This is a genomic window from Corynebacterium faecale (assembly GCF_030408735.1).
GTDB classification, from domain to species: domain Bacteria; phylum Actinomycetota; class Actinomycetes; order Mycobacteriales; family Mycobacteriaceae; genus Corynebacterium; species Corynebacterium faecale.
Genome location: NZ_CP047204.1, coordinates 2,304,890 through 2,535,575, shown reverse-complemented (window position 1 = coordinate 2,535,575; position 230,686 = coordinate 2,304,890). Strand labels below are relative to the sequence as shown.

The window sequence follows — 230,686 nt, the reverse complement described above, 5'->3', positions numbered from 1 at the left end:
TCCTTCTCTACCGTGACCGCAAGCAGGTGGAGATGGCGCGCCAGGAACTTGATGAGCAGGAAACCATTCACCGCGCGGAGCTGGAGAAGAAGCAGGCTGAGGCTCAGGCCGAGAAGTTCCGTCTGGAGAAACAACACCAGGCAGAGCTGAATGTGAAGGAAAATGAGACGCTGAAGGAGATCCGTCAGCAGCTCGAGGAGATGCGTGCGCAGCTCTCTGAACTCTCCGGCCGCGAGTGGGTCTATGAACCGGCGGTGGTCCAGGCTGAGGCCAGGCGCATCATTGAGCTGGAAACTGAGCAGAACCGTCTGAACCGTCTGAACCTGGAAGCTGAGAGCAGTGCCCCTGAACCGGTGGCCCCGGAGCACGTGGAGACCGTGCCCACCCCGGAGTGGACCGCTCCTGATGAGCCGCAGGATGTGGTGGATGTGCAGGTGGAACAGTCAGCTGCCGATATTGCTGAACCAGAGGAGAAGCCTTCCCGTCACTCCGCCCCGGATGCCGGTGGTGGCCGTCGCCGGCGTGATGAGCGACGAGGTGGCGTCAGCGTGGCTGACCTGCTGGCGGCTGCGAAGAACAAGGGTAAGAAATAGTGCGTGCACCGCGCCTGCGGATCGGGGTGTTAACTGATGGTTCAAACCCCGTGGATCTGTCTCTGGAATTGTCGGCGGTTGGCCACATGGTGGAAACCGTCAGCGGGGCTGAAGAAATCGGGAACTGCGAACTTGTGGTGATCGCGGTGGCGGATGACCAACTGGAGGCCACCGTTGAGCAGTTGACGGCCTTCTCACGTCGTGGGCAGATGTTCCTGCACACCTCTCTTTCTCACGGTATCCAGGTGATGGATCCACTGGAAACCTCCGGCGCGATCGTGATGGCAGCTCACCCTCTGGGTGCGGATCGCTGGGTGGTGGCCTCAACGGATGAGCTGGGTGAGACCATCGTCGGATTGCTGGTGGGGGAGTTGGGTGGTTCCACCATCCGGGTTGAGGATGCCCAGCGCATCCAGCTCGCCGCCGCCGTGACCTATATGGGTTATATCCGGACACTGGTGCAGGATGCCGAGATTTTCCTGGATGGTTTCATCGGTGACGGCGAGGCCACCGGCGAGATCGTGCAGGGCGCTGCTGACCGGTTTGTGCCGATGCCTAAGCTTGATGATCTGATGGGGCAGTACGCATCCATCGAGGATCCCGGGCGGCAGCGACTGTTCCGGGACCTCTCGCGCAGGCAGGCTGAGATCTCCCGCGCGCAGGATATCGAGTTGTGGGCAATCCAGAAGGAGGACCGGGGATGAGCTTCGAGCACGGGCAGGGTCGAATTTTTGACAGCAGTGAAAAGATCGGGATGTTCGGTCGCGCGTTGCGACGTACAGGTAAGCCGGTGGTGCTGGTGCCACTCGGGAAAGGCCTTCATGCAGGCCACATCGCTTTGATCCGTGCCGCGAAACGCCTTCCGGGTGCCGTGGTTGTGGTGGCCTATGCCGGCCCGGAGGCTGATCATGAGCGCATCCGCGGGGAGCACATTGACGCACTCTTCCCCTACACCGAGGAAATGCTGTGGCCCAGTGGGGTGCGCACGCAGGTGGGTACAGAAGCCGTGACGCGTGTGCTCGGCATGATTGGAGTGACAGCTGCGTCTGATGTGGTGCTCGGCGATAAGGATTATGAGCACCTGGTGACCGTGCAGCGCGCCATCAATGACCTCCACATTCCGGTGAAACTCCACAGCGTGCCCACCGTGCGCATGCCGGATGGCCTGGCGATCTCCCTGCGTAACACCCGCATCCCGGAGGCTGACCGGGACCGCGCCACCGCGATCGCCGCCGCGCTGACCGCCGGTGCGCACTCCGCTGAACACGGCGCGGAGGTTGTCCTTGAGACCACCCGTGGCGTGCTGGAGGCTGCCGGCGTGACGCCGGATTCCCTTGAGCTCCGCGGCCTGGACATGGGGCCGGCGCCTGAGGTCGGTGACGCGCGGCTGTTTGTTGCGGTCACGCTTGGCGACGTCCAACTCACCGACAACGTCGGCCTCCCCCTGGGAATCGGTTTCAAAAATATCGAGTGATTCCTCCTCCACCCCTGGTATCGGCTAATCTTGGTATCCGTGACTGACTCCAATTCCACTTCCAAGAACAATTCCGCCGATTTGCCTGAGCAGCTGCGCATTCGTCGCGAAAAGCGCGAGCGCATCCTGGACAGTGGAAAGGACGCCTACCCCGTTGAGGTGGACCGCACCATCTCCATCTCCGATCTCCGCAGCAAATATGTTGTCGGCGAAGGCGATGCCGAGGGCGTGACCTACCTCGCCGCTGGTGATGAGACCTCCGATGAGGTAGCCATCGCCGGCCGCGTGATGTTCATCCGCAACACCGGAAAGCTCTGCTTCGCCGCCATCCAGGAAGGCAATGGCAGCACCGTCCAGGCCATGCTGTCCCTGGCCGCCGTGGGCGAGGAGTCCCTGGCCGCATGGAAGGCCGAGGTGGACATGGGCGACATCGTCTCCGTCCGCGGCCGCGTGATCGCCTCCAAGCGTGGCGAGCTCTCCGTCATGGCCGACTCCTGGCACATGGCCTCCAAGTCCCTGCGCCCACTTCCGGTCGCTTTCGCCGACATGAGCGAGGACACCCGCGTCCGCCACCGCTACACCGACCTGATCATGCGTGAACAGGCCCGCAACAACGCCCTGACCCGCATCAAGGTCATGCGTGCGCTGCGCCACTACCTGGAGGATCAGGACTTCCTTGAGGTGGAAACCCCGATGCTGCAGACCCTCCACGGTGGCGCTGCTGCCCGTCCTTTCGTGACCAACTCCAACGCCTTCGACCTGGACCTCTACCTGCGCATCGCACCGGAGCTCTTCCTGAAGCGTTGTGTTGTCGGTGGCATGGAGCGCGTCTTCGAGGTCAACCGCAACTTCCGCAACGAGGGTGCCGATTCCACCCATTCACCTGAGTTCGCCATGCTGGAGACCTACCAGGCCTGGGGCACTTATGAGACGGGCGCCGCCCTAATCCAGGGGCTGGTGCAGCACGTGGCCCAGGAAGTATTCGGCACCACTGCGGTGACCCTGGTTGATGGAACTGAGTACGACCTCGGTGGCGAGTGGAAGACCATCGAGATGTACCCATCCCTGAACGAAGCTCTGCAGCGGAAGTTCCCAGGTCAGCCTGAGGTCACCATTGACTCCACTGTGGCTGAGCTACGCGAGATCGCTGCTGTCATCGGTTTGGCTGTTCCGGAGAAGGGCGGCTGGGGCCACGGCAAGCTGGTCGAGGAGATCTGGGAGCTGCTGTGTGAAGATCAGCTGCACGGCCCGATCTTTGTGAAAGACTTCCCGGTGGAGACCTCCCCGCTGACCCGTCAGCACCGCACCAAGCCTGGTGTCACCGAGAAGTGGGACCTCTATGTCCGTGGCTTCGAGCTGGCCACCGGTTACTCCGAGCTGATTGACCCGGTCATCCAGCGCGACCGCTTCGAAGACCAGGCCCGCCTGGCAGCAGACGGCGATGATGAGGCCATGGTCCTTGACGAGGACTTCCTCTCCGCCATGGAGCAGGGCATGCCGCCCACCTCCGGCAACGGCATGGGCATCGACCGCCTCCTCATGGCCCTGACCGGCCTTGGTATCCGTGAGACCGTGCTGTTCCCGCTGGTGAAGCCTGAGCCCCGCCAGTAGGCTACTTCCTTCCTCCCAACTAACTACGACATCGCCCCACAGACATCAGTCTGATGAACTACGACATCAGTACTCATGTCTGCAATGCGGTGTCGTAGTAGCATTTCGGAAGCCTAAAAGGCAAGCCCACAGAGCTCTGGACTGTGGATAACAGTGAGTTCTCCACAGAAACAGCGACTACCTTCGGCCGGGTCATTGCGTCTGAATGCCGCAGCCCTGATAGTCAGGTTATGAAAAACTGGGGCAAAGAATACGGACTGATCAATCTCACCCACCTGTCATACTCTGATCGTCATATCCACGACCAGTTGGTAGATGGATCCCTCATCAGACTCACCGCTGAAGTGGTAATGAGCGGTGCCACTTATCGCAGACTTCCTCCCTGGGAACGCGCAGCTGCGAAGGCATTTGCGGTGGGGATGACAGTGGATAAAGCAGTCGTCGGGGGACAGGCGGCGGCGAGGCTGTGGGGACTGCAAACTTTAACAATCGAAAATGCCGTCGCCTGCTACCTACCGGGTAAGAAGGTTCCTAAATCGCCCAGGCAGTGGCCCGAAGGTGTGGTGTACAGGTATGGCTATCTGTCGGCGAGGGATATCCGGGAGTTTCATGGAATCCGAGTTACCGGCCTGATCAGTACCGTGTTGGACATTGCTCGCAACGATGGTTTACATGCAGCTGTGGTTGTTATTGATTCCGCGAGACGCCAGTGGGAGTCAGTTACACCCGAATATCTGCACAGGGAACTCGAGGCTCTCCAACGACGCCGTGGCGTCCCAGTTTTTCGAGAGGCCATTGAGCTCTCTGTCCCTAACTCCGATAGTGCGCAGGAAACCCGGGCCCGGCTCATTCTCCATGAGGCCAACCTGCCGGAAATCACATCCATCAGGCCGCAGGTGCGTTTCAATCGTGGGAAATCTGGTCGCTATTATGTGGTGGATTTTCTGATCAATGACCGGGTCATCGTGGAGATCGACGGGCGATCAAAGTACAAGACCGACACCCCAGACCAGCTGGAGACTGCGCTCTTAGCGGAGCGTGACCGGGAGAAGCTCTTCACCAATCATGGCTATACAGTGTTGCGCATTGAACCGAAGCAACTGGATGCAGTGGCTGGTGCAGAGTGTGAGTTTCTCCAACTTGTCCGTGCCGTGCTCCACAAAGAGGCTACCGCGGCCTAGATCTTCTCATGCGAGCTTTCTAGCTCCATCGATGACCATTGGTTATCGTCGAATAGTGCGAGTGCGGTGGGCGCTGGACGCAGCCATGGCCGAGGAGCTTCGGGGCGGATCGCCACGATAATTTTGCTGGGTGAGATGATCTCTACGTTGGTGTTATGGTTCGCGGGTTTGGTCCACCGGGTGATCTCAATGCCTGAATCTTGGTTGAGAAAAATGAGTTCTGGCCCTGCGCTGGATACAACTACACCTTTGCTCGTGAACCAGGACCAGGGTGGTACTCCTATTTCGTGGTGCTCGACAGATTCGACCCGGAAGTCGGGGCCGATGACCACGGTTGTCTGCAGGCTGTGGAGGAAATATCGCTCGCCAATGCGGATGGGATCACCTACTGAGGTGCCATCGGTATGGACGACACAGATGTCGAACGTACCGTCAGGATTCGCCCTGCCCAGGGCGCTACGAGCGCTGGTCGCATCAAAATCGACCAGGGAGAAGAGTCCATCCGGAAATATTTGCATGATTTCCCAGGGCGCCGGCACTTCGGCGTCCATGGCATCAGAGGGTGGATGCCATGATGAAGCCTGGGGCAACGAAGATGAACCAGGGACCAGTACCCAGGCTTGTTCCGCGTTGTGAATGACGTCTTCTGAGAAGTACAGCGCGCTGCGAATAGACAGAGAAACAGGAATGAAGGATTGCCCCAAGTACTGCCCAGTGCTGATCTGCCAGCACCGGAGCACGGGGAGACGGTAGTCGAGCACCCAGAGGTGATCGCCAAGCACATGGATACTTCCGGTCTGGAATTGTTCCGGGACCAGGGGTGGGGGAGTGGCACCGTCGAGGGTGACATCTAAGATGACATCGCGAAGCCCGATCTCGTCTTCGTTGTATGCCTCAGTGGTGTCCTCTAACTCTTGCCAGAGACGCCGTGAATCGGTGAAACCACCCACGCCGCCGAAGATACGCTCAACCTTGACGTCGTTCCACACGGTTTCCGGGTCCCAGGCTGCGTAGGCGAACCAGCCATTCAGTTCAGCCTCGTGGTCCACCGGTACCGAAATGTCGGAATAGGTGGACCAGCCATCGCCGGTGAAAATCACCGGCCACGGAGGACCGGGTTCGTCCAGGTGGCGGATCCAACCGCGGCGTGTAGTTTCCAGGCCGGGGAGGGGTGGCTCACCTCGTCGAAAAGCAAGCGGTAAGCGTACGGATTCGCCAACCTTGTACCGCGGGTAGGAACCTTCCAGGGAGCCGTCACCGATCCAGATCCGCAGCCGACGGAGATCCGCGGACTGCGGTGGGAGCTGCTCAAAGAAACCGGGGAGATCCTCAGCCGCGGGCAGCTCAACGGGCTCCTTCAATGCGGCCAGCTGCGCATCCCATTCTTCTTTCCAATCGACGGCGGTACCTTCCCAAGCGGGATCAGGCACAGCAGAAGGGAAGAGGACACTCACGGCCTCGATGCGTTCACACTCGGATTCCACGGCGAGGAGGGTGCCATGTTCCTGATCCACCTCGATCAGCCGGGGATGGTCTTCGAGATGGAGACGGCTGTGAGCTGCGCTGGGCACCACCCAGGTGGTTCTCCCGGCAACCTCCCCTGAGAGGATCAGGCCAAGATCAGCATCATCGAGGTGCATATTTTTGATTACGGCGGCTGGCTTGAGGAAGAAACCGGCTATTCCGAGGACCTGGAGATCGGCGACGTCGACAATCGCAGGAACCTCGCGCCCCTCAAAGACCCAACGCGTGGCACCGGAACCGCGCACCACGTCCGCCCCGCCCCGGAGGGCGTGTACCCCGCTGGCGGAATGGTGGACGGTGAGGCCGGTGGCGTCGAGAGACAGGAAGAAGGTGGGGCGGATGACCCAGCCGAAGTGGCTCTCCGGGTCCCGGGTGCGAGTAACCTCGAGGGCAACGGTTGTGGGCTTCTCGGCACCCCGGCGGATCAACTCAAGTAGTTCAGTCACGGTCTGCATTGGTTCAGGCTAATGCAGGAGATGCGATTTAGCTGGGTGTTCTCTGCGCACATAGAAAAGTAGGCCGGGCTCAATGGGACCCGACCTACTTCACTATCAATGATGTGCTGCTCCTATGGACTAGCGCGTTGGCTGCAGCAGCTCATCCCGGGAGTTGAGGTAGCTGGCGATCGCCAGGCGGTTGATGGCGGAGCGGCTCATGATGCCGACCACTGGGCCATTCCCGCCACGGACCACTGGCACCTTCTTGATGTTCGCATCAGACAATGCGGCAACGGCGTCAGGGATCGACGAGTTGGCGTCGATGGTGAGCACGTCGCGGGTGGCCAGCTTCATCACATTCAGACCGGCCAGATCGGACATGGCCTGGGCCAGGTCGTCATCGGCGCCGATCGCGTAGGAGTAGATGGATGTGGAGGACGGGTGGGTTGCGGAGAGGTAGCGCATGACATCACCATCAGAGATGAAACCAGCGAGTGAACCATCCGAGTGAACAATCGGTGCGCCGGAAATTCCGCGCTCAGAGAATGTCTGCAGAGCACCCAGAACAGTCTGGTCAGAAGACAGGGTGTACACATCGTTCTTCATGATGGACTGGACGGTGTTGTCCTGGCTCTGGGCAGGCGCAGCAGCACGCTTAGCCTGCTGTGCCTGTGCAGCACGGTATGCGAGGAACGCCAGGATGATACCGATGATCGAGGTGACCACAACCAGTGCAACAGCACCACGGAAACCGGTGAGCAGGGAATCAACCTCACTGTTGCCAGCGCGGATATTCGAAGCGGTCAGGGAACCATAGATACCGGCAGCCAGGGAAGTACCAACACAGCCGGCGATCTGGAAGCTGGTGGAGACCACGGTGACACCGTGCGGGCTGGTTTCACGGTCGAGCTGGGAGAGCGCGAAGGTCTGTGACGGTCCGATGACCAGTGCGGTAGCCAGAACAGCAGGAACGTAGAGCAGGCCGAAGATCAGGACTGAGGAATAACCGGCTGCAACGCCGACCAAAGTGACAAAGATCGCCATGATGAGGAAGCCGAGCGGGATCGACCAGCGACCACCGTGGCGGTCGAAGAGGCGACCAGCCAGAGGGCCAGCCATGACGGTGAGGAGGATACCCGGTGCCAGGGTGAGTGAAGCACCCAGTGGGGACATCTCGCGTGCAGACTGCAGGAACAGCGGGATGATCACGTTCATGGCGAAGACGAAGACCAGGCCGAGCATGGTCATCAGCACACCTATGACGAAGGGAGCGTTGGAGAACGGACGCAGGTCAATCAGCGGATGCTCGATGCGACGCTGGCGAATGACGAAGAGCACCATAGCCAGCAGGCCGACCACAGCGGAGAGGCCAGCGTAGAGCGCAGCGCCACCGAAGGCAGCGGAGACACCATAGAGAATGCCGACCAGACCGATTGCCACGAGAAGGAAGGACAGAATATCCAGGACAGGGCGTCCCAGAACAGCGACATTACGAAGGACAACGGCACCGGCGAGGAGCACAATGAGGGTCAGTCCACCGAAGACCCACATCAGGGTGGTCCAGGGAGCAACAGTAAGAAGGATTCCAGAGAGCACGATGGCCAGTGACGGTCCAAGCGTGGTCATCGCGGCCATGATGCCCATGTTCAACCCCAGCTTCTCACGAGGAGAAACAGCCAGGGTGATGTTCATGCCGATGGGAGTAAGGAGGCCCGTACCGATAGCCTGCAGCAGGCGTGCAATGAGCAGCACGCTGAAAGTTGGCGCGAGTGCGCCCACAATGGAACCGACCACCATGATCGCAACGACGGCAACAAACAACGGCCGCGTGGGGAACCGGTGATAAAGCACGTTGGAGACTGGCACGAATACTGCCGCAACCAGCAGATAACCTGTGGTCAGCCATTGGACGGTGTTCACATCGACATTGAAGTCCTGCATGATCGGTGTGAAGGCCACGTTGAGGAAAGTCTCATTGAAAGTGGCGAGGAATGCGGCTGCAGCCGCGACTGCAATCATCCAGGCAGCACGCTTTTGCGAGTGCACAGGTGGATTTTGGGTTTGGGTCATTATTGTCCTGACGTTCGGCGGTGAAACGGCTGATCGACCGTGCCGTGTCAGGAGGTCCTGCAGAAACCCTACGTGTCGTGTCATCGATCGCCATTGTGGCCAATCGGCCACAGAGCATTACACCGTACTGGAATCTTAAGCAAAAGTCAATTTTGCCACCCTCGGATTAGGGAAAAACGACCAAAAGCGCCTCCATGCAGAGAATCGTTTGGTACATGCCCGGCACCTATGGCAAGATTGACAATTTTTCCCCTCTGATGTCCCCCTTATTCACCCACCAGGTATTTCACCCGGCGGATTTCCTGCAAGGAAAGGCCCCCGTCCCTCTTCATGGAAACGACCACCACAACCACCACTAAACAGACTTCTCCCGCACTCCCCAGGGAAGTTGTCATTGTTCTTGCGATCCTGGTTGTCTCCGCGATGATCATGATCCTCAATGAGACGATCCTCTCGGTGGCACTTCCTGCCATCATGGAGGATTTTCAGGTTCCGGAGACCACCGCCCAGTGGCTGACCACCGGTTTCATGCTCACCATGGCTGTGGTCATTCCCACCACGGGGTATCTGCTGGACAGGTTCAGCACCAAGACCATTTTCGTTGCCGCACTGCTCTTCTTCTCGGTGGGCACCCTGGTGGCGGCGCTGGCTCCGACTTTCGCCATCCTTCTAATTGCCCGCATCATCCAGGCAACCGGTACCGCGCTGGTCATGCCGCTGCTGATGACGGTGACGCTGACGGTGGTTCCCAGTGAACGTCGTGGTTCGGTGATGGGCATCATCTCCATCGTGATCTCGGTGGCACCTGCCCTCGGCCCGACGGTGTCCGGCTTCATCCTGAACTCCCTGACGTGGCATTGGTTGTTCTGGATCATGCTTCCGGTTGTTCTGCTGGCGCTGGTTGTGGGAACCCTGTTGATCAAGAACATCGGGGAAAACAAGATCACACCGCTGGATCTTCTCTCTGTGTTGCTGTCTGTTATCGCATTCGGTGGTTTGGTTTATGGGTTCAGCTCGATTGGCGCGATCCTCAACGGCGACGGATCCCTCGGCATCGCCGCCATCCTCATTGGTGCCATCGGCCTGGCAATTTTCATCCGTCGTCAGGTCCAGCTGGGGAAGCAGGACCGTGCGCTGATGGATCTGCGTCCCTTCCGCATCCGCAACTTCACTTTTGCTCTGGTGGCCATTCTGTTGGCCTTCGGTGCGATGCTGGGAACCGTGATGGTCCTGCCTCTCTATCTGCAGAACTCCCTCGGGGTCACCGCACTGGTCACCGGTCTGGTGGTCATGCCCGGCGGACTCTTGCAGGGGCTCGTGGCACCCTTTATCGGACGGATCTATGACAAGGTGGGCCCGCGTCCACTGCTGATTCCGGGTGCCATCCTGCTCACCGCAGGCGCCTGGTCCTTCAGCATCCTCAACGATTCCTCGCCGGTTGGGCTTGTGATTGCCCTGCACATCGTGTTCTCCATCGGCATGTGTCTCATGATGACCCCGCTGATGACCACCGCGTTGGGTTCACTGCCCAGAACCCTCTATGGGCATGGTTCGGCGATTCTCAATACCCTGCAGCAGTTGGCGGGCGCCGCGGGTACCGCCATCATGATCGCGGCGCTGTCCCTGGGCACCCTGCTGGCCACGAATGCTGGTAGTGCCCAGGCTGAGGCGGTTGCCTCCGGTGCCCGCACCGCATTCATCGCCGGTGCCATCATCGCGACCATTGCGTTGGTAGCGTCCCTCTTTGTCACCCGCGTTGAGGAGGAATCTTAAAAAATCACCGTGACGCCCGCGGCTTACCCTCCGCATAACCCTCTGTGGACTGCACACCCACCACGGCGCGCTCGGCGAAGGCCGAGATGGAATCCGCGCCCGCATAGGTGAAAGAGGACCGTACTCCGGCGATGATGTTATCCACCAGGTCCTCCACCCCGCCGTGCTTTCTATCAACGTAGATTCGCGCGGTGGAGATGCCCTCCTCGAACATGGCACGCCGGGCCTTTTCAAAGGCTTCGATCTGCTGGTTACGGTTCTCCACGGCGCGACGCGAGGCCATGCCGAAGGACTCCTTGTACATCCGTCCATCGGATTCAAAGTGCAGGTCACCGGGGGATTCGAAGGTGCCGGAGAACCAGGAACCCACCATCACATTTGAGGCGCCGGCAGCAAGTGCGAGTGCCACATCGCGGGGATCCCGCACGCCACCATCGGCCCATACGTGTGCGCCCAACCTGCGTGCCTCTGCAGCGCATTCCAGCACAGCACTGAATTGTGGGCGGCCCACGCCGGTCTGCATGCGGGTGGTGCACATCGCGCCGGGTCCCACACCCACCTTCACAATGTCGGCGCCCGCTTCCACCAGATCACGCACACCATCGGCGGTGACCACGTTGCCGGCCACGATCGGCACGGAGACATCCAGTGCCCTGATCCGCCGAAGTGCCTCGATCATCGTGCTCTGGTGGCCATGGGCGGTATCAATGACGAGGACGTCGGCGCCGGCGTCGATAAGCGTTTTAGCACGTCCCTCGATGTCACCGTTGATGCCGATCGCGGCGCCCACCCGCAGCCTGCCCGAGGAGTCAACCGCAGGTTGATACATGGTGGCGCGTAGTGCGCCGGCGCGTGTGAGGATGCCGCGCAGCCTGCCGTTCGACGCCACCACCGGCGCCAACTTGCGGCTTGCGCCATGCAGGATCCCGAAGGCGTCCTGGGGTGAGATATCATCCGGCAGCGTCAGCAGGGAGGTGCTCATCAGCGTGCCCACCTGGGTGAAATTATCCACCGCCTGCAGGTCCTTATCGGTGATCAGGCCAACAGGGGTCTCGCCCTCCACCACGATGGCTGCGCCGTGGGCGCGCTTGTGCAGCAGGTTGCGCGCATAGCCGACGGTGTGGTGCGGCTTGATGGTGATGGGGGTGTCAAAAACCAGGTCGGCTTCCTTCACCTTCTTGATGGTTTCCGCCGCGAATTCCGCTGGCACATCCTGCGGCAGGATCGCGATGCCGCCGCGGCGCGCGATGGTCTCAGCCATGCGTCGGCCGGCAACCGCGGTCATATTGGACACCACCAGGGGGATCGTGGTGCCGGTGCCGTCATCGGTGCGCAGGTCAACCGCCATCCGGGACCCGACATCGGACCGCGATGGAACCATGAACACATCCGCATAGGTCAGTTCATACGGCGGAGTGGAATCGTTGAGAAAACGCATGGAGGCAACTTCCTGGGGTCGTTGTGCAGAACGCCCGCAAGGATACCCAGTTCCGTGATTTTCGCTTTGCGACGCCCACCCGGGCAGCGTCCCCGACCGCCCCTTAATGGCGCGCCGCCACCGATAAAAAGACCTGTTCGCTACAGGCGTACAGGGTGGAAAACATCCAGAAAACATGCCTTGACCTGGTGGTACGAACGTTCTGGTAGTCAATTTCACTGTCGTCTGCGGAAAATCGGGGAAGTTTTGTCCTTTGACCGCGTTAGAGTGGGTGAAAGTTAAAATTAGAGGCAATAGTTAAGGGGAGAACATGTTCGAGAGGTTTACCGATCGTGCACGCCGCGTGATTGTGCTCGCGCAAGAAGAGGCGCGCATGCTCAACCACAATTACATCGGCACCGAGCACATCCTTCTTGGTCTTATCCACGAGGGTGAAGGCGTTGCAGCGAAGGCCCTGGAATCCATGGGCATTTCCCTCGACGCGGTGCGCCAGGAGGTTGAGGAGATCATCGGTCAGGGCTCCAAGCCGACCACCGGTCACATCCCCTTTACCCCACGTGCCAAGAAGGTCCTGGAGCTCTCCCTGCGCGAGGGACTCCAGATGGGCCACAAATACATCGGCACAGAGTTTCTGCTCCTCGGCCTCATCCGTGAGGGCGAGGGCGTAGCAGCCCAGGTGCTGGTTAAGCTCGGCGCTGATCTGCCGCGCGTGCGCCAGCAGGTTATTCAGCTTCTCTCCGGTTATGAAGGCGGCCAGGGTGGATCCCCGGATAGCCCACAGGGCGGACCTGCCGGCGGCGACGCCGTAGGTGCCGGTTCCGCACCCGGTGGCCGTGCCGCCGGTGGTGCCGGTGAGCGTTCCAACTCCCTGGTTCTTGACCAGTTCGGCCGCAACCTGACCCAGGCTGCCAAGGACGGCAAGCTGGACCCTGTTGTGGGCCGTGAGAAGGAAATCGAGCGCATCATGCAGGTGCTCTCCCGCCGCACCAAGAACAACCCTGTTCTGATCGGTGAGCCCGGTGTGGGTAAGACTGCCGTTGTTGAGGGCCTGGCCCTGGATATCGTCAACGGCAAGGTCCCGGAGACCCTGAAGGACAAGCAGGTCTATTCCCTCGACCTGGGTTCCCTGGTCGCAGGTTCCCGTTACCGCGGTGACTTCGAGGAGCGCCTGAAGAAGGTGCTCAAGGAGATTAACCAGCGCGGCGATATCATCCTGTTCATCGATGAGATCCACACCCTGGTCGGCGCCGGTGCTGCAGAAGGCGCTATTGACGCAGCCTCCCTGCTGAAGCCGAAGCTTGCCCGTGGTGAGCTGCAGACCATCGGTGCCACCACCCTGGATGAGTACCGCAAGCACATTGAAAAGGACGCAGCTCTCGAGCGTCGTTTCCAGCCGGTCCAGGTTCCGGAGCCTTCCGTGGAGCTCTCCATTGAGATCCTCAAGGGCCTGCGTGACCGCTACGAAGCCCACCACCGTGTCTCCATCACGGACGGCGCACTGGTGGCGGCAGCCAACCTGTCCAGCCGTTATATCAACGATCGTTTCTTGCCTGACAAGGCTGTTGACCTCATCGATGAGGCCGGTGCCCGCATGCGCATCAAGCGCATGACTGCTCCTGAATCTCTGCGTGAAGTCGACGAGCGTATCGCCGATGTCCGTCGTGAGAAGGAAGCGGCGATTGACGCCCAGGACTTCGAGAAGGCAGCTGGCCTGCGCGACAAGGAGCGCAAGCTGGGTGAGGAGCGCTCTGAGAAGGAAAAGCAGTGGCGCTCGGGTGATCTCGAGGAGATCGCCGAGGTCGGCGAGGAGCAGATCGCTGAGGTGCTGGCCAACTGGACCGGCATCCCGGTGTTCAAGCTCACCGAGGCTGAGTCCTCCCGCCTGCTCAACATGGAGGAGGAGCTGCACAAGCGCATCATCGGACAGGATGAGGCCGTCAAGGCTGTCTCCCGTGCGATCCGTCGTACCCGTGCAGGTCTGAAGGATCCGAAGCGTCCTTCCGGTTCCTTCATCTTCGCCGGTCCATCCGGTGTGGGTAAGACCGAGCTGTCCAAGGCGCTGGCGGGATTCCTCTTCGGAGACGATGATTCCCTGATCCAGATCGACATGGGCGAGTTCCATGACCGCTTCACCGCCTCCCGTCTCTTCGGTGCCCCTCCGGGATACGTCGGCTACGAGGAAGGTGGCCAGCTCACCGAGAAGGTCCGCCGCAAGCCGTTCTCCGTCGTGCTTTTCGACGAGATCGAGAAGGCCCACAAGGAGATCTACAACACCCTCCTGCAGGTCCTGGAAGATGGTCGTCTCACCGATGGCCAGGGCCGCGTGGTGGACTTCAAGAACACCGTGCTGATCTTCACCTCCAACCTGGGCACCTCTGATATTTCCAAGGCAGTCGGCCTGGGCTTCTCGGGTTCCTCCGAGACCGATTCTGATGCGCAGTACGACCGCATGAAGAACAAGGTCAACGACGAGCTGAAGAAGCACTTCCGCCCCGAGTTCCTGAACCGTATCGATGAGATCGTGGTGTTCCACCAGCTCACCCGCGATCAGATCGTCCAGATGGTCGACCTGCTCATCGGCCGTGTCTCCCGCGCCCTGGCGGACAAGGACATGGGCATCGAACTCACCGACAAGGCCAAGGCGCTGCTGGCCTCCCGCGGTTTCGATCCGGTGCTGGGTGCACGACCACTGCGTCGTACCATCCAGCGTGAGATCGAGGATGCCATGAGTGAGAAGATCCTCTTCGGCGAGATCGGCGCCGGCGAGATCGTCACCGTTGATGTTGATGGCTGGGATGGCGAGTCGAAGAACACCGACGGCGCGACCTTCACCTTCACCCCGCGCCCGAAGCCACTGCCCGATGGTAAGTTCTCCGAGATTTCCGTCGAGGCGGCCGAGGCCATCCAGGACGTCGACTCCGCAGCGGACGGCGATGTCCCCGAGACCGGTTCTCTCGATGACATCGACCCGGAGACGCTCCGCGAGCTGGATGAGGACGCCTCCTCCAACCCCACGGAATCCGAGCGCGTCACCGGTGATTACTACGGCACCGATGACCAGCCGGGTGGTGCTGCACCACAGCGCGAGCAGTAAAGCGCTTCACGACGAAACCCCGCATCCATAGATGCGGGGTTTTTGTTCTGCCTGTGTTTGCTCACAGGACAACATTTGGGCTGTTTCAGGGCGGAATGTGTCGCTTTTCAGGCTCAGATGTTGTGCTGTGAGCGGAATCTAGCGCTTAGCTGGAGCCGAAAGAGCTTCCACTAACCGCCTGGGAGGGGGCTGGCTTTTCGTCCACGGGCTGTTCATTAACCGGCTCCGCGACGGCGGAGATACTTGCTTCCACGGTTTCTGAGGTGCCGTCTGGGTAGGTTATCAACACATTGATGACTGCATATCCAACCGACGATTCAAGCGAGGAAGCAGTGATCTTGCCATCAGCAGCAATGGTAAAGGTCCATCCCGCAGCCTGGGCGGTATTGAACTTGCGATCCTTCACGAGGGCGATGGTGGTGCCCGCGGGGAGGCCCGAGGTTACCGGGGTGATGGTGGTGGTGTCACCGGCAGCGATGGTGGTTGCTGGGTAGGTGACATCGTGGTTGCCAGCATGGTTCGTTGCAATCACCTCAATCGGTGCAAAAACCTGTTTCTGAGTGCCGTCAGGGTAGATAACCAGAACAGACACAGTAGTTCCAGAAGTGGAAGTGACCGGTGCGGAAACGGTTATCGTACCGTTGGTATCGGAATCAATTTCCCAACCAGCATTACGGGCATCTCCAAGGAAAAGGTCTTCTACGAGCGTGATGTTGGTGCCTGTGGGCAGGTCTGTGGTGTCTGGGGTGATGGTGGTGGTGTCACCGGCAGTGATGGTGGTTGCTGGGTAGGTGACATCGTGGTTGCCCGCATGGTTGGCGGGGTCGACGGAGATGTCGGCAGTGGTGTGTTCGAAGGTGCCGTCGGGGTAGGAGACGAGGAATGTAGCCTCGATCCCGCTCGTGGCGGTGATGGGTGAAGAAATGGTGAGGTTGCCACTTGCGTCGGCTTCGATATTCCACCCTGCGGTGCGGGCTGCTGCCAGCGTTTCGTCGTCCTCCAGGGTGATGTTGGTGCCTGTGGGCAGGTCTGTGGTGTCTGGGGTGATGGTGGTGGTGTCACCGGCAGTGATGGTGGTTGCTGGGTAGGTGACATCGTGGTTGCCCGCATGGTTGGCGGGGTCGACGGAGATGTCGGCAGTGGTGTGTTCGAAGGTGCCGTCGGGGTAGGAGACGAGGAATGTAGCCTCGATCCCGCTCGTGGCGGTGATGGGTGAAGAAATGGTGAGGTTGCCACTTGCGTCGGCTTCGATATTCCACCCTGCGGTGCGGGCTGCTGCCAGCGTTTCGTCGTCCTCCAGGGTGATGTTGGTGCCTGTGGGCAGGTCTGTGGTGTCTGGGGTGATGGTGGTGGTGTCACCGGCAGTGATGGTGGTTGCTGGGTAGGTGACATCGTGGTTGCCCGCATGGTTGGCGGGGTCGACGGAGATGTCGGCAGTGGTGTGTTCGAAGGTGCCGTCAGGGTAGACGACTTGGAAGGTTAGTTGGATTCCCTCAGTGGCGGTGATAGGTGCGGTAATGAAGAATTCGCCGCTGAGGTAATTGTCAATGGTCCAACCTGCATTGCGTGCATCGTCGAGATTTTGATCTTGAGACAGAAGCAATAGTGTGCCGTCAGGTAGGTCGGTGTTCTCAGGGAAGACGGTCAGGGAGCCACCGGCGAGAAGGATGGCAGGTGGGTAGGTAACCTCGTGAAGAACCGCTTGTTTTTCAGGAATGACCGTGATTCGAACTTGGGATTCCTCCGTGCTGCCGTCGTAGTAGTGAATAGTGAGGGGAAGCGTGATGCTTGTCGTTGCTGTCTGAGGAGCAGTTATATAGAGGCCGGTGTAGCCATTTCCTTCAATCGACCATCCTTCGTCTTGTAGCGCCGCAAACGCAGGGCTTTCGTCGATAGAAGTCGAGGCGTAGTAGGACCAACCACCCCACGCATCATCCGGAGTGACATAAATAGAATCACCTGCGTTGAGGACCACTTCGCTATATTCCACATCATAAAGAGCAGCGAGAAGTGGATTCACGAGTACATCGACGGCAACTATTTCTGAAGTACCGTCTGGATACGTAACGTTGACGTTGACGTTCACTCCGTCGGTTGCATCTGCAGGCACGGCCACAGAGATATTTAGATCATCGATGACATTGAATTCCCAACCAGCTGCTCGTAGGGCATCAATATTTTCGTCTTCTACCATCTCAATTGAGGTGCCTGGGGGCAGCGCTGCATCCGTTGCCCCATAGATAGTCCCGGTAGTTCCAGCCTGAAGATGGTAGTGCTCGAACTGCACGTCAAAGATTGTGTTTTGGTCCGCAGGGATAACGTCGATTTCTAGATTGGACGTGGTGGAGCTGCCATCTGGGAACAAAACGAACAATGGGATGGCGAGATCCTCGGTCCATATAGCTGGGACATCAATGGTGAAGGAACCGTCCCATGAAATGCTGATGCTTCCCCCGGCGTCGAAGAAGCTGGAAAGTGGCCCGAGGTCAGAAAGATAAAAACCAGTGTCTGAGGGCAACCCGGCTGCCAGGGAGTCAGTCGTACCGGTTGTCCCCGCCTGAACCGTCATCATCTCGAAGGAGGGCGTATACAATTCAGCATCGTCCGGTCCCTCGGCAAAGACAGTGGTGGAAATATTGTCTTTAGAGCCATCCGGGTAGGTTACGACGACCGGAACCTCGACTGAGCTTTCAGGGGCTCCTTCAGGAATTTCGACAGTGAGTACGCCAGAAGCGCTATCCAATTCAATAGTCCAGCCCTCGGCGCGTCGATCATCCACTTCGTAGTAGCCAGTCATGGAAAAAGATGTCCCGTCAGGGAACTGCGCACCATAATGGTTGCGAATGAAAGGTACAACCTCGGCCCGCGAACCGACACGCACATACGCATCGGGATAGGCCGCGTCGTGGGCGTGGGTGTCCTCCGGAATCAAATTGAGAGTTACTCTGAAGATTTCCGAGGATCCATCCGGGTAGTGAGCGGCCATCCGGAATGAGGTGGTCGTGATGCCCGGATTGGGCGTCATCAGGCTATTGAACCAGACTCGCAACTGCCCGTTATCTGGGGATAGCGATACCATGACCGCGCCTTCTGAGAAGACGGTGGAATCGTAGGACTCATGGTCAAATAGGGAAAAAGTGGTTCCGTAGGGGAGACCTGTTTCCGACTCGGGAGATAGATACACCCATGGGACTGCCCGAACTGCCGAATCGTCATAATAGGGCTGGTACTGATCCGCCATGGTTTCAGCGGCTGCAACAATAGGTGGCGTGACATTTGCAAAGGTGATCACACCACCGGATAATGCTGCCGCGGTCAGCAGCGACCACATTCTTCTGGATTTCACTATAGAAACTCCTATATAGAGCGGATATGAATATAGCCTAGTAATTCCCTTAGCTACAGCTGGCAACTATATTGCGCCCTAGGGATTTCTAAATAAAAAGTGTTAGTGAAATCGAACAGAATCTAAGTATATCCTTACGGAAAGGCGATTAAACCACGAAAAGGCCAGGGAGAATGGGGGAGGAATTCACCCCCCCACTTGTTCGAAAGCCTGCGACGGGCCACCTGGGAAGAAAAACTAACGCGGCAGGTGGAAGTTTCCGTTGGCATCCTGTTCAGCCAGGCCATCGGACAGGAGAGAAAACAGCGCCCGGGAGCGTTGCGCCTCATCGGGCCACACCACATCGATAGCCGCCTTGCTCACAGGCGCATCCGCTCCGCGTAGCACATCCATGATCAGGCCACGCACCTGCCGGTCGGTGCCGGCGAATTTCTGCACCCGCTTCTTTGCGGAGGCAAGTTCCTCATCGGATGGAGCCGGGCAGCCCAGGCGCTGCCATTCGCATATGTCCAACAACGGGCATTCTTGGCATTTCGGGGCTGCAGCAGTGCACACCAGTGCGCCCAGTTCCATGATCCCGGCGGAGAATTCGGGGCCGTTTTCTGCGGGGAGGATGGAGGTGACGTCGATAAGCTCTTTTTTAGAGGCCGTACCCTGCAGAAACCGCCCCTCGACCGCGCGCTTGTATACGCGGCGCACGTTGGTGTCCACCACCGGCACATTCTGCTGGAAGGCAAATGCCGCCACTGCGCGCGCGGTGTAATCGCCGATGCCTGGCAGGGCGAGTAGTTCCTCGACGGTGTCTGGTACCCGGCCACCATGCTTATCGACGATCTCCCGCGCACACTCCAGCAAGCGCAAAGCCCGTCGTGGATACCCCAATTTGCCCCAGGCGCGCAGTACTTCATCGGTAGATGCTGCCGCAAAGGCCTCTGGCGTGGGCCATTTCTCCATCCATTCCAACCAGATGGGTTCCACACGGGCCACCGGGGTCTGCTGGCTCATCACCTCGGATAGCAGAATCCCCCACGCGGAGGTATCCGGGTCGCGCCACGCCAGATCGCGGGCATTGATACGAAACCACTGGAGAATGGACTTGTGGAGGGCGTTATGTGACATGTCCCGGAAATTCTAACGCAGGGCAGTTCGCATCCCAAACATATGGAGTGAAACAATAGAGCCATGCCATTGAGAAATGTAGAACGTACCCCGGCTGCTGTCTGGGAGGCGCTGAAGACTGGTAACCAGCGATTCACCGAGCATCGGGGAGATCATCCCAATCAGGATGGTCCCCGACGTCAGGCGCTGCGTGAAGGACAGCGGCCCTCCGCTGTCGTCATCTCCTGTTCCGATTCCCGTGTTCCGGTGGAGATCATTTTCGACGTCGGACTGGGGGATCTCTTCGTGGTTCGTACGGCGGGTGAGATCCTTGACCAGGCCGTGTTCGGCTCGATTGAATACGCCATTGAGGCGCTGGAGGTCCCACTCGTCGTGGTCATGGGACATGAATCCTGCGGTGCTGTCGCAGCCACGGTTGCGGCCCTGGATGGTGGTGACATTCCGGGTGGTTATCAGCGTGTGCTGATTGAGAAGGTCGCCCCTTCGATCCTGGAGGCCCGTGGGTTGGGTAAGACCACCACCGAGGAATTCGAATGCCACCACGTCCTGGCCACTGTTAATCAAATCCTCTCCCGTTCTCCGGAGATCGCTGAGCGGGTTGAATCCGGTGAGGTGGGCATCGTGGGACTGCGGTACCGTCTGTCTGACGGGCTCACCGAGACTGTGATTACCCGCAACGCTGACTAGGAGTAGGTGGGGAAAACCAACACACCCACGTGTTGGTGCGTCCACCGGTGATGACCAAGGATAAGCTGATCTCTGTGGGAACGCCGAGACACAACGAAGTCATCTACAGGCGCCGCCGATTGGCTGCGCTTGTCATTCTGCTTGTCGTGATCGCCCTTGCGATCTGGGCGGTGGTCTCTATGGGTGGGGGGTCCTCTGAGGAAACCGAAACCGATAATGCGGCTGCTTCCCTGACGCTGGAGACCAGCGCCGTGGAAACAACCACCGAAGAGACCACTGAGGAATCCACCTCCACCCCGGAGGATGCCGCTGGATCATCGGTTGATGCAGCCGGGGGAACCACGGAAGCAGCCGAGACCACCGAGCCCACCGAGGCCCCTAAGAACTCATGTGAGCTCTCGGATCTGATCATCACCGCGGGCAGCAACAAGCCGACCTTTGACCCGGGTGAGGAACCAGAGCTCTACATGACGGTGGAGAACCCCACCGCAGCTGATTGCGACATCGACCTCAACGACAACATCCTGCGTTTCGAGGTCTACAATCTGGCCAACAACGCCCGCGTCTGGTCGGATGTTGATTGCAACCCTGCCGTGGAAACCGGAACCCGCATCTTCCCCGCAGGTGAGCAGCGCTATTTCCAGGCCATCTGGTCACGCACCACCTCCGCGCCTGAACAGTGTTCCAACCGCCAGCCCGTCCCAGCAGGTTCCTATTTCCTGCACACCGTCATCGGCGAGAACCCTTCCCAGGCACTCACTTTCAACCTGGGTTAACTCAACCGTCCCAGACCATCGGTGATGTGGCGGGCCCACAGGGAACCCACGCCGTCAATGGCTGCGATGTCATCAGCGGATGCGTGGGTCAGTGCATCCAGGTTGCCGAACGCGGTGATCAGCTTGTCCATGAGGAATTTCTGCACGCGCGGCACCCGGTTGAGGGTGCGGTAGCCACGGGGGACCACGGGTTCATCCAGGGCTTCCTCCGTCGGTGGCAGGCCGAGGATACGGGCGATGTTGGAGGGCTTCATCAAGGATTTATCATCTAATTCCGAGATGGCCTGTAGCGCTTCCTCCACTGATTCATCGGCGGGGATGCCGTCAGTGACCAGGTAGTCGGCGATGATGAACTCCCGCTCGCGGTCATTATCACCGCGCAACTCGGACAGCTGGATCTGGATCTGTTTGGCCTCCTTACCCAGTTCGAGCACGTTGGCGTCGATGGTCTCGCCGACCCGGCGCAGCATCTCTTCACGCTGGATCACCGAGACCACATCGATGGCCGTGGCATAGTTGTGCAGCTCAGCCATATGGAGTCGGGTGTTCACCTGATCCAGGCGGTCACGGTAACGCTCCATGGTGCCCAGTGCCTGGTTGGCGCGGTTGAGCAGGGTGGAGGGTTCCTCCAGGATGTGGGATCTGCCCTCCACGTACAGGGTGATGGTGTTCTGGGATTCCGATACCGCGATCACCGGGACACCGGTCTGCAGGGCGGTTCGCTCCGCAGACCGGTGTCGGGTACCCGACTCCTGGGTGGGCCAGGTGGGGGAGGGGATCAGCTGCACATTGGCGCGTTTGATGCGTTCGCCATCGGATGACAGAACAACGGCACCATCCATCTTGCAGAGTTCGCGCAGGCGGGTGGCTGCGAAGGTGACATCGAATTCAAAGCCGCCATCGCAGATGGAGGTGACGTTCTCTTCATCACCGATGACGATCAGGGCACCGGTATGGCCGCGGACGATGCGGTCCAGGCCGTCGCGGAGTGGGGTGCCCGGTGCGAGGCGCTGCAGGGTGTCTCGCATGGTGTGGACATCCTGGACATTATCCACAGGGGTGGTGGTGGGACTCATGGATCACAACTTTACAGCGGCCAGGGCATCGACCAGCGTTGATGCCTCGATAATTTTCAGTCCACTCCGTTTCACCCCGGAACCCGCAGGCACGATGGCCTTTTCATAACCCAGCCGTTCGGCTTCGGCGAGACGGCGATCCACATTGGGCACCCTTCTGATCTCCCCGGCCAGACCCACCTCGCCCAGCACCACGGTCTTGTCCGGCAGGGGTTTCTTGGCCAGGGCGGATGCGGTGGCCAGCGCCACTGCCAGGTCAGTTGCAGGTTCGCCGACCTTCATGCCTCCCACGGTGGCCACGTAGGCATCCTTGCTCTGGGTGGCACGCCCCGCACGCGCGGAGAGAACCGCCAGCACCATCGGAACACGGTTCGCGTCCAAACCGGTCACCACACGACGTGGATTCTTGGAGGGGGCATCCACCAGCAGGCTCTGAACTTCAGCCAGCAGGGGACGGACACCGTCCATGGCCACGGTTACGGCCGTGCCGTCCGGTGTGGAACCGTGGTGGGAGAGGAACAGCCCCGAAGGATCCGGCACCTCCTTGATGCCATCGGATTGCTGTTCGAAACATCCCACCTCATCGGTGGCGCCGAAACGGTTTTTGATGCCGCGTAGCATGCGCAACGAGGAATGACGGTCACCCTCGAAGTTGAGCACCACATCCACCAGATGCTCCAGAACGCGGGGGCCGGCCACATTGCCGTCCTTGGTTACGTGTCCGACCAGCAGGATGGGTACTCCGGAAGTCTTGGCCAGGGTGGTCAATGCAGCGGTCACCGCACGGGACTGGGCCACGCCACCTGCAACACCCTCCACGCCGGTGGCGTGCATTGTCTGGACGGAGTCCACGATGAGCAGGCTGGGTTTGAGCTGATTGACGTGACCGAAAACCACATCCAGGTTCGACTCCGCAGCAAGGTACAACGTGTCCTTCAACGCCCCGGTGCGTTCTCCCCGGAGACGCACCTGGCCCGCCGACTCCTCAGCGGTGACATACAGCGCGGTGCGCGTCCCGTCACCCTCCTTCATGGAAGCCCACCTGCTGGCCACCTCCAGGAGCAGCGTGGATTTACCCACACCGGGTTCGCCGGCCATGAGCACCACGGAACCGGGGACGATGCCGCTGCCCAGCACGCGATCCAGTTCACCGATGCCGGTGGAGATGCTCGTGGCGGTGGAGGCGACGATCTTCCCGATCGGGACGGCCGGGGAAGTGGGGGTCAGGCCAGCCGGGGCGGTTCCTGATACTGCGGCCTTGGCAGCGCCACCACTGGCACCGACGGTGCGTTCCTCCATGGAACCCCAGGAACCACACTCGGGGCACCGACCCAGCCATTTCGGACTGGAATAACTGCATTCGGAACATTCATGCACACTGCGTGCCTTTTTAACCATGGCACTCATCCTAAACTGTGCCCGGGACAAAAACGTGTTCGAATACTGTGGGGGCGTCGAAAAGCAAAAAAACCCAGGCCGGAGCCTGGGTTGAGGTGGAGGGTGAACCTAGTTGGAACCCTCGCCCTGCACACGGTCAAAGGTGCCGGACTCAAGCAGTGGTGCGGAGATGGCAGCGTCAACGGTGATGGAACCGGTGTCGAAGATGAACTCGACCGGCAGGTTACCGCCGTAGGCGAAGCCTGGGTTCTCCACCGAGGTGGCCACGTGCTGGGTGCAACCGGCGTCAGGTTCGACGAGCTTGTCCAGCTCCTCCTGCAGGTCTGCCACGATCATGCAGTTGCGGTTGAGGGGATCAGCACCGTCAATATCAACCTCGGCGCCGTCAATCGTGACGCTCTCCAAGGTGTGGGCGGTGTGGGAGGTGTCCTGGTTGATGGCGACAAACTTCAGGCCGGCCTCGCCCTCGTCGTTGACGTGGACAGTGACATCGCGGAGGGCGATAACGCCACTATCAACGTCGGCGCTAGCGCCATCAACAGCGTCAGCCTGGGTTGAGGTCTGGGTGACCTGTCCTGCACTGCAAGAAGCAAGCGCAAGCGCCGACAGTGCGGCAACAGTCATGATCGCGCCGCGGCGGGCAGCTGAATTCAGGGACTTCACGGATTCGTCCTCCACTTGGGTCAATATTCCAGGAACCATCCAGAAAAACTGGATATGCTGCAGACAACCCTAGTCCGTTCGGGCCGGTTCACACAGTTGGTTGACTTAACCGAGGGTGTAAACGGGGGCAAACGAAAGGGGCATAAAGTCCTGCCCGGAGATGATCCGGCGCGTGGGTATGTCCGAGGGGAAATGGTGCTGCTATCAGCTCATCATCACCCCGCCATCTCCGTGGAACGATCCGGCGGGCCCGATATGATAAGCATCTCATTGCGGTTGCCATCCGGGGCTGGGTAGGGAATCTCCACTTGGTCATTCATGGTAGAATCATGGCGGTTAAGGTCTGCGCTCATGGTGCCTGCACTGGCTGCCTGCGACCTGTCAGGACGAATAACATGGCGCACTGCCATGAAGAGGAGTGGGAATGGATTTCAAGGTCGGCGATACCGTCGTTTACCCCCATCACGGAGCTGCAATGATCACGGCTCTCGAACAGCGTGAGCTCAACGGGGAGACGATGGACTATCTGGTGCTCCAGATCAACCAGTCCGATCTCGTGGTCCGCGTCCCAGCCAAGAATGCTGAGCTCGTCGGAGTTCGTGATGTGGTGGGCGAGGAAGGCCTGCAGAAGGTCTTCTCCGTGCTGCGTGAAACCGATGTGGAGGAGGCAGGTAACTGGTCCCGCCGCTACAAGGCAAACCAGGAGCGTCTGGCATCCGGTGACGTGAACAAGGTGGCCGAGGTCGTGCGTGATCTGTGGCGCCGTGATCAGGACCGTGGACTGTCCGCCGGTGAGAAGCGCATGCTGGCCAAGGCCCGTCAGGTGCTGGTGGGCGAACTCGCGCTCGCCGAGACCGTGGATGATGCCAAGGCGGATTCCTTCCTTGGTGAGGTCGATGAGACCATCGCCCGTCACCGTGCGGATCTCTTCGGTGAGGAAGGCGGGAAGAAGGACGCCTTCGATGACTTCGATGATTCCGATGTGGATCTCGATGACCTGAGCTTCGACGACGAAGACTAGATCCCCGTGGTCAGGCTTCCCGTTGTTGCCCTGCTCGCGGCAGCCGGCCGGGGCACGCGTCTCGGCGGGCCGGTCCCCAAGGCGTTTGTGACGTTGCGGGGCCGTTCCCTTCTGGAGCGATCCCTGCGCGCGATGCTCACCTCCGAAGTGGTCGATGAGATCATCATTCTCGTCAGCCCTGACATGGAGGACTATGCCCGCGAGCTGCTGGAGAAGCGTGGCCTGCTCAGCGAACCGGAGGGCGTGCGGGTGCGCCTTGTCCACGGTGGTGGGGAACGTGCTGATTCCGTCTGGGCTGGCCTGCAGGCCATTGACCATGACGAGGCGATCGTGCTCATCCACGACAGCGCCCGCGCGCTCACTCCTCCCGGCATGATTGCGCGCGTTGCGCGCTCGGTCGCTGACGGATCCCCGGCGGTCATCCCGGTCCTGCCGGTTGCAGACACCATCAAGCGTGTCGACGGCTCGACGGTGGTAGGTACCCCCAACCGGGCCGAACTCCGCGCTGTTCAGACCCCTCAGGGATTCCGTCTCTCTGAACTCCGCGCCGCCAATGAGAAATTCTTAACCACTACCGAAGCCGGTTTCATCCCCACTGATGACGCCAGCCTGATGGAGTGGTCCGGGGTGGAGGTCACCTGTGTGCAGGGCGATCCGATGGCTTTCAAGGTGACCACCCCGATTGACATGATGCTCGCCCAACGGATCACCGATGAGGCGGAACCCACGATATTTGAGGTGCCAGGTGACTAACCCCATCATCCCCCGTGTAGGAATCGCGTCCGACGCCCACCAGATCGAGGCGGGCAAACCCTGCTGGATCGCCTGCCTCCTCTTCGAGGGGGCAGATGGGTGTGAAGGGCATTCCGACGGGGACGTGGTGGCGCATGCCATCGTTGACGCGCTGCTCTCTGCCTCCGGGTTGGGTGATCTGGGTTCCTTCGTGGGTGTCGGCCGTCCGGAGTATGACGGTGTCTCCGGCACCCAGTTGCTGGTCGAGGTGCGTGAACTGCTGGAATCCCGCGGTTTCACCATCGGCAATGTCGCCGCACAGCTGGTCGGGCAGACACCCAAATTCGGACCCCGCAGGGAAGAGGCGCAGCAGGTGATCTCAGAGATCATCGGTGCTCCATGTTCGCTGTCGGCCACGACCACGGACCATATGGGTTTCACCGGACGCGGTGAGGGCAGGGCGGCCCTGGCCACCGCAGTGGTCTGGGCGTCGTAAAGCTCAATCCTGAAACCCAAAGGCCACACCGGGGTGCAGCAGACCGGCTAACGTGGAACATGTTTTGTGACCGACAGGAATGAGGCGAGAAACATCACTGCACCTCGAAGACCCGCCCGCGCACGGTCGACCACCCAGGAAGCGGTCAGGGGAATCAAGCGCTATATCCGTGACCAGAATCTGCGGCCGGGAGATGCCCTTCCACCGGAGACCTTTCTCTGCGAGGAGCTCGGATGTTCCCGGTCAGCCATCCGTGAAGCGATCCGGACGCTGGTGACGCTGGATATCGTGGAGGTCCGCCACGGATATGGCACGTTCATTTCGGAGATGTCGCTTGAACCACTCATCAACGTGATGACATTCCGAGCGGTTCTGGATGCAGACACCTCCCTGGAGAATCTTCGTCACGTGGTGGAGACGCGGGAGATGCTTGACCTCTCGGTGGGGCAGGAACTCGTTGAGACCTTCTCGGAGGATTGGCGTGGTGAGCTCCTCGCGCTGGTGGACAAGATGGATGCGAACCACAAGCAGGGCGTTCCTTTTGCTCAGGAGAGCCAGAATTTCCACCTCACGCTGCTTGCCCGGATCCGCAATCCTCTGATCAGTGAACTCGGCGAGGCCTTCCGGCGGATCCAGTCGGAGTCCCAGGCACTGCTCGATCTGCCCATGCCGGATGACATGAACCGGGCGATCGAGGCCCACCGTGACATCGTGGAGGCACTGTCAGCACGTGATCCAGAGGCCTACCGCGTGGCTGTGCGCAACCATCACGCCCCGTTTCTCCGCATGATCGAGAACAGGCTGGGTTGATTCCCGGAGAGGCCTCCAGATGAAGATCGAAGGAAGAATTGTCACGCCTGATGGCGTCATCGACGGACACCTCATCGCCCACGATGGACGCATCACAGAGGTTCGCGGCCACCCGGCGCCCGATACCCTGAGTCCTGATGGCCCGACGATTGTCCCCGGGTTCGTGGATCTGCACAATCATGGCGGTGCAGGCGGTTCCTTTCCCACAGGCACGCTCGACCAGGCCCGCCGGGCAGCCCTCTACCACCGTGCACACGGCACCACCACCATGCTGGCGAGCCTCGTGTCGGCGTCCCCGGATGATCTCATCGCTCAGATCACCACGCTCATCCCACTCGCAGAAGAAGGCCTGATCCACGGATTTCACCTTGAGGGCCCGTATATCAACGCCAGCCGTTGCGGCGCCCAGAATCCGGAGTTTATCTACCCGGGCAATCCGACAGACCTCGCGCGCATCATCGTCTCCGCTGGTGGGTGGATCCGCTCCATCACACTGGCCCCGGAGACGGACAATCTCGAGGCATTGCTGGATCTGTGCTCCGCCCACAGCATCATCTGCTCCTTCGGGCACACGGATGCGGATTTCGATCTGACCTGTGCGGGTGTGGACAAGGCGCTGGCGCGTGGTCTGACGGTCACCGCGACACATCTGTTCAACGCCATGCCTCCGGTGCATCACCGCGCGCCCGGTGCGGCGGGTGCCCTGCTGCTGGCAGCCCACGAGGGGAGGGCGTATGTGGAACTGGTGGCTGATGGTGTGCATCTCCACGATGCAATGGTGCGGTTGCCGCAGACCAACGCATTTTTTGTCACTGACGCGATGGAAGCCGCGGGAATGCCGGACGGGTCCTATACGCTGGGGCGCCTTGACGTGACCGTCGTCGGCGGTGTCGCCCGCCTCACCGGCGGGCCCATAGCAGGCGGTACCACCACGTTGGCGCAGCAGTTCCGGCGCCATGTGGGCCGGGGTATGGCGCTTATCGACGCCACGACCTTCACCTCCACCACCCCGGCTCGGATCCTCGACCTCCCTGACCATGGCATTTTCGAGGGTGCTCCCCTGAATCTTGTGGTTTTGGACTCAAATGGCACAATACTTAAGGTTTGGACCCCCGGCCCGATACTCTAATTAAATACCCACTTAGTAAAGGATATTAAAATGGACATCTTCATTCGGGCGAATGCTCAGGAAGTCGGAGAGACCGCGGCGGGCGTCATCGCCCCATTTGTCAAGCAGGGCCGGACCATCGGCCTGGCCACCGGCTCGTCCCCACTGACCACCTACAAAGAGCTGATCCGTCTCTACGAGGATGGCGATCTCTCATTCCGCACGATCCAGGCATTCCTGCTCGATGAGTACGTGGGTCTGTCCCGCGAGGATGTCAACAGCTACTTCAAGACCATCCGCAACGAGTTCACCGCGCATGTGGATTTCGTCGACTCCAATGTCCACAGCCCGGACAGCACCGACCCTGATCCCTATCACGCTGCCGCCCTGTACGAGGAGAAGATCTCCGCCTCCGGTGTGGCCATCCAGCTGCTCGGTGTGGGCGTGAACGGACACATCGGCTTCAATGAACCGACCTCCGCCCTGCAGGGACCGACCAAGGTGCAGGCACTGCATCCACAGACGATCAAGGACAACGCGCGCTTCTTCAACTCCCTGGAGGAGGTGCCCACCCACGCCATGACCCAGGGGCTGGGCACCATCACCCGCGCGGAGAACATCGTGCTGGTGGCCACCGGCATGGCGAAGGCGGATGCCATCTGGGGCATCGTCGAGGGCCCCCTGACGGCGATGTGCCCGGGTTCAGTTCTTCAGCTGCACCCGAATGTGACCATCGTGGTGGATGAGGCGGCCGCATCCCGCCTCGAGCACGCCGATTACTACCGCACCATGGAGCAATTAAAGCTGCGCTAGAAACAAAAAGGAAAGTAGTGTGTGGGGCTATGCACACAGAACTTTCCAGTTTGCGCCCTGCGTACCATGTGACTCCTCCGCAGGGCAGGCTCAATGATCCCAACGGAATGTACGTCGATGGAGATACCCTCCACGTCTACTACCAGCACGATCCAGGTTTCCCCTTCGCACCAAAGCGCACCGGCTGGGCTCACACCACCACGCCGTTGACCGGACCGCAGCGATTGCAGTGGACGCACCTGCCCGACGCTCTTTACCCGGATGCATCCTATGACCTGGATGGATGCTATTCCGGTGGAGCCGTATTTACTGACGGCACACTTAAACTTTTCTACACCGGCAACCTAAAAATTGACGGCAAGCGCCGCGCCACCCAAAACCTCGTCGAAGTCGAGGACCCAACTGGGCTGATGGGAGGCATTCATCGCCGTTCGCCTAAAAATCCGCTTATCGACGGACCCGCCAGCGGTTTCACACCCCATTACCGCGATCCCATGATCAGCCCTGATGGTGATGGTTGGAAAATGGTTCTTGGGGCCCAACGCGAAAACCTCACCGGTGCAGCGGTTCTATACCGCTCGACAGATCTTGAAAACTGGGAATTCTCCGGTGAAATCACCTTTGACCTCAGTGATGCACAACCTGGTTCTGCTCCTGATCTCGTTCCCGGTGGCTACATGTGGGAATGCCCCAACCTTTTTACGCTTCGCGATGAAGAAACTGGCGAAGATCTCGACGTGCTGATTTTCTGTCCACAAGGATTGGACCGAATCCACGATGAGGTTACTCACTACGCAAGCTCTGACCAGTGCGGATATGTCGTCGGCAAGCTTGAAGGAACGACCTTCCGCGTCTTGCGAGGATTCAGCGAGCTGGATTTCGGCTATGAATTCTACGCACCGCAGGTTGCAGTAAACGGTTCTGATGCCTGGCTCGTGGGCTGGATGGGGCTGCCCGCGCAGGATGATCACCCAACAGTTGCACAGGAAGGATGGGTGCACTGCCTGACTGTGCCCCGCAAGCTTCATTTGCGCAACCACGCGATCTATCAAGAGCTTCTTCTCCCAGAGGGGGAGTCGGGGGTAATCAGATCTGTATTAGGTTCTGAACCTGTCCGAGTAGACATCCGAGGCAATATTTCCCTCGAGTGGGATGGTGTCCGTTTGTCTGTGGATCGTGATGGTGATCGTCGCGTAGCTGAGGTAAAACCTGGCGAATTAGTGATCGCGGACGATAATACAGCCATTGAGATAACTGCAGGTGATGGACAGGTTTCATTCGCTTTCCGGGCCTTCAAAGGTGACACTATTGAGAGATAAGTCATAAAAAGGGTCTTTTGTGGCGAATTGTACAAATACTTCGCAAAATCCCTTGATCGGACACAAATAAACAGGTTTAATGTTGTTTAGCTTTTGAACAAACATTCATGTCTGAATATTTTTGTTTCTTCCCGGTTAAGGAGAAATTCATGGACCATAAGGACCTCGCGCAACGCATCCTGCGCGACATTGGCGGCGAAGACAACATTGTCGCCGCCGCACACTGTGCAACGCGTTTACGCCTCGTGCTCAAAGACACCAAGGATGTGGATCGCCAAAGTCTGGATGATGATCCAGATCTGAAAGGCACGTTTGAAACGGGTGGTATGTTCCAGATCATCGTCGGGCCAGGCGATGTGGATCATGTTTTCAAAGAACTCGATGACGCAACCTCCAAAGACATCGCTGTGTCCACAGAGCAGCTCAAAGATGTTGTGGCTAACAACGCCAACTGGTTCAGCCGTGCTGTGAAGGTATTGGCGGACATTTTCGTCCCGCTGATTCCAATCTTGGTTGGTGGCGGTCTGCTCATGGCTATCAACAATGTGTTGGTTGCGCAGGATCTGTTCGGTCCGCAATCACTGGTGGAGATGTTCCCTCAGATCAGCGGTGTTGCTGAGATGATCAACCTCATGGCATCTGCGCCGTTCGCGTTCTTGCCAGTGTTGGTTGGTTTCACCGCAACCAAGCGTTTCGGTGGCAATGAGTTCCTGGGCGCCGGCATTGGTATGGCGATGGTGTTCCCAACCCTGGTTAACGGCTACGACGTGGCCGCCACCATGGCTGCGGGCGAAATGCCTATGTGGTCCCTGTTTGGTTTAGATGTTGCCCAAGCCGGTTACCAGGGCACCGTGCTTCCTGTGCTGGTGGTTTCTTGGATTCTGGCAACGATCGAAAAGTTCTTGCACAAGCGACTCAAGGGCACTGCAGACTTCCTGATCACTCCAGTGCTGACGTTGCTGCTCACCGGATTCCTTACATTCATCGCCATTGGCCCAGCAATGCGCTGGGTGGGCGATGTGCTGGCACACGGTCTACAGGGACTTTATGATTTCGGTGGTCCAGTCGGCGGTCTGCTCTTCGGTCTGGTCTACTCACCAATCGTCATCACTGGTCTGCACCAGTCCTTCCCGCCAATTGAGCTGGAGCTGTTTAACCAGGGTGGATCCTTCATCTTCGCAACGGCATCTATGGCTAACATCGCCCAGGGTGCGGCATGTTTGGCAGTGTTCTTCCTGGCGAAGAGTGAAAAGCTCAAGGGCCTTGCAGGTGCTTCAGGTGTCTCCGCTGTTCTTGGTATTACGGAGCCTGCGATCTTCGGTGTGAACCTTCGCCTGCGCTGGCCGTTCTTCATCGGTATCGGTACCGCAGCTATCGGTGGCGCTTTGATTGCACTCTTTAATATCAAGGCAGTTGCGTTGGGCGCTGCAGGTTTCTTGGGTGTTGTCTCTATTGATGCCCCAGATATGGTCATGTTCTTGGTGTGTGCAGTTGTTACCTTCTTCATCGCATTCGGCGCAGCGATTGCTTATGGCCTTTACTTGGTTCGCCGCAACGGCAGCATTGATCCAGATGCAACCGCTGCTCCAGTGCCTTCAGGAACGACCAAAGCCGAAGCAGAAGCACCCGCAGAATTTTCAAACGATTCCACCATCATCCAGGCACCTTTGACCGGTGAAGCTATTGCACTGAGCAGCGTCAGCGATGCCATGTTTGCCAGCGGAAAGCTTGGCTCGGGCGTTGCCATCGTCCCAACCAAGGGGCAGTTAGTTTCTCCGGTGAGTGGAAAGATTGTGGTGGCATTCCCATCTGGCCATGCTTTCGCAGTTCGCACCAAGGCTGAGGATGGTTCCAATGTGGATATCTTGATGCACATTGGTTTCGACACAGTAAACCTCAACGGCACGCACTTTAACTCGCTGAAAAAGCAAGGCGATGAAGTCCAAGCAGGTGAGCTGCTGTGTGAATTCGATATCGATGCCATCAAGGCTGCAGGTTATGAGGTAACCACGCCGATTGTTGTCTCCAATTACAAGAAAACCGGACCTGTCAATACTTATGGTTTGGGTGAAATTGAAGCGGGAGCCAACCTTCTTAACGTTGCAATTAAAGAAACAGTGCCTGCTACACCTTAAGTTGAATCCTTGCGTGTTCGTACACAGGTTAGACTAGGGGACGTGACTCTACGCATCTTTGACACCGGTACCCGTACGCTTCGAGAATTTCAGCCTGTTCAACCAGGTCATGCCTCGGTGTACCTGTGTGGTGCGACCCCACAGGCACAGCCACACATCGGCCATGTCCGCTCCGGCGTGGCCTTTGACATTCTCCGCCGCTGGCTTATGGCCAAGGGGCTGGATGTCGCGTTCGTGCGCAATGTCACCGACATCGATGACAAGATCCTGACCAAGGCCGCCGAGAATGGTCGCCCGTGGTGGGAGTGGGTATCCACCTATGAACGTGAATTCACCTGGGCTTATAGCACCCTGGGTGTGTTGCCCCCCAGTGTTGAGCCGCGTGCCACCGGACACATCACGCAGATGATCCAGTACATGCACCGCCTGATCGACAACGGTTTCGCATATGCCGTTGATGGTTCCGTGTACTTCGATGTGGCGGCGTGGGTTGCCTCCGAAGGCTCCGATTATGGTTTCCTCTCCGGCAATCGCGTGGAGGAGATGGAGCAGGGCGAGACCGACAACTTCGGCAAGCGGGGCGCTCAGGACTTCGCCCTGTGGAAGGCCGCGAAGCCAGGCGAACCCAGCTGGCCCACCCCGTGGGGCGAAGGCCGACCGGGCTGGCACCTGGAGTGCTCGGCCATGGCCACGTGGTACCTGGGTGCTGAGTTCGACATCCACTGTGGTGGCCTGGATCTGCAGTTCCCCCACCATGAGAACGAGATTGCCCAGGCTCATGCCGCGGGGGATGATTTCGCCCAGTATTGGATGCATAACCACTGGGTGACCATGGCGGGCGAGAAGATGTCCAAGTCACTGGGCAATGTCCTCTCCGTGCCGAAGATGTTGGAGATGGTCCGACCGGTGGAGCTGCGTTATTACCTCGGCTCCGCCCATTATCGCAGTGTGCTGGAGTATTCAGAGGCCGCGCTGTCCGAGGCCGCCGCCGGTTACCGCCGCATTGAGGCATTCCTGGCGCGCGTGGGTGATGTGGAGACCGGTGCCTGGACAGAAGGATTCGAAGCCGCGATGGATGAGGATCTGGCTGTGCCGAAGGCGCTGGCTGAGATCCATAATGCCGTCCGCGAAGGAAACAGTGCCATCGCCGCCGGTGATCTGGAGAAGGCCCGGGGCATCGCCGGAACTGTTCGTGCGATGACAGGTGTGCTTGGTTTCGATCCGGTCGCCTGGGGCACAGACACCGATACCTCTTCAGCGTATGACGCCCTGGATGTGCTGGTCAATGCTGAATTGGATCGGCGCGCCACCGCTCGTGAAGAGAAGAACTGGGCTGTGGCCGACGAGGTGCGCGACCGACTCGCGTCCGCGGGAATCGATGTGGTTGACACGGCTGATGGCGTGTCCTGGAAACTGCAGTAGAGTGTGAGACTTCTAAGAAGGGAAAATTTTCACCATGGCAGGAAATGACGGCCGTCACGGCGGTGTGCGCAAGACAAACAAGAAGGGCGCCCAGAAGGGCAGCGGTGGAGAAGTCCGTCGTGGCCTTCGAGGCAAGGGCCCAACCCCCAAGGCAGAAGACCGCACCTATCATGCGGCACATAAGCGCAAGTTGGAACGCCAGCGTCGCGACAAGGGCCGTCATCAGCGTGAGCAGACCGAGCTGGTTGTGGGCCGCAACCCAGTCCTGGAGTGCCTGCACGCCAGGGTCCCGTCCACAGCACTTTACGTTGCAGAAGGCGCCACGAATGATGAGCGTCTGAGCGAATCAGTGCGCCTGGCAGCAGACCGCGGCCTCCCGGTGCTCGAGGTGAACAAGCTTGAACTTGATCGCCTGACCGGTAACAGCATGCACCAGGGTATCGGCCTGGCCATCCCACCGTTTGAGTATGCGGATCTGCATGATCTGATGGCCAATGCGGCAGCATCCCCGAAGCCGGGCATGTTTGTCATTCTGGACAACATCACCGATCCCCGTAACCTCGGCGCGGTGATCCGCTCCGTGGGTGCCTTCGGTGGCAACGGTGTGATCATCCCGGAGCGTCGTTCCGCATCGGTGACCGCAGTGGCCTGGCGTACCTCCGCTGGTACCGCCGCGCGTGTGCCGGTGGCCAAGGAAACCAACATGACCCGCACCATCCAGGAGTTTCAGAAGAACGGTTACCAGGTCGTTGGTCTGGATGCCGGCGGCGACCACACCCTGGACACCTATGACGGAACCGACAACGTGGTCATCGTCGTCGGTTCAGAAGGCAAGGGTATCTCTCGTCTGGTCCGGGAGAACTGTGACACCATCATGTCCATTCCCACCGAGCCGTGGGTGGAGTCCCTCAACGCCTCGGTCGCGGCTGGTGTGGTGCTGTCTGAGTTCGCGCGTCAGCGTCGCCTGGCCGAGTAGGAAGGGATCAGGAGTGCAACAGGCGTCGCCTGTACGCATCCTCGTCCCGTTTTGCACCCCGTCCCCGGAGCCACCCGGTGAGCCTGCACACCAGATAGATGATGAACGAGATGGTGGTCACGAACACGCTCACCGGTAGTCCCGGGGCCAGGGACAGCAGCAGGCCTCCCACGGCGGAGACCTCTGCGAAGATGACCGCGAGAACCACTGTCATCACCGGGTTGGATGACACCTGCACCGCTGCCGCGCCGGGCACGATGAGCAGTGACATCACCAGCAGAGCGCCCACGATCTGAACAGATTGTGAGGTGGCCAGGCCCACCAGCACGGCGAAGCCGATGGCGATCATGCGCACATTCAGCCCTGATGCCTGCGCCAGCAGTGGATCAGCGGAGGCGAACAATAGCGGTCGCCAGAAGATCGCCACCGCGGCCACGATGAGGACCGTCACTGCCACCAGCAACCACAGGGACGCTGAGGATACACCCACGATCTGACCGGTGAGCAGCGCGAAGGCGGTGGAACTGCGGCCCGGGTACAGGTGGATGAACAACACAGCCAGGCCGAGTCCGAAACTCATCACCACACCCACCGCTGCATCCTGTTGTTTCATGCCCAGGACTGCGAGGAGGATCGCGGTGATCACCGAGCCGACTATGGCACCGCCTCCCACACTGAAACCGAAGAGCAGTGCGGCCGCTGCGCCCATGAGGGCGAGTTCCGCGGTGGCGTGGACGGAGAAGGACATCTGCCGGATCACAATCAGGGGAGCCATCACGCCCGAGATCACACCGAGGAGAGCTGCTGCGATCAGCGCATGCTGCACAAAATCCACAGTCAGCAGGTACTGGGTATCGGTCAACCAGGATGCCATTTAGACCACCACGATTCGATCATTGACGCGGACAACGGTGACTGGGGCATCATAGAGCTCCGATAGGCGCTCGGATTGCATGACCTCATCCACCCGGCCGAGGGTATGCCCGTGGGGGGCGAGGTACAGGATCCGGTCAACCAGGCCGATGAGTGGATTGATGTCATGGGTGACCACGATCTGGCCCACCCCCTCTGCCTTCAACTGCCCGAGTAGCCTGACTGTTCGTTGTTGTGCACCGGGATCGAGGCTGAGGAGGGGTTCGTCGGCAAGCAGGACCTCGGGCCGTACCGCCAGCGCCTGCGCCTGGCGGACCAGCTGCTGCTGTCCACCGGACAATTCGCCCACCTTGCGCCCTGCCAGGCCCGTCGCACCGACGCGTTCGAGGAGTTCATCCACGTCTTCTGCCGGCATCCGCCGATTCTTGAACACGCCGTGTGCGCCCGAGAGGGAGACAAGATCGCGTGCGCGGAGTGGGATATCCGGGAACATCCGTTGCTGGGGAATGAAACCCAGGCGGGCGCCACGGGAGATGGAACCGGACGTGAGCCTGCGTGTTCCCAGCACTGTTCCCAGGAGGGTGGATTTGCCCACACCATTGGGTCCGAGCACGGCAATGAACTCTCCGCGGCGGAGCTCAAGATTGAGATCCTTCCAGAGGGGGTCCACCGCCGCATCGGCGAAGTTCAACAACATTGCATTGATTCTAGCGGCTGGCCTGCTCAAGATCGGAGACTGCGGTTTCAAAAGTGTTGATAAAATTCTGGCCCTCCTCCGGTGTCTCGGTGATGTCCACGACGGGGATATCGTTCTCCTCCGCCAGGTCGCGGATGCCGGAGGATACGGACGCTGCTGACTGCGGGTTGTGGATGAGGATATCGATGTCACCGTTGCGGATCGCCTCATGGAAGGCGGCCACGTCGGACGCGGTGGGCTCGCCCTCACTCAAGGTGGTGGCCCGGTAGCCTGCCGGGGTTGATTCGATCATGCGGGAATGGGCGAGCATGTGATCGGCGATCGGCTCGGTCTGTGCCACGCGTGCTTCGGGTAGTTCGGCGATGCGGGCAGCCAGTGCCGCCATGTGGTTCGCCACGGCATCCTGGGCGATCTGGGTATCAGGTGCCACCTCGCGGACCTTTGTTGTCAGATCCCCTGCGAAGTTGGAGACAGCCTCCGGCGAGTACCAGATGTGCTCGTTGTCGGAATGGTCGGAGTGGTCGGAGTGGTCATGGGGTTCCAGATCCATCGCGCTGATAATGCGGTCATCCTCACCGAGTGGTTCATAGAGCCATGCGTCATAGCCACCCCCGCCGACGAGGATGATGTCAGCGTTTTCCACACGGGCCATGTCGGATGCTGAGGGTTCGAAGGAGTGCGGATCGGTATCGCCTGAGACGATGGCGTGGACATCGGTTCCGGGAAGCATTTCTTCCGCCACATCCGCCCAGACCTGGGTGGATGCGACGATGGAGATCGAGTCATCCCCCTCAGATGGGGAGGCGCATGCGCTCAGGGGGAGGAGCAGGAGCAGTGGCAGAAACTTTTTCATGACACCAGTAAATGCTTATTGGAAACGATTGTCAACATGAAAATCTAATGAAAATGAAGGTAGGTTTAGAGGACTATGGCACGGCGTCCTCAACAAACAGGCACCCTCGCATCAATCGCGGCGAAGTTGGGTGTATCCCGAACCACCGTCTCCAATGCCTATAACAGGCCGGAACAGCTGTCCGCGGACTTGCGGAAACGGATCCTCGACACGGCGGAGAAGATGGGCTACATGGGCCCGGATCCCATGGCCCGGTCCCTGCGCACCCGACGGGTGGGCACCATCGGTGTACTTCTCACCGAGCACCTCTCCTATGCCTTCGAGGACATGGCTTCGGTGGATTTCCTCGCGGGTATGGCGGAAGCGGCCTATGGAAATACGATGCTCACACTCGTCCCGGCGAACCCCGAGACGTCCGTTGACCTGGTTTCAGCACAGCAACTGGTGAGTCAGGCGGTGGTGGATGGGTTTGTCATCTACTCGGTGGCCAAGGGCGATCCACACCTGCAGGCCGTGCGCCAACGTGGTCTACCCACGGTGATCTGTGACCAGCCCGCGGATGAGGAGGAGGTTCCCTTCGTGGGTATCGATGACCGCGCCGCCATCGCTCCCGCGGCTTCCGCGTTAATCGACGCAGGCCACCGCAGGATCGGTATCCTCTCCATCCGTCTGGACCGTGAGCGCAATGACGGCCGTGTCACCCGTGAACGCCTGGAAAATGCCCATCACCACGTGCAGCAGTCGAGAGTGCGGGGCGCTCTTGATGTGTTCCGGGAGGCAGGGATCAACCCGGCGGATGTCCCCATCATGGAATGCTGGCTCAATGACCGGGAACATAACATGGACGTGGCCCGGACGCTCCTGCAGGCCCACCCGGACCTCACCGCAGTGCTGTGCACCACGGATTCCCTGGCCTTCGGTGTGCTTGAGTACATGCACTCCATCGGGAAATCAGTGCCGGAGGACCTCTCCGTCACCGGTTTCGACGGCACCCAGCTTGCTCTGGCCCGTGGCCTGACCACCATTATCCAGCCCAATAAGAAGAAGGGCTTTGAAGCCGGAAAGCTGCTCTTCAGCATGATTGAGCAGGATAGTCAGGGCTCCGGAAGGGTGATGCTGGAAACCTCCTTCAGCGCTGGAACCACGGTGCGTCAGATCTAGAGACCGAGCGCGCGGGACTCCGTGTGCTGCATGCGTTCATAGGCCAGATCCTCCAGCAGGTCGCCCACATCATCGATGGAATCCACGCGTGTCTTCGCGGCGGTCTCCCCCTCGCCGACCTTGACGGTCAGGGCGGTGGGGACGTCGAAAAGCACCTCGAAGCCGTGCTCATCCGTGGTGTCATCGCCGATGAAGATCACGCCGGTGGGCTCCACCCGGCTGAGGTGTTCGCGCATCCACGTGCCCTTGGTGGTCTTGGAGACTGAGTACTCGATGATGTTCTTGCCGTGGGTGACCTTGAGGTTGCGGGTGTCCACATCGGCTGCGCGGGCCTGGATGCCGGCCACCAGATCGGGATCGGATACCCGGATGAAGTGCAGCACGCGGTGGAACGGCTTGACCTCAACATAGGCACCGTCCACCCGGTCAATGACACGCTCGAGCTCGGTCTCGATGCGTTCGAGCTCCTCCGCCTCGGCCTGGCTCAGCTCCCGCGGACGGGAGGAGTCCTCTGAACCGTGGGAACCCACCGTGGTGATCCGGTAGCTGCCCAGGTCCAGAACCTTCGCCAGCCCTTCGAGGTGACGCCCGGACAGAATAACCACATCTGTGTCTGTCATGCGGGAGAGGTTCTTGATCGCGGCCAGTGATTTCTGGTTGATCGGAACCATATAAGGATCTTTGCTGAACCCGGCGATGGTGCCGTCAAAATCAGAGATGACCAGCAGCTTCTTGGTCTGTGCCAGTTCGGTCAGCGTGGGGACGGGGAGGTGGGTGTCTGTCTGGTGCTCACTCATGCGTCCCCAGTGTACGGATTTATTCTGATATGACCCAGGACACCATGCGGATGGAGGGCCGGTCAAGAGCATCAACATCACTGGTCAGGAGGAGCTCAGTATCCCCGTAGCGGGTGACATCAAAAGCACCTGGAAGCAGCTCCACCAGCTCGTCATGAACCAGACGTTCCTGGCCCATGCAGTCATCGGGTAGCGCATCAAATTCCACCTCGGTGAATCTCAGGTGATCCGCTTCATCCGATGTGCTGGCCTCGCCGTTCAGGGTGAATTCAGCCAGGCCTTGGAAAGGGGCGCAGCCGGTGTGCCCGGATACCGAAGCGTGACCGAAGTTCACCGTGGGTTGGGTGACCACGAGATCACTGACCACATTCGGCTCATCAGGGCTGGTGTAGATGTTGCTGACCATCCATGTGGAATCCGTCATGCGAATGGTGTCGGCGCAGGCGGTGAGGGAGGCGGCTGCGATCATCGCGAAAGCCGCCGGAAGAAGCCGTCTCACTTAAAAACCCTCCAGGGATGTCAGAAAACTGCTGGCCCACACGTTCACGTCATGGGAGAGCACCTGTTGACTGTTGGTTCTCATCCGGGATGCAGCATAGTCAGGGTTATGCTCCAGATCATTGACCGCCGCGATGATCTGACGTTTGATGGATTCCAGGTCAAAGGGATTACAGAGATAAGCCTCGGTGAGCTCATCGGCGGCACCGGCAAACTCACTGAGCACCAGCGCCCCCGTCCCGTCACGGTGAGCGGCCACATACTCCTTGGCCACCAGGTTCATGCCGTCCTTGAACGGGGTGACCAGCATGATATCCGCCGCGGTGTACAGCACCTGCAGTTCATCCTTGGGCAGGGAACGGTGCAGATAGTGCACCACCGGATGTCCCATTTTTCCGAACCGGCCGTTGATCCGACCGACGGCCTCCTCCACCTGGGACCGCGACACGCGGTAGTGCTCGATGCGCTCCCGGGATGGCGTGGCCACCTGCAAAAACACGGTGGTTTCCGGATCCAGCGCACCGGATTCCAGCAGCTCCTCGAACGCGAGGAGCCGCTGCAGGATGCCCTTGGTGTAATCAAGCCGGTCCACACCGAGTAGCACGGTTTCCGGTGCCCCCAGGTCGGCGCGTAGCGCCTTGACAGAGCTTATCGACGCCTCCCCGACCGCCGCCGTATCAATGGAGATGGGGAACGCCCCCACACCCACCTTCCGGCCGTCCGCAGTGATGACCGCGGCACCCACCTCACGGATCAGGGCCTGACCGGTGACCTCCAGCTGATCTGGCTGACCCGTGTGAGAACCTGCTGTTCCCGCGACCTGACTGGTGAGGCTGAGGAAATTCTCCGCATTCTGGGGCAGGTGGAACCCCACGAGATCTGCACCGAGCATCCCACGCACAATCTCCTCGCGCCAGGGAAGCTGTCGGAAGAGCTCCGGGGAAGGGAAAGGAATGTGGAGGAAGAACCCGATCTTCAGATCGGGACGCATCTGACGGAGGATGCCGGGAACCAGCAGAAGCTGATAATCCTGCACCCACACCGTGGCATCGGGTGCGGCCACCTGGCTGACAGCTTCGGCGAATTTCAGGTTCACTTCCCTGAAGGCGTGCCACCACTCCACGTTGTAGACGGGCGGGACAATCAGGTCGTGGAAAAGTGGCCACAGGGTGGCATTGGAGAAGCCCTCATAGAAACCCTCGAAGTCACTCGCGGTGAGGCGCACAGGGTGGAGGAGCACTCCGGTGTCCGTGCGGAAAGGCTCAGGGGCCACATCGACGGAACCGGGCCAACCAACCCAACAACCCCGGTGCTGTTCAAGCACCGGGGACAGGCCGGTGACCAGACCCCCGGGACTCGGCGTGATGCTGTGCGTGCCATCTGGGTGGACGGTCATGTCCACCGGAAGGCGATTGGCTACGACAACGAAGCTATTGAGTTCTTCCATGGGGCCAAGTCTAAATCAGGATTTCTTGGTGGTCTTCTTCGCCGTGGTTTTCTTGGCGGCAGTCTTCTTCGCTGGGGTCTTCTTCGCCGTGGTTTTCTTGGCGGCGGCCTTCTTGGCAGGTGCCTTACGGGTCCGCTTGGTGGCCTTCTTCGGCTGAGCATCCTCGTGCTCTGAGGCGACCTTGGTGTAGCGCAGGCCAGCAGGTTCAACACCAAGCATGCACATGAGGGTCACACCATCGAAGAAGTCCTTGGCATAAGTAGCGACAATCCTGCGCGCACCTGCAGCGGTCTCCTCTTCAACAGCATGAAGAGTTTCGGGGGTGGGGCGGGTGTCAGAGATTTTAGCCGGCAAGGATCCTCCTGGGTTTTACAACGCGATCAACCACGTAGTCTACTCCATTTCCCGGGGATCTGGTTACCGTCCTGGGGATTTGTTCCTTGAGGTCCGGCGGGAATTCTCCGTATCCCGCAGTTCCTGGAAGGAGAACTGGGTGGCCTTGATCAGTGCCCGGTACGGCCTGATCCGTGGTGGACGACGCAGCTTGCGGGCGAACCACTCACCGAAGACCACGCCGGCTGCCAGTGCTGAGGCGGTGGCGAGCGCAACGGCGATGTTGGTGAAGCCGATCAGCGTCTGCTCCGAGAGAGCTGCATACATGCCTCGGTAGATGGACAGGCCGGGAAGCATCGGCGTGATTCCGGCGATCGCGACGATGAGGGGTGGAATGAGGAAACGACGTGCCAACAGACCACCGGCGAAACCGATGGCGGTGGCGGCGCCCGCGGCGGCGACCACACCGCCGGTACCCAAAGACATCATGAAGTAGAAGATGGTGGAACCGACGAGTGCGGTGACACCCGCGATGACCACCGAGGACCATTCCGCATAACAACCCACCGCGAAGGCCGCCGCTGTCACGCCGCCGGCCACAACCCGAACCGCGATGGATGCCGGGTTGGGTGCCGTGGCTGTTTCCAGTGCGGGCAGCATCACCCCGATGGCACCTGACAACTGAATGCCCAAACCCACGCCTGCGACGATGCCACCGGTGAACAACAGAGTTTCAAAGAACCGGGCGCTGGCGGTGACCGGAGCGCCGGTGATGCCATCCTGGAGTGACTGAACCAGGGTCAGTCCCGCGAGCAACACGATGATGCCGGAAGCGATGATCTGGGAAGGTTTGATCTCCAACCCATAGTCCAGGGCGAGACTGTAGGCGATCGCCGCGGGCATGGTCGCGATGAACCCTCCTGCGACATTCTGGAAGAACTGGGGCAGACCAACCCTGCTCAGCAGTGTGGCCACTCCGATGATGACCCCTGAGGTGACAAAGGACATCAGGGCCACGGCCCAACCACCACCGAGCAGAATCGCCACCGCCCCACCCATCGCGGCCCAGCCGGCCAGCGCGGTGGGGAAACCATAGGAGGCGGGGGACTGTTCAAGATCATCGAGGATCTTCTCCGCGATCTCAGGCGGTGTGGCACCTGCCTGGATCGACCGGATCAGACGGTCGACCTCTGACAGTTTGGAGAAGTTGGTGTCCAGCTTGTGCACCACCCGGAAGATACTGACCGGGGTTTTTCTCTCCACACCGATATTGGTGAAGATGGTGATGGTGTTCAGGGTGATATCCACATGGCAGTAGTAGAGGCCATAGGCGGCGGTCACCGCCTGGATCTGAACTTTTGTATCGCTGTTGGATGTGCCGGAGGACAACAGGATGTCCCCGATTCTGGCAGCGAGGTTCATCACACCGGCCACTTGCGAGTGGTCGGTGAGGTCAATGGGGGCGAGTGGTGAAGGCGGGGGTGCTGCCTTGGCTGCGTCCACGGTGGAGATGCGTCCCCGACGCGTGGCGAAGCTCACCAGTCGCTGAAGAATTTCCGGCACGAGCTGGTCCAATCCGGTAGTGATTCCTGAGGGTCACCGCCACTGTAGCTGTGCCAGGGGGTGGATTCCCATCATGGGTTGCGTGTACGCTACGATACGTTGTTGTATTTGGTGTTACACCCGAATGCGGTGCTGGAGTGGCGCAATTGGCAGCGCAACGCACTTGTAATGCGTAGGTTGCGAGTTCAAGTCTCGTCTCCAGCTCAACATCCCCGGACTTTAAGTCCGGGGATTTCTTTTTGTCGGTTGAAATCGGTGGGTTCGGGTCGGCCCTGTTAGTGTCATCTGCATGGATATTCTTCACTCCCTGCTCATCTTCTTCCACCTGTTGGGAACCGCTGCACTGGTTGGTGGCTGGCTTGCTACCTTCAAGAAACCAACCGTCCTGCAGTGGCAGCACATCGGCGCCTGGGTTCAGCTGCTCACCGGCCTGATGCTCGTGGGTCTGCTTGAGATGAATGACGGTGCTGTCAACCACATGAAGATCGGCGTCAAGCTGATTGTTCTCATCGCCGTTCTGGTGGCCGCAATCATCGGTCGTCGTAAGGTTGCCCGCAACGAGCCTGTTTCCAAGGGCCTCGCACACGCAGTCGGCGGTCTGTCTCTGATCAACGTCGCACTGGCTGTCTTCTGGTAAAAACCACTAGATAATCAAGCCGGAGTCCATATCACGGGCTCCGGCTTTCTTGCGCTTGACGCAGCGTCAAGGTGCACACTTGAGCCATGGCCGACTACACCATCGGTGAGGCCGCTGAGATCCTTCACGTGACCACCCGAACATTGAGGCACTGGGATTCCATCGGGCTGCTCTCACCCACGTGGCGCACCCGGGCGGATCACCGCCTCTATACCGATGATGACCTGGAGACTGCTCTTCAGATCCTGGTCTACCGGGAGGCAGGTGTGCCGCTGAAGGAGATCGTTGAACTTCTCGCGCAACCGGCCACAGCTGTGGAAAGGCTGCGCCGTCAGCGGGAGATTCTGGTGGAACGTATCGGTCAGCTGCACCGGATGGTCCGGGCAGTGGATGAAATCCTTGAGGAGGAAGACATGTCTGACCAGAAGATGACCACTGAGGAGAAGATCAAGCTCTTCGGCGGCGACTGGCAGGATGAGGCCGAGCAGCGCTGGGGTGACACCCCCGAATGGGAGCAGTCACAGCAGCGCGAGGCGAAGATGACCAAAGACGATTGGTACGAGGTCAAGGAGGCGCATGATCGGTTCGTCGATAAGCTTGTCGACGCCGCAACCCGCGGCGTTGAACCCGGCTCTGAGCCGGCCTCGCTGCTGGTTGCCGAGCACCTGGCCAGTGTGGACCGGTTCTATGATGTATCCCGATCCAAGCAGGTATTACTCGCGCGGATGTATGTCAGCGATGAGCGGTTCAACGAGACCTATCGTGGGCAGGCTGCTTATCTGTTGTCTCTGGTTGAGGCGCAGGCTGAGCAGGAGGGACTGGATCTGTCGGAGATTTCCTGGGCTTAGGATCCATCAGCCAGGCGATGAGACATCCGAAGACGATGCCCCAGAATGGTGCGGAGATGCCGAGCAGTGACATCTCGGACACCGTCACCAGGAAACACACCAACGCCCCGGTGGAGAACGCGCCTGAGAACCCGGCGACAAAGGCGTTCTTCAGTGGGGTGAGCATGGCGATACCTGCCAGCGCGGCGATGAACGACACCGGCATAGCCAGCATGAATCCCACAAAGGCGGGGGAGAACAACCCGACGGCGATGGCGCCGACCGCGGTGACCATCGCCGCCGCGTAATGCCTTTCCTTGTTCGGACCGGACACGATCAACGCGTTGGTGGGCCCGGTCAGGCAGGTGGTGACGTTACCCATCAGTGCCATCGGAATGGACACCAGACCACTCGCTGCAGCGGCGAGATTGACTCCCGGCTTATGGCCGGCAGCCCTCAGTACCGCGATACCCTGACCGTTCTGCACGATCACCACCGTGATGGCCAGAGGAATCACCAATTCAGTCATGGCTGCGAAGGAGAACTCCGGGGCGGTATACACCGGGGAGGCGATGGTGCCGTTGTCCAGGATTCCGGAGCCCAGCTGGCCGGTGAAGATGGCGATCATGGTGCCGACCATCGCCGCCAGTGCCACCGGGGGTGCCACGGCGGCGGCCTTCGGAAAGATGCTGATGGCCACGAAAATGACAATCATCGGGATGGCGATCATCGGATCTCCAGTGGCTGCACCGACCAGATCAAGACCGAACCGCAGGAAGATACCCGCCACCATCGCCATGACGATGGTGGGCGGCAGCACCGCCATGATCCTGCCGATCAGACCTGTCCAACCCAGGAGGAACACCAGCACCGCGGTGGCCAGATAGGCGCCGATCACCTCCCCGAAGGTCAGATGGGTGAGCGCGTCACCGGCGAGTACCGTGCCGGGGATCGTCCAGAAATAGGCCTGGGGGCTGCGGTAGAGCCAGGTGAGGATCAGGGTGAGAATGCCATTGCCCAGAAATGCACCCAGGATCCAGGAAGATGTCTGATCCGGACTCAGATTTCCGGCGGCAGCGGCAGCGAGAATCACCGCGATCGGCCCGGACGCGGAGAAGATGAGCGCCACGAGGCCGTTGCCGATCTCCTGTGGTCCGAGATCCCCGAAGATCTCCCGGATGCCGGGACGGGGGAGATGCGGTCTTTCGATCGCCAGTAATGGAGAAACAGCCATCATGGCTCCTAGTCAGGGAATACTTGGATTGAATACTCCGACGATCGTAGTGTTCCATTTCACTTTCGGGGTGCGCACTGTGAACAGGGGGTTGAGGCGCAAAAAAAGAAGCGTGGCCCACGGTGATTTACCGTGGGCCACGCTGAGTGTCATGCCGGAATTACATGGCTGAGAAAATCCAGATAGCCAAGGCGATGATCGCCAAGATTCCGACGATGGTCCAGATAAGTCCGCTTCCGCGCATGTTAACTCTCCTTAGATTGGGGATGCCCCCGATTGTAAACGCGTTTTCAGACGATTCTCAGCGAGGAGCGTAACGATTTAAAAACAGTCAAGTTTCATTTGATAACAACTCTGCTGTGACCAGGATGAATGAGCTATTTTTGCTTTTCTGAAAATTTCCACCCAGTGCTGAATGGGCTACGAAAGTCGGAATCACCTGCCCGTCGAAAAGCGTAAGGTTGTGGCATGGGAAAAATTCTTTTCGTCGATATCGGTGGCACGTTGATTGACTATTCCAACAAGCTGCCACACTCAGCTGTGGCTGCGGTCCGCGCTGCCCGGGCCAACGGACACAAGGTGTATCTGAGTACGGGACGAAGCATCGCCGAGGTGACCCAGGAACTGTGGAACATCGGTGTTGACGGGCTGATAGGTGCACAGGGCGCCTACGTGGAGAGTCAGCAGCAGGTGGTATACCACCGTGGTCTTTCAGGCGAGGAAACCCGCCAGATCGTGGATTGGCTGCAGGCCAGGGGATGCGAGTTCTACCTCGAATCCAACAACGGCCTCTACGCCAGCCCGCGTTATGAGAAGGAGGGGGACGCGCTGCTCCAGCGCTTGGCGGATGAGAAGGGGCTGGATCTGATGACCACCCGCGACTTCTACCCAAACATGATCTGGAATGAGAACCTCTACCGGCATGATGTGAACAAGATCAGTTATATCCTCAACTCCTACGAGGATTTCGAGGAGACCCGCAGTCACTTCCCGAAGTTGGAGCACAGCACATGGGGCAACTTCGGTGAGGACGCACTTTTCGGTGCCATCGGTGTGGGCGGTGTATCCAAACATGAGGCTGTGAACCGTCTGCTGAAGTTCCTCAACGCCAAGCGCGAGAGCACCATCGCCTTCGGTGACAGTAATCGTGACCTCACCCTGTTTGAGGTGAGCGCTTATGGTGTGGCCATGGGTGAATCCTCAGAGGCACTGAAAGAAGCCGCTGATCTGGTGACGGACAACGTGGCTGAAAATGGCCTGGCCAAGGCATTTGTTGAGCTGGGTCTGGTCAGGGAAGATCAGCTGTAGTCCAGAGCCTTCCAGAGGCTTCCTAAGCCTTAAGAGTCTTCAGAGCCCGAAAAAGTCAGCGATGACCTCGGCGGCGACCAGCTGATCGGTGGAAGGCCCCAGAAAATCCGGGTAGTTCTTGTTGCTCGGAACCAGGTGGCCCACGCCGATCAGGGTCCATAGTTCCACCGGGCGCCCACCATTCCAGCGGTCAACGACCACAGCCGGGGAACGCCGGGTTTTGGTTGGTTCCAGATCCAACGCGCCATTGCGTTGGGCGAAATAGGCAGCTGATTCGTGTGCGGATAAACCGTGGCCCCGGCGGTGTTGGGAACCAATACCGGCATCTCCTCCGGAATAGGGAGAAAACGGATCAGCAGTTCCGGCCATGGCCAGATAGGGGATCGGGTGAGCACGGTGGCGCAGTACCTCCGGCAAGGTGTTATCCGGCGTGGGGAGGTTGGCGGCGATGGTCGCAGCCCCAGCGATCATCTTCGGCACTTCATGCATGAGCCGCAGCACCATCTGTCCGCCATTGGAGTAGCCGGCGATAAAAACTCTTGTGATTCCGTGATGCTGATTCATATACCGCACGAGTGAAATGAAAAACCCCACGTCATCCACCCCGAGATGACGTGTCTGTTCATCCAAACCCCGGCGGGCATCGTTGAAATGCTGTTCAACTCCGTCTGGGTACACCACGAAGCATCCCCGGTCCGCCAGGCTGTCAAAGGTGAAGTTGGTGAATTTCCTGGTGACGGTGCCGGACTGCTGGGAGCCGTGAAAGAAGACGAAAAGCGTCTCGGCTGGTGTATCTGACTCGCCCGGTTCACCCGGTTCAATGATGGTGAAGGTCCGCTCTCTGCCCTGGTGCTCCAAAGATCCCCTGATCATGACAACAGTATGCACGGCAGTATGCTCGGGAGGGAAACGTGCCACCACCATCTTGGAGGATAGGAAATGACAAAAATCCGCGCAGCAATCGTTGGATACGGAAACCTGGGTAAGAGTGTGGAAAAGCTCATCGCTCAGCAGCCGGACATGGAACTGGTGGGAATCTTCTCCCGCCGTGAAACCCTGGATACAGAGACACCCGTGTTCAACGTGGCGGATGCAGAAAAGCACACCGAGGATATTGATCTTCTGTTCCTCTGCATGGGCTCTGCCACGGATATCCCTGAGCAGGCGCCAGGTTTTGCCGCATTTGCCTGCACCGTGGATACCTATGACAACCACCGCGATGTGCCCCGTCACCGCCGGGTGATGGACGAGGCAGCCCGCGCGGCCGGAAATGTCTCCGTGGTCTCCACTGGTTGGGATCCGGGCATGTTCTCCATCAATCGTGTCTATGGCGCAGCGATGCTTGCCGCCAACCATCAGCAGCACACCTTCTGGGGGCCGGGCCTGTCCCAGGGCCACTCCGACGCTTTGCGACGCATCAGTGGTGTACAAAAGGCAGTCCAATACACCCTGCCGTCCGAAGAAGCACTGGAAAAGGCGCGCCGGGGTGAGGCTGCTGGCCTGACCGGCAAGCAGACCCATCAGCGCCACTGCTATGTGGTTGCTCCTGAATCTGAGCATGAGCGCATCGAGGATGAGATCCGCACCATGGCTGACTACTTCGTGGGGTATGAAGTGGAGGTCAACTTCATTGATGAGGCCACCTTCGATGCTGAGCACAACGGTATGCCTCACGGTGGTCATGTGATCACCACCGGTGACACCGGTGGATTCAACCACACCGTGGAATACATCCTGAAGCTGGAGCGTAACCCCGACTTCACCGCCTCCTCCCAGATCGCTTTCGGCCGTGCAGCCTACCGACTGAAGGAACAGGGGCAGACCGGTGCCTTCACTGTTCTCGAGGTAGCCCCCTACCTCCTCTCCCCAGAACCACTCGAGGATCTGGTCTCCCGCGACGTCTAGTTCGCGGACTTAGAAGGGTGGGTTGTCGTCCTGGTCCGCAGCGGCCTGCGCGTTGGCTGTGGCTTCGGCTTCCCGCCGGGCTGCTGCCGCCCACCGGTTGCGGTGCCTGGTCCGGTACTGCGACACCGTCTGCGCCCACCTGGCACTCGTCGGTGTCAACGGCCCTTCCGGCACCGTCACCGCCCACGTCCCATCGGCTAACAACCACACCACAATCCCGGTGAGCGGATCCAACACGTACATGATCCGGCCCGCGGTCTTGTCATTGTGATGATGCCGGCATAGGCAACACAGATTATGCACACACGTGGATCCACCATCAGCGTGATTGATCCGATGATCACAATCACATTTGATCGCCGGCACCGTGCAGCCAGGGAACCGGCAGGTGCCATCCCTGCCCTGCACCGCGGCTTTGATCGCATGGCAGGGATAATGACCATCGAGGTGTTTATCCATCGCGGTGTCCATGTCAGCAGTGCGGGTGGCCTGTTCTGCCCAGTGGGTGCCGGTGTCTTCGTCTAACCACCCGACTCCGGAGGCCCAGACGGGGGCGTTGGCTAGATCTTTGGCGGTGTAGAGGTTGAGGGTGACAGTCACGGTGATCTTGTTCAGCAGTAGATCTGCGAAGGCCTCGCCTTTGGTTTTGCCGGTTGCTGTGGCGTGTTTGTTCACCGCATCGTTGATGAGTTGTCCTTCCACTGGGTTGAGGGTGGCGTAGAGCTCGGTGGTGCCATCGGGGTCGGTGGAGAGGTGGAATTCTTTGGTCTCTGGTCCGTGGGTGGTGCCTGCTTTGGGGTCTTTGAGCATGTCGCGGATGGCGCGGATTTTGTTGGTGATTGATCGTGGTGAGGGTAGGACCTGGTTGACGGTGGTGGGGGTGAGGTAGTCGGTGAGGTGTTGATCTATGGCGTTGAGGTGGTCGGGGTCGAGTCCGAATAGGGCGTTGGTGATGGCGATGAGGCGTTGGGCATCGAGGTGGAAGAGTTGGTGTTGGAGGGTGTGGAGTTGGGGGAGGTCGCGGAGTTGGAACAGGGCCAGGAGGATGTTGGTGACGCGGGTGCGGGAGTAGCCGGTGGCGATGGACCAGGTGGCGATGGTGTGTTCGAAGTCGGCGTCGGCTGCGGGTAGGGCGGTGGTGAAGAGGGTGTGTTCTGCTTGGCGTAGGGCGGTCATGGCTACGGCCATGGGGTTGGTGGGGTTGTTGACGGTGTAGTAGGCCGGGGATGGTGTGGGTGGTGGTTGGGTGGTGTGCATGGTGTAACCCCCTATGGTGGGTGTGGTTAGTTCATGTGTTCTAATCTCACCCTAAACCGCACCCTGGACACGGCCTACCCCCACCTGCCCTGAAACCATCCTTGAGCTGGTGCTTCGCGCCACCCCCGCGGTCTAAATCTGCTCTACTTTTTCTGGAGATTTCACCATCAGCAATAGTCCCATTCCCAGCAGTAACAGCAACCCGATTCCCCAGATGCCCGCACGATCCTCGCCCATTACCGTCACAAAGATGCCGAACAGTGCTGGCGCCATCCAGCTAACTGCCCGCCCGGTGGTTGCATAGAGGCCGAACAGCTGGCCTTCCTGGCCGTCAGGGGAGAGGCGGGTGAGGAAACTGCGTGAAGCAGATTGGGCTGGCCCGACGAACGCGCACAGGATCAACCCGAAGATCCAGAAATTCCGTGGTCCATCCACGAAGTAGAGCACCACCACATCCACGATCATGATGGACAATGACACGATGATGATGGGTTTGGGGCCAATCTTGTCGTCGAGAATGCCGCCCAGCAGGGCGCCGAGCGCGGAGACCACGTTCGCGGCCACGCCGAACAGCAGGACATCGCCAGCTGAGAGCCCGTAGACCGTGACCGCCAGGATTGCTCCGAAGGTGAACACCCCGGCCAGTCCGTCGCGGAACACGGCAGCTGCAATAAGAAAAAACACGGCATTCCGGTCTCGGTTCCAGAGCAATCTAACCTGATGGAAGAGGTCTTTGTACGCACCCACGATGCCTTTTGGCCGAGCCCCCTCCGCCACCTGCTGAGGAATCTCCGGAACCTTGAGCAATGCCGGAATCGCGGAAACCAGGAACCACACCGCTGCAAAAACAGCTACCAGTCGGATGTTGAGCCCATTCTCCACGGGGATATTCAGGAAGCCACGTGTGTCACCTTCGCCCGCCACAAACCCGAAATAGCAGATCAGAAGGAGGAAAATCCCTCCGAAGTAGCCCATGGACCAGCCGAAACCCGATATGCGTCCAACTGTTTCCCGGGTGGAAATCTGGGATAACTGGGCGTAGTACTGAACCTCTGCGAACTCAAACGTCACATTGGCCACCGCCATGATTCCGACACCCAGCCAGAAATACATCGGGTCAGAGTTCTGGACTGCGAACAGGCTGCACATCAGGAACACCGTGACCAGGGTCCAGATCCGCAGGGAGGCCCGCCTGGTGCCCCGGATATCCGAGCGTCGGCCCATCACCGGTGCGACCACCGCCACGATCACACCCGCGGCCGCCACCGCCATGGAGTATAGAGAGGTGGCGTTGCCGTAGGGCAGTGTTGATCCCACGGAGTCAGTCAGATACACCGAGAAGATGAACGTCACCAGCACCGCGTTGAAGGCAGCGGAGCCCCAGTCCCAAAAGGCCCAGGAGACGACGGTTCCTCTGGATGTCTTGATATGTCCCATGGTGATGACTTTAGGTCAGCTGGCCCGTCCTGTCCCCGTAGTCAGTGGGATGCTTATCCACGCCGCCACCGTTTCATCCACGCGCCCTCTGGCGCGCGTGACCAGCCGATCCGACAGCTTGCAGCTAATTCACAGGAATCAAACAGCCCAGGTTGATGGCCAGGGTGTTGACTGGGGGAAGATCGCACATTAATAAGATGCTTAGGAAGTGCTGCCCTTTATGGAAAATCAGACTGATGGACAGGTCAAAGTCCTCGTCGTAGACGATGAACCCAATATCGTTGAACTGCTCACCGTGAGCCTCAAGTTCCAGGGATTCAACGTCATGACCGCCAGCGATGGCAACGAGGCCATCAAGATGGCCCGTGAATTCCGTCCGGATGCGTATATTCTTGACGTGATGATGCCGGGCATGGACGGCTTCGAGCTACTCACCAAGTTGCGCGCCGAAGGCCTTGACAGCCCTGTGCTGTACCTGACCGCCAAGGATGCGGTGGAGCACCGGATCCACGGTCTGACCATCGGGGCCGACGACTACGTGACCAAACCCTTCTCACTCGAGGAGGTGATCACCCGTCTGCGGGTGATTCTGCGCCGTGGCGGAACAGTGGAAACTGAGGACAACGACGCCACCCTGGCCTATGCCGACCTCACCCTCAACGATGAGACTCATGAGGTGACCAAGGCAGGGGAACTCGTGGATCTCTCCCCAACCGAATTCAACCTGCTGCGCTACCTCATGCTCAACGCCGAGGTGGTGCTGTCCAAAGCGAAGATCCTGGATAACGTCTGGCACTACGACTTCGGAGGCGACGGCAACGTCGTTGAATCCTATATCTCTTATCTTCGACGCAAGGTGGACACCCAGGATCCGCAGTTGATCCAGACAGTGCGGGGAGTGGGATATGTTCTGCGCACACCGCGCAGCTAAACCATGACAGTCCCCGATAATCCCTATGCCGCCCTGGCTCAGGAAGAACCTGAGCCACAGGTGAGTAGGTTCCGTCAGGTCGGCCGGACGATCCCCCTGCGTACGAGAGTCATTCTCCTCGTCGTGGGTATCGCTGGATTGGGCCTGTTGGTGAATGCCGTCGCGGTATCCAGCCTGATGCGTGAAGCTTCTTATACACGCCTGGATCAGGAACTGGAGACTGCGATGAGCAGCTGGGCACGGTCAGCGGAATCCTTCGGAGGTATCCGTCAGGGTCCCCCGAGTGATTTCTATGTGGCCAAGGTGTTCCCGGACGGTTCCAGCATCATCATCAATGATGCCCAGTCCGCTCCTGATCTGACTGCCACCACCATCGGTACGGGGCCACACACGGTTGAGGCTGTGCCTGGATCTCCGTCATCGATTCCCTGGCGGGTTATGGCCACCACCAGCAATGACGTGATCACGGTGGTGGGCAAGAGCATGGCCCGGGAAACCACCTTGCTCTACCGTCTTGTGGTTGTGCAGTTTGTCATCGGTGTCCTCATCCTGGTGACCATCCTCATCAGTTCCTTCTACCTGGTGAAACGATCTCTCCGGCCGCTGCGGGAGGTGGAGGACACGGCCAAGAGCATTGCCCGCGGGGATCTTGACCGCCGTGTTCCACAGTGGCCTATGACCACGGAAGTAGGTCAGCTTGCCAATGCTCTCAACGTGATGCTGGAACAGCTGCAGGCATCCATTCTCTCCGCGCAGGAGAAGGAATCCCAGATGCGGCGCTTCGTCGGCGATGCCTCACATGAGCTGCGCACACCTCTGACATCGGTGAAGGGTTATTCGGAGCTGTACCATTCGGGTGCCACGAAGGATGCGGACTGGGTGCTGTCCAAGATCGGTGGGGAAGCCCAGCGAATGAGTGTGCTGGTGGAGGATCTGCTCTCCCTCACCCGCGCGGAAGGCCAGCAGATGGAGAAACACCCGGTGGATATGCTGGAGCTGTCACTTTCTGTCGCCAGTTCACTGCGGGCTGCATGGCCTGACAGATCCATCGGCGTGGTCAACAACACCGGTTCCGTGCCACTGGTGGAGGGGGATCCGACGCGTCTGCATCAGGTGCTCACCAATCTGGTCAATAATGGCCTCAACCACGGCGGGCCTGAAGCAAAGGTGCAGATAGATATCAGTACGGAGGATGAAGCCGTGGTGGTGCGTGTCAGCGATGACGGCGCGGGCATGCCCCCGGAGGATGCCCAGCACATCTTTGAACGCTTCTACCGGGCGGACACATCCCGTTCCCGTGCCTCAGGTGGTTCTGGCCTCGGGCTTGCCATCACCAAATCACTGGTGGAGGGACACCGCGGAACCATCGCCGTCAGTAGTGATGTCGGCATCGGGACAGTATTTACCATCAAGCTGCCGGCGCTGGTCGATTAGTCCAGTGGCCAACCGTGTTCGTCGGTTCCCAGGATCTCACGGATACGGGCAGCTGCATCATCCATCTTCTCCGGATCAGTGGCATCTGCGGCAAGGGCGTTGGCGAAGTTGTAGTCAGCCATCTTGTCGGTGGGGAAGAGGTGGATGTGGGTGTGGGGGACATCGAAACCGGCGATGATATAACCGCATCGGGGGGTGTTGAAGGCTTCCCGGATCGCATCGCCGATGAACTGGGATGCCTCATTCACATCGACCCAGATCTCATGGGGGAGATCGGTCCAGCGATCCACCTCCTTCACGGGAACCACCAGCGTATGGCCATATGCGAGAGGTTCGATGGAGAGGAACGCAACCACGCTCTCCGATCGGTACACAAATCTTCCGGGCAGTTCGTCATTGATGATTTTCGTGAAAACGGTGCTCATGCGCCCAAGGTTACTAGTATCGGGACATATGAACCCGAACACGTCCATTAATCGACGCATGATCCGGGATAATCCGGATGTGCTCTCCCGCCACCTGGGGGCCACCTTCGCTGTCCCCGCCGATGATCTTTTCCGGCGCCTCACTGACACGGAACACCTGTCCAGATGGTTCGGCACTGTCACCCGGGATGAGTTCGTGTTTGAGATCGAGGGGAACGCCCACGGCAGAATCGAGTCCTGCACCGAGAACTCCTTCCTGATTACCTGGGAAAAGGATGGCGATCTGTCCTATCTCAACGTGGAGATCACTCCCACTGCGGAAGGATCCGAACTGGCTGCGGGATTCAGCACCGCTGACGAAGGCATCGATGCGGTCTCCCGGGAACGCTATGGATGGCTCGGCTGGGATCTCAGTCTCTGGGCCCTCGACCGATATATTTCAGGGGTTACTGAAGATCCCACCCGCGATTCCTATGAGGCTTTCGTCATCAGCGCCTCCGATGCCTGGGCCCGTGCCGACGAAGCCTCGGGAGTGGACACGGAAACTGCCAACCTGCGCGCGGATAACACCCGGAGGTTCTACCTGGGGCGTGAGGAATAGCTCTCAACAACTTCTGCAGGATAAACTCAGGAACCATGCGCATTCTGGTAATCGGCTCGGGCGCCCGTGAGCACGCCCTCCTCCGTGGACTTTCCCAAGATTCTGTCACCACCGAACTCCACGTCGCCCCGGGCAACGCGGGTCTGGGTTCCCTGGCCACCGTTCATCCGGACATCAAGGCCGATGATGCGGATGCAGTCACCGCTCTGGCGCAGGAACTAAACATTGACCTCGTGGTCATCGGCCCGGAGATCCCCCTGGTTGCAGGTGTGGGTGATGCCCTGCGGGATGCCGGCATCGCGGTATTCGGCCCGAACAGGGAGGCTGCCCGCATTGAGGGGTCCAAGGCCTTCGCCAAGGATGTCATGGCGTCCGCCGGTGTCCTCACCGCTCACGCCGAAGCTCTGTCCCCGGGTGCTACTGATGAAGCCATCGAGGCTGCTCTGGACAACTTTGGCCCTAACTGGGTGGTCAAGGACGATGGCCTCGCGGCGGGTAAGGGCGTGGTGGTCACCCCCGATCGTGCAGCGGCACGCGAGCATGTTGATGCCGTCCTGGCCTCCGGTAATCCGGTGCTGCTCGAGTCTTTCCTCGACGGCCCCGAGGTCTCACTGTTCTGCCTTGTCGACGGCGAAACCGTCGTCCCTCTGCTCCCTGCACAGGATCACAAGCGCGTTTTCAACAATGATGAAGGTCCGAATACCGGTGGCATGGGTGCCTATGTGCCGTTGCCCTGGCTGCCGGAGGACGGTGTCCAACGCATCGTGGATGAGGTCTGCATCCCGGTTGCCAGGGAAATGGTCAAGCGTGGCTGTGCATACTCCGGTCTGCTCTACGCCGGCATCGCCTGGGGCTCGAAGGGCCCGGCCGTGGTTGAGTTCAACTGCCGTTTCGGTGATCCGGAGACCCAGGCGGTTCTCGCCCTGCTCAAGACCCCACTGGCGGGTCTGCTCAATTCCGTGGCCACCGGAACCCTCGCGGACCACCCGGAACTGGAATGGATCAACGGATACGCCCTCACCGTGGTGCTGGCCTCCCATAACTACCCGGATACCCCACGCACGGGCGATGTGATCCGCAATGCCGATGCAGACAATGTGCTCCATGCGGGAACCGCCTATAACGCCGAAGGGGAACTGGTATCTGCCGGAGGTCGTGTGCTCAACGTCATCGGTGTCGGCGAGACCCTGAATGCAGCCCGTGACCAGGCTTACGCCACCATCGAGCAGATCGAGCTGGATGGTAGCCACTACCGCACCGATATTGCGCTGCCAGCGGTTGAGGGACGCATCTCCATCTAAATTAAGTTTGCTTATCCGGTGGTGAAAGCAACTACGCTGGATATCTATGAATTCCCCACTGCTCAGCAAGCGAAGCAATGTTCAGCCTTTCCGGGTCATGCAGATGCTCGACCAGGTGCACCGTCGCAGGCGTGAAGGCAGAAACGTCATCATGTTCTGCGCCGGCCAGCCCACGACGGGGGCCCCGGAGGCTGTTCTCAATGAGGCCGAAATCGCCCTGCGTTCAGGTCCGCTCGGTTATACCGAAGTGGTCGGTGACCGCAGTTTCCGTGAGGCTGTCGCCGGGTGGCACTCCGCCACCTATGGAGTGGAAACAGACCCGGGTAATGTCATCATCACCACCGGTTCCTCGGGTGGTTTCATGGCTGCCTTCCTGGCAACGCTGGACCACGGCGATCATGTGGCCCTGTCGGCTCCCGGCTACCCGGCTTACCGCAATATCCTCAAGGCTCTCGGAGCAGAGGTCCTGGATCTGCGCTGCACAGCGGAAACCCGTTTCCAGCCCACCGCCCAGATGTTGGAGGAGCTTCCCCACAAGCCCAAGGCCGTGATCGTGACCAGCCCGGGCAACCCCACCGGCACCATCATTGATGTGGATGAGCTGGAACGTATCGCCCGGTGGTGTGATGACAACGGCACCGTGCTCATCTCTGATGAGGATTATCACGGGATGAGTTTCGGACGCCCGCTGGCCACCGCCCGGCAGTTCTCCGACAATGCCATCGTGGTGGGAACACTGTCCAAGTACTTCTCCATGACGGGGTGGCGCGTGGGCTGGATCATCGTCCCTGATGAGCTGGTCACCCCGATCGAGAATATCCAGGCGTCGGTATCGCTGTGTGCACCGGCCATCGGCCAGGCCGCGGGCCGGGCCGCTTTTACGTTGGAAGCTGCCGCGGAGTTGGACGCCAACGTGGAAAGGTACCGTGAGGCGCGCGAGATTTTCGTCGACAAGCTCCCGGAGATCGGCCTGGACACCTTCGCCGACCCGGACGGCGGGCTGTACCTCTGGGTTGATGTGTCGAAGTACACGGATGATTCTGAGAAGTGGGCCCAGGAACTTCTGGAGAAGGCCGATGTGGCCGTGGCACCGGGCGTGGATTTTGATCCCGCGGAGGGGCACCGCTGGGTTCGCCTGAGCCTCTGTGCATCACCGGCTGACACGCTGGAGGGCGTGCGCCGCATCGGGAAGTTCCTGAACTAGGTTAGTTTCGGTTGGTGGGGGATAATAATCTTCGTGGCTGATAAAAAGAAGATCGCAAACGTCCTGTCCAACCGTTACGCATCCGCGGAGCTATCCAACCTGTGGAGCGCCGAGCAGAAGATCATCATGGAGCGCCAGCTCTGGATCGCCGTGATGAAAGCCCAGAAGGATCTGGGCGTGGAGATCCCCGATGAGGCGATCACCGCATATGAAGCCGTGATCGACCAGGTTGATCTGGCATCCATCGCCGACCGTGAGCGCGTCACCCGCCATGATGTGAAGGCACGCATCGAGGAATTCAATGCACTCGCAGGTCACGAGCATATCCACAAGGGTATGACCTCCCGTGACCTGACTGAGAACGTGGAGCAGCTCCAGATCCACCGTTCCCTCGAGCTGGTCCGCAACAAAGCCATCGCGGTGGTGGCCGGCATCGGTGGTCGCGCCGCCGAGTATCAGAGCCTGGTCATGGCCGGTCGCTCCCACAACGTGGCGGCGCAGGCCACCACCCTGGGTAAGCGCTTCGCCACGGCTGCCGATGAGATGCTCGTTGCCATCGAACGCACCGATGATCTGCTGAACCGCTACCCGCTGCGTGGCATCAAGGGGCCGATGGGCACCGCGCAGGACATGTTGGATCTGATGGACGGCGATGAGGCCCGCCTCTCCGACCTGGAGACCCGCATCGCATCCCACCTTGGTTTTGACCGCGTCTTCGATTCTGTCGGCCAGGTCTACCCACGTTCCCTCGACTTTGACGCCGTGTCCGCACTGGTTCAGCTGGGTGCGGGCCCGTCATCCCTGTCCCACACCATCCGCCTCATGGCCGGCACCGAGACCGTCACCGAGGGATTCAAGGAGGGCCAGGTTGGATCCTCCGCGATGCCACATAAGATGAACGCCCGCTCCTGCGAGCGTGTCGGTGGCCTGCAGGTGATCCTTCGCGGTTACCTGACCATGGTTGCTGACCTGGCTGGTCAGCAGTGGAATGAGGGAGACGTGTTCTGTTCCGTCATTCGCCGTGTTGCGCTTCCTGATGCCTTCTTCGCCCTTGACGGCATGTTCGAAACCTTCCTCACCGTGCTGGATGAGTTCGGTGCCTTCCCGGCCATGATCGAGCGTGAGCTGGAGCGTTACCTGCCGTTCCTGGCTACCACCCGCATCCTCATGGCCGCTGTCCGCGCTGGTGTGGGCCGTGAGACCGCACACGAGGTGATCAAGGAGAACGCTGTCGCTGTTGCCCTCAACATGCGTGAAAATGGCGGTGGGCAGGACTTGATCCAGCGCCTGGCCGCCGATGAGCGTCTGCCCATGGATGAGGAGGCACTCACCGACGCCCTGTCCGACCGTCACGCCTTCATTGGCGCGGCTGAATCTCAGGTTGCGCGTGTCCTCGACCGCGTGCAGAAGCTTGTCGACGCCCACCCCGACGCCGCCACCTACCGTCCGGGTGAGATCCTCTAAAGCTTGCAACGTCTGGAGAAAAACGACCGCCCTACCCGCTCGAAACCGGGGATTCATGTCAATTTTGAAAAAACTTTAGATAAATTTTCATTTATGAATAAAACCCGTGTGTCCTTAAATTTTCCTTAATGACACCAGCTATACATCGTTCAGTTTTTGGTGTTTCTGCGGGTGGCAGGCTTGCATTGGATTGCAGGGTTCGACAAACTGGGGTCATCCCAGTCGGACAGCAAGAGTTCGGCGAATATCTGAAAGGAGCTCACCATGAGCGACTTCTTCACCTTTGTTCAGGAAATCTACGACACCGTTGTCGGCTTCCTCTCCGGCGTCTGGGGCGCAGGCGTTGGCGGCGGCCAGGGCATCATCGATGCTTTCACCGGTCTCTCCTCCTAAATAGGAGCAGTCCTTAACCGGACACTTTAAAAAGGGCACCCTTCCCGGGGTGCCCTTTTTTCATCTCTTCCCCCGGTGGGTCTAGACTTCGATAGCATGCGTCCTGAACTCTCCCAGTACAATCACCTTTCCGCCGGTAAGGTCCGTGAGATCTATGAGATCGATGAGCACAACATCCTCATGGTCGCCTCTGATCGAATTTCCGCCTATGACTTCATCCTGGACACCGAGATTCCGGACAAGGGCCGGGTACTCACCGCGATGAGCCAGTTCTTCTTCGACACCATCGATTTCCCGAACCATCTCTCCGGTTCCATCGATGATCCCCGCATCCCGGAAGAGGTGCTCGGACGTTCCATGGTCTGCACCAAGCTCACCATGATGCCCTTCGAATGTGTTGTCCGCGGTTACCTCACAGGTTCCGGCCTGGAGGAGTACAAGCAGTCAGGAACCGTCTGCGGGATTGAGCTGCCGGAGGGACTGGTGGAATCCTCCCGTCTCCCCGAACCGATCTTCACTCCGGCCACCAAGGCCGATGTGGGCGACCACGACATCAATGTCTCCTTCGATGTGGTGGAGGAGCGACTGGGCGAAGCCCGGGCGAACCAGCTGCGTGATGCATCCATCGCCATCTACACCCGCGCCGCCGAGGTGGCCCTTGAACGTGGCGTCATCCTCGCAGATACCAAATTCGAGTTCGGCATCGATGCCAACGGTGAGCTTGTCCTCGGCGATGAGGTACTCACCCCGGATTCCTCCCGCTACTGGCCTGCAGACGGGTATGAGGCCGGTCATGTCCAGCCGTCCTTTGACAAGCAGTTTGTACGCAACTGGTTGACCGGCCCTAAGTCAGGGTGGGATAAAAACAGTGGAGCCCAGCCACCTGCACTGCCCGGTTCCGTGGTCGAGGCGACCCGTGAACGCTATATCGAAGCCTATGAGCTGATCTCCGGTAAGAAGTTCTCCGACTGGATCGGGTCCTGCGTCTAGCACGGGGACTAGGATGAGGGCTTATGTCTTTTGAACGCCCCAATCCTCCCATTGCCACTGTCCGACCCGTCACCCGAACCCACCACGGATATGACTTCGTGGATGAGTACGAATGGCTCCGAGATAAAGAATCCCGGGACACCCTGGATTACCTGGAAGCGGAGAACGCCTACACCGAGGCGCAGACTGAGCATCTGACGCAGTTGCGCGACAACATCTACGGTGAGATCAAGTCACGCGTGAAGGAAACCGACATGTCGGTTCCGGTTCGCCGCGGTGACCACTGGTACTTCGGACGCACCGAGGAAGGCAAGAGCTACGGCATCTTCTGCCGCATGCCCGTCGGTGATGAACCCTGGGTGGCCCCGGAGATCCCCGTGGAACCCGGTGCGAATGAGGAGGTGTTCCTCGACGCTAATGAACTCGCCGAGGGACATGAGTTCTTCTCCCTGGGCACCTCCTCGGTGTCTCCCTCGGGACGCTACCTGGCCTACTCCACCGACATCACCGGTGATGAGCGCTTCACCCTGCGCATCAAGGATCTGACCACCGGGGAGCACCTCACCGACGCCCTCACCGGCATCTTCTACGGCTCCACCTGGGTGGGTGAGGATTACCTCTTCTACCAGCGGGTTGATGATGCCTGGCGCCCCGACACCATCTGGCGCCACCGGATCGGCACTCCGGTCGAGGACGATGTGCTGGTCTACCACGAGGCTGATGAGCGCTATTCCGCATGGATCGGAACCACCCGCTCAGACAAGTTCATCCTCCTGGGTTCCGCATCCAAGGTGACCTCTGAGGTCCAGTACATCCCCTATGACGAGCCGGAGACTGACCCGGTTGTTCTCATCCCCCGCGAGGAGGGTGTGGAATATGACGTCGACCATGCGGTCATCGCTGGCCATGACACCTGGTTGGTCGTCCACAATAAAACCGGCCCTAACTTCGCGGTCGGTCATGCGCCCGTCGGCGCCCTGACCTCGCTTTCTGAACTGGAGATGCTGGTCGCGCACCGCGACGATGTGCGCATCGAAGGCGTTGACGCCTTCCGCGACCATCTGACCATCGGCTACCGGTCCGGCGCCATTGGCCGCATTGCGGTGATGACGCTTGCCGACGCAGGCTTCACCGCCTTCCGGGAACTCGAGTTCGACGAAGAACTGTATACGGTCGCTTCCTCGGGCAACCCTGAATGGGATGCCCCGGTGATCCGCATCAGCTATGGTTCCTTCACCACCCCGGGCCAGCTGTTTGATTATTGGATCGCCACCGGTGAGCGTGTCCTGCTCAAGCAGCAGGAAGTCCTGGGAGGTTATAACCGTGAGGATTACACCGCCTCCCGTTTATGGGTGACGGCCCGTGACGGAGCACAGGTGCCTGTATCCCTGGTGCACCGCGCGGATCTGGACCTGAAGAATGTCCCGACCCTGCTGTACGGCTACGGCTCCTATGAGGCCTCCATCGATCCGGGATTCTCGGTGGCTCGTCTCTCCCTGCTGGACCGCGGGATGGTCTTCGCCATCGCCCATGTCCGTGGTGGTGGCGAGATGGGCCGCGGCTGGTACGACAACGGCAAGATGCTCACCAAGAAGAACACCTTCACTGACTTCATTGATGTCGCCGATGCACTGATCGAACAGGGCATCACCTCTCCAGACCGTCTGGTCGCCGAGGGAGGATCCGCCGGTGGCATGCTCATGGGTGCGATCGCGAACATGGCACCGGACCGTTTCAAGGCGATTGAAGCGGTGGTTCCCTTCGTGGATCCCCTGACCTCCATGCTCATGCCGGAGCTGCCCCTGACCGTCATCGAGTGGGATGAGTGGGGTGACCCGCTGCATGACCGGGAGGTCTACGACTACATGGCGTCCTACGCTCCCTATGAAAATGTGGAGGCCAAGCGCTACCCGAATATCCTGGCCGTCACCTCACTCAATGACACCCGCGTGCTCTATGTCGAACCCGCCAAGTGGATTGCGCGCCTCCGGGCAACCGCCACCGGTGGCGAGTTCCTTTTGAAGACGGAGATGTCCGCCGGCCACGGTGGTGTGTCAGGGCGTTATGAGAAGTGGCGTCAGACCGCCTTCGAATATGCCTGGTTGGTGAATCAGGCGGCTGGTGTGACTGAATAATCCTGTTCGACAGGACGGAAACGGCCGGACATGGGACAATCTCCACATGTCCGGCCGTTTGCTTGTTTCAGTTTCCAGCATTTTTGACCAGACCCGGAAAGCTGCGGATGCCCTGGTGAAAGACCTGGGATCCGAGGGCATCGAGGTCTCTCTACTCGTCGCACCGCATATTGACGGTGACTGGCGCCTGTCCCGGGATAAACAGACCCGGGCCTGGTTGGAGAAGCAACTCGACGGCGGCCGTGAGCTCATCCTCAACGGCTTCGACCAGCCGGTCCAGGGCAGGCGTTCCGAATTCGCCACCCTGGAGACACACGAGGCGAGGCTTCGACTCACCGGTGCCATCCGTCAGATGGAGCAGATCGGATTCACCTTCTCAGTTTTCGCCCCACCGCGGTGGCGCATGTCGGAGGGTACCGCCGATGTCCTGCCTGAGTTTGATTTCAAAGTGTCTGCATCAAGCCGGGGACTTCATGATCTCCGCACCGGTGAGTTCCTGCAGTGCAGGAACCTCTCCGTGGGTGAGGGGTTCGGTGCCGCGAAATGGTGGCGGAGGAATGTGCTCAACGCAGCCACGCGTGGGGCTTCCAGGGGAAACACCATCCGATTGTCAGTGTCGGGGAGAAACCTGGTGAATCCCAAGGTGGCCCGGGATTTCCGGGCCACCGCGGTTGCAGCACTCGAACAAGGTGCGCAGCCACGCTCGTATATGACGGCGCTTCCTTAGATTTACTTGAAGAAGGCCTTCACCATCGGCAGTTCCATGATCCACGGCAGCACCAGGGCGAGGGAGCCCAGCAGTGCGACAATGAGACCGATGGTCACTCCGGCGGAGCTTCCAGAAGAAGCAGGCTCTTCATCAGGGCTGAGGTTGAAGCCGACCTTGATCGGATCATGGTCGGAGGAACGGAACACATTGTCCGCCTCGAAGACATCAACGATGTTGTTCAGGCGGCGGGAGTACTCGAAGGCGATGGATTCATCAGCATTGATATCCCAGACCTCGGCGTCAACAACCAGATCCATCGCCAGGTCATTGCCCAGAGCATGGTCGAGGGAGCCGAGGCGGCCGGAGAACTGGTAGGTGGTACCGGCGTCGTACTCGGTGACAATGTTGGTGAAACCACCCTCATACAGGGTATTCATGGCGTCTTCGCGGGTGTAGGCATTGGTATCGCCGAGGATGAATACTGGCTTATCAGCCCAGTCAGCCTGAGCCTCCAGGTGGGCCAGAAGAGCCTCGGACTGACTTACGCGCAGCTGTGCGTTGTTGCCCTGACCGTCACCCGTGTCCACATCGTTGTTGGCAACCGAGCCCTTGGACTTGAAGTGGTTAACAATGCCGACGAAGGAATCGAGTGATTCATCCAGTGGCTGGAACTCCTGCGCCAGTGGCTGACGTGCAGTGCCGGTGAACGCAGCATCGTCGAAAATGCGGGATTCTCCGACAGGCTTCACCGTGGTCTGATCGTAGATGAATGCCACCCGGATGAAGTCCTCATCGGTGCCCAGTGTGGCGGGGGATTCGACAGCTGCCCAGCGGTCGTTGCCGGCGGCGGTGTTCAGTGCGCTCACAAGCTTGTTCAGTGCCTCGTCGCGGCGGGTGACATCACCGGTCACGGTGAAGGTGTTTTCGATTTCCTCCAGACCGAGGACATCAACATCAAGCTTGTTGATGGCGGCGACAACCTTGGATTGCTGATCCTCGAAGGCCTGCTGGCTGTAGGCACCACGCACATCACAGTAATTCGCAGTGACCGGGTTGCCGTTGATATCGGTATAAGCGCTGCAGCCTTCTTCATTTTCACCCAGGGAGGTGAAGTAGTTGAGGACGTTGAAGCTGGCGATGTGGAATTCACCGTCAACATTGTTGATGGCCGCGAGTGCCTCAGCCCGGGAATCCTCCCAGGTGATCGGCAAAGCTGCACCCGCGGTGTCACCGGAGACGGGCAGGGTGGGTTGGAACTTCCAGAGATCAAAGCGGTAATCAAAGATGACCGGAGACTGGAAATCAACCTGATCGCCGGTGCGGATGGATTTAACGGTGCTGCCATCCTGCACGATCCACGGCATCGGGGTGGTGTTGTCACCGCGTGTGTAGTTTCCGGAGCGACCATCGTCCAAGGTGACCAGTTCGGCAGCCTGCATGGCTTCGAAATCGAGCGCGTCCTGTCCCGGAAGCTCAACCTCAGTCGACTGCATATAGGCCCCGGTGCCGGCAGCCAGTCCGATCTCACCGAAGGTGTTGAGAGCGTAGTTATTGGTGACGGTATAAGCGCCGGTGGGCTGAACCAGCATGCCCTCATAGGCCTCGCGGATATCATCACCGGCTGGCATGGTGTCGATGGCAACGGGAGTGACCGCCGCGAAAGGCTCTGTGGCCTCAACGAAGGAGGAGCTGCCGAGCTGGGTCAGACCAAAGTGCTCAGATGCGGTCCCGGTGACAGTGAGGGAGGCACCGATCTCCGGGAACGGTCCGGCGGAACCGACATAAACGAAGATGGCGTCGGAGGCATCACCGGCCTGCTTCAACTCGGTACCGGTGCCCGGTGTCTGCAGGTAGTAGCCGTTGAAGCCACCTTCTGCATAAACAGCCGTGACCACACCTTCGGTGGTGACAATCTGGCCGGCTACCGGAGTGGCAGCACCGGTGCCCTGGATGTCTGCGATGGTGAGGGAAACAGGATCGGCAGGGATTACCGGATCCTCCTGCACTAAAGCCATCGGAGTCGGGGCGTCAACGATGAAATCAACGGAGTTGTTGTCGGTGTCCAGGTTGTTGACGCGCTGCGCGGAGGTTGCGTTGGTGGTGCCCGGGGCTGCTGCACCCTCAAAGAGGGTGGCACCGCCCCAGCCAACCAGGTCCACCCGGGTGGCGGCGTCGTCGACAAGCTTCACGGACCCCTGGGAGCCGGACATGTTGGCGTTGCCGACCACATCCGGTGTGGGGAGGGCAGGAAGGCTCGTGTTTGATCCGGGGTTCTGCTGGATCAGAAAATGGCCGCCCGCTGGGATGGTGCCGGTGAGCGCCGTGGTGTTGCCAAGATTACCGTTGGCCGAGAAGTACTGGACGGCCCAGCCGTCAAGATCGACATCCTCGGACGTGGGGTTGAACAGTTCCACGAAATCATGGGAGTAGAGGGCACCGCTGTTGCCGCCACCTCCGTAGACCTCAGAGATGACGGGGAGGGAACTGTCCGGGGCTGCAGCTGCGTTGGGGGCCACAACCAGGCTGGTTGCAGTAACGCCGGCGAGGACGATCGCCAGTGTGCGCGCGGGGAGGTGCTTCATTCACATGACCTTTGAGTAGAACGGAGGTGGGTACAACCCTTATCCTTTACCCTGGATTATGTGTCCCCGCTGATGAGCAGTTCCGCTCATGCTGGGAGTTCACCTGCGGAGGTGTGAAAATTCATGTGGATGTCAGCTTGCCAGCGCTAGGGTGGAGGACATGACTTCACTTCATGACATCCCCGTGACCCTCACTGACGGAACTGACACCACCATGGCTGACTGGGCAGGCCATCTGGTGATGGTGGTCAACGTGGCATCCCGCTGCGGTCTGACCCCGCAATATGAGGGCCTGCAGAGACTCTTCGAGGACTACCAGGATCGCGGATTTTTTGTCCTCGGTGTGCCCTGCAACCAGTTCATGGGGCAGGAGCCGGGCACTGACGCGCAGATCTGTTCTTTCGCGCAGGATGAGTTCGGTGTGACGTTCCCGCTGCTGGCGAAGACAGATGTGAATGGTGAAAATGAACACCCCCTGTACACAGAACTGAAAGGTTTTGACGGGAAGGGGGATATTGAGTGGAATTTTGAGAAGTTCCTCGTCAACACCAATGGTGAGATTATTGCCCGATTCGGTCCGCGTGTGGATCCCGAGGACGACGAGATCACCTCGGTGATTGAGGCCAATCTCCCTGTGTAGTACCTGGCTAGGTTGTAGCGGGATCAGGCGATACACTTGTGCACGTAAAACATTGTCGCCCCCATTGCTTGAGTTAGGGAAAATACCGTGGCCCGTGTAGTTGTCAATGTCATGCCGAAGGCTGAGATTCTGGATCCTCAGGGACAGGCGGTCCACCGCGCCCTGGGACGCATCGGAGTATCCGGTGTCTCCGATGTCCGTCAGGGGAAGCGTTTTGAGCTGGAGGTCGATGATTCCGTCTCCACCGCAGATCTGGAGAAGATCGCCAAAACCCTTCTCGCCAACACCGTCATCGAAGATTTCGATGTGGTGGGAGTCGAGGTCACCAAGTGAGCGCCAAAATTGGTGTGATCACCTTCCCCGGAACGCTCGATGATGTAGATGCCCTCCGTGCAGTGCGCATCGCAGGTGCCGAGCCCGTCAGCCTCTGGCACGCCGATGAGGACCTTAAAAGTGTTGACGCCGTGGTGGTCCCCGGTGGTTTCTCCTACGGGGACTACCTCCGCACCGGTGCCATCTCCGCACTGGCACCTGTCATGCAGTCTGTCGTAGAGGCAGCCGGCAAGGGTATGCCGGTGCTGGGAATCTGCAATGGTTTCCAGATCCTCACCGAAGCCCGCCTGCTCCCCGGTGCACTCACCCGCAACCAGGGCCTGCACTTCCACTGCGTGGACACCTACCTGGAAGTGGCTAACAACAACACAGTCTGGACCAACAGCCTCGAGCAGGGCCAGAAGATCATGGTTCCCGCCAAGCACGGCGAAGGCCGTTTCCAGGCGGAACCAGACACCATCACCATGCTCGAAGAGGAAGGCCGTGTGGTCTTCCGCTACACGGACAACTTCAACGGTTCCATCAATGGAATTGCAGGCATCGCCAATGAGACCGGACGTATCGTCGGCCTCATGCCACACCCTGAGCACGCCGTGGAAAAGCTCACCGGCCCGTCAGTCGACGGCCTTGAGCTCTTCCTGTCCGCTATCGGCACCATCGCGGCCTAAAGGAGTCAGAGATAACAATGAGCACTATTTTCAACGACACCGTTGAGGCAGCAGCCGAGAACCCTGATCTCGAGCAGCCCTATGCGGAACTCGGCCTCAAAGATGACGAGTACGCACGCATCAAGGAGATCCTGGGCCGTCGCCCGACCGATGCCGAGCTGACCGTCTACTCCGTCATGTGGTCCGAGCACTGTTCCTACAAGTCCTCCAAGGTTCACCTCCGTTACTTCGGTGAGACCACCACCCCGGAGATGGCTGAGAAGATCCTCGCCGGCATCGGTGAGAACGCCGGTGTGGTGGACATCGGAGACGGCAATGCCGTCACTTTCCGCGTGGAATCCCACAACAGCCCTTCCTTCGTGGAACCACACCAGGGCGCCGCAACCGGTATCGGTGGCATCGTCCGCGACATCATGGCCATGGGCGCACGTCCCATCGCCGTGATGGATCAGCTCCGCTTTGGCGGCATTGACAACCCGGACACCCAGCGTGTTCTCCCCGGTGTTGTCAGTGGCATCTCCCACTACGGCAACTGCCTCGGCCTGCCCAATATCGGCGGCGAGACCGTCTTCGATGACTCCTACGCAGGAAACCCACTGGTCAACGCCCTGGCCGTGGGCACCCTCAAGGTGGATGACCTGAAGCTGGCGTTTGCCTCCGGCACCGGCAACAAGGTCATGCTCTTTGGTTCCCGCACCGGACTGGATGGCATCGGTGGTGTCTCCGTCCTCGGTTCCGCCAACTTCGAGGAAGGCGAGGAGCGCAAGCTTCCCGCCGTCCAGGTCGGCGACCCCTTCGCTGAGAAGGTACTCATCGAGTGCTGCCTCGAGCTCTACCAGGCTGGCGTGGTCGTGGGCATCCAGGATCTCGGTGGTGGCGGACTGGCCTGCGCCACCTCTGAGCTGGCAGCAGCCGGCGATGGCGGCATGCGCGTCAACCTCGACGCCGTACCACTGCGTGCTGAGAAGATGACCGCAGCTGAGATCCTCGCCTCTGAGTCCCAGGAGCGCATGTGCGCTGTGGTCACTCCGGAGAATGTGGACAAGTTCAAGGAAATCTGCGCCAAGTGGGATGTCACCTGCGCAGAAATCGGCGAAGTCACCGACGAGAAGGACCGCTACCTGGTGGTCCACAAGGGTGAAGTTGTTCTCGATGCCCCCGCATCCACCATCGACGAGGGCCCTGTCTACAACCGCCCTGTCGAGCGTCCTGCACACCAGGATGAGGTGCAGAACCTCGGCGATCTTGAGCGCCCCACCGCTGCTGATGACATCAAAAACGCCTGGGTCAAGCTCGTGTCCTCCCCGGCACTGGCTTCCCGTGCCTTCATCACCGAGCAGTATGACCGCTATGTCCGCGGCAACACCGTTCAGGCGAAGAACGCCAATGCTGGCGTTTTGCGTATCGACGAAGAGACCAACCGCGGTGTGTCCATCTCCGCTGATGCCTCCGGTCGCTACACCTACCTCGAGCCACGTACCGGCGCCCGCCTTGCACTGGCTGAGGCCTACCGCAACGTGGTTTCCACCGGCGCCCGCCCAGTGGCCGTGACCAACTGCCTCAACTTCGGCTCCCCAGAGAACGCCGGCGTGATGTGGCAGTTCAAGGAAGCAGTCCACGGACTTGCTGATGGTGCCAAGCAGCTGGCCATCCCTGTCTCCGGCGGCAATGTCTCCTTCTACAACCAGACCGGCGAGACCCCGATCCTGCCGACCCCTGTGGTTGGTGTCCTCGGTGTGCTGGACAACGTGGAGAAAACCATCGGTAATGTCCTGCCTTCCGAGGACCAGGAACTGTACCTGCTGGGTGAGACCTTCGATGAGTTCGGCGGCTCCATCTGGCAGCAGGTGTCCGGCGCCGGACTAAACGGCATGCCACCTCAGATCGACCTGGCCAATGAGCAGCGCCTGGGTGAGCTTCTGGTCCCAGCCGCAGCCGATGATCTGGTCTCCGCATCCCATGACCTCTCTGAGGGCGGCCTCGGCCAGACCCTGGCTGAGCTGGCAATCCACGCCGGCAAGGGCCTGGATTTGGATGTGGCAGACGTGCACGCGGATCTGTTCACCGCACTGTTCTCCGAATCGGCTTCCCGCATCGTGGTGGCAACCGCCAAGGGTGCAGAGCTGGTCAAGCGTGCTGAGGAACTCGGCATCCCAGTGACCAGGCTGGGTAGCACCAATGACTCCGGAGTCATTGCTGTGCGTGGTGCAGATGTGGCAGTGGAGGTGTCTGTCTCCGAACTCAAGGAAGCATGGACCAACACCCTGCCTGATGCTTTCGGACACGCTGTCGGCGCTAACTCTGTCGTCGAGTAATATCGCGTCTGACTCACAGATAACCGGGCTTCACCGTTTAGTGTGAAGCCCGGTTAGCTGTATCTAGTGGGAAGATCCCCCCCGGTCCAGGATGGTCTTGGCGCAGAGAGGAAGACGATGTCGGCACACATATACCCTGGTGATGAACCCAGAGACTACATGGACGCTGACCCTTCCATAGAAGGTATTCGGAAGTCACATGAGCAGGACGTCTCTGATGAACCCATTCTGGAACTGACTAGATATGTCCTGGACCGTGGCCCGCGCCCGAGGACACGTGGTTTATTCCACCAGATCGCCGCTTTTCTCAGCGTGGTGTCCGGATCGGTGCTCTCCACCTACGCCTGGATGACCCTGGCGTGGTGGGATGCCCTCGGGGTCACCGTCTACGCACTGTGCATGTTTGGTCTGTTCGCGGTCTCAGCGGCCTACCACCGCGGTCAGTGGCGAAGGATGCAGACCGTCGCCTGGTGGAGGCGGGCTGACCACTCCACGATCGCCGTGTTCATCGCCGCCACCTACACACCCCTGTGCATGCTCGTGCTGCCGGTGGATCTGGCGACCTGGATGCTGGTGGCAGCGTGGGTGGGGGCGGTGCTCTCGGTGATCCTCAACATGGTGTGGATAGACCACCCGAGGTGGCTCGCCGTGGTGGTCTACCTGGCCCTCGGATGGTTGATCGTGCCCCTGATCCCTCAATTATGGGACGGGGCGGGCCACATCGTGGTCTGGTTGCTGCTGACCGGAGGGATCATCTACAGCCTGGGTGCTCTCATCTACGGCTTCAAATGGCCGGGGCGCAACGCCCGATGGGTCGGCTACCACGAGCACTTCCATGTGGCCACGATCATCGCGGCCACCGTCCACCTGGTGGCCGTCTGGATGGTGGTGGTGAACTAGTCGATCTGGCGGGCTGTAGACCGCTGGAACAGTGGGATGGGGGAGTACTCCGCACGCAGATCGCGCAGGATGTTGGCGTGCTCCGCCAGCTGAAGGTCCTCCGGTGTGGTGGGCTCGAACTGAGGGGAGGGGAGTGGTTCGCCGTCAATATCCACACCGATATAGGTCACCGTGGCGTGGATTGCGGTCCGCAGATGTTCGCGTCCTCCCTTGGGATTGCCACTGCGGACGTGGATGGACATCTGCATGGAACGCTTGTCCGTGCGCATCATGCGAGCATCCACCTCGATCAGATCACCGATGGAAATCGGGTTGTAGAAGCGGATTCCGCCGGCGTACACGGCCACGGTGTGATTTCCTGACCATTCCATGGTGCAGGCGGCCCCGGCTTCGTCGATCCACTCCATGGCGGTGCCACCGTGGACCTTGCCACCCCAGTTGATATCGGTGGGTTTTGCCAGGAACCTGGTGATCAGGCGTGGCGCGAAGGACGGCCCGTCATAGGTCTGCTTCTCCATCTCGGATTCGATGGCGCGACGCAGATCCACCCGTGACAGAGCAGACTGGAGGACGCGTTCCTCCTCCTCATTCTTCGGAACGAAGGTGGGCACCTCCTGGGTCTTGCCGGTGGCGGTGTCCTTGGCCACGAAGATGACCAGGCAGTCGCAGGCGCGGGTGTACTTGCCGTCGCGCGGATCGGCGGAGAGAACCTCATTCACAATGTGCATGGAGGAACGACCGGTCATGGCGATGCGGGAGCGCACCTCAACCATGTGGCCGGAGGGGATGGGGCGGGTGAAGTGGATATGACCGACGTATGCGGTCACACAGTAGGTGCCGGACCACTGGGTGGCGCAGGCATACGCCGCCTTATCGATCCACTCCAGTACTCGACCACCGCCGACACCATGGCTGCCAGCCATCAGGACATCGGTGGGGGCTGCGAGGAAGCGGAGTGTCACTTCAGGGGAGCGGGGGGTTGTGGTTGTTTGGTTCTCAGACATAGAGACACTTTAACGTGTCGGACTATCGTGGGGCTCATGAAGATCGACCCCCACTCCACCCGCGCCGCAGTCCACGCCATCGCCGCGTGGATCATTGATCCCGATAATCATGAAAAGCCAGGTAGAAAGCAACTGGCAGAGGCCACCAGGCTCACCGCCCGCACACTCGCACAGGATGCGCCGGGTCATAGCGTGGAAGTCAGGGTCCCCCCGTTTGTGGCAGTGCAGTGCATCGAGGGACCACGGCACACCCGTGGCACCCCACCCAACGTCGTGGAAACCGATACTCTCACCTGGTTGAGGCTGGCTACTGGGAAAACAACCTTTGATGCGGAAGTTGCATCCGGGAAGATTGACGCTTCCGGAACCAGGGCCCCCGAGATTTCTGGGTGGTTGCCCATCATTCCCCTCTAGCTTTGGCTGACCATATTAGTTTCTGAGTCTTGCACGGACTACGATTTAGGCCTGTGGCACAACTTGATCAGCACAAGCTCCCTGGTTCGCTGGTGAACCAGCAGAACCACCCCTACGATGATCAGAATGAACAGGCCCCGCGTGAGGAATGCGGAGTGTTTGGCGTCTGGGCACCGGGTGAAGAGGTAGCCAAACTTACTTATTTCGGGCTTTTCGCCCTCCAGCACCGTGGCCAGGAAGCTGCCGGCATCGCAGTGGGCGATGGCGAACAGATTCTGGTGTTCAAGGATCTCGGCCTGGTGTCCCAGGTATTCGATGAGCCGATCCTGGAGTCCCTCCATGGTGACATCGCCATCGGACACACCCGGTATACCACCGCCGGCGGTAACTCCTGGGAGAATGCGCAGCCGATGTTCCGCATGGCCCCGGATGGCACCGACGTCGCCCTCGGCCACAACGGCAACCTGATCAATCATGAGCAGCTGCGCGAAAAAGCCATAGAACTCGGCCTCGTGGATGCTGCGAAAAAGCCTTCCGACACTGATGTGCTCACCGCTTTGCTGGCCAGCGGCATCGGCAATGGAAAAACACTTTTCGATTCAGCCAAGGAACTTCTCCCCGAGGTTCAGGGCGCCTACTGCCTGACCTTCACCGATGGGCACACCCTCTACGCGGCCCGTGATCCCTTCGGTGTCCGCCCACTGTCCATCGGCCGCCTGGCCCGCGGCTGGGTGGTTGCCTCCGAGACTTCTGCACTGGATATCGTCGGCGCCTCCCTCGTCCGTGAGGTCGAGCCGGGTGAACTGATCGCCATTGATGAATCAGGTCTGCGTTCCACCCGTTTTGCAGAGACCCAGCGCAAGGGCTGCGTCTTCGAGTACGTCTACCTCGCCCGTCCGGACTCCGTGATCAAGGGCCGCAATGTCAACGAGGTCCGCCTGGAGATCGGCCGCAAGCTGGCGAAGGAAGCACCCGCCGACGGTGATCTGGTCATCCCGACCCCTGATTCCGGCACTCCAGCCGCCGTGGGTTTTGCTCAGGCATCAGGTATCCCCTTCGGCCAGGGCATGGTCAAGAATGCCTATGTGGGCCGCACTTTCATCCAGCCGTCGGATACATTGCGTCAGCTGGGCATCCGCCTCAAGTTGAACCCCCTGCGCGAGGTCATCGCGGGCAAGCGGCTCGTTGTGGTGGATGATTCCATCGTGCGTGGAAACACCCAGCGTGCGGTCATCCGGATGCTGCGGGAGGCGGGGGCCGCAGAGGTTCACGTGCGGATCGCCTCCCCACCGGTGAAATGGCCCTGCTTCTACGGCATCGACTTCGCCACTCCCGGTGAACTCATCGCCAATGGGGTGACGGGTGACAACGTGGAACAGCAGGTGGAAGCGGTCCGTTCCGCCATCGGAGCTGATTCCCTGGGTTATGTCTCCATCGACGGCATGGTTGAGGCGACAGCGCAACCGGTCGGGGAGATGTGTCTGGCCTGTTTCGACGGCCACTATCCGCTCGGCCTGCCGGAGGCGAACCCCAATGCCGAACTGGTTCGAAAGATGCAGTCCAGCAAGCAGGATAAGATCTAGTTTTAAGTTCTCATCCCAAATTTTTATCTAGTGTGACAACCCCCAAGCAGGAGAAACGAATACACGATGAGTGATCACTTGGACACCGACAACGGTGCCACCTCTGAAGGCGTATCCTACGCAGCCGCCGGCGTGGACATCGAGGCCGGTGACCGTGCCGTCGAGTTGTTCGCCCCGTTGGCGAAGCGCGCCACCCGCCCGGAGGTCCGTGGCAACCTCGGCGGTTTCGCCGGACTGTTTGAACTCGGCAGCTACAAAAAGCCCATCCTCGCCGCAGGCTCTGATGGAGTGGGTACCAAGCTTGTTGTCGCCCAGATGATGGACAAGCATGACACCATCGGCATCGATCTTGTAGCCATGTGCGTGGATGATCTTGTCTGCTGCGGTGCGGAACCACTGTTCCTGCAGGACTACATCGCCATCGGCAAGGTTGTCCCTGAGCATGTGGCAGAGATCGTCTCCGGCATCGCTGAGGGCTGCGTCCAGGCCGGTGCCGCGTTGCTCGGTGGAGAAACCGCTGAGCACCCCGGTGTCATGGAGCCAGGCCACTATGATGTGTCCGCCACCGCCGTGGGTGTGGTCGAGGCTGATGAACTGCTCGGCCCTGACCGCGTGCGCGCCGGCGATGTCGTCATCGGCATGGCATCCTCCGGTCTGCATTCCAATGGTTATTCCCTGGCCCGCCACGTCCTCTTCGACACCGCAGGTCTGACCGTGGACTCCCATGTGGAGGAACTCGGCCGCACCCTGGGTGAGGAACTGCTCGAGCCAACCCGCATCTACTCCAAGGACTGTCTGGCGCTCATCGCGGAGTGCGATGTCCGTGTGTTCTGCCACGTCACCGGAGGCGGCCTGGCCGGCAACATGTCGCGTGTGGTTCCTGAAGGGCTGGTCGTTGAGATGTCCCGCTCCACCTGGACCCCGGGACAGATCTTCCGCACCATCGCCTCCCTGGGCAAGGTGTCACGTGAGGAAATGGAGAAGACCTTCAACATGGGCGTCGGCATGGTTGCCGTCGTTGCTGAGAAGGATCGTGACCGCGCGTTGGCCATGCTGACCGCACGCCACATCGATTGCTGGGAGCTGGGCACCGTCCGCAACGGCGAGGACGGCGAACCTAATGTCATCCTCAGCGGCGACCACCCCACGTTCTAGAATCGCCTGAGAAGACAACCCCCTCGCGGTGCGCCACTATGGAGGCACTGCGAGGGGGTTGTCTCATTTGCTGGTCTGGAGCACACCCGAGAACGCCACAGACGGCACACGACTCAACGTGGGCCATGTCCCTGGAGTGGGAACACAGAGGGAATGAGACTCCAGGAAAGTGCCCAGATTGAACCATGCGCCGTCTGAGGCGGTAGTGGTGAATGGGTGAGAGACCGTCAACGGTGTCGCAGCACCTCGAAACGGTAGCAAGCCACCAGATGATGAAATGATGAGTTGATCAATTCGCAATCGACACGGGTGTGCCGATGTGCTGGTTGAGCATCAGGTGAGGGATCTACCGCGTGCCGTAGGCACGGTGATCCTGTTCATCTTCCTCATCCCAGTCCGCATAAGCTGCGTACTGATCCTCATCATCAGGGGCATTGGAGTAGGAACGCCGGGGAGCTTGTGCCAGCTCCCGCTGCAGTTGATCAAGATCCATTTCTGGAGAGCTGTACTTCAACTGGCGAGCAACTTTGGTCTGTTTTGCCTTCGCGCGACCGCGACCCATTGCCTGACCCCCTTGGAGTGAGCGGGACGTCCCCTGGGAATGTGGACGCCCCATGGGCTTTTCAAGATGTTTTAACTGTATTCCTGATAGACACAATAGCCTGTTGACGCGGAAATTTCCGCAACTTACCTCTGACCTGCACAAAGTTAGGTGCAGGAACGCGAAGTAGGCGACTTTCGTCATTGTGAAAGTCGCCTGCAAACGGGGTGGTTCTAGTCTTTGCCGCGCAATCTGTTGATGGCAGCCTTGCCCAGTTGTTCGCTTTCCTCGGCGGGGATGGAATCAGGGTCCACATTGACGGCAACATCATCAATTGTGAGGTCTGAGTCCAGGGCGCTGCGCTTGATCAGGGCCAGTGCAATCGGGCCGAAATCAGCATCGTGCACAACGGTTCCCAGCCGTCCCACGGTTCTGGTGCCTGAGGTGATCTCAGCGCCCGGAGCCGGGGAAGTCGGGGCAGAGCCATCCAGGTGCAGCAGAACCATCACCCGCGGCGACCTGCCGAGGTTATCCACACGCGCCACGGTCTCCTGTCCGCGGTAGCACCCCTTGGTCAGGTGCACCGCGCCCAGGCGCTCGCCACGGCCGATCCACTGCGGGATCTCATGGGGAATGGTCTTATCATCCAGATCGGGCCCGGGTTCAGGCTCCAGAGCCTTGACGCGCTCGGCCCAGTAGGCCATGAGGCCGGTCAGCTGGGCGCCGGCTTCAAGCAGCTTGTCGACGCCCGACTCAAAGGAGGCCCGATCAAAGGCGATGTCAATGCGTTGTGGGCCCGACCAGTCAACCACGCGGTGGAAGACCACCTCTGGCAGGGGAATCTCCCGGCCAATGAGCGTGACCAGGGCGATGTCGGCTTCTTCGACGGTGACCTCGGACCAGAAGATCATTCTCTGGAGATAGGTCAGGAGTGAGTCGAATTCAGCCGCGGAGGTGTCCAGGTAGAACACCCCGTCAACGACGGAGATCATCATGGTGTGTTGGATGCGACCCTGCGCATCCAGATCAAGGGCACGGGCGGTGAAACCATCACCGGCCTCATCGACCTTTTGGGACAGAATATTGTTGAGGAACGCGGGGGCATCGGGTCCATCGACTCGGATCACCTTGCGATTGGACCGGTCAATCAGACCGGTGCCTGTGTCGAAGATGCGTTGCTCCACGAGCGGGGAACCGTAATGCCACGCGACACCTTCCGTACCCGCCACAGCGGCGTCATCCTGAGCCTCTGCAGCTCCATGCCTGCTCAGCAGAGGAGAAACGTAGACGGGAACAAGGTTGGTGTCGTTCGCGACCTCGGAGTGTTCGTTAGCCACAAATCCGACTCTACGCGTAAACACCCGTGCAAGGGTAGTTCGCCCCTGAACCGCCAATGGTTAGAACCAGTGGGCGTTATGTTCCACCAGGGGGCATAATCAGCCATTATGGTGTCTGTACCCGGCCGCAACGCCGAACCCGTTCCAGTGATCATGATCATCGAGCCCTATGGAGGTTCGATCCGTCATCAGAATCCAAACCTGCCCATGGTGTTCTGGGATGATGCTGCTGTCACCCGGGGTGACGGTATCTTTGAGACGATCCTCATTCGTGATGGAAGAGCGTGCAACCTGCGGCGCCACGGGGAGCGGTTCAAGGCGTCTGCAGCGCTGCTGGGACTGCCCGAACCCATCCTGGAATCCTGGGAGAAGGCCACCAACCTCGCCATCGAGGAGTGGTACGCCCATCCCAATGCCGGCGATGCCTCCTGTACGTGGACCCTCAGCAGGGGACGGGCCTCCACCGGTCTGGCCTCAGGGTGGCTGACCGTGCAGGCGGTTACGGGGCAGAAGGTCCGGGAACAGGAACTGGGGGTGGAGGTGATGACCAGTCCGCGTGGTTATTCGATCGACACCACACTTCCGGGAGTAAAAAGTGCCACCCGCGGTGATGTGGATGAGATGGACACCAACCCCGCGCCGTGGCTCACCGTGGGGGCGAAGACCCTCAACTACGCGGCGAACATGGCGGCCGTGCGGTGGGCAAGGGCCAACGGCTTCGACGACGTCATCTTTACCGACGGCGACCGCGTGCTGGAGGGCGCCACCTCCACGGTGGTGAGTTTCAAGGGGGACAAACTGCGCACCCCCACCCCCGGTGGTGACATCCTCCCCGGAACCACCCAGGCCGCGCTGTTTGAGCACGCCACGAAGCAGGGCTGGCGTTGTAAAACCAAGGACCTGACCGTGGAGCACCTCCTGACCGCGGACAGCGTGTGGCTGGTGTCCTCGGTCCGGGTGGCCGCCCGGGTGACCCGCCTAGATAAACGCAAGCTTTCCAGGCCGGACAATGAAGATCAGATCAAGGCCCTGATCAACGGGGCGCTCGGTTAACCGATGATGCGCTGCAGCTGCGCAGACATCCGCGGCTTCAGCTCATTGTTCACCAGGCGCTCATCCACCCAGCCGAGTTCGTTGGTGGGCATGAGGCCGTAGAGGCGCTTGCCGGGGCCCAGGGAGACAGGTCCGGTGGCGGTGACCATGGTGGATGCTGATTCAAGTTCCCAGGCGCGCTCATTCAGTGGCTGGCCGTAGTAGATCTCCACCACACCGCTGGCATGGGTGCAGACGAACTCAATCTCATCCTGCAGGTTGATGCGCCAGAAACCGGCCTCGCGCTGATCCGGGCCCACGGCGTTGCCCTCGCTGTCTAGCTTCCATACCCGCGATTCAAAGGACAGGTAATTCTCGCCGTCATGGGAGAAGATGATCTGCTGGCCGAAGGAATATTCGCCGCCTTCCGCGGTGTCCGCCTGGCCCTCGCCGCGCCACACACCCACGAGGGGGAGCAGCGCCAGCAGGCCGTCGTGCAGGTTGGGGCCGTGGCGCAGGTTGGCGGTGTCTTCCGCGATGGGCAGGTCATCCAGGGTGGGGATGTTCCGGTGGGCGGTGCTCCGGGACTGCTCGGCCGCGAGGTTGACGGCGTCATTTCCACTGATGCCGGGGGAGCTGGACAGGGATGGTGCATCGGCTCCGGTGCCCGGGATGAGAGGTTGTCCGGGCTGGGTGGTCTTTTCGTTTTCGCTCATAACAGTCAAGACTAGCGTTTAGCCACTACGCTTGGTCAACGTGCATGTTCTTCTGATCGCTAATCCCGAGTCGACCACCCAGACCGCTGAGCTTTTTCGGCGTGTGGTGCCCAAACTGCTGGCTACTGATGGGATCACCCTGGAAGCCCGGTTCACGCACTACGGGGGTCATGCCGAGGAGATGGTTGCGGGACTGACGCGCAAGGACGTGGATGTGATCATCCCCGCCGGTGGGGACGGAACCGTCAACGAGGTGATCAACGGGTTGTTCGGGAATGCTGAGGGGGAGATCCCCTCCTGGCGTGATCTCCCGGCCGTGGCGGTGCTTCCGACCGGCTCCGCCAACGTGTTCGCCCGCGCGCTCGGGTATCCCTCGGATACCCTCGCAGCAGCTGACACACTGGTGGAACTGCTCCGGAAGGATATCCGTCGCACCATTTCGCTTGGTACCTGGAAGGGCGATGATGACGATGCCCGTTGGTTTGCCGTCAACGCGGGATTCGGCATCGATGCGGATGTGATCGCGCTTGTGGAGCGCGCCCGTTCCAAGGGGTTTGTGGCGTCCCCCCTGCTCTATCTGCAGATCAGCATCCGCGCCTGGATGAACGCCCAGTTCAAACCCCCGCGCATCACGGTGCAGGCCGAGGATGTCGAGGGGAAACTCCTGGAACATGGGAACGTCCCCATGATGTTTGCCTCCAACACCAACCCGTGGACCTTCCTGGGTCCGTTGCCGGTGGTGACCAACCCACGCAACTCTTTTGACATGGGACTGGGTCTGTTCGGGGTGACCAGCATCCGCGGCATCGGAGGGGTGGCTGCCCTGATGCATCTCATCGGCGTGGGGCACGGCAAACGGTATGAGAAGCTGGTGGCCAAACGCACCATCGAATTCGATAATGCGGAGAAGGTCACCCTGACATGCCAGAAGCCTCAACGTTTCCAGGTTGATGGCGAATACGAGGGGGAGCACCTCCATGTGCTGCTGGAATCCCTCCCCGATGCCTTTGAGGTGTTCGCACCGAAGGTGAACCCCAATCCGCCGACCATGGCATGGCATCGCCACGTGTTCAACTACGCCAGTGACTTCGTGCGGACCAGGATCCGCAGAAACTAATCGGCGCTGTCCTCCTCCGGGGCGGCCAATGGGGAGAGTGCACGCATGGTGATCTCCACATTGCGGGCCTCGGATTGAAAGTGGATGGATCCTCCCGACAGGTAGGCAGCCAGGGCGCGGTCAGCCAGGGGGAGGGTGCGGGTGTCCACGCGCCAGGAGAAATCGGATGCCACATCGTCGAGCGTGAGGTCGGGGTGGGCGTCGATAAGCGTCACCGGAACCATCTGGAACTCCGAGCCGACCAGGCGGAGGGTGACCACCACGCTCACCGGGTCCTCGAACCCCTCCGGGGTTCCGGTGAGCTGGGCCTCGCTGGCCATGCCACCTGACGGTGAGATATCGGTGGGGTGGGAGATGTCCAGGTCGGTCATGCCCAGGTGAGAGCCGAGCGCCACACCATCCATGCGCAGCGTGCGGGTGAACAGCTCCGCGCGTGCACCGGTCAGGTCACCGGAGAGCACCTGCTCGCGGGTCACCTCAACGTTCTGCACCTCGGTGCGCGCGTTGACCACACCCACACCGGGAACGGGGACATCCAGCATGTTCACGCTCACGTGACCGAGCTCGCCGGAAATCAGGGCCGCAGTGTAAATGGAGCTACCGGCATAGACCGCGGGCTCCTCCTCAAGATTCGCCGATTCCGCCACGGCACGGGAGATATTGCGCTCGGCGCGCGCGGCCAGCGATGAGTCCACGAGCCAGAACCCGGCGCCGATCACTGTGATCACAATGAGAAGGACAGCGATGGTTCTGAAGAGTCTGCTCCGTGGGGTCTGCACCCCTATATCTTTACCGTAACCACCTGCAGAACAGGGAAGTGAGTGGCTACGCTGGTGCGCATGAACCCTTCGATCACCACCCTCAACCTCTACAATTACCGCGACCTCCGCGAGCAGGCGCTCATCATGCTGAAGGAAGTCAAGGCCGTCGACGGCGTGGAGGCCCTCTCCGAGCAGTTCGTCCGCGGTCTCGCGGAACCCGGCCTCGGACACACCCATCACACGGTCACCGTGGATGACAAGATCGTCGGCCTCGCAGCCACGGACGACGACACCGGTGAGCTGGCTGTGCACCCGGCGTACCGCCGCCAGGGGATAGGCACAATGCTTATCGACGCCCTCCCGGCCCCCGGAGTCTGGGCGCATGGCAACACCCCGGCTGCGCAGGCTCTCGCCTCCACGCTGGGGATGAAGAAGACACGCGAACTCCTCGTGATGGCGATTGAGAACCCCGCGCTCGCGGATGCAGCCAAATACAGCAACCCGGAGGGCATCACCAACAGCTCACTGAAGAACGCGCCGGGCGAACGGGATGAGGTGGAGGAGAAGTGGCTGCAGGCCAACAATGAGGCCTTCCACTGGCATCCGGAACAGGGAGGCTGGGATAGAGCGCGTCTGGGCAGGGCTCAGAAGGCATCCTGGTTCAAGGAATCGGATGTGTTGTTCCTCTGGGACGGGGAGGAACTGGCGGGATTCCACTGGGTGAAGAAGCACTCCGTCGAATTGCAGGAGATCTACGTGGTGGGTCTCGCCGGAGACTACCGGGGCAGGGGCCTCGGAGATCCGCTTGTCCGCCTCGGCCTGCGCCACATGTACCAGGAGGGGGCGCGCCGGGTGATTCTCTATGTGGAGGCCGATAATGAACCTGCTGTGGCAGCGTATGAAAAGCTCGGGTTCGATGTTGCCGAAAGGCACGTGGTCTATGAAAAGCAGTAGTTGACGTGATGGTTATTGCATGGTGGAAAGCTGGGTTCAGTCTGGGAATCACCCTTGCGCCCTTCCATCAAGTGGCGCAGGGTACCCCCATTTAAGGGAAGGGTTATGGGTTTGACGGTGCCGACCATTCCAATTTAGTGACGCGGGTCGCCTTTGGGGGACATTGAGAGGTTAGTGTGAATTAATTATCCAAAAGATAGCCCTAAGTTCACTTTCCGTTAACCGGATCGGCCTTAGTTGGTCATTTCCAGCCCTTAGGTTCTTACGGTGTGAGCAACCCCGGGGTCACCACTGGCCCCAGAATCATGTTCAGGGTTGCTCTGACGATGTATTCAAAACACCGGAAAGGCTTCCCTGTGAACCTCAACTTCAAGCGCTCTGCTGCCCTCGTTGGCGCCGTGGCTGTCAGCTCCTTCGCCCTCGTCGCCTGTGGCGATTCCGAGGACACCACCACCGATAACGGCAACGGTGGCGAGACCACCACTGGCGCTTCCGCTGAAGGCCTGACCGGCGCCACCGGCCAGCTTGTCGGTGAGGGTGCTTCCTCCCAGCAGTCTGCCATGGATTACTTCGGCATCCAGTACTCCGAGACCGTTGAGGGTGCATCCCTCGCCTACACCGCTTCCGGTTCCGGTTCCGGCCGTCGTAACTTCGTCGGTGGCCAGGTTGCCTTCGGTGGCTCCGATTCCCCAATGGATGATGAGCAGGCTGCAGAGGCAATGGATCGTTGCGATGGCAACGAAGCATGGCACCTGCCATTCGTTATCGGTCCGGTCGCCATCGCCTACAACCTCCCTGGCGTTGACACCCTGAACCTGTCCATCGCCACCGTTGCGGAGATCTTCAAGGGCGAGATCACCAACTGGAACGATGACGCCATCGCTGCTGAAAATGACGGCGTTGAGCTCCCGGACATGGACATCCGCGTTGTCTACCGCTCCGATGAGTCCGGCACCACCGATAACTTCCAGAAGTTCCTGACCGCAGCTGAGCCGGACCTGTGGGACACCACCGGTCAGGTCTTCCCATCTGAGGTCGGCGAGGGCGCCAACGGCTCCAACGGTGTCGCTTCCCAGGTCACCGCAGTCGAGGGTGGCATCACCTACGTTGAGGCCGGCTTCGCAACCCAGCAGGGTCTCGGCGTTGCAAACCTCGACTTCGGCAACGGCCCGGTTGAGCTGAACGCTGAGTCCGTCGGTGTCGCTCTGGACGCCCTGGAGTTCCTCACCGAGGGTCACAACATGGTCGTCGACACCGACGCCCTGTTCGCTTCTGACACCGATGGTTCCTACCCACTGGTTCTGACCACCTACGAGGTCGTCTGCTCCGCAGGCTACGATGACACCACCCGCGACCAGGTCAAGGACTTCCTGACCGTCGCCCTGGATTCCCAGGATGACACGCTCGAGAGCCTCGGCTACATCCCGGTCACCGGAACCCACCACGAGCGTCTCGTTGACGCCGTGGAAGCAATTCAGTAAGACCGCTCCACCACACAACATGATCCCCCCGGGCACTTTCCAAGAACTCAACATCGGCCGGAAGTGCCCGCGGGGACCCCTGCATGTTCAAGCGAATATCCGTCAGTTAAGGAATCACACCCATCATGGCCCGAAATGAGTCAGTCACTGAGAAGCAGGAGCTGGATCCGCTCCACGCTCAGACTCACCCAGTGGCAACCATCGGCAATACTGCACAGCCAAAGCCCGGTAAGGATAGCTCTGCCGACGGCTCTGGAGGTGTGAAACGACCCGGCGACCGCATCTTTGAGTGGTTGTCCACCGCATCTGCGGCAATCATCACGGTATTGATCGCGGCCATTGGTGCGTTCCTTATCTGGCGCGCAGTTCCTGCTCTTTCCAACAACGCTGAAGGTATCCTCGGCTTCTTCACCTATACCGGTGCGTGGAACACCACCGATATCCAGGCGATGTATTTCGGTATCCCGAACCTTCTGGCCGCCACCCTGCTGATCTCGGTGGTAGCTCTCCTCATCGCCATGCCGATCGCCCTCGGCATCGCAATCTTCCTCTCCAACTATGCGCCGAAGCGCCTGGTTAAACCACTGGGCTACATGGTGGACATGCTGGCCGCGGTTCCATCGATCGTCTACGGTCTCTGGGGCTGGCAGGTGCTCGGCCCGGCGCTGAGTAACTTCTACATCTGGCTGGAGAGCTGGGGTGGCGGATTCTTCCTGTTCACCACCTATGCCAACTCCCCAGCCTTTGCCACGGGCCGCAATATGCTCACCGGTGGCGTTGTCCTCGCCGTGATGATCCTTCCGATCATCGCCGCAACCGCACGTGAAGTGTTCGTCCAGACCCCCAAGGGACACGTCGAGGCGGCTCTCGCGCTCGGTGCCACCCGTTGGGAAGTTGTGCGCATGACCGTCCTCCCATTCGGCATGTCCGGCTATATCTCCGGCGCCATGCTCGGACTGGGTCGCGCACTGGGTGAGACCATGGCTTTGTACATGGTTGTCTCCCCATCCTCCGCGTTCCGATTCTCACTGTTCGACGGTGGCACCACCTTCGCAACCGCAATCGCCAACGCTGCCGCCGAGTTCAACGACGACACCCGGGCAGGCGCGTACATCGCAGCCGGCCTGGTCCTCTTCCTGTTGACCTTCATCGTCAATGCTGCTGCCCGCGGCATGGTTAACCGTGGAAAATAGAAGGGTCTACAACACAATGACTAACAACATTTCCGCAGTTGACACACCGCGCATGGATGAGCAGCTCAAGAACAGCTCCGCATTCACCGATATCTCCAGCCGCCGCAAGGGCGTCGATGTCTTTGTCACCGTCCTGATCTACCTGGCGATGTTCATCGCCGCCATCCCACTCGTCTGGGTTCTGTGGACAGTGATCTCAAGGGGCCTGGGCCCGATCCTCACCGCTGACTGGTGGACCACCTCCCAGCAGGGTGTCCTCCTCCAGCTCCCCGGTGGCGGTGCTCTCCACGCCATCATCGGCACCCTGGTTCAGGCGCTGATCACCTCGGTCTTTTCCATCCCGATCGGCATTTTCACCGCCATCTACCTGGTGGAATACTCCAACGGTAACCGCCTCGGCCGCATCACCACCTTCATGGTGGACATCCTCACCGGTGTCCCATCCATCGTCGCCGCACTGTTCATCTACTCCATGTGGATCGTGCTGTTCGGCTTCAGCCGCTCCGGCCTCGCCGTCGCCCTCTCACTGATCATCCTCATGGTTCCGGTGATCATCCGAAACACCGAGGAAATGCTGCGCGTGGTTCCCCACGATCTCCGTGAAGCCTCCTATGCACTGGGTGTGCCCAAGTGGAAGACCATCGCCAAGATCGTTCTGCCAACCGCCCTCTCCGGAATCGTCACCGGTGTCATGCTGGCCATCGCCCGCATCATGGGTGAGTCCGCACCTGTTCTGGTCCTGGTGGGTTCCACCCAGGCCATCAACTGGAACCCTGCTGAAGGCCCACAATCCTCACTGCCACTGATGATGCTCGATATGTACAAGGCCGGTACCTCACCGGGAACCCTGGACAAGCTGTGGGGCGCAGCCCTCACCCTGGTCATCATCATCGCGGTACTCAACATCGGCGCCCGTCTGATTTCAGCCAAGTTCTCAGTCAAGCAGTAGTCCCACACATTCCACGCAACACCCTTTCAGGAGAAAACCCAGCGATGTCGAAGCTCAAGCTCAATGATGTCAACATCTACTACGGCGATTTCCATGCCGTCCAGAACGTCAACCTGGATGTTCCAGCGCGTTCCGTCACCGCCTTCATCGGCCCATCCGGTTGCGGTAAGTCCACCGTGCTGCGTTCCATCAACCGCATGCACGAGGTCATCCCGGGCGCCTACGTCGAGGGTGAGATCCTCCTCGACGGTGAGAACATCTACGGCTCCAAGATCGACCCGGTAGCAGTGCGCAACACCATCGGCATGGTCTTCCAGAAGGCCAACCCGTTCCCCACCATGTCCATCGAGGACAATGTCGTGGCCGGCCTGCGTCTGTCCGGTGAGAAGAACAAGAAGAAGCTCAAGGAGGTTGCCGAGCAGTCACTGCGCTCCGCCAACCTGTGGGAAGAGGTCAAGGACCGTCTGGACAAGCCCGGTGGTGGTCTCTCCGGTGGTCAGCAGCAGCGTCTGTGCATCGCCCGTGCAATCGCCGTCGAGCCTGAGGTGCTCCTCATGGATGAGCCCTGCTCCGCCCTGGACCCGATTTCCACCCTGGCTGTGGAGGACCTCATCCACCAGCTGAAGGAAGACTTCACCATCGTCATCGTGACCCACAACATGCAGCAGGCTGCACGTGTGTCCGATCAGACCGCGTTCTACTCCCTCGAGGCAACCGGCAAGCCGGGCCGCCTGGTGGAGCTGGGACCAACCAAGAAGATCTTCGAGAACCCTGACAACAAGGAGACCGAGGACTACATCTCCGGTCGTTTCGGATAGTCCACTTCTGGGTGAAGGACCGCTGTGCGCACTGTGCACAGCGGTCCTTCTTCTATGACGGGGTATGGATTCTGGGGCTAGGATCGGTGGCACAACTCTTCAGGCGATGTCGGAGGAAGAAATGCGGGATGAAAATTTGCGGGATGACTACAGCTTGCAGGGGGCGGAACCACGGGCAGTGACCGATAAGGCACGCAGGCAGGGCCCCGTCGCCCGTTTGGATGGCACCTGGACAGTCCTGGGGCATGCAGAGGCCCAGGCGGTGGCCCGGAACCCCCAGGTGTTCTCTTCAGCAGTCTCGCGATTCCTACAGCTGCCCAATGGCCTCGACGGGCTCGAACACTGGCAGTTCCGCTCACTGATCGACCGTTATCTCACGCCCACCATCGTGGCGGAGCTCAACCCCATGTTCATTGATATAGCTTCCGAGACTCTCCGGTGGGGTGAGGAAGATGTGGTGACGCATCAAGCGGATGCGATTGAACTCGGTGCCACCTTCTCAGTACGTGCCATGACCGGCTGGCTGGGGTGGCCACAGGAGCTGGAGGAGCGGTTGGTGGCCTGGGTGCGCAGCAACAATGCAGCTTCTCCGGAGGACCTTGCGCAGACCACCGCAGTGGCGGAGGAATTCGATGAGATCATCCGTGAGGTGGTGGAACCCCGTTTGGCAGATGAGTCGATCCAGGACGTGACAGCCCGGTTGGTGCACGATACCTCGCTGGGGCGGCGCCTGGAGTTCGGGGAGATCGTATCGATCCTGCGCAACTGGACCGGCGGTGACCTGAGTTCCATGGCGCTGTGCATCGGTGTGGTGGTGCAGGGCCTGGCGGAGAACCCCGCGGTGCAGGAACGTATTCACGGGGGAGTCTCTGACCTTGAGCTGGAGGCCATGATCGATGAGTTTCTGCGAATGGACAGCCCTTTCGTGAGTAACCGCCGGGTGGCCACCTGTCCGGTGACACTTGCCGGCCAGGATATCGGGGAGGGGGAGCAGGTTAACATCAACTGGACCTCCGCCAACCGTGATGAACGCGCCTTCAGTGATCCTGATGCCTTCGAGCCGTATCATCTGGCACGGAATCTTGTCTGGGGTGCCGGCCCACATGAATGCCCCGGACGGGATCTCTCCATGGCGGAACTGCGCGCTTTTACCCGGGCGCTCGTCCAGACATGGGTGGTCACTCCGACGGTTGCTGGGGCCGTGCGTGCCACCTACCCGTTGGGCGGATATATCTCCGTGCCTGTGGAGCTGACGCGACGTTAGTGGCCCTGCGTGCCGGGGTTGATCTGGCGGCTGCTGAACTGGCGTTCCAACTCCATCCAGCGGCGTTCCACATCGGCCTCGATCTCATCGTGCTTGCGCTTGCGCATGTACTCCTTGGGTTGGAGGCCGCTGGAGAGATAAACAATGCGGGCAGCCACATTCACCGTGTGGTCAGCGAAACGCTCATAGAAACGCGATAACAGGGCCAGGTCCACCGCGTTGCGTGCGCTGTATTTCCACGGCCGCGCGGTGAGGATCCGCATGAGGTGGTGGTGGAGATCATCCACGGCGTCATCATCGGAGGCGAGGTCAAGAGCGATGTCTGCGTTCGGGTTGATGAGTATCTGACGGATCTTGTCCGTCATCTCATCCACTAAGCGAGCCAGCTCCTGAATATACCCCTGGAATTCGGCAGGTACCACAGGTTCCGGGTGACGGCGCCGGGCCGCGTTGGCCACATGCATTCCGAGCGCACCCATGCGACTGAAGTCCTCAACGATATAGATGGAGGAGACCACCTGGCGCAGATCGCGGGCCAGAGGGGTTTCCAGTGCGAGGAGCTCCACCGCCTGCACCTCACAGCGTAAGCGGATCTCCTCCAGCTGGTCGGCATTGGACAGGGCATCTTCCGCGGACGCCAGAGAGGAGCGAAGGAGGGCATCCGATGCCTTCGCCATGGTGTCCCTGGTGAGGTCGCACAGGATAATCAGGTCATGTGCAAACTGGTCGAGTTGCTGTCTGTATGCAATACGCATGCGCACCACTATAAGCCCTCCATGACGGGACCGCAGGCCATAGAGAGTTACTGGTCGAGACAAAGCTGGAGGTGGGGAGCCTAGCCTCCTGAGTTCTCCATCTCAGCGCCCACCGGCACGGTATCGTCCTCCGGATCGTCCAGCCAGCCGTCGGGAAGTGCCACCTTGGCGGAAGATCCCTTCCGGCCGCGGGCCCCATCGGCGTCCTCTGCCCTGTCGGTGGCATCCGCCCAGGGCGCCAGGAGATCTTCGAGTTCCACATAGGTGGAGACACGTGCCAGGTTGGCCCGGAATTCCCCGCCGACCGGGAAGCCGCGAAGGTACCAACCCATGTGCTTACGCAGATCGCGGATGCCCTTGAGTTCACCGTCGTGCTGCATGAGTAGTTCGGCGTGGCGGAGGATGATCCGTGTGACCTCACCGAAGGTGGGTTCCTCCGGAATGGCCTCGCCGCGGACTGCTGCGGAGAGCTCCGCGAACAACCAGGGGCGGCCGAGACAACCGCGTCCGACCACCACACCATCGCAGCCGGTCTGTTCCATCATGCGGGTGGCATCATCGGCGGCGAAGATGTCTCCATTGCCCAGAACAGGCACACCCGTATCAGCCAGGTGCTCCTTGAGGCGGGCGATCTCATTCCAATCAGCCTCACCGGAATAACGCTGGGCTGCGGTGCGGGCGTGCAGGGCCACTGACTTGGCGCCGGCATCCACGGCGATGCGTCCGGCGTCCAGGTGCGTGTGGTGTTCGTCGTCAATGCCCACGCGGAACTTCACGGTGACCGGGATGTCCGTGCCCTCGGTCGCGCGGACGGCGGCGGAGACGATGTTTTCAAAGAGGCGACGCTTGTACGGGATCGCCGAGCCACCACCACGGCGGGTGACCTTGGGCACCGGGCAACCGAAGTTCATATCAATGTGATCAGCCAGGTTCTCATCCACGATCATCTTCGCGGCCTCATAGGTGTACTGCGGATCAACCGTGTACAGCTGCAGGCTGCGGGGATTCTCATCCGGGGCGAAAGTGGTCATGTGGAGGGTCTTCTCATTGCGTTCCACCAGGGCTCGCGCCGTGACCATCTCACAGATATAGAGCCCCGATATCGTCCCGGTGCGCTGTAGTTCCTGCTCACGGCACAGCGTGCGGAATGCCACATTGGTGACCCCGGCCATGGGGGCCAGAATCACCGGGGAAGCGAGGTCAAAGGGTCCGATCTTCAGAGTCACACTTCCCATTGTCCTCCCTATACCGCAGTGGGCAAAATGCGGGCGGTGGTTGTGAGCTGATCCCCTATGCACAGATCCGCTCCGTTGTCCCGGATTGTGAACCTTGTTACCCCTGCGTTGCGGATGAAGTGGCCTGAGAATCAGTAGATTCCATCCCGAAACCTTTGGTATCTGCGTGCCTGTAGATACGGCACGTGTCAAGGAGGGGGTGGAAAATGGTCTCTATTAGTGCTGATCACACCCCAAATTCGGACATTCATCCATCGAATGGTTTATCCTTATGAGCACAACATAATAAAGTGGGGTACATCATAAAGCATCCGCGGTAGTGATTTCGCCGGGCGGTGGTTAATCCCTTTGAGTGACCATCTCAAGGGGTTTCCATCCGGGAGAAAGCCACAACCTCGGTATCTTTATGTGTTCACTGTGCGCCGCAAGACATCATTTCGCCGGTGCCGCACCATGTGGTGTGGTTCCCGGTCACCTGAGGAGGTAACCAATGTCAGATCGTATTGCTTCGGAGAAGCTGCGTTCCAAGGTCATGTCTGCCGATGAGGCAGCCAAGTTCGTCAACGCCGGAGACAAGGTCGGTATGTCCGGCTTCACCGGTGCTGGCTACCCGAAGGCCCTGCCAACCGCCATCGCCAACCGCGCGAAGGAAGCACACGCAGCAGGATCCGAGTACGCGATTGATCTGTTCACCGGTGCATCCACCGCACCTGACTGCGATGGTGTCCTGGCAGAAGCCGATGCTGTCCGTTTCCGTATGCCATATGCCTCCGACCCGATCATGCGTAACAAGATCAACGAGGGCAAGATGGGTTACTCCGACATCCACCTGTCCCACTCGGGCCAGTACGTGGAGAACGGCTTCTTCGGCAAGCTGAACGTCGCCGTCGTCGAGGCAGTCCGCATCACCGAGGAAGGCCACATCGTGCCATCCTCCTCCGTGGGCAACAACGTTGAGTACCTCGCAGCTGCAGAGAAGATCATCATCGAGGTCAACTCCTGGCAGTCCCTCGACCTCGAGGGCATGCACGATATCTGGAACATGCCGAAGCTGCCCAACCGCATCGCTATCCCAATCAACAACGCCGGCGACCGCATCGGTAAGTCCTACATCGAGATCGACACCGACAAGGTTGTCGCCGTGGTGGAGACCAACACCCCGGACCGCAACGCGCCGTTCAAGCCAGTCGATGAGATCTCCCAGAAGATCGCCGGCAACTTCCTTGATTTCCTGGAGGGCGAGGTCGCCGCTGGCCGCCTGTCCTACGACGGTTACATCATGCAGTCCGGTGTGGGCAACGTCCCCAACGCCGTGATGGCAGGCCTGCTGGACTCCAAGTTCGAGAACATCCAGGCCTACACCGAGGTCATCCAGGACGGCATGGTCGACCTGATTGACGCCGGCAAGATGACTGTCGCCTCCGCAACCTCCTTCTCCCTCTCCCCTGAGTACGCAGAGAAGATGAACAACGAGGCAGCACGCTACCGCGAGTCCATCATCCTGCGCCCACAGCAGATCTCCAACCACCCTGAGGTCATCCGTCGCGTTGGTCTGATCGCCACCAACGGTCTCATCGAGGCGGACATCTACGGCAACGTGAACTCCACCAACGTCTCCGGCTCCCGGGTCATGAACGGCATCGGCGGCTCCGGCGACTTCACCCGCAACGCCTACATCTCCTCCTTCATCACCCCGTCTGAGGCCAAGGGCGGCGCCATCTCCGCGATTGTGCCTTTCGCCTCCCACATCGACCACACCGAGCACGATGTCATGGTGGTCATCTCCGAGTACGGTTACGCCGACCTGCGTGGCCTGGCACCTCGTGAGCGTGTGTCCAAGATGATCGCCCTGGCGCATCCTGACTACCGCCCACTGCTGGAGGAGTACTACGCACGCGCCACCTCCGGCGACAACAAGTTCATGCAGACCCCTCATGACCTGGCTACCGCGTTTGATTTCCACCGCAGCCTGGCCAAGAACGGCTCCATGAAGCTGCAGGACCAGCTGGTCTAATTCAGCACCGCTGTGACACCGCCCCCGGATTCTTCCTGGGGCGGTTTGTGCATTCCCGAACTGTGTGGTGAACCGGTCACCGATGCACGTAGCGGAGAAAATATGGATGATGGGCGGGGAGCAAGGAAACGTCACTGAACCCCACACCCCATTGATGGAAGAAGGTCCAACCGATGTCCACTGAATCCTCCTGCCCCTTCTCCCCGGGCGAGCAGGCCCCCAATCTGCTGCGCAAAGGCTACCTGTTCGCCTCCCATCTGCGGAGCAAGGCTGGCATATCCCCTGAATCCAACACACCGGTGCGCGCCCGCATGCTGTTCAAACCGGTCACCCTGGTCCGTGGCTCTAAGGGGGTGGAGCTGTTCTATGATTCTGAGCGGATCAAACGCGATGGCGGCATGCCCATGGTCATCCGTGGCCCACTCTTCGGGCACAAGGCGGTGCACACCCTCGACGCGGAGGAGCACCGGGTGCGCAAACATCAGATGGCTGATATCGCCTATGACGATGAGCAGGTGACGGCCTTCGACACCCTGGTCAAGGAGGAAGTGGACCGGGTGCTCGCGGACTGGGCCCGCACACCCGGCACGGTCTACAAAGGTGCGGCGCTGGCCTTCGGTCGCGCGGCTTTCCGGTGGGCCGGGCTTGATCTGAACAACCGCGAGGCCGATCGCCGGGCCTGGCAGATGGCTGAACTGGTCTACCGATTCGGCCACCCCATCAAGGGCCACGCCACCGCATGGCTCAACCGCGCCCGCCTGGACAAGTGGGCGGAAAAAATCATCACCGAGGTCCGCTCCGGTGACCGCCAGGCACCTCCTGGGAGCGCGCTCGAGGCGATGGCCCGGTTGGCCGGGCCCGACGGTGAGCTTATCGACGCAAAAATCGCCGGCATCGAATTACAGAACCTCACCCGTCCCACCATCGCAGTGTCCCTCTTCGCCTCCTTCGCCGCCGGCGCACTGGTGGATCATCCCGAATGGGTGGAAAAGATCCGCGATGGGGGAGAACCCGTCGCCCTCGCCTTCGCCCAGGAAGTCCGCCGACTCTATCCCTTCGTCCCCATGCTGCCAGCGGTCTCCACCACCGACACCGAGATCCAGGGCTGCCCCGTACACAAAGATGAGCGCGTAATCATCGATGTCTACGGCACCAACACCGACCCCAATGAATGGGAGAACCCCAGCACCTTCGACCCGAACCGGTTCCTCTCACGGGATGATCTGAAAACCCAGGCAGATTATGAGAAGATCACCGCCTTTATCCCCCAGGGCGGTGCCGGCGTCTACACCGGCCACCGCTGCCCGGGCGAAAAGATCACCGTATCTGCACTGACCTCCATGGTGCTGGCACTGTGCCGACCGGAAGTGAACCTCTCCTCCGACCCGGCTGACATCCGCTTCCCATGGACCACGATGCTCACCCGCTCCGAGACCGGCATGCGGGTCCGTGTGAAGCAGTAGAAACGCAGGCAGAGGCACTGAGAAGAGAACTTCCGGGGGGTCGTTTTTCTTCTTCAACCCTCATCAACTAATATGTGCAGAGTTGGGCCTTTAGCTCAGTTGGTAGAGCTACGGACTTTTAATCCGCAGGTCGCGGGTTCGAGCCCCGCAGGGCCCACCATCAACCCCCGTGCACAGTTCAAAAGAACTGTGCACGGGGGTTGAACATTTCAACAATGTCTCAGATACCGGTCCGGGACCTAGTGCTGATGGTGGGGGTTAAGGGACATTTTGCGTGCTTTTACGGCGTGTCGATTTAAGGGACAAAATGTGTGTTTCCCTAGGTCGGCCATTTTCAAGCACCGATCCTAGGTGGGTGAGGTCGGGTTGAGGTTATTTACCTAGCCATCCTTGACGTATCCCCATAGAGTTTGACGGTGTGGCATCGATACCGGTGTCATAGGTGGCTGGGCGCCCATCTTCTTGACCGGGGACCTGACCCCCGTTTGGTAGACACCTAACATCCCAACAATCTGGGACTGAAAGGTAATCTCCACACCATGCCAAGCAAGACCTACACCGAAGAGTTCAGACGCGATGCCGTCGCGCTCTACGAGAACTCCCCGGGCACCTCGCTCCAGACCATCGCCACTGATCTTGGGATCAACCGTGCCACCCTGCATAACTGGCTGAAAAAATACGGCACCGGTGCCCGCACCAAGATCAGCTCTAAGGATTCAGCTTCCCCGGCCTCGGTGACGGAGGCCGAGCGGATTCGACAACTCGAACGAGAAAACGCCCGGCTCCGGGAAGAACGTGACATCCTGCGGAAAGCCGCTAAATATTTCGCGGAAGAGACGAACTGGTGATCCGCTTCCGGTTCGTTGATGACGCCCAGAAGAACCATTCGGTTAAGCGGTTGTGCGAGGTGTTAAAACTCAACAGATCCTCGTTCTATAAATGGAAAAACAGCAGTTCAGCCCGCAGAAAACGCCTCATGTCCGACGCGATCCTCGGCGCCCGCGTCAAGACTGTATTCGCCGTCGAACGCGGTTGCTATGGGGCGAAACGGATCACGGCTGAACTCAAAGACCAGGCCGGTCATGACCCCGTGAACCACAAGCGCGTCGCCCGGGTCATGCGTGAACTCAAATTATTTGGCTATACAAAGAAACGCAAGGTCACCACCACAGTGTCCGATCAGAAGAAACCAGTGTTCCCTGACCTTGTCGGCCGGAAGTTCACTGCTGACAAGCCAAACCAGCTTCTCACGTCGGGGACATCACCTACCTGCCGATTCAGGATGGGTCGAATATGTACCTGGCCACGGTTATTGATTGTTATTCTTAGCAGGTTGGTAGGTTTTTCCATCGCAGATCACATGCGTACTTCCCTGGTGCAGGATGCGCTGCTGATGGCTAAGGGGCAGCGTGGAAGCCTGAAGGGTGCGATTTTCCACTCTGATCACGGAAGTGTTTACACTTCTCATGCGTTCCAAGACACCTGCAAAGAGCTTGGAATTGAGGGCAGTCAATGGGATCAATCGGCACCAGTGCGGACAACGCGTTAGCGGAGTCGTTCAATGCTGCGCTGAAGCGGGAAGTCCTCCAGGATGCCAAGACCTTTGAGAATCAATTGCGCTGCCGTCGGGACGTGTTCCGCTGGTGTATCCGTTACAACACGGTGCGCCGGCATTCCTGGTGTAAATATCTCGCGCCTGCGGTGTTTGAGGAGCGCGGTTCTGTTATCCTGAAATCTGCTTCCTGATTAAATCCTCTGTGTCTACTATCCAGGGGTCGGGCCCCGGCGTCTGGTTTTTCGTGGTTGATCAAGTCCGTGACTTTGGCGAGTGCGACTTGTCCCCACTGTTGCTGCCTGGCGATCTTTACCGGATCGTCAGGCAGCTGCGTGTGTAGGTATAGCCACCAGTCCACCGCGATGCGCTGGTGCTCATCAAACATTCCCCGGTGGGTTCGTGCCAGGGCTTTGATCTGAGCGTTGATCCCACCTTCGAGGCAGTTGGTGGTGGCTTTGATCTTTCTGCTGACTCCTTCTGGTGGGTCGATGTAGGTAAAGAGGTGGCCATCGCGGACGAGTTTTTCCAGGAGTTTGTAGGCACTGCGGTGGCGGTGATGGGTGTACCACCAGGTTTTATTGTTGCGTGCATGCCAGGGGACTTTGTCAGCGGGGACGTCTTTTTTGTAGGTTTTTTCGTTCAACCAATCTCGGTAGATCAGGTAGAACTGTTGTAGCTGTGCGGTCCACTGGGCTGCCTCTTCGGCGGTGGTGACTTTCAGTAGTTTTAGGGATAGTTGTCGGAGTGTTTTCCCTGCGTTGAGCTTGGGTTTTAAGGTGATATGGCGTTGGACGTTGCGTTTAACGTGGACGATGCACCGTTGGATTTTGGTGGTGGGCCAGGTGTCTTTGATGGCTTTGAGTGCTCCTTGTTGGCCATCGGTGGTCACGATCAAGGGTGGTTGGAGTTGATCGAAGAGTCGGGCGTAGTTGTAGGAATCTTCTTTGGTGCACCAGTGCCAGGCGACGACGTGATCGAGGGTGCAGGCCACCAGGAGGCATTTAGTGTTGAAGTAGGTGCCGTCGATGAACAGTTGGTCGTGGACCCGGTGGGGGTCGTTGTTCCGGGGGACGTGGATGAGCCAGGAGTTGTGGAACCAGCGTGTGAGTGTTCGTCGGTTGAGGCCTAGTTCGGCGGCGATGGTGGTGCGTGATTGGGTGCCAAGGATCCAGTTGATGAACAAGGTGAATCGCTTGGGGTGGTGATCATCAGGGCGGGTGTTGGTGGTGGTGGCGTTGCAGGTGGTGCAGCGCCATCTGGTGGTGCCTTTGGAGGTGGTGCCGTTTTTTCGTGTGGGTTTGTGGCAGACCGGGCAGGTGGGTCGTGTTCTGTTCACCTCACTTTTTTAATCGGTGGGTTAGCACAGTCCTGCGGTGGGGTGCGGGATTGAGGGCGTTTCGGGAGGGTGTCAAGAGATTTGTGTGTGGGGCTCCCGGATTTGAAAAGTTAAAGGTAAGCCTCGAAGCGGTCTGGGAACGCCACCGCCATCTGATTAATCGCCTGCTTCCAGTTGGCAACCTTGCGACCCTCGATCAACCGGCCGCTGCTGGCAGCCACCCGTTTTCCCTGCTTGGCGCGTTTCGCAGCCCGCTTATCTTCGATATTGCAGATCATCAACCACAAGGTCTTGATCGCTGAGTCATCATTGGTGAACTGCACCCGATTTCGGGTGGCTTTGCGCAGTTCATTGTTCATCGACTCGATTGAGTTCGTGGTCAAGTCCGCGCCATCGGTGGGAACTGCAGAAACGGGATGAACCGATCCCAGGCATCCCGCCAGACCTTCGCCGATTGTGGGTACTTGACTCCCAGTTCAGATGCTTCAAACTCCTCCAACGCCGTGCGTGCGGTGTCTTCTGTGGGGGCAGTGTAGATCTTCCTCAGCTGGGCCGATACGGCCTTGCGATCGCCGTAGGCCACCCACCGGTTGGCTGCCCGGATCAGGTGCACCACGCAGGTCTGGACCATGGAATCCGGTAAGGCTTGCTTCCACGGCCTGCGGCAAACCTTTAAGCCCATCGCAGCACACAACGAAGACATCGTTGACTCCCCGGGATGCTAGGTTGGCGCAGACATGAGCCCAGAATGAGGCTCCTTCTTCCTTAGCCAACCAGATACCCAGGATGTGCTTGATCCCATCCATATCCACCCCGATGGCGAGGTAGGCGGATTTGTTGACCACCCGGCCCCCGTCACGGACTTTGATGCGTAGCGCATCAAGGAAAATCACTGGGTAAAAGTCATCGAGCTGGCGGTTTTGCCAGATCATCACCTCATCCAAGACGGCATCCGTGATCGCGGAGATCGTCTCGTGGGAAATATCGACCCCCATGGAGGTGATCATGTGGTGCTGGATATCGCGGACAGTCATGCCACCGGCATACAAGCTGATGATCATGTCGTCGACGTCGGTGAGCCGGCGTGAGCCTTTGGGCACCATCGTGGGTAGGAAAGAGCCGTTGCGGTCCCTGGGAACTGTCACATCGACGGGACCGTAGTTGGAATCCACGCGCTTGGGGTGGTACCCGTTGCGGTGATTGCCTTGGTCAGCGGCTGTTTTTGCATCCCGGTCACCGTGCTCGTAGCCGAGGTGGGCATCCATTTCAGCGTTCAGGCCACGGTTGATTTCAGGCCTGGAGCAGGCCCCTGACCAGGTCATTGGCATCGGTGGTGGAGGCGGGCGAGCTCACCGATGAGCTTCGCCATTTCAGGATTGGCGAGCAGTTTCTCTTCGATTGCTTTGATCCGTGCGGAATCTTCTGGGTCTCGTTTAGCCACGGTAGTCATTCTGGTTTATCTCCTTGATGTGAGGGGATTCCCTCACACACAAACCATTAGACACTCTCCTGCTTTCCCTGCCCACGGCCACAGCTCAGTGGAATAATCCTGATGCTGACAATGTTCTTGAAATCCATAAATTTGAGCAGCCTGTTATTTCAGGTGCTGCAGCCAGCGGCCTGCGACAGAACACTGATAACCTCACCCCGGTTTCTGGCGCGACTTTCATCACCAAACGTGTCCCGGGAATTGACCTCACCACAAACAAGGGGCAGCGTGACGCTGCCGCACTGACCATTGATCAGGCTGCCGCTGCGGTATTAGAGCAACCGGTGGCCGCTAAGGCTATTACTGATGTCAATGGTGACGCCACGTTAAAAAATCTGCGCGATGGTCTCTATTATGTGCAGGAAACCGGGATTCCTGCGGGATTCACCGGCGCAGCTCCCTTCCTGGTGGCACTGCCGTTGACTCATCCCACGGAACTGGATGCCTGGCTGAACACGGTGCACGTCTACCCCAAGAATGCCCGGGTGGGCATCAACTTGGATGCATTTGATCAGGATGCGGTGAAGCTCGGCGATACCGTGAACTGGGTTTCACGATCCACTATTCCTCTGCAATCTACTATTGACGGGTACCGGGTCGAGCAGGTCATCAACCCCAAACTTGAACTCACTGGCAGCACCGAAGAGCTCACCGAGTATGTCACTGTGACAATTGAGGGCGTGAATGCTCCTTCCCTTATTCCTGGAGTGGACTACGGCTTAACTTATTCATCCGGCAACCGTACTCTCGTCATTGATCTCCTGGAATCAGGGCTGCGCAAACTGGAGCGGGCTATTGTGCAGGATCCAAGTGCTCAGGTGCGGGTGGATTACGGCACCATCGTGAAGCGTGAAGGCGTCCACACCAATGAGGCTGTGCTCTATCCCAGCCGCGATGCCATTGAAAAGAAATCAAGTGTTAAGGACACAGCAGTTAGCAAATGGGGGCCGCTGTCAGTCACGGTGTTTGAGAATGGGGATCCTTCCAACCTGATCCCCGGCGCATCCTTCCAGCTGTTTCTGACTCCGCAGGATGCTTTCGCCCGACGAAATCCCGTCACTATCAATGGCGTGAGCGAGTGGATCACGGATGAGGATGGGCGTCTGATCATCAATGGCCTGCGGTTCTCTGAGTTTGCTAATGGTCTTGATCGTGAGAGCTCGGATCCCCTCTTCAGGGATTATTGGGTAGTGCCTATCAACACCCCGGGTGGCTGGTCATGGGTGGAGGGGGCGCCGCAGGGAGGTGCCGTATATTCGGACGTTGATTACCAGACCCTGACCTATGTGGTGGAACGCACCAGCGGAAACACAGGTCCGGGCGGTGAAGACACCCCTACACGTTCAGGTCTCATCTTCGGTTGGATCCCCATCTTCTGGGATTTCGGTAGTAGCAGTGGCAGCTCCTTGGAAGATTTCCCTGGTGAGACGGGTTCCGTTGAGGAGCCCACTGTTTCCAACGCTGGTCCACAGGAGGGCACGTCCATTCTGGGTAGGGATGGGTTGGCGTCGACAGGCGCTCAGGTGACCGGACTCATCCTGTTCGCCATCGCCCTGATAGGAGCAGGTTTGTTCTTGGTTTTGGGTAAACGATGCCGGAAAGAGGACGCGGCAGACTGATGAGCATCCTTGTTGCAGAGGTTCCCCAACCAGCCGGCCGACACCGGCTGGTGGCCAAACCTAAACGGACGAAGAAGCAGAAGCAGCGTCTCGCCTCCAATATTCTGCTGCAGATCCTCGCCATGTTTGGTATCGGTTTGCTCATCTATCCAGACGGTGCGGACTGGGTGAACTCGCTTGGGCACAATTCGGAGATTTCCGGTTATGTCCGTGAGGTGGAGAACACCAATCCTGAAGAGCGTCAACGCATCCTGGATGCCGCCTATGCTTATAATGATCAGCTTGAGCCCGGCCCTCTGACCGACCCTTATCTCACCGAGTCCGAGGATGCCGCCCTGGGTAGTGATGTTTACCGTGCCTATGAAGAAATGCTTCGGGTCAGTGGAACAGATGCCGTGGGTACGCTCATGTACTCCGATGTGGAGATTGCACTACCGATCTATCACGGCACCTCCGATGAGGTGATCGGCAAGGGAATCGGGCACTTATATGGGACATCGCTGCCGGTGGGTGGGCCGTCGACACGCTCAGTGCTGACCGCGCACAGCGGTCTGCCGCACGCCAAGCTTTTTACCACCCTGCATAATGCGGAGGTGGGCGATACATTCTGGATTTCCGTGCTCGGTGAAGATCACCACTACCAGGTGCGGGGGCTTGAGACCGTGCTGCCTAATGAGACGGATTCTTTCGAGATCATCGAGGGGGAGGACTGGGTCACTCTGTTCACCTGCACCCCGGTTGGCGTGAACAGTCACCGGTTGTTGGCGCACGCGCAGCGTATCCCCAGCCCTGAGGAAGATACTGATCGGGTGATTGCTGGTGATGGTCTCACCGCTGGTTTCCCCTGGTGGCTAGTGATATTTATCGGAGGATCCGCGCTGGTTGCCCTGATGCTCTTCATGCCGGGGCGTAAGAAGAAGTCGAAGAAGGAAACCGAGTAGGCGACGGTAGCTGGCGTGCCCGACAGTGATAGTTGTTAGGCTAGTTTGAATGATCAATCCATACGAAGCGTTTCTGCCGCTGAAACACCGTACCGGGATTGAACCTGTCCACACCTGGTGGGAATGGCGCGGCCTGCGCGTCCACATCGCCCGTGCCCGCCGCCCAAAGGCACGGGCACGCGTGCTGGTTATCCACGGCATGGGTGCCCACAGCGGTGCTCTTTGGCCACACGCGGCAGCCCTGGCTGAGCGCGGTTTCGAGGTGCTGGCGGTGGATCTGCCACTTTTTGGGCTCACCGTCTGCGAGCCGACGGAGGTGCTTTACGACGACTGGATCGCCCTCCTTGTCAACCTCATCGACGAAGAACACGACGGCAGACCCATGATTCTGTTTGGTGCCAGCGTGGGGGGATTATTGGCGGCAGAGGTGGCGTCGAAAAGCACTCACGTCTCGCACGTGGTGGCCACGTGCCTCATGGACCCGGCCGACCCGCTGGCGCGCCGGAAAATGACCCGTTTCGGCTCACTGGGAATTCTGGCCACACCGTTTCTGAAACTCGCGCCGGGGCGGAAGATGGTCCGGATCCGGGCGCTCGCGCGGATATCCAAGATGAGCCGCAGCCCGGCGTTATCCATGTTGTGTGCCAGTGATGAACTCGGTGGGGGAGTGAAGGTGCCCCTGAGGTTCCTGGTGTCCTACCTGGGTTATAAACACACCATGCCCACCGTGCCCATCACGCTGGTGCATCCTGGTCATGATGACTGGACTCCTGAGCAGCTGAGTCTGCGCACCCTCAAACGGGCGGAGGGGCCCACGGATGTGGTGATGTTGCGGGAATGTGGACACTTTCCGATCGAAGAACCCGGGCTGACCGACCTGTTCGCGGTGTTCGACCGGTTGGAATAGACCGGGTGCCGGCCAGGTTGGACAATGTAGAAACATCAACTAAATGAAGCGAGGATCTGCAGTGGCTGCCAAGATGAAGATTGAAGTGTGGAGCGACATCATGTGCCCGTTCTGCTACATCGGGGACAAGAAGCTTGATGATGCCCTGGCGGAGTTCGGTGACCGCGACCGCATCGAGGTTGAATTCAAGAGCTTTGAACTCATGCCCGGCCTGGAAACCCACCCCATCCGCACCACCAATGAGATGCTCGCGGAAACCAAGGGTATGACCATTGAGCAGGCCCGTCAGATGAACTCCCAGGTGGCGCAGGTCGCGGCAAGCGTCGGACTGGAGATGGACACCGAAACCTCCATCCCCGCCAACACCATCAACGCCCACCGCCTCACCCACCTTGCCAAGAAACACGGCAAGCAGAAGGCCGTGGCGGATGCTCTGTTCCGTGCCTACTTCAATGAACAGAAGAATGTTGATGACCTGGACACCCTCGTTGATATCGCCACAGCCTCTGGTATCGACGCCACCGAAGCACGTGACGTCCTGGAATCCGATGCCTACACCAACGAGGTCCAGCAGGATGTGCATGAGGCCCGCCAGCTCGGCGTGACCGGCGTGCCATTCTTCGTCTTCGACCGCAAATACGCCATCAGCGGCGCGCAGGAGGCGGAGGTTTTCAGCGGAACCATTGAGAAATCCTTCGGCGAATGGGCTGAAGCAAACCCCGCGAGCCCATTCGAGGTCATCGAGGGCCAGACCTGCTCCGTCGACGGCACCTGTAATTAACGCTTTCGCCCCGTGAAATGAGGCTGTGAAAGCCCAGCTCACGGGGCGATTTTGCGTATTCGAGAATGTCACGTATATTCTTATCCAGTCGCAAACACGACGAGCTCCCATCGTCTAGGGGCCTAGGACACCGCCCTTTCACGGCGGCGACACGGGTTCGAATCCCGTTGGGAGTACTGTTCACTTTTTTAAAGTGAACCATTGTGAAGGCCCTGTGGCGCAGTTGGTTAGCGCGCCGCCCTGTCACGGCGGAGGTCGCGGGTTCAAGTCCCGTCAGGGTCGCAGTGCAAGAGCCGGAGTAAACAGATTGATTCTGTTTACTCCGGTTCTTTTTCATTTCTGATCTATGCGGGTGTGTCCGGAGGGCTAAGTGGGTTAAGGGCTAAGCAAAAAAGGGGAACGTACATAACGTCACAAGATTTCCGTGAAACGGGGCAGCTTTTCCCGAAATCTTGTGACGTTATGCACGAAAGTCCGGTTTTAGGCGCCGCAAAGCCCCGCGCCAGCACCTCCTAGAGCCGACCAACCTCAACACCGGCAACGTACCCGATCAGTGGGGAGACGGTGATGGTCACGGTCTGTCCGACCTGGAGTTGGCGCCGGACCTTCGAGTTTCGCACGGTCCACTGCCGGACGCCCTTGTCAGTGCGGAGAACCAACTCGGTGCGGCTTCTGCGTCTGTCCATGCGGTTGGGGTTGCGGTTGAACACCATCTGTTGGACAAAATAGGGCAAGACATCACCCATTTTCCGCGACTCAATCCTTTCGACCACACCGCTGACCTTCTGTCGGGGGACCAGATCAATGACACCCACGGCCAGCTGGGCGAAGGCTACGAGGATCAAGCCGATGAAGGACAGGATCATGAGAAAGAGAAATGTCCCCAGCAGGGCCAGCGCTTCGGGCGAGTTATTCACCTCCCCCCGGAGGCCGAAGAGGATGCCGATGAGAATTCCGAAAATGACAATCTGAATGACACTTCGGATGATGAGAAGAGCGGGGGAATGGCCGGACCAGGGTCTGAGTGAAACACCGAGGATGCGTGACCATTGGTTCACCGACGCGGTGGCACCCATGTATCCAGAATCAGTTGTCATGACTAACTCTCAACCTTCGTGCATGGTCCAGCACGGCACTGGACTACTTTTTCTCACAATAGTTTTTGCTCTGTCAGTTTTCTTAGAGCTGTCCCGCGGTTGATCGGCACTCTCATTAAAATGACAGAACGCTGGTTAAGGTTCGAGATCAGTAGCTTTCTGCCAGATTCTGATCTCTAGCGAGGACATCATGATGGGACTAACCGCCGGTAGCGCTCGAAAAGTTCGGCTCAGCGTGGGAGCGCTGGCCGTGGTGCCACTTCTGTTTGCTATGGCGGGGTGTGGATCTGATGACTCGAGTGGCTCCGAGGGGGTTGCCGTCGATGAGCCTGCCATTACTACTGAAGTGCAGGCCGCCGGTCCCGGTGAGTATGTTTTCGGTGCTGAGCGTGACCAGATGCTTGAGGCGGTTGAACGCACCTATCAATCAGATAACGCCTCAGCCACCTGGGAAGGGGACACCATGGTGGTAACAGTTGATGGGGACGCTACTGAATCGGTGCCCGTCTTCTCAATGTGCCGGGTGCTTACCATGCTGCTCAATGAAGATGATCTGGTTGTTCTCCAGTATCCGAATGGGCGGGTTGATTGCGAGGAGTATCTCCAAAACAACTAGACAGGTGTGGATTCGCCGCAAATAACATTAATCCGTCACTGCCCATGATTCAGCGGAGTCGAGCTTCTCCCAGAGCAGATGAGCATGGTCCCGGATGGTGACGGCCCAGTCTGCGTAGGGCTCCTCGGTGAAGGCGGCCCCGCGGTAGAGTTTTTGTGCTGCCTGATGGCTGGCAGGATCGGGGCGTTTCACCAGGGTGAGGAATTTTTCCAGATCAATGTCCAGGTTCTTCAGCTCCAGGCGTACTGATTCCCCCTCGGTGATGAGGAAATATTGGGTGGGTAGGGAGCGGTCAGGATCCAGGTTGCGGCGTATGACATTGACGGCCACCGAGAAGCGGTTCCCTAAACGGGACGGATCCACACCAGGCCAGAGCACCTCCATGAACACCTCCCTGGATGTGGGCACACCGCGGGACGCCACCAGCATCTTAAGTAGTTCCCGGGCTTTGCGGGAGGTCCACTCAGCGTGGCAACCACACACTGACACCACATCAAATTGCCCGAGCACTCGAATCCGGGGTTGTGCCAGGGCACGGACAGCTAACCGGGTGAATCCTCTGGCCTGGCTGGTGGTCCGGGCTTCTGCGAGGAGGTCATAGGCAGGGATGTCGGTCAGATCATGCCTGAGAGCAAAGTTGGCCAGCTCGATCTGAGCCTCTGTCAACCACGGTATGGCCCCGATCTTCCCACTTTTCTCCACCGCCATCTGGAGGTGGTGTTTCGCCAGATCCAGCATGCCCAGTCGTTCCTCAAGCAACCCGAGTGTCCGTGCACCTGTTCCCCAGAACGCGACACCGGCGCCCACCGGAACCAGATGCTCGGCGAAGGGGAGCAGAATCCGTTGGAGGCGCTCGGCACGCTCGCGGGGACCATGGATGATGGCGATCTCAGCCATCACGGTGGTCGTGCACAACCAGTACCTGTCACGCGGGATATCCTCCGGTTCCGGGAGGGAGCGCAGTAGTGAACTGCCCGCAGATGTGCGCCCCTGCAGCAGCCACAACCAGGCGAGCGATGTGGGCCATAACAATTGCGTGGGGTAGGCACGTCTGGCCCGGAGAAGAACATCTTCCACATGGTCGACACGACCCTGCATCCACCGGATCATCCCCATCTTGATGAAATAGACGGCCAGAGATTCCGTCATCATGAGATGGTGGTGCTCAGACTGGGTTTCCGCTGTGGTGGGCACCAGTTCCCGGGCCTGTCGTTCTGCCAGCTCGGTATCACCATCCAGAATTGATCTGAGGCAGTTGAACCACAGGACTGGTCGTGCCCCGGCGATCTGATCAGCGGGTTCGGATGCAGCATCGAGCAACTGGGTATCCGACCGGAGATCCCCGGCCTCCAGGAGACCGATGAGCAATATCGTTAAACCAGCCTGCAGAAGATCAGGCTCCCCGGTGTCCCGGGCTATGTCCATGATCTTCCGGGCAGCTTTGATGCGGTCTGTGGTGTGCTCCGGTGTGGGGTGGGTGGCGGACCATGCCAACAACGCGTAACCCCGTGCGAGATCACTGTCGAGTTGATCTGCCAGTTTCTGGACCTGTCTGTTCAGGATGGCAGCGGCCGCCGGATCATGGTGCTCCGTGGCGATCACCCGGGCAGTCAGAAGCTTCAGGGCGGGGAGGGCGTCAGCGTCCGTGGGGTCTTCCAGGGAACCCAGGGAGCTTAAAGCAGAGTGAATCCGGGCGAGATAGCGGGGAACTGCATGCGAGGAAATATCTACCGGGAAGCCCTGATCCAGGATGCGATGCGGTGATTCGTAATCAACGTCCTCCATGCTCTAAACATAGCCACTCGAGCCCAGCCGAACTAGCGAATCTGATTTTTCATGTACATGGCACTCCCGGCCAGGGAAAAACCCGAGGCCTCCGCCAAGCGATCAGACGAAGTTGGGACCCACCTTTTTCGGAAAATCTCTCCAACCCGCTATATTTTGCGAAGAATAAAGTGATAGAATTCACACTCATGGCACCCGGGTGGGATTAGAGGAGTGTGACACACTCCCTCGATCACCACCCGTGGGGCTCAGGCAGAACGGCTGACGGAGAAATACTCCGGACCAGCTCACGAACACAGCTCACCAGGCTGAGGGCGGATTGCAACGTGGATCTATTCGAGTACCAGGCACGGGATCTCTTCGAAGCGCACGGAGTACCGGTGTTGAAAGGAATTGTGGCATCAACGCCCGAGGCCGCGAAGAAGGCTGCCGCGGACATCGGTGGCCTCACGGTGGTGAAGGCCCAGGTGAAGGTCGGCGGGCGCGGAAAAGCTGGAGGTATCCGCATCGCCTCCACTCCGGAGAAGGCATTCGAGGCAGCTGAGGCGATTCTCGGCATGGATATCCGCGGTCACATCGTGGAGCAGGTGATGGTGGCTGAAGGCGCTGAGATCGAGGAGGAATATTACTTCTCCATCCTGCTGGACCGCGCCAACCGTAGTTACCTGGCCATGTGTTCTGTGGAGGGTGGCATGGAGATTGAGCTCCTGGCTAAGGAGAAGCCCGAGGCACTGGCAAGGATAGAGGTCGATCCGCTCGTGGGGATCGATGAGGAGAAGGCCCGTGAGATCGCCACCGCCGCCGGCTTCCCACAAGCCACGGCTGACAAGGTGGTGCCTGTTCTGCAGAAGATCTATGAGGTCTACCGTGATGAGGATGCCACCCTCGTGGAGGTCAACCCCCTCGTTCTTAACGATTCTGGTGAGATCCTGGCTCTCGACGGCAAGATCACCTTGGATGGTAATGCGGATTTCCGTCATGAGAATAGAGCGGAGCTGGCTGAATCCGCCGGCGCACTCGACCCGCTGGAGCTCAAGGCCAGGGAGCATGACCTCAACTACGTGAAGCTCGACGGCTCAGTGGGCATCATCGGTAATGGGGCGGGCCTGGTCATGTCCACTCTGGATATCGTCGCCGGGGCAGGTGAGAAGCATGGCGGGCAGAAACCGGCGAACTTCCTTGATATCGGTGGCGGTGCCTCCGCGGAGAGCATGGCCGCGGGGTTGGACATCATCCTGGGTGATGAACAGGTGCGCAGCGTGTTTGTGAATGTGTTCGGCGGTATCACCGCGTGTGATGTTGTGGCCAAGGGTATCGTCGGCGCCCTGGAGGAACTCGGTCCTTCGGCCCGGAAACCGATCGTGGTCCGTCTTGATGGCAACAATGTGGATGAGGGGCGCCGCATCCTTGCTGACCATGATCACCCCCTGGTCACGTTGGTGTCCGGAATGGATGCAGCGGCAGATAAGGCCACGGAACTCGCGGCCAGCACCGACCTTGTCAACATGCAGAACTGAGCGGACAGAACATGGCTATTTTTCTTGACCACACCTCACGCATCATCATCCAGGGACTCACCGGAGCTGAAGGATCGCTGCATGCGGCTCGCATGCTGAGGTCCGGGGCCACTGTCGTCGGGGGAACCAATCCCCGCAAGGCGGGGCAGACGATCACCATCGAGGACACGGAGCTTCCCGTCTTCGCCACTGTCGCCGAGGCGATGGAAAAAACGCAGGCTGATGTGTCCGTGGTGTTCGTGCCGCCGGCTTTTGCCAAGGACGCCATGATCGAGGCCATCGACGCCCACATCCCACTCCTGGTGGTCATCACCGAAGGCATGCCGGTTCGCGACACCTCCGAAGCCTGGGCACACGCCAAGAAGGTCGGTGGCACCCGCATCATCGGCCCCAACTGCCCTGGAATCATCACGCCGGGAGCCTCGCTCGCGGGCATCATCCCCGCCACCATCGCCGGTTCCGGTCCCATCGGGTTGATCTCCAAGTCGGGCACCCTGACCTATCAGATGATGTATGAGCTCGCCGACATCGGAATCTCCACGGCGATCGGCATCGGGGGAGACCCCATCATCGGCACCACCCACATTGACGCCCTTCGGGCTTTCGAGGAGGATCCGGATACCAGTGTCATCGTCATGATCGGTGAGATCGGCGGCGATGCGGAAGAGCGCGCCGCCGAATTCATCCGCGACAACGTGAGTAAACCGGTGGTGGGGTACGTTGCGGGTTTCACGGCCCCCGAGGGCAAGACCATGGGGCACGCTGGCGCCATCGTCACCGGTTCTGAGGGGACGGCGCAGGCGAAGAAGGAAGCGCTGGAGGCGGCTGGTGTGCGCGTGGGCACCACGCCGAGCGAAGCGGCGGACCTGATGAAAGAAGTTGTTGCCGCACTGTAGGCAGGCGCGCACCGTGCGCCTGCCGGGGCGTCGATAAGCGCGTTCTACCTGCGGATTTGTGCCTCAAGATAACAACTGTGTAAGGTATTCATTTGTGCGCAGGACGGAGCAATCTGGAAAAGTGCATGGCTTAAGGCCCTGTGGCGCAGTTGGTTAGCGCGCCGCCCTGTCACGGCGGAGGTCGCGGGTTCAAGTCCCGTCAGGGTCGCCAGAGATGTTCTATAATGGAACATTCTCCGGCCAGATAGCTCAGTCGGTAGAGCGTTCGCCTGAAAAGTGAAAGGTCGCCGGTTCGATCCCGGCTCTGGCCACAATCACCGCCCCCATCAAGGAATTGATGGGGGCGGTTCTTGGTTCTTCTGTATAAAGGCATAAAGAGCTTGTCGACGCCCACGTCACCTCCCCTCACCCCTTGCCTGTGGGCGCGCCCCGGCAGGCGGAACAGGAAGAAACGAGGAGCATTCACATGAGCAATGACACGCACGACGTCAACATCACCCATCACGAGGGCCAGAAGCGGTTCGTGATCACCGTGGACAACGAGCCCGCAGGCTTCGCCAGCTACGTGGACGGCACGGACTACCGCAACTTCAACCACACCGTGATCAAGCCGGAATTCCGGGGTCGAGGCCTCTCCACACCCCTGATCAAGCATGCGCTGGATGATGCGCGGGCCAACGGCATCCGGGTCCACGATTCCTGCTGGGCAGTGGCGGCGTTCATCAAGAAAAACCCGGACTACGAAGACCTGAAGAAATAGCCTTAAAGATGAGAAAAGCCCAGTGATGCCACTGGGCTTTTCTCCTGGGGTAGTTAGATGTAGTAGTCCGGATCAACCAGTTTGATCGTCTCGCCGGCTCCGCGGGCGCGGGCCTTGGCGGGAATGCCGACCGCAATATGATTGGCCGGGACGTCCTTGGTCACCACGGCGTTGGAACCCACGGAGGAGCCCTCACCGATGGTGATGGGGCCGAGGATCTTGGCACCGGCGCCGATGGTGACATTGTCTTCGAGGGTGGGGTGGCGTTTAGTCTGGGTGAGTACCTGACCACCCAGGGTCACGCCGTGGTAGAGCATGACACCGTCACCGATCTCGGCGGTTTCGCCGATAACCACACCCATGCCGTGATCAATGAAGAAACGGCGCCCGATGGTGGCACCGGGGTGGATCTCAATACCGGTGAAGAAACGGTTCAACTGGGAGAGGATCCGTGCAGGCCCTCGGAATCCTGATTTCCACCAGCCGTGGGCAATGCGATGGGCCCAGATCGCGTGAAGTCCGGAATAGACAATGGCGTTCTCGAGATCACCACGTGCCGCCGGATCGTGGGCGCGGGCATTCGCTAGGTCTTCGCGGATCATCTTCACTACAGAAAGCATGCAGGCAAGTCTAACAGCGCACTACTTTGCCATCTGGGTTTGCCATGGTGATTAATTCAGATGAAAAAAACCGCCGCGACCACGGCAGGAAAACTGGTGCGTGGCGGCGACGGTTTCAACCGGAGATTAGTCGCGGATGTCTTCGTACAGGATGGTGGAGACATAACGCTCACCGAAGTCGCAGACGATGGTGACGATGGTCTTGCCGGCGTTTTCAGGCTTCGCTGCGAGATCAAGAGCAGCCTTGATGTTGGCACCGGTGGAGATGCCGCCCAGGATGCCTTCCTCGGTGGCCAGCTTGCGGGAGTAGGCCACAGCGTCCTCGTTGGACACGGTGATCACATCATCCAGTACCTTGCGGTCAAGGACCTCAGGGATGAAGTTGGCGCCGATGCCCTGGATCTTGTGCGGGCCAGCCTTACCGGAGGTCAGCAGTGGGGAAGCCTCAGGCTCGACGGTGTAGATCTGTGCCTCGGGGTTGTTCTCCTTGAGGACCTGGCCGACGCCGGTGATGGTGCCGCCGGTGCCGAAGCCCGCGATGAAGATGTCGACGTTGCCGTCGGTGTCCTCGAGGATCTCCTTCGCGGTGGTCTCGCGGTGGATCTGTGGGTTGGCTGGGTTCTCGAACTGACGGGCCAGGATGGCGTTGTCGCGCTGAGCGACGATCTCATCAGCCTTGTCCTTGGCACCCTGCATGCCTGCAGCACCCGGGGTCAGGACGATCTCTGCTCCATAAGCGCGCAGCAGGACACGACGCTCGGTGGACATGGTCTCCGGCATGGTGAGGACAACGTTGTAACCGCGTGCCGCGCCAACCATGGCCAGGGCGATACCGGTGTTACCGGAGGTAGCCTCAACGATGGTGCCGCCTGGCTTCAGGGCGCCGGACTCTTCTGCAGCGTTGATGATGGCCAGGCCGATGCGGTCCTTGACGGAGTTGGCTGGGTTGAAGGACTCCAGCTTCACCAGAACGGTGGCTTCGAGGCCCTCGGTGAGGCTGTTCAGCTTCACCAGGGGGGTGCGGCCGATGGTTTCGGTGATGTTGTTGTACACGTTGCCCATGAAGTGGGTACTCCTTAAAAGAGATTGCTTCTGTGGAAGATTCCTCAGGCGGTCGGGTGCACGTGCACCTCCGCCTCTAGGAAGCGAGTTTACACAACTATCCAATCACAAAACAGACAAAGCGGTATAGATTTTCTAGACTGTTAGGTTTTCGCAGGTGGCTGCGGGGTGGTGGGGTGAATTAAACGGAATCGCATTGAAGGGCGGGGGAGCGCTCCCAAGAAAAAATAAGATTCTTGCCAGTTGCGTCCGATAAACGGGCATGAAAAGGTGTTCTGCGCCACGTTTAAGGTACGATCTTTTCCGTTTGCCAACCTAACTTGGGGGTGGTGGCGTGCAGGTGGTTCACAAGTGGGCAGGTGAAGGTGTGGGAAAGGGGGAAATGTGTTGTGAACTGCATGAAGGTGGGCGGGGTAGGTATTGTCGGGGGTGTGGGGGTAGGCTTGAGGGGGTGGGGAACTTTTTTAGATACCCCCAAAAGTAAAGATATTCTTAGGAAGAGTCAACATACTCTCTGAAGAAGGCTGACTATGACTACCCCCAAAGGGGAGTTATACTGTACGCCTGTCGGATAGTTCTAACTCGTGTGGGCGCTTTCGGGTGTACCAGCACGGGTGTAAAGCAGGAGGATGACTACAAGGTGGATACCCAGCGGATCAAAGATGATGAAGATGCCATTCGCTCGGCCCTGGCATCGCTGAAGACCGCGACGGGCATTCCTGTCACCATGTACGCGACTGTCCTCCCGGATAATCGTTTGCAGATCACACAGTGGGTCGGGCTCCGAACCCCTGCCCTCCAGAACCTGATCATTGAGCCGGGCGTGGGGGTGGGTGGCCGCGTGGTGGCGACCCGTCGCCCAGTGGGTGTCAGTGATTACACCCGGGCCAATGTGATCTCTCATGAGAAGGATTCCTCCATTCAGGATGAAGGGCTGCACTCCATTGTGGCCGTACCGGTCATTGTGCACCGGGAGATCCGAGGCGTTCTCTATGTGGGAGTCCACTCCGCGGTTCGGCTCGGTGACACGGTGATTGAAGAAGTAACCATGACTGCCCGGACACTCGAGCAGGACCTGGCCATCAACTCAGCGCTCCGTCGCAGTGGGTCCCCTGATGGGCGCAGCGCACTGAAGCCCAACCGCGTCATGAACGGTGCGGAATGGGAACAGGTCCGTTCCACCCACTCCAAGCTCAGGATGCTGGCTAACCGTGTGACCGATGAGGAACTGCGCCGCGAACTCGAAGAGCTCTGTGATCAGATGGTCACCCCGGTCCGGGTGAAGCAGACCACCAAGCTGTCAGCCCGCGAACTTGATGTGCTCGCGTGCGTGGCGCTGGGCCACACCAATGTGGAGGCAGCAGAGGAAATGGGTATCGGCGCAGAGACCGTGAAGAGCTACCTGCGCTCTGTCATGCGTAAACTCGGCGCCCACACCCGTTATGAGGCTGTCAATGCAGCGCGCCGCATCGGTGCGCTGCCCTGATCCTCCTTTGTAATTAGAAGCAGTTAGCGCTTTCCGCCCGGAACCCACTTCACATCGTCGCCGTCATTGGCAACACGCGAGAGAATGAACAGCAGATCGCTCAACCTGTTCAGATACTTCGCGGGCAGAACTGAGGTGGTGTCTGGGTGTTCGCGTACCGCCACCCATGCGGATCGTTCCGCGCGACGGGTGACCACACGTGCGGTGTGGAGCAGAGCTGCCGCGGGGGTTCCACCGGGCAGGATGAAGGAATCAAGGTCGGGGAGATCCTCATTCCATGAATCACAATCAGCCTCGAGCCGTTCGACATATTCCGGCAGAACCCGCAGTGGTGGGTACTTCGGGTTCTCCTCAATGGGATTGGCCAGGTCCGCACCGACATCGAAGAGCTCATTTTGAACGCGGCGTAGCACCGAGGTCATCTCTTCACTGGGGTTGCCCAGTGCGAGAACCTCTCCGATCGCGCAGTTCGCCTCATCGGAATCCGCGTAGGCGATCAGACGGGGATCATCCTTGGATACACGGGAGAAGTTGGACAGTCCGGTGGTCCCGTCATCGCCGGTCCGGGTGTAAATTTTGGTCAGGTGAATTGCCATACCTTCCGAATTTAGCCGTGATTCACCTGTCATGAAACATTCTGGCCGCGGGGGCGGTTAAGGTGGGGCACGTGAAAGACAAGTTTCTAGTCAACGGTGGAGCAAGGCTCCAGGGATCTGTGCGAGTCGACGGCGCGAAGAACAGTGTGCTCAAGCTGATGGCAGCTGCACTTCTCGCGGAGGGCACCACAACCCTGACCAACTGCCCCGAAATTCTCGACGTCCCACTCATGCGTGATGTCCTGGTCGGTCTTGGCTGCGAGGTGGAGATTGACGGACACACCGTCACCATCCACACCCCGGCTGAGCTGAAATCAGATGCAGATTTCCCTGCTGTCACCCAGTTCCGCGCCTCTGTCTGTGTTCTTGGACCCCTTACCGCACGTTGTGGCCGGGCAGTGGTGTCGCTTCCTGGCGGAGATGCCATCGGTTCACGGCCACTCGATATGCATCAGAGTGGTCTGGAACAACTCGGCGCCACCACCCGCACCCAGCATGGGGCAGTGGTTGCCGAGGCGGAGAAACTCACCGGAGCAGACATCACCCTGGACTTCCCATCCGTTGGGGCAACGGAGAATATCCTCATGGCCTCAGTCATGGCGGATGGCCAGACTGTTCTGGATAACGCCGCCCGGGAACCGGAGATTGTGGATCTGTGCCGCATGCTCCGTTCAATGGGCGCGGATATCCAGGGCGAAGGATCCCCTCAGATCACCATCAACGGCGTGGAGAAGCTGAACCCGACATCACATGAAGTGATCGGTGATCGCATCGTCGCCGGAACATGGGCCTACGCGGCGGCCATCACCCGCGGTGACATCACTGTCGGAGGTATTGCCCCGCGCTACCTCCACCTGCCCCTGGAAAAGCTCAAGCTTGCGGGTGCCCAGGTGGAGACCTTTGAAAATGGTTTCCGTGTTGTGATGAACCAGCGGCCCGTTGCCACCGATTACCAGACCCTTCCATTCCCGGGTTTTCCCACTGACCTCCAGCCGATGGCTATCGGAATCAACGCAGTAGCTGATGGCGTCTCAGTAGTAACAGAGAATGTTTTTGAATCCAGGTTCCGATTCGTGGATGAGATGCTGCGTCTTGGAGCTGATGCCACCGTGGACGGCCACCATGTTGTCCTCCGGGGAATTGAACAGCTTTCATCAACCACCGTCTGGTCCTCCGATATCCGTGCCGGCGCGGGACTGGTCATCGCCGCATTGTGTGCGGATGGCACCACCGAGGTTCGCGATGTGTTCCACATTGACCGCGGCTACCCGAACTTTGTGGAGAACCTCCAGAAGCTCGGCGCTGACATCAAGAGGGTTTCCGGGTAGGACACCGCTTTGAACCGTTGAAACCCCCGGCGATTGGTCAGCTTAAACTTGGTTTTAGTGTCCTGAGCTGGGGGTTTGTGGGTTCTGTGTGGGGGTGTGTAGATTGATATGAGTCAGGCCGACCGACAGCGCCCCGCCAGTTATGAACTGGTTGAGTGGTGTGAGGAAAACAGGTGCTGACAAACAAAGACGATACACACCGTGAGGTTCAAAGCGTTTTGACTTTGAACATCAGGTTACGTAAAGTTGATCAAGCTGCCAACAAAGACCAACACTGAGGTGTTGTGTGGATGTGGTATGTGAATGTTGTTTGAGAACTCAATAGTGTGCCATTTATTTTTTGTTTGTCGTACTATCGCCTCTTTTGGGGTGGTAGTGGTCATGCCGGGTGGTGGGGATGCATATACCCTAACCACTGTAAATAAAGGTACTGACAGCTTTCGGGTTGTTGGTGTCGTTTAATTTTGTGCATGGTTTATTACGATAACACCTGGCCTCCTTATGCTTTTCCCCGTCAGGGATTTAAGTGGGGGTTGGGAAGAATGTTTTTTTATTAACCATTATTTGGTTGAAACAGCCAGACACGCAGTTCATCTTAGGGTGGGTGTGTGTTGTTTGTTTTGCTAGGTTTTTCAGGCTTTTCACGGCCTTGGAAATTTTGTTTTCATATTTTGTGGAGAGTTTGATCCTGGCTCAGGACGAACGCTGGCGGCGTGCTTAACACATGCAAGTCGAACGATGATGCCCTGCTTGCAGGGTGGATTAGTGGCGAACGGGTGAGTAACACGTGGGTGATCTGCCCTGCACTTCGGGATAAGCCTGGGAAACTGGGTCTAATACCGGATATGACCCCCCTTTAGTGTGGGGGGTGGAAAGCTTTTGCGGTGTGGGATGAGCCTGCGGCCTATCAGCTTGTTGGTGGGGTAATGGCCTACCAAGGCGTCGACGGGTAGCCGGCCTGAGAGGGTGATCGGCCACATTGGGACTGAGACACGGCCCAGACTCCTACGGGAGGCAGCAGTGGGGAATATTGCACAATGGGCGAAAGCCTGATGCAGCGACGCCGCGTGGGGGATGAAGGCCTTCGGGTTGTAAACTCCTTTCGCCAGGGACGAAGCGAATATGTGACGGTACCTGGAGAAGAAGCACCGGCTAACTACGTGCCAGCAGCCGCGGTAATACGTAGGGTGCGAGCGTTGTCCGGAATTACTGGGCGTAAAGAGCTCGTAGGTGGTTTGTCACGTCGTCTGTGAAATCCCGGGGCTTAACCTCGGGCGTGCAGGCGATACGGGCATAACTTGAGTGCTGTAGGGGAGACTGGAATTCCTGGTGTAGCGGTGAAATGCGCAGATATCAGGAGGAACACCAATGGCGAAGGCAGGTCTCTGGGCAGTAACTGACGCTGAGGAGCGAAAGCATGGGTAGCGAACAGGATTAGATACCCTGGTAGTCCATGCCGTAAACGGTGGGCGCTAGGTGTAGGGGACTTCCACGTCTTCTGTGCCGCAGCTAACGCATTAAGCGCCCCGCCTGGGGAGTACGGCCGCAAGGCTAAAACTCAAAGGAATTGACGGGGGCCCGCACAAGCGGCGGAGCATGTGGATTAATTCGATGCAACGCGAAGAACCTTACCTGGGCTTGACATACACCAGATCGCTGCAGAGATGTAGCTTCCCTTGTGGCTGGTGTACAGGTGGTGCATGGTTGTCGTCAGCTCGTGTCGTGAGATGTTGGGTTAAGTCCCGCAACGAGCGCAACCCTTGTCTTATGTTGCCATCACGTGATGGTGGGCACTCATGAGAGACTGCCGGGGTTAACTCGGAGGAAGGTGGGGATGACGTCAAATCATCATGCCCCTTATGTCCAGGGCTTCACACATGCTACAATGGTCGGTACAGCGAGTTGCCACACCGTAAGGTGGAGCTAATCTCTTAAAGCCGGCCTCAGTTCGGATTGGGGTCTGCAACTCGACCCCATGAAGTCGGAGTCGCTAGTAATCGCAGATCAGCAACGCTGCGGTGAATACGTTCCCGGGCCTTGTACACACCGCCCGTCACGTCATGAAAGTTGGTAACACCCGAAGCCAGTGGCCCAACCCCTTGTGGGAGGGAGCTGTCGAAGGTGGGATCGGCGATTGGGACGAAGTCGTAACAAGGTAGCCGTACCGGAAGGTGCGGCTGGATCACCTCCTTTCTAAGGAGCTTTAAATTAACCCCACGATCAACAGTGTTGATGTTGTTGGGGTGTTGGTGTTGGAACCCGTTCGTGGTTGCCATCAACAAATAATAATCGGGTGGATCATGACCCTGTGTTCGGCAAACAAACCCATACTGTGTGGGAAGTAAATATTTGGCATGCTGTTGGGTGTCTGGGATGACATTGGTTATTCCTTGGGCATTCAGATCAATGAGGATCACCTTGTGTGTGGTTGTTGTTGGTGTGGGTGTTGTGTTGTGTGAGAACTGTATAGTGGACGCGAGCATCTTTATTTTTTGTAAGTTTTATTGTGTATCCGAACGTGGCACCAGCCTTTGTGGTTGGTGTGTTTAGTGTTTGTTTTAAGGGCACACGGTGGATGCCTTGGCATATCAAGCCGATGAAGGACGTGAGAGGCTGCGTTATGCCTCGGGGAGTTGCCAACTAAGCGTTGATCCGAGGATGTCCGAATGGGGAAACCCAGCCGCAGTGATGTGTGGTTACCCGCCGGTGAATATATAGTCGGTGTGGAGGTTGACACGGGGAAGTGAAACATCTCAGTACCCGTAGGAGAAGAAAACAATTGTGATTCCGTTAGTAGCGGCGAGCGAACGCGGATGATGGCTAAAATCTATGTGTGTGATACCCGGCAGGGGTTGCATGTAGGTGGTTGTGGGGTAATGACGATTGTGTTCTGCCGGACACTGGCGTTGCGCATGATGATTAGTGGAAGTGGTGTGGAAACGCCTGCCGTAGAAGGTGAAAGTCCTGTACATGAAGGTCATTGTGGTGATGTGGTTGTTATACCCGAGTAGCAGCGGGCTCGTGAAATCTGCTGTGAATCTGCCGGGACCACTCGGTAAGCCTGAATACTTGATATGACCGATAGCGGATTAGTACCGTGAGGGAATGGTGAAAAGTACCCCGGGAGGGGAGTGAAATAGTACCTGAAACCGTGTGCTTACAATCCGTCAGAGCATCCTTTGTGGTGTGATGGCGTGCCTTTTGAAGAATGAGCCTGCGAGTCAGCGGCATGTCGCGAGGTTAACCCGTGTGGGGTAGCCGTAGGGAAACCGAATCCTAACTAGGGTGTTTTGAGTGGCATGTCTTGGACCCGAAGCGGAGTGATCTACCCATGGCCAGTGTGAAGCGATGGTAAGACGTCGTGGAGGCGCGAACCCACTTAGGTTGAAAACTGAGGGGATGAGTTGTGGGTAGGGGTGAAAGGCCAATCAAACTCCGTGATAGCTGGTTCTCCCCGAAATGCATTTAGGTGCAGCGTTGTGTGTTTCTTACTGGAGGTAGAGCTACTGGATGGTTTAGCGGGACCAACATCTTAGCGACATCAGCCAAACTCCGAATGCCGGTAAGTTAGAGCACAGCAGTGAGACTGCGGGGGATAAGCTTCGTAGTCGAGAGGGAAACAGCCCAGATCGCCGGCTAAGGCCCCTAAGGGTGTGCTAAGTGGAAAAGGAGGTGGGGTCGCGAAGACAGCCAGGAGGTTGGCTTAGAAGCAGCCATCCTTGAAAGAGTGCGTAATAGCTCACTGGTCGAGTGATCCCGCGCCGACAATGTAGTGGGGCTTAAGTACACCGCCGAAGCCGCGGCAATGACATCTTTTTGGTGTTGTTGGGTAGGGGAGCGTCGTGCATGCGTTGAAGCAGCCTGGTGACGGTGTTGTGGAGTGTGTGCGAGTGAGAATGCAGGCATGAGTAACGATTGATGAGTGAGAAACTCATCCGCCGGATGACTAAGGGTTCCTGGGTCAAGTTAATCTTCCCAGGGTGAGTCGGGGCCTAAGGCGAGGCCGACAGGCGTAGTCGATGGATAACGGGTTGATATTCCCGTACCCGAGTGTGCGCGCCCATGGTGAATCAGTGATACTAACCACCCACAAGATCATCTACTGACCTTCGGGTTGGTGGTGGTGGCGTGCGTGGGACCTGATCTGGTAGTAGCTAAGTGATGGGGTGACGCAGTGAGGTAGCCTGAGCCACTTATTGGATTGTGGTGTAAGCGTGTAGAACGTCAGGTTGGTAAATCCGTCTGGCATTGTGTTCGAGGCGTGATGCGTAGCCCTTTTGGGGTGAATTCGGTGATCCTGTACTGTCGAGAAAAGCCTCTAGCGAGTGCATATTCGGCCCGTACCCTAAACCGACACAGGTAGTCAGGTAGAGAATACTAAGGCGTTCGGGTGAACTGTGGTTAAGGAACTCGGCAAAATGCCCCCGTAACTTCGGGAGAAGGGGGGCCCACACAGGTGACCAGTTTTACACTGTGAGCTGGTGTGGGTCGCAGAGAATAGAGGGAAGCGACTGTTTACTAAAAACACAGGTCCGTGCGAAGACGTTTAAGTTGATGTATACGGACTGACGCCTGCCCGGTGCTGGAAGGTTAAGAGGACCGGTTAGCTGTTAAAGGCGAAGCTGAGAATTTAAGCCCCAGTAAACGGCGGTGGTAACTATAACCATCCTAAGGTAGCGAAATTCCTTGTCGGGTAAGTTCCGACCTGCACGAATGGCGTAACGACTTCCCTGCTGTCTCAACCACAGGCCCGGTGAAATTGCAGTACGAGTAAAGATGCTCGTTACGCGCGGCAGGACGAAAAGACCCCGGGACCTTCACTATAGCTTGGTATTGGTGTTTGATTCGGTTTGTGTAGGATAGGTGGGAGACTTTGATCATGTGACGCTAGTTGTGTGTGAGTCGTTGGTGAAATACCACTCTGATCGGATTGAATGTCTTAACCTTGGCCCATGATCTGGGTTGGGGACAGTGCCTGGTGGGTAGTTTAACTGGGGCGGTTGCCTCCTAAAATGTAACGGAGGCGCCCAAAGGTTTCCTCAGCCTGGTTGGTAATCAGGTGGTGAGTGTAAGTGCACAAGGGAGCTTGACTGTGAGAGTGACAGCTCGAGCAGGGACGAAAGTCGGGACTAGTGATCCGGCACCTACTTGTGGTTGTGGTGTCGCTCAACGGATAAAAGGTACCCCGGGGATAACAGGCTGATCTTCCCCAAGAGTCCATATCGACGGGATGGTTTGGCACCTCGATGTCGGCTCGTCGCATCCTGGGGCTGGAGTAGGTCCCAAGGGTTGGGCTGTTCGCCCATTAAAGCGGTACGCGAGCTGGGTTTAGAACGTCGTGAGACAGTTCGGTCTCTATCCGCCGCGCGCGTTGAAACTTAAGGAAGGCTGTCCCTAGTACGAGAGGACCGGGACGGACGTACCTCTGGTGTGCCAGTTGTTCCGCCAGGAGCAGGGCTGGTTGGCTACGTACGGAAGGGATAACCGCTGAAAGCATCTAAGCGGGAAGCCTGTTTCGAGATGAGGTTTCTTTTGAGGTTCCCTATAGATTATGGGGTTGATAGGCCAGATCTGGACGCATCGTAAGGTGTGGAGGTGACTGGTACTAATTTACCGACACAAACCCTAGTGGTTTGGATATTAACGCAATGTAACATAACAGAACAATATTTTGATGTTCGCGTCCACTATGCAGTGTCTAGCACAGCACACGTACATGCACCGGTTGGTGTGTGTGGCCTGTTGGTTGTGTCGGTGGTGATAGTAGCAGGGAAACGCCCGGTCCCATTTCGAACCCGGAAGCTAAGCCTGGTTACGCTGATGGTACTGCACTCGGGAGGGTGTGGGAGAGTAGGTTACCGCCGACCTAAAACTTAATGATGCAATAAGAGAGGTAGCAACACCCACACCGGGTGTTGCTACCTCTTCTTTGTTGTGTGTCCACTTTGGTTCATGTGTGGGGGTGGTGGTTGGGGTTTATCCCCGGCCACCACCCCCCTTTTTTGTTTTTCTAGTAGCAGACCGCCCCGACAGAGGCGGACTGGACCAGTTTGGCGTACTTGCCCAGCACACCATGGAGCCTGTGGTTCTCCGGATGCTGGAGGTTGTTTCGCCGCTCTTCCAGAGTGGAGTCATCTACCAGGAGATCGATCCGGCGTTGGGCGATATCCACCAGGATCGGATCGCCGTCCTGGACAAGGGCGATGGGGCCACCGTCGACAGCCTCCGGGGAAACATGGCCGATGCATAGGCCCGTGGAACCACCGGAGAAGCGGCCATCGGTGATCAGCAGGACGTCCTTGCCGATTCCCGCGCCCTTGATCGCTCCGGTGATGGCGAGCATCTCACGCATGCCCGGGCCACCCTTGGGGCCTTCATAACGGATGATCACCACATCACCGGCCGTCAGTTCGCCGTTGAGCACAGCGTCCATGGCGGGCTTCTCGCGGTTGAATACCCGGGCGGTGCCCTCGAAACGGTCGGCATCGAAACCGGCGGTCTTCACCACGGCCCCTTCTGGTGCGAGGCTTCCGGTGAGGATGGTGAGCCCGCCGGTCTTGTGAATCGGATTGTCGATCGCGCGCAGGATATGACCATCAGGATCTGGTGGGTTGATGCCAGCCAGGTTCTCTGCCACGGTCTTACCTGTGACGGTGAGGCAGTCACCGTTGATGAGGCCGGCCTCCAGGAGCGCCTTCATCACCACGGGGATGCCACCGATCTTGAATACGTCATTCATCACATAGCGTCCGAAGGGCTTGAGGTCACCGAGGTGGGGAACCTTGTCACCGACCTCGTTGAAGTCCTCGAGACGCAGATCAACCTCAGCTTCATGGGCGATCGCCATGAGGTGCAGGACAGCGTTGGTGGAGCCACCCAGGGCCATGACCACGGCCACGGCGTTGAGCAGTGATTCGCGGGTGATGATATCGCGGGCCCGGATGCCCTCGCGGAGCAGTCCCACCACCGCGTCGCCGGAACGACGTGCGTACTGGGTGCGGTCGCGGTGGATGGCAGGCGGGGCAGCGGAACCGGGGAGGGACATCCCCATGGCCTCTGCGGCGGAAGCCATGGTGTTGGCGGTGTACATGCCACCACAGGCACCCTCGCCAGGACAGACGGCACGCTCAATGGCGTCCACGTCCTCACGGCTCATCTTTCCAGCCCGGCACGCGCCGACAGCCTCGAACGCGTCGATGAGGGTGACTTCCCTCTCCGAACCGTCGGACATGGTGGCGGTACCCGGCATGGTGGAGCCGTTGTAGAGGAATACAGAGGACAGATTCAGGCGGGCGGCGGCCATGAGCATGCCGGGAATGGATTTGTCACAGCCGGCGAGCAGGATTGATCCGTCGAGGCGTTCTGCACTCATGACGGTTTCCACTGAATCAGTGATCACCTCGCGGGAGACCAGGGAGTAGTGCATCCCCTCGTGTCCCATGGAGATGCCGTCGGAGACGGAGATGGTGCCGAACTCCAGTGGATATCCACCTGCGGCGTGGACACCCTCCTTGGCAAATTCTGCGAGTTTTTTCAGGGTGAGGTTGCAGGGGGTGATTTCATTCCAGGAACTGGCAACACCGATCTGGGGCTTGACCCAGTCATCGTCGCCCATTCCCACGGCCCGGAGCATGCCGCGGGCGGCGGATCGCTCCAGACCATCGGTTACATCGCGTGAGCGTGGTTTGATGTCAATGGGTTCTTTATCAGTCATGCCTCAACTCTAGTGATGGATGTGAATTCTGACACGGATCCAGCCAATACACAGCCATCTATATGCAGATCGGTGCCTGCCAGGTGAATACCCATCCATTTAGGGGTCTTCCCCGATTCCTCAGGGTGATACCCTCCGGTAGATTGGCAGGGGTAATCGTCGCAAAGCACGTAACGGCAAGCCCCGCACCGCGCGGGGCGCAATGTAGTTTGAGGAAAGCACCGAAGTTGATGAGCAACCAGCCCGCAGGCACCCCTGACAGAGGGGCGGAGAATTCCTTCACCCCGGCCACTGAGATTGACGCGAACCGTCCCGTAGCCGGCGAAGCCGCAGCCAGGGCCGTGAATCTGCACAAGGCTTATGGCCAGGGTGATACCACCGTGACCGCACTTGATCATGTGAATGTGGAGTTTGAGGCCCGCAAGTTCACCGCCATCATGGGCCCCTCCGGTTCCGGAAAGTCCACACTCATGCACTGCATGGCAGGTCTGGACACCGCAACCGGTGGATCCGCCTTCATCGGTGATACCGATCTGTCGGTGCTCAAAGATAAGGATATGACAGCCCTGCGCCGTGACCGGCTTGGCTTCATCTTCCAGTCCTTCAACCTGGTGCCCACCCTCACTGCGGCGGAAAATATCACCCTGCCCACTGATATCGCCGGCCGCAAGGTGGATCAGGAATGGTTCGAACAGGTCACGTCGCGCCTCGGGCTGAGTGAGCGCCTCAAGCACCGCCCGGCTGAGCTGTCCGGTGGCCAGCAGCAGCGAGTCGCGTGTGCCCGCGCCCTGGTGTCCCGCCCGGACATCATCTTCGGCGATGAACCAACCGGCAACCTGGATTCCAACTCCTCCGCTGAGGTGCTGAATATTCTGCGCACCGCGGTGGATGAGGATGAGCAGACCGTGGTTATTGTTACCCACGACGCCCGCGCCGCCGCCTATGCGGACCGCGTGATCTTCCTCGGCGATGGGCGCATCGTGAATGAGCTCTTCGATCCCAAGATCGATGACATTCTGGCGACCATCACCGGAATCGAGGACATCACCCGATGAGTTCCGGATCCACCATGCGCAGGGTGAGCTTGCGCAATATCGCCGCGCACAAGGTCAGGTTGTTCCTGACCGTGCTGGCCGTGGTGTTGGGCACAGCGTTTGTGTCCGGTTCCATGATGTTCACCAATGCTCTGTCCTCCACCTTTGATGAGGCGATCGCCAGTTCCCTCGACGGTGTGGACGTGGTGGTGTCAGCCACCGACAGCGGTAACACGGGTGGCATTCCCGTGGAGACCGTGGAGGAGATTCGGGCACGCGATGATGTAGCCAACGTCAACATCGATGCATCGCAGAGCGTGGTGCTCGCCACGGAGGATGCCCAGGCGATCCAGACCGGATCCGGTTCCTCCACCGTGGCCATCTTCTACGAGCCGGAGCAGGCCGTGGGCATGCCTTATCAGCTTGCCGACGGAGAACTGCCCCAAGGCCCCGATGAGGTTCTGATCAATCAGGAGGCCGTGGAAGAATACGGCTTCGGTGTCGGGGACAACCTCCTGGTGGTGGACTCCGGCGGACGTTACCCCGTCACCATCACCGGCACGACCACCCTTGATAGCGAAACCGCCATGCCAGGCATCCGCCTGGCCATGTCGGTCGACGGTTACAGCGAGCGTTATCTCAACGGTGACACCGTTCCCAACCTTCTTGTCTCCGGTACGGAGGACACGGAACCACAAGCGCTTGTCGACGCCCTGGCCGCCGACCTCGGCCCGGAAATCCAGGTGGAGACCGGCGAGGCACTTGTTGAGGAGATCACCGGACAGATCCGTGATGCACTGAGCTTCGTCCAGTACTTCCTCGTGGCCTTCGGCCTGATCGCACTGCTGGTGGGCACCTTCATCATCGCCAACACCTTCTCCATGATTGTGGCGCAGCGCATGCGGGAATTCGCCCTGCTGCGTGCCCTGGGTGTGTCCCGTAAGCAGCTGACCACCTCCGTGGTCTTTGAGGCCGTGGTGGTGGGTCTCTTCGGATCCGCCCTGGGTGTCCTCGGCGGCGTGGGACTGGTGGCGGCCATCTCCGCAGTCTTGAGTAGTTTCGGTATGCCGATGGGTGGCAGCCTCGGCCTCACCCCGGGTGCCGTGGTCACCGCTCTGGTCCTGGGCACGATCGTGACCGTGATCAGTGCGTGGGCGCCGGCACGCCGCGCAGGTCAGGTTAAACCCGTCGAGGCGATGCGCGCCATCGAATCCACCACGGTGCGATCCATGGCTGGACGCACCATCACCGGTGGCATCATCCTGGTCCTGGGCATCATCCTCGCTATCGCAGGTGCCATGCTCACGGATTCCTCCACCTCCACCCGTTCCATCATGGTGGGCCTGGGTGCACTGTTCGTGATTGTGGGAACGTTCTTCTTCTCCCCGGCGCTGTCGATCCCCGTGGTCGGTGGTCTGGGCCGCGTCATCGGTGCTCCGTTCGGCGCGGTGGGGCGTCTTGCCGCCACCAACTCACGCCGTAACCCCCGCCGTACAGCAACCACCGCATTTGCCCTCACACTGGGCATCGCCCTGGTCACCGCCATCGGCATGCTGTCCGCCACCATGAAAGAGGCGGTCAGTGATCTGCTGGAGGAACAGGTCAGCGCGGACTATGTGCTGACAGGTCCCACCGGCGGCTCCATCACCCTGCCCCGGGAGGCCGCCAACGATGTGGCAGATCTGGACAGCGTGGGCCAGGTTTCCACCCTCGGTACCAGCCTGCTTGCCGTGGATGGTGAGTCCTCCTTCGGAGGTGGCCCACAAGCCCCGAGCTTCACCGCAAGTGGCAACCTCGGGGAGTTCATCGTGGCTGAGGGGGTGGAAGGGACCATGGATCTCACCGACCCTGGTTTCATCGCCTCCAAGCCGTTTGCCGATTCTATTGGTTGGGAATTGGGCGAAAGCTACCCGATCAGCGCCGTTGGACAACCGATCACCGAGGTGGAACTGGTTGGTGTTTATGACGAGAACCTGGTGCTGGGCAACTTCGCTGTGTCTGAAGCAGCCCTCGAGGGAACCCCTCTGGAGGGCCAGAGCATTCCACAGCTGATCATGGTCAACGGCGTCGAGGGTGTCGATGATGCCCAGCTGCGTGCGGACGTGGAAGACGCCGTGGCTGACTACATCGTGGTCCGGGTACAGAGCTCCTCAGAGTACGCCGGGGAGACCGTTCAGATCATCAACACCATGATGAACATCCTCTACGCACTCTTGGCGCTCGCGGTGATCGTGGCGATCATCGGCATCATCAACACCCTGGCACTCAATGTCATTGAGCGCCGCCAGGAGATCGGCATGCTGCGTGCCGTGGGCACCAGGCGTGGCCAGATCCGCAGCATGATCACCCTCGAGTCCGTGCAGATCGCCATCTACGGTGCGATCGTGGGTATGCTTATCGGTCTCGGACTGGGTTGGGCGTTTGTGACGGTCTTGGCCGGCGAAGGCCTGGAAGCCGATGCCACAGTGCCGTGGGACATGCTTCTCTGGATGCTCCTCGGATCCGCGGTGGTGGGTGTCATCGCGGCGTTGTGGCCGGCGCACAAGGCCGCCACCACGCCTCCGCTGGAGGCCATCACCGACTAAGTTTCCTGTACCGACTCCGGTATCTGCAGATATCACCGCCACCTGTTATTAAAGTGGCGGTGATTTTTGTTCCTGGAAAAATTGTTAACATCAACACCTGTGACCAGACCTGCTGAGAAGATGCCCGATCTGCCCAAGATCCCCATGAACTGGAAATGGATCCTGGCCACGGCCGTATCCACCGTGATCGTGGTGGCACTCCTGCTGGCTGTCTACTATCCGATGCTCCCTGATCCCATGCCGGTCCACTGGAACGCCGCCGGGGAGGCGGATGGTTTCAGGGACAAGACCCTGGGTGGCTTCCTTTTCAACATCCTGTTGGGGCCCATCATCATGTTGCTGACCATGCTCGGCGCGGAGGCCATGATCTCCATGCAGTCCGCGTATGTCACCGGTCCGGGTGGGGCGAAGAACCCCCATGAGGCATACCGCACCTGGCATGGCTATAAGGCAACGATGAAGCATATGGGTTGGTTCATGTTCACCTTCAACCTGTTCATCATGGTGATGCTGTTGCGCACCTACGCCGGCAACCCCGGCAGGTGGGAGATGCCGTTATTCCTGGTGGTCATATTCGGGCTCTGTGGTGCGCTCATGTGGGAAATAACAAAAGATCAGAAGGCGATAGCGCAGAAGTATCCCAAGGAACCGGGGGAGAAGGGCAAGGCCATAGGCATCTTCTACAACGACCCGGAGGACAAACGCATCCTGATCGACACCGGCAGTGGTTCCAATTTCACCTTCAACCTCGGTCAGCCCGCCGGAAGATTCTGGGCGGCACTTCTCTTCGTGGTGATTCCCCTCGGACTGCTGGTGTGGGTGACCATCGCAGCCTTCAGCTGACGTGGTTCTTATAGGAAGTACGCCCCCAGTATCAGGCCAGCCTGCACGCTTGCGGCGCCCACCATCAGGGTGGCGCCCCCGTAGCGTGCCAGGATGCCCCATTCCCGCGCACGGATCAGTTCACCCAGTTCTTTGGCCAGGGTGGACCAGGTGGACAGCGCACCGCAGAAACCGGTGACCAGGAGTGCGGTCTCCAGGGCGGGAAGTTCACTGCCGATGACCACCCCGGCGAGGAGACAGGCCAGGGTGTTGGCGGTGAATGTTCCGGCCCTGACGGGAAGGCTTGTGTTCAGGGCCCACCGCAAGATCCCACCTGCGAAGGCCCCCACCGCCACCAGTGCGAAGGTCATGATGCCCACCGGTCACCCGCCAACCAGGCTGCTGTGCAGCCCATCACGGTCGCAGTGAGATAAAAGGCGGCGTGCGGCAGGGGAGCGTCGATAAGCACCACCGCGAATGCGGAAAAGGTGGTGAAACCACCAAGAAAACCCGTGCCCCAGAACGGCCCGGGTTTGAACCGGCCCATGAAAAATGAGCCGGCCACATTGATGGCCAGGATCGGCCACAGACCCGCGCCGAGCCACACCATTAACGCCAGACGCGCGCACGCACCCAACGAGGCGCCGGTGCCCACCGCCAGCCCTTCCGACAACTTCGGCATGAAAGCAGACTCTACCTGCATACAATTTCGCACATCTCCTGCAAAGGAGCGTGTTTGGGGGAATGATGGACAAGGATACAACCTGAGAAACGTCTTTTGAAGGAGTAAGTACACATGGCACACGAGCGCGCCGGGCAGCTGGCACAGCCAGAGGACCTCATCGATATCGCAGAGGTGGTCACCGCATATTTCACCCGCATCCCGGACGTGGAGAACCCCGATCAGCAGGTCGCCTTCGGTACCTCCGGACACCGTGGTTCCTCCCTGGACAGTGCCTTCAATGAACATCACATCCTCGCCACCACACAGGCGATTGTGGATTACCGCAACCGCGGTGAGCTGTCGGAATACTTTGCCGGTCCGATCTTCATCGGCCGTGACACCCACGCCCTGTCCGAACCTGCGATGGTGTCCGCGCTTGAGGTGCTTCTGGCCAATGAGGTCGAAGTGCTTGTCGATGCCGACGGTGGCTACACCCCGACACCGGCGGTGTCACACGCCATCCTCCGTTATAACGACGGCGTGGTATTCGGCACCGCGGGCCCGACCCGCCCGCTCGCCGATGGCATCGTGATCACCCCCTCGCACAACCCGCCGCGCGATGGTGGTTTCAAGTACAACCCCAGCAACGGTGGGCCGGCGGACACGGATGCCACCGACTGGATCGCCAACCGCGCCAACGAGCTGTTGCGCGGTGGACTCGCAGACGTGAAGCGTGTGCCCGTCAACGGAGTGCTGGATGAGCGCGCCGGGCGCTATGACTTCAAGGGCACCTACATCGAGGACCTGCCGAATGTGGTCAACATCGAGGCCATCCGTGAGGCCGGTGTCCGCATCGGTGCTGATCCGATGGGTGGCGCCTCCGTGGATTACTGGGGGGAGATCGCCCGGATCCACGGCCTTGATCTGACCGTGGTCAACCCACATGTAGATGCCACGTTCCGTTTCATGACCCTGGACACCGACGGCAAGATCCGCATGGACTGCTCCAGCCCCCATGCCATGGCCTCCCTCATTGATAACCGTGATAAATACGATGTGGCCACCGGCAATGACGCCGATGCTGACCGCCACGGCATTGTCACCCCGGATGCCGGTCTGATGAACCCCAACCACTACCTGGCCGTGGCCATCGATTATCTCTTTGCCAATCGCCCAGACTGGTCCGGGGACACCGCCGTTGGCAAGACCCTGGTCAGCTCCTCCATGATCGACCGCGTGGTGGAAAAGCTTGGCCGCCGACTGGTTGAGGTGCCGGTGGGCTTCAAGTGGTTCGTCCCAGGGCTCATCGACGGTGACATTGGATTCGGTGGCGAGGAATCCGCCGGTGCCTCCTTCCTGCGCATGGACGGCACCACCTGGTCCACCGACAAGGACGGCATCATCCTCAATCTGCTGGCCGCGGAGATCATCGCCGTCACGGGCAAGACCCCATCTCAGCGCTACGCCGAGCTGGCAGAGGAATACGGCGCACCCGCCTACGCCCGCACCGACGCCGAGGCCAACCGTGAGCAGAAGGCCATCCTGAAGAAGCTGTCCCCGGAGCAGGTCACCGCCACGGAACTGGCTGGAGAACCCATCACCGCCAAGCTCACCGAGGCACCCGGCAACGGTGCGGCCATCGGTGGACTGAAGGTGACCACGGAGAACGCCTGGTTCGCGGCGCGTCCATCCGGCACCGAGGACAAGTACAAGATCTATGCCGAATCATTCAAGGGGGAGGAGCACCTGAAGCAGGTCCAGGAAGAGGCTCAGGCTCTGGTCAGTCAGGTTCTGGGCCAATAACCCTGTTTATTTTCTCCGGGCTCGATGTGAACTCAATCCCAGCACAAGTAGTGGACATGTCAAATAAGGTGTTCATGGTTTAAAGTCGAGTGCATACCCGGAGAACATCCCTGAGCGTGAGAACTTCAGGCTTGAGACGTGGTTCACCTGTGCTCCCGAAGTTGGCCGGGCAGAACCATATAACCGGGCGCGTCCTGAATGACGCGTTAAGACCATTGAAGGAAAACAAGGTAAGGCATCCCATGAGCAACAAAGTTCAAAACCCCAACCAGGGGGGCAGCAAAGCTTTCCTCTGGGCCCTCGTTGCCGTCGTCGTGGTGGCAATCGTCGTTGTCGCCTACATCGTGATCAACGGGCAGGGGGCGAAAACCGAGTTCGTGGCCGAGCGTGACTATGAAAACACCTCTGTCAGCGCCACCCTCGACGAGGACAAGATCATCCTGGAAGCAGAGGACGGCGCCTCGGACGATGCCAATCTGGTCCAGCTGTACGAGGATTACTCCTGTAACTTCTGTGCGATCCTCGCTGAGAACACCGATGATGACATGAGGGATGAAATCGAGGCGGGCAACCTCATCGTTGAGGTCCATTCCCTCAACTTCCTCGACCAGGGTAACGCCGAGGGCCACTCCACCCGTTCCCTCGCAGCGGTCCTCTCCGTCGCTGATTCCGGTGACTCCGATCTCTACTGGAACTTCCGCACCCTTCTCCTGGAAGAGCAGGATGAGCTGATCAACCAGTGGAGTAACGAAGACTTCGCCGACGCCGCCAGCAAGATGGGCGCCGATGACTCCGTGGTGAATGCCATCCTCAACGGCGACAACGTGGAGCGCGCCATCGAGGTGGCCACCGCGAATGCCGAGCTGCTGAACCAGCAGACCGGTTCTGTGTCTTCCCCACGCGTGGTGCAGAACGGCCAGGATCTGCCAATTGAAGATATCAACCAGTGGATCGAGTACCTCCGACAGAACTAATGCTTCTTGCTGAAGCATAAGTCGCACTGTGAAGATCCCCCACCTAAGGTGGGGGATCTTCTGGCATTCTGGGATGTCCTGAGTTTGATACTGGGTGTGGGGTGTCGGTTGGTGCGGGTTGATGCGGTCCCCCGCGCCGGGCGTGGGGTCAGTGGTTTGACCGAACAACCTGCCGATTTGGATAAACCAGCCGGTGAGATGTAGATTTACATGAGTTCAAAAAAGGGGCTATGGCGCAGCTGGTAGCGCACCACACTGGCAGTGTGGGGGTCACGGGTTCGAATCCCGTTAGCTCCACTGGGTTGTTAAGACCCGACAATAAAATACCTACGGGGCTATGGCGCAGCTGGTAGCGCACCACACTGGCAGTGTGGGGGTCACGGGTTCGAATCCCGTTAGCTCCACCAGTAGATAGAAACCCTGTTCCACACTCAATTGAAGGTGGAACAGGGTTTCGTCATTTTCATTACACTTGAGCGCTATGACTTCAGCTTCAGCAGACAGCACGCGCAGTATCAACAGCATCGTCGTTTCCCAGGCGGAGAACTTTCAGGGGGATGACGGCAAGCCGGCTACCATCCTCGAGTACCGCGACACCGCCGCGCAGCAGGAATTCCTTGGAAGCGGTGACCTGCTCATCGAGGTCGGATGGAGCAGCCTCAATTACAAGGATGCGATGGCGCTGCGCGGTGATAAAGGGGTGGTCCGGACCCTGCCTCTGATCCCGGGTATTGATGCGGTGGGTACCGTCATTGAATCCCGTAGTGAACGTTTCGGGCGTGGTGATGAGGTGGTGCTCAACGGCGCGGGTCTGGGGGAGAGCCGACATGGCGGTTATACCCAGCGGCTCTGGGTGGATTCCGATTCCACACTCCACATTCCTTTTAACTTCTCCGCGAAGCAGGTCGGGGCACTCGGCACCGCTGGCTACACAGCAGCCCTGAGCGTTGATGCACTGCTGCAACAGGGGGTGACACCTGAAGACGGAGAGATCCTCGTGACAGGATCCACCGGAGGTGTCGGATCCATTTCCCTCCATCTGCTCCACCAGCTGGGGTACACCACCGTCGCTGCCACCGGGCGCAAGGAAGAACACGCGGAGTACCTCACCGGCCTGGGTGCCTCCGAGATCATTGACCGTGCAGAACTCTCCGATCAGGGCCGTCCTCTGCAGAAAGCACGCTGGGCGGGTGTAGTGGATTCAGTGGGATCGCACACACTTGTCAATGCCCTCGCGCAGACGAAGTGGGGCGGGGTCGTCACCGCGTGCGGTCTGGCCCAGGGAGCGGATCTGCCAGCAACGGTGCTGCCTTTCATCCTCCGGGGCGTGCACCTGGTGGGCATCAATTCCGTGGACGCACCCCGTGACCTGCGGCGACGGGCGTGGTCCCTGCTGTCGGAGCACATGGATACCGAGGTCCTGGACTCCATGACCACCACCGTTGATCTGGCCGATATTTCTCAGGCCGGGGCGGATCTCATGGCGGGTAAGCTCCATGGCCGCACCGCGGTGAAGGTTCATTAGCACTGCGTGATGGTCTGTGAACGCTCCACGTTAACACTGCTGGCCAGGTAAACTGACTAATGGAAAACATTTCTATTCCTGAATTATCTACCAGGTGTTTAACACACTAAAAGGGGAGTGTTGCAGCAATGTCAGACCTCAACGGACCGGTCAGGAAGCTCACTGAGCAGGAATCCAGGGAGCGACTCGGTGCGGTGGCCCTCGGACGTATTGTTGTTCGCCGCAGCGATGACATCGAGATCTTCCCGGTCAACTACGTCATGGATGAGAAGAATCTCTACTTCCGCACTGCAGAGGGCAACAAGCTCTTCACCATCAGCCTGAACCACGATGTCCTGTTCGAGGTGGATAATGTGGATGAAGAGACCGCCTGGTCCGTGGTCATCCGGGGAAATGCGGAACTGGTCCGCGATGGCGATGAGATCCAGCACGTCGATTCACTCGACCTCAAGCCGTGGATCCCCACCTTGAAGTACAACTACGTCCGCATCGCACCGGATTCGATCACCGGTCGTGAGTTCCAGCTCGGCGAGGAACCAGAGCGCTACTAGCAGCCCAGCAGTGGACATCTTCACTAAGAAGCCCGGAGAGCCTCAGTCATCATTGGCTGAGGCCGCCGGGCTTTCCTGGCTTCGGGAGGCATCACCGGCGGCGGTCGCCCGCGTGATCAGTGTGGATGCGCACCACATCTCCACAGCCCGGGTCGAGCCCACCCGGCCGACTCCCGCCGCGGCACGGACCGCCGGCCGTGAACTCGCGCGCATCCATCTTGCGGGCGCCCCCGCTTTCGGCGCGCCCCCTGCCGGCTGGGAGGGGCCGAACTACATCGGCACCCAGCGCCAGGAATGCACCCCGGTGGAGCGGTGGTCGGACTTCTACTCCGGGCAACGGGTGTTGCCCTTCGCCCACCACGCTTATCGACGCTCCCACCTCAGCGCCGACGGCCTCCACACAGTCCAGGTGGCATGCCGGTTGCTCCGACAACTCGACGTCACCGTGCCCCCGGCCCGCCTCCACGGTGACCTGGGGAACGGAAATCTGCTGTTCGGCACCGAGGGGCCCGTCATGATCGACCCGGCTGCGCATGGCGGTCACCCCGAAACAGACCTGGCCATGCTGGCGCTGTTCGGTGCGCCGTTCCTGGAAGAGATCCGCGCCGGGTATGAGGAGATCAACCCGCTTGAGTCCGGGTGGGTGGAGTGGACCCCGCTGCATCAGTTGCATCCACTGGCGGTGCATGCAGCCTCACATGGTCCGGCCTACGGTGTGGCACTCATCGAGGCAGCCGAAGCCACCATCACCCTTCTGGACGGATAACCGGTTAGTTGCGCCACCACTCATCCTGCGGGGTGGCCGGCAGGTGGCGTTTGTGTTGGCCCACTTTCCACAGGTGTTCGATCCGTGCGGTGGATTGAGGGCTGACCTCGCCATTGTTCTCCAGGTAGGTGTCGATTTCCTGGTAGGTCACGCCCAGCGCATCCTCATCTGCCAGGGCCGGGCGGTCTTCTTCCAGATCGGCGGTGGGAACCTTGGTCCAGGTGGAGTCCGGTGCACCGAGATGTTCCAGCAGTGCAGCTCCCTGGCGCTTGGTCAGTCCGGCGAGGGGAAGAACATCGGCGGCGCCGTCACCGTATTTGGTGAAAAACCCGGTGACATTCTCTGCAGCGTGATCGGTACCGATGACCAGGAGTCCGAGTTCGCCCGCGATGGCGTACTGCGCCACCATCCGCTGGCGGGCCTTGATATTTCCCTTGTTAAAGTCCCCGAGCTCTTCCGTACCCAGCGCTGCGGCGGTGGCAGCTTCCATGGCGTCGGTGGTTTCCCGGATATTGATGCTCACGTTGTGGTCAGGCTGGATGAACTCGAGCGCGATGAGGGCATCCTGCTCATCAGCCTGAAGACCATAGGGTAGCCGGACCGCCACGAACCGGTGATCACCACCATCCTCCCCGCGGATGCGTTCCACAGCGAGCTGCGCCAGTCTGCCTGCAATGGTGGAATCCTGTCCCCCGGAGATACCGAGGACATAACCCCGGGCACCGGAGATCCGGAGATAGTCCACGAGGAACTGCACCCTGGATTCGACCTCTGCTGCCGGGACGATATGGGAAACAGTAGATAACTGTGAGATGATTTCGGTGCGAGTATCGGTCATGGCCCTCATCGTAGGCTTTAATGAGGTCCCATTGCCGTGAACGCGGTCAATCCAGTCGCATTCAGGCGGGGTTTGGTGTTTAGCTGGCACGTCGGATAATATAGACCCTCGTGTCATAGCTGGTATGACGTGCGGGTTTTCCCACACATCTACCTAGCCCCAATAGCCTTATAGCGCATGAGAGAAAGGAGCGCCCGAATGAAGGTACGCAATTCCCTTCGGTCGCTGAAGAACAAGCCGGGCGCCCAGGTCGTGCGTCGTCGTGGCAAAGTCTACGTGATCAATAAGAAGGAGCCACGTTTCAAGGCTCGCCAGGGTTAAACTCCGGGTAGAACTGAAACACACCGTTGCCATCCATGGTTTCCATGGATGGCAACGGTGTCTTCTTTTCTCTGGTGGATTCAACGAGGGGGTATCCACGCAGAGTCGGCTTAACCTGCCGGCAATGAGATGTTTGTAACAATTTCATAAAGGAGACAAGGGCCCCCACTAGACCAACAGGGAGAATGACATGAATGTAGTTACATCAGCTGTCTTCGAAATGTGGGCGGGGCGCAATATGTGGGGGCTGGAGAAGTGATGTGCTGGGAATACTCACGGTGTAACTACTATATGTAGTGCTTGTTGCACTATTTCACCACAAAGTATAGTGTCTGTGTTGTCGCCTTAAGGGATTCCCCCTCAGTCGGGGAAGCTACTGAATCAGGCTGAATAGTGGCCAGAAATGGCACCAAAAACTTGAGAAATATCCAAATAAGTGAGATGAGGTTTCAGCTCCCATGAGCTGAGGCCGAGAGGAAGAAGGTCCGAAACCATGGCCATCACCGTTTACACCAAGCCAGCCTGCGTCCAGTGCACCGCCACCAAGAAGGCTCTCGACCGTGCAGGTCTGGATTATGAGCTCGTGGACATCAGCCTTGATGATGAAGCCCGCGACTATGTCCTGGCACTCGGTTACCTCCAGGCCCCGGTTGTCGTGACCGGAGCCGAGCACTGGTCCGGATTCCGCCCAGAGCGCATCCGCGACATGGCGGCAGCAGTAGCCTGATACGCCAATGGTCTTCCCGCTGAGTGCCATTGACTGGACTCAGTGGGGGAGGCGAGGCTTCAGACACTGTTGAAGGGCACCGCAGTCCTCAAATAAGAAACCGCGTGCCCCACGTCGCCTCTCATCGGCGGCGTTTCGTATTTTTCCCTCCCGTCAGTAGTGCGGGGGGAGCGCCGGGCCGGGAGGGGTATCCTTGTCGCAGGGAGTTTTCCCTCATGGCCAGACTGCTGCTCCGCCTGCGTACCGGTGAACACCGAAGAACACGGTGCGAATTCTTGAGAAGGGAAGTGAGTTCGAGGATGTTAGTTGTGTACTTCTCCTCGGCCACGGACAACACCCACAGGTTCGTGCAGAAGCTCGGGCTGCCCAACGTGCGGATCCCCCTGACCCGGGGCGAAAAGCCCCTCGAGGTCAATGAGCCCTACGTCCTGGTGACACCCACCTACGGTGGCGGTGTATCCATGAGCGGTAAGAATTCCAGACCGGTGCCACCCCAGGTCATCCGCTTCCTCAACGATGAACACAACCGCAGTTTCATCCGCGCTGTCGTGGCGGGTGGAAACTCCAACTTCGGTACTGATTTCGGCCTTGCAGGGGAGATCATCGCCAAGAAATGCAAGGTTCCCTACGTCTATCGTTTTGAGCTCATGGGCAATGAGGAAGACCTGAGAATCCTTCGTGGAGGTCTCCTCCAGAACGCAGAATCCCTCGGGTTGGGCCCCGTGTCCGAAGAGCTCCGTGAGTTAGCGCTGGGGCATTAACTCCGGCATCATGGGGCAGACGAAACACCTGCGGCCCCCCTCGTGGCGCCATTCCAGGCGCCGACAAAAACTACAATAAAAACTTCTGAAAGGGACTATTCCTTTGACTGCAACGGGAACCTCCGTCGTACCACGCGGAGACCAGATGGACTTCCACGCCCTCAACGCACTGCTCAACCTTTATGATGAAGACGGCAAGATCCAGTTCGATAAGGACCGTGAAGCCGCCAACCAGTACTTCCTCCAGCACGTCAATCAGAACACCGTCTTCTTCCACAACCTCCTTGAGAAGCTCGATTACCTGATCGAGAACAACTATTACGAGAAGGAGGTACTGGACAAGTACGACTTCGAGTACATCAAGGAGCTGTTCAAGCGTGCGTACGCTTATAAGTTCCGCTTCCAGTCCTTCCTCGGTGCGTACAAGTACTACACCTCCTACACTCTGAAGACCTTCGACGGCCGCCGTTATCTCGAGCGTTTCGAGGATCGCGTCTGCATGGTCGCCCTCACCCTCGCTGATGGGGACCGTGACACTGCCAACGCACTCGTCGATGAGATCATGACCGGACGTTTCCAGCCGGCGACCCCGACCTTCTTGAACTCCGGCAAGGCACAGCGCGGCGAGCCAGTGTCCTGTTTCCTGCTTCGCATCGAGGACAACATGGAGTCCATCGGACGCGCCATCAACTCCGCACTGCAGCTGTCCAAGCGCGGTGGCGGCGTCGCTCTGCTGCTGTCCAACCTCCGTGAGTCCGGCGCTCCGATCAAGAAGATCGAGAACCAGTCCTCCGGTGTCATCCCAGTGATGAAGCTGCTCGAGGATTCCTTCTCCTACGCCAACCAGCTCGGTGCACGTCAGGGTGCCGGCGCGGTCTACCTCAACGCGCATCACCCGGACATCATGTCCTTCCTGGACACCAAGCGCGAGAACGCTGATGAGAAGATCCGCATCAAGACCCTCTCACTCGGTGTGGTCATCCCGGATATCACCTTCGAGCTGGCCAAGAATAACGATGACATGTACCTGTTCTCCCCGTATGATGTCGAGCGCATCTACGGCAAGCCGTTTGCTGATATCTCCGTCACCGAGCACTACCATGACATGGTCGATGATGACCGTATCCGCAAAACCAAGATCAACGCGCGTCAGTTCTTCCAGACTCTGGCCGAGATCCAGTTCGAGTCCGGTTACCCGTACATCATGTATGAGGACACCGTGAACGAAGCGAACCCGATCGAGGGTCGCATCACCCACTCGAACCTGTGCTCCGAGATCCTGCAGGTATCCACACCCTCCACCTACAACGCCGATCTGTCCTATGACGAGATCGGTGAGGACATCTCCTGCAACCTGGGTTCCCTCAACATCGCCATGGCGATGGACTCCCCGGACTTCTCCCGCACCATCGACACCGCCATCCGTGGTCTGACTGCTGTCTCTGAGCAGACCAGCATCGATTCCGTTCCTTCCATCCGCAAGGGCAATGAAGCCGCCCACGCGATCGGTCTGGGCCAGATGAACCTGCACGGATACCTCGGACGCGAGCACATCTTCTACGGTTCTGAAGAGGGCATCGACTTCACCAACGCCTACTTCGCCGCCGTGCTCTACGAATGCCTCCGGGCATCCAACCGGATCGCCCGTGAGCGGGGTCAGCGATTCTCCAACTTCGAGAACTCTGACTATGCCTCTGGTGAGTACTTCGACCGTTTCGATCCAGCTGAGTTCCTGCCACAGACCGACAAGGTCAAGCAGCTGTTTGCCAACTCCACCATCCACACCCCGACCGCGGAGGAGTGGGCACAGCTCAAGGCTGATGTCATGGAGTATGGACTGTTCAACCGCTACCTGCAGGCGGTCCCACCGACCGGCTCCATCTCCTATATCAACAACTCGACCTCGTCGATCCACCCGATCGCATCCAAGATCGAGATCCGCAAGGAAGGCAAGATCGGCCGCGTCTACTATCCGGCTCCACACCTGGATAATGACAACCTTGAGTACTTCCAGGATGCGTATGAGATCGGTTATGAAAAGACCATCGACACCTACGCCGCGGCAACCAAGTACGTGGATCAGGGGCTCTCTTTGACCCTGTTCTTCAAGGACACGGCGACCACCCGTGACATCAACCGTGCGCAGATCTACGCATGGCGCAAGGGCATCAAGACCCTTTACTACATCCGCCTGCGCCAGGTTGCACTGGAAGGCACCGAGGTGGACGGCTGCGTCAGCTGCATGCTGTAACCACCACACCCCCGGAAGATGAGAGGTTCATCTTCCGGGGGTGTTGTATTTGCTGAAGGAGGTCAGCTCAACGAAGAAAGGGTGTCACGGACCTCGTTGAGGATCTCACGGGAGGCTGCCTCAGCGGCGTCGGCATCGCGCGCGACGATGGCGTCGGCAAGCTTGTCGTGGTTGGCCAGGGCGGTCTCCTCTGGCACATCCGGCTGCAGCCCGTGTGCGGTGCGGCCTTCAAGAACCGCGCTTATCGACGGAATGAGCGCCGCGAACATCTCATTGTGGCAATAACGCAGAATGAGTTCATGGAAGGTGATATCAGCATCCAGGAACTCCTTGGAGGCACCCTTGCCGGAGCGGCCGAGATCGCGCATCTCCGTGGCGAGCTCTTTGAGACGGGTGCGTTCGGTGTCGCTGGCGTGCAGGGCGACGCTGCGCGCGGCGATGGGTTCGATGGCGATACGCAGCTCGGTGAGTGACTGCAGCTGCCGCTCACGCTGTCCCGCATCGTTGAGACGCCAGCGGATGATGGACTTGTCGAAGACAGCCCACTCCTCACGGGGGCGCACGGTGATGCCGATCCGTCGGGAGGAGGATACCAGACCGAGCTGCTCAAGCGCGCGCATCGCTTCACGTGCAACGGTGCGGGAGATACCGAAACGCTCACTGATATCCATCAGTTTGAAGGTGTCGCCTACCGCAACTCTGCCACTGACAATCTCCTGCCCAAGCTCGTCCAGAACAGGCTCCAGCAATGGTTTGGCCGGAGAGCCCGTTGACTTCTTTTCAGGGATTGGGGGCATGATGCCTCCTTGTTCTTCAGGCGGTGTGAACGAGAACGCAGAAGCAGGGGGAAACCCTTAATCCTGCGGAATCTTTAATGTGATTACCATTATTCCTCTTTTCGTCCCAGACTTCGAGGATTTCCCACCATCTATGTTGAAAATCGCAGTTAAATCGACCCAAACAGTGAAAGAACCTCGTATTTACCCCCGGCTTGTGCGTAAATGGGGGGTGGATACGAGGTTCTTTTCAGGGCTGGATGCCACAGTGGTTGGGGGGAGGTTAACGGGATCCCAGTTCGGAATCAATGCGCAGCAGACCGGAACCGGAGTCGCCGGCAATGCGCAGCCTGTCCAGGATCTCTCCGACGGTGGCCTCCTCCTCGACCTGCTCTTCCAGGAACCAGTTGATCAGAGCGCGGGAATCATAGTCCTTCTCCGCATCCTGGATCGCGGCGAGCTCGCGGATCAGTCCGGAGACCTTCTGTTCATGGGCCAGGGAGGCCTCGAAAGCATCCACGGCAGTGGCGATATCCAGCTTCGGTGGCGCCACGTCTCCGATCTGGGGAACATAACCACGGGCGAGAAGGTGCTGGGAGAACTTCTCAGCGTGTTCCAACTCCTCCTCGCTCTGTGCCTTCATCCAGTCACGCATACCGGTGAGGCCCATATCGTCCAGGAGGTAGGAAAGCTGGAGGTACACCAGAGATGCCTCAACCTCTGCGGTGACCTGATTGTTGATTGCGTTTGCGAGTCGTTCGTTGATAGCCATGGCATCGAATCTACACTCACCTCGCACCCTCTGTCAGCAAAGGTTAGCGCACCATAACCAGCATTTTTGCAGTCTTTTCAGGGTGGCTGAATCTGGAACGGGGAGGGCACCGGGAGTCCTGAAGGGGGCCTGGATCACCTTAAAGGCTTTGTCTAAGTGGACAGGTCAACGCAATAATTCAGGCCAATCAATCTGAGTTCAGCGCGACACGCGAACAGGGCACAGAAGTATTGAACCACCGTCCGGCAGCAGGGGTCCGGGGCATTGAACTATATGCAATTGTGATGAAATTAACCGCCCCGCGGTGGGCCACCAGGGTAAGAGTGCGGGCCTCAGGGGTCAGTCCCTCATGTACACGCGGGGGCGAGTAGTCTCGTAGACGTACCGGACTATGCGTGAGGTGGCCATCACCGCCTGCGATTCGGATCCGGTTTTCCACCGTTCTTGTATAGAGAGGAACAGGGCGAACCATGGCTGTTGACGCTGACCTGAGCACCCACGAGGCGTACCTCGAGAACCATCCGAAGCCAGTTGTGGCGATCAACTGGAACTCCATCCCTGATGACAAGGACTTGGAAGTCTGGGATCGACTCACAGGCAACTTCTGGCTCCCTGAAAAGATACCAGTGTCCAACGACATCAAGAGCTGGGGAACCCTCACCGACCTGGAGAAGCGCGCCACCATGCGTGTGTTCACGGGTCTGACTCTGCTGGACACCATCCAGGGAACCGTTGGTGCCGTCTCCCTCCTGCCGGATGCGGAGTCCCTCCACGAAGAGGCTGTCCTCACCAACATCGCCTTCATGGAGTCTGTCCACGCGAAGTCCTACTCCAATATCTTCATGACCCTGGCCTCCACCCCGGAAATCAATGATGCCTTCCGCTGGTCTGAGGAAAATGAGGCTCTGCAGCGCAAGGCCAAGATCATCCTCGCCTACTACGAGGGCGATGATCCGCTCAAGCGCAAGGTCGCGTCCGTCATCCTCGAGTCCTTCCTCTTCTACTCCGGTTTCTACCTGCCCATGTACTGGTCCAGCCATGCCAAGCTGACCAACACCGCGGATGTCATCCGTCTCATCATCCGTGATGAGGCTGTCCATGGTTATTACATCGGCTACAAGTATCAGAAGGCCGTGGCCAAGGAATCCCCGGAGCGCCAGGAGGAGCTGAAGGAGTACACCTTCGATCTGCTCTATGATCTCTATGACAATGAGACCCAGTACTCCGAGGATCTCTACGATGATCTCGGATGGACTGAGGACGTCAAGCGTTTCCTGCGGTACAACGCCAACAAAGCCCTGAACAACCTGGGCTATGAAGGACTGTTCCCGGCGGATGAGACCAAGGTGTCGCCGGCCATTCTCTCCGCCCTGTCACCGAATGCCGATGAGAACCATGATTTCTTCTCGGGATCAGGTTCCTCCTATGTCATCGGGAAGGCCGAGAACACCGAGGACGATGACTGGGATTTCTAAACCAGTCGGATCGTAGGGGCTTGTCGCCGGAAGCGTGACAGTAGTAATCCAGTGTGATCATTGAAAGGGCCGCATGTCGTGAGGGGCATGCGGCCCTTTTAGTGTTCCACTGCCACCTATATATAAGGAATCACAACATTAAGCTGAGTTGTACGCCACGATGCACGCCTGGTTATGCAGAGCGAGACGGTGTGATCTTCTGGAACCCTTGTCACGTTATGCATATGGGGCGGCAGTCGTGAGCAAAACTTGTCATTCATCGGGGCCTGCCGGAAAACCGATGAGAATCCGCAGTTGGCACTTGTCTGAACGATCCCGGGCCGCAATACGAATGACAAGTTTTCCGCTCATCATGCAAGAGTTTTTCAATCCTCCGACCCTGAATCTGCCAGCTCGGGGACCGTGTCAACCTTTAGGTTGAGCCCACACGGGGGGTGGTATTCCGGCCCCGATGGGGGAGTGGGGGAGGGGTGCGTCATGCAGGTGAAATGGCCCTGGGATGTGAACCCCCTCACAAGTTTGAATGAAACCGCGGGGGAAACGTCGACCGGTCGGCGAGGGGGAGGTCAATCAATGTAGTTAAAACATTTTTTCTGGGCCCTCCAAGGGGTTACAGTTAGCTGCATACCGGCCATTTTGGGCTGGCATCGGATCCTGCCTGTCACCTAGGATAAGGCAGTGTTGTTAAAGGACGATCGGTAATCCGAATGGATCGTCCCGTAGTCAGGAGGAACCTATGACCGCTGTGGCGCCTAGGGTCGACGGGCACGTCGCCCCGCAGAGGCCCGAGCCGACAGGCCATGCACGCAAGGGTAGTAAAGCGTGGATGATGATGACCACCACCGACCACAAGCAGCTGGGCATCATGTATATCATCATGTCCTTCAGCTTCTTCTTCCTCGGTGGCCTGATGGCCCTGCTTATCCGAGCAGAGCTTTTCACCCCGGGTCTTCAGTTCCTGTCGAATGAGCAGTTCAACCAGCTGTTCACCATGCATGGAACTGTCATGCTGCTGCTCTACGGAACCCCGATCGTCTGGGGCTTCGCCAACTACGTCCTGCCGCTCCAGATCGGTGCGCCTGACGTTGCTTTCCCACGCCTGAACGCCTTCGGCTTCTGGATCACCACCGTCGGTGGTATCGCGATGCTGAGTGGCTTCCTGACCCCGGGTGGTGCTGCCGACTTCGGTTGGACCATGTACTCCCCACTTTCTGACTCCATCCACTCCCCGGGCCTCGGCTCTGACATGTGGATCGTCGGCGTCGGTGCGACCGGTATCGGTACCGTCGCCTCCGCCATCAACATGCTCACCACCATCCTCTGCCTCCGCGCACCTGGTATGACCATGTTCCGTATGCCGATCTTCACCTGGAACATCTTCGTTGTTTCCGTTCTGGCTCTGCTGATCTTCCCACTGCTGCTCGCTGCTGCTCTGGGTGTTCTCTACGACCGCAAGCTCGGCGGCCACATCTACGATCCAGCCAACGGCGGCTCCATCCTCTGGCAGCACCTGTTCTGGTTCTTCGGCCACCCTGAGGTGTATGTCCTCGCGCTGCCGTTCTTCGGCATCGTCTCGGAGATCATCCCGGTGTTCTCCCGTAAGCCAATGTTCGGCTACGTCGGCCTGGTCTTCGCGACCCTGTCCATCGGCGCCCTGTCCATGGCTGTGTGGGCTCACCACATGTTCGTCACCGGTGCGGTTCTCCTTCCGTTCTTCTCCTTCATGACGTTCCTCATCTCGGTTCCGACCGGCGTGAAGTTCTTCAACTGGGTTGGAACCATGTGGAAGGGCCATATCACCTGGGAGACCCCGATGATCTGGTCCGTGGGCTTCATGTCCACCTTCCTCTTCGGTGGTCTGACCGGCATCATGCTGGCAGCCCCACCACTGGACTTCCACCTGTCTGACTCCTACTTCCTGATCGCGCACTTCCACTACACCCTCTTCGGTACCGTGGTGTTCGCATCCTGTGCAGGCGTCTACTTCTGGTTCCCGAAGATGACCGGCCGCATGCTCGACGAGCGTCTTGGCAAGATCCACTTCTGGCTGACCTTCGTCGGTTTCCACGGCACCTTCCTCATCCAGCACTGGGTGGGCAACATGGGTATGCCACGTCGTTACGCTGACTACCTGGACTCCGATGGATTCACCATCTTCAACCAGATCTCCACGATCTTCTCCTTCCTGCTCGGACTCTCCGTCATTCCATTCGTCTGGAACGTCTTCAAGTCCTGGCGCTACGGTGAGCTTGTTACCGTGGATGATCCATGGGGTTACGGCAACTCCCTGGAGTGGGCTACCTCCTGCCCTCCTCCACGCCACAACTTCACCTCCCTGCCTCGCATCCGCTCCGAGCGCCCTGCGTTCGAGCTGCACTACCCGCACATGATCGAGCGCATGCGCCTTGAGGCCCATGTCGGCGAGCATGACCTGCGTGCAGAAACCACCCAGACTCCTTCGCCAAGCGAAGTACGTTAAGGGCTGAATCAAGTCCCCTCCGACTGCAATGACCCCGGTAGATTCTCTGCCGGGGTCAATGTCGTTTCCTCCCCCTGAACTATGAAAGAATGACTGTCGTGACTGAACTTTCCCAGATCGACAACGATATCTCCTCCACCGGGCAGCAGGTTGCCCTGCGGGAGGGATACCACCCCGCAGTGATCACCCTCAGTGGCAAGGACCGCCCCGGCGTAACCGCCGCGTTCTTCCGCGTGTTGTCAGCGAACCAGGTCCAGGTGCTCGATGTTGAGCAGTCCATTTTCCGAGGATTCCTCAGCCTGGCGGCCTTCGTGGGGATCGCCCCCGGCCGTGTGGAAACGGTTACTGACGGACTGCAGGACACTCTCAAGGTGCATGGTCAGACAGTGGTGATGGAGCTGCAGGACACCGTCATGTCCTCGCGCCCGCGTTCTTCCCACGTGGTGGTGGTCCTGGGTGATCCGGTGGATGCCATCGACCTGTCCCGCATCGGTCAGACGCTCGCTGATTATGATGCCAATATTGATACCATCCGCGGAATCTCGAATTACCCGGTCACCGGTCTCGAGCTCAAGGTGACCGTCCCGGACACCAGCCCCGGTGGCGCGCAGAAAATCCGTAAGGCACTCGCAGCTCTGACCACGGAACTGAACGTGGATATTGCCATTGAGCGTTCCGGCCTGCTGCGTCGTTCCAAGCGCCTGGTCTGCTTCGACTGTGATTCCACCCTCATCACCGGTGAAGTCATTGAGATGCTTGCCGCGCATGCCGGCAAGGAAGCTGAGGTCGCGGAGGTGACCGAGCGTGCCATGCGCGGTGAGCTGGACTTTGAGGAGTCCCTCCGTGAGCGCGTGAAGGCATTGGCGGGTCTGGACGCCTCCGTCATCGATGAGGTGGCCAAGGACATCGTCCTGACCCCGGGCGCCCGCACCACCATCCGCACTCTCAAGCGTCTCGGTTATAAGACCGCCGTGGTTTCCGGTGGTTTCAATCAGGTGCTGGAGGACCTCGCTGAGGAACTGGATCTGGATTATGTCCGGGCCAACACCCTGGAGATCATTGATGGCAAGCTCACCGGACGTGTCATCGGGGAGATCGTGGATCGTGCGGCCAAGGCCACGCTGTTACGTGAGTTCGCAGACGATTCCGGCCTGAAGATGTATCAGACCGTCGCCGTCGGCGATGGTGCCAATGACATCGACATGCTCTCCGCTGCGGGCCTCGGCATCGCTTTCAACGCCAAGCCGGCTCTCAAGGAGATCGCCGATACCTCCGTGAACCACCCGTTCCTGGATGAGGTCCTCCACATCCTGGGCATCTCCCGCGATGAGATCGACCTCGCTGATCTCGAGGACGGCAGCTACCACCGCGTGCCACTGGAGCACTAAAAAACAGATGCTTGACGACGCCCCTCTGGTCACCGCCCACGCGCTCCTCGCGGCACGGGTTTCCGATGGCCCACACTCTGAGGACCCCTCTGATCCGGGAACGGTTCAGGCCATGCAGATCGTGCTCCACATCCCGAAGTCGGATCCGCCGCGGAGGACGGATGTGTTGGAGGCGGCTGCTCGGAGCGTCGTCAAGCTTTGTCTTGATGAGAGGGTGACCACTGATCCCGGGTTCCGCGCCGCGCTGGAGCGGTGGTATGACCACCTGATCAGGAAGGTTGCGCGCAGGGCGCGTAACTCAGCCTGGGACCGCGTGCAGGAGCTGGCAGGTGTGACGGTGACTGATGATTCGGCGCAGGTGCGGGCGTTTCTGCCCAGCGCGGTCAGCGAGGTTCCGGAGAATATCCGGAAGCTGCAGATCTCCGGAACGGAACTGCCGCTGGATGATCCGAAGCCCATCCGGGATGATTTCCCCATCATCTATATTGATGCCTCCCTGGAGATGACTCTGGGGAAGGCTGCTGCTCAGGTCGGGCATGCTTCCATGCTGCTGGCGGCGCATCAGCCGATTGCGTGGGTGCGGCAATGGGCGGCTGCAGATTTCAGGCTGCATGTCCGGGAGGTTCCGCCGGAGGAGTTCGCGGATAGGGTCGCTGCCCCGGGTGCGGTGCCGGTTCGGGATGCCGGATTCACCGAAGTGGCACCCAATTCAGTGACGGTCGTGGCCGTGGTCTGAGATTGTGCGTGAGTGGCGGGTACTGACCAGCGGGTTTAACCGGCGACCAGCCTCTTCAAGGCCTCTCGCACCGTGGCGCCGTTGGTGGTTTCCCAGAACCGGGGCATGGAGGAACGCAGGAAACCGCCATATCTTTTGGTGACCAGGCGGGAATCCAACACCGCCACCACACCACGGTCAGTGACATGCCGGAGCAACCGGCCGGCACCCTGCGCCATCAGCAACGCCGCATGCGTGGCGGCCACCTCCATGAACCCATTGCGTCCCTCGGCATCGGCGGCTTCCTTCCTCGCCTGGAGGAGGGGGTCATCTGGGCGGGGGAAGGGAATGCGATCGATCAACACCAGGGACAGGGACTTCCCTGGAACATCCACACCCTGCCACAGCGTCAGGGTGCCGAAGAGACAGATGTTCTCGGATTCGGCGAATTTCTTCACCAGGGCACCGGTGTTGTCATCACCTTGGCACAGCACATCAAAAGGCAGGCGCAACCGCATCGCCTCGGTCGCCTGAACCGCAGCACGCTTGGATGAGAACAGACCCAGGGTTCTGCCCCCGGCCGCCATGATGAGCTCATAGATCTCATCGAGGGTCTCCTGCGGTAATCCATCCCTCCCCGGATCAGGAAGATGACGGGCGGTATAGAGAATCCCTGACTTAGCCGGATCAAACGGGGTACCCGCATCCAGGGAATCCCAGGTGCCCTTCGGCAGCCCCCAACTGTTGGCCATGGCGTTGAAATTGCCGCCAATGGTCAGCGTCGCACTGGCCAGGATCACGGTGTTGTCGGTGAAGAGTTTCTGGTGGAGCAACCCCGCCACGGACAGGGGAGCCACGTTGAGGGAGTCACCCCGGCGGTCATCCTGGTTGTGCCAGACCACGTCATGCTGTTTGGCCGCATCTTCTTCCTCGAAGACCTCGAGGATACGCACGATGGAATCATGGATCTCCTGCAGGTGATTGGCCAGGTTCTGTCGTTCGGCGTTGCGCTCGGGATCGTTGGCGGCCTCACCCTCCGGCGAGGCGGCAATCTGCTGACGCAGCGTCCACAGGGCATCACGCAGCGCCCCGAGCGTGCCCTTGGAGCCTTCATCCATGTCACGCCACCTGCCGGGCTGCATGGTCTGCAGCATCAGCTCCAGGTCACCGGCCAGTTCGGTGACCTTATCCTCGCGCCCATTGGAATCAAGTTTCCCCGCGCGGCGGGCAGCCAGGTTGAGCGAATTGACGGTGATTTCCGCTGAGGCGACAGCCGTGATGCGGCCATCGAGTTCGTGGGCCTCATCGATCACCACCACATCATGTTCGGGCAGGACATTGGCATCAGAGAGCGCATCAATGGCCAGGAGCGCATGATTGGTGACCACAACGTCGGATTCCTTCGCCGTGGCACGGGCGATCTCCGCGAAGCATTCCTCACCATGTGGGCAGCGGGATGCCCCGATGCATTCGCGGGAGGTCACACTAACCTGTTTCCACGCCAGGTCGGGGACACCGGGATCAAGATCATCCCGGTCGCCTGTCTCTGTCTCGTTAGCCCAGTCGTGCAGTCGCACGATGTGTTTGCCCAGCCAGGAGACATCCTCCTCACCCATGAGGGTGTCCTCCGGCTCCGGTTCGCGGGCGATCTTATTCATGCACAGGTAGTTGGAGCGACCCTTCATGATGGCGAAGGTGGGGCGACGCTCCAGCAGCGGCTCCAATGTGTCCGCGAGACGCGGGAGGTCACGGTTGACCAACTGCCGCTGTAGCGCGATCGTGGCGGTGGAGACGATCACCGTGGAGTCCGTGGTCTGGGCATGCCGGATGGACGGCACCAGATAGGCCAGGGATTTACCCGTACCGGTGCCCGCCTGCACCGCTAGATGGCGCTTGTTGTCGAAAGCCTTGGTGACGGCCTCCGCCATGGCTTCCTGACCTGCGCGCCGGGCGCCACCGAGAGCTTCGACGGCGGCGGTGAGCAGCTCCCCGGTGGAGGCGTTCAGGGGCTCTTCCGTGGCGGACTGCTGGGTGGTGGTGGAATCGGCGTCAGACATCCGTCTCAGTGTATCGGCCTCCGGTCAGGGGACGAAAAGCCCCGATTAAGAAGAGCACACCAGGTGCGGAACCCCATGTCACTGCGGGGTGATGCCGAAGGCCCATGCCCTTGCAGAAAAGAAGTTGACGGCGGGTTGTGCCAGGCGAGGAATGACACGTGGGAGTCAGCGGGGCGCGGGTGGTTGCGGTGGTCAGCGCAGCGGTGAGTTGGGCACCCAGACTTCCACCAACCTGCACCCGGATGCGCGCCCCCAGGCCGGGGACATCCCTGTGCCTTATGTCTCGTTCGGGGATTCCTTCGCCGCCAATCCCCAGATCCCCCTGCAACTCACCGGCCTGCTCAACCACGGGTGCGTGCGCAGCAACGAGGGGTATCCGGAGCGGGTGGACATGGGTGGTCCGGATGGCCTGGGTGATGGGGTTACCCCGAGATCGGTGGTGGCAGGGGAGGGGTGTGCGTTATTAATCTCAACGGTGGAGTCAACGGCAGGTTGTAGAGGATTAAGCCCCGTCAGGAAAACCCACGAAGCGGGTGTGCAGGACAGGCTCATCGCGGGAGAGCGCCAGGCCCTCCCATGGAAGGGACACCAGCTGTTTGGCCAGATACGTGCGGGATTCCTCCAGGGTGGGCAGTCCGTCCAGGACTTCACCGTCACGCATCAGGGGGATATCCAGTTCCAGGGTGCCCAGCTTGCCGGTGTCCGGCTTCTCTGCGTGATAGGGGTAGACGATCTCCTCGATCGCGGTGCCGGTGGAACGGTGGGTGCGGACCGCCTTCTTGGCTCCACCGTTGCTGGCCTTGTTGCGGGATCGTTTAGCCACCGGGTGGCCGTCCACCTCGACGATCTTGTACACCAGGCCCGCAGTGGGCGCACCAGATCCTGTGACCACGGAGGTGCCCACGCCGAAGACATCCACGGGTTCACCACGCAGGCCGGCGATGGTGAATTCATCCAGGTCGGAGGAGACCACGATTTTGGTGTTGTGGGCGCCGAGATCATCCAGCTGCTTGCGGACCTTCCGGGCCAGCACCCCCAGATCGCCGGAGTCCAGGCGAACCCCGCCCAGGTCAGGGCCGGCCACCTCGATGGCGGTCTCTACACCGTGGGTGATGTCGTAGGTATCAACCAGCAGCACGGTGTCCACACCCAGTTCATCAATCTGGGCGCGGAAGGCGGCGGCTTCATTGGGGGTGCCATCCTCGTTGATGTGCAACAGGGTCCAGGCGTGGGCGGACGTGCCGGAGGCCGGGATGCCATAACGGAAGGAGGCCTCGAGGTTGGAGGTGGCGGAGAATCCAGCGAGGTAGGAGGCGCGGGAGGCGGTCACCGCTGCGTACTCATGGGTACGGCGGGAACCCATCTCGATGATGGCGCGACCATCGGCGGCGGTCACCATGCGGGCTGCCGCGGAAGCCACTGCTGAGTCAGCGTTCATGATGGACAGGATCACTGTCTCCAGCACCACGCATTCAGCGAAGGTACCGCGCACGGTCAGCAACGGGGAGTTGGGGAAGTAGAGCTCGCCCTCCCGGTATCCGTCGATCTGGCCGGTGAACCTGTAATTAGAGAGGAACTCAAGGGTGCGCTCATCCAGGAAATCCAGGTCCGCGAGCTGCTCCTTGGTGAACACGAAGTCCTGGACGGCACGGAGAACCCGGGCGGTACCCGCCACCACACCATAACGGCGTTCATTGGGCAGCCGCCTGCTGAACACCTCGAAGGCAACCTGACGGTGTGCGGAACCATCGGCCAGCGCCGCCTGGAGCATGGTGAGCTCATATTTATCGGTCAACAGGGCCGTTGACCTCTGTGGGGGGATGGAGGATGCAGTGGGATTCATCCTTATGATCCTACGTAAAACCTAGCGCTGCATGAACTGCACCACAGCATAGGTCTGGCCGTTAGCCTCTGCGATGCCGACTCCGAAGGATTCATTATCCTCATGCATCAGGACTTCGTAGTTGGGGTAGTCCTCCATCCACATTGTGAGGAACCCATCCACGCTGGCGATATCAGTGCTCTGGCGTGCCTGTAGCATCACGATCTGACTTTCAGCTGCGGTGGCCGTGCCAAGCCGTCCCCCTGTGGCGTTGTCCGTTGCCTTCTCCTGTGCGCTGGCGTGGAGTTCCAGATTAAAGCTGGCGGGCACGATGCGGTGATAGTTGATGGCTCTGACCAGATCTGTGCGCATCTGTTCATTGACCACCGGCACCACGATCGGGGGCTCATCAGGGCCGGCATCATCCGAATCATCCAGACCGGTGAGCACTGTGGCGACCGTGATGATGAGCGTGAGAACCACGGACAATACCGGAACAAGGCGACTCAGCGTCTCCACAGGGTTGCCATTGGCAAGCCCCATTTTCCGGACAATCGCAGTGATTTCGGTGTTGAGGTCCCGCATCATGTCGTATCCTTCCACCGTAGGGATCCGACAAATCATCGAATCATCCGTATCACGATAACAGAGCAGGCACCTCACTGCCAGCAGCTCCAACAGCGGGAAAGTGATCAAACCTGCAGGTAAAAGGCCTGCTACCCAGGGAGGTTCAGGTAAAAAGTCGGTCCACCCTGCACCGTGTCCGGGTAGTTGACTAGGCTGAACTGCATGAATGGCCTTCCTCACTTCCACCGTCGCGGGACTGCTGACACAGCTGGGCAGTCATCGGTGTCCACGTGCCCAGATGCGGAGGTGTCGTCCTCCCCGGAGAATCAGCCGGTGTTGTCATCACCGTCTGCACCTGCCGCCCCTCCCGAGGTGGAGATGGATGTGCACACGGTCTCCAGTGAGAACCTGCCCTGGATGTGCATCGTGTGGGATGACCCGGTGAACCTGATGAGTTATGTGACCTACGTGTTTCAGACGACACTGGGCTACAGCCGGAAGCGGGCCACCGAGTTGATGATGCAGGTGCACACAGAAGGCAAGGCCGTGGTCAGCTCCGGCGAGAAAGACAAGGTGGAAGCTGACGTGAAGAAATTACACATTGCAGGCCTGTGGGCGACGATGCAGCAGGGCGGGTAGGGGTCTAACTATGCAGGCATGGAAGAAGCGGAAGGTCCTCATGAGGGCCGTCAGATACACCTGTGTTTTCGAACCGATGGAACGGGAGGTGCTGGGTAATCTCTCCGCGGTGGTGTCGGAGGCGCTGATCCAGCGTGCACAGGCCGCCCCGAAGGATCCCCTGGCGGAGATGACCGGAATCCCGAGTGGACATAAGGCCGCCCCCGAGGACCCGGCTCTGGCCCGGCTGCTCCCTGATTTCGAAATGGAGGGCGATGAGGAATACGACGGCGATAATTCCCTGTTGCGGTCCTTCCATGAAAATGACATCACCCGGGCCAAGATCAGCAACCTGCAGGCGATCAACCAGGCCCTCGGCCCTGATGGCAATGTGGCGGTCAGCGTGAATGAAGAGGAGGCCCAGGCATGGATCGCGGGCCTCAATGACATCCGCCTCTATCTCGCCTCTGGTGATCTCCGCGGCGGTGAAGCAGCTGAAGAGGACCGGGAGAATCTGGTCCAGTGGTTGGCCTATGCCCAGGAATCCCTGCTGGAAGCGATGATGGGCTCTTAACGGTGACGGGCATGCTTTGCGACGTCCCCGGCATCCACCTCGGCCACGTTTCCCTGGGGGATAGCGGTGTGAGCGTGGTGCTGGCACCCGCCGGTGCCTACGCCGGTGTGGATGTCCGCGGCGGCGGACCGGGCACCAGGGAGACAGACCTCCTGGAACCCCACAACTCCGTCCAGCAGATCCATGCGGTCACCCTGAGTGGCGGTTCCGCCTATGGGCTCGCCGCCGCTGACGGCGTCATGCAGGCCCTGGAGGAACGCGGGATTGGATTCCCGGTGCTGGGACCGGACCGAGAGGGGCCGATCGTGCCCATCGTCCCCGCCGCTGTCATCTTTGATCTTCTGGTGGGTGATCCCGCCAACCGCCCCACCCGCGACCACGGTTATGAGGCCGTGCAGAACGCACTTAAAGGACAAGACAGAGATATATCCGGCAGCATCGGTGCAGGCAGCGGAGCCACCGCCGGCCGACTACGCGGTGGATTCGGCCAGGCATCGGTGGAGATCGACGGGTTTGTGGTGGCCGCCGCTGTAGTGGCCAACCCGGTCGGTGAGGTGGTTGATGCCACCACCGGCCACCTTTATGGCGCGCCGGGAAGTGACCGGGTGAGCGTCGACAAGCTTGTTTTCCTGCCGCACCCCGCAGGGGAGTTGAACACCACCATCGGGGTGATCGCCACCGATGCGCCGATCACCAAGGCGCAGGCCAAACGGTTGGCCATGACCGGCCATGACGGCCTGGCGCGTGCTGTGCGGCCTGCACATTCCCCCATGGACGGGGACACTCTGTTCGCCCTGTCCACCGGCGATGGAACGGGCGTGGACACCGTACTTCTGGCATCCTTGAGCGCAGCGGCCGCTGATTGCGTGCAGGATGCCATCGTTGATGCCATCACCTCCGCCAGCCCGGGCCTCGGGCTGACAACCTACCGAGAACTGATCCCATGAGTTACAACAACTTCGGAAATTCCCCGTACAACAACACAGGATTCGGATCAACACCCGGCTTCACACCCAACACGGGTGGTGCCATGAAACCATGGCAGCGTCGCACCCCGCAGATGGGGCAGCAGCTGAAAGACCGGTCCTATACCAAGACCGGCCTGTTGTTCGCCCTCGGTTTCGTGGCGGTGATCTGGGCGGTGCATATCATCACCATCCTCACCGGAGGGTGGCTGAATTATTTCGGCATCCACCCCCTGGATACCAGCGCACTGTGGCACATCTTCACCTCCCCGCTGCTGCACTCCAACTTTGAACACCTGATCAGCAACACCGTGCCCGGTGCCATCTTCTGTTTCATCATCGGGCTGAGCGGAAAACGGGTGTTCTGGGAGGTCACGCTGATCGTAGTCATCCTCGGCGGCATCGGTACCTGGCTGTTTGGTGGTGTGGGCACTAACCACATCGGGGCCTCAGGGCTCATCTACGGCTGGCTCGGATACCTGATCGTGCGTGGCCTGTTCAACCGTGATTTCAAACAGTTCCTTGTGGGGCTGGCGCTGGCCTTCATCTACTCAGGACTGTTCTGGGGTCTCCTGCCCATTCAACCGGGCGTGTCCTGGCAGGCGCACCTCTTCGGAGGAGTCGGTGGCGTGGCCGCAGGTGCGTTCATCGCTTCCGATGATCCCAAGGCGTTGAAGGCGAAGAAGGAGCAGAAGAGACTTGAGCGCCGGGCCCGCCGTCAGGGGTCCTGATATACCGCTGCCATAATCCCAGCCGCCAATCGGTGGGCGAAGGGTAGCAAAGATCACTATCATTGGTTGACATGACAAGCGAGAACTCTGTTTCAGACTCCGTTTCAGACAATGTGTGGTTGAACCAGGAACAGCAGGATGTCTGGCTCAACATCTGGTCCATGCGCGTCTGGCTTCCCGCCCGGATGGATGCCCAGCTCAAGGCTGATTCCGGCCTGAGCAACTTCGATTATTTCGCACTCGCCCAGATCTCCATGGCCCCTGACCGTCGCCTGCGGATGAGTGAACTGGCGGAACTCTCCGATATGACACTGTCCCACCTGTCGCGCGTGGTCACCCGCCTGGAGAAATCCGGTTGGGTCAGGCGTGTTCCCGACCCCACGGATGGCCGCGCCACCGTAGCCGTCCTCACCGAGGAAGGCTGGGACAAGGTGGTGAAAGCGGCACCCGGGCACGTGGAGCAGGTACGCCGACTCATCTTTGACAACCTCACCGATGAGGAACTCAGGGTCATGGGCACCGCCATGGAGAAGATCATCGCGGCACTGGACCCACCGCGGATGCCCCGGGTATAAACCCCGCACTAACTGATGTAGACCACGGCGTTATTGCCTCCTGTGCAGGTGACATACTCTCCGTTGTCCTGACAGCTGATGTCGTAGCCCTGGCCGGTGACGGGACTGGTTGCCCGCACCTGGGCATTGAGCTCGCCGGTATCTAAATAATTGCGCACGAAGGCGTCACGCACCGCGAGTGCGAATCCCGGGGACGTTGATGTTGTCCCGGTGTAGACATTGTTGAAATTGCCCGCTGGGGTGTTCGACCGCGCTGCCTCATTAGCAGGGGAGTGGCTGCCGGGCAGCGCCGGGTTCACCGGACGACCTACCGGCTCCGGGGTCTCGGTGACAGTGACCACCGGTGGTGGTTCCGGTGCCTCTGCCGGGGGCTCTGTCGGGGGCTCTGTCGGTGCATCCACGGTGGTGGTGACCGTGGCTAATGCTTGGGTGCCATCAGCGGTGTCATCAGAATCGGAATCCCGGAAGAGGAATACCACCGCACCGATGATCACCGCGAACAGCACCACGAGCGCAGCCAGGACGAAACCCGTGGTGCGCCTCTGGGGGCCTGTGTCTCTCACCGGCTCTCCCGTGACAGGCGCTGCGGAGGTCACCTGATCCGGGACCACCGGAAATTCATCAGTGTCGGGACCGGAGGGTTTATCCACCATGAGAGACTTCTCTTTCAGTCGCTGGGAGGCTGTCAAGACATGGGCAAGACACACGGTAAGCATGCGGGTATGCGGACTGTGGTCATATTGTGGCACACCGGCCGCGATGGGGACATGACTACTACTCTCCACCCGCCAGATTACTATTGAGCACTGTGACTGATTACGGTGCCTCAATGATCGAACGCCCCATCCCGGGGGCCGATGCCCCCATTGGGATCTTTGACTCGGGTGTAGGTGGACTCACCGTGGCGCGCACCATCATTGACCAGCTGCCGCATGAATCCATCATCTATATCGGGGATACGGCCAACGGCCCCTATGGGCCGCTGCCGATTGCGCGGGTGCGTGAACATGCACTGCGTATCGCGGATGAGTTGGTGGAGCGCGGGTGCAAAATGATCGTCATCGCCTGCAATACCGCCTCAGCGGCCTTCCTCCGCGATGCCCGGGAGCGCTACAACGTGCCTGTGGTGGAGGTCATCCTGCCCGCCGTGCGCAGAGCGGTGGCGGCGACCCGCAACGGCAAGGTGGGCGTGATCGGAACGGTGGGCACCATCAACTCCGGTGCCTACCAGGACCTGTTCTCCGCGAGTCCCGCCATAGAGGTCCATGCCGCGGCCTGCCCGCGCTTTGTGGATTTTGTGGAACGGGGCATCACCTCCGGCCGGCAGATCCTCAACATCGCCGAAGGCTATCTGGAGCCATTGCAGGCGCAGGGCGTGGATACCCTCGTGCTGGGCTGCACCCACTACCCTTTGCTCTCCGGTGTGATTCAGCTGGCCATGGGGGATCACGTGACCCTGGTATCCAGCGCCGAGGAAACCGCCAAGGATGTGTTGCGTATCCTCAGCCAGCAGGACCTCCTGGCGGACCCGTCGATGCACCCCACACCCACCTACAGCTTCGAATCCACCGGGGATCCGGAACTGTTCTCCCAGCTGAGTCAACGTTTCCTTGGCCCGGTTGTGACCCAGATCCGACATAATATGGTGTAAGGATTTGGCTACAAAACGGAGCAAAAGTGCGCACCACGGGAGAAGTCATGGCAGAGTAGCCATATGAGATTGACCATCCTCGGAAGCTCCGGAAGTGTGCCCGCGCCAGGCAATCCCGCCTCCGGATATCTCCTGTCGGCTCCGGGCGCGCCATCCCTGCTCATGGACATGGGTCCCGGCGTTCTTGCGCATCTCCAGGAGATCCAGGATCCCAATGATGCCCATGTGGCCTTCTCCCATCTCCACACCGACCACTGTGCAGATTTCGCCTCGCTGTTGGTGTGGCGCCGTTTCCATCCCACGGCGTCCGCGCCGGGTCGGAATCTGTGTTTCGGACCTACCGATACCCCCAACCGTCTGGGGCGGTTGAGCGCGGATGATCCGGAGGGGATCGATGACATGGAGGACACCTTCGCTTTCGCCCCCTGGGTCAGTGGTCAGCCTGAACTGGTGGATAAGTTCACGGTGACCCCGTTCAGCGTGGTGCACCCCATCCAGGCTTTCGCCATGCGCGTTGAGGAGCACGGTTCGGGTGCCACCCTGGCCTACTCCGGGGACAGCGCTTATACCGAGGCCCTCATTGAGGCTGCCCGGGATGTGGATGTGTTCCTGTGCGAGGCGACCTGGGGTCCGTCCTGTGAGGACAAGATCCCGGGCATGCATATCTGTGGTCAGGATGCGGGCAGGATCGCCGCCGCTGCCGGGGTGAAGAAGTTGATTGTCACCCATATCCCACCATGGGCGGACAAGGAGGCCACAGTGGCAGCCGCAGCCCGTTTCTATGACGGGCCCATTGAACTGGGTGTGCCGGGGATGCAGATTGATCTCTGAGCGGGAGCAGTCAGCTTTTCGTCGATAAGCGCGTTGGGGGCGTTCGACGCAGCCCACGCAGCGGCGCACAGGTAACCTGTTAGCCATGACTTCAACAACCAGCTTCACCCGTGCGGACGGCCGCGCCCAGGACCAGATGCGCGCCGTCAAGATCACCCGTGGTTTCACCACCAACCCGGCAGGCTCCGTGCTTGTGGAATTCGGCAACACCCGCGTCATGTGCACCGCGTCCGTGGAACTGGGTGTCCCCCGCTTCAAGCGTGACTCCGGCGAGGGCTGGCTGACCGCCGAGTACGCCATGCTCCCTGCCGCCACCGCGGAGCGCAACCGCCGCGAGTCCATGGCCGGCAAGGTCAAGGGCCGCACCCATGAGATCTCCCGTCTGATCGGCCGCTCCCTGCGCGCCGCCGTGGACCTGTCCCAGCTCGGTGAGAACACCATCGCCATTGACTGCGATGTCCTCCAGGCCGACGGTGGCACCCGCACCGCCGCCATCACCGGCGCCTACGTGGCGCTGGCTGATGCCATCAAGGTGCTCAAAGAGCAGGGCGTGGTCCCCGGCGACCCGCTGCTGCCACCCGTTGCTGCGGTGTCGGTCGGGCTTGTCGACGGCCAGCCCTGCCTCGACCTTCCCTATGAGGAAGATGTCCGTGCCGATGTGGACATGAACGTGGTCATGACCGAATCCGGTGAGTTCGTGGAGATCCAGGGCACCGGTGAGGAAACCACCTTCACCCGCGCGCAGCTGAATGACATGCTCGACATCGCCGAGAAGGGTTGCCGCGAGCTCGTCCAGGCGCAGAAGGCAGCACTGGGGATCTAACATGAAACTCCTCGTTGCCTCCAACAACGCCAAGAAGCTGAAGGAGCTCCAGCGGATCCTCGATCAGGCCGGCATCCAGGGTGTCGAGCTGATCGCCCTCGCTGATGCCCCTGCCTACACCGAACCGGTGGAAAACGGCCGTACCTTCGCTGATAATGCCCTGATCAAGGCCCGTGCCGGTGCCGCGAACACCGGGTTGATCACCCTGGCTGATGATTCCGGCCTCGAGGTGGATGCCCTCAACGGTATGCCCGGTGTGTTGTCTGCCCGTTGGGCTGGAAAACACGGTGATGACCAGGCCAATAATGATCTGCTCCTGGCGCAGATCATTGATGTGCCGGAGGAGCGCCGCGCGGCTGCATTCGTCTCCGTGTGTGCGATCGTCACCCCGGATGGACAGGAGTTCGTGGAGGAGGGCCGCTGGTCCGGAACCCTCCTGCGTGAACCCGTCGGGGTGAACGGATTCGGTTATGATCCTCTGTTTGTCCCCATGGAGGAATCCTTCCTGGAGGGCCGTGACCGTTCCTCCGCGCAGCTGAGCGCTGAGGAGAAGGATGCCCACTCCCACCGCGGCAAGGCACTGCGGGCCTTGGTTCCTGCGATTGCCGAGCTGGCGGGGAAGTAGCCGGTTAACCAGCCCGACAATAAACAACGTGCCCCTCACCACCTGCAAAGGTGGAGTGGGGCACGTTGTGCGTTTTGTTGACCCGGTGGCTTAAACGGTGTCTTAAACGGCGTCTTAAACAGTGTCCGGCTGATCCAGCTGGAAGGTCTGGATGACTTCCTTGCGACGGTTGTTCTCCACGAAGAAGGACAGCAGTGGCACCACACCCGCGATGGCGGTGGTGAACCAGCGCTTAGGATCCCAGCGGGCTTTCAGACCCAGGTTCAGGGTGCACAGCAGGAACACGATATAGACCCAACCGTGGGCGATCGGGATGAACGTGGCCCAGCTCGGCAGATCCATCTGAAGGATGTACTTCATCACCATCTCCACCACCAGTGCGAGCAGGAACACGCCGGTGATCCAGGCAGCGATGGAAAACGCAGTGAGGGCGGTGCGGACACGCTTCTTGCGCTCCGGGTGGATCTGGATGGTCTGGGTCGGCGTAGTCACGATGTGAAAGTCCTTGGGTCCTTGGTTCTTGGGGATACGGTGGGGCTGGTGATCGGTGTGAGGCTGGGTCTGGTGAACAGGTCGGTTACCTGAGTGGAAAAGTTCCCGGGGTCAGTCCCGTCGGCGTCGGCGTCGGGTGGGATCGTTGAGGCGGTTGAACTCCTCCACGTCCAGGGCCGGTCGGTCGGGGAGGAAGGTGTCATCGATCTCTGTGACCTGATCCGAGTTGTCCACCAGGCTGGGGCGGTTGGAGATCATGAAATCCTCCGTTGCTTCTGGAGTGGCTGCCGGCAGGGCGGTTCCCTCGGCGGTGGTGTCAGCGGTGTTATCGGCATCGGGGTGACGGGCGAGTTCAACCGCCAGGTTCTCCTTGTCGATGGACTGATTCTCATACTCCAGGTACTTGCGGTAAGCGTAGATGAGGAAACCGCCGATCACCGGCCACTGGAAGGCATAACCCAGGTTCTGGAATGTACCGGAACCTGATTGGAAACGGGACCACTGCCACCACGCCAGTGCCAGCGCCACGCAGAAACAGATCAAAAGAAAAACGACATGACTCAGTCGCACTTTCTTCCTGGTTTTCAGATTAGGTTGCCCTTGCTCACTCACGAATATCAAGGATACCCGCGTTTTCACCCCACGCGAATTCCGTTAAGTGCACCACACTGTTTGAGGCTTCCCTGCCACCATGTATGATCAATAACGCTGTTGGACCATATTTCATGGCTGATAAGCGCTGCGCCTGTGGCGGAATTGGCAGACGCGCTGGATTTAGGTTCCAGTGTCCTAGGACGTGAGAGTTCAAGTCTCTCCAGGCGCACCAGATGAAAATGATCCCGGCTCCACTACTCCCTTCATGAGGGAGAGTGGAGCCGGGATTGTTGTTTTTCCGGTGGTGCCTAGAAGTAGATTCCGCGATTGGCGAACCAGGTGACCGGGTCCACCGGGCCGGATCCTGCTGGGTGGATCTCGAAGTGCAGATGGGAACCGGTGGAAAATCCGCGGTTGCCCATGCCGGCGATATGCTGACCCGCCCCGACACGCTGGCCGACGGAAACGTTGAGGGTTTCCATGTGTCCATAGACGGACATGGAGCCGTCATCGTGCTGGATACGAATCCACTGGCCGTAACCGGATGCGGGACCTGAGTTGATCACGGTGCCGGGCATGACGGAATAAATGGGTGTGCCGATGGCGTTGGCAATGTCGATGCCTTGGTGCACGGTGCCCCAGCGTGGGCCGAAGCCAGAGGTGAAGGTGCCGTTGGCGGGTCTGGCTACACCGGCCTGGAAGGTGTCTCCGATGCCGGCGGTCTGAATGATCTCAGAGATGATGCCGGTGCCGCCTGATGAGAGTGCGGAGAAGTCGGCGTTCTGCGCGCTGGCGGGGGTCATGGTGGCAGCGGTTGCGGCTCCTGCAGCGAGCAGGGCCAGGGCTGAGCGGCGGAGTGTGGATAGGCCGCGTGGAGTGTGGTGACGTCCGGTGGTGCGCATGAGGATCTTTCTGGTGTGAGGATCAGAACTCGGGAGTGTTGATTTGTAATCAGCCCGTTATCAATTTGTGACCACGGTAGGGGGTGGAGCCCTGGATGTCCAACCATCCCGCCCCGCGCAGCGGCCGTGTATTTCTGGGAAAAGGTTTGTGCATCCCCGCTATGCAGGGGTTCCATAAGAAAATGTGAATTCCCTAACGTTTGCTGAGAATCCGCGTGCGCAGTCCGGTGAGTGGCGGGATGAATTTCTATCCCGGCTGGGACGGGCATGGTCGCGGTTCCTGGGTTGTGGTGGACATTGTGGCTGATGGTGTCCACCGGTTGATCTCTTCACATGGTCGAGTTGGCCCATCCCCGGGCCTCAATTGCGCCTACTGTAGAAGGGTGTAAATAGGTGGCCGGGGCCAAAAGGGGGAGTGCTGTGCGCACAGTACTGAAAGTCAGTCTCACCGCAGTGGCGGTGGCAGTGTCGCTCATCCTGATCGCGGTGGCCGCCATCTACTTCTGGCCCCATGAGTCTGAGGAGCTGCAGACCGGCACCCGGGAAACGGTGTCCTATGACGCAGCCCTGGAGCGGGTGGCTGCGCAACAGCAACGCGATCAGGATAATTCCGTGACTTCAGAGTGCCAGAGCACCCTGATGACCCACGGAGATCAGTCTGAGGGTGCAGTGGTGTTCCTCCACGGGATCAGGGTGTGCCCCAGCCAGTTTGATGAGCTGGCCACCTACTTCTTTGAGCAGGGTTATAACGTCTATATTCCGGTTGCTCCGGCCCACGGCACGGCGGTGAACCAGGACCACGCGAATGTAAAAGCTGATGAGTTGGTGGATTACCTCAATGAATCAGTCACCATCGCCACCGGTCTGGGGGAGGAGGTCGGCGTGGTGGGTCTCTCCGGTGGGGCGGCACTGGGCACCTGGGCTGCGCACTACCGCCCCGAGGTGGAGCGTCTGCTGTTGCTCTCTGCCTTCTATGAACCTTCAGTCGGGCATGCCCCGTCCTGGCAGCTGCCCTTCCTCAAAACCCTTTATGGGTATCACCTGGTCCCGGATCAGTTCAGCACCACCACTGATCCTGCGGCCCCGGGCTTCTCCTACCGGGCGCTCGCCCAATACCTCATCATCGGCCAGAACTTCCGGGAGGATCCGTCCGGATTAGCCCTCAAGAGTGTGGGAACCGTCATCTCTGAGGATGATGTGCACATTAATAAGGAATTGGCGGAATCCATCCCCCGGACCCTGGCGGAGGCCAATGGCCTGGAGCTGTTGGTGCACCATATCCCGCAGGAGTGGGAGGCTGATCATGAGATCATCAATGATACGTCCCCGGCCATCCGGAACCACCGTGATGAACTTTTTCAGCTGTATCTGGATTTCTATGAGGGGCGGCCGGGTGCTCTCAACTGAGTGGGCAGCTACCCTGAGCAGTCATGAGCATTTCCAGATTCTTTGATGCCTGGATGGCCGATAACAATATTCAGCCTGAAGCCGAGGTTGTGCCGGACCACGCCTGCCAGGTTTTTCTCCCCGGCCCGGGCAGTGATGATGTGAGAATTATCCCTGCCCGGGGCGATGGTGAACAACACCACACGGCCGCACTGGATCTCGAAGCCGCCCGGCGCCTCGTGGAGGAGCATCTCCGGTGAGGGAAGTCCCAGGTATCCACCCCAAAACCACCTCACTGGTTAGGTCGGGAAAAGTTTTGTATTAAACACGCCAGGTGGCACGATAGGGACAACGGAATACTCCCATCTGTGGCTGTAGGCCCACGGTGGGGACGCATGCATCCGCAAAAGATGACGTTTTCCTCATGATTTGTGGCATATTGTTTCCTATCCAATGTCACCCTGGTGTCAACAGGCGTGCCATTTTCACTTCTATATCCGAACAAGCACAGACCAGCAGACTTCTCATGGGAGCTTCTGGGGGTCTGGGTCAAACAAGGAGCGAGTTCACACGTGACCGAATTGAGCAGGAACTTCGGGACCAGCCGACTGATCAACCGCTTCGATCAGGAGCCCTACGCCTTCGCCTTCTCCGGGCAGGGCTTCGACTGGTTGAAGACCCTCCGCGCCGCGGTCGCCGCGGGCGCAGGCACCAACGTCCAGGGAATCGTCGAGCGTGCGCAGGAGCTGCTGACCCCGGTTGCCGACGAACTTGCAGGCACCTTCCCCTTCGGTTTCGACCCGGTCGGGTGGGCCAACGCCACTGAGACCCCCAGCTTTGACACCGCCCAGGCCGCCGTGAGCGTGCCGGGTATCTTCGTGTCCCAGATTGCCACCCTGGATTCACTGGAGGCACAGCGCCTCGACGTGGAGAAGTCTGTCACCGCCATCGGCCACTCCCAGGGCGTTCTGGGTGTGCACCTGCTCAAGGATCTGACCCGTGCTGATGAATTCGTGGCACTGGCGCAGCTCATCGGTGCAGCCATCACCCGCACCGGCCGCATGACCGGTCTCATTGCCCAGGGGAACAGGTCCCCGATGGTGGCCATCGCCGGGATCACCCGCGAGCAGCTGCAGGCCGCCATTGATAAGGCCGCTGCGGATGTCCCCGAGGAGATCCGTCCCGTCATTGGTCTGCGCAATGCCCGTGATACCTATGTGCTGGTGGGTCGCCCTGATGACAATCAGCGGGTCGTGGCTGTCCTCGAGGTCATGGCTGCCGCTGATGCCAAGGCCATCGATAACAAGGAACGCGGAGGCCAGCCGTTCAGCCCCCGCATCACCCAGTTGGATGTCCAGGCAGCCTTCCACCACCCGGCCATGGCCATGGCTGTTGAGCAGACCGTGACCTGGGCCAAGGCGTGTGGATTGGATGAGGCCATCTCCCATGAGGTCGCCGCTGATGTGCTGGTCAACCCGGTTGACTGGGTGTCTTCCGTCAACGGTGCCGTCGACGCAGGTGCCCGCTGGATCCTGGATGTGGGACCTGACGGCGGTGTGGTGCCGCTGAGCAACTCCATCCTCGCCGGCCGGGGTGCCGCCTCCTTCGCCGTGTGTGACACCGATGGCCAGGCCAAGGTATTCGATGCCGGTATGGCTCCTGAGCTGCCACGCTCCTATGATGAGTTCGCCCCACGGGTGGAGTCCGTCAATGGTCAGCCACGTCTGGTTACCCGCTTCACGGAGCTCACCGGCCGTAGCCCCATGCTGCTGGCTGGCATGACCCCGACCACCGTGGATCCGGAGATCGTCGCAGCGGCTGCCAATGGTGGCCACTGGGCGGAACTGGCCGGCGGTGGCCAGGTCACCCCGGAGATCCTCGAAAGCAATATCGAGAAGCTCACCGAGTTGCTGGAACCGGGCGTCAATGCCCAGTTCAACTCCATGTTCTTAGACCCTTATCTGTGGAAGATGCAGATCGGTGGCAAGCGCCTGGTGCCCAAGGCCCGCGCCAACGGCGCGCCGATTGACGGTGTGATCATCACGGCAGGCATGCCGGAGAAGGACGAGGCGGTCAGCCTGGTCAAGGAGCTTGTCGACGGTGGCTTCCCCTGGATCTCCTTCAAGCCGGGAGCAGTCCGTCAGGTCAAGTCCGTGCTGGCCGTTGCCCGCGAGATCCCCGAGATTCCCGTCATCATCCAGGTCGAGGGTGGCATCGCCGGTGGACACCACTCCTGGGAGGATCTGGATGACCTCCTGATCAACACCTATGCCGATATCCGCGCGCTGGACAATGTTGTTCTCTGCGTCGGTGGCGGCATCGGAACCCCGGAGCGTGCCGCTGATTACATCACCGGTTCCTGGGCACATGCCCATGGTCTGCCCGCCATGCCTGTTGATGGCATCCTCATCGGCACCGCCGCCATGGCAGCCAAGGAAGCCACCACCTCACAGTCCGTCAAGGAACTGCTGGTGGCAACCAAGGGTTCCACCGAGTGGGTTCCAGCCGGTGGTTCCGCCAACGGCATGGCCTCCGGCCGCTCCCAGCTGGGCGCGGATATCCATGAGATTGACAACTCCTTTGCCAAGGCGGGACGCCTCCTTGATGAGGTTGCCGGCGATGAGAAGGCCGTTCAGGCACGCCGCGATGAGATCATCAGCGCCATGGCCAAGACCGCCAAGGTCTACTTCGGTGATGTTGAGACCATGACCTACCAGGAGTGGCTCAACCGCTACTTGGAGCTGTCCGGACCTGTCGATGGTGAGTGGATCGACGCCTCCTGGGCTGATCGTTTCTCCCAGATGCTTGAGCGCGCCGAGGCCCGCCTCATCGATCAGGACCACGGCGAATTCGTGCCAACCTACACACTGGAGGATGCCACACAGGGGGTCGTCGACAAGCTTGTTGCCGATCTCCCGCAGGCCGCAACCGATCTGCTGACCCCGGCCGATGTGGCATGGTTTTTGAACCTGTGCCGCACACCGGGCAAGCCGGTGTCTTTCGTGCCGGTCATTGACAAGGACGTGCGCCGCTGGTGGCGCTCCGACTCACTGTGGCAGTCCCATGACGCGCGTTTCGACGCCGATCAGGTCGCCATCATCCCCGGCCCCGCAGCGGTCGGCGGCATCACGGTGGCCAATGAGCCGGTCGCGGACCTGCTCGACCGTTTCAACGTGGCCTCCATCGAACGCATCGCTGAGGTGAACGAGGTTGAGCGCGATCTGATCGCCGAGCTACTCACCGCGCCGGGCACCTACTGGGCCGGACGCAACACCATCTCCATGATCCACCGCCTCGGCGACGTGGATGCCTGGGAGCGTGCGGGCGACACCGCCACCCACGCCCCGACCGGTGCACACCTGGCAGTCGAAGACACCGAGCATGTCCTGCTCACCGTCCCACTGGCCGGTTCCACCGCTTTTGGCACCACCACCGACCTGACCATCCGCTTCACCCTGCCCGCAGAGGGCATCGCCGGTGCGGTCCCACAGGTCACCCAGGCTGATGCCGAGGCCGCCATGGGTGAGCTCACCCGTGTGGCCGCCGGCGGCACCCTGGCCACCATCAATGATGGCGTGGCCACCTGGGACACCACTTTGGATGCCGGGCACCTCGCGGACTATGACAATGTCACCGCCGCCTACCTGCCAGCCACCGTGGCACCGGCCGCCACCGCACCCGATGTGCTGGTTGGCCGCGCCTGGCCCGCCGTGTTCGCCGCAGTCCAGTCCGCTATTATCCCGGGCACGACTGATGCCTCCGTGGTTGAGGGCATGCTCTCCCTGGTCCACCTCGAGCACCACATCGTGCTCACCTCTGAGCTACCATCCGTCGACGCCGGTGAAATAAGACTCCATGTCACCGCCACCGCCGATGAAGTCTCTGACACCGCCATGGGCCGTGTCGTGATTGTCCGCGCCCGCATCTTCGCCGGTGAGCAGGAGATCGCCACCCTGTCCGAGCGTTTCGCCATCCGTGGCCGCAACGGCAACACCGTGGCACGCACCAACACCTCCACCCTGCCCACCACCATCGACAGCCCCCGCTCACACCGTGCCGTGGCCACCGTCGTGGCACCGGAATCCATGCGGCCCTTCGCCGTGGTCTCCGGGGACCGCAACCCGATCCACGTCTCTGACACCGCAGCCGCACTCGCCGGTCTGCCCGGTGTGATCGTCCACGGCATGTGGACCTCCGCCATCGGTGAACTCATCGCCGGTGCAGCCTTCAACGATGAGCAGACCCACACCCCGGCATCAAGGGTTGTGGAATACACCGCCACCATGCTGGCACCGGTTCTCCCGGGTGAAACCATCGTGTTCACCGTGGAGCGTTCCGCCGTGGATTCCCGCCCTGGACACGGTGAGGTCCGCTCCGTCACCGCAACCGTGGGCGGCAATCTGGTGCTCACCGCAACCGCTGTCATGGCTGCACCGAACACCTTCTACGCCTTCCCCGGCCAGGGTATCCAGTCCCAGGGCATGGGCATGGAATCCCGCCGTAACTCCGCAGCAGCCCGCGCCGTCTGGGACCGTGCCGATGCACATACCCGCACCAAGCTGGGCTTCTCCATCCTAGAGATCGTGGAGAACAACCCCACCGAGGTCACCGTGGCGGGGGAGAGGTTCTTCCACCCCGATGGCGTGTTATTCCTCACCCAGTTCACCCAGGTCGGCATGGCCACCCTCGGCGTGGCACAGGTGGCTGAGATGCGTGAAGCCCACGCCCTCAACCAGCGTGCCTTTTTCGCCGGCCACTCCGTCGGTGAGTACAACGCCCTGGCAGCTTATGCCGGTGTGCTCTCCCTGGAATCCGTCCTGGAGATCGTCTACCGCCGTGGCCTGACCATGCACCGCCTGGTCGATCGCGATGAGAACGGACTGTCCAACTACGGCCTCGCCGCGCTGCGACCCAACAAGATGGCCATGACCGCCGATGAGGTCTTCGACTATGTCGCAGGCGTGTCTGAGGCATCCGGTGAGTTCCTGGAGATCGTCAACTACAACCTGGCCGGCCTGCAGTACGCGGTTGCCGGTACCCAGGCCGGTCTGACAGCACTGCGTGCCGATGCCGAGAAGCGTGCGCCGGGTCAGCGTGCCTTCATCATGATCCCCGGCATTGACGTGCCGTTCCACTCCTCCAGGCTGCGTGACGGTGTGGGTGCCTTCCGTGAGCACCTGGATTCCCTCATCCCGGTTGACCTGGATCTGGACACCCTGGTGGGTCGTTATATCCCGAACCTGGTGGCACGCCCGTTTGCCCTGGACAAGCCCTTCGTGGAGGCCATGGCTGAGGTCGTGGATTCCACCTATGTCACTGACATTCTCGCTGATTTCGACGCCGCCGCCGCGGATCAGCAGAAGCTGGCCCGCACCCTGCTCATCGAGCTGCTGGCCTGGCAGTTCGCCTCCCCGGTGCGCTGGATTGAAACCCAGGATCTGCTCATCCGCCCTGAGTCCCAGGGCGGACTGGGTGTGGAGCGCTTCGTGGAGGTCGGTGTCGGATCCGCTCCGACCGTGGCCAATATGATGGGCCAGACCCTCAGGCTGCCGCAGTACCGCGAAGCCGAGATCGAGGTGCTCAACATCGAGCGCGACCGCCCGGTGGTCTTTGCCACCGATGAGGTGGTCCGCGAGCTGGAGGCTGAGGTGTCCGGGGCAGCCGACGGCGCTGCCTCTGCAGCACCAGCATCCGAGGGCACCCAGGTGGCAGCCACCGCCGCACCGGAGGCCGCACCCGCGGCTGTTCCGGCAGCACCGGTAGCCACCGGTGGGCCACGCCCCGATGACATCGCCTTCACCCCGTCTGATGCCACCGAAATGCTCATCGCCATCTGGACCAAGGTCCGCCCGGACCAGATGGGTGCCACCGATTCCATCGAAACCCTGGTGGAGGGTGTCTCCTCCCGCCGAAACCAGCTGCTGCTGGATCTTGGTGTGGAGTTCGGACTGGGCGCCATCGACGGTGCCGCCGACGCTGAACTGGGTGATCTCAAGGTCACCGTGTCCAAGATGGCCAAGGGCTATAAGGCCTTCGGGCCGGTGCTCTCTGATTCCGCTGCCGATGCGCTGCGTCGCATCACCGGCCCCACAGGCAAGCGCCCGGCATATATCGGTGACCGCGTCACCGGCACCTGGCAGCTCGGCCAGGGTTGGGCTGACCATGTGGTCGCCGAAGTGGTTATCGGTGCCCGCGAGGGTGCCTCCCTGCGCGGTGGTGATCTGGCCACCCTTGCCCCAGCCGCACCGTCCAACACGGCTGAGCTTGATGCGCTTATCGACGCCGCCGTCACCGCTGTCGCCGCCCGCCTCGGCGTTGCGGTCTCCCTGCCTTCCGCAGGTGGCGCCGGTGGGGGAGTCGTTGACTCCGCAGCACTCGGTGAATTCGCCGAGCAGGTCACCGGCAAGGCCGGAGTCCTGGCTGCCACCGCCCGCACGATCCTCTCCCAGCTGGGTCTGGACGCCCCCGTCCAGGCTGCACTGGAGGAGACCGACTCTGACAATGAGCTCTATGAGCTGGTGTCCCATGAACTCGGTTCCGACTGGCCTCGCCAGGTGGCACCCAGCTTCGATGCAAACCGCGTGGTGCAGATCGATGACCGCTGGGCTTCTGCCCGTGAGGATCTCACCCGCGTGGCACTCGGTGAGCTTTCTGAATCCGATGTTGATGTCACCGGTGCCGGCGAGGCTGTTGCCATTCAGGCTGAGTACCTCGGCCTGAGCGCACTGGCGGAGCAGGCCCGCGACACGGAAGCACTCGAATACGCCGATGATGTGGCCGTGGTGACGGGTGGTTCGCCTAACTCCATCGCCGCTGCTGTCGTGGAAAAGCTTCTCGCTGGTGGTGCCACCGTGGTGGCGACCACCTCCAGCCTCAACCACGACCGACTGGAGTTCTACAAGAAGCTCTACGCACGTTCCGCGCGTGGCACAGCTGCGCTGTGGGTGGTTCCTGCGAACCTGAGCTCCTACTCCGATATCGATGCCATTGTGAACTGGGTCGGTTCTGAACAGACCGCCACCGTCAACGGTGCCTCCAAGCTGGTTAAGCCAGCCCTGGTCCCCACCCTGCTGTTCCCCTTCGCAGCACCGCGTGTGTCCGGGTCCATGGCGGATGCCGGTGGTCAGACCGAGGCACAGATGCGTCTGCTGCTCTGGTCCGTGGAGCGTCTCATCGTCGGTCTGGCACCGCTGGGTGCGGATACCCGCATCGGTCACCGCCTGCACGTGGTGATCCCGGGTTCACCAAACCGTGGCCGCTTCGGCGGCGACGGTGCCTATGGTGAATCCAAGGCTGCTTTGGACGCCGTGGTCACCCGCTGGCATGCTGAGCAGAGCGCCTGGGGTGCCCACACTTCCCTGGTTCACGCCCATATCGGTTGGGTCCGTGGCACAGGCCTCATGGGTGGCAATGATCCACTCGTGGCCGCTGCTGAAGAAGCCGGCGTGGAGACCTACTCCACCGAGGAGATCGCCGACAAGCTGGTCTCGCAGGTTGCTGACTCAGTGCGTGTGGATGCTGCAACCGCTCCGATCACCGTGGACTTCACCGGTGGGCTGGGCGAGTCTGATATCAACCTCGCGGAGATGGCCCGGGCACTTGCCGTGGAGCCTGCACCTGAGACGGAGAAGCCACGCACCATCGCGGCCCTGCCCACCCCGTACCGCCCGGTTGTTCAGACCACCCCGGATTTCTCCGGTCAGGTCTCCCAGTCCCTGGATGACATGGTGGTCATCGTCGGTGCCGGCGAGCTGGGCCCACTGGGGTCTGCCCGCACGCGTTTTGATGCCGAGGTCTCCGGTGATCTCTCCGCGGCCGGTGTCATCGAACTGGCCTGGACCATGGGCCTGATCCACTGGGACACCGATCCCACACCGGGTTGGTATGACGCCAACGATGACGCCATCGCGGAAGAGGATATCTTTGACCGCTTCCACGATGAGGTCATGGGACGCGTTGGGGTGCGCCGCTATAACGACATGGCTGCCTATGGCATGTTCGATAACTTCGCACCAGAGCTGACCACCGTCTACCTTGACCATGATCTGACCTTCTCCGTGGGCTCCCGCGAAGAGGCACTGACCTATGTGGAATCCGAGCCAGCCCTGACCGTGGCATCATTTGATGCCGAGGTGGAGGAATGGAAGGTCACCCGCAAGGCTGGTTCCGCCATCCGCGTGCCACGCCGCATGGCCATGACCCGGTTTGTCGGTGGCCAGGTGCCCAAGGACTTCGACCCGGCCGTCTGGGGTATTCCAGCCGACATGGTGGACAACTTAGACACCGTGGCGCTGTGGAATATCGTCTGCACCGTCGATGCATTCCTGTCCGCCGGCTTCGATCCGGCTGAGCTGCTGGCAGCCGTGCACCCGGCACGGGTGTCCTCCACCCAGGGCACCGGCATGGGCGGCATGGAATCCCTGCGCGGCATCTACGTGGACCGCATCCTCGCTGAACCCCGCGCCAACGATGTTCTCCAGGAGGCCCTGCCGAACGTGGTGGCAGCGCATGTCATGCAGTCCTATGTGGGCGGCTATGGCCAGATGATCCACCCGGTTGCAGCGTGTGCCACCGCCGCTGTATCTGTGGAAGAAGGTCTGGACAAGATCCGCGTTGGTAAGGCCGACTTCGTGGTCACCGGTGGTTTTGATGCACTCTCCGTGGAGGGCATCACCGGCTTCGGTGATATGGCCGCGACGGCTGATTCCGCGGAGATGGAAGGCAAGGGCATTGAGCACCGCTTCTTCTCCCGTGCCAATGACCGCCGACGTGGTGGCTTCATCGAGTCCGAGGGTGGTGGCACCATCCTGCTGGCGCGTGCCTCCCTGGCTGCCGATATGGGTCTGCCGGTGCTGGGCGTGGTTGGTTTCGCCGAGTCCTTCGCCGATGGTGCACACACCTCCATCCCGGCACCTGGCCTGGGTGCCCTGGGTGCTGCGCGTGATGGTGTGAACTCGCGTCTGGCTCGCTCTCTTGCTGAGGTGGGTGTGTCGGCGGATGAGATTGCGATCGTGTCCAAGCATGACACCTCCACCAACGCCAATGATCCGAATGAGTCCGATCTGCATGAGCGCATCGCCGCTGCAATCGGACGCACCCCGGGTAACCCGCTGTATGTGATCTCCCAGAAGAGCCTGACCGGCCATTCCAAGGGTGGTGCCGCAGCATTCCAGCTCATCGGCCTGACCCAGGTGCTGCGCTCCGGTATGGTTCCGGCCAACCGTGCACTGGACTGCGTGGATCCGGTGCTGTCCAAGCACCGCCACCTGGTCTGGCTGCGCAAGCCACTGGACCTGTCCGCCAAGGCACCAAAGGCTGGACTGATCACCTCGCTCGGTTTCGGTCACGTCTCCGCCATGGTTGCGGTTGTGCACCCGGATGCCTTCCACGAGGCCGTGCTGGTTGAGCGTGGCGCGGATGCAGCAGAGGCATGGCGTGCCTCGGCGATTGCCCGCGAGGAGGCCGGCCTGCGCCGCATCCTCGCCGGCATGCACGGCGGTGTGCTCTACGAGCGCCCCGTCGAGCGCAACCTCGGCGTCCACGGTGACGCCGCCAAGGAAGTCGAGGCAGCGGTGCTGCTCGACTCCCGCGCCAGGCTTGTCGACGGCGTGCTCAACCCATCGGGTTCTGAGGGATAAGCACAACACCAGATAGAGCGAAACCCGCTTCCTCCCCAAGTGTTCACAGCACTGGTGGGGGAAGCGGGTTTTTCATGGGTGGGATCTGCAGGAACGTGATTTCATCACCTCATGGGAACACTGTCCAGAGTGGTATCCGCAGCAGGCACCGGGTTAACCGGGCTAGCCGGGGTTGCCACCGACTTCTCACTCTTGCGGGTGAAGATCCTCCACAGGAATCCCACGGCCACGATGATCCACACAATTTCAGTGATGAGCAGGCCGGGGTTCAGGGGAGTGAGGGCGGTGTAGGCGAAACCCAGCGCACCCAGCGCATTCAGCGCCTGGTACAGCGGAGACTTCGGGGTCAGTACGCCGAAATTCATCAGAGCATACGCCAGTACCAGCAGAATGCCGGAGACGATGCCGATTTCGTGGGAGAAGATCAAAGGTTCCACGGTTCACGCTCTATTCTTATCCGCTACGCGGCGACAGGGGAGACGGGGTGCAGGGGCGCGATGAGCTCAGGTGTTGTTGGCACTGAAGGTGCTGGAACGATTTTCTGTGCGCGACGCTTTTTCCAGATGGTGATGATGCCGTAGAGACCGAGCAGTGCCCAGACCAATTCGGCCCAGAACACACCGGCATTCATGGGCTTGGCTGCAGAGGCAGCCAGGAAACCGGCACCGACGAAGTTGAGGATCTGGTACGTGTAGTGATCTGGTGTGAGCCTGCCCATGTTGAGCAGCGCGAATGCAACCAGAAGAGCAATTGAGGCCACGAGGCCAAGGAACACCATTGTTGACATAGCGGTGTCCTTCCTGTTTGAGGACTGTAGGGACGGCGCGTTGATAGTGCTGCCTGACAGGCAGCGTTCTCATCGGATTTTTTAGGGGAGATGTCATCGCTGTGGATGTCATCGGGGTTTTTCCAGTTCTCCTGATCATGGCAGGAGCAGCTGATCCCGAATGGATGGCGAGATCTCTGGTGGTCCCGGTTGTGAGGTGGTAGACCACACTTCCTGCAGGAGTGCGGCCAAGTATTCCCATGACCTAATCCTTATGCAACTTAAGGGGTGGAGAAAGGTGATGGGCGGAGTGAATCAAGGCCACGTGGAACTCTATAAGTGCACAGCAAGGCCAATTTCGCGCAGTGTGTGAGCTGGTGAAATAACCGGGAAATCCCCCTCATTCACCACCCCCGCGCGGCAGGTATGGAAGAGAGATTTCCGGTTCCTTCGTGTTCTATCCGAGTGTGGCCTTCAACCGGTCAGAGGCTGCGCCACCGGCCACACTCACGGGGGAATGTTGGTTTGACCACGCCGCCATCACATACGTCTGTAGCACTGATAGGATCTCCTGGTCGCACCACCACGTGTCTTGTTTCCGTGGGAGGTGGACCTACTCGCGCAAGCGCCATTGTTTAATTGAAAGGACCTGGAGCCTTCATGACCTCCAGTCAGACCAGTACTGAAACTGCCACGATCCCCAAGCCTGTTGTGATCATCCTCGCCGTGCTCGTGTTCACGGCGTTTGTGATGATGCTCAATGAAACCACCCTGGCTGTGGCGCTGCCTGCCATCATGGCGGACTATTCCATTGAGGCGAACACCGCCCAGTGGCTGCTCACCGGGTTCATGCTCACCATGGCCGTGGTCCTGCCCGCCACCGGATGGATCCTGGAGAGATTCACCACCCGTGTGGTCTTCATTTTCGCCACCATCATCTTCCTGATCGGCACCGTCATCGCCGCACTGGCACCGACCTTCCCCATCCTGCTCGGGGCACGCGTGGCACAGGCGATCGGCACCGCCGTGATCATGCCCCTGTTGATGACCGTGGCCATGACGGTGGTGCCCGTTCCGCGCCGGGGTGCGGTGATGGGATTGATCGCCGTGGTCATGGCCGTTGGTCCTGCATTGGGGCCATCCGTGGCCGGTGTGATCCTGAGTTTCGCGTCCTGGCACATGATCTTCTGGGTGATGGTGCCGCTGGTGGGTCTCGCGGCGGTGGTGGGTGCAGTCAAAATCGGTAACGTCAGCGAGCCACAGTCCACCCCCTTCGATGTGTTGTCCCTGGTGCTCTCTGCCTTCGCCTTCGGTGGTCTTGTCTATGCACTGAGTTCAATCGGTGCGATCCTGGACGGCGGGGAGGCCGCACGCAACGCCCTGATCATCCTGGCCGTTGGTGTGATCTCACTGGCGGTCTTCGTGTGGCGCCAGTTGTCGTTGGCCAAGGTGGACCGCGCACTGCTGGACCTGCGGCCCCTGGCCATCCGCAATTTCTCCATTCCCCTGATCGTGTTGCTGGCCTTGTTCGGTGCACTGCTCGGCGTGATGAACACCCTCCCGCTCTATATGCAGGGCTCCCTCCTGGTCTCCGCTCTGGTCACCGGCCTGGTGCTGCTGCCCGGCGGGCTCCTGGAAGGGGTGCTCTCACCGTTTGTGGGCCGGATCTATGATCGTCGGGGTCCACGGGCCCTGGTGATCGGCGGCATGATCGCAGTGGTGGTGTCACTATTCTGGCTGTCCACCGTGGATGACAACACCGGTGTGGGCATGCTGGTGGCCGTCCACGTGATCTTCTCCGTCGGCCTGGCACTGCTGTTCACCCCGCTGATCACCACCGCACTCGGCTCGGTGCCTCAACACCTCTACGGCCACGGTTCAGCGATCATGAACACCCTCCAGCAGCTCGCCGGCGCCGCCGGCACCGCCGTCATGATCGCGGTTTACAGCACAGTCAGCCAGTCGGCCATCTCCAGCGGTGCGACGGAACAGGTGGCGCTTGCTGACGGTGCGAACTCAGCCTTCTTCGCCTGTGCCTGCGTGGCAGTGGTTGCGCTGGCGTTCTCCCTGTTCATCCGCCCGGTTCCCGCCCAGGGGAATGAGGCAGAATAGACACCTATGATCACGATCGGAACCGACCTCGTCCACATCCCGGCATTCGCTGAACAGCTGGCACAACCCGGAAGCTCCTTCATGGATGTATTCGGGCCGGGGGAGCGCAGATTGGCATCAACACGCCTGGGCAGCCGCAACGCCGAACACCTGGCAGGGCGCTGGGCAGCCAAGGAAGCCTTCATCAAGGCCTGGTCGCAGGCCATCTACGGGCAGCCGCCCGTGATCGCGGAGGAGGATGTGCAGTGGGCTCTGATCGAGGTCCGCGCCGACCGTTGGGGGCGGGTGGCACTGCATGTGGCACCGTCCCTGGATACCCAGGTGCGGGGGAGTATCGGTGACTACACCACGGCGCTGAGCATCAGCCACGACGGGGATTACGCCACCGCCGTGTGTGTGCTCACTATCCGGTAGCTACAGAGAAGAGATAGGAGATGAGCATCCGCTTGATCTCCTCCGTGATGGATTCAAAGGCCTCGTCATATTCGGGCCCGGTTCCGATGTCACGCACCGCGTAGTTGAGCAGGGAACTCACGGTGTGCACGAGCAGGCCAGCCAGGGACATGCGCTCCTCATAGGAGGCACCGCGGGCCAGCGGCTTCATCACACCGGCGATGATCTCCAGCATCTCCTTCTCGGTGGCGGCGGCCGTGGCACGGGTGGCAGGTGTGGATTGGATGGCGTGCCATACCGCGCGGCGGGAGGGGTCCTCGCGCCACAGACCGGCGAGGTGGTCAATGAACTCATCGAGGATATCCGGCCACTGCAGTGCCGGGACCTGTTCGGAGAACTTCTTCAGCTCGGCGACAGCTTCCGCGTTGTCCACGCGGTCCAGCTCGCAGATGAGCACATACTTGTTGGCGAAGAACTGGTAGAGCGTGCCGATGGGCACCTCTGCACGCTTGGCCACCTCATCAAAGGTGAAGGACTCAAAACCGAGATCAACCAGTACCGAACGGGCCGCGGTGAGGATGCGGTTGAACCGCTCCCGGCTCCGTTGCTGGGCTGGGCGACGCCGCGGAACCAGGATTTCTGTTCCGTCGGGGGAGGCGTCAACCGTATCTGATTCTCTACTGGTGGGGGTCATGGGTGGTGCGGTTACGCAGCCTCAAGGTCGCGCAGGATACGGGCGACATGACCGGTGGCACGGACATTGTACTTGGCCACACCCACGGTGCCATCAGCCTCGATGACGAAGGTGGAGCGGATAACGCCCTGGACGATCTTGCCGTAGTTCTTCTTCTCTCCGAAGGCACCCCACGCGGTCATGACCTCCTTGTTCTCATCAGAGAGGAGCGGGAAGTTGAGCTGATGATCCTCGCGGAACTTCACCAGCTTGTCCACCGGATCCGGTGAGATACCGATGACCTTGATACCCAGATCATTGAGCTGGGTGAGGGAGTCACGGAAATCGCAGGCCTCCTTGGTGCAACCCGGGGTGTTAGCCTTCGGGTAGAAGTACACCACCACGCGCTCACCGGCGAAGTCGCTCAGTGAGGTGGTGGAACCCGAATCATTCGGGAGGGTGAAGGCTGGTGGGGTGTCTCCGGTATCAAGGCGCTGCGCATCAGTCATAGCTTCAACAATAGCGGGTTCAACTGTCATTTCGGGGATGGGCGTACGCTCAGTGCGGGAAGTAAGTAATATGGTCTCGCAGTAACGGGTTTGTGAAGACGCGTTAGAACAACATCCAAGTGATCGCAGATACACCCATCAGGAGTAGCCCCGTGGCACGCAACATTGAAGACATCCAGCGCGACATCGAACGCACCCGCCGTCAGCTAGCCAGCACCCTTGATGAGCTGGCTGACCGCAGCAAGCCGGCTAATCTTGTCGACGATGCCAAGACCCAGGCCACCGCGAAACTGCAGGAGCCTGAAATCCAGAAGATTCTTCTGGGTGTCGCCGGTGCCGTGGTAGGCGTGGTCCTGCTCAGCGTCATCCGCAGCCGCAAGAAGTCCAAGGACCTCAAGGAGATCCAGCGTCTGCTCTCTGAGCGCTAGATCCCCTCAGTGAAGACCTGGTTGCCTGATTTGTCTCTGGTGATCAGGTCTTCTTGTGCTGCCGGGAAGAATTCCTCTGCCCAACCCCCTACGATGGTGACCGCACGAGGCTGTGGGGGATTCCTCCCTCTCATCCATCCCAGCACTGAACCTGTAAGGATCCAGCACACACGATGCTTTATACCGCCCCTTCTGCAACCGAAGCCCTCATCGTCACCGGAGGCGTCACCAGGCGTACTCCGGAGAAGCCCTTCAAAATCGTCGCAGGCCGTGGCGTGTTCTGGATCCCCCTCTTTCAGCAGGTCAGAAAACTGAACCTGGGAACCTACAGCGTGGATGTCCGCATCACCGCGCAGACCGCCCAGAAGATCGACATCAATGTGGCTGCCAACGCCATCTTCCGCGTTGACCCCTCCGAGGAGGGCATCATCTCTGCGGCCCGGTATATCGAGAAGTCGGATGCTGAAATCGAGGACATCATCCGCAAGGAGTTCGACGGCGAGACCCGCAGCCTGATCGGCCAGATGTCGGTGGAGGACATCATCACCGACCGCATGGCACTGGCCAGCGAAGTGATCACCAACATCACGCCGAAGCTGTTGAGCATGGGCTGGAAGGTGGATAGTTTCCAGATCTCCTCCATCACCGATGACAACAACCACATCGCCAACCTTTCCAAGCCGGAGCTCGCGCGTGTGGAGCAGGCGGCAGCCATCGCCCAGGCGGAGGCCAATGCCCGGGTCATTGAGAAGGAACAGGAAGCCGAGCGGCTCACATCGCAATATCGTCGTGACACTGATCTGCAGGTGTCAGAGAACACCAAGGAGACCGCGAAAGCCCGCGCCGAGGCGGAGCAGTCAGGCCCCAAGGCGGAAGCAGAGGCCCGCATTGAGGTGGAGGAGAAGCTGAGCCTGTTGGCTGCTGCCCAGGCCAAACGACGCGAAGCTGAGCTGGAAACTGAGGTGATCAAACCCGCTGAGGCAGCAGCCCGTGAGCGCCTCATCACTGCGGAAGCAGATGCTGAGGCGCAGCGGAAGCTGGCCGCCTCCATCGCCTCTGAGAAGGGGATCCTCCTGGAGAAGGAGATGCTGGATAACCTGCCGGCCATCATGGAATCACTGTCCGGTGCGCTGTCCAACGGCAAGCTCACGTTCCTGGGTGATGGCGAGGACTTCAACTCATTGATCGCCAGGCTCGTGGGCACCGCCAGTACGTTGCGTGACACCTTGGGTGAGGCTTCCCAGGAGATCACCGATGGCCGCGGCGCAGGGGATGTCCAGGCTAGATAAGTTCGGCGCCGGCGGTGTGCATCTCCTCCAGGGCAGCATCGCCCGCCGGCACGTCCACGGCTGAACAGAAACCGGTGAGCACCCTGACCTTCAGCCCGGCCTTCAGGGCATCCAGTGCGGTGGCGCGGACGCAGTGTTCGGTGGCGATCCCTGCGATATCAACATCAGTGATCCCGCGGGACTGCAGCCAGTCGGACAGGGAAGAATCATCGCTGACGGCGGTGCCCTCGAAACCGGAATAGGCGGCCGAGTGCTGCCCCTTGCGGAAGAACTCGTCGATCAGATCCGTGCGGATTTTGTCATGCATGGCGGCGCCCTCAGAATCGGCGACGCAGTGGACAGGCCAGGAATCGATGAAATCGGGATTGTCCGAGAAGTGATCGCCCGGATCGATGTGCCAGTCCTGTGTGGCCACCACCGCATCGAATTGATCGGGGTGGGAGAGTTGGAAGGCCCCGAGTAACCCCGCGACCTCATCACCGCGACCGGTAGCGAGGGATCCGCCAGGGCAGAAATCTTTTTGAACATCAACAAGGATCAGTGCACGAGACATAACTTAAACGCCCTTTCGCATCTCTGAGTGTTTGTAGGGTCGAGTCTACGTTTTTTGATACGCCCCGGAAATGACCACGTCCCCCTCCCGCGTACAAGCGCGCGGGAGGGGGACGTGGGGCGTCGATAAGCGTTGTGGTTTTAGTTCTTTGAGCGGATCCAGGCCGCGGCCTCGGCGACGATCTGATCAACTGAATTGGCGATGTCGAACACCTTGGCGTCCTCATCCTCCGCGAGTGGCTCCAGGGTCTCGAACTGGGAATCCAGGAGGGTGGACGGCATGAAGTGGTCCTCGCGGGAATCCATGCGGGAGAGCAGCAGGTCATAATCGCCGTGGAGGTGGACGAAGATGGTGCCGGGGGCCTTGGTGCGGATGAGGTCGCGGTAGGAACGCTTGAGGGCGGAGCAGGCGATGACACCGTTCTCCCGGTCGCGGAGCCACTTGCCGATCTGAACAAGCCACCAGGCGCGGTCATCATCGTCCAGCGCCTGGCCGGATGCCATCTTGTCAATGTTTGACTGTGGGTGGAGAACGTCACCGTCCTTGTATTCAATGCCGAGTTCAGCGGCGAGATGCTCACCCACGGTGGACTTGCCACAGCCGGAGACACCCATGACCACGATTTTCATGCCGGTGGTGTCCGTCATGGTGGATTCCTTTCCTTGTGCAGCATCGACTGGGGCTGCGATTCCCTGGTGTTGGTGGTGTTGGTGGTGTTGAAGAGTTGAGGGGGTTCTGTTCGAACCGGTGGGGGAGGCGAGGTGCCTGCCAACTCCTTAATGGTATTATCATAACCCGTTGGTGGGAAGAAGTGAAGAGTGTCGATGACAAACCCGTGGTGTGATTACTCACACCACGGGTACTTGGGGCCCGGGGTTAAACCTCGGGTGTTTCAGCAGGAGGAAGCTCCGCGGACTTCTCCGGATACTTACCCCGGTAGGCCTCCACGATCACATCCACGATCTGTTCATAGGTCATGGAGGCGGTGTTGAGCACCAGGTCATAGTCCTCGTCCCTGTTCGGATTCCACCGGTACAGAGCCCAGGACATCTCCTCGCGGAGACGATCCTCCAGATGGCACTGCTCGGTGGCCTCCGAGGCGGACAACCCTGTCTTGTAGATCACGCGCTCCACGCGCTTACCCAGCGGGGCGACCAGCCGGACATGCAGAGTACCGAAGACGGGACCCAGTACCAGGGCACCGTTGCGGCCCAGCATCACTCCGCCATCCTTCACCGACATGAGAACATTCTCAGTGTTCTCCTGGGCGATCTGACGGTTGGCGGACAGATCGGACGCCGCAGCCATATCCGCGTCCTGGGTGGAACCGAAGGAGATGGTGCGCAGCAGACGGTTGAAACTGTTGTCGGAGATCAGGTCCTTCTTATCCACCTGGGCGAGCGTGTCAGAACTGAACTTCTGCCCGATATATGGCACACCGAGTTTCTCCGCGAGCATCGGGGCGATATCCGAGGCACCGGAACCACGCTGGCCGAAGATGGTGACAATCGGTGGGTGATCATCCTCCGGGGGACGGATCGTGGTGGTGCGGCCGTCACCGGTCTGGGTGATGCGCACGCGGTCAGTGGACACACCATGCTGATCCGCCACAGCAGACTGCATGCGGCGCTCGTTCAGGTCATCGATGACCCTGCTGTGGGCGTCGGCATCCAACTTGTAGAGCAGCATGATCAGCAGCGCGATGATCGCCAGGATCGCCGGGGTGGCACCGGTGGCGACACGGATTCCCTGAATTGCGGAATCGGACTGCTCTGCGGCCATGGAAACATAACCAAATCCAGCGATGATGGCACCACCCAACCAGCCGCCCACACCCTGTCCACATTTACGGATGAAGGACAGGACAGAATAGGAGCCACCCTCAGCACGGATACCGGAATTCCATTCGCCATAGTCCACGGTATCGGCCTGCATGGAGAAGATCAGTGCGTTGGTGCCACCGGTGCCCACACCGAGGAAGAACCAGGCGACGATGGCAAGACTCAAGGTGCCGCCGGGGATGAAGAAGATCAGGGTATAACCGATGACCGCTGCCACCGCCAGCATCACAAAACCATTGCGCTTACCAATACGGACCGTGATGGATGGAACCATTGTTGCGATAAGAATGGAACCAACCGTCTGTGCGGCCATCAGCCAGGTGAACCAGGCAGCATTACCGAGGACATCGCGGGCATAGTACATACCCACCGCGTTCATGGTGAACATGGCGGAGAGCAGGAAGAAAGTGCCAGAGCAGAGAATGATCAGCGGGCGATTCTGACGAATCATGCTGAACGTGGATTTGAAGGAAATCTTGCCCTGGCCACGTGGGACAACCTCACGCGAGTTGGCAAAACAGATCAGGTAAAGGGTGACCGCGATGACACCGAGGATCAGGCAGGTGATGGTGAACCTGAGGCGGACACCATCAGCTGTGGTGTCGGCGAACTGCGGTGCGACGACGGCGGAAAGGATCACTCCACTGAGCGCGGATGTCACCGAACGTGCACCGGAGAGCTTGGAACGATCAACCGGATCCTGTGTCATGGCTGCAGACAGTGAGCCATAAGGAATGTTCACAAACGAGTATGCGAGCTGGTACGCCGCATCGAAGAGCAGGATCCAGGCGACAACTGCAGTACCGCCCAGGCCTGCTGGAGCACTGAACAGCAGGACGAAGACAATAGCCAGGGGGGTACTGCCGAAGAGTATCCACGGGCGCAACCTACCCCAGCGGGTATCAAAACGGTCCACGGTCTGACCGGCGATCAGGTCGGCAGCACCGGCCCAGATCTTCGTGACACCGTAGATCATGCCGGCGATACCTGCCGACAGTCCGGCGATTTCCGTCATGTAGACCATGAGGAACATCGACGTCATCATGAACGTCAGGTTGTTCGCCACATCGCCGAGAGCATAGGTGAGCACACGGTGATTAGGTAGTGTTCCGGCCTTCTTGCCGGGCCCGCCGTCAGGCGGGGTTTTCAACTTCGTTGCCACAACATTCTCCTTGGAGTTTGACCAGTGGTGTCAGCATCCAGGGGGACAAGTCCCGATCAGAGTGGAGTCGATCGACCTGGCGTTGTGACACACAGTAGGGAATCAGTTTTATTGCCATGACCCCGCGTGGAGGCGACCGTGGTGGGTCCCCGCCGCGAAAGATCATGAGGGTGAAACAGGGGGTGGTGGAGGATCTGACAGTGCTCAGGAGAGCTCAGTGACCAGTGCGCGGATGCGTTCCACCACCTCCGTGTCTGTGCTGAGCTGCTCATCCAGGACCGCCACCAGTGCAGCCACCGGATCAGCTGCCTCCTTGGCTGCGGTGATCTCGGCGATCCGGGTGTCGCGGATCTCCCCGGTGGTGAGGACGAAGGCGATCCACGCCGCGATGGAGAAGGAAGCACCGCCGCCATCACGCCCCGCGTCCAGTTCAGCCTTGAGGATCGGCACCGCACGCATGCGCTGTTTGGTGCCACCGTCGATGGCGATCTGGGCGAGGTTGTGCACGATCCGGGGGTTCTCGAAGCGCTCGATGAGCTGTTCGCGGTAGTCAGGCACATTGAGGCCCGCTGTGGTGAGGTGGTTTGCCGCCTCATCCCACAGGCTTTCCACCCGGGCACGGCACTCCGGATCCGTGATGGCATCTGCCACGGTGGCGTGACCCCTGAGCTGGCCGAAGTATGCCATCAGCGAGTGGGAGCCATTGAGCAACCACAGCTTGCGACGCTCGAACTGCTCGATGTCATCCACAAACTGGACACCGGCGTTCTCCCAGGCTGGTCGGCCGGCGGGGAAGTCACCTTCGATGATCCAGGAAGCAAAGGGCTCGGTGACCACCGGTGCAGCGTCGTGGAAGCCTGTCTGGGCCTCCACCTCCGTGATGAGTGCCGCCTCGGTCGCCGGGGTGATGCGATCAATCGAGGTGGAGGGGAACGTGACATTCTCCCGGATCCAGGCAGCCAGGTCACGGTCAACCTGGTCAGCCATGCCCAGGATGGAGGCCCTGGTGGTGTCACCGTTGGCTGCGATGTTGTCGCAGCTCATCACGGCCAGGCCTCCCACACCCGCGGCACGACGCGCAGCGAGTCCGTAGACGATCCGGCCGGCAGCGGTGGCCAGTTCCTCCACCCGGGTATCACCCTGCGCGGAGGTGAGAGCGGCAATGTCCTGTTGCACGTCGGCACCACCGGTATCCAGCTCATCAGCTGCGTTGAGATGGTAACCGGCCTCGGTAACAGTCATGGACACCACAGCCACCTGCGGGTCTGCCATCAACTCCACCAGACGCACGAGATTGGATGCTGGCTGCGCCTCCACCAGCGAGGTGATCAGTTCCGGGGAATCCCCGTCACCAGAACGGGTGACCAGGGTGTACAGACCATCCTGGGGTGCCAGGGCATCAGCAACGCCGGTACCACGGCCGGTGAAGGAGACATATCCCCACTCAGGCTGGTCAGGGTTGGTTTCAGCATTCTGCGTGTACCAGATCTGGTGGGCGCGGTGGAAGGCACCGAGACCCAGGTGCACCAGGCGCGCCGGGGCGGACCGTGGGACATCGGCGTTGGCACGATTGAGTGGCGTGGTCATAGTTTGAAGACCCTTCTCGGGGATGCGTCGATCAGATCGACGATGATGTCGGAAGCGCGTTCCTCTGAGATACGGTGCTCGGCAACAAGTCGGGCCAGGTAGTTGGCCTCCACGCGGCGCGAGGTGTTGTGTCGCGCCGGGATGGAGCAGTAGGCGCGGGTGTCATCGATGAATCCGGAGTAACGGGAGAAACCGGTGGTACCAGTTGTGGAGGAACGGAAACGGTTCATGGCGTCAATCTCGTCGATGAACCACCACGGTGCGCCCGCGTAGGCGGCTGGGTAATACCCGGCCAGTGGAGCGATCTCACGGGAGAAGGCTGTTTCGTCGATGGTGAACATCACGAAGTGGAAGTCCGGGTTCTCACCGAAATCAGACAGCAGTGGCCGTAGACCATTGGTGTATTCCAATTGGAAGGGGATGTCAGCGCCGATGTCATTGCCGAAACGGTCCTGCGCGGATGCGGAGTGGTTGCGGTAGACGCCCGGGTGGATGGTCATGACCAGGCCGTCATCCTGGCACATCTCCGCGAAACGGTAGGTGGTGTTCGCCTCGAAGGCCAGCATCTCCTCCCGGGTGGCGGTGCCGGCGAAGCCCTTGTCCAGAAGACGCTGGGCATCCTCATGGGACAGCGGGGTGGTATCGGTGTTGTGCATGCCGTGGTCAGCTGAGGTTGCACCGTGGTCGATGAAGTACTGACGACGGTTGCGCATCGCCTGCAGGTACCCTTCCCAGCCGGACTTACCGTCACCTGCGGTGTCAATCAGCCTGGTGGTTTTCTCCGCCCAGCCGGGGTTGTACATCTTGGTGTAGGCATCCGGGCGGAAGGTGGGAAGAACGCGTGGGGAGAAGGTGGGGTCCTCCGCGAGTGCCTTGTGATCCTTCAGGTCATCGAGTGGATCATCGGTGGTGGCGAGGATCTCCAGGTTGAACTGCTCCGCCAGCGCACGGGGACGGAAGTCCGGCTTGGCCAGAATCTCGGAGAGCTGATCATAGATGTCATCGGCATTCGCGGAGCTGAGCAGATCGGGGTTGATGCCGAAGACGTGCTCGAACTCCTGCTCCACCCAATAACCTGTGGCGGTGCCGGTGTAGAGATCCCAGTGGGAGGCGAAGATCCGCCAGGCCTCACGCGGGGAGGAACCTTCGGTGCCCCCAACACGCAGATCCGCCAGATCCACCCCTGCTGAGTGCAGGATGCGGGTCAGGTAATGGTCAGGGCTGATGAGCAGTGACGTGGGGTCGGCGAAGGCCTCATCCTTGACAAACATTGAGGCTTCGAGATGGCCATGGGGGGAGATGATCGGAAGATCCTCAACATAGGTGAGGAGCCGGCGGGCGATATCGCGGGTTCCGGGATCCGCGGGCAGGAGCCTGTCCGGGTGTGCGGCGTGTGAAGTACTCATAACCCCCATGATCGCCTGCCGCGGAGAGGGTATTCAATTAGTTGCCAAAAGTTTCAGTGGGATGGTCACACATTTGCGCCCAAAGTGGCGGATTACACATTAATGCTTCAGGGTGGGGGAGCGTGGGCAAGATTTTGTGGCTTTTACCAGCCGTGATGGGTGACGGTGACCTTAAAGATCATGCTTCGGCCCCACCCGCAGGGTGGATTCGCGCACGATCAACCGCGTGGGCAACTCCCGTGGTTTGGCCATGAGCGGAGCTTTCATCCCCTTGATCAGGGCGATGAGATTGGCGGTGCCCACCCGTCCCACCGAGCGGAGTGGACCTGCCACCGTGGTGAGCGTGGGGGAACTGAGAACGGAGATCTCGGTGTTATCGAAACCCACCACCGCCACATCTTCCGGGATTCTGAACCCACTTCGCTGTGCCTGCTGCATGAAACCCATGGCGACCATGTCGTTGAAACAGATCACCGCGTCAGTGGGGTCCCTCGCCCAGACCTCGAAAGCGCGCCGGCCCCCCACGAACGACGGCTCCTCAACCGGGAGTTGTCGCACCACGGGTTTGACCAGGTTGCGCATGCGGGCGGGCTGCACGGTCACCGTGCGGGAGATCTTCAGTGAAGGTGCGCCGGAATTCTCCGTGAACAGGGTGCCCAAGGTGGTGGCCGCATCAACGATGCCCCGCCACCGGGTTGAATCCGACCAGGAATTGTGGGGTCCTGCGATATAGGTGATGGAGCGACAGCCCTGGTCCACCAGGTGCACAACCGCCTTCACCGCGCCGTCGTAATTATCCACCACCACGCTGGGAATCCCCGATACCGGACGACTCAACACCACCGTGGGCAGGGAACGTGCGATCTTCTGGATCTCCGCCGATTCCATCCGGGAAGACGCCAACAGCAACCCGTCCACAAATGGGGTGATCTTTTCTATCGCCTCGCGGGCCCGGGGCAGAGACTCATTGGTGTTGACCAGCGTCATCACCATGCCCTGGGCGGCTGCGGCATGCTCAGCGCCACGGAAGATCTCCACAAAGAAGGGATTGGAGATATCCGTGGCCACCATGCCGATGACACCGGTGCTCCGGGCATCCGGGCCGCGGTCGGAGATGGTTTCCAACACATGCCCGTACCCGACCTGTTGTGCCGCCTCCCGCACCTTTTCCGCCGTTTTGAAGCTCACGCGGCCCGGCTGGGAAAATGCCCTGGAGACCGTGGAGGGGGACACCCCGGCCAGGCGTGCCACATCGTAGATGGTGGCTTTCATCTGTGCGTCGGCGCCTGACTGCTCGTCCCCGCGTCCCCTTTGGTCCATGGGGCTGAGTATATCGCCGCGCGCGTACCTGGCCACCAGTGGCGGGCACGCGGGTGTGCAGGTTGACGGGCAACTGGTGGGGCGGGCTGTCGGGCCCGGTGTCTGCTGGGATTGCGATAGCAGGCCCACGTTTTTCCGTAGGGTGGCAGGCACTGACTTGAACTGATCCGACTATTCCACCTGTATTGAGGGACACCCCGATGAACACACACCCGTTGACCATGCCCATCCCGGAATATTTCGAAGAGATTCTGGATTCTGTCCGCGATGACACCTCAGGTGAGGTGGCTCAGTACATCTCTCAGCTCAAGAATGCCGACCCCAATCCGTTGGCGCTGGCGATGTGTACCGTCGACGGTCATATTTACGGGGCGGGGGATGATGAGCATGAATTCACCATGCAGTCGATCTCCAAGCCTTTCGCCTATGCTCTGGCACTCCAGGAGCACGGGCCGGATAATGTTTTCGCCGCCGTAGGTCTGGAGCCCTCCGGTGAGGCCTTCAACGAGCTGTCCCTCGACGGTGCCACCAACCGCCCCATGAATCCGATGATCAATGCTGGCGCCATCGCCGTCAATCAGCTGATCAACGGGGTGGAATCCTCTGTGGAGGATCGTGTGGAGAAGCTCCGGAGTTATTTCTCCCAACTCGCGGGCCGCGAACTCACCATTGACCGCCAGCTCAGCGAAAGCGAAATCGAAGGCGCGGACCGTAACCTCTCCATCGCCCACATGCTGCGCAACTATGATGTCATCGAGGATGACGCCCATGATGCGGTTCTCAGCTACACCCTCCAGTGTTCCGTGAAGGTGACGGCGCGGGATCTGGCGGTGATGACCGCGACCTTGGCGGCCGGCGGCATCCAACCACTCACCGGTGAAAAGCTTGTCGACGCCCGCGTGGCACGCCTCGTCCTTTCCATGATGGCGTCAGCCGGTATGTACGACGAGGCTGGCCAGTGGCTGGCCACCGTGGGCATCCCCGCTAAATCCGGTGTCTCAGGCGGGCTCATGGGAGTGCTGCCCGGACAGCTGGGGTTGGCCACATTCTCACCACGACTGAATAAGCAGGGCAACCCGGTGCGTGGTGTGGAGATCTTCAAGCGACTCTCCGAGGACATGGGTCTACACCTGATGTCCGCTGAGCTGCTCACCCAGCATGCGGTGCGTTCTATTGAGAAGAAGGGCCAGACCACCGTCATCCAGCTGCAGGGTGCCATGAACTTCTCGGCCGCGGAGAACTTCCTGTTCTCCATCACCGAACATGAGTTCTCCGGGGAGACCGTCATCCTTGATATCTCGCGCGTGCCCATGTTCCGCCCCATGGGCCGACGCATGATCAAGGAAGGCCTGCGCCGTATCCGGGACAATGGCTTCCGCGTCGCCATCTTTGACCCAGATGAGCTCCTCCCGGATCTCGAGTTCTCGGATGGCACGGAATGCAGACAGATCACCAGTCCCGAGCAGATGGGTGATCAGGTAGCTTTGACATGAACCAGGCATCACCACCACCCTTTTAAAGGAGCCCGCCATGAGCAAGAAGATCGTCACCTCCACAACCCTGCTGGCGGGTGGACTGGCCCTTGCCACCATGCTGAGTGCCTGTGGCAGCTCCGATGGTGTGGAGTCAGTGGAGGCACAGGGTGGATCCGCACTCCAGGAAATGCTGCTCACAGCCGATGAGAGTGGACTGACCGACGCCACCGCTGCCAATGACACCGTTCTGGAGGGGGAGAGCATCCCCCTGGTGGTGGTCGCCGAGGCGGAGAAATTCGACGGGGCCTGCGGTGAGGCACTCCAGGCGGCCGAATCCGCAGAGCTTCCGACCGTCGGTTCGGCAGCCCGCAACCTCGACCGCGGCGATGACACCGGTGTGGCCGTGGCCCTGTTCTCCGTCGAGGACACGGATGTCTCCCCGGCGGATCTCTACCGTGACATCGCTGATTCCTGCACCGACCCGATCCGGGATGAGGAAACCGGTGCGGAATACACCTTCACCCCATTGGATTCGGATGCGTCCGGATTCATCTTTGACATCACGGTCACGCCAGGCAATGAATCCTCCAGCGTGATGATGCTGGAGGATCTCGGGAACCACCACGTTCTGGTGGCTGGTCTGGGCACCGCGGAGGACGAGGTGAAGCAGGTCTTTGACGCACAGGTGGATAAGGTCACCTCGGGGCTGGCTGAGGTGGGCGAACCAGCATAACGTCACAAGGAATCCGGGACAACGGGGCCTTTGGCCCGGGGTGGAGCCGGTGGCGGAATGGGATAACCCCCATGATCGTGAAATTTCACGGTCATGGGGGTTATCTTGATGGTGCGTCATCAGGGAATCGAACCCCGAACCCTCTGATTAAGAGTCAGATGCTCTACCAATTGAGCTAATGACGCAGGTTGTCTGCTTGAGATGAACTTACCCGCAGTGACATTCAAGAAGCAAACCGCAGCCTGTGTAATACAGGCTGCGGTTCATTTCTTTACTGTGCGTCATCAGGGAATCGAACCCCGAACCCTCTGATTAAGAGTCAGATGCTCTACCAATTGAGCTAATGACGCAAGTCTGCGTGAGATGAAGACCTCGCTTGCAACGAGAGAAAATATATCAGCTGTCTTCGTTCCTTGTAAAATCTGCAGGTCAAAGCCGATCTTCGGCGCATGAAAGATGTAACACTTCCCCTCTGGCCCACGATAGGGGACGGGATACTTAAAATTTGTGATCTCCATTGCTTTTCATTTCGTTCCGCTAACGATTTGGGAAACTATTGGAATGGTCTAAATGATATTTGCGTTGAAGGGCTCGTGAGCTTGTAGCGTTATCCCATGATTGGCCTGTGGATCCTTGAACCATCAGGTCACGTGCAAAGCTTTATTGCCAGGAGGGCGAAAACAGTTGAAGAGGGTTCGTGGTGTTGTCACGGGTTCATTATTGGCATTGCTCACGGCAGGTTCACTGGTTCTGAGTGGCTGCACCATTGAACGCAATGGTCACGCACAGGAAGGTGCCGCTGCGGTGTCCTCGTCAGACACCGGCGACACGGTGGAGGCAGTAGCCCCGGTGGCCTCGGTTGATGATGATGCCACCGGCGTGGACCCGTCCGAACCCATCGTGGTGAGGTCCCTGGGTGATGGCCTCGAAGAGGTCACCATGGTCAACGAGCAGGGATACCAGGTCGAAGCCGAGTACGGCGTGGACGAGCGCACCTGGACCACCACGGAGGTGCTGGGTTATAACCGCACCTACACCATCACCGCCACTGACCGGAACGGTGAAACCAGCACCACGGTATTTGCCACGACGCAGCCGACAGCGACCACCTCTGTCGCATTGTCCCCGCTGGCTGATTCCGTGGTGGGCGTCGGTCAGACGATTGGCTTCCGTTTCGGAACCCCGATCACGGACCGCCGTGCCGCGGAGGAGGCGATCACCGTCACCACCTCACCTGAGGTTGAGGGCGGTTTCTTCTGGCTCAACAACAGTGAACTGCGCTGGCGCCCAGCGGAGTACTGGGAGCCCGGCACGCAGGTGACCGTCACTGCGGATCTCTATGGCACTGAACTGGGCAATGGTGTGTGGGGAGCCTCCGATAATGCCACCAACTTCAGTATCGGTAGCCGCGTGGAAACCGTGGTGGATGATGCCACCAAGACCATGAGTGTTTATGAAAATGGCGCCCTCCTGCGCACCATTCCGGTGTCGCTCGGTCGTGATGTGTCGGAGTGGGCAACCCCGAATGGCACCTACATCATCGGTGACCGGAACCCGTCGATGATCATGGATTCCACCACGTTTGGCCTGGGATATGACCAGGGCGGATATCGGACCCCGGTGAAGTTCGCCACCCAGATGTCCTATTCCGGGATCTATGTCCACGCGGCCCCGTGGTCTGCGGCGCAGCAGGGTAATTCCAATGTGTCCCACGGCTGCATCAACGTCTCCACCGAGGCGGCTGAATGGTTCCAGAACACCGTGAAACGCGGGGATATCGTCACGGTGAAAAACACCGTGGGTACCACCCTGAGCGGTTATGACGGGTTGGGGGATTGGAATATCCCCTGGTCTGTGTGGGGTGAGGGGAACGCAGACCAGACCTCTGCATGGTGATACCACCCCGGGGGTACCGATGACGCTAAGTCACTGCCCGGTTATTAATATTGCCTGCATCAATCGTCTGAACTAGACTGATTATCTGTTTTTCAACCGGCGGACAATCTCCGGCACCAGACGTTTTAGTCAGCGGTGCCACCAAAGGGGTTTGACTGCCGGTATTGCATGTTTTCACGCTTAAAAATTGTTCGAGCAAGACAGCCAAGGGGATAAAACTAGATGCCACTGTTGAGGCAGACCAGGGAGTGGGTGGACCGATTCGGTTCCACCCACCAGGAGCTGTCTCCAACAGTGCCCCCGACCTTTTCCGGTACCTCTCCACGGGTTCCGGGGCCGATTGAGCAGGCGTGGTCGCAGGCGCTCAGCGTGGGTGGTGAGCAGGCCGCCCGCCAGTGTGGCGACATGGCTGTCATCGCGCTCGCTCAACCCAATCCCATCATCACCGAGGACCCGCAGGGCAACCCTGACATGCGCCTCTACACCTGGGTGGTGGAAAGCCCCGGGGCCACGAATGTGTTGATGTGGGCCAATGGTGTCTTCGACCATGCCCATGTCCACGATTCAGAGATGCACCGCCTTGAAGGCTCCGATCTGTGGACGCTTACCCTCCGGATGCCGGCGGACTGGCGTGCCAGCTACACCATCACCTCCTGGGACCATGACGGGGTGCCGCCGTGGCGCGCATCCACCGACCGCGCCGAGGTCCGGCGGGCAGCCATGGCACATGGCCGTCTGGATGAGCGCAACATCGGTCGCGTGATGAACTCCTCGCTCGTTGAAGGCCCCGACGCGCCGGCTGACAGGTGGGGGAGGGCGTCGCAAAGCATCTGTACGCAGGAGCGCACGCTCGCCGGCGAGCGGTTCTGGGTCTACGCCCCGGACACGGACGAGACGACACCGCTGCTGATCCTGTTTGATGGCCAGCACTGGAACGGCCCGCTGGGGCTGCCGCTGCAGCTCGATGCGGCGATCCGCGCCGGGATCATGCCGCCCGTGCATGTGCTCATGCTTGATTCCGGGGACGTTGACCACCGCTGGGATAACCTCGGCGTGCCAGGTGGCCAGGTCGATGTGCTTATCGACGCCATCCTGCCGCACGTCCGCGCCAACTTTGCGGTCTCCCCGCGCGGGGAGGACACGATCATCTCCGGGGCCAGCTTCGGCGGCCTGGCCTCACTCTGGGCGCTGGCGCTTTCCGACGGTGACATCGGCCATGCCATCGCACAGTCACCGAGCCTCTGGCGCTTTGATATCGCCGATGCGCTCTCCGCTGCGGAGAACTGGGTCTCCATCAACCTGCAGGCAGGCGAATACGAAGGCGAGATGCTGCGCTTATCCCACAAGCTGGCAGAGGACCTCTCCGGTGATATCCGTGACGTCCGCGTGCAGGGCATCCGCGGTGGACATGACTGGGCCTGGTGGCGCGTTCACATGCTGAGTGAACTCACCAGGCTCCTTAATCACTCGAAATAGCTGGCGAACCGCGCGGTGGCACCGGCGGCATCCTCATCGCACTGCGCTGAGGTGGGACCGGGTTCCGCCACGAAGAATGAGCGACGGTAATAATCCAGCTCGCGGATGGATTCCACGATATCGGCCAACGCACGGTGCGACAGGCCCTTCTCCGGCTGCTTGTAATACACGCGTGGGTACCAACGACGCGCCAACTCCTTCACCGAGGACACATCCACCATGCGGTAGTGCAGGGCGGCATCCAGGCGTGGCATCTGCTCACGGATGAACGCGCGGTCGGTGGCGATGGAATTACCCGCCAGGGGAGCGGGGTGTGCGGGATCGCAATGCTCCTCGATCAGGGCGAGGACAGCATCCTCCGCCTCTTTCAGCGACACCGTGGAAGACCGGATCAACGGGGTGAGCCCGGAGGATTCGTGCATGTTGGTGACAAAGTCATCCATCCGCGCCAGTTCCTCGTCGGTGGCGTGGACAACCAGATCCACACCCTCGCCGATGATATTGAGGTTGGCATCGGTCACCAGGGCGGCGACCTCCACGATCACATGGTGTTCCAGATCCAGGCCGGTCATCTCCAGATCAACCCACACCAGGCGATCATCGCGTGCGGCCACGGGGGAGCGGTTGCTCCCATTAACATCAGACATGAAGTTCTCTTCCTAACTCATCTTCGAATAAACCCAGCCCATGACCGGCGACAACACTGCCGTCGGAGCGACCGTGGAGATCGCATTCATGGCCTTGGACAGGGGGCCTGGAACCACTCGACGTCGGTTCTTGGACAGCGCGCGGAGGGTCTCTGCGGAACAGGATTCATACGTGGTCCAGAGGAAGTCCGGCACCACCTTATCGATGATCGACTGCTCCTCCTCCGGCACCACCGAATCCCGCACCGGGCCTGGAGCCAGGAGGGTACAGGCGACACCCGTGCCACGGAGCTCGTAGTGCAGGGCCTCGGTGAAGGCGTTGACTCCGGCCTTGGTCAGGACATAGGTGGCGTTGTTCGGAATCGGTACGTTGCCGGCCGCTGACCCCACGTTGCAGATCGCGCCCGTGCCCCGCTCAACCATGCCATCCAGGACAGCCCTGGTCAGTTCAAAAACCGCGGTGGCGTTCAGATCAAACTGGGCGGTCTCATAGTCCCAGTTCTGATCCTTGAAGGGACCGAAACTGGCGATGCCCGCGGAGTTGATGATGATATTGATCTCGCGGTCCCTGATCTCTCCGATCAACTCCGCCCGCTGGGTGCGGTCCGCCAGGTCCACAGCCCGGATCTCCACCATCACGCCATGCTTGGATTCCAGCTCATCGGCGATCTCCTGCAACAGCTCCCCGCGGCGGGCCACCAGGATCAGGTTATGGCCGTACCGGGCGAGATCCCTCGCGATCGCCAGACCGATTCCCTGGCTTGCGCCGGTGACAAGCGCGCGGGCACTCTGGCTGGGAATGGGCAATGCCATGGACACTCCTTGATATTGATTGATCACTACCGGGCTAATGGTACGTCACAGGGCATGCAACCAGCTGAGTCCCTCGTGGGTGGCGCTGGCGGGGAGGTACTCGGCGCCGATCGGATCAGGCCAGGGGAGAGCGTCAATGAGCTGGGAGAGATGATGGTCATTGACTTCACCGGAACCAGGCTCCCTGCGATCCGGCACACTTGCGATCTGGATGTGGCCGAGCAGGTCGTCTTCGAAGATATGGGTGAGTCGACGCGTCAGATCACCATGGATGCGCTGGATATGGAAAATATCAAAGAGGATCTTCACATTGGGGATGCCCTCGATCAGTTCCACGGCCTGCTCAAGGCTGTGCAGATAGTACCCGGGGATGCTCTGACGGCTGATTGGCTCCACGACGATGAGGATGCCCTCGTCGGCTGCCAGGCGGGCCGCTGTGGTGATATTGCGGCGGTAGATGTCATTCGTGCGCGGTGATGGTTCGGCGATACCTGCCATCACATGAAGCTTCGGGGCTTTCAGCGCGGTGGCGTAGCGCAGCGCGAGTTCGATGGAGGCACGGAAATCTGCAGTGCTCTGGTCAGCAAGTGCTACCAGCCCGAAACTATCGCCGGGTGGGGCGTTGATGAGGGCGACTGGCAGGCCGGCTTCTTGGGCAATGCTGGTGAGTTGATCCAGGTCATGATCATAGGGAAATTGGAACTCAACAGCATCGAATAGACCGGTATCAGCTGCGGCGTGGAACCGCTGTTGGAAGGGGACCTCAGTGAACAGAAGCGACAGGTTCGCGGCGATCTTCGGCATGCAGGGGCTCCTCGTGACCAGATTCATAACACGTGTGGGAAAGTGTGGGCTGGCACCAAATCTAACCCGGAAACCGCGGCTACGGTGCAGAACCCACTGATTTTAGGGGCAATGAATCCCCGATGGCTTGACCCCGGGGCGCATCCGGCTTTTCTGAGAAAACTTAGGCGATGTTAGGGTGGGACACGGATTCAGTCCCATTTCTAGAGTGGGATGAGCGAGGGATTACCCCGCCTGGATCCGGTAGGGGCGAGGGCCGCAATCTGTAGGGGGTTGCGGTCCTCCTTGCATTTTCGAGCATGTCGAGGGTGGGGTCAGCACCATCACTGTGCCTGGCCCTTGCAATGGGCCTGGGACAGGCACACTTTTGTCCCTTAACCCCCAGGATCTGCCCACGCAAAAAGTCAGGGCACCTTCTCCGATTGGAGAAGATGCCCTGACTTTGTATTTCTTAGGGGTGGCTGACGGGGCTCGAACCCGCGACACCCAGGATCACAACCTGGTGCTCTACCAGCTGAACTACAGCCACCATTACCGCTTTGAAAGCAGCGAGATTAACTCTAGCCCACACTTGTATTTTTACAAAAACGGCAGGTGGGGGCACGTGAGCCGAGGGGAAGTTCGTAGATCGTTGCTGTGGCGATCAGTTGCATTGTGGTGCGGGGAAGTTCTTGCTGTGGTGGTCGATCACCCCATTTGAGGGGCTCTGCATGGGGTCTATATGTGGGCCCCTGTGGGTTGCGCATGATTGATGGCGCGAACTTATCGGAGCGGGTCGCGGTGATGGCAAGCCGGGGCTGGTGGCACTAGGTCTGCGCGCGATCTGGGGTGGCCACCCCAACATGTAGTATGTGTACCTATTTGTGTGATGTGATAATCCAATTGATTGGGTATAGGGTTCAGTTACAGCCGTGTAATTACACGGTCTTTCCCGAAACAAAGGACGGATGATGTTGTCGCCTGCCACCCACCAGGTCCCCACCTCTGCCATTGACACCGAGAATTTAGCGAAAGGGATCTCGGTGCTTAAAAAAGACGGCCGTGTGGTGGACTACCGCCCCCGCAAGATTCTCAATGACCTGGAATCTGCAGAGCGTGTTTTCGGTGTGGAGTTCCAGGTGCCCAAGGATCAGATTGTGGAAACCATCACCCGGCGTGCAGCTGAACACAACACGATCAGCAGCGTGGATCTCTTCCATATTGTGGAAGACACCCTGAGTCATTCCCCGGCGGTGCTGGCGGCTTTCCGTGAATACAAGAGGGGACAGGATGAATTGATTGACGCCTCCACCGATGTGGCCCGCGCAATCGCCCGGGTGGTGGAGCGGGATGAAAAGCTCCTGGCGGAAAATGGCAATAAGGATTCGAGGACGTTCACCACCCAGAGGGAAATCCTCGCCGGGGCGGTGACCACAGCCAAGGGACTACAGATGCTGCCGGAGGATGTCCGGCGTGCCCACATCAAGGGCCTCGTCCATGTTCATGACCTCGACCGTTCTCCCTTCGCCGCCATGCCCAACTGCTCCCTGCCGGATTTTGAGTTCATGCTCTCGCACGGTTTCACACTGGGTAATGCGCGCATCGAACCGCCACGTTCCATCGGGGTGGCCGCCACACTTCTGGTGCAGCTACTCGGCGCCATCTCCGGAGAACAGTACGGCGGTATCTCCATCCATGAGATCGATCGTCTCCTGGAACCCTATGCAGAGATGACCCTGGAGAAGAACCGTCGGTTGTATCTGGACGCCGGACTGACCGAGGTGGAGCAGTTGGCCAGGGGGAAGACCTCCCGGGATATCCATGACGCCATGCAGGCCTTTGAATACCAGGTGAACACCCTGACCACCTCAGCGGCACAGACCCCGTTCACCTCGATCTCCCTGGGCATGAGCACGTCCTGGTCCGGCCGGGAAATTCAGAAGTCGATCCTGGCGGTGCGGGAGCAGGGTATGAGTGGTGAAACCGCGATCTTCCCGAAGATCCTCTTCTTTGTGGATGAGGGCATCAACCACGCCCCCGGGGACCCCAACTACGACATCAAGCAGGCTGCCATGCGGTGTTCCATGCGCCGGATCTACCCGGACCTGGTGTCGGTACCCCGTATCCGGGAGCTCAAGGACGGCCAGCTGATCACACCCATGGGATGCCGTTCCTTCCTGCATCCGTGGAAGAATGCTCTCGGGGAGTATGAGCTGCTGGGTCGCAATAACCTGGGCGTGGTATCAATCAACCTGCCCCGCATCGCCATCTCCGCACAGGGGTCCATGGAGGACTTCTTCACCGGTTTGGATGAGGCCATTGACCTGACCATCCGGGCATTGAAGATCCGGGAGGAGGTGGTGCTCTCCGCGGACCTGGAGCACGCACCCATCATGTACACCCAGGGCGGCATGGGGGATCCCCGCAACAAGAACAGTGTGCGGGATTTCTACACGGGAGATAATCACAAAAGATCATCCATCTCCATGGGATATATCGGGATTCACAACGCCATGGTGGCGCTGACAGGGGAGCAGCACTGGCACACCACTGAGGCACACCGTGCCGTGTCCCGTCGGATTCTGATTCACATGAATGCCCGGGTCGCGTCAGTCCAGGATCAGTTTGCGGCCAATCTGTCGGTTTATGCCACCCCGTCGGAATCGCTCTGTGACCGTTTCGCCGAGTTGGACCGCGCCCGTTTCGGTGAGCTACCGGGTATCAACGACCGGAATTACTATGAAAATTCCTTCCATTTCCCCAGTTACCTGGATACCAACCCCGTGGACAAGATTGCTTTTGAAACTGCTTATATGCCCCTGACCCCAGGCGGTTTCATGTTCTACGTCGAGGCTCCGAACCTGTTGCGTAACCCTTCAGCTTTTGAGGCGATCTGGGATGAGGCTTTTGAGCATGTCGGTTATTTCGGCATCAATTCCCCGGTGGATACCTGTTTCCTCTGCGATTTCGAAGGGGAGTTCAGCTGTGATGCTGACGGGTATGTCTGCCCGGGTTGTGGCAACCGCGATGAGGACAAGGCATCGGTCACCCGCCGGCTGTGTGGTTATCTCGGGGCTCCGATGAAACGCCCGGTGGTCCAGGGCAAACAGGCGGAGATCAACTCCCGCGTCAAGCACATGTGAGGCTGCCGTGACATATCTCGAACGCGTCAGACGGATGGATCAGCGGTCCAGTACCTGGGCGCAGACCGACACCTTCCGTATCGCTGATTACAAACCCTTCCAGGTGCTCGACGGCGAGGGCCTGCGGTGTTCCCTCTATGTTTCCTACTGCCCGTTTAGCTGTCCGGGTTGTTATAACAAGGCCGCCCAGAAGAGGGGGTACGGCAATGCTTACACGCCTGAGCTGGAGGAACGCATCATGGGCGACCTGTCCAACCGGCGTGTGGCGGGTCTGACCCTGGCGGGCGGCGAACCGTTTCTCTCCGCGCGGCACCTCCTGCCGCTGGTGCGCCGCATCCGGAAGGAACTGCCGGAGAAAACAATCTGGGCCTACACCGGTTATTCCTGGGAGACCCTTCAGGTGTTCAGCGATGAGCGCCGCGCGCTCCTCCATCACCTGGACGTGCTTGTCGACGGCCAGTTCATCACCCAACTTCGTGATGAAGCGAATCCTCCACCGTTCGCCGGTAGCTCCAACCAGAGACTCATCCACGTGCCCTCCTCACTTGCCGCCGGAATCCCAGTGCATCACCGGGTTGTATCCTTGTCCCCATGAGCCTGTGGATTGATGCGAGCGCCGGGGTAGCCGGGGACATGTTGCTGGGGGCTCTGGTTGACGCCGGGGCAGACCTTAATCAGATCCTGCACGTGATCGATGCAGTGGTACCCGGTGAGGTGCAACTGACGTCCAAGGAAGTGCAGCGCGCCGGGCAACGATCCACCAAGGTGGAGGTTGTCACCACACAGGAACATCACCCGCACCGGACCTGGACCACCATCCGGACGATGCTCGAAGAGGCGGACATTCCGGAGCAGACCCGCGCCGATGCCCTGGCGGTGTTCGAACGGATCGCCATTGCCGAGGGCGCCGTCCACGGCGTGGATCCGGAGACCATCCACTTCCATGAGGTGGGGGCGCTCGATTCCATCGCGGATATCGTCGGTGTGTGTGAAGCCATGAGACAGGTGGGGGAGGGGGAGGTCTTTTCGTCGATAATCGCTCTGGGTTCAGGCCGCATCGCGGCCGCGCACGGGGATATCCCGGTGCCCGTGCCAGCAGTGGCTGAGCTGGTGCGTGGTTGGCCGACCACCACCGGGGGCGAGGGGGAGCTGTCCACGCCGACCGGTGTGGCGCTGATCAGGCATTTCGCGCAGGCTGCGGGGTCGCTGCCTGATGGTGTGATCACCAGGATCGGTGTCGGTGCGGGCACGAAGGATTTCCCCGGACGTGCGAATGTGACGCGTGTGATGGTGATTGATCAGGCCCAGACCAACCCCGACACGGGGCGATTCGTGCAGCTCGAGGCGAATATCGACGACATGGATGCCCGCCTCTGGCCAGGCGTCCTCGATCAACTCTTCGCCGCGGGTGCCCGTGATGCCTGGCTCACCCCGATCCTGATGAAGAAGGGCAGACCTGCCCACACTGTTCACGTGCTCACCGCACCCAGGGACGTGGAAACCATCAAACGGGTGCTGTTCTCCGAGACCACCACCTTCGGTGTGCGTTCCTGGGAAGTGGAGCGCGAGGGGCTGGACCGCCGGTGGGAAACTGTGTCTGTTGCTGGCGAGGCCGTGCGTGTGAAGATCGGCTCCCGGGGTGGTGTCGATCAGACCGCCCAGCCGGAGTTTGAGGATGTCAAGGCCGCGGCGCTGGCTCTGGGGATCAGTGCGAAAGAGGTGCTCCGCCGGGTCCCCACACCAACTACGACATCGCATCACAGACATCAGTAGGAAAATCGGCTTTTTGGGACTGATGTCTGCGAAGCGATGTCGTAGTTGGGGAATATGCCCAGGAATTACCGCAGGGTCAGCTCAACGGGCAGCGATCTGAGCAGCCAGATGCCCTGCTCCATAACCGTTATCGATGTTGACCACACCAACCCCCGGCGCACAGGAATTCAGCATGGTCAGCAGGGGAGCGATCCCACCGGAACCCGCGCCGTAGCCCACAGAGGTGGGGACCGCCACGATCGGACAGGACACCAGGCCCCCGACCACGCTGGGCAGAGCACCATCCATACCGGCGGCAATGATGATCACCCCGGCGCTCTGGAGCTCCGCCTCATAACTGAGCAGACGGTGGATGCCGGCCACACCAACATCAGCGATGAGCGACACGGATCGTCCCAGGTAGCGGGCGGTATGCATCGCTTCCATGGCTACCGGGAGATCAGAGGTGCCAGCGCACAGGACCAGCACCGACACCCCGCTCGGTTCCGGGGCTGCCGCCGGATAAGCGAGAAAACGCGCCACCGGATCATAGAAGACATCATCGAGCACCTCCATGACCGCAGCCGCATGCTCAGGCTTGGCCCGGGTGAACAGGGTGGTCTGCTCGATCTCACCAAGACTCACCGCGATGGCAGCCACCTGCTCAACGGTTTTGCTCTCGCAGTAGATGGCCTCCGGGTAACCGCGGCGGCGGACACGGTCGATGTCCAGATGGGCGAAATCCCCGACCTTCCGCGTGCGCTCGTCAGTCACAGAGTTCCCTTCGCATTGAGGATGGACAGCGTCATCGCACCCGACTGGATGCCACGCAGATCCACCACAGCGTACTTGAACCCTGCCCGGGTCGCGGCTGCTTCAATCTCCCGGGCTACCTCAGGGGCAGTGGCGCGGGACATTTCGTGGATGAGCAGTTCAATGCGCGCGATATCACCGTGGTGGCGCACGCGGGAATCGCTGAAACCAAGCTGGTAGAGCATCAATTCCACCGCCTCGATCTGCTTCAACTTCGCCTCGGTGACCTCGTGGCCGTGGGGGATGCGCGATGCCAGGCACGGCGCGGCCGGCTTGTCGGCTACCGGCAGCTGGAAGGCGCGCGCCACGGCACGCACATCGGCCTTGCTCAGACCGGCCTCCGACAGCGGGCGCAGTACGCCGTGTTCGGTCGCGGCCCGCGCGCCGGGCCGGTCGATGCGCTTGGAGTCATCGGCGTTTTCCCCGTAGGCGATGGCCGCCAGGTTGTGCTTATCGACGACCCCCTCATCAATTCGCTCAAACATCTCGTTCTTGCAGAAATAGCACCGGTCCACATCGTTGACACGGTAACCCTGAACCGCCTGTTCATCCGTCTGGATCTGGATGACCTGTGCACCGATGAACTCCGCGGTGTCCAGGGCCATCGCCTTCTCACGGGAGGCCAGGGAGGGGGATACCGCCATGATCGCCAGGGTGCGCTCAGGGCCCAGGACATGATGGGCGATGGCCAGCAGTGTCGCGGAATCAACACCACCGGAGTAGGCGATGCCGAGTCGCCCTGTGGTGGGCAGGTGGGCGGCGACACGCTCGATGAGTTCGCCAGCTGTGGAAGCTGGCTCGGGGAGTGGCATGGTGAAGTGACTCGGGCCTTTCGGTGAGCTGGGCGTGTGGATTAGTGCTGGGTTTCCAAGCGGTGGAGGATCTCCCCGGCGTGTTCGACGATGAGAGTGTCCGGATCCGCCTTGAAGGCCTCCCAGTCCAGGGTGTCCGGATCGGCATAACCGAGGTTATAGGCTTCGCAGACCTCCGGTGGCACCTGGGAGGCCAGGGTTATGTTGATGCGCAGCTTCTCCTCGCCGGTCTCCGGATCGAAGGTGCCCAGGCCACGGACGTGGGTGGAATGCGCAATCTCACCCCAGGGGTGGTCCTTGAACTTATCCCACTGTTTGGTGAAGTATTCGATGCAGTGATAACCGATCTCCCCGATGCCGGGGTGCATCTCGGAGATCTCGGTGATGTGCGGGGCATAGACGATGATCTCGCCACCATCGGCGCAGACGGGTTCCATCTTGTACACACCCTTGGCACCGGTCCACAGATCCTCGTACATCTCCGGGACCTTGGACACGATGCGTTTGAAAGGCTCATCCATCCACTTGATGTGGGTGCGGGAGGCCACCTGGGCGTTGGCTGCCCATGCGGAACGGGTGCCGCCGAAGGCTACGGAATGCAGGTTCGAACCACCGTCATCAGCGGAGGTGGCCACGTAGGTGACAGCGAGTTTCTCCCCCGTGATCATGTCGGAGGCGGTGTCGATCAGCTGGCGTACCGGGGTGATGCCTAAGGTGCCGATGATGTCGGATGCAGTGATCAGCGCCCCGACCCAGTGGGAGATATCGATGACATCGTGGACAGAGCAACCCGGAAAGAAGTACTTATTTCCGCCGGAGAAACCCACCACCTCATGCGGGAACACTGGCCCGACCACGAGGTTTATATCTGATTCCGCCACAATCTTGTTGATCTGCACCGCCATGTCACGGTCAGAGAGTAGTCCGTGGGTCAGCCGGGAGATCTCCTCCTTGGGCACGGTGCCCAGGGTGGCGATGGCCTCCGGGTTCTGCCAGTCATGGTTGAGTACCGTCGCCTTGGGGAAACGCTCACCGATGGTGCCAGAGGGCACATCAAGAAGGCGTGCGATGGCGGGTTCCGGCATGGCGGCGTGGGTGCCCAGGGCGATGAGAATGGTGATGGATGCCGCCCGATCCGCGAGGGCATCATAGGCCGCCTGGATCATCAGACCATGAGGGCCGGAGCGGGTGCCGTCCGGGATGATGATGCACACGCTCTTGCCGTTCACATCAGCGGTGGATACCTGCTCCAGGACGAAGCTGCGGGCCTGTTCATCAGTGAGGTGGTCGGTGGCATTTCCCAGCAATGCTGCGGACTCGGCGAGACCTTCTGGCACGGGGAGAGTGAGACTTTCCTTGTTCATATCACTAGTGTCCTCGGTGATCAGGCACTTTTCAAGGACTTGCCAGTTGTTGCAAGATCGACTTGCCCAGGTGGGTGTAAAGGAGGTCGCCGATGAGCAGTACCCCGTGGAATCACTCTTTGATGAAGATGGTTCCCGAGGGGCAGAGATGTTGCGCGCGGTGAACCGTAGGCCATTCTTCTGCTGGTGGGTGCTCGCAGATCAAGCTGACGAAACCCTCATGCTCCTTCAGGTTCTGGAACACCCGTGGGGCAATGAAGCCACAGTTACCTGAGGCAATACACGTGTCGTAATTCAAAGTGATCTTCATATGTTCTCTCTGATCTTTCAACCCCGATATTGACGGACCAATGGACAGGTGTAGAGATCGCGGTTTTTCAACCCGACCTGGTTGAGATAGGCGATGATGGTGGAAAAGGCATCCACCAGTGTGGTTTCAGTGTAGGGGATTCCCAGCTGTGAGCACTGTTCACGCACCATTTTCTGCAATTCGGGTAAATGCGGTTGGGCCACTCTTGGGAAGAGGTGGTGTTCGATCTGATACTGCAACCCACCCATGAGAAAGTGCACCACCCGGCCACCGCGAATATTGCGGGACATGTACACCTGTCGACGGAGGAAGTCTATCTCTGCATCATGAGGGACAGACGGCATGCCGATGTGGTTGGTGGCAAACGCCCCACCAAGGAGGAACCCGAAGACAAGAACCTGGACTAAGAGGAAGGCCAAGGCCAGCCAGAAGGGCAGAACGATAAACAAAAACAGTGGTAGACCGATCAGTCTTATGCTGAGGAAGATGATTTCCACCCAACGAAGTTTCATCTGACGTGAGAAGAAAACAGCGCGCACGGAGGAAATGTGCAGGGAAAAACCTTCGAAAGGAAGCAATAAGAGGAAGTAGAAACCTTGATATTGAGAGAGTTTGGCACGGAGGTCACTCCGCTGGTCTGTTGCTTCCGGCGTCATCGAGAACACCCCGGGGGTCACATCAGGATCCCAGCGTTCTTTATTGGGCTGCGCGTGGTGCCGGCTGTGTTTATTTGTCCACCAGCCATAGCTCAAACCGATGAACAGATTGCCCAGCACCCGGGCCGTCCATTCATTCCACCTGCGTGATGCAAATATTTCCTGGTGTGTGGCCTCATGGCTGAGGAATCCGAGCTGGGACATTGCCAATCCCAAAAATCCAGCGAGGATGAGCTGATACCAGGTATCGCCCAACAGGATCACCGCCCCCAAGGTGGCGATGCTGGACAAGGTCCAGAATAGGATCCGGGTCCAATAGAATCCTTACCTACGCCGCATCAGTCCGGCTTCATGGACCTGCTCGGATAAACTGAGGAAAGATGAGACATAAGGATTGGTCTTTGTCATGACCCCCAATATAGTGACTTGGGGCACATTGTGGCCCCCTCTTGGTCACGCAAACAGAGCACACGCTACGAGAAATTGGCTTACCCGCTCGATGGGCCTTGCCGGCCTGACCAGTGCCCGGGATGCGCCGTCTGGTCGGGTGATTTCCCGAATGATCTGGGCGGATTCACCCACGTCATGGGGTAGGGCGATGGGGATCAAGTGTGGTCAAGCGGGTTCACCTCGAACCCGGAAAACAAAAGTCAGGGCACCCCTTCGCCCCGAAAGAGTGCCCTGAACTGTATGAACTTTGTGCCCCCAGCAGGATTCGAACCCGCGGCCAACCGGGTAGAAGCCGGTTGCTCTGTCCACTGAGCTATGGAGGCGTCGGACTGCTCATGATCACCAATGGTAGGTGAACCAGCGTATCCAAGAAATACACTATATATGGTGCACGCAGGAAAGGTTCACTGACCCCACTGTGTGGCTGCCCACAAAACTGTCCGTTGAGGAACTTTAGCGCACACCCGGGTTCGGCTGCCAACCGGATTGCCCAACCTGGTCGACTAGGGATCCCGGCTGGGCGGGGTTAGATTGGGGGATATGGATGAGCAGGTCGCAGTCAGTGGCACCCCCGGGCAGTCCCCGGCGGCCCCTGATGGCAGTAGTGAAATGAACACAACCACCCCCAACGTCAGGGCACAGCAACCGGTGAAGAACCGTAGTGTCCGTTCCACCTGGCCGCTGTATGTCCTTTTCATCGTGGTGGCAGGCATCGTCGGTGGCACGATTTCGTGGGGTTTCCTCTCTGATTCCCTGGCGGCCCTCGGTATCCCTGATCCGGGGGCGCTGACCACAGCAGGTCTGCCATTCCTCCGCGCTGCGGGGTGGATGATTGCAGCGTTGTCGGTGGGTAGTTTCCTCGCTTCGACCTTCCTCATCAGTCCCCGCACCGTGGACGGGATCAATGATCTCCGTCGCTCTGAACTCAATGTTGATGGAATACTGGCGGCACGTACCGGTTCCATCGCTGCGATCTGTTTCGGACTGGTGGGCATCCTCATGATCCCGCTGGTGATGTCTGATCTGTCGGGTCAGCCATTTTCCACCGCGGTGCAGCCTGCGAACTGGGTGGTGGCCTTTGAACAGGTGGCGCTGGCCAAAGCGTGGGCATGGTGTTCCGGTTTCGCGTTTCTCACCGGTGTCGCCGGCCTGATCACACACCGTTGGTTGGCTCAGCCGTTATTGTTCATCGGTTCGATCGCCATGATCATTCCCCTGGGGTTGGAAGGCCACTCCGCTGCTGGAGGCAACCACGATTACGGCACCAACTCCCTGCTGTGGCACCTGTTGTTCATGGTGCTGTGGGTGGGTGGGCTGATGGCGCTGGTGGCGCACTGCCGACGCCTCGGACCGGACCTTGATCTGGCGGTCAGGCGGTATTCCAATATCGTCACCTTCGCCCTGTTCGGCATCGCCGCCTCCGGTGTTGTCAATGCCGCGATCCGGATTGAATGGTCGGATTGGCTCACCACACGGTATGGCCTGATCGTCCTGGCCAAGTCCATCGGCGTGATCATTCTGGCTGGTTTCGGCCTCATTCACCGTGCGGCGGCTCTCCCTAAGATTCGGAAGGATCCCACCAACTCCCGTCTATTCGCCAGCGTCGCCATCGTGGAGGTCATCGTGATGGCTGCCGTCGTGGGTATCGCCATCTCCATGGGCCGCACCCCGCCACCACCGCCACGTGATCCGAACATGTCCTATATGGCGATTGAGATGGGATATGAGCTCTTCGAGGAACCCACCCTCACTTCGGTGTTCACCATGTGGCGTTTCGATATCATGCTCGGCACCATCGGTATCCTGCTCGCCGGATTCTATCTCCGCGGGCTCTACGTCCTGCACCGTAAGGGCAAGAAGTGGAACCACCTGAGTACTTTCTGGTGGATCCTTGGCTGCATCACCCTGGTGGTCACCGTGTCCTCTGGTATCGGCATGAACATGCCGGCGACCTTCTCCATGCACATGATCGCCCACATGCTGTTGTCCATGGTGGTTCCGGTGTTCCTCGTGCTCGGCGCGCCACTCACCCTCATCATGGAATCAGTGGATGCCGGCGAGCCTGGTCGGGCGAATGTACATGACTGGGTGAAGGCGATGGTGAACAATCCGCTGATGAGCTTCATCATGCACCCGGCGGTCAACACGATCCAGTTCATTTTGATCTTCTACTTCCTGTATCTGACTCCGCTGTATGACCTGATGGTCTCGGAACATGCGGGCCACCTGATCATGAACTTCGTGTTCGTCATCTCCGGCTACATCTATTACTGGGAGATGATCGGCCCGGATCCCACCCCGGTGGAACGCACCCACGTCTCCCGCCTGGCCTGGTTGACCTTCTCCATGCCGTTCCACCTCTTTTTCGGTGTGTACCTGATGCAGCTGCAGGAGATCCTGGCGGAGGAGTTCTACACCCGTCTCGACCTGCCGTGGAATGTCGATCTGGCCTATGACCAGCTCGTCGGCGGTGGCATCGCGTGGGCGTCCGGTTCTTTCCCGCTCATCGTGGTCTTCGGTTATCTCTTCCGTGGCTGGCTGCGGGAGGAGCGTGTGGTGGAGCAGAAGTACGAGCAGCGCGCCGCGGAGACTGGTTTCGCTGACATGGAGGAATACAACCAGATGCTCTCCCGTATGAGTCAGGGGCATGATCCCCATACCGATTATTACAACACCGAATTCAAGAAAGAATAAAGAGCTTCTCGACGCCCCTTTGTCAAGCGCCCCTCGGGCGCGACGGCGTCAGCCTGTGGATAGACCGAAACGATCCACAGGCTGACGCCTTCGGTGTTTTACGGATCTTTCCTTTCCTGCCAGACTGCGCGGTGACACCACAAACAACACCGAAGAAGGAAGTCACGATCCACATGTACAACACACCAATCACCATCACCGGCCGCATCATCACCGATCCCGTTTACCACACCAACACCGACAAGACCGATGGCGTGCTCCGCATCAGGATCGCCTCATCCCGCTCCTACCGGAAGGGCACGGACTGGCAGAATATCGATCAGCTCTACATCAACGTGGAGGCCTGGGGCAGGCTCGGCATCAACGCCCACCAGGCGCTGGTGAGGGGAACCGCTGTCATCGTCCAGGGCATGCTGTACACCAATGAATGGGAAACCCCTCCGCCCGGTGCTGATCCTGAGGCCAAGGCCGTGAAGAATCAGGAGATCCGGATCAGGGCGATGTCCATCGGCGTGGACATGAACTACTACAAGGTCGGGTACCGGGATGCCCGCCCACCGTTGGAGAGCAACCTCGACGATGTCGAACTCCCCGCAAGCAACGATGCCGATTACCCCGATCCCAACCGTCGCGGGCAGTCGGAGAAGGAGGCACCCGTCCCTGACACCGAAAAGGAAACCTCAGGGGAGCAGAACAGGGAACTCGTCGGTGCCAGTACCGCAGGGGAGGGGGAGCAGCCGAATTACTAGGGTCACTCTGATGCCCTCAGGCCGGTGGTCTCGCCGCCGGCCTGGGAATCAGCCCGCCCAGGGTGCTTTTATCCCCCGTGCTCATGTAATCTGATGCGTTGAGTACTCAAACGCAATATCGCATTTAAGGGGATACATTGGCCGAGTTCATCTACACGATGAGAAACGTGCGCAAGGTCATCGGTGACAAGGTCATCCTTGACAATGTCACCATGGCATTCTACCCAGGCGCCAAGATCGGTGTCGTCGGCCCGAACGGTGCCGGTAAGTCCTCCATCCTGAAGATCATGGCGGGACTGGATCAGCCCTCCAACGGTGACGCCTTCCTGGATCCGGGTGCCACCGTCGGTATCCTGCTGCAGGAACCTGAGCTGAACGAAGAGAAGACCGTTCGCCAGAACGTTGAAGAGGGTCTGGGCGAGATCTTCGAGAAGAAGCAGCGCTTCGAGGCCATCGCCGAGGAAATGGCCACCAACTACACCGATGAGCTCATGGACGAGATGGGTGTCCTCCAGGAAGCCCTCGACGCCGCTGACGCCTGGGAGATCGATTCCAAGATCGAGCAGGCACTCGACGCCCTGCGTTGCCCTCCGGGCGATGAGCCGGTCACCCACCTCTCCGGTGGTGAGCGCCGTCGTGTCGCACTGGCAAGGCTGCTGCTGTCCGAGCCTGACCTGCTGCTCCTCGATGAGCCCACAAACCACCTGGATGCCGAGTCCGTCCTGTGGCTGGAGAAGCACCTCGCTGACTACAAGGGCGCCGTCCTTGCTGTCACACACGACCGTTATTTCCTCGACCACGTTGCTCAGTGGATCTGTGAGGTTGACCGTGGAAAGCTGCACCCCTACGAGGGCAACTACTCCACCTACCTGGAGAAGAAGGCCGAGCGCCTCGAGGTGTCCGGTAAGAAGGACCAGAAGCTCCAGAAGCGACTGAAGGATGAACTCGCCTGGGTCCGCTCCGGTGCGAAGGCACGTCAGGCCAAGAACAAGGCCCGTCTGCAGCGCTACGAGGAGATGGTGACCGAAGCCGAGAAGTACAGGAAACTGGACTTCGAGGAAATCCAGATCCCCACCCCACCACGCCTGGGCAACAAGGTCGTGGAAGTGGAGAACCTGGGCAAGGGCTTCGATGGCCGCACCCTCATCAAGGATCTGTCCTTCACCCTGCCGCGTAACGGCATCGTTGGTGTCATCGGACCGAACGGTGTGGGTAAGACCACCCTGTTCAAGACCATCGTCGGTCTGGAGCAGCCGGATTCCGGTGCCGTCACCGTCGGTGAGACCGTCCAGCTGTCCTATGTGGACCAGGGCCGTGAGAACATCGATCCGGAGAAGACCGTCTGGGAGGTCGTCTCTGACGGACTGGATTACATCATCGTCGGCCAGAACGAAATGCCGTCGCGTGCCTACCTGTCCGCCTTCGGTTTCAAGGGCGCGGATCAGCAGAAGCCATCCAAGGTCCTGTCCGGTGGTGAGCGTAACCGCCTCAACCTGGCGCTGACCCTGAAGCAGGGCGGAAACCTGATCCTGCTCGATGAGCCGACAAACGACCTTGACGTTGAAACCCTGAGCTCCCTGGAAAACGCCCTGGTCAACTTCCCGGGTTGCGCAGTGGTCATTTCGCACGACCGTTGGTTCCTGGACCGTACCTGTACCCACATCCTTGCCTGGGAGGGCAATGTCGCTGAGGGGCAGTGGTACTGGTTCGAGGGTAACTTCGAGGACTATGAGAAGAACAAGGTGGAGCGCCTCGGTGCTGATGCCGCACGTCCTTCCCGTGTCACCCACCGCAAGCTGACCCGCTAGGTCTTCCCGGATTGACACCTTCACCGCCCGCATCCCGAGTCCATGGGAGGCGGGCGGTGATATTTCCAGCTAAAGCTCCCCCGATGAGCAGTAACTCCGCAGTAGCTCCGCAGTAACTCCGTTGTAACTACACGGCGGCTATGGTCGTCGGTAGAATGCTTGCGAGACGCATGAACACCCTTTAAAGAAAGAGGCCGAGGCTAATCCATGGCAGCCAGCGAAGAAAATAAACTGAAATCCCTCCACACCGCGGAGGTCGAACTACGTTGGTCTGACTTTGACCGTTTCGGACACGTGAACAACGCGGCATTCATTGAAATCGCCCAGGAGGCGCGCCTGGCGTTCGCCGAGGATCAGTTCCGGGAGCGGGGTTATGAGATCCCGGCTGTGTTTGTCCGCCACCTTGAGGTCGATTACCTGCGGGCGATCCTTCCGGACACCACCACCGCCATCGTGGAGACCGTGGTTACCAAGATCGGCAACACGTCCTTCACCACCCGCCAGGAAGTCAAGGACCGCACCGGTCGTGTGTGCTGCGTGCTTGAATGTGTGCAGGTCACGGTGAATATCCAGACTGCGGCCCCACGATCCATCAGCAAGACTGAGCGCAAGGTCCTGACCCGTGTCGCCAGCTCTGAGGTTCAGGAGAAGGAGGCCCTGGAGGCCTAGTGGTTGCTCCAGAAACTCTCACCGTCACCGCTGGTGCTGCGGGCCTCCAGGCACTGGTGGCCCGTGCCGTGGGCATGGAATCCACTGCCAGCGCACGCTTCCGGCAGTTGACCCCCGATACCGTTGATGTGTTTGTGACCACGCCCTTCGGTGTGACCGCTTCACGTCGAATCAGCGGTGTCGCCGGGCGGGACGGTGCCACGGTGGGTGCAGCGGACTTATTGCAGGCCCTGGCGCACACCACTACTGAAGTCGGCCCCGCACGTGATGCCAACTGGCCGGGATCATTGCCGCCTGCGGCCGGATTCACCTTCGTTGATGATATCCCGGTCACCGTTGTCCGTCAGCTGGCGGATCAGGGCCAGGCCCTCGCCCGGCAGTTCTCCGGTCCGATGGGGCCGCCGTCCTCGCTGATGGACCAGGAGGTCATCGCGGTTGACGGCAATGGGCAGACCGCACACATCCAGATGCGGACCATTTTCACCTGCACCTCCCTGGGGTTGATCCCCGGTTTCGCCGCTCCCGATGATGTGCCCCGCCATCTGCGGGTCTCGGTCAATGGGCGGTGGACACGGGTGGATGCCCCCTTCGGCACGGTTTATCATTCCTCCAGTCTGGGGCTCAGTGTATTCTGAGTTCTAGAGCAGTATCCATCCCGCCAGGGCAGATCCCACTGCGATCGCCCAGGGCGGGATTTTCCATTTGGCCAGGCCCAGCCAACACACCGTGGCGATGGCCAGTGAAGCCACTCCGGTGATGCCGTGGGTGAACACGGGATCGTAGAGTGCGGCGCCGAGCAGTCCGACCACACCGGCGTTGACCCCGCGCACCGCCGCCTGCAGCGTGGGGTGGGTGCGCCACCGTCCCCAGAAATGCAGACCGGCCAGCATGAGCAGGGCACCGGGAAGGAAGATCAGCACCGTGGTTATCACCGCCCCCGCCACACCGGCGTGGAGGGCACCCAGGTAACTGCCGAAGGAGAACATCGGGCCCGGCACAGCCTGAGCCGCTGAATAACCGGCCAGGAATTCTGTCTGTCCGATCCATCCGGGCACCACCAGTAGTTGTTCCAGGACGGGCAGCACCACATGGCCGCCACCGAAGACAATGGAGCCTGCCTGGAAGAAGGCAGGGTAGAAACCGCCGGCGAGCACCGCCGCCACCAGGCCGAGGGCGAGGAGCACCAGTGAGCCCACACCGGCCCAGGCAGGCACCGGCCGGGTTCCGGTGCCCTGATCAGCGGTAGGGGCAGTGGCAGCCCGCAGCAGCAGGGCGCCCAGGATGCCAGCGACCACGATCACCGCCAGGTGCGTGATCGTGGAGGGCACCACCAGGACGGTGATCCCGGCCGCCACGGCGATGGTGGCGGTGATCTTTGTAGACGCCATCGATTTCGCCATGCCGCTGACCGCGTGGAACACCACGGCGACCGCAGCCGCCAGCAGACCCATCGTCCAGCCGGCGGAGGGCGCGTCGAAAAGCATTGCGAACGCCGTCATCAGCACGGCCGCGGGCAGGGTGAAGGCGAACCACGCGGCCAGCAGGCCGCCGAAACCGGCGCGGTGATAACCGAGCGCGAGGCCCACCTGGGAGGAGCCGGGGCCGGGCAGTAGTTGGCTGATGGCCACCACTTCCGAGTAGTCGGTGTCGCTCAACCAGCGGCGCCGCACCACGAACTCTTCCCGGAAATACCCCAGGTGGGCGGTGGGGCCACCGAAGGCGGTCACTCCCAGGAGACCAAAACTACGTAACACTTCAAGGATCCGAGTCATGGACCCTGACTCTAAACCCGGATTACTGTCCCCGCTCTACTCCCCGCGCTCATGGGGATCAGGATTGGAATTGATGAGCATATCGGCGGCACGCAGCATGTGATCCCAGATGGCCGTGCGCTGATCGGTGGTGAGAGTTCCCTCATCCAGGCTGTCCAGGGCGTTGCTCATCAGGTCCAGCCACCGCTGCGCGGCGGTGTCACCGATGGGGTAGTGGGCATGCCGCATGCGCAGGCGCGGGTGGCCACGCTGTTCGGAATAATCCTTGGGCCCACCCCAGAACTGGACCAGGAACATCTTGAGGCGCTGCTCCGCGCCCTCCCAATCATCCGGCGGATACATCGGACCGAGGATGTCATCGGTGCGCACCTGCTCATAAAAACGGTGGACGATGAGGGAAAAGGTCTCCTCGCCACCCACGCTGTCATAGAAATTCTCCGTGCTCGTCATACCCCCAAGTCTATGCCCGCTCCCCGGGCAGGTGGATTGATAGGGTGAACACCATGCCCCACCAACCCGCCGATTGTCTGGTATTCGACGATGTCACTGTCCGCCGCGGTTCGAAACATCTGGTCACTGATATCAATCTGCGCATCCCCCGTGGTTCCCACTGGGCGGTGCTCGGGCCCAACGGTGCGGGGAAGACCACCCTGTTGAATATGGCCGGCACCCATCTCTACCCGTCTGAGGGCACGGTGGATGTGCTCGGTCACCGTTTCGGGCGTGTGGATACCCGCATGCTGCGCCGCCACATCGGATATGTGGATCCCAAGCAGCGCCTCGATGACATCCCCGCCCACGAGGCCGTGCTGACCGGACTGACCGCCTCCAGCGGATTGCTCGCCCGGTGGGACCCCACCACGGCAGACCTGATCCGGCGGGATGCTCTCCTGGAGCTGGTCGGCATGACCGGCCGCGCCGACCGGCGCTGGTCTGCCATGAGCCAGGGCGAACGGGCACGGACGTTGATCGCGCGTGCACTCATGCCCTCGCCTGAGCTTCTGCTTCTCGACGAACCGAGCACCGGCCTCGACCTTCCCGGGCGTGAGACCCTCCTTCGCGTCATGGACACCCTCCGGGCGGAGATGCCGGAGCTGACCACGGTGATGATCACTCATCATGTCGAGGAGATCGCCGCCTCCACCACCGATGTGCTCATGATGCGGGATGCCCGCGTGCTGGCGGCAGGACCGGTGGGGGAGGTGCTCACAGCGGACAACCTCGCAGACCTCTACGGGATTCCGGTGCATCTGGAGCAGGTGCGGGGGCGCTGGTTCGCCTTCGAATCATGAGGCCCTGAAATTAATGGGGGCGGGTTTGGAAATAAATGGACAGCTTGGTCTATTATTGCGCACAGCCCCGCAGTTTATATTCAGGAGTTGATCCAACTTGTCTACCAACCCCACCAACCAGGGTTTTTCCACCGCCTCGATCCATGCCGGATATGAGCCGGATGATTACTACGGCTCGATCAACATCCCGATCTATGCGTCCACCACCTTCGCGCAGAACGGCCCGAACGAGTTGCGCCGCGGTTATGAGTACACCCGTGTCGGTAACCCGACCATCACCGCCCTCGAGCAGACCGTCGCAGCCCTTGAGGGTGCAGAATACGGCCGCGCCTTCTCCTCAGGCATGGCCGCCACCGATATCCTCTTCCGCATCCTGCTCAAGCCACAGGATCACATCATCCTGGGCAATGACGCCTATGGCGGAACCTTCCGGCTGATCGACACCGTCTTCGCCGCCTGGGGTGTCGAGTACTCAGTGGTGGATACCTCTGATGTCGCCGAGGTCAAGGCCGCCATCAAGGACAACACCAAGCTGATCTGGGTGGAGACCCCCACCAACCCTGCCCTGGCCATCACCGACATCGAAGCCGTGGCAGCCGCCGCTGAAGGCACCAACGCCAAGCTGGTGGTGGACAATACCTTCGCCTCCCCGTACCTGCAGCAGCCGCTGAAGCTCGGTGCCTACGCCGTGCTGCACTCCACCACCAAGTACATCGGTGGACACTCCGATGTGGTCGGTGGCCTCGTGGTGACCAATGATCAGGCACTGGATGAGGAACTGCTGTTCATGCAGGGCGGCATCGGTCCGATCCCGAGCGTGTTCGATGCTTATCTCACCGGACGTGGGCTCAAGACCCTCGGTGTCCGCATGGATCGTCACTGCGACAACGCCGAGAAGATCGCTGAGTTCCTCGATGGCCGCCCGGAGGTGGCACAGGTGCTGTACCCGGGCCTGGAAACCCACCCCGGCCATGAGGTGGCCAAACGACAGATGAAGCGTTTCGGCGGAATGATCTCCGTCCGTTTCGCCGGTGGCGAGGAGGCAGCCAAGAAGTTCTGTACCTCCACCAAGCTGATCTGCCTGGCTGAATCCCTCGGTGGTGTGGAGTCCCTGGTGGAACACCCGGCCACCATGACCCACCAGTCTGCAGCTGGATCCCAGCTGGAGGTTCCCCGTGACCTGGTGCGTATCTCCATCGGTATTGAGGATGTGGAGGACCTGCTCGCCGATGTTGAGCAGGCCCTCAATGAACTGACATAAAACAGTGGGTTATTGCCCGAGGACCTTTTCCACATAGGCGATCCGGGACTCCACGATGAAACCGAAGAGTTCGTCAGCGGTGCTGACGGACTCTTTTGTTGCCTTACGGGCCAGGGGAGCATCCACCTCGGGGTGCTGATCCAACCACGGCTCGGGAACCGGCTGGAAGGTCATGGCGCGGGTCTGCTCATCACGCCTGCCATAGTGGTAATCAGCGGTGAGTGCGAAACTGAACAGGTCTGCCATGAGCATCTCATTCACCACAGTGGCCTGCCTGAGGGAAAGGCCGATGGAGGTGAAGAAGGTGAGGGCTTGTTCCACCACCGAGATGCGCATCGGGGAGGTGCCAGCTGATGTGATGTGCTCATCCAATGCCACGAGGAGCAACCGTGGGTATTTTTGGAACTGTGTGCGGAGGGAATTCCACAGCACATGGAAGGAATCCCGCCACTCGTCGGTATCCAGTTCAGGGAGCGTGACCTCATTGATCATGCGGACCCAGACGCGGTCCACGATCTCCTGGCGGTTAGCCACGTGGTTGTACAGGGCCCTCGGGGTAACACCCATGTCCCGGGCCAGGCGGTTCATGGTAACTGCGGCAAATCCCTCTTGGCCGGCGATGGCGAGGGTACGGTCAACAATAGAATCAACAGTGAGAATTCGTTGGGTTGGACGTCCGGGACGACGGCCGGTTGACCCCGTGGTCGGGGACGCCTCGGCTGCGGCGACAGGCTTTAAAGTTTCGCTTGGCATGATTAATCAGGTTACGCCTATAAGACCATCAAATCCATAGAATTGCTTCTACCAGATCGATGTGTTTGTTTAACCACCTATTTCAGGGTGGGAAAATAGTTTGGAAAGGAATCGCTTTGTCTAAACCGTTGGCTGTTGTAACCGGAGCGACCGGGGGAATGGGCGTGGAGATTGTGAAAAATCTTGCCCGGGACCATGAGGTCTATGCGCTTGGGCGCAACAAGGATGTGCTGGAAGAACTGGCACAGCTGGACAATGTTGTGGCCGTGGACACCGATATTGTGGCAGACGTATTGGATGGGGGAGGGATTGAAGAACTCAGAGGTCTGGAGCGGGTGGATGTTCTCATCCACGCCGCCGCCATCGCCCATCACCATTCTGTAGAGACCGCCCGCAGGGATGACTGGTATAAACACCTGGATCTGAATGTGGTGGTCCCGGCTGAGCTGACCCGTCAACTCCTGGAACCGCTGCGCAGCGCGCAGGGGCAGGTGGTGTTCATCAACTCCGGTGCCGGTCATGGTGCACACCCGGGCAACACCGTGTATGCGGTGAGCAAGCACGCACTGCGTGGCCTGGCGGATGCCCTGCGTAAGGAAGAGTCCGGATATGGGGTGAGGGTGTCCACCGTGAGCCCGGGGCCGACGGACACCGCGATGCTGCGCGGCCTCATGGAAGAAAAGAATGCCACCTACCAACCGGAGTTCTATATCGACCCGGTGGAGGTGGCGGGAGCCATCCGGTTCGTGGTGGACGCAGGTCCCACCACCCAGATCACCAACGTGGACGTGCGCCCACGGGTGGAGCTGGCCGACCGGAATTAAGCACTGACTAGCCGGCCAGTGCGAGTACCTCGGCGCTGACTGCCGCTGTGGCGGCGTCAACCGCGTCGAGGAGCTGTGTCAGCTCCTCCTCGGTGGTCACCAGGGGAGGCGCGATGTGGAAACGGTGGCCGGAGATCATCGGCCAGACACCGTGTTCCTTGAATGCCGCGGCACCCGCGGCCATGGCCTCGGCACCGGCAGGGGTCTTGGACTCCGCATCCGTGACAAATTCCAGGGCCCAGAAGAAACCGATGCCACGGACATCTCCCACGGCGGAGTGCTTCTCTGCGATTTCTGCCAGGCGTGGGGCGATCATGTTTTCCCCGAGGGAGGCCACGCGCTCGAAGATCTTCTCCTCCTCATAGACCTCCAGCGCGGCGAGCGCGGGTGCCACGGCCAGTGGGTGGCCGGAGTAGGTCAGGCCACCTGAGTAGGCCTGCTGGCCGAAAGTATTGCGGATGGCCTGTGTCATCACCACACCACCGAGCGGGGCGTAACCGGCGTTGATGCCCTTGGCGAAGGTGATCATGTCCGGCTGCAGATCAGCGCCACCGTGCTCGTAGGCGAAGAATTTTCCAGTGCGGCCCAGACCCACCATCACCTCATCGGCGATGAAGAGAATGCCGTGCTGATCGCACAGGTCACGCACACCCGCGAGGTACCCGGCAGGTGGCACGATGATCCCGGAGGAGCCCACCACGGGTTCCAGGATGATGGCCGCGATCATGTCCGGGCCCTCGAAGGCGATGGTGTCCGCCAGGTGCTTCAGTGCGCGTTCGCATTCCTGTTCCTGGTTCTCGGCGAAGAAGGAGGAGCGGTAGAGGAACGGAGCCCAGAAATGATAGATATCACCGTCGGTGGTGGGGTTGCCCAGGCGGCGGTTCTCACCGGTGAGCATCATCGCGGAACCGGTGGCGCCGTGGTAACTGCGGTAGGCGGAGAGGATCTTGTTCTTACCGGTGTGCAGACGCGCCATGCGCACCGCATGTTCGATGGCATCGGCACCGCCGTTGGTGAAGAACACGTGGGAGAACTCGCCCTGTGCCTTGTTCACAATCTGGTCCGCAAGTTCGGAACGGATGTCATTGGCAAAGGCGGGGTTGAGGTTGGTGATTCGTCCGGCCTGAGTGCGGATCGCCTCGACCAGTGCCGGATGGTTATGGCCCAGGTTGGCGCTGACCAGCTGGGAACCCATGTCCAGGAAGGCTGTTCCCTCATAGTCATAGAGGGTGGCTCCCTGTGCGGTTGCCCAGGCCTTCGGTGTGATCTTGTCCTGGGCGGACCAGGAATGGAACACCCGCTCCTTGTCCAGGGAGGTGGTGCGTGCCTCCTCTGCCAGGGCCTCGGGAGAACCGAACTCGATGACATCGCCGTTGAAATTTGTATAACCGGTAGGGGTTTTAGACATATGAAAAGTTCACTCCTGGGAAAACAACTGGTTGTTTAAAGGTGGGCGTGGGTAAAGGGCCCAACCCCCGACTCTATCCCGGAGGAGGCACTATTTCAGTTTGCGCTTATATTAAGCCGATACGGCGGAGCAGGTTCATGGCAGTTTTATCGGTCTCCTGGAGCATGAGTGGATCAGTACCCGGCATGGGGGAGATGGTGGTGTCAGGCAGCTGTGCGTAGGTGGGGATGCCGATCAGTTGGACACGTTTGTCCACGTCGCCGTTGGGGTGGATCAACAGGCGGGTGGTGGGATCCACCTCCGGGGAACCGGAGGGAGCTGCGGTGCCATCGGTGGTGTAGTTATTGAAAGCGCGTACCCGGCCATCGGCCATGAGGGATTGGCCGAGGGGATCACTCGGGACACGGATATCGGGGCTGTGCATCCAGGCGTCGATAAGCGTGGTTGAGCGCAACGGGCGATCACCGGTCGTCGGAGAGGTGAGCTGCCAGGTGGCGGCGTTCCCGTCTGTTTGCACGCTCACCTGTGGGCGGGCGCCGGCGAAGGTGGCCAGGCCGGCATCAACGAGCGCGAGTAGCTCGCGGGTGCGGAACAGCGGTGGGCCAGAGCCGACCATCTGGCCGATCGCCATGACAGCGGCGTAGCGGCTGCGGCGTGACTCAAAGGTCAGGCGACCTTCCGCACCGAGGATGCCGCTGGGTTTGCGCGAGGCGGAAATGGACCACAATGCGGATTTCAACGGGCTGTCCCAGGCAAGCTCGGCATGCCGGATGTCGGCGGCCATGCGGTCGGCGATGCGTGCGGTGAGCTCCTCGATGGTGCCGTTGGCACCTGCGAGCGGATACTCCCAGGCATGCAGGTCGAAGACGTGGGCGGGCGAGGTGACGTGGGCGCGGAGTGCGGTGGGAAGCTTATCGACGTCCACCTCATCGATCGTCACCGTGATGGCCTCCAATGATGTGGTGATGGCCTCGGGGGATACGCGGTGGAGATTTTCGTAGAAAGCCTCATAGGCATCGCGGGCTACTGCCGGCCACACTTCCGTGTCATAGTTGATGCTGGCCAGCCCACGGTTCTGCGCTTTCAGGGCACCGATGACAGCCTTGAGTCGGGCTAGTTTTGCACCCGGCGGCAGTGATTTGTAATCAGATTTGGGCAGGTAGGGATAACCACGCCCCGAGGAGATGATGAAGTGCGGCTCGTTGCCGGAGGGCTCATAGCGCAGGCCGGACCTGGTGGAGGGATCTTCGTGGAAGACGCCGCCACGGTCAATGGTGCTCAGGGCCATGATGTCGAAGAAGCCCATCCCTAAGCCCCTGACCAGTACCTTCTCTCCTGCAGGGATGTCCTGGTGATTCTGCTCCACGGGGTTGCCGGGGCGGATCCAGGTCAACTCAGGATAATCCTCGGTGGCCTGTGCCAGTGCCTGTTCCTCGGCGTTGGCGGCAGGGGTCTGCCAACCCACAGCTAGTACGGTGGCGTCGGCGGTGACCATCGTGGCATCAGAGAGAGTGATGATGTCGCGCTCGCCGTCTTCACGGATGTTCACTGCGCGGGCATGGTGCTGTTCCACCCGGACCCAGTTGGGGAGAAGTGCAAGGGCAACGTCAAAAGCCCAGCGCAGGTATGCGCCGTAGAGGGCGCGTGAGGGATTGGACTGGGGGAGGGTCTGCTCGAGTTCTTCACGGAAGTCCTCTGCGACGTGGGTAGCCGGTGGATGATCACGGAAGAGCTTCACGGCCGCTGACGGAATGTCGGTGAGGGTGTCCTCGGCATCACCGCGGACCAGTCGGATCCAGTCGTATTGGATGGGGCCCTCCACGACGGGGGCGGTGACGGTGGATCCTGGTTCGGTGAACAGGGTGACGGCACCGGCGAGGGTATTCATGCACAGCGTGCGGGTCTGGTCGGTGCGCCAGATGTTGCCGGCACCCATCTCGGAATCCTCGATGAGGTGGAGGATAAGGCCCTGGTCGGGCTGGCTGTTCTGGTGGGCTGCGTTGAGTGCAGCGGCGATTCTCTCAATGACCGAAATGCCCCGGGGGCCGACGCCCACGATCGCAACCTGGGCAGGGGGCGTGGTGGTGGGCGAACTCGAGGGCGTATTCACGGGAAGCTCCTGCTCAAAGAAGAAAATGAAACAAAACAGACTGTTCGGTCTATCGCTATAATACCGATCTGTCTAAAAATGTGCTATCTTTCAGTGCATAAATTAGCTGATAAGGAAAGTAATTAACGAATCCATGGAGGAAACCCCAGTGTCAGGACAGCGCACGCATGGTAAAAGCCATGAACGGGCGAATGAACCGAGCGGTCGGCACAAGCATACCGCTCGGTTTAGCAGACTTGCCGGATCGGTAGCCGCCGTGGTCACCAGCCTGGCCGTACTCGCCGGATGCACGAGCGCACCCGCCGAAGAAGGGGAGCGCGACCGCCTCACCTATCTGGAACCCGGATTCTTTGCCACGCTCTACCCGCCATCAGCAGGGTTCTACCCCAACGGCGCCGTGGTCAACAACATCACCGACCGCCTCCTCTACCAGGACCCGGAGACCCTCGAGCTCAAACCGTGGATCGCCACCGCCCTGCCAGAGATCAACGACGACGCCACCGAGTTCACCTTCACCATCCGCACCGATGTCACCTACTCCGACGGCACCCCTCTGACAGCTGAGAACGTGGTCAAGAATTTCGACCTCTACGGCAAGGGCGATCCAGACCGCCGCCTGACCACCTCGGAGCAGATCACCAGCTATGACTACGGCGAAGTGATCGACGAGAACACCGTCCGCTTCCACTTCTTAGAACCAGCACCAGGCTTCGCCCAGGCCACCAGCTCCTTCAACGCCGGCCTCTACTCCGACGACACCCTCGACCTGGCCACCGAACAGTTCGCGCCGGGCAATGCCGAGAACGTCATCGGTTCCGGCCCCTTCGTGATCACCGGTGAAACCCTGGGCACCAACCTCACGCTGACCCGCCGTGAAGATTACAACTGGGCACCACCAGCCCGTGAACATCAGGGACCTGCCAAACTCGAAGAGATCGAATACGTCCTGGCCGCTGAGGAATCCGTGCGCACCGGTGCACTGGTCTCCGGGCAGGCCGACATCGCCCGGCAGATCGAGGCACCCGTGGAGGCACACCTCCTGGATCAGGGCCTCGACGTGGTCTGGAACTCCACCAGCGGTGTAAACAACGGATACTTCTTCCGTTTCAAACACCCCATCCTGCAGGACATCCGTGTCCGCCAGGCGCTCATCCACGGCGTGGACCGGGAAACCATCATGGATGTGCTCTTCAGCTCCTCCTACAAGCTGGCCACCTCCACCCTCGCCTCAAACGCGCTGGGTTATAAGGAACAGGTGGATGCCTATGTCTATGACCCTGAAGCTGCTGAACGTCTCCTCGACGAGGCCGGCTGGGTCATGGGTAACAACGGCTGGCGTGAAAAAGACGGCCAGATTCTGGAACTGACCTTCAACGAAGCCGTCCCGCAGCCCCGCTCCCGCGAGGTGACCACCATGGTGCAGGATCAGCTCTCCGAAATCGGAGTCAAGGTCAACCTCAACCCGGGTGACCATGCCACCCAGACCGCCGATTCCCTGGACATGGACAACATCCAGGTGCGCCATTCCATGGTTGGCCGCGCTGACTATGACGTGTTGAAGTCCAAGTTCTACTCCACCAACCGCAACGCCTTCCTCAACCTCACCACGGAAGCCGACGGCACCGAGGACATCGGCGATCAGAGGCTGGAGGAACTGCTCTTCGCCATCGCCTCCAGTGCGAGGGAGGAAGACCGCGCCGCAGCATCCGCCGCCGCCCAGGACTACATCACCGAACAGGCCTATGTGCTGCCATTGTTCGAAGAGCCCGTGGTCTACGGTCTGCAGCCCTATGTCAAGGGCTTCGCGCCTGAGGTGATCGGTCGTCCGGACTTCTATGAGACCTATCTGGACTTTTCGGAAGACAGCGCAGATGACGGCTCAGATGACGGCACTGATGATGGCACCGATACCGATGCTGCATCCGGCGTCAATGGAGAAGCAACCCTCAAGGAGGAGGACTAAATGAGCACCGCACAGATTCTGCGCCGTATCGGCCAGGCGGTCCTGGTGCTGCTGGTCACCTTCACACTGGCATTCATCCTGTTGTCTGCACTACCCGGTGACGCCGTCACCGCGCGTTATGCCAGCCCGGACCTGGGACTCTCCCCGACGCAGCTGGAGGAGATCCGGGAATCTTATGGCGCTGATCAGCCACTGATCAGTCAGTTCTTCCTGTCTCTGGGTGGTTTCCTCACCGGTGACTTAGGATTTTCCGTTCAATTCGGAACCCCGGTGGCCACCATGATCGCTGAGGCCTTCCCCGGAACCTTCATCCTGGCGATCCTGGCCTTCGCTCTCGCGGTGGTCCTGGCGCTGGGCATCTCCATCCTGGCAACGCTGGATCGTTTCGCCTGGATCCGTAATATCTTCAACGCACTGCCACCGCTGTTCATCTCCCTGCCCAGCTTCTGGCTCGGCATCATGCTGATCCAGGTGGTGTCCTTCCGCCTGGGTTGGGTGCCGGTGATCGGTGCCTCCACCGGCCAGGCACTGATCCTGCCCACCATCACATTGTCCATTCCCATCGCGGCCCCACTGGCTCAGGTATTCATCCGCTCCATTGAGGAAGTGAAGAATCAGCCGTTCGTGGCTGCAGTCCGGGCACGGGGTGCCAGTGAGATGTGGATCTTCTTCCGCAATGTGCTGCGCAATGCGCTGCTGCCGACCCTGACCATGGCGGGCATCCTGTTCGGTGAACTTGTCGGTGGTGCAGTGGTCACGGAAACCGTCTTCGGACGCGCGGGTATCGGTGCGATGACCGTCAATGCGGTGGCCAATCGCGACACCCCGGTGATGCTGGCCATCGTGGTCATCGCCGCCGCCATCTACGTCCTGATCAACCTCATCGTCGACCTGCTGTACCCGGTTCTCGATGCACGTCTGCGTCGCAGGGAGAGGGCATAACCCATGACTAACGCACAGATTCCCAAGAAGCTGAAGTTCGGCAACCAGCGCACCGGTGCCACCGATCCGGGGCGCAAGCGCCGTTTCACTGTCAATCCGTGGACCCGCCCCGGCGCGATCATCTCCATGGTGGTGCTGACCATCGCCGTCCTCATGGCATTGATCCCGGGATTGTTCACTGCCCAGGACCCCTTCCACTCACAGACCACCGCGCTGTTGGAGCCGAGTGCCTCTCACTGGTTCGGTACTGATTCCGTGGGTCGTGATCTCTATGCCCGTGTGGTCTATGGTGCGCGCGAAACCCTGCTGGGTGCGCTGCTCGCCGTGCTCGTTGGCCTGATCGTGGGCACCCTGATCGGTCTGCTGGCCGGTTCACAGAAGGGCTGGGTGGACACCCTGCTCATGCGTTTCGTGGATGTGCTCCTGTCCATCCCGGCGCTGTTGCTGTCCCTGTCCGTCATCATCCTGCTGGGTTATGGCACCATGAACGCCGCCATTGCGGTGGGTGTGACCTCGGTGGCTACCTTCGCCCGCCTGGCTCGTTCCCAGGTTATGACCGTCGCTGGTTCTGACTTCGTGGAGGCCGCCTATGGTTCCGGCGGTACGCAGACCCAGGTGTTGTTCCGCCACATCCTGCCCAACTCCCTGACCCCGGTGCTGGCCTTGGCGGCGCTGCAGTTCGGTTCCGCCATTCTGCAGCTGTCCATCCTGGGCTTCCTGGGTTATGGCGCACCGGCACCGACCCCGGAGTGGGGTCTTCTGATCTCCGATGCCCGTGATTACATGGCCACCTCCTGGTGGTTGACCGTCCTGCCTGGTCTGGTCATCATCGCTGTTGTCCTGTCCGCTAACTACCTCAGCCGAATCATCCGAAAGGAGGCGTAGAGCATATGAGTACCCCGATTAGCTCGAAGCAACCCCTGCTGGAGATCGATGATCTCGTTGTCTCCTACGGCACCGCCAAAGGTCTTGTCCACGCCGTGAATAATGTCAGCCTTCAGGTGCACGCCGGCCAGATCACGGCCATCGTCGGAGAGTCTGGTTCCGGCAAGTCCACCACGGCGCAGGCGGTCATCGGGCTGCTGGCGGACAATGCTGAGGTGGATTCCGGTGAGATCCGCTTCCAGGGTCGTTCACTGGTGGGGCTGAAACCCCGCGAATGGAAGGAGATCCGTGGCACCAGGATCGGTTTGATCCCGCAGGATCCCAACAACTCCCTCAACCCGGTCAAGACGATTGGTGCCTCGGTGGGGGAGGGGCTGGCTATCCACCGCCGCGGCATCGCCGAACAGCGGAAGAAGCGGGTCATTGAACTGCTCGACCGCGTGGGCATTGATAACCCGGAGGTCCGTTACAACCAGTACCCGCATGAGCTCTCGGGTGGTATGAAGCAGCGTGCTCTCATCGCTGCCGCCATAGCCCTGGAGCCGGATCTCATCATCGCTGATGAGCCCACTTCCGCACTTGATGTCACGGTGCAGAAGATCATCCTGGATCTGCTCGAGGAGATGCAGCAGGAACTGGGACTGGGCATCCTCTTCATCACCCATGATCTTGCCGTGGCCGGTGACCGTGCGGATCAGATCGTCGTCATGCAAAAAGGCGAGGTGCGGGAGAGTGGCCACGCCGCGTCCGTGCTCACCGACCCCCAGGATGCTTACTCCCGCCAGCTGCTGGCGGATGCGCCGTCACTGACCACCGGGACCATCCCGGCGCGCATCCCCGCTGTGGATCCCGAGGTGGCCCGTGAGAAGGGTCCGTTGCTGGTGGTGGAGAACTTCCGCAAGGAATACCAGCGTGGCAAGGGGGATGTCTTCGTCGCCGTGGATGATGTTTCCTTTGAGGTGCTCCCGGGCACCACGCATGCGGTGGTGGGGGAGTCCGGTTCCGGCAAGACCACCATCGGCCGTGCCATTTCGGCGTTCAACACCCCCACCTCCGGTTCCATCACGGTGGCGGGCAAGGAGATCACGGGGTTGAACAAGACCCAGCAGCGTGAACTGCGCCGGGAGATCCAGTTGGTGTACCAGAACCCCTATTCCTCCCTGGATCCCCGTCAGACCATCGGGGCCACCATCGGTGAGCCACTGCGCAACTTCACCAAGCTGTCCAAGATGGAGATCTCCAGCAAGGTCAGCCACTATCTCGATCTGGTTGCGTTGGATCCCCGCATGGCATCACGCCGCCCGCGTGAGCTGTCCGGTGGTCAACGTCAGCGAGTGGCCATTGCGCGTGCGATGATCCTCGAGCCGGAACTCGTGGTCTTTGATGAGGCCGTCTCCGCCCTCGACGTAACCGTCCAGGCGCAGATCCTGCGACTGCTGGATGACCTCCAGCGGGAACTGGGTCTGACCTATGTTTTCATCTCCCATGACCTCGCGGTGGTACGCGAGATCTCGGATACCGTCTCGGTGCTGAGCCGTGGCCAGCAGGTGGAATACGGCCCAACCGCTGATGTATTCAACAACCCCCAGTCCGACTTCACCCGCCAGCTCATCGACGCGATCCCCGGATCGCGCTACCGTGGTGGCGACCTCAACCTAGGCCTTTGAGGGCCTTTCAACAGGAGAGATTCACGTGGCAGATATTATCGATATGCTCATCGGCACCGACCTTCCGGAGCTGCGCGACAACCGCCCGCAGGCGCGCGACAACGCCCAGACGAGTTTCGAATCACTACTCGAGCCGATCAACCCCGGCACCTTCAGCTTCGGTGAGCGTTATGCCGTGGCCACCTACGTGGCCGGCCTCCACCAGTTTGAACCCGCCGTAGATATGTACTCTGAGCTGCTTCTCGACGATGCGCCGGCGTCCCTTGCACACGCCATCACCGACGCTATTGCGGCAACCCTGTCTTCTGGTCCCTACGGCACCTACCGCGAACCTGGTCTGGCAGCAGAATCCCAGCCGGGTGGCTCGGTCCGCAACGATGCCGGTGTGCTCGGCGAGCGCTTGGCCGCAGCGTTTGATTACGCCCATCTGCTGGTCTTCCACCCACGCGATTCACGCCCTGAGGTGCTGGGACGTCTGTCTGAGGCAGGGTGGAGCGCTGACGATACTGTCTCCCTGGCACAGCTGGTCAGCTTCCTCACCTTCCAGCTGCGCGTGGCCTATGGCCTGCGCACCCTCAACGGCGAGGATCTCAAAGTAAAGATCAAGGGACGTCTGGAGGGTTCCGAGGCGGAATGGACCCTGTCGGACAGGGGTTTCACCATCACCACCTATGAGGACCTCAACCGCCCCGACACCTTTGTCAACCATGCCCTCGGCTGGAAGCCCTGGGTGGAGCCGGTGGCCAAGGCGGACCTCACTGAGGAACAGATTGATTCCCTCATCAAGCCTGAGCGCGCCGACATGCCGTATTTCCGTCTGCTTGCCCGCGATCCGAAGGCACTGAAGGCACGCACCCTCACCGACCTGGATATCTTCTACAACACCGAAGGTGCAGGTGTGGGCCGCGCCGAGCGTGAGATCGCCGCCACCGTCACCTCACGGTTCAATGGTTGTGTCTATTGCGCCTCGGTGCATGCTGGTCGCTCCGTGGAGGAAGCCCCCGAGCGACTCGAGCACGTCAACGCACTCATCGACCAGGGCGTGGATGCCGATCTCGGATCCGAGCAGTGGAATGTCATCCGAGACGCCGCCCGCGCCCTCACCGCCACCCCGATGGCCTTCAACCAGGGGTGCATTGAGAAGCTCCACGGTGTCGGTTTCGCCGACCTGCAGATCGTGGACCTGATCAACTCCGTGGCCTTCTTCAACTGGGCTAACCGCCTGATGCTCTCCCTCGGCGAGCCAGAGGTGCCTAAGCGGTTCCTTTAAAGCGCTTCTCGACGCTTAAACCCCAGCCGTGCCCCGGACTTTATTCCTGGGGTACGGCTGGGGTTTAAGCGTTCTTCAGGGCATGGACCCTGGAACGGAGAAGATCCGCATGCAGGTAGAAGTTTGCATAGGTGTCGGCTGCTTTCTGGACATGGATGCACAAGGGCTTCCTCGAATCATGATCGCCGCACTCTATCGAACAGCATTTCTTCCCTGAGCTGGAATCAGAACTCGGTGACCACCCGGATGGAGGCGGCATCGGAGCGGAGCACATCCTCGGAATATTCGATGATCTGCCCGCCCGCAATTTCAGCCACCCGGTGGATGCGCAGGAGCGGGAGGGAGGTGCCCACCCCGAGATGCTGCTGTTCAAACGGGGTGGCCACACCGGGAGCAATCGTTTCCTTCTTGCGCACAGGGGCGAGGGACCACTGCTCCCCCAGAAGCTCGTGGACCGATCTGCCCAGATCCTGATCCAGCATCCCCGGAACCGAGTGCGCGGGAAAATAGGAATCCTCAATCAGGATCGGGGTGGCATCAACCGTGAGGAGACGGACTATCCGCGCCACCGGATCACCTTCAGTTATCTGGAGCCGGGTGGCCACCAATGCTGAGGCCGGAATCTCCTCCGCCAGCAGAACAGTGGAATCTGTCTGGTGTCCACGGGAACTGAGTTGGAGCCTGAACCCGTCGATGCGGGTCAATTCCAGGATCGGCCTGCTGCCGAGCACGAAACTGCCACCGGTGCGGCCCCGTTTGCGGCCGATCAGACCATCCATCTGTAACTGGTCGAGTGCCTGACGCACGGTCATCCGGGCGACCCCGAACTCCTGCGCGAGTTCCCTTTCTGCAGGCAGACGGTCACCGGGCGCGAACTGCTTGGCGTCAATGCGCGCGGTGATCGCGGTGGCAATCCGCGAGTATGCGGGACCAGAACTCGGACTCATGCCCTTATAGTGCCGTCAACGGGTGACTTCCGCAGTGTAAAGCAGCAGGCCCCCTGAGTTCGCAGAGCGACGAGAGGTGGCCTGCTGCTCAACTAGCGTGCATCAAACTCGCGGTTGCGCAGTGCGCGTGCCACGCGGTCACGCTCCTCGGAGACCACACGCTTGAGGCCGGCGGGATGGTCGCCGGTCAGGAAGGAATCCGCCAGGGCCAGCGCTCCATTGGACACGTTCCATGAGGGGTACAGACCGGTGAGGATCTGCATGGCGATCTCATTGGAGAAGGTCTCCCACACCGTCGGGGCGATCTCAAAATAGGTGCCGGTGTAGTTATTGAGCAGGTCGGCGGAACCGGTGAAGGTCAGCCCCTCAATGGTGTGGCGCAGCTCAAGGTTGCTCAGTTGGTTCTCGGCTGAGACCGCTTCCCCGTAGATGCTGGCTTTGTTCTCCGCGGTGTTCACCGCCGCCTGCGCGCGCAGGGCGGACAGCGCAGAGGCGGAGGAGCGGTCGCGGGTGAGCTCATCGGCGATTGCCCCGGCCACATCCTCCACCGCTCCATAGGCGATCAGCGCGGTCAGTGCCCACCAACGCAGATCAGCATCCACGTCGATGCCCTCCTCCGTGCCATCCAGAAGCCCACGGAAGAACACCGCCGAATCCTCATCCAACGCCACCTTCGCCAGCGCCTGAATGAAGGCGAGCTGGGCGTCACTGTTGGCGTCCGCCGCGCGGACCCCATCAAGCAGGAGCTTTGCGACGACCCGCTCACCCTCCGCCTTCACCCACATCGGATCTGCATAGTTCTTCAACGCCGATGTCGCCTGAGCCAGGATCCTCTCCAGAACGGCGATCTCTGTCTCTGCCGCGGCACCGCGTTCCACCAGGGCGATGAAATCCCGGGCACGCATCTGACCCGACCGGGTCATCTCCCAGGCAGCCGACCACGCCAGTGTCCGGGGCATCGGATCAACGAATTTATCAATATGGTTGACCACGAAATGCAGGGAATCATGATCCAGATCCAGCAGCGCGTAGGTGAGGTCATCATCATTGACTATCACGACATCAGCCTTGTCCACGCCGATCAGCTCCGGAACGTCAGTGGAGGCATGGTCGATGTCGAGCTCGATGCGTTTGAAACGGGTCAGTTGGTCGTCGATAAGCGTATAGAGGCCCACCGCAATGCGGTGGGTGCGCAGCTCACCCGCGCCGGGCACCGCACCCATCTGGGTGACATGGAAGGAGGTGTAGGCACCGTCCTCCACGGTGAACTCCGCACCGAGTGTGTTGATGCCGGTGGTCTTGAGCCACTGGCTCGCCCACCCGGAGAGATCCCGGCCCGATGCCTGCTCAAGTGCGGAGAGAAGATCATCGAAGGATGCGTTGCCCCAGGCATGATTGGTGAAATGGGTGCGCACACCCGCCAGGAACTCCTCACGGCCCACATAGGCCTGGAGCTGCTTGAGCACCGAGGCGCCCTTGGCATAGGTGATGCCGTCGAAGTTCTGCTCGACCGTCTCGATGTCATCACTATCCGAGAACACCGGATGCGTTGAGGGGAGCTGATCCTGGCTGTAGGCCCAGGACTTCTCCACGTTGGCAAACGTCACCCACGCACTGCTGTATTCAGTTTCCTCCGCCTGGGAGATCGCGGCAGACCAGGTGGCGAAGGACTCATTAAGCCACAGATCATCCCACCACCGCATGGTGACCAGATCCCCGAACCACATGTGGGCCAGCTCGTGGAGGATGGTCTCCGCACGACGCTCGTAGCGGTAGCGGGTGGCCTTGGAGGCGAACACGTATTCATCGCGGATCGTCACCGCTCCGGCGTTCTCCATGGCACCAGCGTTGAACTCAGGCACGAAGATCTGGTCATACTTGCCAAACGGGTAGGCGAAACCGAAATTCCGGTGATACCAGTCAAAGCCCTGTTTGGTTTCGGTGAACAGACGCTCGGCATCCAGGTGCGGCGCCAGGGAGCGACGGCAGAACAGGCCCAGCGGCACAGTGAGATCAACGGGCTGCCCGGCACCCGTCTCCGGATGGTGGGTCAGCGTGCCCGTCCAGGTATCGCGGATCTCATGATAGCGACCGGCACACACCGCGATGAGGTAGGTGGAGATGGGATAATCCACACGTGATTCGTGGATATCATAATCCGGATTCTGCGTGGACACGTCCTGCTCCGCGTTCGAGATGATCTTCCATCCCTTCGGCGTGATGATGTTGAAATCATAGGTGGACTTCAGATCCGGCTGATCAAAACAGGCGTACATCCGCTTGGCATCGGCGGTTTCAAACTGGGTGTACAAATAGACCTCGTTATCCGCCGGATCCACCATGCGGTGCAGGCCCTCGCCGGTGCGGGAATACGGAATGGTCGCCGAAACGCGCAGCGAGTGCATCCCGGGCGTGAGATTATTCAGTGCGATGCCGTGAGTCTCGTCATAACCATCCCCATCCAACGTGAGGGCATCGGCGTGGATATCCTTCCCATCCAGACGGACCTCATCCACGGAGGAGGCACGGAGATCAATGAAGGTATCGCCCGCTTCACGGACGGTGAAGCTGACCACCGTGATGGAGGTGAAGAACTCATCCCCGGCATTGAGATCCAGGGAAATTGAGTAGTTCTCCACGCTGAGCATCCGTGAACGTTCGGCGGCTTCCGCCCTGGTGAGATTGGTGGACGTCATGTAATGCTCCTTGGTGATGGGAATGAGGTCAGACTGACATTCAGTTGTGTGGGTGGCTTGGGCGGTTGCTGTGGGCGATGGCTTGGGCGATGGCGTTGGCCAGGGCCCAGGGTAGTCAGGGCGGGAACCCCGGGTGGGGGAAGCCCTGGTGACTGACCACCAAGGCACCGAGAGCCTGTGAACGAGGCCCACGGCACCGGGCACCCAGACTGAATCCAGTGATGACACCACGATAGTTCCGGCCTAGTCTTGGGTGCTACGTACACGCCCGACACCGATAGTTAGGAAGATCTACATCATGGCTGAAAAAGTCACTTTTTGGTTCGACACAAGCTGCCCTTTCTGCTGGGTTACCTCCCGCTGGATCAAGGAAGTGGAGAAGGTCCGCGACATCGAGGTCACCTGGGTTCCCATGAGCCTTGCTGTGCTCAACGATGGCCGTGACATCCCTGCGGACTACGCCGACAGGATGAAGGCCAACTGGGGGCCAGGCCGTGTTTTCGCAGCAGTGGCCACCAAGGAACCAGAGAAGCTCGATGCCCTCTACACAGCCATGGGCACCCGCATCCACAATGAGGGAACCCCGGAAGAGCGGTCTGATTACGGCGCCTACAACGGTGTGATCGCGGAATCCCTCGAAGAAGTCGGCCTGGACGCCTCCTACGCTGAGGTTGCCGACACCGAGGAATGGGATGATGCTCTGAAGAAGTTCCATCAGAGCGCCATGGATGAGGTGGGCGATGACGTGGGAACCCCGGTGATCAAGCTCGGTGACACCGCCTTCTTCGGCCCGGTGATCACCCGCATTCCGCGTGGTGAGGAAGCAGGAGAGATCTTCGATGCCTCCGTCACTCTGGCCGGTTACCCGCACTTCTTTGAGATCAAGCGCTCCCGCACCGAAGGACCGCAGTTCGACTAATCCACGGCTTCTCTCCTTCGGGGTTTCCGCTGCAGTAGACTGACACCCATGCGCGTATACCTCGGAGCTGACCACGCTGGTTTTGAAACAAAGAATGCAATCGCAGAGCACCTCAAGGCCCATGGCCATGAGGTCATCGATTGCGGTGCCCACACCTATGACCCGGACGATGACTACCCGGCATTCTGCATTGAAGCAGCCAACCGAACCGTCAACGATCCGGGTTCACTCGGAATCGTCCTCGGCGGTTCCGGCAACGGCGAGCAGATCGCGGCGAACAAGGTCAAGGGCGCACGCTGCGCACTGGCCTGGTCCGTCGAGACCGCCCGTCTCGCACGCGAACACAACAATGCCAACCTGATCGGCATTGGCGGCCGTATGCATTCCCTGGAGGAAGCACTCGAGATCGTTGATGCATTCCTGGACCAGGAGTGGAGCAACGCTGAGCGTCACCAGCGTCGCATTGATATCCTCTCCGATTTCGAACGCACCGGTGTGGCCCCGGTTGTTCCCAATGAGTAATACAAAGAAGAACTAATAGTCCTTCCGGGTTGTAGGTGAACCCGGAGGTGAACATCGATGAAGGCCGGAGGGATATGATCCCTCCGGCCTTCAGTGTTGAGCTATTTTATTTTTCGGCTTGGTGTGGGCTGCGCCGCGCTCGGGGAGTGGGGCTAGAAGTCGAAGTCGAATCCGCCGTCGAACAGACCCCCGCCGTCACCGCCACCATCGCCACCGAAGAATCCGCCTCCGCCGTCACCACCCATGTCGCCACCCGCATCGCCCATGTCTCCGCCGGCGTCACCACCTGCGTCACCACCGGCATCCGCCAGGCCGTCTTCATAACCTTCGCCGTAACCGCTTTCAAAGGCCTCGCCGGAGTAACCAACACCAGCCATCCCGCTAAACAGAGCGGAGAACATGAAGACGGAACCTGCGGTCCATATGCCCGTGCGCAATGCGCTGGCCCACCAGGGTTCGGAATACCAACCTGCAGGAACTGGACGACCCGCCACATTGCCACCCGGGTAATAATTCGGGGTCTGATCAGAAGCCTCGGGAGATGCCGTGATGGATCGGCCATCCTGCTCAATGGTGCGAGTCTCTGTCACACGACCGGCATTGCGCTGGCCCTCCAATGGAGGCAGCTCTGGGCCTGCGGGCATTCCCATGATCTCACGGGCAGCGTTCATATAATGGAGACCCTCCAGCGCGGACTCGCGCGCCAGCTCAGCCTGACGGGTGGAGTCTGCCGTACTGATCTGCGAAGAAGCGGCGGTATAGCGCTCCGAGGCATCCGCGACTGCCTGCGATGAGGCTGCATCATTACCAGCAATGGTTAAGACCTGGGACCCCAGCCGCTCGATCCAGCGCCGCGCATCCGCTTGAGCGTCCGCGAACTTCTGTTCTTCCATCTTCTTATTGTTGTTACCCGACATCTTGGACGCGATGAACACGCCACCACCGACGACGATTGCGATAAGGAGTAGTGCTTCCACTAGAACTCAACTCACTTGTTTGTAGCGGCCGAAAACGATGGGCGATTCCACAGACAATCGCTCACCTACGGCGAAATAGTCATTACACCAGTACCAACGGCTCCGAGATGGAGAAAGTTCCCCGGAGAAGCCTGAATGAGGCCGAGCGACGACTGATCGATGGCTGATGAAGAGGCGGATCATGGGTGGGGAACATGGGTGGAGATCATGGTTAGGGTAACGAAAAAGCCATCGAATTCAATTTCTTGAATTCGATGGCTTGGTTCGAACTGGGGGGACCGAATTAGGTGGCGACCGGAACTTCTTCTCCGACACCCACGGTGGTAAGTCCCTTGTTACCCGCTGCTCGTTCGTCGACCCATTCACGAATAGTCTGTGAATCCCATAGGGTAAGGCCATGCAACTTTGCTACTGGCTTTGGTGCCCGTCCACGTCCGGCATAGCTCGTGAAAGTGCCGCGCGCGGTACCGGAGAACTCGGCGCATTCGATCGCGGTCCACAGCTCTCTTCCTGATTCAGCATCAATGATCTTTGGCTTCATGACCGATAGAATACGCCACCAACGTGCCCTGTGTCGAAAACATGGCCCAAGAGTGTGCATGGCCTGCGGGAAAGCAAGATATCACAACTAAATACATGCACTGAGCATGGGATATAAGCAGAGAGTAATGTTCAGTTTCTGGGCTCCAGTTCGGCGGCCATCTCCGGGGAGGGGGGCTTCAGTGGAGCGTTTTGAGCACTGGTCGCGCAGTGGGTGAGGGGTGGCTGGGCGGCGATTTCATGGAGGGGAAGTCGGGTTGTCACAAGCATTTAGGGTGGGGCATCTGATCATATGTTCAGTGAATCTTCTACCAGGTTAAAGCCCCTTTTGGGGTGCCCCACTCGTTGGGGGCTTTAGGGTTGATACTGAAACTGTCTTAGATTTTATAAAGCCTTTATTAAGTAAATATCGTAAGGGCATTGACGATCTTGGGGGAGGTGTCGACGTTCGATTGCCTCTCGTGCTGGCTGGGACCTTAATTGCAAACCGTCAATGAACCTTATGGCCTGCGGATTTTTAGAAAATGGTGATGTGGGATAACATGAGCGCAGACCAAATCAATAGATCGTCTTTTGGTTATTGGGAATGTCGTATAATGGCTATTACCTCAGCCTTCCAAGCTGATGACGCGGGTTCGATTCCCGTCATTCCCTCCATTTGAAACCTCTCAGCATGCAGACTCTGCCGGCTGGGAGGTTATTTGTTTTTGGGATTACGCGTAAGTTCCGAGGGTTCTGGGGTGCTCGAGGTTTGTTGGAGGGGTCCGCGTTCTAGGGGCATGGGACGGTATCGGGCGGTTCTGGCCGAAAGATGGCTTTGCTCGGTGCGTGAGCCGATTCCCTCTATCTCTCTATAGGTTGCTGCATTGAAGGTTATTGAAGGTTTCCCTGCCGGCATCTTCTCCTCCTCTATAGGCGCTTGTGGGAAAAGATTCGGAAAGTCCGGCGCTGTAGTGGGATGTTCGCTGGAGGCGGGGGATTGCTGGCATGGGGATGGGACTGGGACTGGGGCTGGGTGCTGGTCAGCGTAAAGATGTTCGCCTGCCGGGGAATTGGGCGTGGGAGTCGGGATATTGGCCGTAACCGTCAGGTTTCCAGTTAGCTCGAAATGTTCAGAAATATGCCCTGAACTGCCATTATGTTGAATCTTTCGGGGGCGTTTAGGTGAAATCAGGATCAGCATGTACACTTTTGAATCGAACCAAGGAGCACAGCAAAGTTCCCCACTGGTTAACAGTGGTGTATCTTAGTGAGAGTTCCTTTGGGGACAAGTTAATATCGGGGCGTGGCGCAGTTTGGTAGCGCACCTGCTTTGGGAGCAGGGGGTCGCAGGTTCAAATCCTGTCGCCCCGACTTGAGGACGAGCCCGGTTTCGGACGAACGCGAAATAATCGCAGATCGTCGGAAACCGGGCTTGTTTTTGAATTTACTGAGTCTTTTCTAATCCGACCCCCAGGAGATTTCCTCGTGAAGAGTTCCGTCGAGCAGCTGAGCGACACCCGTGTAAAGATCACCGTTGAAGTTCCTTTCGCTGAACTGAAGCCTGAAATTGACCAGGCATATGCTGCCCTCGCGCAGCAGGTCCAGGTTCCTGGTTTCCGTAAGGGTAAGGCTCCACGTCAGCTGATTGATGCCCGCTTCGGACGCGGACCGGTTCTTGAGCAGGTTGTCAATGACATGCTTCCTGACCGCTACGGCCAGGCCATTGAAGAAAATGACATCAAGGCCATCGGCCAGCCTGAGGTTGAGGTCACCAAGATCGAGGACAATGAGCTCGTAGAGTTCACCGCTGAGGTCGATGTCCGCCCAGAGATCACCCTTCCGGATTTCTCTGAAATCAACGTTGAGGTTCCGGCCATCGCAGTTGACGATGCCGCAGTCGACGCTGAGCTTGAGAGCCTTCAGACCCGTTTCTCCACTCTGAAGGATCACAACCATAAGCT

At 59.9% G+C, this 230,686-nt stretch carries 196 protein-coding genes, 15 tRNA genes, 3 rRNA genes and 1 pseudogene (2 of these 215 cut by a window edge); 135 read left to right on the top strand and 80 right to left on the bottom strand.

Annotated elements, in window-relative coordinates:
- The 5 genes from CFAEC_RS11540 to CFAEC_RS11520 form a co-directional block, all read left to right on the top strand.
- Nucleotides 1–593, top strand: partial view of a DUF6779 domain-containing protein gene (locus CFAEC_RS11540; RefSeq protein WP_290276965.1) — the 3' portion only. It extends 184 nt beyond the left edge of the window; the window shows 593 of its 777 coding nt (coding positions 185–777); its start codon lies off the left edge, out of view; the stop codon is at nt 591–593.
- 50 nt (nt 594–643) lie between these two features.
- Entirely contained in the window at nt 644–1,297 is a 654-nt protein-coding gene (locus tag CFAEC_RS11535) for a 6PGD fold domain-containing protein (protein WP_290276964.1), read from the top strand.
- On the top strand, nt 1,294–2,067 hold the full coding sequence (locus tag CFAEC_RS11530) for a pantoate--beta-alanine ligase (RefSeq protein WP_290276961.1): 774 nt from the start codon (nt 1,294–1,296) through the stop codon (nt 2,065–2,067). The genes CFAEC_RS11535 and CFAEC_RS11530 overlap by 4 nt, the downstream gene beginning before the upstream one ends.
- 39 nt (nt 2,068–2,106) lie before the next feature.
- Nucleotides 2,107–3,678, top strand: coding sequence for a lysine--tRNA ligase (gene lysS / locus CFAEC_RS11525; RefSeq protein ID WP_290276958.1), 1,572 nt, complete (start codon nt 2,107–2,109; stop codon nt 3,676–3,678).
- Between the two features lie 230 nt (nt 3,679–3,908).
- Entirely contained in the window at nt 3,909–4,859 is a 951-nt protein-coding gene (locus tag CFAEC_RS11520; RefSeq protein WP_290276955.1) for a DUF559 domain-containing protein, read from the top strand.
- Here CFAEC_RS11520 and CFAEC_RS11515 read toward each other — a convergent pair.
- Both CFAEC_RS11515 and CFAEC_RS11510 read right to left on the bottom strand, forming a co-directional pair.
- Nucleotides 4,856–6,838: an acyl-CoA synthetase gene (locus CFAEC_RS11515; RefSeq protein WP_290276953.1), complete on the bottom strand. Its 1,983-nt coding sequence runs from the start codon at nt 6,836–6,838 to the stop codon at nt 4,856–4,858. The two genes, CFAEC_RS11520 and CFAEC_RS11515, sit on opposite strands and share 4 nt — an antisense overlap.
- A gap of 120 nt (nt 6,839–6,958) precedes the next feature.
- Nucleotides 6,959–8,890 (bottom strand): MFS transporter, encoded by a 1,932-nt coding sequence (locus CFAEC_RS11510; RefSeq protein ID WP_290276951.1) that lies wholly within the window; start codon nt 8,888–8,890, stop codon nt 6,959–6,961.
- A 330-nt stretch (nt 8,891–9,220) separates the two neighbouring features.
- Here CFAEC_RS11510 and CFAEC_RS11505 point away from each other — a divergent pair, with 330 nt between their 5' ends.
- Nucleotides 9,221–10,663: an MDR family MFS transporter gene (locus CFAEC_RS11505; protein ID WP_290276948.1), complete on the top strand. Its 1,443-nt coding sequence runs from the start codon at nt 9,221–9,223 to the stop codon at nt 10,661–10,663.
- Nucleotides 10,664–10,667: 4 nt separating this feature from the next.
- On the opposite strand, the gene CFAEC_RS11500 is transcribed toward CFAEC_RS11505, so the two are convergent.
- On the bottom strand, nt 10,668–12,101 hold the full coding sequence (locus tag CFAEC_RS11500) for a GuaB1 family IMP dehydrogenase-related protein (RefSeq protein ID WP_290276946.1): 1,434 nt from the start codon (nt 12,099–12,101) through the stop codon (nt 10,668–10,670).
- Between the two features lie 310 nt (nt 12,102–12,411).
- Here CFAEC_RS11500 and CFAEC_RS11495 point away from each other — a divergent pair, with 310 nt between their 5' ends.
- Entirely contained in the window at nt 12,412–15,195 is a 2,784-nt protein-coding gene (locus tag CFAEC_RS11495) for an ATP-dependent Clp protease ATP-binding subunit (protein ID WP_290276944.1), read from the top strand.
- A gap of 145 nt (nt 15,196–15,340) precedes the next feature.
- Here CFAEC_RS11495 and CFAEC_RS11490 read toward each other — a convergent pair whose 3' ends face one another.
- Together CFAEC_RS11490 and CFAEC_RS11485 are read right to left on the bottom strand one after the other, a co-directional pair.
- Nucleotides 15,341–18,541: a Rib/alpha-like domain-containing protein gene (locus CFAEC_RS11490; RefSeq protein ID WP_290276943.1), complete on the bottom strand. Its 3,201-nt coding sequence runs from the start codon at nt 18,539–18,541 to the stop codon at nt 15,341–15,343.
- Between the two features lie 237 nt (nt 18,542–18,778).
- A complete protein-coding gene (locus CFAEC_RS11485) occupies nt 18,779–19,660 on the bottom strand; it encodes an HhH-GPD family protein (RefSeq protein WP_290276942.1) in 882 nt (293 codons plus the stop codon).
- Between the two features lie 63 nt (nt 19,661–19,723).
- Here CFAEC_RS11485 and CFAEC_RS11480 point away from each other — a divergent pair, with 63 nt between their 5' ends.
- Complete coding sequence (locus CFAEC_RS11480) at nt 19,724–20,347, top strand: carbonic anhydrase (protein ID WP_290276940.1); 624 nt, start codon at nt 19,724–19,726, stop codon at nt 20,345–20,347.
- Between the two features lie 50 nt (nt 20,348–20,397).
- Nucleotides 20,398–21,123, top strand: coding sequence for a hypothetical protein (locus CFAEC_RS11475; protein ID WP_290276938.1), 726 nt, complete (start codon nt 20,398–20,400; stop codon nt 21,121–21,123).
- On the opposite strand, the gene disA is transcribed toward CFAEC_RS11475, so the two are convergent.
- From disA to CFAEC_RS11460, 3 genes are all read right to left on the bottom strand, one after another.
- On the bottom strand, nt 21,120–22,199 hold the full coding sequence (gene disA, locus CFAEC_RS11470) for a DNA integrity scanning diadenylate cyclase DisA (RefSeq protein WP_290276936.1): 1,080 nt from the start codon (nt 22,197–22,199) through the stop codon (nt 21,120–21,122). The genes CFAEC_RS11475 and disA overlap by 4 nt on opposite strands.
- Before the next feature lie 3 nt (nt 22,200–22,202).
- A complete protein-coding gene (radA, locus tag CFAEC_RS11465) occupies nt 22,203–23,597 on the bottom strand; it encodes a DNA repair protein RadA (protein ID WP_290276934.1) in 1,395 nt (464 codons plus the stop codon).
- Between the two features lie 108 nt (nt 23,598–23,705).
- Nucleotides 23,706–24,275 (bottom strand): hypothetical protein, encoded by a 570-nt coding sequence (locus CFAEC_RS11460; RefSeq protein WP_290276933.1) that lies wholly within the window; start codon nt 24,273–24,275, stop codon nt 23,706–23,708.
- A 409-nt stretch (nt 24,276–24,684) separates the two neighbouring features.
- Here CFAEC_RS11460 and CFAEC_RS11455 point away from each other — a divergent pair, with 409 nt between their 5' ends.
- From CFAEC_RS11455 to rlmB, 10 genes are all read left to right on the top strand, one after another.
- The gene (locus CFAEC_RS11455; RefSeq protein ID WP_290276932.1) at nt 24,685–25,281 is read left to right on the top strand and encodes a CarD family transcriptional regulator; all 597 of its coding nucleotides are present in this window, start codon (nt 24,685–24,687) and stop codon (nt 25,279–25,281) included.
- Between the two features lie 6 nt (nt 25,282–25,287).
- Nucleotides 25,288–26,034 carry a 2-C-methyl-D-erythritol 4-phosphate cytidylyltransferase gene (gene ispD, locus CFAEC_RS11450; RefSeq protein ID WP_290276931.1) on the top strand — a complete coding sequence of 249 codons (747 nt, stop codon included), beginning with the start codon at nt 25,288–25,290 and terminating at the stop codon, nt 26,032–26,034.
- The gene (ispF, locus tag CFAEC_RS11445; protein ID WP_290276929.1) at nt 26,027–26,509 is read left to right on the top strand and encodes a 2-C-methyl-D-erythritol 2,4-cyclodiphosphate synthase; all 483 of its coding nucleotides are present in this window, start codon (nt 26,027–26,029) and stop codon (nt 26,507–26,509) included. The genes ispD and ispF overlap by 8 nt, the downstream gene beginning before the upstream one ends.
- Before the next feature lie 93 nt (nt 26,510–26,602).
- On the top strand, nt 26,603–27,319 hold the full coding sequence (locus tag CFAEC_RS11440; protein WP_290279906.1) for a FadR/GntR family transcriptional regulator: 717 nt from the start codon (nt 26,603–26,605) through the stop codon (nt 27,317–27,319).
- A 19-nt stretch (nt 27,320–27,338) separates the two neighbouring features.
- Entirely contained in the window at nt 27,339–28,448 is a 1,110-nt protein-coding gene (locus CFAEC_RS11435; protein ID WP_290276927.1) for an N-acetylglucosamine-6-phosphate deacetylase, read from the top strand.
- A gap of 30 nt (nt 28,449–28,478) precedes the next feature.
- Nucleotides 28,479–29,240: a glucosamine-6-phosphate deaminase gene (locus CFAEC_RS11430; RefSeq protein WP_290276925.1), complete on the top strand. Its 762-nt coding sequence runs from the start codon at nt 28,479–28,481 to the stop codon at nt 29,238–29,240.
- Nucleotides 29,241–29,257: 17 nt separating this feature from the next.
- A complete protein-coding gene (scrB, locus tag CFAEC_RS11425; RefSeq protein WP_290276923.1) occupies nt 29,258–30,559 on the top strand; it encodes a sucrose-6-phosphate hydrolase in 1,302 nt (433 codons plus the stop codon).
- A 149-nt stretch (nt 30,560–30,708) separates the two neighbouring features.
- A complete protein-coding gene (locus CFAEC_RS11420; RefSeq protein WP_290276921.1) occupies nt 30,709–32,694 on the top strand; it encodes a sucrose-specific PTS transporter subunit IIBC in 1,986 nt (661 codons plus the stop codon).
- A 42-nt stretch (nt 32,695–32,736) separates the two neighbouring features.
- Nucleotides 32,737–34,116, top strand: coding sequence for a cysteine--tRNA ligase (cysS, locus tag CFAEC_RS11415; RefSeq protein ID WP_290276920.1), 1,380 nt, complete (start codon nt 32,737–32,739; stop codon nt 34,114–34,116).
- Nucleotides 34,117–34,150: 34 nt separating this feature from the next.
- The gene (gene rlmB, locus CFAEC_RS11410; protein ID WP_290276918.1) at nt 34,151–35,092 is read left to right on the top strand and encodes a 23S rRNA (guanosine(2251)-2'-O)-methyltransferase RlmB; all 942 of its coding nucleotides are present in this window, start codon (nt 34,151–34,153) and stop codon (nt 35,090–35,092) included.
- A gap of 7 nt (nt 35,093–35,099) precedes the next feature.
- On the opposite strand, the gene CFAEC_RS11405 is transcribed toward rlmB, so the two are convergent.
- From CFAEC_RS11405 to CFAEC_RS11395, 3 genes are read right to left on the bottom strand one after another with little or no spacing between them, the layout of a single operon-like run.
- Nucleotides 35,100–35,966 carry a metal ABC transporter permease gene (locus tag CFAEC_RS11405; protein WP_290276916.1) on the bottom strand — a complete coding sequence of 289 codons (867 nt, stop codon included), beginning with the start codon at nt 35,964–35,966 and terminating at the stop codon, nt 35,100–35,102.
- On the bottom strand, nt 35,967–36,662 hold the full coding sequence (locus CFAEC_RS11400; RefSeq protein ID WP_290276915.1) for a metal ABC transporter ATP-binding protein: 696 nt from the start codon (nt 36,660–36,662) through the stop codon (nt 35,967–35,969).
- Between the two features lie 10 nt (nt 36,663–36,672).
- Nucleotides 36,673–37,515, bottom strand: coding sequence for a metal ABC transporter solute-binding protein, Zn/Mn family (locus CFAEC_RS11395; protein WP_290276913.1), 843 nt, complete (start codon nt 37,513–37,515; stop codon nt 36,673–36,675).
- A 75-nt stretch (nt 37,516–37,590) separates the two neighbouring features.
- Here CFAEC_RS11395 and CFAEC_RS11390 point away from each other — a divergent pair, with 75 nt between their 5' ends.
- Nucleotides 37,591–38,676 (top strand): LacI family DNA-binding transcriptional regulator, encoded by a 1,086-nt coding sequence (locus tag CFAEC_RS11390; protein ID WP_290276911.1) that lies wholly within the window; start codon nt 37,591–37,593, stop codon nt 38,674–38,676.
- Here CFAEC_RS11390 and otsB read toward each other — a convergent pair.
- From otsB to thrE, 5 genes are all read right to left on the bottom strand, one after another.
- The gene (gene otsB, locus CFAEC_RS11385; RefSeq protein ID WP_290276909.1) at nt 38,673–39,473 is read right to left on the bottom strand and encodes a trehalose-phosphatase; all 801 of its coding nucleotides are present in this window, start codon (nt 39,471–39,473) and stop codon (nt 38,673–38,675) included. The genes CFAEC_RS11390 and otsB overlap by 4 nt on opposite strands.
- 19 nt (nt 39,474–39,492) lie before the next feature.
- Entirely contained in the window at nt 39,493–39,972 is a 480-nt protein-coding gene (locus CFAEC_RS11380; protein WP_290276907.1) for an META domain-containing protein, read from the bottom strand.
- The gene (locus CFAEC_RS11375; protein ID WP_290276906.1) at nt 39,973–41,418 is read right to left on the bottom strand and encodes an alpha,alpha-trehalose-phosphate synthase (UDP-forming); all 1,446 of its coding nucleotides are present in this window, start codon (nt 41,416–41,418) and stop codon (nt 39,973–39,975) included.
- A gap of 15 nt (nt 41,419–41,433) precedes the next feature.
- Complete coding sequence (locus tag CFAEC_RS11370) at nt 41,434–41,772, bottom strand: hypothetical protein (RefSeq protein WP_290276904.1); 339 nt, start codon at nt 41,770–41,772, stop codon at nt 41,434–41,436.
- 63 nt (nt 41,773–41,835) lie between these two features.
- A complete protein-coding gene (gene thrE / locus CFAEC_RS11365; RefSeq protein WP_290279904.1) occupies nt 41,836–43,293 on the bottom strand; it encodes a threonine/serine exporter ThrE in 1,458 nt (485 codons plus the stop codon).
- Nucleotides 43,294–43,445: 152 nt separating this feature from the next.
- Here thrE and CFAEC_RS11360 point away from each other — a divergent pair.
- The 3 genes from CFAEC_RS11360 (at nt 43,446) to CFAEC_RS11350 (ending at nt 44,799) form a co-directional block, all read left to right on the top strand.
- A tRNA-Thr gene (locus CFAEC_RS11360) sits at nt 43,446–43,518 on the top strand.
- An 85-nt stretch (nt 43,519–43,603) separates the two neighbouring features.
- Nucleotides 43,604–43,951 (top strand): hypothetical protein, encoded by a 348-nt coding sequence (locus tag CFAEC_RS11355; RefSeq protein WP_290276902.1) that lies wholly within the window; start codon nt 43,604–43,606, stop codon nt 43,949–43,951.
- 86 nt (nt 43,952–44,037) lie between these two features.
- Nucleotides 44,038–44,799, top strand: coding sequence for a MerR family transcriptional regulator (locus CFAEC_RS11350; protein WP_290276901.1), 762 nt, complete (start codon nt 44,038–44,040; stop codon nt 44,797–44,799).
- On the opposite strand, the gene CFAEC_RS11345 is transcribed toward CFAEC_RS11350, so the two are convergent.
- Entirely contained in the window at nt 44,699–46,012 is a 1,314-nt protein-coding gene (locus tag CFAEC_RS11345) for a benzoate/H(+) symporter BenE family transporter (protein WP_290279902.1), read from the bottom strand. The genes CFAEC_RS11350 and CFAEC_RS11345 overlap by 101 nt on opposite strands.
- A 468-nt stretch (nt 46,013–46,480) precedes the next feature.
- On the opposite strand from CFAEC_RS11345, the gene CFAEC_RS11340 reads away from it, so the two are divergent.
- Nucleotides 46,481–47,320, top strand: a complete 840-nt coding sequence (locus CFAEC_RS11340) for an HAD family hydrolase (protein WP_290276899.1) — start codon at nt 46,481–46,483, stop codon at nt 47,318–47,320.
- Between the two features lie 39 nt (nt 47,321–47,359).
- Here CFAEC_RS11340 and CFAEC_RS11335 read toward each other — a convergent pair whose 3' ends face one another.
- Nucleotides 47,360–48,193, bottom strand: coding sequence for a CE1 family esterase (locus CFAEC_RS11335; protein WP_290276897.1), 834 nt, complete (start codon nt 48,191–48,193; stop codon nt 47,360–47,362).
- Nucleotides 48,194–48,259: 66 nt separating this feature from the next.
- On the opposite strand from CFAEC_RS11335, the gene CFAEC_RS11330 reads away from it, so the two are divergent.
- Nucleotides 48,260–49,225: a diaminopimelate dehydrogenase gene (locus CFAEC_RS11330; protein ID WP_290276895.1), complete on the top strand. Its 966-nt coding sequence runs from the start codon at nt 48,260–48,262 to the stop codon at nt 49,223–49,225.
- 9 nt (nt 49,226–49,234) lie between these two features.
- On the opposite strand, the gene CFAEC_RS11325 is transcribed toward CFAEC_RS11330, so the two are convergent.
- The gene (locus CFAEC_RS11325; RefSeq protein WP_290276893.1) at nt 49,235–50,482 is read right to left on the bottom strand and encodes an HNH endonuclease signature motif containing protein; all 1,248 of its coding nucleotides are present in this window, start codon (nt 50,480–50,482) and stop codon (nt 49,235–49,237) included.
- Between the two features lie 132 nt (nt 50,483–50,614).
- A complete protein-coding gene (locus tag CFAEC_RS11320; protein ID WP_290276891.1) occupies nt 50,615–51,919 on the bottom strand; it encodes an MFS transporter in 1,305 nt (434 codons plus the stop codon).
- 220 nt (nt 51,920–52,139) lie between these two features.
- On the opposite strand from CFAEC_RS11320, the gene CFAEC_RS11315 reads away from it, so the two are divergent.
- Nucleotides 52,140–52,850, top strand: a complete 711-nt coding sequence (locus CFAEC_RS11315; RefSeq protein WP_290276889.1) for a response regulator transcription factor — start codon at nt 52,140–52,142, stop codon at nt 52,848–52,850.
- Between the two features lie 3 nt (nt 52,851–52,853).
- Nucleotides 52,854–54,284, top strand: a complete 1,431-nt coding sequence (locus CFAEC_RS11310) for a sensor histidine kinase (protein WP_290276887.1) — start codon at nt 52,854–52,856, stop codon at nt 54,282–54,284.
- On the opposite strand, the gene CFAEC_RS11305 is transcribed toward CFAEC_RS11310, so the two are convergent.
- Entirely contained in the window at nt 54,281–54,709 is a 429-nt protein-coding gene (locus CFAEC_RS11305; protein WP_290276884.1) for an HIT family protein, read from the bottom strand. The two genes, CFAEC_RS11310 and CFAEC_RS11305, sit on opposite strands and share 4 nt — an antisense overlap.
- A gap of 28 nt (nt 54,710–54,737) precedes the next feature.
- Between CFAEC_RS11305 and CFAEC_RS11300 the strand changes: the two genes are divergently transcribed.
- From CFAEC_RS11300 to CFAEC_RS11265, 8 genes are all read left to right on the top strand, one after another.
- Nucleotides 54,738–55,310 carry an SRPBCC family protein gene (locus CFAEC_RS11300; RefSeq protein ID WP_290276882.1) on the top strand — a complete coding sequence of 191 codons (573 nt, stop codon included), beginning with the start codon at nt 54,738–54,740 and terminating at the stop codon, nt 55,308–55,310.
- A 35-nt stretch (nt 55,311–55,345) separates the two neighbouring features.
- Nucleotides 55,346–56,611, top strand: coding sequence for a phosphoribosylamine--glycine ligase (purD, locus tag CFAEC_RS11295; protein ID WP_290276880.1), 1,266 nt, complete (start codon nt 55,346–55,348; stop codon nt 56,609–56,611).
- Between the two features lie 97 nt (nt 56,612–56,708).
- Nucleotides 56,709–57,815, top strand: a complete 1,107-nt coding sequence (locus CFAEC_RS11290; RefSeq protein ID WP_290279900.1) for a pyridoxal phosphate-dependent aminotransferase — start codon at nt 56,709–56,711, stop codon at nt 57,813–57,815.
- Between the two features lie 33 nt (nt 57,816–57,848).
- On the top strand, nt 57,849–59,279 hold the full coding sequence (gene purB / locus CFAEC_RS11285; RefSeq protein ID WP_435384232.1) for an adenylosuccinate lyase: 1,431 nt from the start codon (nt 57,849–57,851) through the stop codon (nt 59,277–59,279).
- A gap of 264 nt (nt 59,280–59,543) precedes the next feature.
- Nucleotides 59,544–59,672: a hypothetical protein gene (locus tag CFAEC_RS11280; protein WP_290276879.1), complete on the top strand. Its 129-nt coding sequence runs from the start codon at nt 59,544–59,546 to the stop codon at nt 59,670–59,672.
- Nucleotides 59,673–59,768: 96 nt separating this feature from the next.
- Nucleotides 59,769–60,662 (top strand): phosphoribosylaminoimidazolesuccinocarboxamide synthase, encoded by an 894-nt coding sequence (locus CFAEC_RS11275; RefSeq protein ID WP_290276878.1) that lies wholly within the window; start codon nt 59,769–59,771, stop codon nt 60,660–60,662.
- A 23-nt stretch (nt 60,663–60,685) separates the two neighbouring features.
- Nucleotides 60,686–62,797 (top strand): S9 family peptidase, encoded by a 2,112-nt coding sequence (locus CFAEC_RS11270; protein ID WP_290276877.1) that lies wholly within the window; start codon nt 60,686–60,688, stop codon nt 62,795–62,797.
- Nucleotides 62,798–62,843: 46 nt separating this feature from the next.
- Complete coding sequence (locus CFAEC_RS11265; protein ID WP_290276876.1) at nt 62,844–63,524, top strand: DUF2334 domain-containing protein; 681 nt, start codon at nt 62,844–62,846, stop codon at nt 63,522–63,524.
- Nucleotides 63,525–63,526: 2 nt separating this feature from the next.
- Here CFAEC_RS11265 and CFAEC_RS11260 read toward each other — a convergent pair whose 3' ends face one another.
- Nucleotides 63,527–66,088 (bottom strand): ExeM/NucH family extracellular endonuclease, encoded by a 2,562-nt coding sequence (locus CFAEC_RS11260; protein ID WP_290276875.1) that lies wholly within the window; start codon nt 66,086–66,088, stop codon nt 63,527–63,529.
- Between the two features lie 160 nt (nt 66,089–66,248).
- Between CFAEC_RS11260 and CFAEC_RS11255 the strand changes: the two genes are divergently transcribed.
- The 5 genes from CFAEC_RS11255 to trhA all read left to right on the top strand — a co-directional run bounded on the left by CFAEC_RS11255 (nt 66,249) and on the right by trhA (nt 70,944).
- Complete coding sequence (locus CFAEC_RS11255) at nt 66,249–66,728, top strand: glutathione peroxidase (protein WP_290276873.1); 480 nt, start codon at nt 66,249–66,251, stop codon at nt 66,726–66,728.
- Nucleotides 66,729–66,815: 87 nt separating this feature from the next.
- Entirely contained in the window at nt 66,816–67,061 is a 246-nt protein-coding gene (gene purS / locus CFAEC_RS11250) for a phosphoribosylformylglycinamidine synthase subunit PurS (protein ID WP_290276871.1), read from the top strand.
- Nucleotides 67,058–67,729, top strand: coding sequence for a phosphoribosylformylglycinamidine synthase subunit PurQ (gene purQ / locus CFAEC_RS11245; protein WP_290276870.1), 672 nt, complete (start codon nt 67,058–67,060; stop codon nt 67,727–67,729). Before purS ends, purQ begins: the two co-directional genes overlap by 4 nt.
- Before the next feature lie 17 nt (nt 67,730–67,746).
- Nucleotides 67,747–70,044 carry a phosphoribosylformylglycinamidine synthase subunit PurL gene (purL, locus tag CFAEC_RS11240; RefSeq protein ID WP_290276869.1) on the top strand — a complete coding sequence of 766 codons (2,298 nt, stop codon included), beginning with the start codon at nt 67,747–67,749 and terminating at the stop codon, nt 70,042–70,044.
- 117 nt (nt 70,045–70,161) lie between these two features.
- Complete coding sequence (gene trhA, locus CFAEC_RS11235; protein ID WP_290276867.1) at nt 70,162–70,944, top strand: PAQR family membrane homeostasis protein TrhA; 783 nt, start codon at nt 70,162–70,164, stop codon at nt 70,942–70,944.
- On the opposite strand, the gene CFAEC_RS11230 is transcribed toward trhA, so the two are convergent.
- Nucleotides 70,941–71,948, bottom strand: coding sequence for an acyl-CoA thioesterase (locus tag CFAEC_RS11230; protein ID WP_290276865.1), 1,008 nt, complete (start codon nt 71,946–71,948; stop codon nt 70,941–70,943). The two genes, trhA and CFAEC_RS11230, sit on opposite strands and share 4 nt — an antisense overlap.
- Before the next feature lie 36 nt (nt 71,949–71,984).
- Here CFAEC_RS11230 and CFAEC_RS11225 point away from each other — a divergent pair, with 36 nt between their 5' ends.
- From CFAEC_RS11225 to purM, 3 genes are all read left to right on the top strand, one after another.
- Nucleotides 71,985–72,362 (top strand): sterol carrier family protein, encoded by a 378-nt coding sequence (locus CFAEC_RS11225; protein ID WP_290276863.1) that lies wholly within the window; start codon nt 71,985–71,987, stop codon nt 72,360–72,362.
- 92 nt (nt 72,363–72,454) lie between these two features.
- Complete coding sequence (gene purF / locus CFAEC_RS11220; RefSeq protein ID WP_290279896.1) at nt 72,455–73,945, top strand: amidophosphoribosyltransferase; 1,491 nt, start codon at nt 72,455–72,457, stop codon at nt 73,943–73,945.
- Between the two features lie 66 nt (nt 73,946–74,011).
- The gene (gene purM, locus CFAEC_RS11215; protein WP_290276862.1) at nt 74,012–75,100 is read left to right on the top strand and encodes a phosphoribosylformylglycinamidine cyclo-ligase; all 1,089 of its coding nucleotides are present in this window, start codon (nt 74,012–74,014) and stop codon (nt 75,098–75,100) included.
- Nucleotides 75,101–75,446: 346 nt separating this feature from the next.
- On the opposite strand, the gene CFAEC_RS11210 is transcribed toward purM, so the two are convergent.
- On the bottom strand, nt 75,447–75,662 hold the full coding sequence (locus tag CFAEC_RS11210) for a DUF3073 domain-containing protein (protein WP_290276861.1): 216 nt from the start codon (nt 75,660–75,662) through the stop codon (nt 75,447–75,449).
- Nucleotides 75,663–75,874: 212 nt separating this feature from the next.
- Nucleotides 75,875–76,978, bottom strand: coding sequence for a CAF17-like 4Fe-4S cluster assembly/insertion protein YgfZ (ygfZ, locus tag CFAEC_RS11205; RefSeq protein ID WP_290276859.1), 1,104 nt, complete (start codon nt 76,976–76,978; stop codon nt 75,875–75,877).
- Between the two features lie 108 nt (nt 76,979–77,086).
- Here ygfZ and CFAEC_RS11200 point away from each other — a divergent pair, with 108 nt between their 5' ends.
- The gene (locus CFAEC_RS11200) at nt 77,087–78,031 is read left to right on the top strand and encodes an aminodeoxychorismate lyase (RefSeq protein WP_290276856.1); all 945 of its coding nucleotides are present in this window, start codon (nt 77,087–77,089) and stop codon (nt 78,029–78,031) included.
- On the opposite strand, the gene CFAEC_RS11195 is transcribed toward CFAEC_RS11200, so the two are convergent.
- On the bottom strand, nt 78,028–78,726 hold the full coding sequence (locus tag CFAEC_RS11195; RefSeq protein ID WP_290276855.1) for a heme-binding beta-barrel domain-containing protein: 699 nt from the start codon (nt 78,724–78,726) through the stop codon (nt 78,028–78,030). The genes CFAEC_RS11200 and CFAEC_RS11195 overlap by 4 nt on opposite strands.
- A gap of 40 nt (nt 78,727–78,766) precedes the next feature.
- On the opposite strand from CFAEC_RS11195, the gene CFAEC_RS11190 reads away from it, so the two are divergent.
- Nucleotides 78,767–79,843, top strand: a complete 1,077-nt coding sequence (locus CFAEC_RS11190) for a diacylglycerol/lipid kinase family protein (protein WP_290276853.1) — start codon at nt 78,767–78,769, stop codon at nt 79,841–79,843.
- Here CFAEC_RS11190 and CFAEC_RS11185 read toward each other — a convergent pair.
- Complete coding sequence (locus tag CFAEC_RS11185) at nt 79,840–80,571, bottom strand: LmeA family phospholipid-binding protein (RefSeq protein WP_290276851.1); 732 nt, start codon at nt 80,569–80,571, stop codon at nt 79,840–79,842. The genes CFAEC_RS11190 and CFAEC_RS11185 overlap by 4 nt on opposite strands.
- Nucleotides 80,572–80,664: 93 nt before the next feature.
- Here CFAEC_RS11185 and mshD point away from each other — a divergent pair, with 93 nt between their 5' ends.
- The 6 genes from mshD to CFAEC_RS11155 all read left to right on the top strand — a co-directional run bounded on the left by mshD (nt 80,665) and on the right by CFAEC_RS11155 (nt 87,263).
- Nucleotides 80,665–81,558 (top strand): mycothiol synthase, encoded by an 894-nt coding sequence (mshD, locus tag CFAEC_RS11180; RefSeq protein WP_290276849.1) that lies wholly within the window; start codon nt 80,665–80,667, stop codon nt 81,556–81,558.
- A gap of 356 nt (nt 81,559–81,914) precedes the next feature.
- Entirely contained in the window at nt 81,915–83,039 is a 1,125-nt protein-coding gene (gene pstS, locus CFAEC_RS11175) for a phosphate ABC transporter substrate-binding protein PstS (RefSeq protein WP_290279895.1), read from the top strand.
- Between the two features lie 125 nt (nt 83,040–83,164).
- Nucleotides 83,165–84,232 (top strand): phosphate ABC transporter permease subunit PstC, encoded by a 1,068-nt coding sequence (pstC, locus tag CFAEC_RS11170; protein ID WP_290276847.1) that lies wholly within the window; start codon nt 83,165–83,167, stop codon nt 84,230–84,232.
- 16 nt (nt 84,233–84,248) lie between these two features.
- A complete protein-coding gene (pstA, locus tag CFAEC_RS11165; RefSeq protein WP_290276846.1) occupies nt 84,249–85,181 on the top strand; it encodes a phosphate ABC transporter permease PstA in 933 nt (310 codons plus the stop codon).
- A gap of 44 nt (nt 85,182–85,225) precedes the next feature.
- Nucleotides 85,226–85,999: a phosphate ABC transporter ATP-binding protein PstB gene (gene pstB / locus CFAEC_RS11160; protein WP_290276844.1), complete on the top strand. Its 774-nt coding sequence runs from the start codon at nt 85,226–85,228 to the stop codon at nt 85,997–85,999.
- Nucleotides 86,000–86,105: 106 nt separating this feature from the next.
- Nucleotides 86,106–87,263, top strand: a complete 1,158-nt coding sequence (locus CFAEC_RS11155) for a cytochrome P450 (RefSeq protein WP_290276843.1) — start codon at nt 86,106–86,108, stop codon at nt 87,261–87,263.
- Here CFAEC_RS11155 and CFAEC_RS11150 read toward each other — a convergent pair.
- Nucleotides 87,260–88,018: a phosphate signaling complex PhoU family protein gene (locus CFAEC_RS11150; protein WP_290276841.1), complete on the bottom strand. Its 759-nt coding sequence runs from the start codon at nt 88,016–88,018 to the stop codon at nt 87,260–87,262. The two genes, CFAEC_RS11155 and CFAEC_RS11150, sit on opposite strands and share 4 nt — an antisense overlap.
- A gap of 80 nt (nt 88,019–88,098) precedes the next feature.
- The gene (gene dusB / locus CFAEC_RS11145) at nt 88,099–89,244 is read right to left on the bottom strand and encodes a tRNA dihydrouridine synthase DusB (protein ID WP_290276840.1); all 1,146 of its coding nucleotides are present in this window, start codon (nt 89,242–89,244) and stop codon (nt 88,099–88,101) included.
- A 499-nt stretch (nt 89,245–89,743) separates the two neighbouring features.
- Here dusB and scpC point away from each other — a divergent pair, with 499 nt between their 5' ends.
- The 6 genes from scpC to CFAEC_RS11115 all read left to right on the top strand — a co-directional run bounded on the left by scpC (nt 89,744) and on the right by CFAEC_RS11115 (nt 94,476).
- Nucleotides 89,744–91,267 carry a succinyl-CoA:acetate CoA-transferase ScpC gene (scpC, locus tag CFAEC_RS11140; protein ID WP_290276838.1) on the top strand — a complete coding sequence of 508 codons (1,524 nt, stop codon included), beginning with the start codon at nt 89,744–89,746 and terminating at the stop codon, nt 91,265–91,267.
- 173 nt (nt 91,268–91,440) lie between these two features.
- On the top strand, nt 91,441–92,730 hold the full coding sequence (locus CFAEC_RS11135) for a cytochrome P450 (RefSeq protein ID WP_290276836.1): 1,290 nt from the start codon (nt 91,441–91,443) through the stop codon (nt 92,728–92,730).
- An 84-nt stretch (nt 92,731–92,814) separates the two neighbouring features.
- Nucleotides 92,815–92,890, top strand: a tRNA-Lys gene (locus CFAEC_RS11130).
- Nucleotides 92,891–93,269: 379 nt separating this feature from the next.
- The gene (locus CFAEC_RS11125; RefSeq protein WP_290276834.1) at nt 93,270–93,578 is read left to right on the top strand and encodes a transposase; all 309 of its coding nucleotides are present in this window, start codon (nt 93,270–93,272) and stop codon (nt 93,576–93,578) included.
- Nucleotides 93,575–94,279: an IS3 family transposase gene (locus CFAEC_RS11120; RefSeq protein WP_353960111.1), complete on the top strand. Its 705-nt coding sequence runs from the start codon at nt 93,575–93,577 to the stop codon at nt 94,277–94,279. The genes CFAEC_RS11125 and CFAEC_RS11120 overlap by 4 nt, the downstream gene beginning before the upstream one ends.
- Nucleotides 94,243–94,476: an integrase core domain-containing protein gene (locus CFAEC_RS11115; protein WP_290276832.1), complete on the top strand. Its 234-nt coding sequence runs from the start codon at nt 94,243–94,245 to the stop codon at nt 94,474–94,476. Before CFAEC_RS11120 ends, CFAEC_RS11115 begins: the two co-directional genes overlap by 37 nt.
- On the opposite strand, the gene CFAEC_RS11110 is transcribed toward CFAEC_RS11115, so the two are convergent.
- Both CFAEC_RS11110 and CFAEC_RS11105 read right to left on the bottom strand, forming a co-directional pair.
- Nucleotides 94,383–95,621 carry an IS1249 family transposase gene (locus CFAEC_RS11110; RefSeq protein WP_290276830.1) on the bottom strand — a complete coding sequence of 413 codons (1,239 nt, stop codon included), beginning with the start codon at nt 95,619–95,621 and terminating at the stop codon, nt 94,383–94,385. The genes CFAEC_RS11115 and CFAEC_RS11110 overlap by 94 nt on opposite strands.
- A gap of 110 nt (nt 95,622–95,731) precedes the next feature.
- A pseudogene (locus CFAEC_RS11105) lies at nt 95,732–97,071 on the bottom strand (IS256 family transposase).
- A 59-nt stretch (nt 97,072–97,130) separates the two neighbouring features.
- On the opposite strand from CFAEC_RS11105, the gene CFAEC_RS11100 reads away from it, so the two are divergent.
- The 6 genes from CFAEC_RS11100 to CFAEC_RS11075 all read left to right on the top strand — a co-directional run bounded on the left by CFAEC_RS11100 (nt 97,131) and on the right by CFAEC_RS11075 (nt 101,640).
- On the top strand, nt 97,131–98,729 hold the full coding sequence (locus CFAEC_RS11100; protein ID WP_353960131.1) for a SpaH/EbpB family LPXTG-anchored major pilin: 1,599 nt from the start codon (nt 97,131–97,133) through the stop codon (nt 98,727–98,729).
- Complete coding sequence (locus CFAEC_RS11095; protein WP_290276828.1) at nt 98,729–99,670, top strand: class C sortase; 942 nt, start codon at nt 98,729–98,731, stop codon at nt 99,668–99,670. The genes CFAEC_RS11100 and CFAEC_RS11095 overlap by 1 nt, the downstream gene beginning before the upstream one ends.
- Before the next feature lie 49 nt (nt 99,671–99,719).
- Entirely contained in the window at nt 99,720–100,577 is an 858-nt protein-coding gene (locus tag CFAEC_RS11090; protein WP_290276827.1) for an alpha/beta fold hydrolase, read from the top strand.
- A 43-nt stretch (nt 100,578–100,620) separates the two neighbouring features.
- Nucleotides 100,621–101,358, top strand: coding sequence for a DsbA family oxidoreductase (locus CFAEC_RS11085; RefSeq protein ID WP_290276825.1), 738 nt, complete (start codon nt 100,621–100,623; stop codon nt 101,356–101,358).
- A 103-nt stretch (nt 101,359–101,461) separates the two neighbouring features.
- Nucleotides 101,462–101,534: transfer RNA gene (locus CFAEC_RS11080), tRNA-Glu, on the top strand.
- Between the two features lie 32 nt (nt 101,535–101,566).
- Nucleotides 101,567–101,640 (top strand) — tRNA-Asp (locus tag CFAEC_RS11075).
- Between the two features lie 230 nt (nt 101,641–101,870).
- On the opposite strand, the gene CFAEC_RS11070 is transcribed toward CFAEC_RS11075, so the two are convergent.
- Entirely contained in the window at nt 101,871–102,455 is a 585-nt protein-coding gene (locus CFAEC_RS11070; RefSeq protein ID WP_290276823.1) for a hypothetical protein, read from the bottom strand.
- A gap of 190 nt (nt 102,456–102,645) precedes the next feature.
- Here CFAEC_RS11070 and CFAEC_RS11065 point away from each other — a divergent pair, with 190 nt between their 5' ends.
- The gene (locus CFAEC_RS11065) at nt 102,646–103,071 is read left to right on the top strand and encodes a hypothetical protein (RefSeq protein WP_290276821.1); all 426 of its coding nucleotides are present in this window, start codon (nt 102,646–102,648) and stop codon (nt 103,069–103,071) included.
- Nucleotides 103,072–103,098: 27 nt separating this feature from the next.
- Here CFAEC_RS11065 and CFAEC_RS11060 read toward each other — a convergent pair whose 3' ends face one another.
- Nucleotides 103,099–104,856 carry an AfsR/SARP family transcriptional regulator gene (locus tag CFAEC_RS11060; protein WP_290276819.1) on the bottom strand — a complete coding sequence of 586 codons (1,758 nt, stop codon included), beginning with the start codon at nt 104,854–104,856 and terminating at the stop codon, nt 103,099–103,101.
- 326 nt (nt 104,857–105,182) lie between these two features.
- On the opposite strand from CFAEC_RS11060, the gene sucC reads away from it, so the two are divergent.
- The 5 genes from sucC to CFAEC_RS11035 all read left to right on the top strand — a co-directional run bounded on the left by sucC (nt 105,183) and on the right by CFAEC_RS11035 (nt 108,029).
- A complete protein-coding gene (sucC, locus tag CFAEC_RS11055; protein WP_290276817.1) occupies nt 105,183–106,373 on the top strand; it encodes an ADP-forming succinate--CoA ligase subunit beta in 1,191 nt (396 codons plus the stop codon).
- A gap of 11 nt (nt 106,374–106,384) precedes the next feature.
- Nucleotides 106,385–107,269, top strand: a complete 885-nt coding sequence (sucD, locus tag CFAEC_RS11050) for a succinate--CoA ligase subunit alpha (protein WP_290276815.1) — start codon at nt 106,385–106,387, stop codon at nt 107,267–107,269.
- 134 nt (nt 107,270–107,403) lie between these two features.
- Nucleotides 107,404–107,480 (top strand) — tRNA-Asp (locus CFAEC_RS11045).
- Between the two features lie 27 nt (nt 107,481–107,507).
- A tRNA-Phe gene (locus CFAEC_RS11040) sits at nt 107,508–107,580 on the top strand.
- A gap of 155 nt (nt 107,581–107,735) precedes the next feature.
- Nucleotides 107,736–108,029, top strand: a complete 294-nt coding sequence (locus tag CFAEC_RS11035; RefSeq protein WP_290276813.1) for a GNAT family N-acetyltransferase — start codon at nt 107,736–107,738, stop codon at nt 108,027–108,029.
- 53 nt (nt 108,030–108,082) lie between these two features.
- Here CFAEC_RS11035 and epsC read toward each other — a convergent pair whose 3' ends face one another.
- Nucleotides 108,083–108,649 carry a serine O-acetyltransferase EpsC gene (epsC, locus tag CFAEC_RS11030; RefSeq protein WP_290276811.1) on the bottom strand — a complete coding sequence of 189 codons (567 nt, stop codon included), beginning with the start codon at nt 108,647–108,649 and terminating at the stop codon, nt 108,083–108,085.
- A gap of 126 nt (nt 108,650–108,775) precedes the next feature.
- A complete protein-coding gene (gene cysK, locus CFAEC_RS11025; protein ID WP_290276809.1) occupies nt 108,776–109,711 on the bottom strand; it encodes a cysteine synthase A in 936 nt (311 codons plus the stop codon).
- A gap of 640 nt (nt 109,712–110,351) precedes the next feature.
- Here cysK and ramA point away from each other — a divergent pair.
- Nucleotides 110,352–111,197 carry an acetate metabolism transcriptional regulator RamA gene (ramA, locus tag CFAEC_RS11020; protein WP_290276807.1) on the top strand — a complete coding sequence of 282 codons (846 nt, stop codon included), beginning with the start codon at nt 110,352–110,354 and terminating at the stop codon, nt 111,195–111,197.
- A gap of 23 nt (nt 111,198–111,220) precedes the next feature.
- Here ramA and CFAEC_RS11015 read toward each other — a convergent pair whose 3' ends face one another.
- On the bottom strand, nt 111,221–111,793 hold the full coding sequence (locus tag CFAEC_RS11015; protein ID WP_290276806.1) for a cob(I)yrinic acid a,c-diamide adenosyltransferase: 573 nt from the start codon (nt 111,791–111,793) through the stop codon (nt 111,221–111,223).
- Nucleotides 111,794–111,864: 71 nt separating this feature from the next.
- On the opposite strand from CFAEC_RS11015, the gene murA reads away from it, so the two are divergent.
- The 4 genes from murA to rrf all read left to right on the top strand — a co-directional run bounded on the left by murA (nt 111,865) and on the right by rrf (nt 118,988).
- Nucleotides 111,865–113,121, top strand: coding sequence for a UDP-N-acetylglucosamine 1-carboxyvinyltransferase (gene murA, locus CFAEC_RS11010; RefSeq protein WP_290276805.1), 1,257 nt, complete (start codon nt 111,865–111,867; stop codon nt 113,119–113,121).
- A 670-nt stretch (nt 113,122–113,791) separates the two neighbouring features.
- Nucleotides 113,792–115,314: ribosomal RNA gene (locus CFAEC_RS11005) — 16S ribosomal RNA — on the top strand.
- 355 nt (nt 115,315–115,669) lie between these two features.
- A 23S ribosomal RNA gene (locus CFAEC_RS11000) occupies nt 115,670–118,750 on the top strand.
- Nucleotides 118,751–118,871: 121 nt separating this feature from the next.
- Nucleotides 118,872–118,988: ribosomal RNA gene (rrf, locus tag CFAEC_RS10995) — 5S ribosomal RNA — on the top strand.
- Together the 16S, 23S and 5S rRNA genes form the textbook arrangement of a ribosomal RNA operon.
- Before the next feature lie 143 nt (nt 118,989–119,131).
- Here rrf and ilvD read toward each other — a convergent pair.
- A complete protein-coding gene (ilvD, locus tag CFAEC_RS10990) occupies nt 119,132–120,835 on the bottom strand; it encodes a dihydroxy-acid dehydratase (RefSeq protein ID WP_290276804.1) in 1,704 nt (567 codons plus the stop codon).
- 230 nt (nt 120,836–121,065) lie between these two features.
- Here ilvD and CFAEC_RS10985 point away from each other — a divergent pair, with 230 nt between their 5' ends.
- The 3 genes from CFAEC_RS10985 (at nt 121,066) to CFAEC_RS10975 (ending at nt 125,297) form a co-directional block, all read left to right on the top strand.
- A complete protein-coding gene (locus CFAEC_RS10985; protein ID WP_290276803.1) occupies nt 121,066–121,890 on the top strand; it encodes an ABC transporter ATP-binding protein in 825 nt (274 codons plus the stop codon).
- Nucleotides 121,887–124,454, top strand: a complete 2,568-nt coding sequence (locus CFAEC_RS10980; protein ID WP_290276802.1) for an ABC transporter permease — start codon at nt 121,887–121,889, stop codon at nt 124,452–124,454. The genes CFAEC_RS10985 and CFAEC_RS10980 overlap by 4 nt, the downstream gene beginning before the upstream one ends.
- Before the next feature lie 99 nt (nt 124,455–124,553).
- Complete coding sequence (locus tag CFAEC_RS10975; protein ID WP_290276801.1) at nt 124,554–125,297, top strand: DUF1648 domain-containing protein; 744 nt, start codon at nt 124,554–124,556, stop codon at nt 125,295–125,297.
- A gap of 8 nt (nt 125,298–125,305) precedes the next feature.
- Here CFAEC_RS10975 and CFAEC_RS10970 read toward each other — a convergent pair whose 3' ends face one another.
- Both CFAEC_RS10970 and CFAEC_RS10965 read right to left on the bottom strand, forming a co-directional pair.
- Complete coding sequence (locus tag CFAEC_RS10970) at nt 125,306–125,647, bottom strand: fluoride efflux transporter FluC (RefSeq protein WP_290276800.1); 342 nt, start codon at nt 125,645–125,647, stop codon at nt 125,306–125,308.
- The gene (locus CFAEC_RS10965; RefSeq protein ID WP_290276799.1) at nt 125,644–125,958 is read right to left on the bottom strand and encodes a fluoride efflux transporter family protein; all 315 of its coding nucleotides are present in this window, start codon (nt 125,956–125,958) and stop codon (nt 125,644–125,646) included. Before CFAEC_RS10965 ends, CFAEC_RS10970 begins: the two co-directional genes overlap by 4 nt.
- A 114-nt stretch (nt 125,959–126,072) precedes the next feature.
- On the opposite strand from CFAEC_RS10965, the gene pgm reads away from it, so the two are divergent.
- The 7 genes from pgm to CFAEC_RS10930 all read left to right on the top strand — a co-directional run bounded on the left by pgm (nt 126,073) and on the right by CFAEC_RS10930 (nt 131,559).
- On the top strand, nt 126,073–127,743 hold the full coding sequence (gene pgm, locus CFAEC_RS10960) for a phosphoglucomutase (alpha-D-glucose-1,6-bisphosphate-dependent) (protein WP_290276798.1): 1,671 nt from the start codon (nt 126,073–126,075) through the stop codon (nt 127,741–127,743).
- A gap of 242 nt (nt 127,744–127,985) precedes the next feature.
- A complete protein-coding gene (locus CFAEC_RS10955) occupies nt 127,986–128,717 on the top strand; it encodes a DsbA family protein (RefSeq protein ID WP_290276797.1) in 732 nt (243 codons plus the stop codon).
- 224 nt (nt 128,718–128,941) lie between these two features.
- A tRNA-Ala gene (locus tag CFAEC_RS10950) sits at nt 128,942–129,014 on the top strand.
- 34 nt (nt 129,015–129,048) lie between these two features.
- A tRNA-Ala gene (locus CFAEC_RS10945) sits at nt 129,049–129,124 on the top strand.
- A gap of 74 nt (nt 129,125–129,198) precedes the next feature.
- Nucleotides 129,199–130,242, top strand: a complete 1,044-nt coding sequence (locus tag CFAEC_RS10940) for an MDR family oxidoreductase (RefSeq protein ID WP_290276796.1) — start codon at nt 129,199–129,201, stop codon at nt 130,240–130,242.
- A 128-nt stretch (nt 130,243–130,370) separates the two neighbouring features.
- Nucleotides 130,371–130,793, top strand: a complete 423-nt coding sequence (locus CFAEC_RS10935) for a pyridoxamine 5'-phosphate oxidase family protein (RefSeq protein WP_290276795.1) — start codon at nt 130,371–130,373, stop codon at nt 130,791–130,793.
- Nucleotides 130,794–130,803: 10 nt separating this feature from the next.
- Complete coding sequence (locus CFAEC_RS10930) at nt 130,804–131,559, top strand: fructosamine kinase family protein (RefSeq protein ID WP_290276793.1); 756 nt, start codon at nt 130,804–130,806, stop codon at nt 131,557–131,559.
- A 4-nt stretch (nt 131,560–131,563) separates the two neighbouring features.
- Here CFAEC_RS10930 and nadE read toward each other — a convergent pair whose 3' ends face one another.
- Nucleotides 131,564–132,397 (bottom strand): NAD(+) synthase, encoded by an 834-nt coding sequence (gene nadE, locus CFAEC_RS10925; RefSeq protein ID WP_290276792.1) that lies wholly within the window; start codon nt 132,395–132,397, stop codon nt 131,564–131,566.
- 198 nt (nt 132,398–132,595) lie between these two features.
- On the opposite strand from nadE, the gene ykgO reads away from it, so the two are divergent.
- The 4 genes from ykgO to nrdE all read left to right on the top strand — a co-directional run bounded on the left by ykgO (nt 132,596) and on the right by nrdE (nt 136,457).
- Nucleotides 132,596–132,718, top strand: a complete 123-nt coding sequence (gene ykgO, locus CFAEC_RS10920) for a type B 50S ribosomal protein L36 (protein ID WP_003857945.1) — start codon at nt 132,596–132,598, stop codon at nt 132,716–132,718.
- A 493-nt stretch (nt 132,719–133,211) separates the two neighbouring features.
- Nucleotides 133,212–133,445 (top strand): glutaredoxin-like protein NrdH, encoded by a 234-nt coding sequence (gene nrdH, locus CFAEC_RS10915; protein ID WP_290276790.1) that lies wholly within the window; start codon nt 133,212–133,214, stop codon nt 133,443–133,445.
- Nucleotides 133,446–133,744: 299 nt separating this feature from the next.
- Nucleotides 133,745–134,206 (top strand): class Ib ribonucleoside-diphosphate reductase assembly flavoprotein NrdI, encoded by a 462-nt coding sequence (gene nrdI, locus CFAEC_RS10910; protein ID WP_290276789.1) that lies wholly within the window; start codon nt 133,745–133,747, stop codon nt 134,204–134,206.
- Nucleotides 134,207–134,351: 145 nt separating this feature from the next.
- Entirely contained in the window at nt 134,352–136,457 is a 2,106-nt protein-coding gene (gene nrdE / locus CFAEC_RS10905; protein WP_290279889.1) for a class 1b ribonucleoside-diphosphate reductase subunit alpha, read from the top strand.
- A gap of 62 nt (nt 136,458–136,519) precedes the next feature.
- On the opposite strand, the gene CFAEC_RS10900 is transcribed toward nrdE, so the two are convergent.
- Complete coding sequence (locus CFAEC_RS10900) at nt 136,520–137,254, bottom strand: FadR/GntR family transcriptional regulator (protein ID WP_290276787.1); 735 nt, start codon at nt 137,252–137,254, stop codon at nt 136,520–136,522.
- A 262-nt stretch (nt 137,255–137,516) separates the two neighbouring features.
- The gene (locus tag CFAEC_RS10895) at nt 137,517–138,005 is read right to left on the bottom strand and encodes a ferritin (protein WP_290276786.1); all 489 of its coding nucleotides are present in this window, start codon (nt 138,003–138,005) and stop codon (nt 137,517–137,519) included.
- A 470-nt stretch (nt 138,006–138,475) separates the two neighbouring features.
- Between CFAEC_RS10895 and nrdF the strand changes: the two genes are divergently transcribed.
- The 4 genes from nrdF to CFAEC_RS10875 all read left to right on the top strand — a co-directional run bounded on the left by nrdF (nt 138,476) and on the right by CFAEC_RS10875 (nt 144,083).
- Entirely contained in the window at nt 138,476–139,480 is a 1,005-nt protein-coding gene (gene nrdF / locus CFAEC_RS10890; protein ID WP_290276784.1) for a class 1b ribonucleoside-diphosphate reductase subunit beta, read from the top strand.
- A 736-nt stretch (nt 139,481–140,216) separates the two neighbouring features.
- Nucleotides 140,217–141,959, top strand: a complete 1,743-nt coding sequence (gene ctaD / locus CFAEC_RS10885) for an aa3-type cytochrome oxidase subunit I (protein WP_290276782.1) — start codon at nt 140,217–140,219, stop codon at nt 141,957–141,959.
- 89 nt (nt 141,960–142,048) lie between these two features.
- Nucleotides 142,049–143,347, top strand: a complete 1,299-nt coding sequence (gene serB / locus CFAEC_RS10880; RefSeq protein WP_290276780.1) for a phosphoserine phosphatase SerB — start codon at nt 142,049–142,051, stop codon at nt 143,345–143,347.
- A gap of 7 nt (nt 143,348–143,354) precedes the next feature.
- Nucleotides 143,355–144,083 carry an aminoacyl-tRNA hydrolase gene (locus tag CFAEC_RS10875; RefSeq protein ID WP_290276778.1) on the top strand — a complete coding sequence of 243 codons (729 nt, stop codon included), beginning with the start codon at nt 143,355–143,357 and terminating at the stop codon, nt 144,081–144,083.
- A 35-nt stretch (nt 144,084–144,118) separates the two neighbouring features.
- On the opposite strand, the gene CFAEC_RS10870 is transcribed toward CFAEC_RS10875, so the two are convergent.
- The 3 genes from CFAEC_RS10870 to CFAEC_RS10860 all read right to left on the bottom strand — a co-directional run bounded on the left by CFAEC_RS10870 (nt 144,119) and on the right by CFAEC_RS10860 (nt 148,529).
- Complete coding sequence (locus CFAEC_RS10870) at nt 144,119–146,119, bottom strand: ATP-dependent DNA helicase (protein ID WP_290276776.1); 2,001 nt, start codon at nt 146,117–146,119, stop codon at nt 144,119–144,121.
- A 502-nt stretch (nt 146,120–146,621) separates the two neighbouring features.
- Nucleotides 146,622–147,962, bottom strand: a complete 1,341-nt coding sequence (locus CFAEC_RS10865; protein WP_290276774.1) for a nicotinate phosphoribosyltransferase — start codon at nt 147,960–147,962, stop codon at nt 146,622–146,624.
- 21 nt (nt 147,963–147,983) lie between these two features.
- Nucleotides 147,984–148,529 carry a CAP domain-containing protein gene (locus CFAEC_RS10860; protein WP_290276773.1) on the bottom strand — a complete coding sequence of 182 codons (546 nt, stop codon included), beginning with the start codon at nt 148,527–148,529 and terminating at the stop codon, nt 147,984–147,986.
- Nucleotides 148,530–148,886: 357 nt separating this feature from the next.
- Here CFAEC_RS10860 and clpS point away from each other — a divergent pair, with 357 nt between their 5' ends.
- The 5 genes from clpS to CFAEC_RS10835 all read left to right on the top strand — a co-directional run bounded on the left by clpS (nt 148,887) and on the right by CFAEC_RS10835 (nt 151,971).
- A complete protein-coding gene (gene clpS / locus CFAEC_RS14330; protein WP_435384285.1) occupies nt 148,887–149,147 on the top strand; it encodes an ATP-dependent Clp protease adapter ClpS in 261 nt (86 codons plus the stop codon).
- Nucleotides 149,148–149,157: 10 nt separating this feature from the next.
- Nucleotides 149,158–149,700 (top strand): DUF2017 domain-containing protein, encoded by a 543-nt coding sequence (locus CFAEC_RS10850; protein WP_290276772.1) that lies wholly within the window; start codon nt 149,158–149,160, stop codon nt 149,698–149,700.
- Between the two features lie 11 nt (nt 149,701–149,711).
- Complete coding sequence (locus tag CFAEC_RS10845) at nt 149,712–150,647, top strand: P1 family peptidase (protein ID WP_290276771.1); 936 nt, start codon at nt 149,712–149,714, stop codon at nt 150,645–150,647.
- Nucleotides 150,644–151,396, top strand: coding sequence for a rhomboid family intramembrane serine protease (locus tag CFAEC_RS10840; RefSeq protein ID WP_290276769.1), 753 nt, complete (start codon nt 150,644–150,646; stop codon nt 151,394–151,396). The genes CFAEC_RS10845 and CFAEC_RS10840 overlap by 4 nt, the downstream gene beginning before the upstream one ends.
- Before the next feature lie 71 nt (nt 151,397–151,467).
- A complete protein-coding gene (locus CFAEC_RS10835) occupies nt 151,468–151,971 on the top strand; it encodes a MarR family winged helix-turn-helix transcriptional regulator (RefSeq protein WP_290276767.1) in 504 nt (167 codons plus the stop codon).
- Between the two features lie 8 nt (nt 151,972–151,979).
- Here the strand turns inward: CFAEC_RS10835 and CFAEC_RS10830 are convergent, their stop codons facing one another.
- On the bottom strand, nt 151,980–152,687 hold the full coding sequence (locus tag CFAEC_RS10830) for a hypothetical protein (protein ID WP_290276765.1): 708 nt from the start codon (nt 152,685–152,687) through the stop codon (nt 151,980–151,982).
- Between the two features lie 113 nt (nt 152,688–152,800).
- Here CFAEC_RS10830 and murI point away from each other — a divergent pair, with 113 nt between their 5' ends.
- From murI to CFAEC_RS10810, 4 genes are all read left to right on the top strand, one after another.
- Nucleotides 152,801–153,622 carry a glutamate racemase gene (gene murI, locus CFAEC_RS10825; protein ID WP_290279886.1) on the top strand — a complete coding sequence of 274 codons (822 nt, stop codon included), beginning with the start codon at nt 152,801–152,803 and terminating at the stop codon, nt 153,620–153,622.
- A 63-nt stretch (nt 153,623–153,685) separates the two neighbouring features.
- A complete protein-coding gene (locus CFAEC_RS10820) occupies nt 153,686–154,453 on the top strand; it encodes an MBL fold metallo-hydrolase (RefSeq protein WP_290276763.1) in 768 nt (255 codons plus the stop codon).
- Between the two features lie 85 nt (nt 154,454–154,538).
- Nucleotides 154,539–155,276, top strand: coding sequence for a ribonuclease PH (gene rph, locus CFAEC_RS10815; RefSeq protein WP_290276761.1), 738 nt, complete (start codon nt 154,539–154,541; stop codon nt 155,274–155,276).
- 1 nt (nt 155,277) lies between these two features.
- Nucleotides 155,278–155,901: a non-canonical purine NTP pyrophosphatase gene (locus CFAEC_RS10810; RefSeq protein ID WP_290276759.1), complete on the top strand. Its 624-nt coding sequence runs from the start codon at nt 155,278–155,280 to the stop codon at nt 155,899–155,901.
- A 114-nt stretch (nt 155,902–156,015) separates the two neighbouring features.
- Here the strand turns inward: CFAEC_RS10810 and CFAEC_RS10805 are convergent, their stop codons facing one another.
- Together CFAEC_RS10805 and CFAEC_RS10800 are read right to left on the bottom strand one after the other, a co-directional pair.
- On the bottom strand, nt 156,016–156,393 hold the full coding sequence (locus CFAEC_RS10805; RefSeq protein WP_290276758.1) for a DUF3817 domain-containing protein: 378 nt from the start codon (nt 156,391–156,393) through the stop codon (nt 156,016–156,018).
- Between the two features lie 111 nt (nt 156,394–156,504).
- Nucleotides 156,505–157,005, bottom strand: coding sequence for a hypothetical protein (locus tag CFAEC_RS10800; protein WP_290276756.1), 501 nt, complete (start codon nt 157,003–157,005; stop codon nt 156,505–156,507).
- Nucleotides 157,006–157,134: 129 nt separating this feature from the next.
- Here CFAEC_RS10800 and CFAEC_RS10795 point away from each other — a divergent pair.
- A tRNA-Leu gene (locus CFAEC_RS10795) sits at nt 157,135–157,219 on the top strand.
- A gap of 76 nt (nt 157,220–157,295) precedes the next feature.
- Here CFAEC_RS10795 and CFAEC_RS10790 read toward each other — a convergent pair.
- The gene (locus CFAEC_RS10790; RefSeq protein ID WP_290276754.1) at nt 157,296–157,889 is read right to left on the bottom strand and encodes a M23 family metallopeptidase; all 594 of its coding nucleotides are present in this window, start codon (nt 157,887–157,889) and stop codon (nt 157,296–157,298) included.
- Nucleotides 157,890–158,309: 420 nt separating this feature from the next.
- On the opposite strand from CFAEC_RS10790, the gene CFAEC_RS10785 reads away from it, so the two are divergent.
- From CFAEC_RS10785 to CFAEC_RS10775, 3 genes are all read left to right on the top strand, one after another.
- Nucleotides 158,310–159,296 (top strand): alpha/beta hydrolase, encoded by a 987-nt coding sequence (locus tag CFAEC_RS10785; protein WP_290276752.1) that lies wholly within the window; start codon nt 158,310–158,312, stop codon nt 159,294–159,296.
- Between the two features lie 23 nt (nt 159,297–159,319).
- A complete protein-coding gene (locus tag CFAEC_RS10780; protein ID WP_290276750.1) occupies nt 159,320–159,535 on the top strand; it encodes a hypothetical protein in 216 nt (71 codons plus the stop codon).
- A gap of 312 nt (nt 159,536–159,847) precedes the next feature.
- Complete coding sequence (locus CFAEC_RS10775; RefSeq protein WP_290276748.1) at nt 159,848–168,913, top strand: type I polyketide synthase; 9,066 nt, start codon at nt 159,848–159,850, stop codon at nt 168,911–168,913.
- Between the two features lie 104 nt (nt 168,914–169,017).
- Here CFAEC_RS10775 and CFAEC_RS10770 read toward each other — a convergent pair whose 3' ends face one another.
- Together CFAEC_RS10770 and CFAEC_RS10765 are read right to left on the bottom strand one after the other, a co-directional pair.
- On the bottom strand, nt 169,018–169,350 hold the full coding sequence (locus CFAEC_RS10770) for a CBU_0592 family membrane protein (RefSeq protein ID WP_290276747.1): 333 nt from the start codon (nt 169,348–169,350) through the stop codon (nt 169,018–169,020).
- 23 nt (nt 169,351–169,373) lie between these two features.
- On the bottom strand, nt 169,374–169,700 hold the full coding sequence (locus tag CFAEC_RS10765) for a CBU_0592 family membrane protein (RefSeq protein ID WP_290276746.1): 327 nt from the start codon (nt 169,698–169,700) through the stop codon (nt 169,374–169,376).
- A 639-nt stretch (nt 169,701–170,339) separates the two neighbouring features.
- Here CFAEC_RS10765 and CFAEC_RS10760 point away from each other — a divergent pair.
- Both CFAEC_RS10760 and acpS read left to right on the top strand, forming a co-directional pair.
- On the top strand, nt 170,340–171,791 hold the full coding sequence (locus CFAEC_RS10760; protein WP_290276744.1) for a DHA2 family efflux MFS transporter permease subunit: 1,452 nt from the start codon (nt 170,340–170,342) through the stop codon (nt 171,789–171,791).
- Between the two features lie 6 nt (nt 171,792–171,797).
- A complete protein-coding gene (acpS, locus tag CFAEC_RS10755) occupies nt 171,798–172,205 on the top strand; it encodes a holo-ACP synthase AcpS (RefSeq protein ID WP_290276742.1) in 408 nt (135 codons plus the stop codon).
- Here acpS and CFAEC_RS10750 read toward each other — a convergent pair.
- A complete protein-coding gene (locus CFAEC_RS10750) occupies nt 172,195–172,878 on the bottom strand; it encodes a TetR/AcrR family transcriptional regulator (protein ID WP_290276741.1) in 684 nt (227 codons plus the stop codon). The two genes, acpS and CFAEC_RS10750, sit on opposite strands and share 11 nt — an antisense overlap.
- A gap of 11 nt (nt 172,879–172,889) precedes the next feature.
- Nucleotides 172,890–173,366, bottom strand: a complete 477-nt coding sequence (gene bcp, locus CFAEC_RS10745) for a thioredoxin-dependent thiol peroxidase (RefSeq protein WP_290276739.1) — start codon at nt 173,364–173,366, stop codon at nt 172,890–172,892.
- Between the two features lie 152 nt (nt 173,367–173,518).
- Between bcp and CFAEC_RS10740 the strand changes: the two genes are divergently transcribed.
- A complete protein-coding gene (locus CFAEC_RS10740) occupies nt 173,519–173,794 on the top strand; it encodes a DUF3618 domain-containing protein (protein ID WP_290276737.1) in 276 nt (91 codons plus the stop codon).
- Nucleotides 173,795–173,967: 173 nt separating this feature from the next.
- Nucleotides 173,968–175,083, top strand: a complete 1,116-nt coding sequence (locus CFAEC_RS10735) for an SPFH domain-containing protein (RefSeq protein WP_290276736.1) — start codon at nt 173,968–173,970, stop codon at nt 175,081–175,083.
- Here CFAEC_RS10735 and CFAEC_RS10730 read toward each other — a convergent pair.
- The 6 genes from CFAEC_RS10730 to CFAEC_RS10705 form a co-directional block, all read right to left on the bottom strand.
- Nucleotides 175,076–175,636, bottom strand: a complete 561-nt coding sequence (locus tag CFAEC_RS10730) for a nicotinamidase (protein WP_290276734.1) — start codon at nt 175,634–175,636, stop codon at nt 175,076–175,078. The two genes, CFAEC_RS10735 and CFAEC_RS10730, sit on opposite strands and share 8 nt — an antisense overlap.
- Nucleotides 175,637–175,776: 140 nt before the next feature.
- Nucleotides 175,777–176,283 carry a gluconokinase gene (locus CFAEC_RS10725; protein ID WP_290276732.1) on the bottom strand — a complete coding sequence of 169 codons (507 nt, stop codon included), beginning with the start codon at nt 176,281–176,283 and terminating at the stop codon, nt 175,777–175,779.
- A 229-nt stretch (nt 176,284–176,512) separates the two neighbouring features.
- Nucleotides 176,513–178,639, bottom strand: coding sequence for a cytidylate kinase family protein (locus CFAEC_RS10720; RefSeq protein WP_435384231.1), 2,127 nt, complete (start codon nt 178,637–178,639; stop codon nt 176,513–176,515).
- 204 nt (nt 178,640–178,843) lie between these two features.
- Nucleotides 178,844–180,226: a mannitol dehydrogenase family protein gene (locus tag CFAEC_RS10715; RefSeq protein ID WP_290276730.1), complete on the bottom strand. Its 1,383-nt coding sequence runs from the start codon at nt 180,224–180,226 to the stop codon at nt 178,844–178,846.
- Nucleotides 180,223–181,632, bottom strand: coding sequence for a glucuronate isomerase (gene uxaC, locus CFAEC_RS10710; RefSeq protein WP_290276728.1), 1,410 nt, complete (start codon nt 181,630–181,632; stop codon nt 180,223–180,225). Before uxaC ends, CFAEC_RS10715 begins: the two co-directional genes overlap by 4 nt.
- Nucleotides 181,633–181,803: 171 nt before the next feature.
- Nucleotides 181,804–182,952 (bottom strand): LacI family DNA-binding transcriptional regulator, encoded by a 1,149-nt coding sequence (locus CFAEC_RS10705; RefSeq protein ID WP_290276726.1) that lies wholly within the window; start codon nt 182,950–182,952, stop codon nt 181,804–181,806.
- A gap of 200 nt (nt 182,953–183,152) precedes the next feature.
- Between CFAEC_RS10705 and CFAEC_RS10700 the strand changes: the two genes are divergently transcribed.
- Both CFAEC_RS10700 and CFAEC_RS10695 read left to right on the top strand, forming a co-directional pair.
- Nucleotides 183,153–184,445, top strand: coding sequence for a glutaminase (locus CFAEC_RS10700; RefSeq protein ID WP_290276725.1), 1,293 nt, complete (start codon nt 183,153–183,155; stop codon nt 184,443–184,445).
- A 37-nt stretch (nt 184,446–184,482) separates the two neighbouring features.
- Nucleotides 184,483–185,160 carry a hypothetical protein gene (locus tag CFAEC_RS10695; protein WP_290276723.1) on the top strand — a complete coding sequence of 226 codons (678 nt, stop codon included), beginning with the start codon at nt 184,483–184,485 and terminating at the stop codon, nt 185,158–185,160.
- A gap of 109 nt (nt 185,161–185,269) precedes the next feature.
- Here CFAEC_RS10695 and CFAEC_RS10690 read toward each other — a convergent pair.
- Both CFAEC_RS10690 and CFAEC_RS10685 read right to left on the bottom strand, forming a co-directional pair.
- Nucleotides 185,270–185,345 (bottom strand) — tRNA-Lys (locus CFAEC_RS10690).
- Between the two features lie 92 nt (nt 185,346–185,437).
- Nucleotides 185,438–185,510 (bottom strand) — tRNA-Lys (locus tag CFAEC_RS10685).
- 334 nt (nt 185,511–185,844) lie between these two features.
- Here CFAEC_RS10685 and CFAEC_RS10680 point away from each other — a divergent pair.
- Nucleotides 185,845–187,056, top strand: a complete 1,212-nt coding sequence (locus CFAEC_RS10680) for a L,D-transpeptidase (protein ID WP_290276721.1) — start codon at nt 185,845–185,847, stop codon at nt 187,054–187,056.
- A gap of 25 nt (nt 187,057–187,081) precedes the next feature.
- On the opposite strand, the gene CFAEC_RS10675 is transcribed toward CFAEC_RS10680, so the two are convergent.
- Entirely contained in the window at nt 187,082–187,264 is a 183-nt protein-coding gene (locus CFAEC_RS10675) for a hypothetical protein (RefSeq protein ID WP_290276719.1), read from the bottom strand.
- A gap of 14 nt (nt 187,265–187,278) precedes the next feature.
- On the opposite strand from CFAEC_RS10675, the gene CFAEC_RS10670 reads away from it, so the two are divergent.
- Nucleotides 187,279–188,532 (top strand): alpha/beta hydrolase, encoded by a 1,254-nt coding sequence (locus CFAEC_RS10670; RefSeq protein ID WP_290276717.1) that lies wholly within the window; start codon nt 187,279–187,281, stop codon nt 188,530–188,532.
- Here the strand turns inward: CFAEC_RS10670 and orn are convergent.
- From orn to CFAEC_RS10650, 4 genes are all read right to left on the bottom strand, one after another.
- On the bottom strand, nt 188,520–189,179 hold the full coding sequence (gene orn, locus CFAEC_RS10665) for an oligoribonuclease (RefSeq protein ID WP_290276715.1): 660 nt from the start codon (nt 189,177–189,179) through the stop codon (nt 188,520–188,522). The two genes, CFAEC_RS10670 and orn, sit on opposite strands and share 13 nt — an antisense overlap.
- Before the next feature lie 12 nt (nt 189,180–189,191).
- Nucleotides 189,192–189,992 carry a mycolate reductase gene (gene cmrA, locus CFAEC_RS10660; protein WP_290276713.1) on the bottom strand — a complete coding sequence of 267 codons (801 nt, stop codon included), beginning with the start codon at nt 189,990–189,992 and terminating at the stop codon, nt 189,192–189,194.
- A 45-nt stretch (nt 189,993–190,037) separates the two neighbouring features.
- Nucleotides 190,038–190,796 carry a hydroxypyruvate isomerase family protein gene (locus CFAEC_RS10655; RefSeq protein ID WP_290276711.1) on the bottom strand — a complete coding sequence of 253 codons (759 nt, stop codon included), beginning with the start codon at nt 190,794–190,796 and terminating at the stop codon, nt 190,038–190,040.
- Between the two features lie 456 nt (nt 190,797–191,252).
- A tRNA-His gene (locus CFAEC_RS10650) sits at nt 191,253–191,325 on the bottom strand.
- A gap of 418 nt (nt 191,326–191,743) precedes the next feature.
- On the opposite strand from CFAEC_RS10650, the gene nrdD reads away from it, so the two are divergent.
- Genes nrdD through larC form a run of 3 tightly spaced genes read left to right on the top strand, consistent with a single transcriptional unit; the run spans nt 191,744 to nt 195,691 of the window.
- Nucleotides 191,744–193,918 carry an anaerobic ribonucleoside-triphosphate reductase gene (nrdD, locus tag CFAEC_RS10645; RefSeq protein WP_290276708.1) on the top strand — a complete coding sequence of 725 codons (2,175 nt, stop codon included), beginning with the start codon at nt 191,744–191,746 and terminating at the stop codon, nt 193,916–193,918.
- A gap of 7 nt (nt 193,919–193,925) precedes the next feature.
- The gene (nrdG, locus tag CFAEC_RS10640) at nt 193,926–194,513 is read left to right on the top strand and encodes an anaerobic ribonucleoside-triphosphate reductase activating protein (protein ID WP_290276706.1); all 588 of its coding nucleotides are present in this window, start codon (nt 193,926–193,928) and stop codon (nt 194,511–194,513) included.
- Nucleotides 194,510–195,691: a nickel pincer cofactor biosynthesis protein LarC gene (gene larC / locus CFAEC_RS10635; protein ID WP_290276704.1), complete on the top strand. Its 1,182-nt coding sequence runs from the start codon at nt 194,510–194,512 to the stop codon at nt 195,689–195,691. The genes nrdG and larC overlap by 4 nt, the downstream gene beginning before the upstream one ends.
- A gap of 81 nt (nt 195,692–195,772) precedes the next feature.
- On the opposite strand, the gene larB is transcribed toward larC, so the two are convergent.
- From larB to CFAEC_RS10620, 3 genes are read right to left on the bottom strand one after another with little or no spacing between them, the layout of a single operon-like run.
- Nucleotides 195,773–196,444, bottom strand: a complete 672-nt coding sequence (gene larB, locus CFAEC_RS10630) for a nickel pincer cofactor biosynthesis protein LarB (RefSeq protein WP_290276702.1) — start codon at nt 196,442–196,444, stop codon at nt 195,773–195,775.
- Entirely contained in the window at nt 196,441–197,295 is an 855-nt protein-coding gene (larE, locus tag CFAEC_RS10625) for an ATP-dependent sacrificial sulfur transferase LarE (protein WP_290276700.1), read from the bottom strand. Before larE ends, larB begins: the two co-directional genes overlap by 4 nt.
- 41 nt (nt 197,296–197,336) lie before the next feature.
- Nucleotides 197,337–198,659, bottom strand: coding sequence for a lactate racemase domain-containing protein (locus tag CFAEC_RS10620; protein ID WP_290276699.1), 1,323 nt, complete (start codon nt 198,657–198,659; stop codon nt 197,337–197,339).
- Nucleotides 198,660–198,705: 46 nt separating this feature from the next.
- Between CFAEC_RS10620 and CFAEC_RS10615 the strand changes: the two genes are divergently transcribed.
- The gene (locus tag CFAEC_RS10615; protein ID WP_290276697.1) at nt 198,706–198,933 is read left to right on the top strand and encodes a hypothetical protein; all 228 of its coding nucleotides are present in this window, start codon (nt 198,706–198,708) and stop codon (nt 198,931–198,933) included.
- Nucleotides 198,934–198,986: 53 nt separating this feature from the next.
- Here the strand turns inward: CFAEC_RS10615 and CFAEC_RS10610 are convergent, their stop codons facing one another.
- A complete protein-coding gene (locus CFAEC_RS10610; protein WP_290276695.1) occupies nt 198,987–199,916 on the bottom strand; it encodes a fatty acid desaturase family protein in 930 nt (309 codons plus the stop codon).
- Nucleotides 199,917–200,325: 409 nt separating this feature from the next.
- Nucleotides 200,326–200,398 (bottom strand) — tRNA-Arg (locus CFAEC_RS10605).
- 217 nt (nt 200,399–200,615) lie between these two features.
- On the opposite strand from CFAEC_RS10605, the gene ctiP reads away from it, so the two are divergent.
- From ctiP to CFAEC_RS10580, 5 genes are all read left to right on the top strand, one after another.
- Nucleotides 200,616–202,769 carry a copper transport/cytochrome C oxidase assembly protein CtiP gene (gene ctiP, locus CFAEC_RS10600; RefSeq protein ID WP_435384230.1) on the top strand — a complete coding sequence of 718 codons (2,154 nt, stop codon included), beginning with the start codon at nt 200,616–200,618 and terminating at the stop codon, nt 202,767–202,769.
- Nucleotides 202,770–202,942: 173 nt separating this feature from the next.
- Nucleotides 202,943–203,518, top strand: a complete 576-nt coding sequence (locus tag CFAEC_RS10595; protein WP_290276694.1) for a single-stranded DNA-binding protein — start codon at nt 202,943–202,945, stop codon at nt 203,516–203,518.
- 137 nt (nt 203,519–203,655) lie between these two features.
- Nucleotides 203,656–205,326: an energy-dependent translational throttle protein EttA gene (gene ettA / locus CFAEC_RS10590; protein ID WP_290276693.1), complete on the top strand. Its 1,671-nt coding sequence runs from the start codon at nt 203,656–203,658 to the stop codon at nt 205,324–205,326.
- Between the two features lie 207 nt (nt 205,327–205,533).
- Nucleotides 205,534–205,995, top strand: coding sequence for an acyl-CoA thioesterase (locus CFAEC_RS10585; protein WP_290276691.1), 462 nt, complete (start codon nt 205,534–205,536; stop codon nt 205,993–205,995).
- Nucleotides 205,995–206,630, top strand: coding sequence for a DUF8185 domain-containing protein (locus tag CFAEC_RS10580; RefSeq protein WP_290276689.1), 636 nt, complete (start codon nt 205,995–205,997; stop codon nt 206,628–206,630). The genes CFAEC_RS10585 and CFAEC_RS10580 overlap by 1 nt, the downstream gene beginning before the upstream one ends.
- Nucleotides 206,631–206,633: 3 nt before the next feature.
- Here CFAEC_RS10580 and chrA read toward each other — a convergent pair whose 3' ends face one another.
- Nucleotides 206,634–207,767, bottom strand: coding sequence for a chromate efflux transporter (gene chrA / locus CFAEC_RS10575; protein WP_290276687.1), 1,134 nt, complete (start codon nt 207,765–207,767; stop codon nt 206,634–206,636).
- 36 nt (nt 207,768–207,803) lie between these two features.
- The gene (locus CFAEC_RS10570) at nt 207,804–208,217 is read right to left on the bottom strand and encodes a globin (protein ID WP_290276685.1); all 414 of its coding nucleotides are present in this window, start codon (nt 208,215–208,217) and stop codon (nt 207,804–207,806) included.
- Nucleotides 208,218–208,270: 53 nt separating this feature from the next.
- On the opposite strand from CFAEC_RS10570, the gene CFAEC_RS10565 reads away from it, so the two are divergent.
- Both CFAEC_RS10565 and CFAEC_RS10560 read left to right on the top strand, forming a co-directional pair.
- On the top strand, nt 208,271–209,059 hold the full coding sequence (locus CFAEC_RS10565) for an ABC transporter ATP-binding protein (RefSeq protein ID WP_290276683.1): 789 nt from the start codon (nt 208,271–208,273) through the stop codon (nt 209,057–209,059).
- 97 nt (nt 209,060–209,156) lie between these two features.
- Complete coding sequence (locus CFAEC_RS10560) at nt 209,157–210,320, top strand: cystathionine gamma-synthase (protein ID WP_290276682.1); 1,164 nt, start codon at nt 209,157–209,159, stop codon at nt 210,318–210,320.
- A 9-nt stretch (nt 210,321–210,329) separates the two neighbouring features.
- Here the strand turns inward: CFAEC_RS10560 and CFAEC_RS10555 are convergent, their stop codons facing one another.
- The gene (locus CFAEC_RS10555; protein ID WP_290276681.1) at nt 210,330–211,073 is read right to left on the bottom strand and encodes a TetR/AcrR family transcriptional regulator; all 744 of its coding nucleotides are present in this window, start codon (nt 211,071–211,073) and stop codon (nt 210,330–210,332) included.
- Between the two features lie 116 nt (nt 211,074–211,189).
- Here CFAEC_RS10555 and CFAEC_RS10550 point away from each other — a divergent pair, with 116 nt between their 5' ends.
- The gene (locus tag CFAEC_RS10550) at nt 211,190–211,897 is read left to right on the top strand and encodes an SDR family oxidoreductase (protein WP_290276678.1); all 708 of its coding nucleotides are present in this window, start codon (nt 211,190–211,192) and stop codon (nt 211,895–211,897) included.
- A 7-nt stretch (nt 211,898–211,904) separates the two neighbouring features.
- Here CFAEC_RS10550 and CFAEC_RS10545 read toward each other — a convergent pair whose 3' ends face one another.
- Both CFAEC_RS10545 and CFAEC_RS10540 read right to left on the bottom strand, forming a co-directional pair.
- Nucleotides 211,905–213,305, bottom strand: a complete 1,401-nt coding sequence (locus tag CFAEC_RS10545; RefSeq protein ID WP_290276676.1) for an aspartate aminotransferase family protein — start codon at nt 213,303–213,305, stop codon at nt 211,905–211,907.
- 106 nt (nt 213,306–213,411) lie between these two features.
- Nucleotides 213,412–215,415 (bottom strand): FAD/NAD(P)-binding protein, encoded by a 2,004-nt coding sequence (locus CFAEC_RS10540; RefSeq protein ID WP_290276675.1) that lies wholly within the window; start codon nt 215,413–215,415, stop codon nt 213,412–213,414.
- A gap of 256 nt (nt 215,416–215,671) precedes the next feature.
- Here CFAEC_RS10540 and CFAEC_RS10535 point away from each other — a divergent pair, with 256 nt between their 5' ends.
- The 5 genes from CFAEC_RS10535 to CFAEC_RS10515 are packed head-to-tail and all read left to right on the top strand — an operon-like array spanning nt 215,672 to nt 222,142.
- Nucleotides 215,672–217,378: a TIGR04028 family ABC transporter substrate-binding protein gene (locus CFAEC_RS10535; protein WP_290276674.1), complete on the top strand. Its 1,707-nt coding sequence runs from the start codon at nt 215,672–215,674 to the stop codon at nt 217,376–217,378.
- Nucleotides 217,379–218,320: an ABC transporter permease gene (locus tag CFAEC_RS10530; RefSeq protein ID WP_290276672.1), complete on the top strand. Its 942-nt coding sequence runs from the start codon at nt 217,379–217,381 to the stop codon at nt 218,318–218,320. It abuts the gene before it with no gap.
- A 3-nt stretch (nt 218,321–218,323) separates the two neighbouring features.
- Entirely contained in the window at nt 218,324–219,205 is an 882-nt protein-coding gene (locus CFAEC_RS10525; protein WP_290276670.1) for an ABC transporter permease, read from the top strand.
- Nucleotides 219,206–219,210: 5 nt separating this feature from the next.
- Entirely contained in the window at nt 219,211–220,872 is a 1,662-nt protein-coding gene (locus CFAEC_RS10520) for a dipeptide ABC transporter ATP-binding protein (protein ID WP_290276668.1), read from the top strand.
- Between the two features lie 25 nt (nt 220,873–220,897).
- Nucleotides 220,898–222,142, top strand: a complete 1,245-nt coding sequence (locus tag CFAEC_RS10515) for an alkylhydroperoxidase domain protein (RefSeq protein ID WP_290276666.1) — start codon at nt 220,898–220,900, stop codon at nt 222,140–222,142.
- A gap of 224 nt (nt 222,143–222,366) precedes the next feature.
- Here CFAEC_RS10515 and CFAEC_RS10510 read toward each other — a convergent pair whose 3' ends face one another.
- Nucleotides 222,367–223,089 (bottom strand): GntR family transcriptional regulator, encoded by a 723-nt coding sequence (locus CFAEC_RS10510; protein ID WP_290276664.1) that lies wholly within the window; start codon nt 223,087–223,089, stop codon nt 222,367–222,369.
- Between the two features lie 92 nt (nt 223,090–223,181).
- Nucleotides 223,182–225,785 (bottom strand): aminopeptidase N, encoded by a 2,604-nt coding sequence (pepN, locus tag CFAEC_RS10505; RefSeq protein WP_290276662.1) that lies wholly within the window; start codon nt 225,783–225,785, stop codon nt 223,182–223,184.
- A 298-nt stretch (nt 225,786–226,083) separates the two neighbouring features.
- Between pepN and CFAEC_RS10500 the strand changes: the two genes are divergently transcribed.
- On the top strand, nt 226,084–226,704 hold the full coding sequence (locus CFAEC_RS10500; protein ID WP_290276660.1) for a mycothiol-dependent nitroreductase Rv2466c family protein: 621 nt from the start codon (nt 226,084–226,086) through the stop codon (nt 226,702–226,704).
- 48 nt (nt 226,705–226,752) lie between these two features.
- A complete protein-coding gene (locus tag CFAEC_RS10495) occupies nt 226,753–227,226 on the top strand; it encodes a ribose-5-phosphate isomerase (RefSeq protein ID WP_290276657.1) in 474 nt (157 codons plus the stop codon).
- A 152-nt stretch (nt 227,227–227,378) separates the two neighbouring features.
- Here CFAEC_RS10495 and CFAEC_RS10490 read toward each other — a convergent pair whose 3' ends face one another.
- Nucleotides 227,379–228,203, bottom strand: a complete 825-nt coding sequence (locus CFAEC_RS10490) for a DUF1542 domain-containing protein (RefSeq protein ID WP_290276655.1) — start codon at nt 228,201–228,203, stop codon at nt 227,379–227,381.
- 283 nt (nt 228,204–228,486) lie between these two features.
- On the bottom strand, nt 228,487–228,744 hold the full coding sequence (locus tag CFAEC_RS10485) for a helix-turn-helix transcriptional regulator (RefSeq protein ID WP_290276653.1): 258 nt from the start codon (nt 228,742–228,744) through the stop codon (nt 228,487–228,489).
- A 581-nt stretch (nt 228,745–229,325) separates the two neighbouring features.
- Between CFAEC_RS10485 and CFAEC_RS10480 the strand changes: the two genes are divergently transcribed.
- The 3 genes from CFAEC_RS10480 to tig form a co-directional block, all read left to right on the top strand.
- Nucleotides 229,326–229,400: transfer RNA gene (locus tag CFAEC_RS10480), tRNA-Gly, on the top strand.
- Between the two features lie 622 nt (nt 229,401–230,022).
- Nucleotides 230,023–230,096: transfer RNA gene (locus tag CFAEC_RS10475), tRNA-Pro, on the top strand.
- A gap of 114 nt (nt 230,097–230,210) precedes the next feature.
- Nucleotides 230,211–230,686, top strand: partial view of a trigger factor gene (gene tig / locus CFAEC_RS10470; protein ID WP_290276651.1) — the beginning only. Its footprint extends 877 nt past the window's final position; the window shows 476 of its 1,353 coding nt (coding positions 1–476); the start codon lies at nt 230,211–230,213; its stop codon lies beyond the right edge, outside the window.

Bases quoted from the DNA above. Each gene is read 5' to 3' on its own strand.
- CFAEC_RS11520 (WP_290276955.1), top strand. From the start codon at position 3,909: ATGAAAAACTGGGGCAAAGAATACGGACTGATCAATCTCACCCACCTG.
- CFAEC_RS11150 (WP_290276841.1), bottom strand. From the start codon at position 88,018: ATGCGTATTGCATACAGACAGCAACTCGACCAGTTTGCACATGACCTG.
- disA (WP_290276936.1), bottom strand. From the start codon at position 22,199: ATGAGTCCCACCACCACCCCTGTGGATAATGTCCAGGATGTCCACACC.
- CFAEC_RS11065 (WP_290276821.1), top strand. From the start codon at position 102,646: ATGATGGGACTAACCGCCGGTAGCGCTCGAAAAGTTCGGCTCAGCGTG.
- CFAEC_RS10555 (WP_290276681.1), bottom strand. From the start codon at position 211,073: ATGCCAAGCGAAACTTTAAAGCCTGTCGCCGCAGCCGAGGCGTCCCCG.
- CFAEC_RS10620 (WP_290276699.1), bottom strand. From the start codon at position 198,659: ATGAACAAGGAAAGTCTCACTCTCCCCGTGCCAGAAGGTCTCGCCGAG.
- CFAEC_RS11350 (WP_290276901.1), top strand. From the start codon at position 44,038: ATGGCCGACTACACCATCGGTGAGGCCGCTGAGATCCTTCACGTGACC.
- CFAEC_RS11270 (WP_290276877.1), top strand. From the start codon at position 60,686: ATGTCTTTTGAACGCCCCAATCCTCCCATTGCCACTGTCCGACCCGTC.
- nadE (WP_290276792.1), bottom strand. From the start codon at position 132,397: ATGACCGATACTCGCACCGAAATCATCTCACAGTTATCTACTGTTTCC.
- uxaC (WP_290276728.1), bottom strand. From the start codon at position 181,632: ATGAGTACTTCACACGCCGCACACCCGGACAGGCTCCTGCCCGCGGAT.
- larC (WP_290276704.1), top strand. From the start codon at position 194,510: ATGAGCCTGTGGATTGATGCGAGCGCCGGGGTAGCCGGGGACATGTTG.
- CFAEC_RS10595 (WP_290276694.1), top strand. From the start codon at position 202,943: ATGTACAACACACCAATCACCATCACCGGCCGCATCATCACCGATCCC.
- nrdE (WP_290279889.1), top strand. From the start codon at position 134,352: ATGGACTTCCACGCCCTCAACGCACTGCTCAACCTTTATGATGAAGAC.
- CFAEC_RS10940 (WP_290276796.1), top strand. From the start codon at position 129,199: ATGACTTCAGCTTCAGCAGACAGCACGCGCAGTATCAACAGCATCGTC.
- CFAEC_RS11395 (WP_290276913.1), bottom strand. From the start codon at position 37,515: ATGAAAAAGTTTCTGCCACTGCTCCTGCTCCTCCCCCTGAGCGCATGC.
- chrA (WP_290276687.1), bottom strand. From the start codon at position 207,767: ATGACTCGGATCCTTGAAGTGTTACGTAGTTTTGGTCTCCTGGGAGTG.
- pgm (WP_290276798.1), top strand. From the start codon at position 126,073: ATGGCACACGAGCGCGCCGGGCAGCTGGCACAGCCAGAGGACCTCATC.
- CFAEC_RS11420 (WP_290276921.1), top strand. From the start codon at position 30,709: ATGGACCATAAGGACCTCGCGCAACGCATCCTGCGCGACATTGGCGGC.
- CFAEC_RS11035 (WP_290276813.1), top strand. From the start codon at position 107,736: ATGAGCAATGACACGCACGACGTCAACATCACCCATCACGAGGGCCAG.
- CFAEC_RS11505 (WP_290276948.1), top strand. From the start codon at position 9,221: ATGGAAACGACCACCACAACCACCACTAAACAGACTTCTCCCGCACTC.
- CFAEC_RS11430 (WP_290276925.1), top strand. From the start codon at position 28,479: ATGGACATCTTCATTCGGGCGAATGCTCAGGAAGTCGGAGAGACCGCG.
- CFAEC_RS10700 (WP_290276725.1), top strand. From the start codon at position 183,153: ATGAACACACACCCGTTGACCATGCCCATCCCGGAATATTTCGAAGAG.
- CFAEC_RS10955 (WP_290276797.1), top strand. From the start codon at position 127,986: ATGAGCAACAAAGTTCAAAACCCCAACCAGGGGGGCAGCAAAGCTTTC.
- cmrA (WP_290276713.1), bottom strand. From the start codon at position 189,992: ATGGCATTGCCCATTCCCAGCCAGAGTGCCCGCGCGCTTGTCACCGGC.
- CFAEC_RS11390 (WP_290276911.1), top strand. From the start codon at position 37,591: ATGGCACGGCGTCCTCAACAAACAGGCACCCTCGCATCAATCGCGGCG.
- CFAEC_RS11320 (WP_290276891.1), bottom strand. From the start codon at position 51,919: ATGGGACATATCAAGACATCCAGAGGAACCGTCGTCTCCTGGGCCTTT.
- CFAEC_RS10570 (WP_290276685.1), bottom strand. From the start codon at position 208,217: ATGACGAGCACGGAGAATTTCTATGACAGCGTGGGTGGCGAGGAGACC.
- CFAEC_RS11515 (WP_290276953.1), bottom strand. From the start codon at position 6,838: ATGCAGACCGTGACTGAACTACTTGAGTTGATCCGCCGGGGTGCCGAG.
- purL (WP_290276869.1), top strand. From the start codon at position 67,747: ATGAGCACTATTTTCAACGACACCGTTGAGGCAGCAGCCGAGAACCCT.
- CFAEC_RS10985 (WP_290276803.1), top strand. From the start codon at position 121,066: ATGAGCAACCAGCCCGCAGGCACCCCTGACAGAGGGGCGGAGAATTCC.
- ctaD (WP_290276782.1), top strand. From the start codon at position 140,217: ATGACCGCTGTGGCGCCTAGGGTCGACGGGCACGTCGCCCCGCAGAGG.
- CFAEC_RS10585 (WP_290276691.1), top strand. From the start codon at position 205,534: ATGGCAGCCAGCGAAGAAAATAAACTGAAATCCCTCCACACCGCGGAG.
- CFAEC_RS10835 (WP_290276767.1), top strand. From the start codon at position 151,468: ATGACAAGCGAGAACTCTGTTTCAGACTCCGTTTCAGACAATGTGTGG.
- epsC (WP_290276811.1), bottom strand. From the start codon at position 108,649: ATGCTTTCTGTAGTGAAGATGATCCGCGAAGACCTAGCGAATGCCCGC.
- radA (WP_290276934.1), bottom strand. From the start codon at position 23,597: ATGGTTAAAAAGGCACGCAGTGTGCATGAATGTTCCGAATGCAGTTAT.
- CFAEC_RS10980 (WP_290276802.1), top strand. From the start codon at position 121,887: ATGAGTTCCGGATCCACCATGCGCAGGGTGAGCTTGCGCAATATCGCC.
- nrdD (WP_290276708.1), top strand. From the start codon at position 191,744: ATGATGTTGTCGCCTGCCACCCACCAGGTCCCCACCTCTGCCATTGAC.
- CFAEC_RS10970 (WP_290276800.1), bottom strand. From the start codon at position 125,647: ATGACCTTCGCACTGGTGGCGGTGGGGGCCTTCGCAGGTGGGATCTTG.
- CFAEC_RS10545 (WP_290276676.1), bottom strand. From the start codon at position 213,305: ATGTCTAAAACCCCTACCGGTTATACAAATTTCAACGGCGATGTCATC.
- CFAEC_RS11125 (WP_290276834.1), top strand. From the start codon at position 93,270: ATGCCAAGCAAGACCTACACCGAAGAGTTCAGACGCGATGCCGTCGCG.
- CFAEC_RS10750 (WP_290276741.1), bottom strand. From the start codon at position 172,878: ATGACCCCCACCAGTAGAGAATCAGATACGGTTGACGCCTCCCCCGAC.
- CFAEC_RS11335 (WP_290276897.1), bottom strand. From the start codon at position 48,193: ATGATCAGGGGATCTTTGGAGCACCAGGGCAGAGAGCGGACCTTCACC.
- purM (WP_290276862.1), top strand. From the start codon at position 74,012: ATGAGTGATCACTTGGACACCGACAACGGTGCCACCTCTGAAGGCGTA.
- acpS (WP_290276742.1), top strand. From the start codon at position 171,798: ATGATCACGATCGGAACCGACCTCGTCCACATCCCGGCATTCGCTGAA.
- CFAEC_RS11340 (WP_290276899.1), top strand. From the start codon at position 46,481: ATGGGAAAAATTCTTTTCGTCGATATCGGTGGCACGTTGATTGACTAT.
- ykgO (WP_003857945.1), top strand. From the start codon at position 132,596: ATGAAGGTACGCAATTCCCTTCGGTCGCTGAAGAACAAGCCGGGCGCC.
- CFAEC_RS10965 (WP_290276799.1), bottom strand. From the start codon at position 125,958: ATGCCGAAGTTGTCGGAAGGGCTGGCGGTGGGCACCGGCGCCTCGTTG.
- CFAEC_RS10715 (WP_290276730.1), bottom strand. From the start codon at position 180,226: ATGACCACGCCACTCAATCGTGCCAACGCCGATGTCCCACGGTCCGCC.
- purD (WP_290276880.1), top strand. From the start codon at position 55,346: ATGCGCATTCTGGTAATCGGCTCGGGCGCCCGTGAGCACGCCCTCCTC.
- CFAEC_RS11435 (WP_290276927.1), top strand. From the start codon at position 27,339: ATGAAGATCGAAGGAAGAATTGTCACGCCTGATGGCGTCATCGACGGA.
- CFAEC_RS10850 (WP_290276772.1), top strand. From the start codon at position 149,158: ATGCAGGCATGGAAGAAGCGGAAGGTCCTCATGAGGGCCGTCAGATAC.
- CFAEC_RS11500 (WP_290276946.1), bottom strand. From the start codon at position 12,101: ATGCGTTTTCTCAACGATTCCACTCCGCCGTATGAACTGACCTATGCG.
- CFAEC_RS11455 (WP_290276932.1), top strand. From the start codon at position 24,685: ATGGATTTCAAGGTCGGCGATACCGTCGTTTACCCCCATCACGGAGCT.
- serB (WP_290276780.1), top strand. From the start codon at position 142,049: ATGACTGTCGTGACTGAACTTTCCCAGATCGACAACGATATCTCCTCC.
- CFAEC_RS11375 (WP_290276906.1), bottom strand. From the start codon at position 41,418: ATGGAAGAACTCAATAGCTTCGTTGTCGTAGCCAATCGCCTTCCGGTG.
- CFAEC_RS11085 (WP_290276825.1), top strand. From the start codon at position 100,621: ATGAAGCGAGGATCTGCAGTGGCTGCCAAGATGAAGATTGAAGTGTGG.
- CFAEC_RS11495 (WP_290276944.1), top strand. From the start codon at position 12,412: ATGTTCGAGAGGTTTACCGATCGTGCACGCCGCGTGATTGTGCTCGCG.
- CFAEC_RS11210 (WP_290276861.1), bottom strand. From the start codon at position 75,662: ATGGGTCGCGGTCGCGCGAAGGCAAAACAGACCAAAGTTGCTCGCCAG.
- CFAEC_RS11200 (WP_290276856.1), top strand. From the start codon at position 77,087: ATGGTGTCTGTACCCGGCCGCAACGCCGAACCCGTTCCAGTGATCATG.
- CFAEC_RS11155 (WP_290276843.1), top strand. From the start codon at position 86,106: ATGTCGGAGGAAGAAATGCGGGATGAAAATTTGCGGGATGACTACAGC.
- CFAEC_RS10840 (WP_290276769.1), top strand. From the start codon at position 150,644: ATGAGTTACAACAACTTCGGAAATTCCCCGTACAACAACACAGGATTC.
- CFAEC_RS11355 (WP_290276902.1), top strand. From the start codon at position 43,604: ATGGATATTCTTCACTCCCTGCTCATCTTCTTCCACCTGTTGGGAACC.
- CFAEC_RS10830 (WP_290276765.1), bottom strand. From the start codon at position 152,687: ATGCTTACCGTGTGTCTTGCCCATGTCTTGACAGCCTCCCAGCGACTG.
- bcp (WP_290276739.1), bottom strand. From the start codon at position 173,366: ATGACTGATGCGCAGCGCCTTGATACCGGAGACACCCCACCAGCCTTC.
- CFAEC_RS10500 (WP_290276660.1), top strand. From the start codon at position 226,084: ATGGCTGAAAAAGTCACTTTTTGGTTCGACACAAGCTGCCCTTTCTGC.
- ilvD (WP_290276804.1), bottom strand. From the start codon at position 120,835: ATGACTGATAAAGAACCCATTGACATCAAACCACGCTCACGCGATGTA.
- CFAEC_RS11275 (WP_290276878.1), top strand. From the start codon at position 59,769: ATGCGTCCTGAACTCTCCCAGTACAATCACCTTTCCGCCGGTAAGGTC.
- CFAEC_RS10705 (WP_290276726.1), bottom strand. From the start codon at position 182,952: ATGGACCAAAGGGGACGCGGGGACGAGCAGTCAGGCGCCGACGCACAG.
- nrdI (WP_290276789.1), top strand. From the start codon at position 133,745: ATGTTAGTTGTGTACTTCTCCTCGGCCACGGACAACACCCACAGGTTC.
- CFAEC_RS11345 (WP_290279902.1), bottom strand. From the start codon at position 46,012: ATGGCTGTTTCTCCATTACTGGCGATCGAAAGACCGCATCTCCCCCGT.
- CFAEC_RS11400 (WP_290276915.1), bottom strand. From the start codon at position 36,662: ATGTTGTTGAACTTCGCCGATGCGGCGGTGGACCCCCTCTGGAAGGAT.
- CFAEC_RS11255 (WP_290276873.1), top strand. From the start codon at position 66,249: ATGACTTCACTTCATGACATCCCCGTGACCCTCACTGACGGAACTGAC.
- ctiP (WP_435384230.1), top strand. From the start codon at position 200,616: ATGGATGAGCAGGTCGCAGTCAGTGGCACCCCCGGGCAGTCCCCGGCG.
- pepN (WP_290276662.1), bottom strand. From the start codon at position 225,785: ATGACGTCCACCAATCTCACCAGGGCGGAAGCCGCCGAACGTTCACGG.
- orn (WP_290276715.1), bottom strand. From the start codon at position 189,179: ATGTCTGATGTTAATGGGAGCAACCGCTCCCCCGTGGCCGCACGCGAT.
- CFAEC_RS11060 (WP_290276819.1), bottom strand. From the start codon at position 104,856: ATGGAGGACGTTGATTACGAATCACCGCATCGCATCCTGGATCAGGGC.
- CFAEC_RS11510 (WP_290276951.1), bottom strand. From the start codon at position 8,890: ATGACCCAAACCCAAAATCCACCTGTGCACTCGCAAAAGCGTGCTGCC.
- CFAEC_RS10730 (WP_290276734.1), bottom strand. From the start codon at position 175,636: ATGTCTCGTGCACTGATCCTTGTTGATGTTCAAAAAGATTTCTGCCCT.
- CFAEC_RS10860 (WP_290276773.1), bottom strand. From the start codon at position 148,529: ATGATGCGGGACCTCAACACCGAAATCACTGCGATTGTCCGGAAAATG.
- nrdF (WP_290276784.1), top strand. From the start codon at position 138,476: ATGGCTGTTGACGCTGACCTGAGCACCCACGAGGCGTACCTCGAGAAC.
- CFAEC_RS10760 (WP_290276744.1), top strand. From the start codon at position 170,340: ATGACCTCCAGTCAGACCAGTACTGAAACTGCCACGATCCCCAAGCCT.
- CFAEC_RS11480 (WP_290276940.1), top strand. From the start codon at position 19,724: ATGCCATTGAGAAATGTAGAACGTACCCCGGCTGCTGTCTGGGAGGCG.
- sucD (WP_290276815.1), top strand. From the start codon at position 106,385: ATGGCTATTTTTCTTGACCACACCTCACGCATCATCATCCAGGGACTC.
- CFAEC_RS11230 (WP_290276865.1), bottom strand. From the start codon at position 71,948: ATGTCTGAGAACCAAACAACCACAACCCCCCGCTCCCCTGAAGTGACA.
- CFAEC_RS10895 (WP_290276786.1), bottom strand. From the start codon at position 138,005: ATGGCTATCAACGAACGACTCGCAAACGCAATCAACAATCAGGTCACC.
- CFAEC_RS10845 (WP_290276771.1), top strand. From the start codon at position 149,712: ATGCTTTGCGACGTCCCCGGCATCCACCTCGGCCACGTTTCCCTGGGG.
- CFAEC_RS10495 (WP_290276657.1), top strand. From the start codon at position 226,753: ATGCGCGTATACCTCGGAGCTGACCACGCTGGTTTTGAAACAAAGAAT.
- pstB (WP_290276844.1), top strand. From the start codon at position 85,226: ATGTCGAAGCTCAAGCTCAATGATGTCAACATCTACTACGGCGATTTC.
- CFAEC_RS10565 (WP_290276683.1), top strand. From the start codon at position 208,271: ATGCCCCACCAACCCGCCGATTGTCTGGTATTCGACGATGTCACTGTC.
- CFAEC_RS10485 (WP_290276653.1), bottom strand. From the start codon at position 228,744: ATGAAGCCAAAGATCATTGATGCTGAATCAGGAAGAGAGCTGTGGACC.
- CFAEC_RS10695 (WP_290276723.1), top strand. From the start codon at position 184,483: ATGAGCAAGAAGATCGTCACCTCCACAACCCTGCTGGCGGGTGGACTG.
- CFAEC_RS10530 (WP_290276672.1), top strand. From the start codon at position 217,379: ATGAGCACCGCACAGATTCTGCGCCGTATCGGCCAGGCGGTCCTGGTG.
- CFAEC_RS11195 (WP_290276855.1), bottom strand. From the start codon at position 78,726: ATGAGCGAAAACGAAAAGACCACCCAGCCCGGACAACCTCTCATCCCG.
- CFAEC_RS11260 (WP_290276875.1), bottom strand. From the start codon at position 66,088: ATGAAGCACCTCCCCGCGCGCACACTGGCGATCGTCCTCGCCGGCGTT.
- larE (WP_290276700.1), bottom strand. From the start codon at position 197,295: ATGCCACTCCCCGAGCCAGCTTCCACAGCTGGCGAACTCATCGAGCGT.
- CFAEC_RS11090 (WP_290276827.1), top strand. From the start codon at position 99,720: ATGATCAATCCATACGAAGCGTTTCTGCCGCTGAAACACCGTACCGGG.
- CFAEC_RS11315 (WP_290276889.1), top strand. From the start codon at position 52,140: ATGGAAAATCAGACTGATGGACAGGTCAAAGTCCTCGTCGTAGACGAT.
- murI (WP_290279886.1), top strand. From the start codon at position 152,801: ATGATCGAACGCCCCATCCCGGGGGCCGATGCCCCCATTGGGATCTTT.
- CFAEC_RS11115 (WP_290276832.1), top strand. From the start codon at position 94,243: ATGGGATCAATCGGCACCAGTGCGGACAACGCGTTAGCGGAGTCGTTC.
- CFAEC_RS11135 (WP_290276836.1), top strand. From the start codon at position 91,441: ATGTCCACTGAATCCTCCTGCCCCTTCTCCCCGGGCGAGCAGGCCCCC.
- CFAEC_RS11310 (WP_290276887.1), top strand. From the start codon at position 52,854: ATGACAGTCCCCGATAATCCCTATGCCGCCCTGGCTCAGGAAGAACCT.
- CFAEC_RS10520 (WP_290276668.1), top strand. From the start codon at position 219,211: ATGAGTACCCCGATTAGCTCGAAGCAACCCCTGCTGGAGATCGATGAT.
- trhA (WP_290276867.1), top strand. From the start codon at position 70,162: ATGTCGGCACACATATACCCTGGTGATGAACCCAGAGACTACATGGAC.
- pstA (WP_290276846.1), top strand. From the start codon at position 84,249: ATGACTAACAACATTTCCGCAGTTGACACACCGCGCATGGATGAGCAG.
- rlmB (WP_290276918.1), top strand. From the start codon at position 34,151: ATGGCAGGAAATGACGGCCGTCACGGCGGTGTGCGCAAGACAAACAAG.
- CFAEC_RS11530 (WP_290276961.1), top strand. From the start codon at position 1,294: ATGAGCTTCGAGCACGGGCAGGGTCGAATTTTTGACAGCAGTGAAAAG.
- CFAEC_RS10790 (WP_290276754.1), bottom strand. From the start codon at position 157,889: ATGCGCACCACCGGACGTCACCACACTCCACGCGGCCTATCCACACTC.
- CFAEC_RS10655 (WP_290276711.1), bottom strand. From the start codon at position 190,796: ATGCCGAAGATCGCCGCGAACCTGTCGCTTCTGTTCACTGAGGTCCCC.
- CFAEC_RS11485 (WP_290276942.1), bottom strand. From the start codon at position 19,660: ATGTCACATAACGCCCTCCACAAGTCCATTCTCCAGTGGTTTCGTATC.
- CFAEC_RS10870 (WP_290276776.1), bottom strand. From the start codon at position 146,119: ATGTCTGACGCCGATTCCACCACCACCCAGCAGTCCGCCACGGAAGAG.
- CFAEC_RS10900 (WP_290276787.1), bottom strand. From the start codon at position 137,254: ATGCCCCCAATCCCTGAAAAGAAGTCAACGGGCTCTCCGGCCAAACCA.
- CFAEC_RS10875 (WP_290276778.1), top strand. From the start codon at position 143,355: ATGCTTGACGACGCCCCTCTGGTCACCGCCCACGCGCTCCTCGCGGCA.
- CFAEC_RS10735 (WP_290276736.1), top strand. From the start codon at position 173,968: ATGCTTTATACCGCCCCTTCTGCAACCGAAGCCCTCATCGTCACCGGA.
- scpC (WP_290276838.1), top strand. From the start codon at position 89,744: ATGTCAGATCGTATTGCTTCGGAGAAGCTGCGTTCCAAGGTCATGTCT.
- CFAEC_RS10725 (WP_290276732.1), bottom strand. From the start codon at position 176,283: ATGACGGACACCACCGGCATGAAAATCGTGGTCATGGGTGTCTCCGGC.
- CFAEC_RS11070 (WP_290276823.1), bottom strand. From the start codon at position 102,455: ATGACAACTGATTCTGGATACATGGGTGCCACCGCGTCGGTGAACCAA.
- CFAEC_RS10780 (WP_290276750.1), top strand. From the start codon at position 159,320: ATGAGCATTTCCAGATTCTTTGATGCCTGGATGGCCGATAACAATATT.
- CFAEC_RS11330 (WP_290276895.1), top strand. From the start codon at position 48,260: ATGACAAAAATCCGCGCAGCAATCGTTGGATACGGAAACCTGGGTAAG.
- CFAEC_RS11475 (WP_290276938.1), top strand. From the start codon at position 20,398: ATGACCAAGGATAAGCTGATCTCTGTGGGAACGCCGAGACACAACGAA.
- CFAEC_RS11265 (WP_290276876.1), top strand. From the start codon at position 62,844: ATGTCCGGCCGTTTGCTTGTTTCAGTTTCCAGCATTTTTGACCAGACC.
- CFAEC_RS11290 (WP_290279900.1), top strand. From the start codon at position 56,709: ATGCAGATGCTCGACCAGGTGCACCGTCGCAGGCGTGAAGGCAGAAAC.
- CFAEC_RS11095 (WP_290276828.1), top strand. From the start codon at position 98,729: ATGAGCATCCTTGTTGCAGAGGTTCCCCAACCAGCCGGCCGACACCGG.
- CFAEC_RS10525 (WP_290276670.1), top strand. From the start codon at position 218,324: ATGACTAACGCACAGATTCCCAAGAAGCTGAAGTTCGGCAACCAGCGC.
- CFAEC_RS11305 (WP_290276884.1), bottom strand. From the start codon at position 54,709: ATGAGCACCGTTTTCACGAAAATCATCAATGACGAACTGCCCGGAAGA.
- CFAEC_RS11300 (WP_290276882.1), top strand. From the start codon at position 54,738: ATGAACCCGAACACGTCCATTAATCGACGCATGATCCGGGATAATCCG.
- CFAEC_RS10865 (WP_290276774.1), bottom strand. From the start codon at position 147,962: ATGAATCCCACTGCATCCTCCATCCCCCCACAGAGGTCAACGGCCCTG.
- rph (WP_290276761.1), top strand. From the start codon at position 154,539: ATGACTTCAACAACCAGCTTCACCCGTGCGGACGGCCGCGCCCAGGAC.
- CFAEC_RS11325 (WP_290276893.1), bottom strand. From the start codon at position 50,482: ATGCACACCACCCAACCACCACCCACACCATCCCCGGCCTACTACACC.
- CFAEC_RS10765 (WP_290276746.1), bottom strand. From the start codon at position 169,700: ATGTCAACAATGGTGTTCCTTGGCCTCGTGGCCTCAATTGCTCTTCTG.
- CFAEC_RS10510 (WP_290276664.1), bottom strand. From the start codon at position 223,089: ATGAGTCCGAGTTCTGGTCCCGCATACTCGCGGATTGCCACCGCGATC.
- CFAEC_RS11280 (WP_290276879.1), top strand. From the start codon at position 59,544: ATGAGCGACTTCTTCACCTTTGTTCAGGAAATCTACGACACCGTTGTC.
- clpS (WP_435384285.1), top strand. From the start codon at position 148,887: ATGGATGTGCACACGGTCTCCAGTGAGAACCTGCCCTGGATGTGCATC.
- cysK (WP_290276809.1), bottom strand. From the start codon at position 109,711: ATGGGCAACGTGTACAACAACATCACCGAAACCATCGGCCGCACCCCC.
- CFAEC_RS11015 (WP_290276806.1), bottom strand. From the start codon at position 111,793: ATGGCAATTCACCTGACCAAAATTTACACCCGGACCGGCGATGACGGG.
- CFAEC_RS11225 (WP_290276863.1), top strand. From the start codon at position 71,985: ATGAAGATCGACCCCCACTCCACCCGCGCCGCAGTCCACGCCATCGCC.
- pstC (WP_290276847.1), top strand. From the start codon at position 83,165: ATGGCCCGAAATGAGTCAGTCACTGAGAAGCAGGAGCTGGATCCGCTC.
- CFAEC_RS10670 (WP_290276717.1), top strand. From the start codon at position 187,279: ATGCCACTGTTGAGGCAGACCAGGGAGTGGGTGGACCGATTCGGTTCC.
- CFAEC_RS10820 (WP_290276763.1), top strand. From the start codon at position 153,686: ATGAGATTGACCATCCTCGGAAGCTCCGGAAGTGTGCCCGCGCCAGGC.
- CFAEC_RS10810 (WP_290276759.1), top strand. From the start codon at position 155,278: ATGAAACTCCTCGTTGCCTCCAACAACGCCAAGAAGCTGAAGGAGCTC.
- otsB (WP_290276909.1), bottom strand. From the start codon at position 39,473: ATGAGTGAGCACCAGACAGACACCCACCTCCCCGTCCCCACGCTGACC.
- nrdH (WP_290276790.1), top strand. From the start codon at position 133,212: ATGGCCATCACCGTTTACACCAAGCCAGCCTGCGTCCAGTGCACCGCC.
- CFAEC_RS11405 (WP_290276916.1), bottom strand. From the start codon at position 35,966: ATGGCATCCTGGTTGACCGATACCCAGTACCTGCTGACTGTGGATTTT.
- CFAEC_RS10935 (WP_290276795.1), top strand. From the start codon at position 130,371: ATGTCAGACCTCAACGGACCGGTCAGGAAGCTCACTGAGCAGGAATCC.